Genomic DNA, 230686 nt, shown 5'->3' with positions numbered 1-230686 from the left:
TTGATACCCATTACGTCGACCTGATGCACCATCGACATTGAGGGTTCCCTCAACGGTCATGATCTCGATCGGCGGATGGCAACGAAAAAAATCAGTTTCCTTGCATATCAATTCCAAGGTGCACTGACTGTCGGATCCGGACGGTACTCCACATGGACCGACATGTCGGTGCATGCGTGAAAACGTACCAAGCAGAGAACCCCTTCCTGGGTCACGCGAAGCAGCACGCCCCACCCGTCAGCTGCTCCATCGCGGCCATCTCAAGTTGCGCGCCCGTCGCCTTCGATCCCGGTGGCCACAGACCGCCGCCTGCAACGAGCTTCAGCTGCGGCGCAACGCCGGCGACCATGGCGTAGTGCGCCTCGATGCGTCGCGGCCGCTGCGTCTCGCTGTCCACACGCCGCTCGACACTCGGCTGCATTGTCAATCTCAAATCAACTGGTCACGGCGCCCGTAAGCAGTCCGTAATCACGCGTTCAGTTTATTGGAACCAAATGACAATCGTTCTCATTTGTATTGACGATGTGACTCCGCCTACCTAACATTGACTGATTGCGACGTCATTCGTCGGATGGTCACACGCCTCGCGCGCACCTCGACGTAGCGCGGCATATCCATAGAACAACTAAGGACTTTTCGATGAAATTCATCCGATCAATCGGATCTGGTCCGGTCATTGCGTCGCGGGCGTCGTTGCGCAAGGCGACCATCGCGGCATGGCTTGCATGCGCACCGCTCTTCGTGCAATCGGCCGCTCACGCGGAGTCCAATCCTGATGCGATACCGGAAGCCCCCGAGGCCGACCTCGGTATCCAGGCCAAGCCGACGGGACAGTGGACGGGTTTCTGGACACGCGAAACCATGCTGGGCGACATGGGCGGATTACGGCCGTGGCTCGGAAAGTACGGTGTGACCTTTCAGTTGACGGAAACGAGCGAATATCTCGCGAACCTGCGCGGTGGCCTGTCGCGCGGCGGCGCGTATGACGGTCTCACCACGGCAACCGTGCAGATGGACACGCAAAAGGCGTTCGGGCTGCCAGGCGGCTTGTTCAATATCAGTGCACTGCAGATTCACGGCCGGAATCTGAGCGCTGACCGGCTCGGCACGCTGAATACCGCCAGCGGCATCGAAGCCGAAGCGACGACGCGTCTATGGGAACTGTGGTACCAGCAGTCATTCCTCGACAAGCGCCTCGACGTCAAGATTGGTCAGCAGAGTATCGACCAGGAATTCATGACCAGCCAGTACGCGGCGACCTTCATCAACACGATGTTTGGCTGGCCTGCCCTGCCCTCGTACGACATGCCGTCGGGCGGTCCCGCCTATCCGCTGTCCGGATTGGGCGTGCGCGTGCGCGGACAGATCACGCCGTCGCTGACGGCGCTTGCCGGCGTGTACTCGGGCGACCCGCTGGGCAACAACCCCGACAACATCCATGGCACGAACTTCAATCTGCACAACGGCGCGCTGTGGATCGGCGAACTGCAGTACGCGATCAATCAGCCTGCCGACGGCGAAATGACGGGCATGGACAGCAACAAATTGCCGGGTACGTACAAGATCGGTGTCTGGTACAACACCAACCGCTTTGACGATCAGCGCTTCGACAACACCGGTTTGTCGCTCGCGAATCCGGCATCGACGGGCATTCCGCAGTCCCATCACGGCGACTACAGCATTTACGCGGTCGCCGATCAGATGGTGTGGCGCCCCAATCCCGACGAGCCGCGCAGCGTGGGCGTCTTCGCACGCGTGATGGGTGCGCCGGGCGATCGCAACCTGGTCAGCCTGTCGGCAAATCTGGGCGTGGTGCTGAAAGCACCGTTCAAGGGTCGCGACGACGACAGCGTCGGCCTCGCGGTCACCTACATCAAGGTGGGCAGCCACGTGCATGATCTCGACCTCGACAACCGTGATCTGTCGGGCGGTCCTTACGGTGTGCGCACAAGCGAAACCGCGCTGGAAGCCACCTACATCTATCAGGCGACGCCCTGGTGGCAAATACAGGCCGACGCACAGTACACGTTCAACGCCGGCGCGGGCCAGAACCCGAACGATCCGACGCAACCGCTCCGCAACACCTTCGTGGTGGGCGTGCGAACCAACATCACGTTCTGAGCGCCGATCTGGCAGAACATCTATCGACCCTATTGAAGCAATCCCATCATGACGGCAAAACACGCTGTGAGCGCAAATACGAATACAGGGAAGGCGCGGTTTTCGCGTGAGCTTGCGAGGCGCCTGCGTACGAAGGCCGCATACGTCGCGGGCACGCTGGCGCTTATCGCTACGTGCACCGCTCAGGCCGAGCCGCAAGGCTTCCTCGAAACCTTGCATCGCAATACGACGCTCATCAACACCGTGCCCGACAACGGCGATCAGAATCCTTACGCGATCGTCGTCGCGCCGGTCTCGGCGGGTTCGGTGAAACAGGGCGACGTACTGGTCGACAACTTCAACAACTCGGCCAATCTGCAAGGAACGGGCAGCACGATCGTCAACTACCATCCCGACACGAAGCAGATGACGCTATTCGCGCAGATCCCGCGCGATCTGAAAGATTGTCCCGGTGGCGTCGGTCTCTCGACTGCAATGACCATGCTCAAGTCGGGCTGGGTGATCGTCGGCAGTACACCGAGTAACGACGGCACCACGGGCACCAAAGGCGCCGGCTGCCTGGTCGTACTCGACTCGCAGGGCAAAGTGACCTCGACCATCTCCAGCCCGAACATCAACGATCCATGGGGCAACATGGCCGTCGTCGATAACGGCACGAGCGCGACGTTGTTCATCAGCATGGCGGGCTTCGGCGTCGGTGGCGCGGACGGCGAACCGCCCGTATTCAAGCAGGCGACCGTGCTGCGCCTCGATCTCGACATTGCGCAAGGCAAGCCGCCCGTCGTGAAGAAAGAAACGGTCGTGGGCAGCGGCTTCGGCGCGCAGGCCGACAAAGGCGTGTTCCTCGTCGGACCGACAGGGCTCGCGCTGTCGGCGGATCAGAAGCTGCTGTTTGTATCCGATGCCATCGGCAATCGCGTCAACGAGATCGACGAGCCGATGACGCGCGACACCAGCGCAGGCGTCGGACGGCAGCTCACGGCAGACGGTCTGCTGCATCGCCCGCTCGCGATGGTGACGGCACCCAACGGCCATCTGCTGGTGACGAATGCGCTCAACGGTCAGGTCGTCGAGATCGTCCCCGCCACGGGCAAGCAGCTCTACGCGCGCTGGATCGATACCGACAAGGCGCAGACGCCGCCCGGCAACGGTGACCTGTTCGGCATCGCGATGACGCCGGAAGGCGACGGTTTTTACTATGTCCAGGATGACGTGAACACGCTGGTGCTCGCGAAGTGAAAGCAACAGGCAAGCAGCAAGAGGCAGCATCATGACAAACGATCAGTCTCCACCGTCGCGCCCTGGCCGGCGCGGCTTTTTGAAAGCTGGCGGTGCCGCCGTCGCGGCGGGCGCCGGACTCGCTACGTCGGGCACTGCGCGTGCCGCGTTGACGCGTACTCACGCCGACGATCTGCAACGCCAGATCGAACCGTTCTACGGCGCGCATCAAGGCGGCATCGTGACACCGCAGCAGGGTCACAGCTACGTAGCCGCGTTCGATCTGAAAACCGACAAGCGCGATGAAGTGATCGCACTGTTGCGTGAATGGACGCAAGCCGCCGCGCGGATGACGCAAGGCCAGCCCGCCGGCTCCCTTGAAACAGCCGACGACAAGCCCGCCGCCGATTCCGCCGATGTACTCGGCCTCGGCGCATCGTCGCTGACCATCACGTTCGGCTTCGGCCCGGGTCTGTTCACGTCGCGCGACGGCAAGGACCGCTACGGCCTCGCGAGCAAACGCCCTGCCGCGCTCGTCGATCTGCCGCGCTTCAACGGCGATCAGCTGATCGCCGAGAAGACGGGCGGCGACCTGTACGTCCAGGCGTGCGCGAACGACGCGCAGGTCGCATTCCATGCGGTGCGGCAACTCGCGCGTATGGGATACGGTGCGATCCAGATGCGTTGGGGACAGGCAGGCTTCCTGTCGGGTCCGAAAGGCCAGACGCCGCGCAATCTGATGGGCTTCAAGGACGGCACCAACAATCCGTCGACAGCGAAGCCGCCGCTGATGAACCAGTTCGTCTGGGCCGGCGCCGCGGACGCACCGTGGATGCAAGGCGGCACCTATACGGTGGTGCGCCGCATCCGCATCACGCTCGAGCACTGGGACCAGATGGAACTCGGCTTCCAGGAACAGGTTTTCGGACGGCACAAATACAGCGGTGCGCCGATCGGACAGAAACACGAGTTCGATGCCGTCGACCTGAAGGCGGCGGACAAGGACGGCAACCCCGTCATTCCCGACAATTCGCACGTGCGCCTTTCGAATCAGGCGAACAATGCGGGCGCGCAGATCCTGCGCCGTTCATATTCGTACAACGACGGCACGAACTTCTATATCGAACGCTGGCCGCCATGGCGCCAGGAAACCGAATATGACGCGGGACTCATCTTTATCGCGCATCAGTCGGACCCGCGCACCGGCTTCATTCCGATCAATGAAAAGCTCTCGAAGTTCGACATGATGAACCAGTTCACGACGCACATAGGCAGCGCGATCTTCGCCGTGCCGCCGGGCTCGCGCGAAGGGTCGTATATCGGAGCAGGACTGTTCGAAGCATAAGTGCCGCGTGTCGGCGTCGAGCACGCTCAAGCGGCCATTCAATAACGTCAAGAAGAAGAGGTTGAATTCATGAACCGTTCCTGGTTTGGAGCAATGCGTCACGCGGCGCGTGTGACGGCCCTGTCGCTGTCGATCGCCGCTACGGGCGCGACCGGCGCGTACGCCGCATCGATAACGGTGTACAGCGCGCAACACGAGCAGGTCATGAACATGCTCGCGAAAGACTTCGAAAAGCAGACAGGCATTTCCGTGAAGGTCCGCAACGGCGAAGGCCCGGCACTGGCTGCGCAACTGGTCGCCGAAGGCACCGCATCGCCTGCCGATGTGTACTTCACCGAAAACTCGCCCGAACTGATGCTGCTCGAAGAAAAAGGTCTGCTGAGCAAGGTCGATCCCACCACCATCGGCACCATCCCCACGCGCTACAGTTCGCCGACGGGACAATGGGTCGGCGTAACCGCCCGCGAAAGCGTGCTCGCGTACAACACGACGAAGATCCAGCCCGCGCAACTGCCCGCGTCGATCTTCGATCTGGCCAAGCCCGAGTGGAAAGGCAAGATCGGCATCGCGCCCAGCGACGCAGACTTCCTGCCGCTGGTGAGCGCCGTGCTCGCATTGAAGGGCGAAGCGCAAACGCTGCAATGGCTCAAGGGTCTCAAGGCAAACGCGCAGATCTTCGACGACGACGAAGGTGTCGTGGCCGCCGTGAACCGGGGTGGCGTCGTCACGGGCGTGATCAACAACTACTACTGGGCGCGTCTTCACGCGCAACTGGGCGACAAGTCGACGCGCAGCGCCATCTATCACTACTCCAATGGCGACGTGGGCGGACTGGTGAACGTGTCGGGCGCCGCGATCATGAAGACCGCGCACAACGCCGACGGCGCGCAGCAGTTCCTGAAGTATCTGGTGAGCGAGCGTGCGCAGACGCTGATGGCAAACAGCCATGTCAGCTACGAATATCCGCTGCATGCCGGCGTCGCGCCCGATCCCTTGCTCAAGCCGTTCAACGAATTGCAGCCGCCGTCTCTCACACTCGAACAACTCGGCGACGACAGTCAGGCGGGCAGACTGCTGCGCCAGGCCGGCTTGCTGTAAAGGAACGGCAGGTGAGCGATGTGACCGACATCGGTGAAGCTGTCGCTGGCGGCCCGGCTTCCGCGGATGTCCCCGCACGCGATCGCAAACGCGCGCCCCGCGGCCTGCTGGCAGGCGCCGCCGTCAGTGCGCTGCTGGTGCTGCTGCCGCTCGCGTTCACGTTCTATCGCGCGACGACGGTCGGCTTCAGCGATGCAGCAGAACTCGTGTTCCGCCCGCTCGTCGGCGAGTTGCTCGGCAATACGCTGCTGATCACGGTCAGCGCAACGCTGGTGTCGGCTGTCGTCGGCACGGCGGCCGCGTGGTTCGTCGAACGTACGGATGTTCCCGGCCGTCGCGTGTGGGCTGTCGCGAGTGCAGCGCCCCTCGCGATGCCTGCCTTCGTCACGAGTTACGCGTGGGTATCGATCAGCCTCGATCTCCAGGACTTCACGGGCGCGCTGCTCGTCATCACGTCCTCGTATTTTCCGCTCGTGTATCTGCCGGTTGCCGCCGCGTTGCGCGGCATGGACCCTGCGCTCGAAGAAAGCGCCCGCGCACTTGGCTGCGGACGCTGGGCGACCTTCACGCGCGTCGTGTTGCCGCAATTGCGGCCTGCGCTGCTTGGCGGCATGCTGCTGGTCGCGCTCGGCGTGCTATCAGAATTCGGCGCATTCCAGATGCTGCGCTTTCGTACGTTCACCACCGAAATCTACGCGGAATACCGCACCAGCTTCGACAACAGCGGCGCTTCGCTGCTCGCGTGTCTGCTGATCCTGTTGTGTCTCGTCTGCCTCGCCTTCGAATTTCGCGTGCGTGGCAGCGCGCGCTACGAACGTGTGGATCGCGGCGCGAGGCGGGCCGCACTGCGTTATGAACTGGGCGGCTGGCGCTGGCTCGTGCTGACGGGTTTCGCCGCGCTTGCCATCGTCACGCTCGGCGTGCCGCTTGGCATGATCGGTTACTGGCTGACACAGGAAGGCGCGGCCGCTGTGACGCCTGCCGAGGTCTCGCCGGAACTGCTGTTCAATGCGATGTTATCGTCCGTCGGGTTCGGTCTCGCTGCGGCGATTCTCACCACGCTGCTGGTCCTGCCGCTCGCATTTCTGCTCGCGCGCTACCCTGCGCGGATCGCAACCGTGTTCGAGCGCACGGTGTTTCTCGCGCAAGGCGTTCCCGGCCTGGTGGTCGCGCTGGCAATCGTCTCGCTCGCCGTGCATGCGTTGCAGCCGCTTTATCAAGGCATGACGCTGCTGATCGTGGCATACGCGATCCTCTTCATGCCGCTCGCGCTCGTTAGCGTGCGGGCTGCGTTGATGCAGGCGCAGCCGCGTCTCGAAGACACGGCGCGCGCACTCGGCCTCGATGCGATGCAGACCTTCGTGCGGGTGCTCCTGCCGTTGGCCGCGCCCGGACTGGGCGCCGCGGCCACGATGGTGTTCATCTCGGTCGTGACGGAACTCAACGCGACCTTACTGCTGTCCCCCATCGATACCCATACGCTCGCCACCCAAGTCTGGTCCGACACCTCGACACTCGCCTTCGCCGCGGCAGCGCCCTATGCGGCACTCATGACAGCGATTTCGCTGTGCGCATCGGGCGTGCTGTTCGTCCTGCTGGGGCGATCGGCTCTGACCGCGCGCCCCTCTGAATCCCTTTGATCTTCCAATGAGCGAACTCCAGATCTGCGGGCTGCGCAAAGGCTTCAACGGTCAAGCCGTGTTGCACGACATCGATCTCGCTGTCCAGCCGGGGACATTGCTCGCGTTGCTCGGTCCATCGGGCGGCGGCAAGACGACATTGCTGCGGGTGTTGTGCGGATTTGATCGCGCCGACGCAGGGACGATCGAAATCGACGGCAAACGCGTCGCAGACGACAACCTGCATGTGCCCACGGAGCAACGGCGAATCGGCTACGTGCCTCAGGAAGGCGCCCTCTTCCCGCATCTGTCGGTAACAGAGAACATCGTGTTTGGGCTGCCGCGCACGCAACGACGCGCACGTCATCGTGTCGCGGAACTCCTGGACCTGGTGGGACTGTCCGATGACTACGCGCAGCGCATGCCACAACAGCTATCGGGTGGTCAGCAACAGCGTGTGGCGCTCGCGCGTGCGCTTGCTCCTTCGCCTTCGCTGGTGCTGCTGGACGAGCCCTTCTCGTCGCTCGACGCCGCGCTGCGACTCGAAACACGCGAGGCCGTTGCCGAAGCGCTCGCCGCAACCGGCGCGACGGCCGTACTGGTCACGCACGATCAGGCGGAAGCACTGTCGCTAGGACATGAAGTGGCCGTGTTGTGGGAGGGCAAACTGATCCAGCGAGCCGCGCCTCAAGTGATTTACCGGCGACCGGCGACCCGTGAACTCGCCGCATTCATCGGCGATGCAGTACTGCTGCCAGGCGTCGCGGAGAGTGGCATCGCAACGTGCCCGCTCGGAAGGCTGCGACTCGTCGCGCCTGTTCCCGATGGACGTGTCGACGTGATGATACGGCCCGAGCAGATCCATCTTCTGTCCGTGTCCGAATTGGCGGCGGACCACAGTACGGTTCAGGGCGCGCTGGTAACAGGCGTCACCTACAACGGCAGGGACGCAGATATCTGCCTTCAACTATCCAACGCCGAGGCATCCGTCATTCGCGCAAGAGTGCCGGGGCACCGATCTCCAAACGTTGGTGAGCACGTTCGGCTCAGCGTCGATAGCGACGTGATCGCCTATCCGCATCGATAAAGTGTGGCCGCTCTTGCATGTCGTCATCCGCCACGATTGATCGCACATCGCTCTACGTCTTCCGAATGTCCCCGCATTGTGGAGACCATTTCCTTAACGCGCGCTTAAGCGCGTCAAGAGCCCATCTTTAAGCGTGTCTTAAGCGCCCGCTCCGGACAATCCAGCGACTTTCGTAGGCAATCTGCACACGAGCGCCCTATTGTCCAGGAGCACGCCTTGTCCTTTCATTCTTCCATCCGCTTCGAACGCGAACACACGCGTTCACGGCTAAAGCGCCTCGCCATGCTACTGGGCGTTTGCACGCTTTCGCTCCCGGGCTGCGCGTGGTACCACAGCGATCCGCTCTCCCCAGCTTCGACAAGCACGTCAGCCACACAGATTGAACGCATCCAGATCGATACGTCGAGCATGCCGTTGCGGGAGCTCGTATCGCATCGCTTCGACCCGTCTGATGGTTTCGATATCGAAGAAGTCGCCATGCTCGCGGTAGCAAACAATCCAGCCTTGAAACTCGCAAGGGACGATCTTCATATTGCCTGCGCACAGGCCTATTCGGCGGGCCTCCTGCCTGATCCGCAACTGAGCATTTCGAGCGACTATCCGGGCCAACTCGGCACAACGCGCGCATTCAACTACGGCATCAGCATGGACGTGATGGCGATCGTCACGCGCAGCGCGAACAAACAATCGGCGGATGCCACCGTCGCCAAAACTGACCTGGGCTTGCTCTGGCAGGAATGGCAAACCGTAGCGCAAGCGAAGCAACTCTTTATCAAAACGCGCTTTCAGGAGGAGACGTTGCCGCTCTTGCAGCAGCAGCGCGACCTGACTCGCGTGCGTTACGAACGGATGGCCGAGGCGCGACGCGACGGCAACCTGACGGAGGACGCCACGACTGCTGCCCTCACTGCCTACTCGGATGCAAACCGTCAGTACACAGATGCGCAACGTGCTGCACAGCAGACGCATCATGATCTGAATGCACTGCTCGGACTCGCGCAGGACGTGCAACTTCCGTTGACGGGCGAAGACAGCGACGTCGCGATCAAGGACGAATCGATCGACGAAGCTCTGCGGGCCCTGCCCGAACGCCGCCCGGATTTGCTCGCGCTTAAGGCGGGCTACGAGGCGCAGGAACAGAAATATCGCGCAGCGATCATGAGCCAGTTCCCGAGCCTGTCTGTCGGATTCGTTCGCGCGCGTGACACTTCCAACATCTACACCAGCGGATTCCAGATCAACCTGAGCCTGCCGATCTTCAACCGCAACCAGGGCAATGTAGCAATCGAGCGCGCGACGAGGCAGCGACTGCGCGACGAGTATCAGGATCGACTCAACACAGCCTACGCGGACATCGCGCAGTTACGCGCCGACACCGCAGTTCTCTCCCACCAGTTGCAAACCACCAGGCAGGCGCTTCCGGATGTGGACAGTGCCGCACGACACGCTGCCGACGCTTACATGCAACACAACCTCGCGCTCGGCACATATGTTGACGCGCAAAGCGCAGCAGTGAGCAAACGTCTTGACGCTGCGACGCTGCGCGAATCGCTTGCCGAACAGCGTGTCGGCTTACAGGCGCTGCTTGGCAGCACGATCCCCGACGCCTTCTCATCCGATCGAACCTTGACTGAAGCCCATGCGAAATAACCGCACGCCTTTATTCCGACATACTGCCGCAACATCTATCGCAGTTGCCATGATTTTCGTCTGCATGCATGCGAATGCGGACGATGCGCCCGTCACTACGGTTCAGACAGTCACGCCCGCCCGCGGCACGATTGCGCACCCGGTGCATGCATACGGAGTGGTCGCCGCCTCGGGGGCCAATGTAACAACTGTAGATTTGCCCTACGTAGCGCGCATCGAGCAGATGCGCGTGCAGGCCGGTCAGGCCGTCTCGCGCGGCACGCCGCTTTTTGTGGTTCAGGCGGATCCTGCGGCTGTCGTCGCGGCTGCGCAGGCGAAAAGCGCCGCGCAGCTCGCAAAGGATGAACTCGCCCGCACGCAATCGCTCTACGACAAGTCACTCGCAACGCAATCGCAGCTCGCCACCGCCCGCAAAGCCGCGCTCGACGCAACGCAGGCACTGGACGCGCAACTGCAACTCGGCATCGGAGACAGCAGCGGACGCAAGACAATCGTAGCGCCGCGCGATGGTGTCGTCACGCAGGTATCGGCGGCACAGGGCGATCAGGTACAGGCAGGCGCCCCTATCCTCCAGTTGGCGTCGGGAACCCGTGGCGACAATGCGAGGCCAAACGTGACGCTGGGCGTCGAACCCTCTGACGCGGCAGGTATTCATGCCGGCGACGTCATCACCGTCAGCGGCCTGTCGACCGCGCTACAGGCAGCGCATGTGAGCGGCCGCATCACGATGGTCGGCGCGTCTGTCGATTCGCAAAGCCAGCTCGTCAATATCGGCGCCAGCGTGCCATTCGGGCAAAGCGCCTTCATTCCGGGTACGCGTGTAAAGGCCGTCATCGCAACTCATTCGGGCGCGCACTGGATCGTTCCTCGCAGCGCCGTCCTGAGTGACGCACACGGCGACTTCGTATATCAAACGGGCAGTGACAACAGGGCACATCGGGTGAACGTCAAGACTGTCGTCGAAGACGACGATCGCTATGGTGTCGATGGCACTCTCGATGCGACACGCCCGCTTGTCACCGTCGGAAATTATGAGTTGCATGACGGCGCACAGGTCCGGATTGGTGGCACGGGCCAGCCTGACGCACAGAAACCAGGTCAGGGAACAACGCGATGAACTTTGGCCAATGGATGCAGAGGCATCGCCGTTCCTTGCTGTTCGTCGTCGGGTTACTCGCCATCGCGGGCGCGCTCACCGCGTTTCGCATGCCGATTTCCCTATTTCCGAACGTAGCATTCCCGCGCGCGGTGGTTTCGCTGGATGCGGGCGACCGTCCGGCCGAACAGATGACGACGCTCGTCACGATGCCCGTCGAGGAAGCCCTGCGACGCGTGCCGAACGTGCGCGACGTCGAATCGAAAACGAGCCGTGGCGCCGCAGAAATCTCGATCAATTTCGATTGGGGCACGGACATGTCGCAGGCGACGCTCCAGGCGCAATCGGCCATCAGCGAGATTCTTGCGACGCTGCCGCAGGGCACGACCATGCAGGTGCGCCGCATGGATCCTACGGTGTTCCCTGTGCTCGCCTATAGTCTCACCTCGCAGCAGCAGTCTCAAACTGCGTTGCGCGATCTCGCACAATTTCAGTTGCGTCCCCTGCTATCGTCGGTTGAAGGCGTGGCGCGAGTCGACGTGATTGGCGGCGCACAGGACGAGTTTGAAGTCGCCATCGATCCCGCTCGCCTCGCGGCATACAAACTATCCCTCGCCGATGTATCCAAAGCGATCGGCGCGAGCAATGTGCTGATGGCGACGGGTCGTATCGAAGACCACTACAAGCTTTATCTGGTAATCGCGAACTCGACCATCACGCGCATCGCCGAACTGAAGCACGTAGTCGTGTCATCTGCCGGTTCGGCTCAGGTTCTGCTCGGCGACATTGCCACGGTACAGCAGGGCGTTGTGCCTCAGTGGATGCGCGTGACAGCCGACGGCAAGGACGCCGTGCTCGTCAACATCTATCAGCAGCCAGGCGCGAACAGCGTCGCGATGGCGCGCGCAATACGTGCGAAGCTCGCAGACTTTCAGCATAAAATGCTCGCCGGCGTTCGCCTTGCCAACTGGTACGACCAAAGCGAACTGGTGGTCGCATCTGCGTCGAGCGTGCGCGATGCGATCATGATCGGCGTCGTGCTGGCAGCGATCACGCTGTTCGTATTTCTGCGGAACTGGAAGATAACGGCCATCGCAGTCGCGCTGGTGCCCGTTGTCATGGCCGCGACGATCCTGCTGCTCGACGTGTCTGGCATGGGCTTCAACATCATGACGTTAGGCGGCATGGCTGCTGCCGTCGGTCTGGTCATCGACGATGCGATCGTCATGATCGAGCACATCGTCCGACGCATGCGCGAGGCTGGCGCGCAAGGGTTTCATGGTCGCGTGATGGCCGCAGCCCTGGAGTTCACCCGGCCGCTTGCGGGCTCCTCCGCGGCAACGTTGATCATTTTTGTACCGCTCGCGTTTCTTTCCGGCGTGACGGGTGCGTTCTTCAAGGCGCTTTCCGTGACGATGGCGAGCGCGCTACTCATTTCATTCATCATCACATGGCTGGCCGTCCCGATTCTGTGCGATCGATGGCTCAAGGCGAAGGATGCGGAAGAACACAAGGAAACGCGGCTCGCCAACTGGATGACCCGTCGCTACGCGTATCTGATCGAACATGTGACTTCGAAGCCCTTGCTCGTCCTGGTTGGCGTCGTACCGCTCATTGCCGTTGCCGCGTTCGCGTTCACGCAGGTCGGCAGCGGGTTCATGCCAACGATGGATGAAGGCGGGTTCGTACTCGACTATCACACCGCGCCTGGCACGTCGGTTGCCGAGACGGACCGGCTGATGCAGCAGATCGAAGTCATCGTGCAGGCCAATCCGAATGTCTCCACGTATTCGCGTCGCACAGGTGCGGGCCTGGGCGGCGACCTCAACGAACCGAATCGCGGAGATTTTTTCGTGCGCCTCAAGTCCGGCAATCGTGAACCGATCGAGACCGTAATGGAGGAAATACGCTCACAGATCGAGCGCCAGGTCCCCGGCGTAAGCGTCGAGCTCGCCCAGTTGATGGAAGATCTGATCGGCGATCTGACGGCTGTGCCGCAGCCTGTGCAGATCAAGATCTACTCCGACGATCAGGACACGCTCGACAGTACCGCACGCAAGGTCGCGGCGCGTATCGGCAAGATTCCCGGGATTGTCGATGTGAACGATGGTATCAATCCCGCGGGTGATGCGCTGGAACTGCGTATCCGCCCTGACGCGGCGGCAGCCGAAGGAATGGACGTACAGTCCGTTGCGCAGGCCGTTTCCGACATGGTGCAAGGCAGCGTCGCGACACAATTCCAGACGGGACCGAAAACCGTCGGCGTGCGTGTACGTGTCGCCGATGCGCCGAGTCTCACCGATACGCAACTCGGGCAGTTGCTCGTGCGCGCGCCAGACGGTCATCTGTTTCCGGTTGCACGCGTGGCCGACATGGTCAAGGTCACGGGGCAGCCTGAGATCAGCCGCGACAATCTGAAGCGCATGGTAGCGGTGACGGCACGCATCGACGGGCGTGATCTGGGCTCTACTGTCGCGGAAGTTCAGAAAGCACTTGGAGAACCTCAATTGCTGCCTTCGAGCGTCTACTACGAACTGGGCGGTCTGTATCAGCAGCAGCAAATTGCTTTCAAGGGTCTGCTTACTGTGTTCGGCGCGGCCGTCGCACTCGTTTTCGGTCTGCTGCTTTTTCTTTACGAACGCTTCCGGGTCGCGCTCGCGGTGATGGCGATGCCACTGCTGGCAGCGGGCGCTGTATTTATCGGGCTGTGGCTCACGGGGACCGAACTGAACATCTCTGCGATGATGGGCATGACGATGATCATCGGCATCGTGACGGAGGTTGCCATCTTCTACGTGTCGGAGTTACAAGGTCTCGTGCGCGATGACGGCTTGCCTTTCGAGCGCGCGCTTATCGATGCAGGCAGAAACCGTCTGCGCCCCATCGCCATGACGACCATCGCGGCGATCCTTGCACTGCTGCCGCTCGCCTTCGCTTTGGGACAAGGTTCTGCGATGCAACAGCCGCTCGCGATTGCCATCATCTCCGGACTCATCGTGCAGTTCCCGCTTGTGCTGTTGCTGTTGCCCGTTCTGCTGCAGGTTCTGATGAAGCAGCGGTCAGGACAAAACACCTGAAACAGGGATGTGTATGAAGGCGTTCGAATCGCACGCTTAAGAGTCCCCTAAGCGATTGCCCGCTACGCTTGCTTTGTCCTGGCGGTAGACCGTCCACGCAGGTGGTTGAATTGTGGGCATCGACGGTATGTGAATACGTTCGATCGCTTGCCACGACCGCCTTTATGAGGCCCGGCCATCATGCCGGGCCCGCTTTTTATGTGCGACAAGCGCGCGGTTTCGATGCCGCACGTTCTACACCCGAACAGTACGCCGGCGCGCCGGGCATCACCTCAACCGTCCCGCCCGGATTTCATCAGTGATGCGCGAAGAGCCGTCCGTCGCTTCCTTCCTTGATCCGTGATCCCGATTGTGAATAGTTCAAAGGCATCGTCCCGTACTCCTGCGCCGCAGGGAGCGAAGTGTGGGCGCCGTCCTTATTGGCTTGCACGACCTGTGCCTTGACCTCGCTACCGGTCAACCCGTTCGAATCCACTTTCGCATTAGAGATCATGGGTATCGTGAGTGCAGCGACAATCAGTGAAATGGTGAGCGAATGTTTCATTGAGCTTTCCTTGATGAGCAGATAAGTTGCGACGGGTATTTAACCGGTGTGGAAACACGTGGTGGTACCGCAAGTTCAGATTAATTCCGGGCAACTTAAAGATTCCTTATCCGCACACAATCGCATTTGACTTTCAGCGGCCTCTGGCACGTTGCATGAAGACTCGAATACTTTTATGTCTCACTGACCGTATTCCGGTCACACCAAAGGAAATCGCGTGATTGAAAGAAGAATCAGGCATTCTGTAATCCCCTAAGCATTCGATAAGCAATGCGCCCTCATAGTGCAGCCTGAGGTTCTGATCTGCACCTCGATTACCGAGCCGCGTATCGTGAGAAATTGGGGAGAGGGAATGTCACATCGACACGTTGCACCGATGCAAAACAAGGTTCCGGAGGTCACAGTCGCCTTCTGGACAATCAAGATCTTGTCCACCACGGTCGGCGAGACGGGTGCCGACTACCTTGCTGTCCATGTCGGCCTCGGCGCCACGTTGACGATAGCAATCACGCTTTCCATGCTGGCCGCCTCGCTCGCTGCGCAGCTCAGCAAACGAGCCTATGTACCGTGGATCTACTGGCTCACCGTCGTGCTGGTCAGCGTGGTCGGCACGCAACTGACTGACGTGCTCACCGATGGTCTCGGAGTCAGCCTTTACACGAGCACGGCCGTATTCGCAGTACTGCTCTGCGTTATTTTCGGGACCTGGTACTCCAGGGAAAGAACCCTCTCCATTCACACAATCGTCACCCGCAATCGCGAACTCTTTTACTGGACTGCGATTCTTGTCACGTTCGCACTGGGCACGGCGGCTGGAGACCTTGCGACCGAAGCACTAGGGCTCGGTTTCAGTCTCGGTGTCGTCATATTCGGCGTATTGCTCGTCATGATGGGAGTTGCGGCCTACCTCGGCGCCAATCGCGTGCTGATCTTCTGGCTTGCCTACATTCTGACCCGGCCCTTTGGCGCTTCACTCGGCGACCTCCTCTCCCAGGCACGGGAGTATGGCGGACTTGGAATGGGCACGGTCGTCACAAGCATTGCCTTTCTCGCGATCATCGTCGTTCTGGTGTTCCTGCATTCCGCTGCAAGAGTGCGGCAAGGCAGGATCGGCAGTACCTAGTTGCACGCTCCCCTTTTTACCCGTTCACCGTCGTCTTTCAACCAGAGGATCAACAATGAAGCGTGCCGTCGTCAATTCCGCACTCTTGCTTGTCACAGCCACAGCCGTCGCGGCAGGTCACGCATCGGCTGTACATGCGCCGCTATGGGTTGCCGCGCTGTCGCCTATCTCGTCCGCCAATGCCGCCACCGAGGCATCGAAGCTCGGCGATCTTTCGAAGTTCCGCGTAATCGTCGTCGACACCTCGAAGCTCGTCGACGCCAACGACCTCGCGGGCGCAAAAAAGCGGATCAAGGATCTTGAAACGTCGTGGGACGAGGCCGAAGCAGGACTGAAGCCACGCGCCGCCGCCGACTGGCACAAAGTCGACAAGTCAATCGACGACGCGCTCGAAGCCCTTCGCGAAAACTCACCCAGCCAGGCCAAGTGCAAGAAGACACTCGCGGATTTGCTTGCGCTGATGGACCGGATGAGTGGCAAGGTCTGAGGTCAGCGTCAGGCTCCAGCACGACGAACACCGCACGCTGCGCGCCTCATGTTCGGCAGGTACTGGACGAAACGGCGCGCGGTGTACTGTCCACCACAGAACTTCAGCGCGCGAATTCGTCCTGCAAAGATCCGACAGCGTCGACGGTTTCCTGCATGAGCACCGCCACGAGCTCCGCGGCGGGCATCGCTCGTGCCAAACGCACGGCCGCTCCGGCCCATCGGACATCGTAGTCCGAACTGCCATGAGCTTTCGCCGCACCAGCCAGTGCCCTCGCCGCCTCGAAGGCGATCGGAAAATCGGGAATCGGCGGACAGGCCGGATCTTGCCCAAGTCGTGTGAAAGGGCTTTCGATGCCGCGTGCAAGCCTGCCGGAAACCGCCTTGGTGAATGCAGTACGGCTCTCACGGTCGAGCAGCGCAGCCCGATCCGCTGCGCTGGCCGCGGATTCGTCGGTAACGACGAACGCGGTGCCGAGCTGAGCGGCCTGAGCGCCCAACGCAAGCATGGCTGCAATGCCCGCGCCGTCCATGATTCCGCCCGCAGCAATGATCGGCAACGCGTTTTCGCGCGCGAGCAGCCGGACCAACGTTGCCGTCCCTAGCATCTCGTCCGCGGCTGCGGGATCGAATGTACCGCGGTGACCTCCCGCTTCCGCACCCTGAGCAACGATTGCGTCGATATGCGCGTCCGCGATCCGCTCCGCATCCTGGCGATTCGTTGCTGTGGCGAATAGCACGATACCGGCATCGCGCAACGCGGCGATGGCCGTCGGCTCAGGCAGTCCGAAGTGAAAGCTGACCACGGCGGGCCGCTCCTCGAGCAGCATCGTCAGAACGGCATCGTCGTCGCCGAATGTGGAGAGGATGTCGCGCAAGGTCGTCGGCGGTCGCGACTGAAAGCGGGCGAAGTGAGGTTCGAGGTATTCGAGCCAACGCGCTTCACAGGACGGATCGGAAATCGCCCGCCTGTGGCAAAACAGATTGACGTTGAATGGCTTGTCGGTGAGCGCACGCGTCGCGCGGATCACCGCACGAGCGTCCTCCGCATTCATGCCGCCTATGCCGATAGCCCCGAGCGCGCCAGCGTTCGATACGGCCGCGGCCATGGCCGGCGTCGCCCACCCAAGCATCGGCGCCTGAATGACAGGCATCTTGATCTTGAGCGTCGCAAGCAGGTTTCGTGACACCATTGAAGCTTTCATTCGTCTCGCTCCTGACAGGAATTTGCACGACTGAGCTCTTGGCCTATGCACTCATTGTGCAACGATCCGGCTGTGACAGCACGCACGAAAGCGAAGCGATGGACGACGCCGCGAATTTTCAGGCCTGGCACGCCATCGCGTTGATCTTATTTCTGGCTCGCGATTTCAAGCAGGCTCAGCTTGCCATTCATAACTCAGGATACCTTATTGATATTTAATTCGATATGACAATAGGTTCGAATCCGGCACCATGTCTACATGAATCGCGCTATTTCATTCAGGCGAAATCGGACGCGATCACTTTTTGTTCATTCGTCGCGTTTCTCGAGCACGTTGGCCGCCGGGTGACGTGGCCGCACTCGAACGCCGCATTCCCTCACTCGCAACACTGAAAGCAAGCCCCATCGACTCCTTCCCGGCATTCGGAATAAACGCATCTACACGGCTGTTGTGAAGTCATGTCCGCCAATTGCGGACTAGCTGGTCGCAAGGATTTCCGTGATGCGGCTTTCCGCCGAAGTAGTGCCTATCTCCGATTACCGTTGCAGGAGTTGCGATGTCGAAACGTTATTCAGGTGAACGAGCAGTTGTCATTGGCGCAGGAATGGGCGGGCTGCCCGCCACGCAGGTTCTGGCCGACCACTTCAGGGAAGTCGTCGTGCTTGAACGCGATGTCCTTCCCGCTGACGCGACCCCACGGCCCGGCGTTCCACAGGGCAAGCATCCCCATGGCTTGCTTGCCGGTGGCCTCAAGGCGCTGTGCGATCTGTTTCCAGACTTTTCATCCACACTCGCGCAGGCAGGCGCCAACTCGCTCGACTCCGGCCTCGAGGTACGCCATGAGTATCCAGGGCAGGCGCCCTTTCCGGTGCGCAGTCTCGGCGTCGCCACCTTCACGATGACACGCCCGTTGCTGGAGCTTGCCGTGCGCCGTCGCGTGCTGGAACGTGCAAACGTTATCTTCCGCGATGGGTGCCGTGTCGTCGCGATCGACGCTACGCCTGACGGCAGTGCGGTCGCCTCGGTGTCGTACAAGACCCGCGACGGCAAAATGGAAGTATTGCCCGCCGACCTCGTCGTCGATGCATCCGGACGCGGAAAGCCTACGTTGGACTTCCTTGCATCCACCGGCCGTCCGATGCCGGAAGAGACAGTCATTGGCGTGGACTTCGGTTACTCGACAGCGGTCTATACGATTCCGCCCCACGCAACGCCCGCGACAAAGGTCATGATCACCATGCCCAGGGCGCCGGAACAAAGCCGTATGGGCCTCGTGCTGCTGCGCGAAGACGGCAAATGGTTCGCGGCGCTCGGAGGCCGGGGCGCGGACACGCCACCCGCCGACGGCGATGCCTTCACCGCCTACGCCGCAAGCCTGCCGACTTCCAGCGTGTACGACGCGATCAAGGACGCAACGCTGCACGGCGACATCGAACAGTTTGCCTTCCCTGAAAGCCGTCGACGCTACTTCAACGGCGCCGATGATTTTCCTCGCGGACTGATTCCGATTGCCGACTCGGTTTGCCGCTTCAATCCCGTCTACGGGCAGGGCATGAGCGCCGCGGCACAGGAAGCTGTCGTGCTGCGAAACCTGCTTGCGTCGCACGCCTACGATCCCGATCCGCTTGCCTCATTGAGCAGCGAGTTTCTGTCCGCTATCGAATCGATCATCGACAACCCGTGGTCGCTGGCAGCGCTGCCCGATCTGGCCTATCCCGATGCACGCGGCAAACGCCCCGCCGATCTGGAAAAATCGATCGGGCATCACATGGCGATCATCCAGGCGGCGCACCACGACCCTGATATCCATAAACAGTTGATCGAGGTGTTGAATCTGCTGAAGCCGGTCAGCACGCTAAAGGCGCTGGAGGTGATGCAGTAAGTGGTCGGAGAAGCGGTTGAAGGCGATGACATCTGCCGGAGCCATGCTTTGCACCTCGACTGAACTGGCGAAGTTGATTACGTCCCGATCTGCGAGGCCAGCGCGGACGTTGATGCTGTGCGTGGTCGACAAGCAATTACGCCAGGCTCTGTGTGTGTCGCCACGCAGAGCCTGGCGTCTTGCGCTGATGCTCGCATTCACGCTGCGCAACCGGACGTTCAATAACGCGTGCTCGAACGCTGGGATTCAAGAATATCGGCGAGCACGGCTGCGACCGTTTTCGATGCCAGCGTCGTTCTCACGGTTTCGTGAATCGAATCGTAGACGTGGCTCAACGTCGCGCCGATACCCCGCCCGACAGGGCAAGCCTGGCTCGGCTGCGTCGGATGCAATCCGAACTGGCTGCCCTCTTCGAGCGCGTCGAACACATCGAGCAGCGAGATCTTTTCAGCGGGTCTCGCGAGTCGCCACCCCGCATTGATACCGCGATAGCTTTGCACGAGCCCAGCTTTGGACAGGACGCCGAGCGTCCGTCGGATCACAACGGGATTGGTCTTCACGCTCGCGGCGATCCGCTCGGACGTGACGGGGTCATCAGGATGATCGCGTGCGACGAGCGCCATCCAGGCCAGAATGTGGGTTGCCACCGTAAGACGGCTATTGGCGCTCATATCACAACCTGATCATCTATTCAGACATAACTATATTAGTTACATCTGAACCTGTCAAATTGCCTCTGGACCGAATTCGCTCCCCGTTGCCGACAGCGAGCAATAGCACGTCATACTCAATTCCCCTTAAATTCGAGTCTTACCCACGCCAAAAGCGCAGGATCCCGAACAAACTCTGCGATGAGCCCCGCCCACATACAAAGGAACATCGGTCTATTGCGAAATTTGAATCTTGTCGGTACGATTCGACTTGACTACGATGTAACAACATTAGTTACATCATGGTGCATCGTAATACGCGGATATGTGATGACAGTTGCCGGCCAACCGCGCATTACCACCTCTCATTGAATATCCAGACGAGGCTCACGCAATGTCCACACTCTTCGATCCGATCCAGATCGGCGCACTGAAACTGCCGAATCGCATCATCATGGCGCCGCTTACCCGCATGCGGGCATTCGACGACCGCGCACCGGGCACACTCAACGCGCAGCATTACGCGCTGCGCGCGAGCGCTGGGCTGATCATCACTGAAGCCACGTCTGTGACACAGCAGGGCGTTGGCTATCCGAACACACCGGGCATCTGGAGCGAGAAGCAGGTCGAAGGATGGAAGAAAGTCACCTCGGCGGTTCACGCCGAAGGCGGCGTGATTGTGTCGCAACTGTGGCACGTCGGTCGCGTCTCCGACCCGGTCTACCATAACGGGCAAGCGCCCGTCGCTCCAAGCGCAATAGCACCCGAAGGCCACGTGACGCGAATTCGTCCAATGCGCGCCTACTCGGTGCCGCGCGCGTTGGAGACGGATGAGATTCCAGGCATCGTCGAAGATTTCCGGCGTGGCGCAGAGAACGCGAAGCGTGCCGGTTTCGATGGCGTCGAGTTGCACGCGGCCAATGGCTATCTCTTTGATCAGTTCCTTCATGACGGCTCGAACGAACGGACGGATCGCTATGGCGGCTCGATTGAAAACCGCGCCCGCTTCCTTCTCGAGGCCGTCGACGCACTGCTCACCGTGTGGCCCGCCAATCGGGTCGGTGTGCATCTGAACCTCATGTCGAGCTCGTATTCGATGCGCGACTCGAATCCGCGCGCGTTGTTCCGCTATGTCGCCGAGCAACTGAATGCACGCCACATCGCGTTCATCTTTGCGCGCGAGTCGCTGGATCGTGGCGATCAGCGCATCGGGCGTGACGTGCGGCGCGTGTTCAACGGCGCATATATTCTCAATGAAGGGCTAACGAAGGAAAGCGCGGAGCAGGCTATTCAACGCGGAGAAGGCGACGCTGCGGCATTTGGACGTCCCTTTGTCGCCAATCCCGATCTGGTGGAACGATTCCGACGCGGCGCAGCGCTGAATGCCATCAACCCGGAAACGATCTATACGGACGACGAAGCGGGCTATAACGACTACCCGTTGCTTGGTGAAATGGTTGAAGCCGCGGGTGGATAGAAGTCCGCGGAACAAAAGGTTCCTGCTGGAATGCGCAAAGGGGTGGCCCGTCGGCGGGCACCCCCCGATGCGACGAGGTTTGTGCAACACACCCGGCTACAAGTGCATTGAGCAGATTTGATCCTTGGCGATCGTGCATGTACCGCTTTGAAGCAGCAGCATAAACAGAAAGTACGCTCTGAAAATACCAGCCCTGCACTAATCGCTCAAAGCCTTTAACCCCATAGGTTTCGCTGCCCGATTATCAATTTTGCTTCGTTACCACCCGCCTCTCTTTTCCATCTCCGACAAGGTATCGGCTAGAGTGCCATTTGTGATGCACGTCCTATTGGAGGAGATATGCGCAACAACCTGTTTCCCGTCACCGTTAGCCGGAAATGGCAAATTGCCAACGGGTACCATGCCGTTGAACTTCGAACGACGTCAAGGTCGCCGCTTCCGCCGTTTATCGATGGATCGTGTGTCACACTCTGCCTGAATAGCACTGGCGACAAGGAAAGAACGTTTCCCTTACTCGGTGTTTCGTCCCTGTCAGATGGTTACGTGGTTGGCACGAGACAAAATGGTGATGGAAGAACGGACAGTCTCCTATCCCAGTTTCCACTGAATGAGCGAGACGAAGTGTATGTCGGCTCTCCCAAAAGCCCACCAACAATTTTGGACGATCGTGCGCGATCTATCCTGTTTGCTGGCGGAATAGGCGCAGCATCGATCGCAGGCATCGCGAAGCGGCTTGCCTCGGCGGGCCAAAAATTCGAGGTGCACAACTTCGCCCGATCGGCCGACCGCGCAGTGCTTCGAGAAGAACTCGACGCGCTTCGAAGTCACGGTATGGTCTATCACCATTTCGGCCTGTCCGATGATCTATTCGCGCAGAAGAGTTCCCACGCAATGAGTCCCACTCATGCCAACACGCAGATTTACTGCAGCGGCCCGCCTGCTTTCATGGATCTCATCGAGCGCCAGGCCCGCGAATGGGTTTATGCAGCGAACGTTCATAAAATTGCCCTTGGCGACCAGACGGCATGTTGAGCGGGCAGTGCGAAACGCCGCCGCGCTCGAGTTGCAGGTGATCCGGTCGTCACTCAGGTAACGATCCTGTCCTTGCAAGTTGGCGAAAGTGCCGACTGTCTCACGCGAAATCTGGCTCTACCCGTGCGAGTTCTCCGCGGCTAGTGCTGAATGATCTTGCTCAGAAAATCCTTTGTTCGCGGCTGCCGGGTCGTCGGTTGCCAAATAACTCGTCGCGCGTACAGTCCTCGAGAATGCGCCCGACGACATCCATGAAGACGATGCGACTACCGACGTGTGAAGCCAATCCCATTTCATGCGTCACACTCGCGATACGCCGCGCTTTCGAAGTGGCGTTAGCGGATGCATGTCGCGCTATCGAAACGTTCTGCTCATCGCTTGCAGAGGGAGATCTCACTGGCGATGGCTGAACTCGAAAAGGAACGCTTTCTGCATGGATTGAAGCGCGCTCCGGGAGGGGTAGCACTTCGCTGCCGGGTTGATTGTTGGTATTCTCACCCACCATGAACGACCTCAACACTTCCCGATTCGCTAGTCGCCTACCGGCGAGTGCTGCGCCCGCCGGCGCCGTTCGCGGCCTGTCGCGCGCGGACGCCGTGTACCTTCAGCTGCGCGACGACATATTCGAACTGCGCCTGCTTCCCGGCGAACGGCTCACCGAGGGCACGGTCGCGGAACGCTTCGGCGTGTCGCGCACGCCCGCGCGTGAAGCGCTGCAGCGCCTGCAAAGCGATGGACTGATGCAAGGCTACGTACGGGGTGGCTGGGAAGTCGTGCCGATCGACTTCAAGCGCTTCGACGATCTCTACGAAATGCGCGAGCTGATCGAAACATTTGCGGTCCGCAAGCTTTGCGTGGCGCCGCTCGGCGAGGCCGTGCGCCGTCTGCTCGACGAACTTGGCGAGATCTGGAAAGTGCCTGCCGCCGCGCGCGAACGCGACGGCCGCAAGGTTGCGGAACTGGACGAGGCGTTTCACTATGCTCTCGTCGCGGCGACCGGCAACGACGAGCTCGCGGCGGCGCTAGAACGCGTGACGGGCCGCATCCGCGTGGTGCGCTGGCTTGATCTCGTACACGGCGATTGTCTCGACGAGACCTATCAGGAACATGGCGCGATTCTCGACGCCATCCGCACCGGCGACGCCGCCACGGCACTTGCCCGCATCGAGCAGCATATTCGCGGCAGCCAGGCCGAAGTGCGCAAGCTCACACTGCACCGCCTTCAGAGCGCGCGCACTAAATAAGGTCACGGCGGCACCGCCGCAGTACCGCGGGCGCGTAGCCGTGCCGCATTGCACCCCAGTCACCCCCTCACCTTCTTCATTCCGCGTCTGCTGCAAGGCGCCGCCGCGTATGGCTCGCGCCCTGCACGTGAGCTCGTCCAGAAATATCTGGCACGATTCTAGCTTTTGTCGACAAGCACGTATACAAGCAACCCGCGCGCTTCAGCACCACGGAAGCGCACATACGCAGCGAGTCTGATGTTGTCGACAAACCTGAACCCTATTCGTGGCGTACGTGGCATGGCCGTTGCGCCCCACGGGCTCGCATCGCAAAGCGCGCTCGCCGTGCTGCGCGAAGGCGGCAATGCCGTTGAGGCGATGATCTCCGCCGCCGCGACCATCGCAGTTGTCTATCCCCATATGAACAGCATCGGCGGCGATGGCTTCTGGCTGATTTCTATGCCGGGTCACACGCCAGTCGCCATCGAGGCATGCGGCGCGGCGGCCGCCGCGGCGTCGATCGAAGCCTATCGTGAGCGCGGCCTCGACGCGATTCCGTCTCGCGGCGCGCTGGCCGCTAACACGGTTGCAGGTACGGTCTCAGGATGGGAGCGCGCGTATCAATGGTCGCTCGACCAGGGCGGCGGTCGTCTGCCGCTTGCGCGCCTGCTCGACGACGCCATCCACTATGCGCGCCACGGCATGCCAGTGACGCGCAGTCAGTCGCTGTGCACGTCGCAAAAGCGCGGTGAACTCGAACACGTGCCCGGATTCACGGAGACCTTCCTCGACGTCGTCACGCGCGAGACGCCGCTAACGGGCACGCTCTTCAAACAACCGCGTCTGGCGGCCACGCTCGAACAGCTCGCGCGCGCCGGCCTGCGCGACTTCTACGAAGGCGATCTCGCCGCCTCCATCGCAGCCGACCTGCAGGCACTCGGCAGTCCCGTCGCTGCCAGCGACCTCGCCCGCCACCAAGCGCGCTTGCGCACGCCGCTCGCGCTCGCGCATTCCCTGGGCACCGTCTACAACATGCCGCCGCCGACTCAGGGGCTTGTCTCGCTGATGATCGTTGGCCTGCTCGACCGGCTTCTCGAGCGTGGCATGGACCCGCTCGGCGGCGAATATGTGCACGCGTGCGTCGAGGCGACCAAGCTCGCGTTCGCCGTGCGCGACCGTCACATTACCGATCCCGACTACATGAACGTCGATCCGCAGGCGTTTCTCACGCCCGCCGCGCTCGACGAACTCGCCGCGCGCGTCACGCCCGGCGCCGCTGCGCCTTGGGGCAACGGCCTCGGCCCCGCCGACACGGTGTGGATGGGCGTGGTCGACGGCAACGGCCTCGCTGTGAGCTTTATCCAGAGCATCTATCACGAGTTCGGCAGCGGCGTGGTGCTACCGGCCTCAGGCATCACCTGGCAAAACCGTGGCTGCAGTTTCTCGCTCGATGCACGTGCACGCAATCCGCTGACGCCGCTGCGTCGTCCGTTCCACACGCTCAATCCCGCGCTCGCGCGTTTCGACGACGGCCGTGTGATGGTCTACGGAAACATGGGAGGCGACGGTCAACCGCAATCGCAGAGCGCCGTGTTCTCGCGCATCGCGCAGTTCGGCTGGAACCCGCAGGCCGCCATCGATGCGCCGCGTTGGCTTCTCGGGCGCACGTGGGGCGCCGCCACCGACACGCTCAAGCTCGAATCGCGCTTTCCCGCCGCGACATTCGACACGCTGCGTGCGTTCGGTCACGAAGTCGAAGCGCTGGGCGCTTATGACGAAGCAATGGGCCACGCGGGCGCGATCGTGCGTCACGCACATGGCGGCCTCGAAGGGGGCAGCGATCCGCGCAGCGATGGCGCCGTCGCGAGCTGGTAGAGCGCGCGACATTCAATCGTACTCCTTACTAATTCGCATGCGGTGCGGCGGTCCCTCCGGCCGTCACGGGGCGTGCGCGAGTGCTTCACTCTGATCCGGAGAAAAGACGTATGAACACCCTCAACGCAGCCGCAGTGCTGCCGATGCGCGCGTCGGCGCGCCGCCGCTGGACGCAGCTTGCGCTCGGCCTCGTGTGCATGATGTCGATTTCGAGTCCGCAGTACGTCTGGACGCTGATGACCAAGCCGTTGATGACCAAGCTGGACATAGCGCTGCCGGAGTTGCAGGTGACCTTCTCGATTCTGGTGCTGCTGCAGGCGTTCTGCTCACCGTTCCAGGGTGCGTTGATCGACCGCTTCGGCCCTCGCTTGCTGATCTCGATCGGAACACTGCTGGCCGGCGCGAGCTGGATGTTGGCCGCGCACGCGGACAGCACGCTTGCGCTCTACATCACCTATGGCGGCGTGGGCGGGCTCGGGACGGGCATCGTCTATGTAGGCGTGGTCGGGCTGATGGTACGGTGGTTCCCGCATCGACGTGGGTTTGCGGCAGGGGTGGCGGCGGCGGGTTATGGGATGGGCGCAATCGTGACGACGTTTCCCGTTTCGGCGTCGCTGGCCGCGCGTGGCATCGACGGCACGCTTGCGCTTTATGGGCTGATCTTCGCCGTGGTCGGCTTCGCCGCGTCGCAAGGCCTGCGGGTGCCCGTCGAAGAGCCGGCGAGCGCGTTGCAGGAGCACGCCCAGGGCGACACGGTGCGCGACTGGCGTCCCGCCCAGATGCTCCGCGCGCCGCTCTTCTGGCTGATGTTCGCGATGATGACGATGATGGCAACGTCAGGCCTGATGGTGACGTCGCAGATGGCGTCGTTTGCCGCAGACTTCGGCGTGAGCAAGGTGCTCGTGTTCGGCCTGGCGGCGCTGCCGCTCGCGCTTACCATCGACCGCTTCACCAACGGGCTCACGCGACCGCTGTTCGGTTGGGTATCGGACCGATTCGGCCGCGAGCAGACGATGGGCTTCGCCTTTGCACTCGAAGGCATTGCGATGGCGTTGTGGCTGCTCACGCGGGACAACGCGACGTTGTTCGTGTTGCTGTCGGGCCTGGTGTTCTTCGGATGGGGCGAGATCTTCTCGCTGTTTCCATCGACCTTGACCGACACCTTCGGTACGCGCTACGCGACGGCCAACTATGGCTGGCTGTACATCTCGTTCGGTATTGGCTCGATCTTCGGTGGCCCGCTCGCCGCGCTGCTCCATCAGCACACCGGCAGCTGGATTCCCGTGTTTTCAACCGCGATCGTGCTGGACATCGCCACAGCGCTGCTCGCATTGCTGGTTCTCAAGCCCGCGCGGGCGCGCTTTCTGGACGCTGCACGCGCCGGCCAGGCGGGCCGGACCGTGACCTGAGCTGACATCTGCATGGCCGCGGGGCTTCGAGTGGCGTGAATCAGAAGGCTGCCACTTCACAACAGGCCCTGCGCGGGCAGCTCGATATAAAAGAACTACCAGGGGAAGATCTGGCCGTGGCGATCGGTAAAGCGAAGACCCGGCTTGCCTGCGTTGCGCTCCACCATGTCAGCCACCAGCGGGATGCTGTCCGAGATCTCGCGCTCCGCCTCAGGCATCTGATTGCTGAAGGCCGATTGATCAATCTCTTTCCCGATTGGGCGGACGAGCGGTATCCGATGTACGCCTACTATCCATCACGGCATCACGTGCCGGCAAAGACGAGAGCTTTTCTTGACTTCGTTGTCGAGTTGACGAGCAATAACTAGTGCGTTGGCGCAAGCTAGTGCTGCGGCGAGACATTCTTCTCCCCTCGATTTCACGTTCGGGCGTGACGCGACTATGTACCAGTGTGATTATTCAGTCGACGTTGCCACGTGCTCACAACTCGTGAGAGTTGTCTGCCATTCGAATCGAAAGTGCAACCGACAGTTATTGATACGCGCCCGACGAAGATAATCATTCATTTAGCATTTTTAGATTATTTTCATCTACTGCTTTTAACTCACATACTCACAATCATAAAAAACGTTAAAAGCTTCGTTCTCGTCGAAAGGGTGTGCGTCCCACCGGCGCCAGCTCCCCACTGGTCAAGCCTATCGACGCGCCTCCGAACAGCCTCGGGCCCTGAGCAGGCGGAAGTATCGGCCCTTGTTGCAGCAGGGCTGCATAGCAGAAACACACCATCCTTGGGCCAGTAAATAAGTCGCTTCAGGCGCGCTGTTGCGCCGCCGCCGCATGTTGCCATTTCGGGGCAAACCTTACCAAAGGTTCTGATATCTTCCCGCCGGTAAGTGTTTAATGAATTCAGTGCAATTAATCGCCCGCGAAATGCGTGGTATCAGATACGTCATAAAACCATAATGAAAAAAAGCTCGAGTCGCCTCTCAAGCGGAATGCTTCCAGACTCTGTTGGACTGAAAGGCACAGCCCTGACATTCAACCGTATTCGTAGTAAATGCAGAACGGATATACGCGAATCTGCATTGCGTGCGAACTTTGCCTTACCGTTCTCGCGCAGCAGGATTTCCCTGGCGATCATGCTGGCCGTTGCCGGGAGTCTCGCGCTCGGAAGCAGCCAGGCCAGCGCGGACGGTGGGAACGGCCTCAGCGTGACTGGCGCTGGTGTGGGTGGCCTGGGTGGCGCGGACGGCAGCTCATCGAGCGCAACGGGCCAGAATGGTGGCATCGGCACGGTCAGCGGTAGCTACGGCAGCGGCGGCGGCGGCGCACTCGATCTGACAACCGGCAACGGTGCGGCAGGTGGTGCGGCGGGGCTATATGGAACAGTCACGGTCTATGGTGCGTCGGGCGCGACTGGCACGGTAGGCATGGTTGTTACTTCGCAGGCGAGTATCTCGAACACCATCAGTGGCGGTGCCGGACAGATTGGCCAGGCCGCCGTCGCCAACGTGAATAGCGCGGGCGGCAACGGCGGAGGGGGCGCAGGCGTGCAAGCTTCGGCCGACATAACCGTCACCGGAACGGGCGTCGTAACGGGTGGCATGGGTGCGGTGCTTACCGCTGCCGGCGGTGGCGGCGGTGGCGCAGGTATCTTTTCGTCGGCCAACGTCACGATCGATGCGGGTGGCAAGGTAACCGGAGGGGCCGGGAGTACGACGCTCACCGGCGCTAGTGGCGGCGGAGGCGAAGGCGGCGCGGCCGTTGTGTTGACGGGCAGCGGCACCGTGACCAACAGCGGCACGCTGACTGGCGGCAATGGTGAAAGATCCTTCGTCGGGGCAGGCGGAGATGGGGGCGCTGGCATCGAAGTCGTGTCCGGTGGCACCGTTTTCAACGGGTCGGGCGGAACGGTCACGGGCGGTAACGGCGGTGGGGGCGTAGTGCGCGCCTTTGCAGTCCCCGTTGCACCCGGCGCTGGTGGCGCGGGCATCACAGGCAGTAACGTGACCGTCATCAACGCCGGGACGATTGCCGGCGGCACGGGTGGGACTGGGGCCGGCTGGACGCCAGTCAGCGGCGACGCGGTCCTGTTCACGGGTGGTGTCAATTCGCTGGAGATCTGGTCGACCTCGCACCTCACTGGAAATGCCGTTGCGTTCAGTGCTGCGGACACCCTCAAACTTGGTGGGGCCACGAACTCGAGCTTCGACGTCTCGCAGATCGGTGCGAAAGGCTCCGCAGCCCAGTACCAGGGCTTCGGTCTCTTCGAAAAGACCGGCACGAGCACATGGACGCTCACTGGCACCACCTCGGCCGTCACACCGTGGACGCTGACCGGCGGCGTCCTGCAGATTTCCAGTGACAGCAATCTGGGCGACGCTTCCGGCGGACTGACGTTCAACGGCGGCACGCTCGAAAACACCGCGAACATCACCATGGCGCGCGGCGTGACGATGGTCGCGAACGGCACGCTGCTGACCGATGGGAGCACCACACTGACGATGAACGGCACGATTTCCGGAGCGGGTGCACTGACCAAGAACGGCGCCGGTACGCTGGTTCTTGCTGGCGACAACACCTACACCGGCGGCACGATAATCGACGCGGGCACCGTGCAGATCGGCAATGGCGGCACCCGCGGCAGCATCGTCGGGAATGTCGTCAACAACGGCGTGCTACTGCTCGATCGTTCCGGCACACTCACCCTCGACGGCGCGATTAGCGGAGCCGGCAGCGTCACCCAGCTAGGCAGCGGCACGACGATTCTCTCCGGCAACAACAGTTACACCGGCGGCACGATCATCGCCAGCGGCACATTGCAGTTGGGCAATGGCGGCGCGAGCGGCAGCATCGTCGGCGACATCACCGATAACGGCGCGCTCGCTTTTAATCGCAGCGATGCGCTCGTGTTCGATAACGTGATCAGCGGCAGCGGTGCGGTGAATCAGGTCGGCACAGGAACCACGATTCTGAACGCCGCGAATACTTTTGCAGGCGGCACGAACGTATTGGCCGGCACGCTTGCTGTTGGCGATCCGGCTCATACGTCCGCCAGCATCGGCACGGGGCTGACCACGGTCGCCGTCGGCGCGTCGCTCGGCGGTTATGGCTCCGTGCCCGCGTCGGTCAACAACCACGGTACGCTTGCAGTGGCGAATGCACTCCAGTCGTTCGCGACGTCGGGCAGCGGCACGCTGCGCATCGGCGGCGATCTGAACAATGCTGGCGTCGTCAATCTGGCTGCCGCTTCGGGGCAAACAGGCAACGTGCTGAACGTTGCCGGCAACTACACCGGAACGAACGGCCAGGTCGTGCTAAACGCAGTGCTCAACCAGAGCGGCACTATCACGCAGGGCGACCGTCTCGTGATCGTCGGCAATGCCAGCGGCAGTACGGCGCTGCGCGTGAACGGTTCAAGCAGCGGGACGACGACCACCGGCGACGGGATCCAGTTGGTGCAGGTCAACGGCACGTCAGGCGCGAACAGCTTTCACCTCGCAGGTCCGGTGCAGGCCGGCGCATATGAATACCTGTTGTATCAGGGCGGCACAGCTGACGCGAACAGCTGGTACCTCCGATCGCAACTCGAATCGACCGCAGCTGGCACGACTTCGCCCTCGGGCACGACGGGCAACACGTCCGCGCCGATTGCCTATCGCCCCGCAGTGACCGGCTACGCAATGACCCCGCTGCTCGTCACCGATTACGGCTTCACGATGCTCGGCCGTCTGCAAGAACGCGTCGGCGATGTAGCAAGCGTTGAGGCCGCGAACCAGCCCGCGAGCAAAAACGGCGTATGGGGGCGCATCGGCGGACAGAACCTCGATGCCGACGCGGGCGACCGCTTCTCCGCCGATGAGCGCACGTTCTTCGCGCAGTTCGGCAAGGACTGGACGCTCTCGCGCGGTGAAAACGGCGGCAGCACGCATGCGGGCGCGACGGTGAGCTTCGGCTCGACCTCCGCATCGTTCGCAGACAGCGCGCGCGGTCTCACTGGACAGTTGACGGACGCAACCGGCACGGTCGAAACACAGGCGCAATCGGTTGGCGGCTACTGGACGAAATATCTGCCGGACGGCACGTACTTCGACGGCGTCGGCCAGTTGACGCATTACCAGAATCAATATGGCGACGTGTACGGCGGCAGCGGTCGACAAAACGGTTTCGGCGCGGGTGTCTCCGGCGAGGCGGGCAAACCATTCGCGCTGGGTTCGTCCGGTATTGCAATCGAGCCGCAAGCGCAACTGCTCTATCAATACGTGCACCTGAACCACTTCAACGATGGCATTTCGGAAGTCGGTGCAAATACAACCAACGCACTGCGCGGACGACTTGGTTTCCGTCTGTTCAAGGCCAACCTGAGCAACGATGCGAAGAACTCGACGCTCACGCCATATCTGATGGCCAACGTGCTGCATGACTTCTTCTCGCCGGGACAGACCCGTGTCGGCGGTGCGACGCTGCAGAACGAACTGGGCAAAACCTGGTATGACATCGGCGTTGGCGTGACCGGCAGCTTTGGCAAGAACTCGACGGCGTATGCGAACGTGTCGTACGCACACAGTATCGGCGGCGACTACCGGCGCAACGTGTTCGGGCAGGCTGGATATCGCTTCAGCTGGTAATGCTCCTGATGCCTGTCAAACGGTCATTAGTCGCAGTCGCGTACCATGTCAGGCCGAATGCCAATGCGGGAAGCTGACGTCGGGCTACTCGATGCTGCCACCGTCAGCTATCTTGCCCATTGCTGACGCAGATCCCGGCCAAGCCGAATGTCCGCAACGGCCGATACGTTGCCAGATGTCGTCCTTCCTCTTCCGCACGCGGCGTTCGCCCGCAGGACGTTTGCCGCGCCCCGCCTCTTGATTGCTCTTCGCGCGAGCGCCTCCGCCCGTTCGCCACTTGCTTGAGAACAGTCGCACCCTACCCGGAACCGTCACGTAATTTGAGGTAGTCTGAAACTGTTCAGCAGCGGCGGGGCCGCGGATCGACTCCGCCCGCACGACGATGGTTATAGCGACCTCATGGAGGGTATCTACTGTGGCTACGAAGAATGGCGGTACGCTGTATGTCCTGCAGGCTCGTCCACCCGCGATCATCGCTCTGTCACCGGACGGTTCACACGAGGTTATCATCGCGAACCTTACGCGCACACCCGACGGCATCAAGGTCGATGCCGAAAGCCAGATGGTCTACTGGACCAACATGGGCACGGGCATCCACCTTGTCGATGGCGATCCGGCTTCCGGCGCAGTTCCCCCGAACGACGGCACGATCGAATGCGCAAGGCTCGACGGAAGCGGGCATCGTGTGCTGGTGCCTTCCGGTAAGGCTGGAACGCCCAAGGAACTCGTGCTGGACAAGGAAGGCGGCCACCTGTACTGGTGCGACCGCGAAGGCATGCGGGTCATGCGCGCGCGGCTGGATGGCTCCGAGGTGACGGAGCTCGTCCGCACCGGGAGTTTTCCCGAGGATACGAACGACGCGACCCGCCATTGTGTAGGCATCGTATTGGACAAGGCTAACGGGCATGTCTACTGGACGCAAAAGGGACCGCCGGATGGCGGACAGGGCCGCATCTTCCGTGCGGGGATCGAGTTGCCGCCTGCTGCTACGCCCGATCGCCGATCTGATATCGAATGTCTCCTCGCCGACCTACCCGAGCCGATCGATCTCGATATCGATCACCGCGATAGCATGCTTTACTGGACGGATCGAGGCGACGATACGCATGACGGGAATACACTGAATCGCGCGAAAATTACGGCGTCTGGGCTGGTTGATCGCCAGGTGCTCGCCCGCGAACTGAAAGAGGGAATTGGCGTGTCACTGGACTCACGTGGGCGCCGCGCCTTTGTGACGGATCTGGGCGGCAACGTGCGCGAACTGGACATCGATACGACGCAAACGTTGCATTTCACCACCGTTGCACATCTCGGTGTGCTAACCGGCATCGACTACGCCGACAATTGACCCGGATCGAAAGACTGCCCGGGACGCATCCGGCAGTCTTGCCATGTCGACGCTAATGGTTACGATGGCACCCATTGAGCCGCGACAAACGGCTACCAACGGTTTCAAGCTCAATGGTCGTCCTTTCCGAAGCGTTCACCGCAGGCCTCGCAAAATCATTCTATTGTCCTAAGCGTTTTCGCAGCCTCCAACTCAGAACAAGCCATACGAAGGCAACTCGAATGAGAGCACGTCGAGACGAACGATGCGCGTATGACGTTCGCGCACACACCGTCCCTCTCGCTGGCTCCGACTGCATCCGGAGCCAGGGATCGACTTGATTAGCTACGAGCGTCGCAGGGCGTTCAGACGCGCAAACTCCGCCGGCCTCGAAAAGGATCGATAGAGTTCGCCAACGGTACCGAACGCGAATGCTGGTTTCAAGGTTGCACCAGGGAGGGCGCTCGAAAGCCAGTCGTACGCATTCATATCGCGCTGCTGGCAATGAATTGCGTCCGTGAGTAGAAGAAGCGCTTTGTGTGCCGAATGTTCGCCCAGGTCGATAAACAATCTTTCGAACGAATCACTGGGATATCCAGTGGTGCGAGATGCAGACGAGCGCTCGGTCAAATCATTCTCCTGTGCAGGGCGGCCAGCTGATCAAGTCGACATCGCGTTGATGCAACAAGCGCGTTGCAGTCAATTGCAGCCGACACGCTAGCCTGTTGAAAGTCCGTCGACAGATTCTCATGCGTATTTTTCACTTCCGTGACATCCATCCATTGAAATCGACGGCATTCGCGATATCACTGACGGATCAGTTCATCTGCCTCACCCGATCCCCATTGGCGATCGGGTGACATGTGTCGAGAACTCAATGCAGGGTCTGGATGCTGCTGATGGCCCCATCCTCGTCCTCTTCGGACGAGGCTTGCTCCAGGATCGCGCACCGGAAGTCCGATTTGACGCGAAGGATGGCGGACTCAATACGTGCATCGCCGCGATGGCCGCTCAGGCGAGTATTGATCGCCTCCTCGACGGCGAGAATCGCCTTTTCGATGCTCTCGGGATCATCGCTATCGAATCCGATCTCAACCTCCACGCTCTCCAGCAGGTTCAACGCTGTCGCAATGTCCTCGGAAGCGACGAATAGTGTCTCGGCGTTTTCTCTCATCTTCCCTCCCCGTTGGGTTGTCTGGCGTCTTGAGACTGGTGCGAGTTGCGTAACCATCGTTGCACATCCGGAGCAAACTTGCCGGGCGACGCAATAAGTGTTGGGTTTGAAACAACGGAAGGCTTGCCGTCCGTAGCGAAGCGAATAGAATTGAAGGTTCCTGCACACGTTGGCCATTACGCGGCCATCGACGGTCAGGATGAGTTCGATTCATCGCCGGTTCGTCACGCGAAACCGCCGCCGCCCCACAAATCCCACATTCCGAACCTGCTGCGCAGGCATTTATGCCTCGCGTCCCGCGAGTGCATGAAGACTCGATCGATTTTCCTTTTTGCCCGACGGGATGAAGTCAGTTGACTGCAGCGCAACCGTGTCTGAACCGGCAATCGGCCGCTTGCTGCCGGCTCGAGCCAGGATGTGCGTCAGAAACGTGTAGAAGAGTTCGAGTTGTCTTGCGTCAGATGCGCGTGGTTCGAGTTCGAACGCATCCTCGAGCACGCGCCGCGACATGTAGAAGCGTTGAAGGCCGTGGACCACACGAACCTGAAAGACGATGCCATCACTGTTATGCGGCACGCCCGCCCAAATGAGCATATGGCTACTCATGGAGCCCCCTGGTTCATCGTTTTGCGTTTCAAAAGCTGTGCACTGATGGTCGCACACTGAGCGGCTGACGAATATCTTTCAAATTTGTGTCGCGCAAAGATTTGACTTTTTTACAACGGCCACATATCGCGACGCAGAAAATCATAGTTAGATTGAACGTGCCGGGCGCGTGCGGGTCGGATAACGTCGCGATCCGCAACTCATCGCCACGCCTCAGTTCAGTTTCACCCAACCCGCCGCGCCCGTGCCGCGATAGATATACATGCCCGCCCCCGTTCCCCCACCCTGCACCACCGCACCGGCGTAAGAAGGGGTACCCGCAAAATTGACGATATCGTTGTTCTGCGGGCTCAGCACCGCGCCGCTCGCGGTGATCGCCGCAAGGTCCGACTTCGTGATGCGCACGGTCCCCGAGACGACCGTGACCGCTTGTGCGCCAGTGCCACTGACCGCCGTGCCGAACAGTGACAAGGTCGTCGCCCCCGACACGTTGCGAACCAGATTCGCACCTGTGCTCAGCATGCCGCCGACATACGAGATATTCGCGGTGAACGCACCATTCATAAAAATCGGGTGCGTTTGATTCAGAATCTTGCAATCGCGCCACGCCAGCGTCACGCCGGCAGCCGATGCGGTGTTGATCTGCATGCCAATCTTGACGCCGTTGAAGTAGCCATCGGAGACCACGCCGTAACCCATGTACGCCGTATTCGCGACCAGACAGATTCCTTGACCATCGGCGCCGCCATTCGGGCCGACGATGTTGTTGCCGCGCGACCGGAAGTTGTTCACGCCACCCGACAGGAGGAACCATGATTGCGGTATCTGATAACCCTGTGCGGTCATGATCCGGTCCAGCGTGAGGTCATCGATCACCGCCGCATTTCCAGCGCTGTACTGGTTGATAAAGCACGCCGCCGTTGCAGCTGTCGCACCGCTCGAATTGATTGTGAGCCCATCTATCACCACCTGACGGGCAACCGTCTTATTGCCGAACTGGACAAAGGCCTGGTTCGACGACAGGTTCGACGGGGTCCATTCACAGTCCTTGAACTTCAGGCCGTCCAGGTTGAACGTGTTGTATGGCACCTGTATCGACACGGCGATATGGCCACTCGTGCCGACCGACGCATCGCAGTGCACCTGCTCGACAACGACGTTACGCACTGTCAGCGTGTTCTGGCCATCGGCAGGAGACCCGCTCGGGGTCTTCTGCACGACCATCATGCTGCAGTTCGAGTTCGTCATCGCGTAATACCCACGCGTGATCCTGACGTTTTCGACCAGACCGACGCCGGAATACTCGGAACCGTTCACCTGATCGAAGTCACCCGTGATCGCGAGCCCCGGCGACGCCGGCGCTCCGGGCGCGGTGCTCATATTGACCTCCCAGCCGTCCACCGACACATTCCTGACATTGCCGGTGCCTGTGCCGTTACCCGTCGTCCGGGTGCCCGGAAGAAACACGACGAGACTCGAAGTCCGGGTCTGGCCTGCGAGCCCGGTACAGCCGTAATACGCGCAGTCGTTGATCCGTACGTCCACGATGTCGCCGACCGTGGGACCGCTGCGGTGCCAATCCCACGCATTTAGCGCAATAAACGCGTCATTCGAGAATCCACTGCAACGATCCACGACAATGTGCTTCGACGGACCGTTGATATGTATGAAGTCACGCGCCACATTCGGATTCATGTCGTGGAAATACGCGTCAGTACCAATGTACTGGCAGAAGAAGCCGTTCGTATTAAATGGATTGGCGATCGCGCACTCGAAGTTCTTCACGTTGATCATCGAGATTTCGCCCTGAATTCCATAGAGGAAGGTATTGGGCGTAATCACGCTGACTGGCTGTGTGAGGCTCGTCTGGGTCGCAGCGTTACCGTCGATCGTGCCTTGACCGAAGAAACCGATATTACTGTCACCAACGGGCGTGCTCTGAAGCGCCCCCTTGTTGATGAACATGCACAGGTTGTAGCTCGCGGGCTTGCGGTGCGTGACGCCATAGCCCAGCAGGAACGACGTGTTGGTCGGCATGACCACCTGATTGCAATAGTAGACACCGGGAGTATTGACCTGGACCTGCACGTAGGTGAGCGTACTCACATTATTCAGTGCGTTCTGAATTACGGTCGCATTCGCCGCGGCCTTCGTCGAATCGTTATAGATAATCGATGCGCTTACATCGATGATTACCGAAGCCATGATGTCTCCCTACGCGATTTTCAGTCGTGAAGCGCGAAGGCCCGACGCATTCCTCGTCACGCCATGGGTGAGATAGCGTATTCGCTAGCGCTATAAACATAGGTGATATGTGATGCATCGGCAACCGGGACGCTCGCATTCACAGCTTTTCTGAAGCCACGCTTCTTTAGAGGACGTAGTTGGTTCGGGGAATGAATGATGTCGTTTTATGCGCGGTACAGGACACTGATTGCTCGGATGACCAAGGGGCGTTGTCGCCGAAGAAGCGCAGATGATTCTCCGCCGTCCGATAAGGGAAGGAAGCACTCCGGGGAAAGAGCGCCCGTTCGTACGTCGCCAGCGCGGACTCTATATCACGGGGATGGTCGCGAAGCGCATGGCCGGGTGCGGCTCAATCAAAAATCGCGAGGTTGGCGCCCTCGCCCGCGAACGGCGACATCAGATGGGCAGCATCGCCCACCCGTCCTCTAAAATCCAAAAAATTGCGCCGGATTATCAACGAGCAGCAGCCGTCTGTCGCCCTCGTCAGGAACGATGCTGGAGATAAGGTCAACGAGGTCGCCATCGTCCGGCATCGGTCCGTGCAGGTTCACATGAGGCCAGTCACTTCCCCACATAACGCGCTCCGGCGCGTGCGCCGCGAGGCTTCGTGCAATGGGCAACGCATCGTGAAACGGTGCGCCCGTTTTAGAGAGCCTGTCCGCGCCGCTCAGTTTGACCCACACCCGCCCCGTATCCATCAACCGGCGCAACGCCGTCAACGCCACGCCGTCCGGACCGCTCGAGATGTCGGGCCTCGCCATGTGATCGATGACGACAGGCACGTCCAGTGTCCGGATGAAGTCGGCATGCTCGGCGATATCGTCTCCGGCCACGTGAATCGCGAGGTGCCAGCCCAACGGTTTGATACGCGCTGCCACCTCGCGAATTGCATTCAGATCCGGACGGCCACCCAGATGCGCGAGAAAATGAAACCGTGCACCGCACACACCCGCCTCGTCGTAACGGGCGAGCGTCGCGTCCGAATCCGTGGGACGCACGAGTGCGACGCCTTTGTAACGGCCCGCGCCAGAACGAAGCGCATCGAGTAGCGGCTGATGATCATATCCATGCCCCTGACTCTGCACGATCACACAGCGCTCGAAACCAAAGCGCTCGTGCCAGCGGCGCAATGCGCTCTCGGGCGCCAGTGCCGGCGTGAAGCTGCGATCGTCCGGCAACGGATACCGGTCAAAAGGTCCAAAGATGTGAACGTGAGCATCGCAGCTTCCCGGCGGTAGCTGCATTGCCGGACTGCGCGGCTCGTCAAGAGGCGGAGCCGATGTTTTCAACGTCTTCGTCATGTCTGCCTCACCCGCACCGCACGGTCATACCGCCGTCGACGACGACCTCGGTCCCCGTCACGAAACGCGCTTCATCCGATGCCAGGTACAGCGCGGCATTGGCCGTGTCACGTCCATCGCCCATGAAACCCAATGGGATGCGCGCGACGCGTTGCTTGAGCAATGCGTCGACATCGCCGCCTGCGCGCTGGCCAGCGAGCCGCGCTTCGACCATCGGAGTGTGAAGCTGCCCAGGGACGACCGTGTTCACGCGAATGCCTCTGGCCGCATATTCGACAGCGACCACCCTCGATAGCTGGATCACGCCAGCCTTCGAAGCCGCATAGGCCACCTGCGCCGCGCCCGTCCACCGGATGCCGGACGTCGATGCCGTATTGACGATTGCTCCCGCGCCCTGTTTCTCCATGACAGGCAGCACGTGCTTGCACGTGAGATACACGCTCTTCAGATTGAGCGCGATCTGCGCATCCCATTTGTCCTCGTCCAGATCGACGGGACCGCCATGCGCCGAGCCGCCAACGTTGTTGACGAGCACATCGACGCGGCCGTGGGTCTCGACACAGGCGGCAACCGCATGTTCGACAGCGGCGCTGTTCGTTACGTCACAAGCAATGGCAGTAATTTCTCCGCCGATGGCCCGAACGCGTTCGACCGTTTCATGCATCGCTTCGACGTCGCGGTCCACCGCGAAAATCTTCGCGCCCTCTTCCGCGAATCGCACGCACACCGCGCGGCCATTGCCCCAGCCCGGGCCGACACAACCCGCACCCGTGACGAATGCGACCTTGTTTTCAAGGCGTTTTGCGGACATCGTCACGCTCCCAGTTCATTGGGCACGCCGTCGGGCGGCGACACCTGAAAAACATTGATCGTCATCGAGATGAGCGTGTAGTACCCCGCCAGTCCCGTCAGGTCGATCACGCCCGCCTCGCCGAGCAGTTCGACTGCCCCGCGATAGGTTTCATCGGAAACCTTGCGGTCGCGATGCAGTTCCGTCAGGAAGGTATGAATGATCGCCTCATCGGCCCGTTCCAATACGGGGACCGCGTTGGTGCGAATCGCTTCGACGACGGCAGGACTGACGCCTGCATCGAGCGCGATCGGCTTGTGCGCATACCACTCGTATTCGGAGCCCCAGATACGCGCGATGACCAGGATCGCGAGTTCGGATCGACGCGGTTCAAGCGATGTTTCATACCGGCAGTAGCGTCCAAGCGCCTGAGCGTTCTGCGCGAGTTCCGGGCGGTGCAGCCACACGGCGAGCGGCCCGCGTACGCCCTTGCGCGGTCCGTTGGCGATCGCGTCGTAGACGCTGCGTTGCTGCGATGTCATTCCCGCAGGATCGAGATCGGCGATACGTTTCATCTGGAGTTCCTGTTGCCTGAAAAGAAGAGGGACTGTGCTTGCCGCCATCGTTACTTGCTTGAAGACTGACGCGCGACCAATGGCGCCGACGACGGCTCACGTGGTGCGTCGATCTCTTTCATGTCGTTCTGGGTCTTGACGTAAGCGCGGAACCTGTCGGCATCGAAAGCGCCTTCCCACTTCGCAATGGCGAGCACGGCTACCGTATTGCCGATCATGTTCGTCAACGCCGTGCAGGTGGCCATCAGGCGATCGATACCGAACAGCAGTCCCAGACCGTTGAGCGGCAATGCACGCACCGATTCCATCGTCGCGGCGAGCTTGATGAACGCGCCGCCCGCAACCGTCGTGCCGCCTTTCGATGTCAGCATCAGCACACCGAGCAACGCGATCTGCTGCGCCAGCGAGAACGGCGTATCGGTGGCTTGCGCGATGAAGCCGACCGACATCGCCATGTAGATCCCCGTACCGTCCAGATTGAAGCTGTACCCCGCCGGCAGCACGAAGCCCACTACCATTTCGTCGCAACCTGCCTGTTGCAGCTTTTGCACGAGACGCGGAAACGCGACTTCGCCCGATGCCGTGCCGAACACGAGCAGCAATTCTTCGCGGATCATTCTGAGCACCGAGAAGATCGACACGCCGCAGCTCGCCAGGATGCCGCCGAGCACGATCACGATGAATGCAACGGAGCCTGCCCAGTACAGCACCACCAGTTTCATCAGGTACAGAATCGTCGCGCCGCCGTAGCTGCCCACCGCCGATGCCATCGCGCCGAACGCGCCCAGCGGTGCGAGCCGCATGATGAAGCCGAGGATCGTGAACAGCACGCGTTGACCTTCACCGATGCCGCGCAGCAGAATCGACTCGCGTCCCACTGCGATGTTCAACGCGATGCCCGCGAGAATCGCAATCAGCAGGACCTGCAGAATGTTGCCCGCCGCGAACGCACCGACCAGCGTCGTCGGCACCAGGCCCAGCAGGAAGTCGGTGACCGTCATATGCGCAGCGGACTCCGCGAACTGCGCAACTTTTGCGGTGCTGGCGATATGCGTCGCGTGCAGCCCGACGCCCGGCTCGAACACGTTGACCAGCAGGAGCCCGACGAACAGGCCCACCGTGCTGACCACTTCGAAGTAGATCAGGGTCTTCGCGCCGAGCCGTCCCAGCCGCCGCATGTCCTGCGCGTGGGACAGACCATGAACCACCGTGCAAAAGACAATGGGCGCGAGCAGCATGCGCAGCAGGCCGATGAACGCATCGCCAAGCGGCTTCATCTTGACGGCCGTCGCCGGCGCGAAGATCCCAACGACCACGGCGAGAATCAGCGCGATCAGCACCTGGACATGCAGCTTCTTGAGTTGCCTCATCGACGTCTCCTTCGTTTTTATGTCGGCGCGCACATTGCGATATCGCGCCGGTTGAATCCAGTGAATCAGTAAGTGCTGCGGTGGTACGGAGCGTACACGTTGAACGACAGCATCCCGCTCCCGCCTGGCCGCCCCAGCTGCGCGGCGAGCACGTCCGCGCTTGCGGGTGTGTCGAATGCGGCCAGCGTCCATAGCACGTCGTCGTTCTCCACGAACCATCGAATCTGTTGCAGATCGCCGCGCGTGACCAGCTTCTCGCGGATTTCGCCTGCGACGGCCTGCGCTTCGCCATCCTTTGCCCTTGCCCGAACGCTCATCGCGAGCAGACGGCATGTCGAGCGCGGCTCGTGCTGCGCGACCGCCTGAGCGGCATCGAGCGCTACGGCAACGACGCGCGTACGGCCCACCGTGCGCGGCAGCAGGCGCCGGCTCCAGGGCGTCGAGTTCGCGCCGGACACGGCACGATAGGCATCGGTCTGCAGCGCATCCATCGATACCAGATCGTAAAGCGCCGTCCAGCGCGGCCAGCCACTGGTGCAAACCCAGCGCGACGCACTGGCGAAACCCGGCAGTGCACGGCGTTGCGGAAAGTGCTCCGTGTCATACCAGTCGTTGAATTCCTCTTCCATCGAAGCGGGCGGCTCCATCGACACCATCAGGATGCCCGGCAATGAGGCTGGATTCATCGGCTGTTCTCCGTAATGAAGCGGTCGATGCGCGCGGCGACTTCAGCGGGCTGCTGCACGGCCATCAGATGTCCCGCTTGTGGGACGATCGCGAAATCTGCGCCATGGACCTGCTTTGCTTGGGCCTCCACACGTTGCGGCGGGCGCTGCACGTCGAATTCGCCAGCAAGAAACAGACACGGACACGCGAGCGACGCCAATGCCGACGACAGATCGATCTCGCTCAGCGCTTCGCTCGCCTGTGCATAGCCGTTCGCCTGCTGCGCGATGAAACGTTCGCGATATCGGTCGAATGCGTGCATATCGGAACGCAGAACAACCGGCCATGAATTCGCCAGCGTGCCGTCGACGATCGCATGCATGCCTTCCGTTCTCGCCCGCTCGGCGCGTTCCAGAAGATAGTGGCGTCGCTGCGGGTCGACATCGAGCGCTGGCGCGCAAAGCACGAGACCTTCGACCCGGCTCGCGTAGCGGGCGGCGAACGTCACCGCGATGGCCGCGCCCGCCGCCGCTGCGACGAGCCACAGCGGTTCATCGGTGGCGAGTGCGTCCAGCAGGTCACGCAGGTCATCGACATGGTCCGCGATCGAAGACGGACGATGCGGCAATGCCGAACGCCCCTGGCCACGCTGGTCGTAGCGGATCACGCGCGCCGCAGGATCGAGCCCCGCCGTCGCGCCATCCCAGCTCTCGATGCTGCCGCCCAGCTCGTGAATCAGAACGATGGTGCGCGCGCCCGCGCCACCCTTCCCGCTGTCGATCCGATAGCGCAAACCGGCAGCGTCGCCTTCGTGCCATGCCGGATTGCTATCCGTCGCATCCGGGTACTCGATCGGGTTCAAAAATGTGCTCAAGACAGCGTATCTCCCTTTTTCGATACTGTGCGGGAAGCGCCGGTTATTGACAAAAACCTTTTTACGATGGGAAGCTATGCCGCCTTAGCATGGCTCGAAAACACGATAACCGTCGCGGAGACCATCATCGAAATCAGGGAATTGCGCTCGTTCGTCCACATCGCTCGCGTCGGGAGTTTCAGCCGCGCGGCGGCCGAGCTCTACATCGCGCAACCCGCGTTGAGCCGCCAGATCGCGAAGCTCGAAGAGGAACTCGGCACGCCGCTGTTCGTGCGTTACGGCCGTGGCGTCCGCCTGACGGGCGCGGGTGCGCAGCTGCTGGAGCGCGCGGAGATGATCATCAACTTCGTCGCGCAGACGGGCGAACATGTGCGCGCGTCGACCGACCGGCTGAGCGGGCATATCGCGTTCGGCATGCCGCCGGCCGTTGGCGTATGGGTATCGGCACCCATCATCGAAGCCTTCCGCGACAAGTGGCCCGCCGTCTCGCTGCATATGCGCGAGGGACTGAGCAGTTCGCTGCAGGAATGGCTGCTGGATCGCCGCGTGGATGTCGCGATCGTGTATAACCAGCCGCCGCTGGATGCGTTCGATGTCAGGCCGCTATGCAGCGAAGCGATGGTCATCGCGGGACCGCCCGGCGACACCGTCATTCAGGAGCGTGGCGGAGAACCGCTGCGGATTCGCGATCTGGCCGAGTTGCCGCTGATCCTGCCCGGCTTCCCCCACGCGAACCGCCGCGTGCTCGAGCAGGCGGCCGTCCAGCATGGCGTGCATCTGCGCATCGTGCTCGAAGTCGACAGTGTGACGCTCACCAAGGCACTCGTGAGGCGCGGTCTCGGCTACGCGCTGCTGACTTACACAGCGATTCAGGAAGAGGTCGCGCGCGGCGACCTCACGTCGCTGCCCATCGAGCGTCCGCCCATCCGTTCGGTTGTCTCGCTAGCCACGCTGCGCGAGCAGCGCGCCTCGCGGCTGGTGCGCACGATGTCGGATGTCGTGGCGGAGAAGATGCACGATCTCGTGAAGAACGGCGCATGGAAGGGGCAGGTCACATGGCTGGGCGACTCGGCGTCGCCCGAAGACATGTGACCATGGTGACGGCGTCTGCGCTCAGAACTTGTGCCGGAAGCCAACGCGGATGACGCCTTGCGTGTCGGACTTCGACGGCGTCAGCAGGTTGATTGCAGCGACGGCCGGCTTGCCTGTCGAGTCGGTGCCCGAAGCGCGCTGATAGACGCCGAGCACATAGACCGTCGTGCGTTTCGACAGGAAGTACTGGGCGGTCAGCTCGCCCTGGTGATAGCGTGCGCCGCCGTTGCCACCCGCTCCGTTGCCGTCCGTGAAGTCATATGCGGCGCCCAGCAACCAGTCGGGCGCGGGGCGGAAGCGGTAGGCGATTTCCGCGTTATTGAACATCGCGGTTCCCGTGTAATGCGAGGGATTCGGACCTGACGACGTGTCGCCCAGGTCGCTGAATCTGACGTTCGAGTAGCTCACCGAGACCGTGCTGCCGCCGATCGTGTACGCTGCCGCTGCGCCGATAACCGTATAGCTGTGCGCCGACATGAAACCGCTGTAGACAGGCGTTACCGTGCCGTTTGCGGTGGATGCCGTGAGCGGCGTCTGCGAGTTGTTGCCAAAGAAGCTGAGATTCGGGTTGCGCGCGTTGAGCACTGCCACGCCGAAGTTGAACGGGCCGCCAGCGTAACCGCCGCCAATCGACCACACCTGATTGCGCGTCGCATCGCCTGCCACGCCGCCCAGGCTGTACACGCCGCCAAACGTGAGGCCCGAGAAAGTCGGACTCGTGTATTTGATCGAGTTGTTGGTGCGGTAGCTGTTGTTGAAGTTGTCGAGATCGCCAGGGTGCGCCGAGATATAGCCGCCCCAGTTATCGGCCGCCGTGAGCTGCCCCACATAATCGACCATCGAATCGTATTGTCGGCCAAGCGTCACCGATCCAAAACGGTCGCTCGTCAAACCGACATAAGCCTGCCGGCCGAACAGCAGCCCGCCCTGCCCGATGGTGCCGTTATTCACATTGAAGCCGTTTTCGAGGAAGAAGATACTTTTGAGTCCTCCGCCGAGATCTTCGATGCCGCGAAAGATAAAGCGGCTCCCGTTGTTCACGCCGCTCGACATCATGTATTGATGCGCGCCGCCGGCGTTCGTTACGTCGTTGATGCCGACATCGATAATCCCCGCCAGCGTGACGCTGCTCTGCGCGTAGGCAACGTGATACAGCGGTGCGATAAGCGCAAGTGCGCACAAGGTCTTTTTCATCTGATTCTCCGTTTTCGTAGTTATGGCAATGCAATGCGTCATGACAGCGCAAGCTGTACTGCGCGGCGCGCGACCGCGCGCCGGGACGCCCATTGGGTGTCCCGGTGGTTTCGATGGAAAACGCTGGAAAAAAGGTGCCCCTCCGCCTGTGGGTCAGGCAGAAATCGTTAGAACACCTGGTCGTGGAATCGGGTCAGGCAGCGCGTTGTCGGCGCTTCTTGATGAATGTCGATGTCAAGCGTGTCTCCTTTTTCAGCACTGTGCCTGCGAAGACGCTCACTGACAAAAACCTTTTCTCGATAGGAAGCTATGCCGTTGCGGCATAATTCAGCCGATTTTCATCGCGCCGATCCGTCGTTGGTGTCATCGGTCCGCCAATATGCACGGCGAGATCGATGCCCTTGCCGATCAGGTCGATCAGCCGGGCTGTGAAACCGAGGTTGCGCTGCAAGGTGGGGGAAATCAGAGACTGCGGCACAGAATGCCTGAATGCGCGCTAGTACGTGTACTACCGGCGAGGCATTCGACACCTCGCCGACGTCAGCTTACCGATTGACCATTTTCGCAGGCACCCACATCACGATCATCAACGCAGCGATCAGCAGGCACGCCGAGACGAGCACGAGCCCGGTGGTCAGTGAATGCGTCGTGGTTTGCAGCCAGCCGAGCAGGGCCGGCCCGACGAAGCTCGCGAGATTGCCCGTCGAGTTGATCAGCGCGATCCCCGCCGCCGCGCCCGCACCGCCTAAAAACGACGAAGGCAGTGCCCAGAACATCGGCAGCGAGGTGATGATGCTGGCCGTCGCGATCGTGAGGCCGATCATCGCGATGAGTGGTTCCTGCCCGCCCAGCGCACACAACAGGAAGCCGGGAATCGACAGCAGCACGGGCACGATCGCATGCCAGCGCCGCTCGCGCATGCGGTCCGAACTGCGCCCCGCGTACAGCATGCCGATGAGTGCCGCGAGATACGGAATCATCGCAAGCAGGCCGATCATCAGCGGGTCCTTTACACCGGCGCTTCTGATGATCGTCGGCTGCCAGAAGCCGATCGTGCTCGTGCCCATCACGATGAAGAACAGGATCGCGCAGAGCAGCCACACACGCCCGCCCGTCAGGCCGTAGCGCACCGACGTATGCGTGCGGGCCGCCGTGTCCGCGGCGATCTCGGCAGTCGCGAGCGCGCGCTCCCCGGCGTCGAGCCAACGTGCGTCGCCGACCTTGTCGGTAAGGAAGAGGTAGACCACGAGGCCAAGCAGTGCGGCCGGCACGGCTTCGAGAATGAACAGCCATTGCCACGCGGCCATGCCGTGCCAGCCGTTCATCGCATGCAGGATGTAGCCCGACACCGCGCCGCCCACGATGCCGGAGACAGGATTGCCCGCCATCAGGATGGCGACCATCTTGCCGCGCCGGTGTGCTGGAAACCACTGGCTGAGGTAGAGCAGAATGCCGGGGAGAAATCCCGCCTCGGCGACGCCGAGCAGGAATCGCAGCACATAGAACTGCGATGTCGAATGCGTCCACGCCATCGCCGCGGACACGATCGCCCACGTCACCATGATGCGTCCGATCCAGCGCCGTGCCCCCACACGATGCAGGATCAGGTTGCTCGGCACCTCCGCCATGAAATAGCCGATGAAGAAGATGCCCGCGCCAATACCATACGCCGCATCGCTGAAACCGAGATCGGTCAGCATGGTCAGCTTGGCGAAGCCGACATTCACGCGGTCCAGATACGCCACCACGTAACAGAGGAACAGCAACGGCATGAAGCGCCATGCGATCTTGCGGTAGACGGCATCGCCCGACCGCGCTTGTTCCGCGGACAGGGCGCCCGCGTTCAGGTCCAGATCCATCTTCGTGTCTCCTTGTTCGGCTCTCTCGGCCATATTCGCTTTCCGCGGATTGCCCGCGGATTCTCCTGTCCTGATCACGCGCCGGTGAATCTCGCCTGCCTGCGCTCGATGAAATGCGCCACGCCTTCCGTGAAGTCCTCGCTCTGGATGCTATAAAACATCTCGCGATTGGCGAGCGCGATCGATTCGGCGAGCGTCTGGAACGGCGTCTCGCCCAGTTGCTGCTTCATGACCCGGATCGAGCGCGGCGAGACGTTGGTCGCCAGATCGTCGGCATAGGCGATCGCCTCGGCGAGCAGGCTCTCGTGCGGGACGATACGCTCGACGAGCCGCATCGCAAGTGCTTCGTCTGCGCTCACCTTGCGCGCGGAGTAGAGCATGTCGGCGGCATGCCCCGGTCCCACCACGCGCGGCAGCATCCACGCAATGCCGTGCTCGGCGATCAGGCCGCGCTTCGCGAATGCCGTCGAGAAGATGGCCTTGTCGCTAGCGAAACGGATATCGCTGTAGAGCGCGAACACCAGGCCCAGCCCGGCGGCCGCGCCATTGATCGCGCTGATGACTGGTTTGCGCACGCCCATGAAGTACGAGTAGCGGCTTTGATAGTCGGCGCGGCGGTTCATGTCATAGGGACGCATCCACTCGGCCGCGCGGATATCTTCAGGCGGCAGCACTTCGAGTTCGGCGATATCCATGCCCGCGCAAAACGCACGTCCAATGCCCGTCAGTACGATAGCGCGTACGGCGTCATTCTGATCGAGTGCACTGAACGCATCCCGCAATTGCACTTCCATGACCTTGGTCAGCGCGTTCATCTTGTCCGGTCGATTGAACGATACGACGGCAACCTGTTCGTGCACGCCCGCGCGGGTGATTTCAATTTGCTGGCTCATCATTGTGTTCTCTCTGAAAGTCTCATTGCGGAAGCTGGATCGCGCGAAGCTCGACGAATTCTTCGATGCCAAACGCCCCGCCCTCGCGGCCAATGCCCGATGCGCCGAAACCGCCGAACGGAGCACGCGCGTTGAACGGCGCGCCGTTGATATCGATCTGACCGGCGCGCAAGCGGCGCGCGACGCGCACGGCATGTTCAGCCGAAGCGCTCCATACCGCGCCCGCGAGACCATACGACGTGCCGTTGGCGAGCGCGACAGCCTCTTCTTCAGTCGAGTAAGTCTGCACGGCCAGCACGGGGCCGAACACTTCTTCCTGCGCGAGTTCCGCGTCGATCGGCACCCGGCCGAAGATGGCTGGCGCAACGAAATACCCTCGCGACGGCAGCGCTGGCTTCACGCCATTTGCGATATCGTCGTAGCCCGCTTTTTCGGCGCGTTCGATGTATGCATTCACACGGTTCCGATGATCCGCCGACACGAGCGGACCGATGCGCGAATCGGCATCGCGCGGATCGCCGACGCGCAGGTTCGCCACGCCCGCGCGAAGCGGCTCGCGATAGGCTTCGTATTGCGCTTCCGGTACGATGAGCCGCGTGATCGCGCTGCATGTCTGACCCGAGTTCAGCATGCACGACGAGAGCGCATGCTTCACGACGGCAGCCTGATCCGCATCCGGCAGCGCGATGCTCGCGGACTTGCCGCCGAGTTCGAGCGCCACGCGTTTGAGACCGGCGCCCGCCATCGACGCGATATGTCTTCCTGCGGCGGTCGATCCCGTGAACGAGACCATATCGATGCCCGGATGCGCAACGAGCGCTTCCCCCGTCAAACGATCGCCGTAGACGATGTTCAACACGCCGCGCGGCAGCCGCGCTTCGAGTGCCGCCTCACACAATGCGCCGACCACGCCTGGCGCGAGTTCCGACGGCTTGAGCACGACGCAGCAACCCGCGACCAGCGCCGCCGCCAGCTTCGCCGTGATCTGATGCAGCGGGTAGTTCCACGGCGTGATCGCGGCGACGACGCCCACGGCTTCTTTCGTCACGACCGAGTGTCCCACGCGGGTTTCCGCCAGCGCTTCGGCCGCATGAGCCGCCGCCGCGCGCCATGCGGCGATGGGCGCCTGCAACTGGATGCGCCGTGTGAGCTTGAGCGGCATGCCGACTTCGGCGACGACATCGGCGGCCATGCGATCGGAACGCGCTTCGAGCGCATCGGCAATGGCGAGCAGGAACGTCGCCCGTTCATCGATGGAGGTGTTCGACCATCGTGGAAGCGCCGCGCGCGCCGCTTTGACGGCGGCATCGACTTCGGCCGAACTGCCGTGTGCGACGGTCGCGATGGGTTCTTCCGTCGTGGAGTCGTAGATCGTGGTCATGGCCGCGCCCGTTGCCGCGCGCATGTCGCCGTCGATCAGATGCTGGTGGTAATGAATCATGCTCTGGAATCCGTGGAAGCCTTGGCGTTGAGAAAAGCACGCATGGCCGCTTGCGGCTCACCGTGCGCGTAGCATTCGGTTTGCGCTTCGATGCCGGCTGCGCATGCAGCGTCGAAGCCGGGTTGCGTCAGTGCGCGAAAGCGCCGCTTCGAGAGCTTCATCGCATGCGCGGGAAGCTTTGCGAGGTGCTTCGCGCGTTCGAGCGCGGCATCGAGCACATTCGGTGGTTCCGTCAGTTCCGTCACGAGCCCGATGTCGTACGCGCGCCGCGCATCGATCAGATCGCCGGACAGCGACATCTGCACGTTATGCGTCATGCCGACATGCAGCGTCATCAGATACGACCCGACGATGCTCGCCAGGCCCGCCTTCACTTCCGGCTGCCCGATGCGCACATTCACAGCCGCGATGCGCCAGTCCGCGCACAACGCGATCTGGAACCCCGCGCCCGCGGCCACACCGTTGAGCGCGGCGATGCATGGTTTATCGAGGTCGCGCACGGCCTGATACATCGCGCGTTGCGCGTTGAGCCATGCAGGAATCCGCTCGATATCGACTTCGGCTGCATCTTCCAGATCCTGTCCCGCGCAGAACGCACGTGAGCCTGCGCCCGTCAGCACGATCGCGCGCACTGCCGCATCCTCGTTCAGTTGCGCGAGCGTTTCGATGAGCGATGCGCGCAGCGCCTGATTCACCGCATTGAGTTTTGCCGGACGATTCAGCGTGACGAGCGCGATATCGTCACGGATGTCGCAAAGGATTTCGCTCATGCCTGCTCCTTGAACTGCACGACAGCATCCACGACGACGACACCATCGCCGCGCGCCATCACCATGACGGGGTTCATGTCGACCGATACGAGCGACGTCCGGTGTGCCATGGCGAAATGCCCAAGCGCGACGGCGGCCTTCGCGAGCGCATCGGCGTCGAGCGGCGGCTGGCCGCGATAGCCATTAATCAGAGGCGCGATCCGCAGACGGCGGATCGCTGCGAGTGCGTCGTCGACAGTGAACGGCGCGAGTAGCGATGCGACATCGCCGCGCACTTCAACCAGCGTTCCGCCCTCGCCGATCACGACGATGGGTCCGAGCACAGGATCGACCGTCACGCCGAGCATGAACTCGTGCAGACCACGCGCCATACGTGCAACCACGACGCGCGGCTCCCTCACGCCGAGCGAGTTCAATCGCGCGAGGCAGTCTTCCGCTGCGCCCCGCGCATCGCTGACGCCGATATGCACGAGACCGTGTTCGCTTTTGTGTGGAATTTCCGCCGCACAACCCTTGACGACGACTTGCTCGCCCATCGTCTGCGCGATAACGGCGGCCTCGTCCGCATTCGCACACACTGCATGCTCGACGACGGGCACGCCGTAGCGTTGAAGCAGGCTCAAGCTTGCAGCTTCATCGAGCAGGCCGTGCGGAACGATCGTTTCTTCGGGTGACAATGAAGACGCCGCTGCGCAATGCATCCGATCGCTGTGCGCGTACTGCCACAGCGCGTGGATCGCGTCGGTCTCACTGATGTAAGTCGGCACGCCGCACGCTTCGAACTCCGCGCGCACGGAACGCTGCGGTGCGGTTACGACCAGTGGCTTGCGATGCGACGCCATGAAATGCGCAGCGGTACGCGCGAGATCGGGGACATCGTAGCCAGGCCCAGCAACGGGCACGCCGATGGCGAACATATCGGCTTGCGGATCGCGGCCGAGCGCGTCGAGCACCTTCGAGAACATCGCGCCGTTGCCGAGCAGCGATGCCGTCAGGTCGAGCGGATTGCCAGCCGTCGCGAAGCCTGGAAGGATTTGCGCAAGCGAAGCGACGGTTGCGTCAGAGAGGCTCGCGAGCGGCAAGCCGACGCGTTCGGCCGCATCCGCGCACAACACGCCGACCGCGCCGCTGTGGCTCATCACGACCGTACGACCCTCGCGCACAGGAAATCCGCGCTCGAACAGCGCGGCCGCATTGACGAGTTCGTGGACATCGCGGGCGCGCAGAATGCCGTGCCGTTCCAGGAACGCGTCGAGCGCGGCATCCTGACCGGCCAGCGCACCGGTGTGGGACGCTGCTGCCGCCGCACCTAGCGCGCTGCTGCCGCCCTTGAGCAGCACGACGCGCGCGCCTCGCTTTCGCGCGATGCGTGCGGCCTCGGCGAGCATCGCAGGCTGTGACAGCGACTCGACATACACCAGAATGAGACGGATCGATTCGTCCGTCGCGACGCTCAGCGCCAGTTCCGACACACCCAGATCGGCATCGTTGCCGGTGGCCGCGAGATAGCGCACGCCGAGACCGCGCTCGCGCAGCAGCACGTAGGGCATCACACTCGCCGCGCCGCTCTGGCTCACGATGGCGATCGGTCCGTCCATCGGCTCGGCTTCCATGAACATCGTGCTGAAGTTCAGTACCGCGCCGCTCGCAAAATTGGCGATACCCTGCGCATTCGGCCCGACGATGCGCATCCCGGACGCGCTTGCATGGCGCACGAGATCGTCCTGCAGCGCGCGGCCCTGCGCGCCTGTTTCCGCGAATCCCGACGCCATGACGATTGCGGTGGCGATTCCCATGTCGGCGCATACGCGGACCGCGTCAGCCGCCGCATCACCCGCCATGGCGATGATCGCCGCCTCCGGCACCTCGGGAAGCTGCGCGAGGCTTGCAAAGCAGGGCAGCCCCTGTACCTCGGCGCGCTGAGGATTCACGGGCAGGATGCGGCCCTCGTATCCGTAACGCTGCATGTAATGGATCGCGCGTCCGCCGACCTTGTTCGGATTGTCCGACGCGCCGATGACGGCCACCGATGCCGGATTCCACAATGCCGTTGCGGGCGCGTGAGGGATGTCGTTTCGTCTCTTGAGCATGTTGTTTCTTCGATCAGGAATGCATGATCGAAGGCTACGTGCGCCGGCCGCCATCAGGAAGTGTTAGATTGGCTATATCAGATATCGACTTTTGTGAAACCATGAACCTGAAGCAACTGGAGACTTTCGCAGTCGTCGCCGAACTCGGCTCGATCTCGCGCGCTGCACAGGCGCTAGGCGTCGCGCAGTCGCTTGTCAGCCGCAATCTCACGCAACTGGAAGAAGCGTGGCGCGACCGGCTGTTCGAGCGGACCGGCCGTGGCGTACTGCTGACGGAATTCGGCCGGCGGGTGCAGCCGGAAGTGGCATTGCTGCTGAGTCAGGCGGAGCGTCTGGAGGTTGTCGTCAAGGAATCGGCGGGTGCGCTGACGGGCACGGTGCATATCGGCATGCTGCCGTCGCTCGCGCCGCAATTGCTGCCAAAGCTTTTCGCGGATATCAGCGAAAAAGCGCCCGCCGTCAGGCTGCACGTCGTGGAGGGGTTCAGCGGATCGCTCGACGAGCAACTCGGCAGCGGGCGTTTAGACATGATCGTCGTCAACCGCTATGGCGCCGCGCAGGGACGACACGAAGACGTGCTCGGCGTCGTGGACACGTTTCTCGTCGGCGACCCAAAGCACGACGTATTCGGCCGCAGCACGATCGCCTTCAAACGGCTCGCCGGACTGCGCCTCGTGTTACCGGCTGCGCCGAATGGCCTGCGCGCTGTGCTCGATCACGTCGCTCGCGAACAAGGCGTCTCGCTCAACATCGTGATGGAAGTCGATACGCTCACCGCGATGAAGGATGTCTCGGCGAGCGGCGGCGCTTTTACCATCCTTCCAGAACTGGCGGTGCGCGAGGAGCAGAAGGCCGGGCGCCTCGCCGCGATGCGTATCGAACGGCCGGCCATCAAGCGTACGATCGCGCTCGGGTTCACCCGGCAGCGGCCTCTTCTGAAAGCCGCGCGATTTGTCGGATCGCGCTTGCGCGAACTGACGAGTGAGTTACTCGCGGCGTAGGGCGATTGCTTCGCAGACCCATCACGATCATCAGGCAAAGAACTCGACCATCGCTCGCGCTACCGCCGCAGCATCGTTTTCCGTCGGGATATGTCCGGCACGTGGAATTCTCACCAGCCTGGATTGCGGAATCTGCGAGACAAAGTACTCCGCATTTTCAACCGGCTGGAACGTATCGTCTTCGCCCCATATCAGCAGCTTCGGTGTCTGCGAAGCGCGCAACTGAGGCACTAGCGCGGTGGTATAGCGACTGTACGCAGCGCCCGCCAGCGCAAGCCACGAGCGGGCCACCCGCGCGTCTTGCCAGGGATCGAGGTATTCGCCGATTTCGTCCTCGCCTGCCGGACGGCCGAGCGCGGTGATGACCGACTTGCGGCGCGCGGCGAGGATATCTTCATGCGTCGTCGCCGCTGCGACGGCTGGGTCCCTGAAGCGCGCGACACCCGGTACCGGCCATGAGTCGAACATCACGGCATTGACGAGCACCAGCTTCTCGACGCGAATTTTTCCGTCCACGAGAATGTGCTGCGCCACGCCACCGCCGATATCGTGCCCCGCAAGCAGAACCGGTTCGTCGATATCAAGCGCCCGCAGAAATTCGACGGCCCAATCGGCGAGAGCGGGAATCGATGCGGTTTCCACCGTCAGTTCACCACCTGAGCGGCCGAGGCCCGGAAAATCAACGGCAATCGCCCGGAAACCGGCGCGCGCCAGATCGTCCATCACGGGCTGCCAGACGCGGCTCCAATAGGTACCGTGAAGCATGAGTACCACCGGACCGCTTTCACCCGCGGCGAGGTAACTGGTTTGGGCGCCTGCCACTTCGACAGTCAGTCGTTTCATTTCAAATACTCCTTTGCGCGTTCATTCATTAGCGGATGAAGCGCCGCACATAGTCCGCACCGAGGCCGATCGATTCGTAGTGCTTGCGCGCCGCATCGATCTTCGTGAATACATCTTCGTAGCCGACCGCGACACCTTGTGGATCGACATACGTATAACCGCCCGTCACATGGAACCAGGTGATCATCTCCGTGACGTCTTCGGGCACGTAAAGCGTATGGGTTTCGCCCGCTGGTTCATGCGCGTAGCTGCCCTGTTCCGCGATCCAATCATGTTCGAGGTAGTACCAGCGCCCTTTGAGCACGAGCGCATGCACAGGCCCCGTGTGTCGATGGCGCGACAGCACGCCTGACTGACGCACACGCAGCAGGTTCACGTAGTAGCCCTGACTGGCGTTCAGCAGGAGCGGCTTGAATGAAACCGTGGAGGTGCTGGGCACCCACAGGTTGTCGTCCTCCAGAAATGTGTCGAGCACGCCCAGATGGACGAGGTCCGCAGTCATGTCCTGCGGCTGCGGGAGTTGGTAGGGAATTGCGTTTTCGTCGGGTTTTCGTGGGTCCATTTCGGTTGTGCCTCTGTGCTGTACGGTTGCGCAGGCGTTGCTCGCACAGGGCCGGAATGACCCTGCTGGCGGACGCCTCGGTGAAGATTGACATTCAGGTCAATCTTGACACTCGCGACAAGAATAGACCGAATTTCGGAAATGTGCACGCACGGGTAGTCGTGGTGTGCGTACCCTCGCTTGCGTTTTGTATCACTCGATATATAATGCGCCCGATCCACGGATAACACGACGTTCGTGCAAGCAGGAGCACAACCATGGCAAGGCCGAGAGAATTCGATGAAGAGCGCGCGCTCGAAGCGGCGCGCGACGCGTTCTGGGAACGCGGCTACGAAGGCACGTCCACGCGCGACCTGGTGAAATACACCGGCCTGACGCAGCCCAGCCTGTACAACGCGTTCGGCGACAAACGCGCGCTGTTTCGCCGCGCGCTAGAGCATTACCTCGATCACACCTTGAGAAGCCGGCTCGCAAGGCTGGAAGATGAATTCACGCCTGCTCTCGCTGTCACCGCCTATTTTGCGGAAGTCATTCATCGCAGCGGATCGGATATCGGCCAGCGAGGCTGCATGCTGGTGAATTCCGTATTGGAGAAGGACCAGCATGCGGACGGTTTGCAGGAAGCCATCGCGAGCGAGCTTGCTGAGATAAAGAGCTTCTTTCATCGGAGCATCGTTGCTGCGCAGAAGCGTCGCGAAGTGCCGAAGAGCATTAGCGCCGATGACGCGTCCGCGCATCTGCTCACGTTGTTGCTAGGCATGCGCGTGCTCGCGCGTATCGGACCCGATCTTGAACTGCTGCGTTCGGCCGTCGAGGTATCGCTGGCTACGCTGGGTTTGCCACGCCTGCGGGAAGCAGAAAACAGCAAGCGCAGCAAATGATTTTTCGTCGCGCGGTGAGTTGCGTTCACTCAAGAACGGCAACTGCTCGCGCAATTCCACTTTGTCTTTTGAAGAAGCATCATGACGCAACGTACTTTTCTTATCACTGGCGCGAGCAAAGGCATCGGTCGCGCGCTGTCCGAGCGGCTCGCCCGCGCTGGCCATCATGTTGTCGGCATCGCACGTCGCACCGATGACCCCACGTTCCCCGGCACGCTGGTGAGCATCGATCTCGCCGATCGCGACGCGACCGATAAAGGCCTGCGCGAGCTGACCTCGCGCTACGCATTCGACGGCGTCGTCAACAACATGGGCTTCGTCAAGCTCGCGCGTCTTGGCGAGATCGAACTGGACGATCTCGACCGCACGTTCAGCACCAATCTCGCGCCCGCTGTGCAAACCGCCCAGGCGTTGCTGCCGAATATGAAGGAGAAAGGCTGGGGACGCATCGTCAATCTGTCGAGCCTGGTCGTGCTGGGCGTCGCGCAGCGAAGCACGTATGCCGCAGCCAAGAGCGCGATGATCAGCTTCACGCGCACGTGGGCACTCGAACTCGCCGACTCCGGCATCACCGTCAACTCCGTGGCGCCTGGACCGACCGAAACCGAGATGTTCCGCGAGAACACACCTGTCGGCAGCGAAGCCGAAAAACGCTTTCTGTCGCTCGTGCCGATGAAGCGCTTCGGCAAGCCCGACGAACTCGCAGCGAGCGTCGAGTTCTTTCTGTCCGAGCCGGCCGGGTTCATCACTGGACAGACGCTGTATGTCGACGGTGGTGCGTCGATTGGCAAAGCGGCGATCTGACGTCTGGGGGACCCGCGCGCTCGCGAACCAGTTGATGCGGGCGCGCCGGTGCGACGCCACGCTGTGTGCGCAAAACAGGATGTCAGAGATTGGGCGTAAATGCCTCGTGCGACTGTCGAGAGGCGCCACGCTTGAGTGTTCTCGCCACCGAGTACATCGTGCTCAGGCGTTCCACACCGAGCCGCTGTTGCAAAGTCCCGCCGAAGCCGCTTAAAAAGTCGTATGTGGCAGCACCTGAAAATCCGTCGAAATCGAATGTCAGGTTGCGGCCGATCGCCTCCTGGATCGCGGACCAGACCAGAAGACTGATCGCTCCACCAGGCGACGCCTGCGCGCGCGAAGAGAGCAGGTAGTACATGCTGTCACAATCCCAAACGAGGCCGATCACACCGGCTAGCCTGCCGTGCCGATCATATGCGCCCAGCAGACGTCCCGCTTTCCTGTCGACAAATGCATTCACGAGTTCGCGCATGACGACGGTGCCATACGCGTTGGTTCGTGACCGCGATGCGAGATTCGCTTCATAGAAACGAAGAAACTCGCCCGGTGCTTCGATTTGGCGCACGGTCAAAGTCGTCGCTGCATTCCGGATGACGTTGCGTGTCTTGCTGCTCATGCGCGCCCACACCTCAGGCGTCGTGCAATCCGGCCCGATATGAAACGTGTACCGTGCTGAAATGGTGAAGCCACGCAGCGCAAAAGCAAGCGCATCTTTCACGCGATGGTCGAAGACCTGGAAGAAACTGTCGAAACGCGGCAACTGTTCAATCAGGCGCGTCGTGACGTGCATGCGATGGCGGAACTCGCGCACGGGATCGGTCCCAATCGGCTTGATGACAGGACCCAACGTGCGCGTCAGCGGCGGCAGACGCGAGACGCGCCACACGCCCTTGCGGGCGAGATAGTACGGCATTTCACCCAGCAACTGGTTGCCATGCTTGACGGTCGCCATCTCCCACTCACCGCCCGTCGCAATGTCGAGCCACCAGTGCTCATGGAAAATGGAATAGGCCGTGGTTGCCGTCTGCCGCGACGAAGATAGCGCTTCAGGCGTCCGCGCAGTCGGACAGTCTGTGGGGCTTTCTGAATATAGCTGTGAAAAATGTCCGATTGCCATAACCATGTCTCTGCTTGCATAGCCGAAACGAGTGCGCAAATTCCGCGCCCAAGCTGTTTCGTCTGCATCCGCCGCATATAGCCGGTTCAGGCGCCCATGAGACGCGGAGCAAAAGCACTCCGGCTCGCGCCACAGTCCGTGCGCAACATTTGGTCCGCCTTCGACAGCGATCGGCGTTCTATTCGGTTGTGGGCACCGACGTGGCTTCATCGGACCCGTTCACGCAGCGCCATGCAAGAAGCGCATGCGCGACCGTAGGGCAGACATGACTGACCTGACGAGTCGACGTCGCACCCGCGATATCTGGAAGAACAACACTGAGAATTCCCTGAACCGACCACGAAAGGTGAGCATCACAACCGGCGTCCGGTGCCGCGTTTCGCGATTCACCCAGTGAGTCTTGTACTCGTTGTACAAAGGCCGCATATCAAAGTCTCGGCCGTTGGCGTGGGCCCACCTGGCAACGAATTCGGTCAGCAGATTGCCCACGGAGTAGCGGCTGTATCTTTCGTCGAACGTAAAGATCCAGTACTCGAGGACGCGTGGTCCGACAAGATTGATCGAAGCGCAGATCGGCACACCATCCATCTTCACGAAGGTAACCAGTGGCACCGTTGACAGGTCTGTCTGGCTGGCAAGCGCGACGAAGAAATCCCGGACTTCGTCTTTCATCAGGTACTTCGTATTCAGACCGCGATCAAGCGCCCATTGCCGTTTGTTCGCAAACAGCCAGTCCACGACCGTGACGGCGTCGTCGAGCGTCGTACACCATCCAAATTCGACGCTACCCGCAGCGCTGAGGCCCTTCCCATAACGTCGCAAGTTCCGTCGAAGCGATGGTGACAAGGTGCCCAGAAAGTCTTCCCATCGTGCGAATGCGCGCAAGCCTACCGAATACCCCGGCAGCACGTTCAATCGCTCCGGCAACAGCTTTTGCACCCATGACCGCGGCGCCGCCTGAAGTGCCTGCTGCAACAGGCTGCCATCTTCGACGAACGGAATTTCCAGAACGTCGGCAGGGACCTGCATGACGGCGCGAACGTTTTCTGCGACAACGGATGCCGTGGCCCGTCCTTTGATCAGCGGCCCTCCGTACTCTTCGTGGTTGCCGCAGGTCAATACGGTCGCGACGCGCAGTATGCCTTTCCGGTTAATCGCAAGCGGCCATAGCGCCAGCAAGGTATCGTCGTCGTAGATCATGACGACAGCGACGACTGCGCCCATGGCAATCGCCCGTTTCGCTGCAAGTTCGCAGTACTGATAGCTGAGACAAGGAGTGTGGTCTTCGGACGCGGCCTGTAACGCTTGCCATTGAAGATGAAGGGTTTCGAACAACTCGGGCGTCTTGAAGACGTGAACGGCGTATCGCCGCTGCGTCACCCCGTGCACTGCGGACAAGTCGGCTGAAGCCTCAAAACCCATCTTCGGTCGCCCCCTGGCGGTTGGGCTTCTCCGGGATGAAATGACTCTGCCATCACAAAACTCCGGATGAGCGCCGACAATTCTTCGCTGCAAATGAACCGCACACGTGGTGACTTCAAGCCGCTTCGGGCATTCGTCCGTTCAGGTCCGCTGCACGTTTGCAGGTTCGTGCACCCAGGCTATCCAGCCAATGCTTTCAATCCTAACAGTCGTGACTACCCGAGTCCCTCGGGATTACTCCCGATTCATCTGAAGGAACGAACTGCGGGGCGTACGCGTACGAATTGCAACCCTGATGAAGCCGGGCCTCCACGAGCAGCCGTCTCCCTTGCCGCCAAGAAGGCTCGCAAGACTCCACGTCCGCTGTGTCGACACACGCCTCAGTCGAGACCCGCCAGCCGTTAGCGCCCCGCAGGACAATCTCAGTCGGACATCGCGCGACATCTGGCGCCCGCCTCATTCACCTGATTCGGCGGGAGGTTCATCGGCGAGCCAGTTGCGCACTTCCGGACGTACGCTGAAAGTCGGTGCATCTGTCCATGCGACGAGCCACGATCGCCAGGTTCTCCACTGGTCGTCGTTCATGACGAATTCTTCATAGCTCGAACCAGTCGGCGTTTCACTGACAAGGACGTAGGCGATCTCATGACCGTTCCAGTAAGCGAGCAGTTCGTCGCTCAGATCCGCTGTGACGTCGTCGCCATGTTCGGACAGAACTTTTCCGATCTTTTCCTCAAACTCGTTACGCGTCATCGCCATCATCGTCCTCTCTGGGTCATACTGGGCACCATGATCGGTGCTTGCTCGATGACAGCAATAGGTATTCCATCCATCCGGCGGCTTCGTGTGCGAGTGCTGTCACCGCCGATCGCGCGGCAGGTTGAACGGGATCGGGGCTTGCTGTTGAGTTATCGAACGGGAGACGACCATGCTCAGATTCTTCGGCATCCTCACGCTGGCAGCGACCGTCTCAGGGTGCGTTGCCGCTCCGCCCTACGGTTACGGCGATCCGCCGTATGGCCCTGGCTATTACGCACCCGGTCCGGCCATCGGTATCGGTGTGGGAGGCGGCAGCTTCGGTGGCGGGGTCGGCGTCGGCGTGGGTGTAGGGTTCTGAGACTTCTTTCATGAGCAGCCTACACAAACTGTGCACTCTCACTTTTCAGGAACGCACGTTGTCGTGATCCATCGCCGCCAACTAAAAACGTGATGGCAATGCCCACGACGATAACCTGCTCGCGCAAAGCCGCCGCATACGTCGGGCGCGTGCTCATCCTTCAGCGAACCATCCCGGCCGGCATTGCCAGAACTCACGCTGACCCACCCCCTGTATCGCGCCCTAACCCCCAGGTATAAATCACCCATGTAGATGGATGCCGCGGCTTCTCTCTACGTCTGATAGGCGTCTTCCGTCTCCATCGTTACTGTGCTCGTCAGGGCTTGTTTCCCTGATCGCGCGCTTCGTACTGACCAACAGGGCTGTGCTTTTTCGACCGATGCGACGCTCGTTGCGGGCGCATCGACATCCCACATCAGTCAGCCGGGCCGCGACTCTTGATCAACGTAACGAGGAGTCAACATGACAAACCTGTCCCGCCGCAAAGCGCTGATCGGCGCGGCTACCACGGCAATCGCCGCCGGCGTCGCCGTGACCGCGAAAGCTGCCACTTTCGGCAACCCCGACCTGCCGCCGGAAGGCGCGGTCAATGCGCGAAACCCGCTAGGCCTGACCGACCCCGGTCCGCACAGCGCCGCGCTGCAAAACCAGTTCCCGTCGTTTCAGGACCCACCCGCCACCGACATCAACGGCATGCCGCTGTTCTGGTCGTCGTTCAACAACGCGCACAAACGCATCCAGAACGGCGGTTGGGCACGCGAAGTGACGCAAGCCGACTTCGCGATCTCGAAGGATATCTCTGGCGTCAACATGCGTCTCGGGCCGGGCGGCATTCGGGAAATGCACTGGCACCAGCAGGCCGAATGGGCCATCGTGCTCGACGGCACGTGCCGCATCACGACGCTCGACGAACTCGGCCGCCCGTCGGTCCAGGACGTGAGAGCCGGCGATCTCTGGTACTTCCCGCCCGGCCTGCCGCACTCGCTGCAGGGCATGGGCCCGACGGGTACCGAATTCCTGATCGCATTCGATGCAGGCATGGCATCGGAGTTCAATACGCTGCTTCTGACCGACTGGATCGCGCATACGCCGCCGGACGTGCTGGCGCAAAACTTCGGCGTTCCGGCCGAGGCGTTCAAGAATATTCCGCTCGAGAACCTGTGGATTTTCCAGGGTAAGGAACCGGGCCCGCTCGCAGCAGATCAACGCGCAGCAGCATCGAAGAAGGGGCCGCCTGCGCTGCCCGTGACGTTCTCGCTGGCGGGCTCGCAGCCGGTTCGCAAGACGCGCGGCGGTCAGGTACAGATCGCGGACAGCCGCAACTTCAAGATCTCCGAAGCAATCGCCGCCGCGCTGGTGACGGTTCATCCGGGCGGCCTGCGCGAACTGCACTGGCATCCGAACGCGGATGAATGGCAGTACTACATCAAGGGCAAAGGTCGCGTCACCGTGTTCGATACGGGCCCGAAAGCAGCCACTGCCGATTTCAACGCGGGCGATATCGGCTACGTGAAAAAGGGCCTCGGCCACTACGTGCAAAACGTGGGCGATACCGATCTGATCTTCCTGGAAGTCTTCAAGGCCGATCACTTCGCCGAAGTGTCGCTGTCCGACTGGCTCACGCACACGCCGCCGGAAATGGTCATGCAGACGCTGAATATCAGCGCTGAAACGCTCGCGCAGTTCCCGCGCGACCGGCCCGACATTCTGCCGGAATAGGTGAGAAATACGCCGGCCCCGCGCATGCGCGGCCGGCGTCGAGAGTGATCCATAGATATCAAAGCGAGACCGGGAGTCAGTACACATGCACCCCTTACCGACCTCTAGTGACAGCGTTGCAACCGTCCATCTGACGGCGACGCAGAAGACGGGCCTTTCCGTGCAGGCGGCGCTCGAAGGAAGAAGCAAAGGCCTCGGGCGTTCCTGCCGTTTGTCGGACCTGCGCTGATCGCGTCAGTGGGTTACATGGACCCGGGCAACTTTGCCACCAATATCGAAGCGGGATCGCACTACGGCTATGGATTGCTCTGGGTCGTCCTGCTGTCGAGCCTCATCGCGATGCTGTTTCAGGCGCTGTCCGCGCGAATCGGGATCGTCACCGGAAAGAATCTCGCTGAACTATGTCGCGAGCACTTCCCGGCACGCGTCACCATGGCGATGTGGCTCGCGTCGGAACTCGCGGCCATTGCGACCGATCTTGCCGAATTTCTCGGCGGCGCGCTCGCGCTGTCCTTGCTGTTCCATCTTCCGATGCTGATTTCGATGGGCATCGTCGCCGCGCTGACCTGCGCGATCCTCTCTCTCGAAAAGCGCGGCTTCCGGCCGCTCGAAATTCTCATCGCGACGCTCGTCGCGGTGATCGGCGGCACCTATCTGTGCGAATTGATGATCGCGCCGCCCGAGTGGCCCGCCGTCATCGCGAATACATTCGTGCCGCACCTGAAGGATAGTGGCGCGCTGACGCTCGCAGTCGGTATCGTCGGTGCAACGATCATGCCGCATACGCTCTATCTCCATTCCGGACTGACGCAAAACCGCGTGATGGCGAAGAGCAGCAGCGAGCGACGCCGGTTGATCGACTTCTCCAACCGCGAAGTGTTGCTTGCGCTGGGCGCCGCCGCACTCGTCAACATGGCGATGGTGATCATGGCAGCGACCGTCTTTCATCGCGTGGCGCCGGGCATCAGCGATATCGGCGCGGCGTATCGAACGCTGATTCCTGTACTCGGCGGCGGGGCCGCCGCGATCTTCCTGGTCGGGTTGCTGGCATCGGGGATTTCTAGTTCCGTCGTTGGCACGATGGCAGGACAGGTCATCATGCAAGGCTTCGTGCGCACCCGGATTCCCGTCGCCGTGCGGCGGCTGGTGACGATCGCCCCTTCGTTCGCGATCGTCGCAATGGGCTGCAACGTCACGCGCGCGATGATCGTGAGCCAGGTCGTGCTGAGCATGGCGTTGCCGCTGCCGATGGTCGCGCTGCTCCTGCTGTCCGGGAAGCGCCCGGTGATGGGCGAATTCGCCGTCAAGCGGCGCACGATCGTGCTGGCTTCCATCGCGGCGCTCGTCATCGTCGGGCTGAATATCATGCTGATCTGGCAAGCTGTTGCGTAGCGCACCGCGTGAGTGGCGACCCGCCTGTCTCGACGGAAGATGTCCGGCGCTACGCTATTTCGCGCGCTCGTTCGTCCGGCTTTTCGCCCACACGGCGCAGCCCGCCGTCACCAGCAACAGCACGACGACGAGCGCGATATTCCCCGCCGCGATGCCCGCCAGCCGGTGATACGCGACGGCGACGTCGTCGCTCAGCCACACGCGGTCGTGAACGAACGTCAGGATGACGACCGCGCCGAACTGCGTGCCGACATAGCTGATGTCCGAATGTCCGAAGCGCAGATAGCACGAGAGCCAGACGAACACGCACACGGCGAGCAGGCAATACACGATGCTCCCAGCCGTCAGCGGCAGCACGATCAGCACGACGACGCATCCCAACGCGCAGCCCAGCAGCCGATGGCACATCCTCTGCACGACGCCATAGGGCGACCATGTGCCCTGGGCATCGACGGGCACCATCAGGACGACGAGCGCCGTCGTCATCGCCTGCGGGAAGCCCTCGATGGGATAACGCCACGCGAGATACGCGAGCACCGACAGCGTGATTGCGCCGATCATCGTATGCGGCACGCGGCCGAGCGTGCGGTCGGTCAACGCGTGTGCAACTGCGGGGCGCGGTGCTTCGGCAGCACCCGGCCCTCGCGTGTCTCGCAACAGCATGACGGCCCGGCCGAGCAAGGTCACGCCCAGATAGGCCGAGGTGCCGATCAGTGCGTTGATCCACAGCGCTTCGGCGACGCCTCGCAAGTCGGTGTCCGGTTCGGCGTGCGTGGTCGTCACGATGAAAATGGCGAGCGCGGTAGAAAGAATCCACATGTAGCCCGCCGATCGCTTCGTCGCGAGATACAGTCCGGCCGCGGATAGCAGCGCCATCAACATCACGAACTGCGTGACGTCGTCGGCTGCGAAACGCGACAGCAGCAGGCCGATCACCGTCCCGCCGAACGTGCCGATGATCTGCTGCACGCCGAGATCGAGCGCGGCGCCCAATGCAAGACCCGTCAGCGAAAACGCGCAAATGGCCGCCCACCAGATTTCCGGCAGGCCGAAGTCGCGGCTTACGCATACGGCGATGAGGGTCGCGAGCACCGCCTCCGAGCAACGCCTCGACCGCGCGACGAACGTGCGCCGCGAGAGTTCCGCCCGGAACGCGCCGAGCGTGTTGCGCAAAGCGAGCAGGAACGTGTCGTACATGATGTCGGGGAATGACGGAAACCGGACGGGCGTCGTGCGCGAGCGAAGGTTCATGCATGGTACGACATCGGCGGCGCTCCATTGCAAGCTTTCTGTCAGGCCGGCGCACACATGTCCGCACGTTTCACGTCCGCACGCCGGTTTCATAAACGCCTCTTCGTCAAACCTCCTCTACCGGTTTTGCCTTGACTTTATTGATTGCACTCGCCATTATTAAACACGTCAAACGGACCCGACGTCATGTTTGACGGCGGCAACCGCGAGGTCTTCGGCCCGAAGCCGGGAACACAACAAGGCCTGCGCACTTTTCGAATCCTGTCAGACAGCCGTCTGGCAGACGTCTTGATCGAGTGAACTCTATGAATAGCAATGCAGCAATCAAAGGTACTGCCGTCGTCACGGGCGCATCGGCTGGCATCGGCATGGTCTACGCAGATCGTCTCGCCGCACAAGGCTACGACCTGATTCTGGTGGCAAGACGCGCCGACCGCCTGAATGAAGTGGCGAAGCGCCTGTCGGCGCAGCACGGCATTCGCGCCACGGCGCTCGTCGAAGATCTGTCGAAAGACGCCGGCGTAGCCGCCGTGGTAGCGGCGATTTCAGCCGACCCGAGCATCACGATGCTCGTCAACAACGCAGGTGTCGCAACGCTCGCGGGCTTCACGGATACGGACCTCGGCAAACACGAAGCGATGATCGATATCAACGTGAATGCGCTCGTGCGCCTTTGCTACGCCGTTCTTCCGCTCTTCAAGCAACGGAACAACGGGGTGCTCATCAATATCGGCTCCGTGCTCTCGCTGCACACCTTGCCGATCAGCAGCGTGTACAGCGGCACCAAAGGTTTCGTGACGAGTTTCACGCGCGGCCTGCAACAGGAAGTCGCGGGGACTGACGTAAAGGTGCAACTGGTCATGCCGAGCGCAACCGACACGGAGATCTGGGACATCGCCGGCGTGCCCGTGGAAAATCTGGGCAAAGAGCGTGTGATGAGCGTCGATAACCTCGTCGATGCTGCATTGGCCGGTCTTGCGAAGGGCGAAGCCGTCACGCTGCCATCGGTAGAAGACATCCGGCTTTGGGAAGAATACGACGCGGCTCGCGAAAAGCTCTTCGAGGCCACGCAATCAGGCAAGCCCGCTTCGCGCTACAACATCCGCTAGGCGCGAGCCGTTCCACGCATTGTCCGCAGCACGGTCGCCGCATCCGCATGCGGCGAGATCTGTGCGCACAAGCCTGCTTGATCCGGGATTTGAAATGACCGAAAGAATCGACCTCTTCACGCCTTTCCACGGCTGCGGCCTCGCGTTGGCGAACCGCATCGTCATGGCGCCCATGACACGGCGCAAAAGTCCCGGCGGCGTACCCGGCGACGACGTGGCTGCGTATTATCGTCGTCGCGCTGAAGGAGGCGTCGGCCTGATTATCACGGAAGGGACGACCATCGGCCGACCGGCCGCTTCGAGGGACGACCATCGGCCGACCGGCCGCTTCGAGCGACGACGCCATTCCGAACATCCATACGCCTGAAAGTATCGCGGGCTGGAAACGTGTCGTCGACGGCGTGCACGCGGCAGGCGGAAAAATCGCCGTGCAGCTCTGGCATATGGGCATGCAGCGCGAGCCGGGCACGGGCCCCGAACCCGATGCGCCGACTGAAGGCCCCACTGCCGTTCCCGGCAACGCCCGGGCAATGACAGACAAAGAAATAGCGGACACCATCGACGCATTCGCCGTCGCTGCGCAGAATGCGCGCGAGATCGGCTTCGACGCAGTCGAGATACACGGCGCGCATGGCTATCTCGTCGATCAGTTCTTCTGGGAGAGCACGAACACCCGCGCTGACGCTTACGCTGGCAGCATCGGTACTCGCACCCGCTTTGCAACGGAAATCGTCAAAGCGATCCGCCGGAAAGTCGGACGTGAGTTCGCTATCTCGCTGCGCTTCTCTCAATGGAAAGTTCAGGACTACCGCAGCAAGCTGGCGCACACGCCACGCGAACTCGAAGCTTTTCTGACGCCGCTCGTCGATTCCGGCGTGAGCCTCTTTCACGCATCGACGCGCCGCTTCTGGGAGCCGGAATTTCCCGACTCGTCTCTCAATCTCGCAGGATGGACGAAGAAGATCACAGGCTTGCCGACGATTACCGTTGGCTCCGTGGGACTCGACGGCCCAGACTTCCTGCACACACTGCGGGCGCGCGATAGCGACCAGCAGTATGCCGCGCACAAGGCAGCCTCACTGGATGCGCTTCTGCGCCGGCTCGATGACGGAGAGTTCGACCTCGTTGCAGTCGGCCGTGCGTTAGCGGCAGACCCGAACTGGGTGTCCAAAATCCGAAGCGGCAGCGAAGATGCAATCGTCGCGTTCGATCGGTCCACGCTGGCCGAACTCGTTTAAGGAAAGCACTGCACATGGTCGCCGCATCTCGAACCGACGCCGACAGCCTCGCCCGCATGGCGGCACATGCCGCTGCATCGCTGATCCCTGCGGAAACCGATTGGCGCTGCGCACGCACCGTGCGCGAAGCCGCGTCGGCAAATCCGCACAAGGTCATCGTGACGCGATGGACGCATGCAGGGCATACGCCGCTCAAAGTAACGAGCGATGGCAGCGACACGTTCCATTGCGTTGCGATCAACCTGAAGTGCGCCGAGTTTGCATTCAAACACGCGGGTTCCAGCGTGATCGACGGTCGTCTCACGGCAGGCGTCGCACAAGTGACGCCGCCCGGTGTACCGACTGAAACGCTGTTTGCAACGTCGGCCGATCTGCTGCATCTGTTCGTCCCGCAACCGGTGCTCGAAGCCTGCTATCGGGATCTGTATCAACACAATCCTTCACACGCCATTTCACTCGACGACCCGGCGCTGATACGCGACCCCGTCGTCGAACGGCTCAGCCAGGCGCTGATCGGCGCGCCGGCTGGGGACGTGATCGGCGGAAAGATGTTTGTCGAAAAGATCAGTCTCGCTATCGTTTCGCGCATCGTCGCGCATCACTACGCGCGCTCTGTCCGTCGACTGACGCAGGGTGCTCATCCGCTGCCGCAATGGCGTTTGGAGCGTGTGAGCGAGTTCGTCGACGCGCACCTCGGCGAGAAGATCGGGTTACCGGAGATGGCTTCGAGCGCGGGCCTCACACGCATGCACTTCGCCGCGCAATTTCGTCGCGCGACAGGCATGGGCCCGCATGAATATCTGCTTCGACGGCGAATCGATCGCGCGAAGCAACTGTTGCGCGACTCGCATTTCAGTGTGCTCGACATCGCGATCAGTTGCGGTTTCGAATCGCAGCCTCATTTCACGACGGTCTTCAGGAAGCAGGTTGGCGAGCCGCCCGCACGCTGGAAAGCAAGTCTGCCCGCGTCATGCTCTTAGCGCTTTTGCAAGATCGGCCAGCCGGTACGGCTTGTAGACAAACGGAAACTCGTTGAAGGCACCGTACTCGTCGCGCAAGGTAGCGAGCGGATAGCCCGATGTCAGCACCACCTTGACGGCCGGATACCCGGCGCGGACATGATGTGCCAGGTCCATTCCGCTCATGCCGTGCGGCATCGTGATATCGGTGAAGACGACGTCGATATCGTCGCGGTCCTTCAGAATCGCCACTGCCTCGGACGCGCTGCTCGCCACCACGACTTCATAGCCGATGCTGCGGAACAGTTCCGTCGCAAGCCCCAGCACGTCGGGTTCGTCTTCGACCAGTAAAACCGTTTCGACTTTCGAAGGGACAAAGGTGCTCGCCGACGCCGTGGGTTGCACCATAGGCAGATAGAGATCGATGGTCGTGCCTTCGCCTTCGACGCTCGATATCACGACGTCGCCGCCCGACTGGGTGATGAACCCGTAGACCTGGCTCAGCCCGAGTCCCGTGCCCTTTCCAGCCGGCTTCGTCGTAAAGAATGGCTCGAAAGCCTGCTCCAACACTTTCGGCGGCATGCCCGTTCCCGTATCGGTTACGGAAATCCGTACATAGCGGCCCGCCGCCATCGCTACCGTGACCGCTCGGTCCGATTCGACGGTCGCCGTCGCGACTGTCACGGTCCCGCCATCGGGCATCGCGTCTACAGCATTGACAACGAGATTGAGCAGGGCCGCCTCGAAGCGCGCGGCGTCGACGAGTGCGAAAGCCGTATCGCCCGCCAGTCGGAGCTTGCATTTCGTCCTGTTGTCGGCGCGGACCTTCACCAGCATCGGCTCGAAATCGCGGATCAGCATGTTCAGATCGTGAACTTCCGGCCGCAGCGGCTGCTGTCGCGCGAAGGACAGCAGTTGCTGCGTGAGCGACGCACCGCGATCGATGGCCCGGCGCATGCCGTCGATCATCTTCATGTCGAGGTGCGTGCGCGACTGCGAGGCCAGCACCTGCAGGCCATTGGACAGCACCGCGAGCAGGTTGTTGAAGTCGTGCGCGACGCCACCTGTGAGCCGGCCAATCGCCTCCATCTTCTGCGCCTGAAACAGCGCGATGTTGGCTTTTTCCAGCGCAGCCGCCGACTGCTTGCGCTCGGTAATGTCGCGTGTGACCTTGGCGAAACCTACCAGCTCGCCCCGGTCGTCGCGAATCGCATCGACCACCACATGCGCCCAGAAGCGGCTGCCGTCTTTGCGCACGCGCCATCCTTCGCGTTCGGCGCGGCCCTCCCGCGCCGCCGTCGCGAGGATCATCGCTGGCGCACCTTCCGCTCTGTCTTCCTCGGTATAGAAACACGAAAAGTGCCGGCCAAGGATCTCGGCATGGCTATACCCTTTGATCCGCTCGGCACCCACGTTCCAGCTCGTCACGATGCCCGACGGCGATAGCATGTAGATCGCGTAGTCGGTGACGCCCTGAACGAGGATGCGGAATTGCTCCGCGGTCTCGCGCGCCGTATGGTGTGTCTTGTGGGTGTCGCTCATCTGGGACTATCCGGTGACGGGTTCCGACGACCGATTTTACGCTCCCGCAAAACGGGAGCGCGGCTCATGGCCAGCAGTCGGCATCGACGGGAATCCAGCGCGATTCAGGCAGAACCTGGCATCTCAGGACCGCGCGCACAGAGGCTCTCGGATACTGCGGCCTCACGGCGCGCTGGTGCACGGCGACGTGGGCATCGAGCGTGGCCGTCAGATCCTGGATGCGGGCCGGTTTGCGGAAAAAGCGCGTCCAGGACTGTGACTGGCTTTGCGGTTCGGCCGCCGCCGACAACAGCACGATAGGCAAGCCGGAATGAGCGGGCTGCTCATGCACCAGACGGCATAGTTCAACGCCGTCGATGCCGGGCATTTCATAGTCCGTGATCATGAGCTGGATGGATTCCCGACGCAGGATATCCAGCGCGCAGTTGGCGTCTCCAGCAACGCTCACGTGGTGACCGTCGCTTTCAAGCGCCAGTTGCAGCGACCAGAGGTTCTCCGCGTCGTCGTCGACCAGCAGTACATTTGCCACGGTTCGGCTCGTAGTATCGGTCATGCGGATCTGGGGCCGGCGCCGCCGATGGCGGCAGCCAGCGTATGTTTTCGGTTCGCGATGTCGATGAGGCGTTCATTGCCCGGAAGATGCGCCTGCATCGGATGATTCGTTGCCTTGTGATTGCCCGCCGCTGGCTGGAACGGGGTCGTCGACGGTGTCTTCCATCTCGACATCGGGGGGCCGTTGCTCGACAGATTGCGTTGCCATGACTCGCTCCTCGGCACCTGGGTTGCAAGTAATCCGCAATCGATGTGCCGCAACGGCTCACAAGGAGAGATTCGACATGGAACGGGAAGACTTCGAACAGCAGCTGACGGCGCTACGTCGCGACGCAGGGCCCGATACCATCGCGGAGCTGGCCGACACGGCGATCGCCTACTGGAACGGGGAGCGGCTGGTCTACGCGGCTGTCAGCGCGAACGGGACGGGCGTATTGGCGGGGGAATTCGAACTCGACGCGCGCCGGTGGACGGATTGGAAAAGCTGGCTTGCCGGCTGGCTGACCGACCCGGTATTGAGCGTGCGCCGCGATCTACCGGGCGGGGCATAATGACTACATGTCGGCAAATTCGTCTGTGTCAGGACTACGCCGAACAGCGGATCGACGTTGTCCACGCATACGCCGTGCCAGACCGCTGCCCGACGACGCCAGCCTCGACCTCAATGCACCGCCTCGCGCACGCGAGCAGCCGTCGCTGCAAGGTCGTGCCACGCAGACTGGCCTGGCGCATAGCGCGCTCGAATGTAGCCTGCCAGTTCGGCGAGCTGCTGATCGTCGAAGCTGTCCTTGAAGCCCGGCATGTAGCCAAGCGCTTCCGTGGCGGGCTGGTCGATGCCGTGCATCATCACGCGCAACAGGTTTTCCGGACTCGCCTGACTCACGCTGGTATTCAGGCCCATCAACGGACGCACACCCAGATGGCCCACGCCGCCCGATTCGGCATGACATACCGCGCAAGCCGCCTCGAACATGCGCCGTCCGTTCTGGAAGCCGGCCGCGGTCAGTGCATCTGCATTCGCCCCAGCGGCGCGCTGTGCGGCGGCGTGCGCGGCGACGGCGGTATCGACGGGCGGAGAAAGCGACGCGATGTAATGTGATATCGCGCGCGCGTCCGCTTCGGGCAGGCTCGCAAGCCCTGCGACGACGGGCGCCATCGGTCCCGCCGCGACGCCGTGCTCGGCGGAGAATCCTGTGCGCAAGTAGGAGAACAGCGCGTCTTCCGTCCACGGCACGGGCGCGGCTCGCCCAGCAACGAGCGCCGGCGCGTCCCAGCCTTCGGCGCTGCCGCCGCCCAGATACGCAAAGCCGCCCTTCTCCGCGCCCAGCGCATTGCGCGGCGTGTGGCACGCGCCGCAGTGCCCGGCGCCATCCACCAGGTACTTGCCGCGATTCCACAGCGCCGACTGCTGCGGATCAGGCTGGAACTCACGCGCGTCATGAAACAACCAGTTCCAGCCCGCGACGAGTCGCCGCTGGTTCATCGGGAACGGCAGCTTCGTTTCAGGCGCGGCCTGCTTCATGGGCGGCTGTGACATCAGGTACGCGTAAAGCGCCATCATGTCCGACTCGCTCATGCGCGCGAACGCCGTGTACGGGAACGCCGGATACAGATGACGGCCGTCGCGGGCAATGCCGTGGCGCATCGCGCGCCCGAACGCTTCATAGGACCACGTGCCGATGCCCGTCTCGCGATCGGGCGTGATGTTGGTCGACCAGACCGTGCCGAACGGCGTTTCCAGCGCAAGGCCGCCCGCGTTGACGTGCCCGCCGGGCGTCGTGTGGCACACGGCGCAGTCGCCTGCAACCGCAATCTGGCGGCCGCGTTCGAGCATCGCCGCACTCCACATCGATGCATCGGGACCCGCGCCCGCAGGCAAGGGCGCAATTGCCGATGGCCCGGGCAGAATCGAGCACGCGAGCCCGATCAGGCCACCCGCCACGCCGCCGATCCCGCCGCCCGCCAGCCATCTGCGCCAGCGCGACGGCCGGCGCGCTGCTGCGGGCGCATCGAGCGCGACAGCGGGCCCCGCTTCGGCGAACGCGCGGCGAATCTGTTCCGGGTCGAATGGGGGCGCACGAAAGCGTACGCCCGTCGCGTCGTAGAGCGCATTCGCGATCGCCGCGGCAACGGGCGCAGCCGCCTGCTCGATGCGCCGGTCGTCCGTTGCATCACGCGTGCTGACGTTCGACTCCCGCTCGCCATGCGCGTCGATCAGATCGTGCGAGACAGGCGTGTCCGCGCCCGCCGCGAAGCCCGTTTCGTCGTGCGACGCGCGCGCGATCCGGCGCACGCCTGTCGCGCGCGCAATCGCTTCTTCGATCTGCCACGCGGGCAGCCCTTGCAGCGCTGCGGCATCCGGCGTCCCCGCGCCCTGGCCCGCGACGACCCGGCGCACGGCAATATCGCCCGTGGCGCGATTGACGTCGAGATCGACCACCCACGCCGACCAGCTCATCGGCTGCGGCCCGGCGTGCGCCTGCCCCTCCTTCGGCGAATAGTCGGGGAGCGTATCGACGTGCCGCGTTTCGTCGCGGGCCTGGCCGTCGAACGCGAAGCCGCGTCCGCGCAGCCACGGCGAAGCAGGCTCGTGAGCGGCATGCGGCACGGCGCCCCACGCCGCGCGCTCGCTCACCATCCGGATGATTTCGCGCGCGCCGGCGTCGCGCGTGGCATCGAGATGATCGAGCCGCAGCGCGACAGGATCGCGTCGCGCATCGTGCGCCACTTCGTCGATGAACGATTCGCGCGCGAACGCATGGGCTTGTGCGGGAATCGCCCGCGACGGATCGTCGACGGCGACGCTCGCGTGTGCATGGCGATACAGCAATGGCGGCAGCGATGCCTGCGCGCCGAGCGCGCGTGTATCGCTCGCCGCATCGCCGACGCGCGCGCGGTAGTGCCACTTCGCCATCGTGCCGTCCGCCGCGACGCTCGCTTCGACAGCGAGCTGCGCATCCGCATCGATGCCGTCGGCGGGCCATGCGTATTGCGCGCGTCGTCGTGCAGCGGCATCGTCCGTGCTTTCCGGCAACAGCACACGATCTTCCTTCAGCCGCAACGCCTGCGGATCGTCCTCGCTCATCGCGGCCTCAGTCCCCATGTTGCTGCTGCAGATACAGCGCCGCGCGCTTCACGGCCCGCACGATCTCGAGGTGCGTGCCACAACGGCACAGATTGAAGCGCAGCGCGTCGCGAATCGCGTCGTCGTCAGGCGACGGGTTGCGTGCAAGCAGCGCGGTCGCGCTCATGATCATGCCGTTCAGACAGTATCCGCATTGCGCCGCCTGTTCGTCGATGAACGCGCGTTGCACAGGGTGCAGCGCGTCGGGCGTGCCGAGTCCTTCGAGTGTCGTCACTTCGCGCGCGTGCGCCGCCGCGACGGGCACGACACACGAACGCGCGGGCTGACCATCGACGAGCACGGTACACGCGCCGCACTGGCCAAGACCGCAGCCGTACTTCGGACCGTTCAGCTCGCAGTCGTTGCGCAGGATGTAGAGGAGCGGCGTATCGGGCGTCGCGCCTTCGATGGTGCGTGTCTCGCCGTTCACCTTCAGTGTGAGCGGCCGCGCGTGGGAAGCGGATTGCAACATGGACTGACTCGTTAAGGATGTGCCAGGGCTGCGCGACGTCGCTGTTGCAGCTCGCCTTGCAGCCGTCCGCAGCCCTGTGCGGCGCGCGCTGCACGCTAACGCGCAGACGACACGCCGCACAGCACCTTATAACCCGCCGAAATTCCGCCCGCCTGCAGCGTTACGCGGTCGCGGCTTCTTTCGCGCCCGCCACTTGCGGCGACACGAGCGGCACGTTGAAGACGTCGTACGCGAACACCCATGCCGGGTCTTCGTTGGTGCGCAACCACGTGTTGTTGTGCGACACCAGCTGCACCTTCGACGCCCGCGCCGCGCGATTGGCCTCATACAGCGCGAACGCGCCTGCGTAGTCGGTCGCGCCCGTTTCGTCGAGACAGCGTGACAGCATCGCCGCGTCTTCGATCGCCATTGCCGCGCCTTGCGCCATGTGCGGCTTCATCGGGTGGCAGGCATCGCCGAGCAGCACGAGACGGCCACGGCTCCACAGCGGCAGCGGATCGCGTTCGAGCAGCGGCCACTTGGTGATGGACGGCGACACGTCGATCAGGTTCTGCACATCCGGATGGAAACCTTCGAACGCCTCGCGCATTTCGTCGCGGCTGCTGTCCATCATCGACACGCCCGCAGGCCATTCGGCTTGCGGCACGCCCGTCACGTAGTAGTACTCGTCGCGCATCTCGGTCACGTAGTAGACCATCATGTGACGGTCTTCCGACCACCACTTCACGCACATGTCGTACGCACGGTTGCCGAGCAACGACGCGGGAAACACCGCGCGATGCGCGACATAGCCCGTATAACGCGGCGGCTCCGCGCCGAGCAGATGCTCGCGGATCTTCGAGTTCACGCCGTCTGCGCCGATCACGAGGTCCGCCACCTCGACGCTGCCGTCCGCGAACGTGAGGCGCACGTCACTGCCCGTGTCTTCGACCGATTGCAGGAACTTGCCGAACGTGATCGTGCCCGGCGTGACGGCTTGCGTCATCAGCGCATGAAAGTCGCCGCGATGCACGGTCAGATAGCTCGCGCCGTAGGTCTTCAACGCGTAATCGCCCAGCGGAATCTGCGCAATCGCCTCGGCCGTTTTCCAGTCGCGGCTGTACCAGTAATCGGGATGCGAACCCATGACATTGAGCGCGTCTTCGCAACCGATGCGCCGCATGATCTTCATCACGTTCGGGCCGAGGTGAATGCCCGCGCCAAGGCGCGAGAACGCGGGCGCCTGCTCGTAGAGACGCACGTCGTGGCCGGCGCGCTGCAACAGGGCGGCGGCAGCCACGCCGCCGAGGCCGGCGCCGATGATGGCGATACGGGGTTTGCTCATGGGTTCTCCAGGTGGTGCGCCCGCGCCGCGATGCGAATGGCTGTGCTGTGCGCCGGCGGGCCGGGTTGAGTCGAATGTGATCGGATTGGAATGTAGCGTACACATTAGAAAATAAATCGGCAAGCACAATGTTTTCCGGTTAACCCCCTACGTCGCTCCGCACCATTTCGCCTATATATGACGCAGACGGTCGGACGAATTTATTTCTCCCCGTTGTGTATTTAAAATGTACACGCTAGACTTTGCTCAAATCTCCGACGACGTCCGCAACGGCGGGCCGCGTCGCCGCCCAACTGCAATGGAGTGAGCGTCATGAGCAAGACTTATCGGATCGGCCAGATCGTGCCGAGCTCGAACACCACGATGGAAACGGAAATTCCGGCGATGCTGCGCCTGCGCGAAGCGATCCGCCCGGAGCGCTTCACGTTCCATTCGAGCCGCATGCGCATGAAGAAGGTCGTGAAGGAAGAGCTTGCCGCGATGGACGCCGAATCGGACCGCTGTGCGATCGAGCTTTCCGATGCGCGCGTCGACGTGCTCGGTTATGCGTGCCTCGTCGCGATCATGGCGATGGGACGCGGCTATCACCGCGTGTCGCAGGCGCGCCTGACGAAGCACACCGCGGAGAACGGCGCGGCCGCGCCCGTGCTGACCAGCGCGGGTGCGCTGGTCGATGCGCTCAAGGTGATCGGCGCGAAGCGCATCGTCGTGGTCGCGCCGTACATGAAGCCGCTCACGGAACTGGTGGTCGATTACATCCGCAATGAAGGTTACGAAGTGCTCGACTATCGCGCGCTCGAAATTCCCGACAACCTCGAAGTCGGCCGTCACGATCCCGCGCGCCTGCCCGAGATCGTCAAGACGCTGAACTACGCGGACGCCGACGCCATCGTGCTGTCCGCCTGCGTGCAGATGCCGTCGCTGCCCGCCGTCGCGAAGGTCGAGGCCATGACGGGCAAGCCGGTGATCACGGCCGCAATCGCGACGACTTACGCGATGCTGCGCGAACTGGATCTCGAACCGATCGTCCCGGGCGCGGGAGCGCTGCTTTCGGGCGCTTATTGAGTCCCCGTCAACGCCAATCATCGGAGCGTCATATGTCCAGCACTTTTCTTTACGGCGCGAACATCGCGGCCAACGGCATCCGTCAGCACTATCTGCGCTACGGCGGCACGAGCGGCGAGCGCGGCGCGCGCGCTGCTGTCATCGTGATTCCCGGCATTACGAGTCCTGCCGTGACGTGGGGTTTCGTTGGTGAAGTGTTCGGCGCGAGTTTCGACACATATGTGATCGACGTGCGCGGGCGCGGTTTGTCAGAAGCATCGCCAGCGCTCGACTACAGTCTCGATGCGCAAGCCGACGATGTCGTCGCGCTGGCTGCCGCACTCGGCCTCGAGCGTTTCGCGCTGGTCGGACATTCGATGGGCGCGCGCATCGCCGCGCGCGCTGCACTGCGTTCGCCGCGCGGACTCGATTCCGTGGTGCTCGTCGATCCGCCCGTATCAGGCCCGGGACGCCGCGACTATCCGGGCAAGCTGCCCTGGTACGTCGATTCGATGGCGCTCGCGCGCAAAGGCACGGACGCCGAAGGCATGCGCGCATTCTGCCCGACGTGGACCGACGAAGAACTGCGCCTGCGCGCCGAATGGCTGCATACGTGCGACGAGCGCGCCGTGCTCGCATCGTATGAAGGTTTTCACACCGACGACTTCCACGCCGACGCCGCGCAACTCAACGTGCCGTCGCTGCTCATCACGGCCGAACGCGGCGACGTGGTACGCGACGAAGATGTCGCGGAACTGCAGCAGGCAACGCCTGCGATGCAGCACGTGCGCGTGCCCGACGCCGGCCACATGATCCCGTGGGACAACGCAGCCGGTTTCTACGCTGCGTTCGGCACGTTCCTCGGCGCGCCGCTCGAGCAACAGTCCCTCACGGCAGCCGCGCTCTGACGCATCCATTGGAGAACACACGATGTCCATCAGCGACTACCAACTGATCGAAGCGTGGAAAGAAGTGCTCACGCTCTCGCGTCTCGAAGCCGGCCAGACGGTCACGATCCTGACGAGCGCGGCCACGCATCCACAGACGCTCGCGTGCGCGCTGATCGCCACGCAGTCGATGGGTGCGATCGTCAACCGGCTCGATCTGCCGCCCGTGAATGGCGACAAAGCCTTCAGCCGCGACTCGCTCGCGTATCTCGGCACGACGCCGCTGACGGGCAACCGCGCGGCCATCGCGGCGCTCAAGGAAAGCGATCTGGTGCTGGACCTGATGACGCTGCTGTTCTCGCCCGAGCAGCACGACATCCTGAAGTCGGGCACGAAAATCCTGCTCGCAGTCGAGCCGCCTGAAGTGCTGGTTCGCCTCGTGCCGACCGTCGCGGACCGCGAGCGCGTACTCGCCGCGACGAAGAAGATCGGCGCGGCGCGCGAGATGCGCGTGTCGTCGCCGGCGGGCACGGCGCTGGTGTGTCCGATGGGCGAGTTCGGCCCGATCGCCGAATACGGCTTCGTCGACGAACCGGGCCGCTGGGACCACTGGCCGAGCGGTTTCGCGCTCACCTTCCCGAACGATCGCACCGCGCACGGCACGATCGTGATCGATCGCGGCGATATCCTGCTGCCGCAAAAGCGCTACGTGAACGAGCCCATCGTGCTGACGGTGGAAGGCGGCTACGCGACGAAGATCGAAGGCGGCGTCGATGCGGCCTTGCTGCGCGACTACATGGAAACCTTCGACGACCCGGAAGGCTACGCGATCTCGCACATCGGCTGGGGCCTGCAGCCGCGCGCGCGCTGGTCGACGCTCGGCCTCTACGACCGCGAGGCGACCATCGGCATGGACGCGCGCGCGTTCGAAGGCAACTTCCTGTTTTCGCTCGGACCGAACAACGAAGGCGGCGGCAGCCGCACCACGACGTGTCATATCGACATTCCGCTGCGCGGCTGCACCGTGAAGCTCGACGATGAAGTCGTCGTGCGCGACGGCCGCGTGATCGCATGAAAGCCTGAACGCAACCTCGACACCGGACACCCACCATGACTGATCTCTCGCAACACGCCGAAGCCAATGTCTACCGGCAGCAGGGCTTCGGTACGCCGTTGCCCGTGCATGGCAACATCGGTCTTCTGATCATCGACTTCGTGGTCGGCTTTGCGGACCCCAATACGTTTGGCGGCGGCAACATCCAGCCCGCCATCGCGCGCACGCAGGCGGCGCTCGCGCTCGCGCGCCGCCATGGCTGGCCCGTCGCGCACAGCCGCATCGTCTACGCGGACGACGGCAGCGACGACAACGTGTTCTCGCTGAAAGTGCCCGGCATGGCCACGCTCACTGAGGATCATCCCAACAGCGCGATCGTGCCCGAACTGACGCCCGTGCAAGGCGAACTCGTGGTGCGCAAGACCGTACCGTCTGCGTTCTTCGGCACGCAACTCGCGCCGTGGCTCACGCAGCGCGCGGTGCAGACGCTGCTGGTGGCGGGCGCCGTCACGAGCGGCTGCGTGCGCGCCAGCGTGGTCGATGCGATGTCGTATGGGTTCCGGCCGCTGGTGCTGTCCGATTGCGTCGGCGACCGCGCGATCGAGCCGCACAACGCGAACCTGTTCGACATGCAGCAGAAGTACGCGGCCGTGATGCCGCTCGCGCAAGCCATCGCCGAAATCGAAGCGGCGCGCCGCTGAGCCCGCGCGCAATTTGACGTAGCGAATTTGGCCGCTTAGTTTGTTTGCTCAGCGTGAACGCGATCGGGACGGAACGCACCGTCCTCACTGGAACTCTCTGCCGTGAACCGCTCCGAATTGCTTGCCCGCGAAGGCTGCCTTACCGTCGCGCGCCAACCCGCACAGCCCGTCAAGCCCGCGCCAGGTCAACCAGGCAGCCTGTCGTCGTTCGTGCCCGAGGCGGCGGAAGTGTTCGTCGCGATACTCGACGACGGCCGCGTTCTCGCCTTCAACGGACACGTCGATCTCGGCACGGGTATCCGCACGTCGCTTGCGCAGATCGTCGCTGAAGAACTGGACGTGCCCGCCGCGCGCGTCGCGATGCAGCTCGGACACACGGCCGTCACGCCGAACCAGGGGCCGACCATCGCGAGCGCGTCGATCCAGATTTCGGCGACGCCGCTGCGTTGTGCCGCCGCGCAGGCACGTCACGCATTGCTGCAACTCGCGGCGGAGCACTTCGGTGTGCAGGTCGACGCGCTCGCCGCCGACAACGCCGAAGTCTTTCTCGCCGCCACGCCCGACGCGCATCGGGTGAGCTTCGCCGAACTCGTCGCGGGCAAGCGCATTGCGCTCGAACTCGACCTGAAGGCACGCGTGAAAGATCCGTCGGCGTATCGCGTGATCGGCAAGTCTGCGCCGCGTGTGGACATCCCCGCCAAGGCGACGGGCATGCTCACGTTCGTGCACGATATGCGCGTGCCGGGCATGCTGCATGGGCGCGTCGTGCGGCCGCCGTATGCGGGTCTCGATAGCGGCGCGTTCGTCGGCGGACTGCTCGACAGCGTGGACCGCGAATCGGTTGCGCACGTGCCGGGCTTGCGTGCCGTCGTCGTGCTGGGCGACTTCATCGGCGTGGTTTGCGAGCGCGAGGAACAGGCGATACGCGCCGCACGCGAACTGCGCGTGACATGGAAGCCTCTGCCCGACCTGCCCTCGCTCGACGATCCCGCTGCCGCAATTGCCGCTGCGCCCGCCACGCGCCGCCCGCTGCTCGAAGAAGGCGACGTCGAAGCCGCGCGACGCGCGCCCGATACGCTGACCGTTTCGCGCACCTATGTGTGGCCCTATCAGATGCATGGCTCGATCGGGCCGTCGTGCGCGCTCGCCGATTATCGCAAGCCGGGTTCGGGCCGCATCACCGTCTGGTCCGGCACGCAGAATCCCGTCTCGCTGCGCTACGACCTCGCGACGCTCATGGGCCGCGACGAAGCCGACATCGATATCGTGCGGATGGAAGCTGCGGGCTGCTACGGCCGCAATTGCGCCGACGACGTATGCGGCGACGCGCTGCTGCTCTCGCGCGCGGTCGGTCGGCCGGTGCGGGTGCAGCTGTCGCGCGCCGACGAACATGCGTGGGAACCGAAGGGTACGGGGCAAGTGGTGAACGTCACGGGCAGCGTGACGCACGATGGCCGCATGACGGGCTACGATTTCGTCACGCGTTATCCGTCGAACGATGCGCCGATGCTCGCGTCGCTGCTGACACGCGTCGTCGCCAGCGAGCCGCGCATCTTCGAAATGGGCGACCGGACGGCCGTTTCGCCGTATGTGAGCGCGAATCGCCGCTTCGTCTGCGAGGATCTTGCGCCCATCGTGCGATCGGCCTGGCTACGCGGCGTGTCGGCACTGCCGAACTCGTTCGCGCACGACTCCTTCGCCGACGAACTTGCCGCGCTGACAGGTATCGATCAGCTCGAATTCCGCTTGCGCCATCTCGACGATCCGCGCGCCGCCGAACTGCTCGAAGCGGTCGCGAAACGCGCGGGCTGGAAAGCACGCACGCCGCGCAATACGCCTGTGCAAGGCGGCGAACGCTTCGTGCGCGGGAGAGGCATCGCATATGCCCGCTATGTGCACAGCCGTTTTCCGGGCTTCGGAGCCGCGTGGGCCGCGTGGGTGGCCGAACTTGTCGTCGACCGCGTGACGGGCGAAATCCGCGTCGAGCGCATCACCATCGGCCAGGACACGGGCACGATGATCAACCCCGACGGCGTGCGCCATCAGATTCATGGCAACGTGGTGCAGGTACTGAGCCGCTCGCTGAAAGAGCGCGTGCGTTTCGCGCAGGGCAAGGTCGCCAGCCGCGAATGGGGCAGTTATCCGATTCTGACTTTTCCGGAATTACCTGCAGTCGATGTCGTGCTGATGCCGCGCCAGGGCGAGCCGCCGCTGGGCGCGGGGGAATCGGCTTCCGTGCCGGGACCGGCTGCGCTCGCGAACGCGATTTACGACGCGACGGGCGTGCGTTTCTGCGCGCCGCCCTTTACGCCCGACACGATCCGCGCAGGGCTGCGCGAAGCGGGCGTATTGCTCGACACACAGCGCGCGCCGCAGATCTGACGCACGCGCCACGGCATTCACTCGCCGTCCGACTCCATCATCTTGCGCAGCAGGAACAGCAACGCCACGCGTTCGCCCGCGTTGAGCGTGCCATAGGTGCGCTCGGTCACCTGCTTCGCGAACGGCACCGTGCGCTCGATCAGCGCGAGGCCGGGTGCTGTTGCGCGCACCAGCAGCTTGCGGCCATCGTTCGGGTCGGGCAGGACTTCGATCAGCGCGCGCGCTTTCAGGCGCTCGACTACGCCGCGAATGGTGGCCTGATCGATTGCGGTCGCCTTGACGATGTCGTTGAGCGAACAGCCCTGCTTTTCCTTCACCGCGCAAAGCGTGACGAATTGCGCGGCAGTGAGATCGGAATCAGGAATGGCTTCCTGGAAGATCGACACATGACGCTGATAGGCACGACGCAGCAGATGGCCCACCTGATCGTGAAAGTCGTAAGAGTCCTTGTGAGACGGCATGAACGTACGGCCTGCGACGGGCCCGATAGCTGGAAACGATGCAGTGTACACCCTCAACCTTGGCATGCGATATGCGAGTCCGGTTTGTGTTTGCGCCAGATCATTCGCCGTCAGACGAAAGGCGTTCGATGCGGCCCCGCGATCGAAAAGATCATCTGTCAGGTCTTCATTTCCTTTGTGCGCCTGACGGCATGGCTCTGCTGACGGTGGCGCGCGTTGTCAGGGCAGCGTCCGCGCGTGATCGAGGCGTTTTCCGATTCCAGTGATGACACTTTATATTCGAGCGCATACGCACAAATCATGTGCGAAAGAAGCACCATCCAGCGGCATTCCTCATACGCCTTTTGTTTTTCCAAACGCCTTGTCATGCATGAACAGTCCGTGCTTTTTCGATGCCCCGTTGAAAATCCGGAAAGCTTCCGGACACCAGGGTAATTTCGAGCGTATACGCTTATATTTTGACATGCTATACAGATGCTTGTGAGCGTTCGATGTGTGCACGCATCGGGCGGCAAACTTCAATTCGACCCATCCCAACAGGGAGTCCTCATGTCCACCGTGCAATCCGGCAGCGCCGCTCTTTCTCCCGCCGCCACGCAACACGGCGAGCTATACCGCAAGGTCACGTTCCGCCTGATCACCATCTTCTGTCTGTGCTATTTCGCGGCCTATCTCGACCGCATCAACATCGGGCTTGCGAAACTGCAGATGCTCGATGCGCTGAAGTTCAGCGACACGATTTACGGTCTTGGGGCGGGCCTGTTCTTTGCGGGCTACATCCTGTTCGAAGTGCCGAGCAACCTGATCCTGCAACGCGTGGGTGCGAAGCTGTGGATCGCGCGCATCATGATTACGTGGGGCATCCTGTCGGGCGCGACGATGTTCGTGAAGACGCCGGTGCAGTTCTACACCGTGCGCTTTCTGCTCGGTGTCGCGGAAGCGGGCTTTCTTCCGGGCGTGCTGCTTTATCTGACGCAGTGGTATCCCGACGCGCGGCGGGCGCGTATCGTGGCGCTGTTCATGGTCGGCCTGCCGCTGTCGAGCATGATCGGCAGTCCGATTTCCGGCTGGATCATGCGCTTCTTCGACGGTGCGCATGGACTTGGCGGCTGGCAATGGCTGTTCCTGATCGAGGCGCTGCCTTCCGTGGTGCTCGGCGTTGCGATCCTGCGCTGGCTGCCGAACAACATCGAATCGGCGAACTGGCTCGACGCGAATGAGAAGCGCGTGTTGCGGGCGAATCTCGATGCCGATCCGGCCGGTAACAAGAGCCACGCGCTTGGCGCGGCATTCGTCGATCCGAAGGTGTGGGCGCTTGGGCTGATCGATCTGTGTGTGTTGCTCGGGCTTTATGCGGTGAGTTTCTGGTTGCCGTCGATCTTGCGGGATACGGGCGTCAAGGACGCGTACACGATTGGCTGGTTGATGGCTGTGCCTAATGCTGTGGCTGTGATCGGCACGTTGTGGTGTGGTGCGAGTTCGGATCGGATGCGGGAGCGGCGCTGGCATATCGTGGTGCCTTTTGCGGTGGCCGCTGTCGCGCTGGCCGTTGCTGCGGGTGGGTCGCATGGCACGCTGACGACTGTGCTTCTGTTCTCGCTCGTGAATGCGGGCGCGGCGGCCGCGATGCCTGTGGTGTGGTCGTTGCCTTCGACTTTTTTGAAAGGGTCGGCGGCGGCGGGGGGGATCGCGTTTGCGTGTTCTATTGCCAATCTTGGCGGGTTTGGTAGTACCTATTTTATTGGCTGGTTGAGGGATACTTTTCATTCGCAAAGCGCTGGGCTTTATGGTTTTGCCGTCTGTATGATTGTTGGGGGTGTGTTGGCGCTTTCTTATTCGAAGGAGATGGTTAATCGGTAGGGGTTTTTGTTGGGGTTGGGGTTGGGGTTGGGTTGGGTTTGTTCTGTCTATGCGCTGGCATCCGCGTTTTGCTTCTGGTTTGCTAGCGTTGCCCCTGTGCGGGGCGGCACCTACTTTTCTTTGCCGCCGCAAAGAAAAGTAGACAAAAGAAAGCGGCTCACACCGCCAGCACGTGTTCCTATCCACGGGCCCTCAACGTCCCCATATGTCACGCGGTAACGCGTTGTTCGTTGTCCGTTGCCAGCGCTTCGAATACTCGCATCACCTACTTCACGCACCCATACGACGGCCAGCGGCAGCGAATGGCATGTGCCGCCCAGGTGGCAAACTGTGTGTAGGTGGTCGCGCCGTAAAAGTTGGCGCTCTTACAGGTGGAGCGCATTCGCTACCGGTCCGAAGTAAGGCGTGTGGAGCACTCGAGCCGACACACAGTTTGCCACCTGGGCGGCGGTGGACTGAGTGGCACGGCATGCTGTAACACGGGAGGGTGAAGCGGGTGAGGCGCATCGCAAGTGCGCTGGCAACGAACGTGGGTCACGTGGTTGCCGTGTGAAGTGTAAGACCCTTTGGGGGCCCTCAGGCAAATACTAGAACTGGCGGTGTGAGCCGCTTTCTTTTGCCTACTTTTCTTTGCGGCGGCAAAGAAAAGTAGGTGCCGCCCCGCACAGGGGCAACGCTTGCGAACCAATAACAAAACGCGGATGCCAGCGCAAAGCACAAAAAACCCTACCCGCCGGACGGCAAAAAAACCTTCATCGTCTCTTCATTCTGATAACCCTCGAAACCTGCGCAAGCGTAAAACTACTCCCCTTAACATACTCGGCATAATCAGCCGCCGCCGTCATCGACTCCGCAACGACATACTCCCCCACATATCGAAACCGATCCGCCGCCGTCCGCACAAAAACAGGAACAGGCTCAACCTGCCGCGCCAGAGTGCGCCCCGCCGCGCGCGAAGAAGCGCTACCGTCGCATAGAATCACCTCAGGCGCATGCGGATTAAGATCGGGCCGCAATCGCGCGGCAACAACCTTACCGCCCTTGACGGGCAAAAACGCGTGCTTGCTGCCACCCGTTACCTGATGAATGTCTTCACGAGAATATTCTTTTCCGATTTCGAACATGGTTAACTCCAGGACATGACGTCACGCAGCGGCGCTGCGACGCCAATCCCGAAGATCGTAACGAGCCCCTTCTAAATTCAGTGTAAAGACAACGGCCCGCGCAATAAACGCGCTATGTCGATCTCTCCCGTTTGCGCAAACGCGCACGCTTTTTACACGACGTTTACGCGAATCGCAGTACGCTAGGTTCATCTCGACAACTGCCCGTCGTGGCAATCAACAACATGGGCTCCGCACAACTTCGCGCGCCGCAAGACTTCGTCCCGGATATTCCTTCGACGCAACTCCGCTCCAACGTCGTGCCTCTGCGCGCACAGCGCGTTCAACTCGAAATCTTTCTCACCGGCATCTCGCCGGACGCGTTTCGCAATCACCTCGCGACGCTCTTCCACTCGCCGCTCGGCGTCTACATTTCGCACACGCATATGCTGCGCAACACGGTGTGCGTGCATTTCAACATCGCCCCCGAAGATCTCGATTTCACGCTTCACACGCTGATCGCGACGATGTCCGAAGCGACCATCGGCACTATCACGCGCATCGTCAGGTGAAGGAGCGAACATGTACTCGGGAATCTGGATTCCGCTCGTCACGCCATTTCGTTCCGGTGAAGTCGATATCGAAGCGCTGCAAACGCTGACCGATCATTACGCGCGCACCGGTATCGCCGGCATCGTCGCGCTCGGCACCACGGGCGAGGCCGCGCTGCTCTCCGACATCGAACGCGTGACGGTGTTGCAGGCGATCAGCGATGTCGTCGATGGCCGCTTGCCCGTGCTCGTCGGCATCGGCGGTTTCGACACGCGCGAGTTCGTGCGCGAGATCAGGCGCTTCGAGCGATGGGACGTGGCAGGCTTTCTCGTCTCGCCGCCCGCCTATGTCTGCCCCGATCAGGCGGGCATCGCGTGGCATTTCGAACAGATCGCCCGCGAAACCGAGCGTCCCATCGTGCTCTATGACGTGCCGCATCGGACAGGCGTATCGATCGAACCCGCTACCGTTGCGCGGCTCGCGGAACACGAGAACATCGTCGCGATCAAGGCTTGCGTGGCGCAGACGTTCGACGCGCTCGGCAAGCTACCCATCAATGTGCTGTGCGGCACCGACGAGGCCTTCGTCGATTGCCTCGCGTCGGGCGGGCACGGCGGCATTCTCGCGAGCGCGCATGTCTGCGCGGATCTGCTGATCGAAATTCAGTCGCTCATGCAAGCGGGCGACGCAGAGACAGCACGCCGGATCTTCGATCGACTCAAGCCCGTTCTCAAGCTGCTGTTCTCCGCGCCGAATCCATCGGCGATCAAGGCCATGCTGTCGATCGAAGGACGTATCTCCGATGAGGTACGCATGCCCATCACGGCAGCATCCGCGGCGCTCGTCGCGCAACTTGCGCACGCGCACGAGACGCTGCGCTCCGCGCGTGCGGAACTCGCCATGACCGTCTGAACGCGGCCGGCACGCGCCGGCTCAATTCACGCTCGGCCCCATTGATCGACGAGATAGTCGACGAACGTCCTGATCTTCGGCGACGACAGCTTCGCGCGCTCGAACACCACGTGCACGGGCGTGGCAGGCGGCGCAAACTTGTCGAGCACGGGCTGCAGGCGGCCTCGCCCGATATGCGCCGCCACCTGCCACGCGGGCGCGCGCACGATGCCCGCGCCCTCGATCGCCGCCGACACCAGCGCATCGAGACTGTTCATCCACAGACGGCCCGTCACGCCGATGCGCGTGCGCGTCGCGCCCGACTGGAAGCGCCACTCGACCGGTCCCGGCGCATCCGAGAAAACGAGGCAATCGTGCTTGCGCAAATCGTCGAGCTTGCGGGGCGTGCCGCGTTGCGCGAGATACGAGGGCGCCGCGCACACCACCATCTGGATGTCATCGAGCTTGCGCGCAACGAGGCTCGAATCCGGCAGCCGGCCGACGCGCACGGCGACATGCAGCCCCTCTTCCACCAGATTGACGGCGCGGTCGACGAGCATCAGATCGACGGCGACCTCGGGATGCATCGCGAGAAAACGCGGCAGTAGCGGCGCGACCACGAGCCGGCCAAGCAGGTTCGGCGCCGCGATCCGCAGCCGTCCAGACAACTTCCCGCGTCCCGCCGACAACGCGCTGCCCAGCTCGTCGACTTCGCCGAGAATCGCTTTCGCGCGGTCGTAGAGAATGCGCCCTTCGTCCGTCATCGCGAGATTGCGCGTGGTGCGCCGAAGCAATTGCGCGCCGAACTGCGCCTCGAGCGCCGAGATGTGCCTGCTGACTGACGTCAACGACATCGGAATCGCGCGCGCGGCGGCCGACAGACTTCCCGCGTCCACGACCCGCACGTAGACGCTCATGGCTTCAAAGCGGTCCATAATTCGACTCTTCCGGATTTGGCAAGGCTGCTTGCCGTTTTGAATGGATACCGGCAATTTCCGGAATAGTCTACATTCGTTGTGAACGGGACGATAAAGTCGTCTATCGACTTGCAGCGAAGCCACGGGAACACACACCAATGAAACGTTCGATCTTCTGGCTCATGGCGGGCGCAGCCGGCGTCGTGGTCGCGAACAACTATTACAACCAGCCTTTACTGGCCGACTTCGCGCTGGCGTTCCACACCAGCGAGGGACAGGCGGGAACTGTATCCGTCGCCGCGCAAACGGGTTATGCGCTCGGGCTGCTGCTGTTCGTGCCGCTCGGCGACAAGCTCGAACGCCGTTCGATGCTGCGCACGCTGTTGTGCATCGCCAGCGTCGCGCTCGCCGCGATCGCGCTGTCGCCGACATTGAACTGGCTCGTCGCGGCCAGTTTCCTGACGGGCCTCGTCAGCGTCGCGCCGCAGTTGCTCACGCCGTTCGCGGCGCAACTCGCCGGACCACAGCAACGCGGCCAGGCGGTCGGCATCGTGATGTTCGGTTTGCTGTGCGGCATCCTCGTGTCGCGCACGATTTCCGGATCGATCGCGCAGCATTTCGGTTGGCGCGCCGTCTATTGGGTCGCGGCGGCAGCGATGCTCGTCACGGCCGCCGTGCTGTCGCGCATGCTGCCGAATGCGCAGCCCACGTACTCGGGCTCGTATCGGCGGCTGATGGGTTCGCTATGGACGCTGGTTCGCGAAGAGCCGCTGATTCGCCAGACGTCGGCGATTGCCGCGCTGCAGTTCGCCGCATTCAGCGCGTTCTGGGCCACGCTCGCGTTTCATTTGCGCGCGATGGACCCGCATTACGGCAGCGAGGTCGCGGGCCTGTTCGGTCTGGTCGGCGTGGTCGGCGCATCGGCATCGACGGGGGCAGGCAAGCTGATCGACACACGCAACCCGCGTCACGTCGTGCTCGCTAGCGGCGCCATCTTCGTCGTGGCCTTCGCGATTCTCGCGGCGACGGGCAATACCGTTGCGGGCCTCGTCGCCGGCGTGATCGTTCTCGACCTCGGATTGCAGAGCGGACATGTCGCGAACATGGCGCGCAATATGAGCATCAAGAGCGACGCGATGAGCCGCATCAACACGCTCTACATGACGATCCGCTTTGCGGGCGGCGCGCTCGGGTCGTCGTTGGGCATCTGGGCGTGGAGCGTATGGCAATGGCCCGGCGTGTGTGCGGTCGGACTCGGGCTCGGGTGTGTGTCGGTGATGATTCAGTTACGGCCATCCATGGCGGATGCAGTGCAGCGGGAATGAGCGCGTGCGCGGTTCCTGCTCTCAACGGCGCGGCGGAATGCATCGCCATGTAATCGCCACGATCAGCAGAAACGCCACATACGCAACGACGAACGTCCAGGCCGGAAAATCGTAGTAGAGCCAGTGGCTCACCCAACGTTGAACGAAACCTTGCTCGACGGTGCCTCCCGTGCGCAGCCGATCTTCGAGCACGGTGAGCGGGCACGGCACGTCGAGCGCTGCGAGCATCGCGACCACGCCGATCGCCGCGAGATGCAACAGGCGAAAAGCGCGATTGCGCACCCAGACGTGCTTCAACGCTGCGCCCGCCCAGATCGCAATCAATCCGCCGACGATGAACAGGACGATCAGCGCATGCAAGACGAGCACTGCGTCGGCCAACCAGATCATGACGTTTCCTGCGCGCTTCCGTCTCGGCCCGGCTCGCATGACGCGCTGCAGTGAAGAATCGGGCCGGTTGCATTCTTCCTCTGCGAGGGCATTGTGCCGCGTTTCGCTCATTCCGTGGCGCAGCGTGAACCTGTCGGTCTGAAATCCGCTGCTTTTCCAGCGCGTCAACGATGCGCGCGTTTGTGTCCCCGTGCGCAAGTCAATCATCAGGCCGGGTGTGCTAGCCTGAATCTTCATCATCCGAGGTGATCCGGCGAGGCGCACGATGGAACTGAGGCATCTGAGAATGTTTTGCGCAGTGGCCGAATGCGGCAGCTTTACGGCAGCGGCTGAAAAGATCCACAACGTTCAGTCGAACGTGACGATGCGCATCAAGGAACTCGAATCGGAATTGAACCAGCAGTTGTTCATCCGGCAGAAGAACGGCGTGGTGCTCACGTCGGCGGGGCAGATTTTTCTGGGCTACGCGCAGCGCATCCTTCAGTTGACGGATGAAAGCCGCAACGCGCTACTGGACAATGCGTCGCCGCGTGGGCTGCTGCGCCTCGGGTCAATGGAAACGACGGCCGCGATCCGTTTGCCGAAAGTGCTGGCGAAGTATCACGTGCAGTTTCCGCAGGTTCAACTGTCGCTGATGACGGGTACGACGAACGAGTTGATCAAGGCAGTCGAATGCCATCGGCTGGATGGTGCGTTCGTCGGCGGCTTTCATCAGAGTTCGTCGCTTCATCAGGAAGAAGTCTTCGAAGAAGAGCTGGTGCTCGTGAGCGGCGTCGAGTTCGAATCGCTGGCTGCGCTTGCGAAGCAGATGTCGGGACAAACGGTGCTCGCGTTCAGGACCGGCTGCTTTTACCGCTCGACGCTCGAAAACTGGTTCTATCAGGCGGGCATCATCCCGGGCCAGGTGATGGAGCTGGGCACGCTGGACGGAATCATGTCGTGCGTCGCGGCAGGCATGGGGATTACGCTGTTGCCGCGATCGGTGGTGGAAAGTCATGGCGTGAAGCATGCCGTGCATTGTCACGCGCTTCCGTCGCAGTTCGCGCATGTGAAGACCGTGTTCATCCGCAACAAGGACACGATCGTCACGCCGGCGCTGACTGCGATGCTCGATCTCGCGCACGAGCAGTTTGCAATCGACGGCGATGTTCAGACTCCGCCTGCGGGGACCATACTGACTTCAGCGCTGGCTTGTGTTTATGCGGCGTGACGAACCAAACGCGAGTGGGTCTCGTCGGTCAGTGTAGTTAGCGCCCCGATGGCTTTCGGGATTGCGGACACCCGTGTCCGATATGTTCGGAACGCCAGTCCATTGATGTCCGGTGTCGGCCGATCCAGAATCAAGCAACGCTTGACTCTCGATTCCAGGCCTCGCATGAAACCCTCATCTGCAACTTCGTCCCTTCCCGCCCCCGTGTACTGGCTGGCGCTCGGCGCTTTCGCGATCGGAACGGAAGGCTTCATGATCTCGCCGCTTCTGCCCGGACTCGCGACCGACCTGTCCGTGACGATCGAAACGGCGGGACAACTGGTCACCGTATTTGCTCTCGCCTACGGCCTCAGTTCCCCTGTTCTGACGGCATTGAGCGGCGGGATGAACCGGCGGACGTTGCTGCTCGCGAGCATGATCGCGTTCGCGCTGTCCAACCTGCTCGCCTTTGCAGCGCCTTCGTTCTGGGCGTTGATGGGCGCCCGGGTCTTGCTGGCGCTGTCCGCCGGTCTGTATGTGCCGGGCGCGAACGCGCTGGCGAGCGTCATCGTGCCGCCCGAAAGGCGCGGCCGTGCCATCGCGGTGGTGAACGGCGGAATTACGATTGCGATCGCGCTCGGCGTTCCGCTTGGCGCCGTGATTGGCCATGCGCTCGGATGGCGCATGACTTTCGCGGGCGTGGCGGGACTGGCGGCATTCGCGGTGGCGGGGTTGTTCATCGGCTTGCCGCGCGATATCGGTGCCGGCATTCCCGTCGCGACGCTGCGCGAGCGCATCGCGATCGCGCGCAAACCGGTCGTGCTGGCGACGCTGCTCACGACCACGCTCTGGGCGACCGGCGCGTACACGGTCTATACCTATCTCTCGCCATTTCTCGCCGAAGTCACAGGTTTGGCTGGCGCACAGGTCGGCATGGTGATGTTCATGTGGGGGATCGCCGCTGCGATTGGCGTCGTGTCGGGTGGCGCGGCAAATGACCGCTTCGGACCGCTGGCCGTGATCGTTCCGACGATCGCGCTCTCGGGTCTCGCCTTCGCCATCCTGTCGATCAGCGCGCGCTTTCTCTCGCCGGGTGCCGCACTCGTGCCGGTGATCGCCGCGATCGCGCTGTGGGGCGTCGCGCACTGGGCGTTTTATCCGGCACAGCAGGCGAGACTGATCGATATTGCTGGTGTGAAGGTCGCGTCGATCGTGTTGTCGCTCAATGCGTCGTTCATGTATATCGGGTTCTCGATTGGAGCCGCGCTGGGTGCGCTCACGTTGGCTCATGCCAGTGTGGGAAGCCTCGGGTGGGTGGCGGCGATGTGTGAACTGGCGGCGGCGTTGCTGACTGTTGCGATCATTGCGCGGCCTGTGGCGGCGAAGTCAGCTTGTGCGGCTGTCGATTGAGCGGTTCAGTTGGCGGGGCTGGCGCGTCGCTATATCGTCGGTTCATCGAACCGGTAGAACCTGGCCGATGTGCCGCACGAGATAGCCCTTCGCTCCGCTTCATTGGGCACGAGTGTGCGCAGGGCGTCGAGCGTGCGGCCAAATTCCTGTGATGCCTCGAACTGCGTATGCGGCCAATCACTCCCCCACATCAGGCGATCCACGCCGAACGCCTCAGTCAGAAGCCGAACGGCATCATGTGCAAAGCGAGGCGCTGAGTGCTCACCTTCAGCGACCGTCCAGTTTCGATAGGCCGCTGATATCTTGACCCACACCCGGTGCGTGCTCGCCAGATCGAGGAGTCGACGAAAGCCCTCGTCATCGACCCCGAGTGCAGGGTCCGGCCTGCCGAAATGATCGACGACGACATTCAGGCCTTTGTCCAGCAGCGGCCGCACGATGCGCTCGAGACGCGCCGCTTCGGCGTGGACTTCGACATGCCATCCCAACTGACGGACATGCGCGAGCGTTTCCGGTGTCAGATTCGTTTCGACCGGCTGATCGGGAAGCCCGACGAGGTTCAATCGAACGCCGACGACCCCAGCCCGCGCCATCGCCGTTAGCGCTTCGAGTCCGCAGTCCGGTTCGACGACGGCGACGCCACGGAGCCGGTCAGGCGCGCGTCGCAAAGCGGCCAGCAGATAGTCGCAATCCGTGCCGAGAAAGCTGGGCTGCACCAGCACGCCGCGCGACACGTCGTGCGTATCGAGTTGTTCGAGATAGACATCGAGCGGCGCATCGTAGTCGGGCGCATAGCGGCGCTGCCGGGCAAGCGGCAGGCCACGCTCGAACACATGCGCATGTGCATCGATCAGGTCGAGATGGGAAAGACGCTGCGCCGCCTGTTGCTCGAGCGCGTCCGAACCCGTTGTTTCTATCATTGGCATGCCTCTCCGACAAAACTTGCCCGGCTGCCGTCGGAACATCCGCGCATCAATGCCGTTGTACCTGCGTCAGTGTGCCTGGATGTCCGGCGTCGAATGCCGCTTCGCCGAGCGCGCGGCCGCGCGTCTCGGGCAGCATCAGCACGGACAGGACCACGATCGAGTACGCCAGGCCGGCGTCAATGCCAATTGCCGTTCCAAGCGACATATTGGTGGACATGTGGCCCACGAGCACCGGAAAACCCGCTGACACCACGCGGCCGAAGTTATAGCAAAAGCCGACACCCGTCCCCCGCATGCCACTGGGATATAACTCGTTGAAAAGCGCGCCCATGCTGGCCGGAATACCCGCTGCGAAGAACCCCAACGGAAAGCCGAAGAACAGCATCGCGAGATTGCTGAGCGGCAGAAACAGATACGCGACAACCGTGAGCACGCAGCAGATCGCAAACGTGAGGATGGTCCTGCGCCGTCCGATCCGGTCGAGCAAATGCGCGCTGACGATGCATCCGCAAAAGAACGCGACGATCACGACAGCGAGGTAAGCGCCCGTACCCAGCACCGACAAGTGACGCTCCGTTTTCAGAAAAGTGGGGAGCCACGTCATCAATGCGTAATACCCACCATGCGCCCCGACCCCGAGCAATGCGCCGATTAGCGTCATGCGCAGCACTTGCGGCGAGAAGATGCCGAAGAACACACCGAAGGTCGAACCCTCGTCGCGTGCCCGAACGTCGCGTGCCGCCCGCGCGGGCAGCACGGGCTCCTGCACGCCGCGTCGAACATAGAGAATCAGCAGCGCGGGAAAGAGGCCGATCCCGAACATCGCGCGCCATGCCGTCTCGCCAGGCAGCCACGAGAACATCAACGCATAGAGCAGCACGGCGGCGCCCCAGCCGACGGCCCATGCGCTCTGCACCGTGCCCATCGCCTTGCCGCGATGTTCGGCACGAATCGTTTCGGCCATCAGGACCGCGCCCGCCGCCCATTCGCCGCCGAAGCCAAAGCCCTGGAGCGTCTTAAGAATCAGGAACTGCGGATAGTTCTGTGCGAACGCGCAAAGAAAAGTGAACAGGGAGAAGAACGCGACGGTCCATTGCAGCGTCTTCACGCGGCCGAACCGGTCCGAGAGCATGCCGGCCACCCAGCCGCCCAGCGCCGACGCCACCAGCGTCACGCCGCTAACCATCCCGGCTTGCGTCCGGCTGATCGACCATTCCGCGATGATGGCCGGAATCACGAGGCTGAACATCTGCACATCGAGCGAGTCGAGTGCCCATCCGCCGAAGCACGCCCAGAATGTCCGGCGCTCGTTGCCAGACACCTCCTTGAACCACTTGAACATTGCCGTCTCCTGCGTCGTATCCCATCGTGGGGATCGAATCGTTGTGGATTGCCGGGCCTCTCGATCTCTAGCGGATCTCGGCCTGGTAAATGAATTCGCTTGCGGGCCCGCGCGAGCGCCGCCATTCCAGCGGCTGCCGGTCATATCCATAAGCGAGCCGTTCGATCACGACGGCGGGCGTACCCGGCTGGATACGCAGGAGCCGCGCGTGAAGCGGACCGATCGCCTCGACGGTCAGCGTTTCGGTTGCCGACGCGATGACCTGATTGCACTGCGCCTCATACACGGGATAGAGCAGATCGCCGATCTCGGTCAGTTCGAGTTGTGCAAACGCCGCAAAGCGGTCGAACGGAAGCCAGATTTCTTCCGCGAGCATCGGCACGTCGTCGATCAACCGGAGACGCGACATCTGAATGACCTTGGCGCCCTTCGCAATCTGCAAGGTCGCGGCGACGGCCGACGGTGCCTCCACGACCTCGCGCCGCAGGATGCGACTCTCCGGAATGCGCCGCTCGCCCTGCCGGGTCTGGAATCTGAAGAACCTGAAGAGAGAACTGTCGAAGCTCGCGCGGCGCACGAACGTTCCGCGCCCCTGGAACCGCTCCAGCAGGCCTTCCGCGACCAGCAGATCGACGGCTTTGCGAACGGTGCCGACAGCGACGTCGTAGCTTTTCGCGAGCGCCTGTTCGGTCGGAATGGCTTCGCCGGGCCGCCAGTGGCGGGCAGCGACCAGTGCGACCATCTCGTCGCGCAGGCGCTGGTAGCGGGGCAGTCGGTCATCGGCGTGCATGCTTTCCTCCGTCATATTCATATATATGTTTGCATGACTTGCCTGTCTCAACCGATCCGGAATTACCCTGACTTCATGATATTTTCTTGACACGGCGGGTTTATACCCATTGTTGACACGTGAAATTCAACTAAACATATATATGAATTTTTGACTGGAGACGGATTGTGGCCCAAACCCTGACGGACGAGCAGATCGTCGTGAAGAAGATTGCGTGGCGATTGATGCCGCTGTTGATTGTCATGTTCCTGATCGCCTTCATCGACAGGCAAAACGTGGGCTTCGCCAAGTTGCAGATGGTCGGCGCCCTGGGCATGTCCGAAGCCTCATACGGATTGGGGGCGTCACTGTTCTTCATCGGCTATCTTCTGTTCGAAGTGCCGAGCACGCTCGCGCTTCATCGCTTCGGCGCGCGTTTGTGGCTCGCGCGCATCATGGCGACGTGGGGCGTTATCACGGTCGCGATGGCCTTCACGCATTCGATGGGCTTGTTCTATGTCTTTCGCTTTGCGCTGGGCGTGGCGGAGGCCGGCTTCTATCCTGGCGTCATCTTTTATCTGACGCTGTGGTTCCCGCAGAGCCATCGCACGCGCATGCTCGGCTTCTTCACGCTTGGCAGCGCGCTCGCCAACATGCTCGGCTCACTTGCGGGCGGCCTGCTTCTGTCGTTCGACGGCAGTCTTGGCCTTGCAGGCTGGCAGTGGGTATTCGTCGCAACGGGCGCACCCGCCATCGTCGTCGCACTGGTCGCCTTGCGTTTCCTGCCGGAGTCCGTCGAGCGCGCCCGGTTTTTGTCGAGCGACGAGAAAAGCCTGATCGTCGCCGCCATCAGGCGTGAAGCACCGACCGAGGCTGTATCCGAACACCCATGGCGCGCGCTCATCGACAAACGCGTGCTGATGTTCGCGTGCGGCTACATGCTGATGTCGACCTCGCTCTATGGCGTGACCTACTGGATGCCGACGCTGCTCAAGAGCGGCGGTGTCTCGCACTCGCTCAATGGCTTGCTGAACATGATTCCGTGGTTGCTCGCCGCGCTGCTTCTGCTGTGGTTGCCGGCGAGACTGAAGCGCGAAGAGGTGGTGCTCAAGGCGATGGCGATCGTGGCCGGCGTCGGCGTGATCGGCTTTGCGCTGAGTCTCGTCCTGCCGGGCTTGCCGCTGCGGTTCGCAGCGCTCGTTCTTGGCGGCGCATGTATCCCCCTGCTTTACCCGTGTTTCTGGTCGCTTCCGCCGCGCTTCTTTACAGGCGCGCGCGCCGCCGCCAGCATTGCGGCGATCAATTCGATCGGGAATCTCGGCGGCTTCTTTGCGCAGAATCTGATGCCGTATGTCGGGAAGCTTGCGGGTAACGCCAGTGCGCCGATGCTCGTACCCGTGATCTGCCTGACACTGCTCGGAGCTGGGCTGTCGGTCGCGTGGGTTTCGAACGGGCGCAGCACACGCGCACGGGTTGCCACAGGGCAATAATTCCGGCGTCAGCTGCGACGCGCTTTGACCAGATAGTGTGCCTACCCTTTACGGGGCTGCGCACACTATCTGTTGCAGGGCGAGTTGCAATCATCGAGCAACACCCGCCGACACCCTTACGCTCACTCGCCCAACTGCGTCGAATATAACTTCATTAACCACTCGATAAAAATGTCGACCCGCCTCGGTCTCGTCCGGTTAGGCATATACACCACGGAAACGGGACGCGGATTCGAAGGATAGTCCCGCAGAACCTTATTCAGCCGGCCGGCTTGCGTGTCGTCTATATAGTGATCCGACTACGGTTCCACTCACACGTGACATATAAGGCGAACCGGAGTGGATCATTCCCGGCTCGCCTTAATCGTCCGCTTACTCGTCAATTGCTGCGTGCAGGTACTTCTCCTGACGCGCGAGATGCATCGACTTGTACCCCGGCGCGGTCGACGCAGTTGCCTCAGGTCCGATATAACGCAGCGTTGCAGGTGCCTTCACGATTTCCAGCAACTGTTCCATGACGAAATTCCACGAACCCTGATTCTTCGACTCTTCCTGACACCACACCACGCTCTTCAGATTCGGATAGCGCTCCAGTTCCGAACCGATCTGCTTCGCGGGAAACGGATACAACTGCTCGACGCGAATCAGCGCAATGTTGTCCTTGCCGGACTGACGCCGACGTTCGAGAAGCTCGTAATAGACCTTGCCCGAACACAGGATGACCCGGTCGATTCTGGACGCCGCTTCCTCCGTCGGCGATTCCGCAAGGATCTCGTTGAATCGTCCTTTGGCGAGATCCTCCAGGCTGCTGACAGCCTCGGGGTGGCGCAGAAGCGACTTCGGCGTCATCACAATGAGAGGAACGCGATCGCGCAGCACCGCCTGCATCCGCAGCAGGTGGAAAATCTGCGCCGGCGTCGTAGGTTGAACGACGCGCATATTGTCCTGCGCACAAAGCTGCAGATAGCGCTCGAGACGCGCGGACGCATGTTCCGGACCTTCGCCTTCCTGGCCATGCGGCAGCAACATCGTCACGCCGCTGCGTTGTCCCCACTTGGCCTCGCCGGCAGACAGGAAGTTATCGATCACGACCTGCGCCCCATTCGCGAAGTCTCCGAACTGCGCTTCCCACAGCACGAGCGAATTCTGCCGAACCACCGAATATCCATACTCGAAGCCCAGAACGGCAGCCTCCGACAAAACCGAATTGGTGACCGAGAACCGCCCCTGATCGTCCGATACGTGATGCAGCGGAACATACGTGCCCTCGGCCCGGCTCGAACGGTTCTGATCGTGAAGCACCGCGTGACGATGGCTGAAGGTACCGCGTTCACTGTCCTGTCCGCTTAGACGCACGTCGATACCCGCAGAAAGGAGCGACGCAAACGCCATATGCTCGGCCATGCCCCAGTCGAGCGGCCGCTTGCCTTCCGCCATGTCCCGACGCGCGGACACCACTCTTCCAACCAGCGGATGCAGCGAGTACTGATCCGGAATACGGGTGATCTTCAGTGCGAGCTTTTGAACGAGATCCAGCAGTGGCGGCGCGTAATAGATACGGCTGACGTTTCCATCCAGCAGTTGTGGCCAGTTCTCTTCTTCGTTCTTTTGAGCGGCCGGCTTTTTTTCTTCGGCTGACTGTGCAGTATCGAGTCGCTCACGGTAGTCGTGGACATACTTCTCGACGTCTTCCGCCGTCAGGATCTGCTGGTCAACCAGTTTCCTTGCATAAAGCGTACGAACGCCCGGATGACCCGCGATCGAACGATACATCATCGGCTGCGTGATGTTGGGCGTGTCCTGTTCCTGGTGACCATGACGGCGGAAGCAAACCAGTTCGATAACGACGCTCTTGTTGAACGTCGCACGGAAGTCGATTGCGAGACGCGTCGCGGCAATGACCGCCTCAGGGTCGTCGCCGTTTACGTGCAGCACGGGTGCCTCGATCATCTTCGCAATGTCGGTGCAATAGAACGACGACCGCACATCTCTCGGGTCGGAAGTCGTGAAGCCAACCTGGTTATTCACCACCACGTGGATCGTGCCACCCGTTCCATAGCCCCGCGTATTAGCGAGGTTCATCGTCTCCATGACGATTCCCTGGCCTGAAACTGCGGCATCTCCGTGGATCTCGACGGGCAGCACCGCACTCGCGCCCAGACCCAATACTTCGGCGCGCGCACGAGCGATGCCTTGCACAACCGGATTGACGACTTCGAGGTGCGACGGGTTGAACGCGAGCGTCACTTCCGCGGGGCCGGTTGCCGTCGGGAGCAAGCCGGTAAAGCCCTTGTGGTACTTGACGTCCCCTGCAGGAAGCAGATGCGCGGTCTTTCCCTCGAATTCGTCGAACAATGCAGCGGGCGGCTTCCCGACAATATTGACGAGAACGTTCAGACGTCCGCGATGCGCCATGCCGAGAATCGAACTCTTGACACCTTTCGTGGCCCCGTATGCCACCAGTTCGTCCAGCAGGACGATGAGCGATTCGCCGCCTTCGAGCGAGAAACGCTTCTGCCCGACATAGCGGGCATGCAGATATTTTTCCAGTCCTTCGGCGGCGGTCAGACGTTCGAGAATGTGCAGCTTGTCGCCGTTATCCAGCGTTGCCTTCGAACGCGAAGACTCGAGCCGCATGGACCACCAGTTGCGCTGCTCCGGGTCCGCCAGATACATGAACTCGGCGCCCAGGGTTCCGCAGTACGTTTCTTTTAGCGCCTGCATCAGGTCGCCGAGCGTTTCGACCTGCTCCGAAAAGTGAGCGCCCGACATGCTGAACTGCGTGTTCATGTCCGCGTGGGACAGGTCGTAGTAGCTCGAATTCAGTTCAGGCACTGGAACCGGCGCCGTCCAGCGCAGCGGGTCCAGATGTGCATTGCGCGTTCCAACCATACGATAGGCTGAAATCAATGCCTGTACGGCGACCTGTTTGCGCGCAAAGCTCAGTACATCGTTCTCCGAGCGTCCTGCCGTGCGCGTCTGCTTCGCCAACTCGACGAAACGGGACACGACGGGTGCATGCGCGACGTCGTCGGTATCCGAGCCATCGACAGCCGGCACGTCCTGCAACGCGTCGAAATAGCTGCGCCAATCTTCTGACACCGTGGTCGGATCAGCAAGATATGTTTCGTATTGCTCCTCGACGTAAGGAGCATTGCCTCCAAACAGGAAGGAGGTTTTCCGGTTCCGCGTAATCATGGTGATTCTGTCCTCAGCCGGGTTCACACCCGATATCTGCCAACAATCCGGACCAGACAGCACCTGTTGCTGCCTCGGCCGAGCCAACGCTTCCACAGGTACACGAAGACAAAATCCAACGCGAAAAGAGGACGCATCTGGCGTCATCCGTTCAAGTCAACTTGTGCAATACCTCGTGGCTCCTGCCACCAGGTCCCTGTGCCTGCCAGGATCAACGATCTCTTGACCGCTGATAAGAACAGTTTAGGTTGCGTGGATAGGCACCGCCGCTTTAGCTACGACGGTCTTGGGACATTCACCGCTCGTTTCTGGTCATCGTGTCGACATGGCCAGAGTTTCGTGTATCTGGAGAGGCGATTGAGGAAACGAGATGTCGCGCGAAACTGGAACGGTTGGCCTGCTAAGCCTTTTCGCTGATCCGCGCAATATCGACACAAAGCCATTCGGCCAATTCACGGATCGCGTCTTCATTACGCGAGAAAAACACCCACTGCCCCACCTTTTGCGTTTTGATCAAGCCAGCCCGCTCGAGCTGCGACAGATGGCCCGACGCCGTCGACTGCGACAGGCCGCTGCGAGCGTGCAGCATGCCCGCCGACACGGCGCGAAGTGCACAGTACTCAGCTTCCGTGAAGTACTTGTCCGGATCGGCCAGCCACTGCAGTACTTTTCGACGGAATGGATGAGCCAGCGCCCGGATGGCTGCATCGAAATCAATCATCGTTCCCGTCGTGCTCATGGCTGACATATCCCGTGCGATGCCTCAAACGGCGTCAAGAAGGTCGAAGTGGCGGCCAGTGAACGCCCGCACTGTCTCGAGTACCCCGGCGACGTCCAGACCATTCAGTTCGAGCAGTCGCGAGCGGTCGCCGTGCCGTATGAATTCATCGGGGAGCCCAAGACGCAATACGGGCACCGCCAGCCCTTCAGCCGCGATGTGTTCGGCACATGCGGCACCCGCGCCGCCCGTCACCGTGCCTTCTTCGATCGTCACGATCAGATCGTGGGCTCGTGCAACCGTCATCAACAGGTCCTCGTCGAGTGGCTTGGCGAAACGCATGTCGACTATGGTTGCGTCGATTTCCTGCGCCGCTTCCATTGCGACCGACAGCAGCGGTCCGAACGCAAGGAACGCCACGCGTTGCTCGCCATGTTCCCCCGCCGAGCGGCGAACGATCCCCTTTCCAAAGGGAAGGGTCTCGTTCGTGTGTCCAATGATTTCGGAGCCGGTCTTCGCACGCGGATAGCGGACGGCGCACGGACCTGGATAGGCGAGCGCCGTATTCAGCATCAGATAGCACTCGTGCTCGTCGGATGGCGTCATTACGACCATATTGGGAACGCAGCGCAGCGCCGCGATATCGAATGCGCCAAGATGAGTTGCACCGTCGCCGCCCGCTATGCCCGCGCGGTCCACCGCGAACAAGACGGGCAACTCTTGCAACGCGACATCGTGAATCAACTGGTCGTAGCCGCGCTGAAGAAAGGTCGAATAGATGGCGACGACGGGTCGCATTCCCTCGGCCGCGAGGCCGGCGGCAACCGTCACCGCGTGCTGTTCGGCGATGCCTACGTCGATGTAGCGATCGGGATACTGCTGCTCGAATTCGACCAGACAGGAGCCTTCGCGCATCGCCGGCGTGATGCCGAAAATTCGATCATCCTTCGCAGCCGACTCACAAAGCCACTGGCCGAATACCTGGCTATACGTGCGCTTCCCGCCCGTAGAGGCAATCAATCCATCGGACAGACTGAACGGACTGGGGCCGTGGTATGCGACGGGATCGAGTTCCGCAGGTTCATAACCGCGCCCTTTCTGGGTCACGACATGAATGACATGCGGACGAATACGGGTCTTCGCGTCGCGCAGTACTGCAAGCAATGTGGGAATGTCATGTCCGTCGATAGGACCGATATAGACGAGACCGAGCGCTTCGAACAGCGACGATTGCTTATCCTGCCATCTCCCCGTCAGCGACTGAAGATGATCGTTCAGACCACCGACCGCGGGTGAAATCGACATGCCGTTGTCGTTCAGGATGATCGTCAGCGGCAATGCCTTGCAGGAACCTGCGTGATTCAACGCCTCGTACGCCATACCCGCCGATAGCGCGCCATCCCCGATGATCGCCACGGCGCGCGTGTCACGATCGCGCATGGCCAACGCCATGCCGACAGCCGCCGATATCGACGTCCCGGCGTGTCCGCCGCCGAACGCATCGTAGGGAGATTCTTCGCGCGTGGGAAAGCCTGCCATTCCGCCCACTTTGCGCACGCTTGCCATTCCCGCCTTGCGGCCGGTCAAGATCTTGTGCGGATAGCTCTGGTGGCCGACGTCCCACACCAGACGATCGTTTGGTGTATCGAATACATAGTGAAGTGCGACAGTCAGCTCGACCACGCCGAGACTCGATGCGAAGTGCCCGCCCGTCGCCGATACGCTTTCAAGCAGAAACGCGCGGATCTCGTCCGCAACACGCTGGAGTTCGCTCTCTCCAAGACCTCGCAATCCTGATGGCGAATCGATGCTGTCAAGTAAACTCATTCCATTCCAATCCTGATGTTCAACGAGGTAGTCAGGGTCTTCCCAACGCCTCCGTCTCCAATAGTAAGGTTTCGTCGCAATGAACTTTGGCCAATATTCACCGGCTGCTGGACAAGTTGCGAATGCGCGTGGCTGCATTAGCGCGGGGCTCGATTTCGAAGCAATCTGGCCTGAATCTGAAACAGAGAGTTTCAAGCGCGACATTCGGTTGCGATCTAATCACTCGTCTCGCGCGGTTATTCGTCAACCTCTATCCACCGCACATATGCAGCACAGGAATGACTATCTGAACGACGAACAGGTCGACGGTTTCATCGCCTATTTGTCGGGTGTCCTGTCCGGACACAACCGGATCAATTTCTCGGCGGCGTTTCCGCGAAACAGACTTCCCCGTCACTACGAAATGCAATGTCCCGGAAAAGTCGAAAGAGAAGCGACCGGTTCCGTGTATGTCATCGAGGCAGAGACGCTTGAACAGCTCTTCAGCTTTTACTGGTGGAACCACCGCTTCTATGACAGGAATAAAGAAGAGGTCGATGAGGTACGGTCGTGCGTAGGGTCCGCGATCCTCGAAGAAGACAGCGAGTCCGGGCTCGAGCTGACACTTGCTGCCTGCCGGAGCGTCATGGAATGGGGATTCGGACGCGGCACGCGTGCGAACCAAAGCAACGTGTCCTGGGCATCAAGTCAGGGGGCATCGCTTATTCAGGTACTGCGCAATGGTCGCGAGGTATTGTCGTCCGATGCGCCAGATCTTTCTGTCTTCAACCGGAACCCCGATCCATCGACGCATTGGTCCAAGATGAACTCCGGCTGGACCAAATACTATTCCTTCGCTTTACCCGCGCATGTGATTTACGACAGCCGGGTTGGCGCTGCGCTCTGCTATCTCGTCCGAAGATACCTCGAAAGCACTCAAGCCAAACATCACGCTGATTCCGTTCCGGAGAGCCTCGCATTTCGTTGGGCACCGGGACAGGGAGAAAGAAATACACGCGATCCATCGTCCGGACCATACAAGTTCTCGCGTCTTACCGGCGGACCCGCAGGGTCGCGCGAATGGGCGCGCGTGAATATCAACGCAAACTGGATTCTCTCCGCTGCGATCAGCCAGTCCGGCTCAACGTGGTGCTCTGGGCCCGATGGTTTCAGACGCGTCGAAGGCGCCCTCTTTATGCTCGGCTACGATCTGAGTCGCGTCGAACGTGCACCGACTCAGGACGACACGGAACCCGCGAACCTGTCGTTTCAGTGGTAGCGGGGACTGCGGACCGTGCCGAAGCACGGTCCGCATAGCAGTATCACGAGCACGCCGCTAGAACATGTCCGCAACTTCCTGACGTCCGGCACCTTCCCCACTCGCCTTCTGACGATTCCGCGAAGGGATGAACGGCCCGGTGATCATGTTCGAATAGCTTTGGCCCGGCCCCACCATCGGATAGACGTCGGCGTTCTGATCGATCATGACCTCGAGGAACGCGGGTCCGTCGAAGTCGAGAAATGCCTTGAGCTTCGCATCGAGTTCGTTGATCGCACTGACGCGAGCGGCAAAACCGAACCCATCGGCCTGTGCCGCCATCACGAAGTCTTTGCGGTGCAGCGTCTTGTCGCTGACGCACAAGCGGCCTTCGTAATACAGATGTTGCCACTGCCGGATCATTCCGTCGCCGAGATTGTTAAGCAGCAGGACTTTGACGGGAACGCCGTACGTGCTCGCCGTCTCGAGTTCGCCCACATTCATGCGGATACTGCCGTCGCCGTCGATATCGATCACGAGGGCATCCGGTTGCGCGAATTGAGCACCGATCGCCGCGGGCAATCCGAAGCCCATCGTTCCCATGCTGCCGGACGTCAGAAAGTTGCGAGGCTCGACAAAGTCGAAGAATTGCGCAGCCCACATCTGATGCTGGCCAACACCTGTGCTGATGATTGCGCGCCCGCCCGTGATTTCACTGAGCCGTTCGATCACGTACTGCGGCTGGATCGTCGGGTTATGCCGGTCGTAATTCATGCCGTACGCGCGCTTGAGGTCCCGCACGTGTTCGAGCCAGTCAGCGGGCGCTTGCACATCACGACCGTAACCCATCAGCGACAGAAGCGCGTCCTTCGCGTCGCCGATATGCGTCCAGTGCGCGCGCTTGACCTTGCCGATCTCCGCCTCGTCGATGTCGATATGCGCGACGTACCGTGCGCGCGGCGCAAACGCTTCCGGGCGGCCGCCCGCGACCCGATCGTCGAACCGTGCGCCGACTGCAATCAGGAAGTCGCAATCTTCGACCGCGTAGTTCGCACAGGCCGCACCGTGCATGCCGAGCATGCCCAGCGACAACTCGTGCTTCACCGGTATCGCACCGAGTCCCATCAGCGTCGTCACAATGGGCACCTTGTAGCGTTCGGAAAACCGGCGCAGTTCGGCCGTCGCGCCGGCTGCGATCACGCCGCCGCCCACGTACAACAACGGCCGCTTGCTCTGCGCGAGAAGCGCGAAGAATTCATCGCGCTTGTCCTCACCGAGGTCCGCGCCTTTCGCGACCATTCGAAGACGGTCGGAGTAGCCACGAAACTGCAATGTCCCATGGCCCTGGTAGGTGCCCACCCAGTTCTGGATGTCCTTGGGCACATCGACGACAACGGGACCCGGACGACCGGTGCGCGCAATGTCAAATGCTGTGCGCAGCGTCTGCTCCAGTTTCGTCGGATCGGTAACCAGAAAGACCTGCTTCGCGCACGCCGACATGATGTTGAAAACGGGCGCTTCCTGAAAGGCATCGGTGCCGATCACGGCACGCGGCACCTGTCCGCATATGAGAACGACGGGGACCGAGTCGCCGTTGCAATCGGCGATAGGCGTCACGGCGTTCGTCGCCCCCGGGCCAGACGTCACCATGAATACGCCCACCTTCCCGCTCGCGCGCGCATAACCCGCGGCCATGAACCCTGCTGCCTGTTCATTGGCAGGGACGACGAGTTTGATCTGGCGTTCGGGTTGCTGCTCGTGCAGTTCGTTGAAACGGAAGACGGCGTCGTATGTCGGCAGGATCGCGCCGCCGCTATATCCGAACACGGTATCGACGCCCTGTTCGCTGAGCACGCGCAAGATGATGTCGGCGCCCGACATCGGCTCGCCGGCGTTTTCTGCTTTCTGGAAGACTTGTGAAGCGACGTTTGGGTTTCGGGTCATGGTTGTCTCGAATGGAAACGGGCGCTGAGCGTTTCAGCGGCCCAATTCAAAGGCCAATCTCCCTTCCAACTCGAGAACAGCGTATGTTCAGCACCAGCTTGCGGACCATCGACCTGACGGGTTCTCCGTGCATAGCCGACGCATCCAGCACTTTTGTGATGTGCAACCGGAAGAATTGCGAGGGGGTTTCGCCCTCATTCTGACAAGCATTGCGTCCGCGCGATTGCCCAACAGGCGCATTCACGGGCCAAACTGAAACTGTTTTCGGCCATCGCCTTCGCGGACTTTGTGGCGCACTATTCGAGTGAACGGCGGCACGAAATTCAGGAAAACTGATTCTGCAGTTACTGACAAAAATAGCAACCCGATCTGAAAACCTGGCATTCCGGAAAGAATACATTTGAGATTTTCTGATTGCGACACAGTGCCGGTGAATTCTTACGATAAGCTAATCGACTGCACGTTACCAGGCATCATGGCATTGCGTGATGCGTTGCAGTGAAGCGTCCAACATGGTTACCCGTGGGGCGTGCTTACAGTCAATGAAGGTCACGAAATGAAAGTCGCCGTTGTCATATTTGATGGTGTGCAAGCCCTGGACGTCGCAGGTCCGCTGGACGTGTTCGCCGAAGCCAACACGTTTCTGCCTGAACATCAGCGATATCAGGTCTCGTTCGTAGGATTCGAAGCGGGCATGGTCACGGCATCCAATGGAATGCAACTGGCCGTGCCGTTCGGCTACGCGGATTTCGACACGCAGTGTGACCTGCTGTTGATAGCGGGGGGACCGCAGCTGCCCGATTTTCGTCCGCCGGCCGGGTTTCTCGACTGGTTGCGGCGTCAGGCAAACGGTGCGACCCGGTACGGCTCCGTGTGCAATGGCGCATTCCTGCTCGCCCACGCGGGCCTGCTCGATAGTCGCGAAGTGACGACTCACTGGGCCGATGCTGGCCGACTCGCCGACGACTTTCCTCAAACGTGCGTGCAGCCCGACAGGATTTTCATTCGCGACGGCCGCCTGTTTACTTCGGCGGGCGTGACCGCAGGCATTGACCTGTGCCTGTCGCTGGTGGCCGAAGACTGGGGGCATGAACTGGCCGTGCGCGTCGCAAAACGGCTGGTCGTCTATATCCAGCGCGAAGGCGGGCAATCGCAATACAGCCCTTACGTGGGTGTACGCAAGGATGACGATCCCATCATCGGCAAGGTGCAGCGTTACGTGATGGATCACATTACGGACGTGCTCTCGATCGAGCAACTCGCAAGCGCTGTTTCCGTCAGTCGCCGCACCTTCTCGCGCCTGTTCGCCAAATATGCCAAGGTGACGCCGTCGGCCTTTGTCGAACAGGTTCGCGTGGACACAGCAAGGAAACTGCTCGAAGAAACGGATGCGCCGCTCAAGACCGTTGCGTTCAAATGCGGCTTCCACAGCGCGACGCATATGCGCACGACGTTCGCGCGACGGCTCAACGTCACGCCGAAACAGTATCGTCAGCGCTTTCGTGGTGAAGTAGGCGAACATTCGTTGGAGCTTGACGCCGTTACCGAATGAATGCGATGAATTAGGGCTCGCAGGCTGTGTCACACTCCTGCGGGACTGACCACGCACGTGCCCCACTCGGGCGGTCCAACGAATCGTCATAGAAAGATCCATCATCGCCATGACTCACGCTGACTCGCTTCAAGGTCTTCCGGATATTCTCGATACGGGCTTATCGGTGGTGTTCTGCGGGATCAATCCAGGGTTGAGCGCGGCATCGACAGGCCACCACTTCGAGGGCCGTGGAAACCGGTTCTGGCGAGTTCTTCATCTCGCAGGCTTTACGCGCGAACAGCTACGACCTGAAGACGACCGGTCACTATTGCAATACGAGTGCGGCCTGACCACAGCCGTATCGCGTCCGACAGCGCGAGCGGAGCAGTTGTCCCGTTCGGAAATCAAGGCGGCCGCGCCCGATTTCGAACGAAAGATCACGCACTACGCGCCGCGTTACGTTGCCTTCCTTGGCAAGATGGCGGTCTCCGAATTGATCGGCAAACGTGACGTCGATTGGGGGCTTCAGTCGGTCACGTTCGGCGGCGCACGCGTCTGGGTGCTGCCTAACCCCAGCGGCCTAAACCGCGCGTTCAGTCTGGATGCGCTGGTAACGGCGTATCGGGAACTACGTCTCGCAGTCGATTCCGTGCATTGCACACTTTGAATCCTCTCGCACTGGATGAACCACGCTTTACGGTTCGGCCACGTCAGCGATTGCACTGCGTGCTCGCACTGCCTTCGGCGCATCGATGAATTGAAGATGCACGTTTCTGCGTAGTGTTTCAGTCACGAGTTCGACGAAAGAGCGGATCTTCATGCTCGTACCCTTTCGCTCCACGTGCAGCAGATTCACCGGAATCGACTCCGGTTCGAACGCTGCCAGGATTCGTTGCAGACTTCCACTGAGCACTTCAGGTGCCGCCTGATAGGAAAGCAATTGCGTTATCCCAACTCGATCGACGGCAGCCATGACCGCCGCGGGCGCCAGATCGACGATCATTCGCGGGCGCACCCGAACAGGTAGCCTCGAGCCGTTTTCGTAGTACAGCCATTCGAGCGGATGCGTCACGCCCGTAAAGGACACGCAGTGATGGTCGCTCAGTTGTCGGGGATGAACAGGCTCCCCGAGTGCGTCGAGATAAGCCGGTGCCGCGTAGGTTCGGCGGCTTACAGAGCCCAATGGCACCGCGAACACTGAAGAATCGCCAAGATGCCCAATGCGAATCGCGATATCCACCCCTTCTTCGATCAGCCGCGTCGTACGGTCGACATAGACGACATTCACGCTGACGTCAGGATAGCTATTCGCGTAGGCGTTGATGAGGGGAGCGATGAACCGTTGGCCAAACAGGACGGGCGCGGAGACAGTCAGCGTGCCCGCAGGTTTGCTTTGCTCAGCAGCGATATTCGATTCCGCATCGGCAATGGTATCGAGCACTCTGCGGCATGCTTCGAGGTAGAACATGCCCGCGTCGGTGGGACGGATCGAGCGCGTGGTGCGCGCAATCAGCTGCGCGCCGACTCGTGTTTCCAGCGAATTGAGTGCCCTTGAAACCGTGGGTGCCGACATGCCGAGCTTCTCTGACGCGCCGGTAAAGCTGCCTCGATCAACGATGGCGACGAATACCTCCATCTCTCGAAATTTGTCCATCGTCATTCCCGACTTCCGTTCTCGACGCAATTGTATGTGCGATTCTCTGCGGCACACTCAGCCTGGCGCAATTCGAACACTGAATGGCCCATAACGTGCTGCGTGCGCGCTTCAGGAAGCCGGGTTCATCTCCGACAATGGACCTGTTCGCCTAATGTTGGGAGCGCTAATGTTTCGGCTGAAGCTCAGATCGATTCTGTTGAAGATCGGTGTGTTTATCGCAGTGGGCGGCCCACTCGCAGCATTCAAGGGAATGCTCTCCGGCCATGAAGAAATTGCCCGGTACGTGGCGGCTGGCGTCGTCATCGTGATAGCGGGTTGGGTCGTGTTGCTCAGATCGACCCGTACTGACGATGCATGATGTGCTGTGGCCGGTTGCAAACCGCACCGGCCATGTCGGCGGCTATGCTTCGAGAATGGCCGCGTTGTAGTCTTCGTCCTGGAACGCGACGAAGAATTCTTCAGGCATCAGCCAGGAATCGACGCTCACCGTCTTGGCGTCGACATTGACCTCGACTTGAGCGTCCGCGTCAACGCTCTTCATCGCACGCTGGATTCTGGAAATATCGTCCGACCCAATTGCTTCTTTAACAGAGAATTTCATTTTCGCTCACCAATCAATAACAGTTAATCCATTGCAGGCTGTCGAATTTATCCGACCTGATTTGATTCTATCCGGCGCCTGGATTTCCGTCGATGCAAGCAAAACAACTATGTGTTTCAGATTAAGAGGGGTTTGTTAAAAGCTTATTTGTCGGATTACTGCACATGCAGTGACTGCGATGCTGAAACGCTTCATCCAGGACTGACGGCACCAGCCCGCGCCAACCTTATGACGATATGCCCGGATTGATCAAATGGAAAAAGTCAATTTCCATTTGACCGCCAAAAAGTCCTTACATAACGGGCATGGCCAGATTTCAAAATCGAATGGCCTAAAACGCTACATGTGACGACTTTAAGAACACCCATTCAACTCCTAGAATTAGTCACGTCATCGCGCGGTGAAGACACCGCGGCAATTCCGGGTGAATTAACCACGTAAATGATCAGGAGATCATTGCAACGGTCTTGACCTGGAACACCTGAGGTCTCCATCAGCGTCCATCGTCTGAAGGTTCATCCCAGATGCGATGCGTTGTTGAGGACTATTTGCCGAGCGCACCCCTATGACGAGTGTCAATCCCTCGACGACTGAAACGGCCGGCCCGGTTGTTGCGTCGTCTCCCGCCCCGTTGCCTGCACCGCAAGCGCCGACACCCGCGCCGCAGGCACCCGCGCAAGCGGAGATGTCGCTGCGCCTGGCCATTGGTCTGAGCGGGATGCTGCTCGCGTCGCTGCTGGCAATCGTCAACGAACAGGTCACGGCCCTTGCCATGACGGACGTGCGCGGCGCGCTTTCCATCGGACATGACGACGGCAGCTGGCTGACCGTGCTGTTCGAAGCCGCCAATGTGTCCACGATGATCTTTGCACCGTGGTTCGGCATCACCTTCACCTTGAAGCGGTTCACGATAGGTGCGGTGATGGCATCGATGCTGGTTGCGTTCCTGTGTCCGTTCTCGCCGAACCTGTCGACGTTTTATGTGCTGCGTATTCTGCAGGGCATCGCCGGCGGCTGTTTGCCTCCCATGCTGATCATCGTGGCGTTGCGCTATCTGCCGCCCCAAAATCAAGCTGTACGGGCTTGCGGGATACGCGCTCACCGCAACCTTCGGGCCCACGATCGGCACGCCGCTCGCCGCGTTGTGGACGGAATACGTGAGCTGGAAGATGGCGTTCTGGCAAACGGTGCCGTTCGGCCTGTTGAGTTGCGTGGCGATCCAGTATGGCCTGCCGCAAGACGCCGTCAAACTCGAAAGATTCCGCTCTTTCAATTGGGTCGGATTATTCACGGGCGGTCCGGGTGTCGCGATGCTCGTCATCGGCCTGTTGCAGGGGGATCGGCTCGACTGGCTCAATTCGACGTTTATCTGCGTGATGCTGTTCGGAGGAATACTTCTTTTCGTCGCGTTTCTCGTCAACGAGTGGTATCAGCCGGTGCCGTTTTTCAAGCTGCAGTTGCTGTACCGCCGAAACTTCTCACATGGACTGTCGACGCTCGTCGGCGCCGTCATGCTGCTGGTTGGTGTCGCTGTGATTCCCGCCCAGTTCCTTGCGAAGGTGCACACGTACAGGCCACTCCAAACTGCACCGTTGGCGCTGCTGGTTGCCATTCCGCTGCTGATTACGCTTCCGCTGACGGCCGCCCTGCTGAACATGCGCCGGATCGATTCGCGGTGGATCATGGCATTCGGACTGTCGCTGGTCGCCACCACGTGCTTCCTCGGAAGCTTCATGACTTCCGAATGGGTTCGCGAGAATTTTTACTGGCTCCAGTCGTTGCAGATCGTCGCACAGCCGATGGTGATCGTCGCCATCCTGATGGGCGTGACGACCGGCTTGCCGCCGACGGAAGGCCCTTTCGCTTCCGCCATGTTCAATTCACTGAAGGCATTCACTGGCGTGGCGGCAACGGCGCTGATCGACGGCGTGGGCACGGCTCGCGAACATTTTCATTCGAGCATGCTGGTCGACCATCTGGGCAACAACGCCTTGATCGCCAGCCAGAGCGTCGACGCCGCACATAGTCTCGGCGAACTCGCGCACCGCATTCACGAGCAGGCCGTGGTGCTGACGTCCGCCGACCTCTATCGCGTGATGGCGGTGATCGCCGTCGCCGCTCTCCTTCTTGTACCAGTGCTGCCAGTGCGCATCTATCCGCCGTGGAGCACGACACCGCCCTCCACCCGCTAACCATCGATTCATATGTCATTCCTCACCCGATTCCCCCCCAAACTGGTTCGCATCGCCGCCGTCGTCGTCGTGCTGGCCATCGCTGCCTGGGGTTGTACGAAGCTGCTTTCAAATCCAGACTATGAATCCACCAACGACGCCTACGTGGCCGCGGATTTCACACTGGTCGCGCCGCGCATTGCCGGCCAGGTTTCAGAGGTACTCGTCGAGGACAACCAGCAGTTGAAGGCTGGGCAATTGATGGTGCGTATCGACGATCGCGACTTCCAGGCTGCGTTGTCGACTGCGCAGGCCGATGTGGCTGCCGCAAAAGCATCGGTTGCGAACTACGACGCCGAGATCGCGCGTCATCCTTCACTCGTCGATCAGGCGCGCGCCACGCTGCGCGCCGACGAAGCATCCATCGATTACGCGCGGGCGAATGCCGCGCGTTATCAGAATCTGTCCGAGTCTGGCGCGGGCACGATGCAGGAGCATCAGCACGCTGCGAGTGCGCTCGCCGAACAACTCGCGCAACAGGCGCATGACCGTGCTGCGCTGGCCGCGACCGAACAGAACCTCGACGTGCTGCGTACGCAGCGCGATAAGGCCGCTGGTGCGTTGGCACACGCTCAGGCCGTGCTGGAGCAGGCCAGGCTCAATCTGTCCTATACGGAGATTCATGCGCCTGTCGACGGCAAGGTGGGCAGGCGTTCGGTGCGGGTCGGTGCGTTCGTCACGCCTGGCGCGCCGCTGCTCGCGATCGTGCCGCTTTCGGATGCCTATGTGGTCGCCAACTTCCAGGAAAACCAGATCACCAACATGCGGCCCGGCGAACGCGTGCGTATCAAGGTCGACAGCTTTCCAGGCGTGGTCATTCAGGGGCGTATCGACAGTCTCGCCCCGGCAACCGGCGTGAGCTTCGCGCCGATCGCACCCGACAACGCGACGGGCAACTTCACGAAGGTCGTGCAGCGCGTGCCCGTCAAGATAACGATCGAACCGGGACAACAGGCGGCATCCGCATTGAGCGTCGGCCTGTCTGTCGAAGCGGAAGTGGCGGTGAGCAAGCATGGTGACGCGACGATCGCGGGAGCGGACAAGAAATGAACGCGCGCGAGCTTTCCATTCGTACGCCCGCGTTGGCAGTATTGCTTTGCTTTGCACTTAGCGGCTGTCTGGTGGGTCCCAATTTCGAACGTCCGACATCGACTACACCCGACGTCTTCAATCGTACGCAGACCGCACAGGCCCCGAGCAAGGCAACCGAAACCGCGTTCAATCCGGATTGGTGGCTGCTGTTCAACGATCCCACGCTGAACGCGCTCGAACAGAAACTGGCCGACGCCAATCTCGACGTGGCAGCGGCCTCTGCCCGTTTGCGGCAAAGCCGGGCAGAACAGCGTGTTGCAGGGGCCGCGGAATATCCGACCGTCACGGGCGCCGCTTCGTACAACCGCGAGCGCGGCAGCCCGAACGGCATTCTGTCGTTGCTCGGCGTCTCGCCGACGGACAGCCAGCCGCAATCGGCTTCAGGCAGCGCACCGCTCGGCGTCGCGCCTTTGCCTGGCAGCAAGGGGTCGCCGGCTTACAACCTGTATCAGTTCGGTTTTGACGCGTCGTGGGAAGTCGACATCTGGGGCCGGGTTCGACGTAGCGTAGAAGCGGCGTCGGCATTGACGGATGCTTCTTACGAAGAGCGCAACGCGGTGCTGTTGTCGGCGCGTGCCGAACTCGCACGCGATTACATTCAACTGCGCGACACGCAGGCGCTGCTTCAGATCGCTCATCAGAATCTCGAGATTGCGCGCGACGCCACGAAGCTCACGCAAACGCGCGTACGTGAAGGCGTGACGACCGATCTCGACGTGGCCAACGCGTCCGCCCAGGTAGCGACGATCGAAAGTCTGATTCCGACGCTCGAATCGCGCAGCGAAACGACGATCAATGCGATCGGCGTGTTGCTGGCCGAGCAGCCCGGCGCGCTGCGTCAGATGCTCGTCGAGACACGCGACGTTCCGGGGCTTCCCAGCCAGGTGCCGATCGGATTTCCGTCCGAACTCGTGCAGCGCAGGCCCGACATCAGAAAGGCCGAGGCGCAACTGCATGCGGCGACGGCGGCTATCGGCATGGCAAAGGCCGACTTTTATCCACGCATCTCGCTGAATGGCAGCGCCGGATTCCAGAGTCTTCAGCTCTCGAATCTCGCGGATTGGGCGTCCGGTCAGTTTGTCGTTGGACCGTCGATCACGCTGCCGATCTTCGAAGGCGGACGCCTCAAGGGCACGCTCCAGTTGCGCGAGGCGCAACAGCAGGAAGCGGCAATCGTCTACAAACGCACCGTGCTCGAGGCGTGGCGCGAGGTGGACGACGCGTTGATCGTTTATGACGCTGAACAGCGCCGGCACGATCGACTGGAAGAAGTCGTGAGTCTCAATCTGCGCGCGCTCTCGATTGCGCGTCAGCGGTACAAGGCCGGCGCCGTCGATTTTCTCGATGTGCTCAATGTGCAAAGGCAATTGCTCGACGCCCAGAGCAACCTGGAGCAAAGCAAGGCCGACGCCGCTGCCAACCTGATCACCTTATGCAAGGTGCTGGGCGGCGGATGGGAATCGTCGTACGCGCAACAGGATGTGCGTCATTGATGTGGCGGCCATGGCGTGCTGCCGCGCCTCCCTCCACGTTTATCCATTTCTTAAGCGCCGTGGACACGCTTCTGCGGCAGGTCGTCCCTGGAGAGCATGATGAAACTGTTTGTTCGCACCTTAGTCATCGCAACGGCCCTCGCCGTCCCCGCATTGTCACAGGCTCAGGAAAGCAGTCCTCCCGCACAGGCGGCGCAGCAGAGCACCGCGTCGGAATCGGGCTACGGCGGTAGCACGACTGGCATGGACCAGGCCGGGGCGCAGAAAAAGGCGGGCGGCTTCTGGCATCGTGGTGGCGGCAGCAGCACGTCACACGACAACTGTACAGGCCCCGTCAGCTACTGCAACATCTTCTTCGGCAGCTAACGGCAAGCCGCGTGACGAGGTCAGCCAGCGAACCCGATGTGTCCGATTCGCATCGGCGATAATGCACGGCATCTGGTCAACTGAAACTCGTCCCGGCCATCCCGCCGACCCTTGAGCGTCAACGGATGCGTCGGCGACCCTGCCGCGTATGAGCAAAACAGCAAATCAGCAGCGCCGCATCGACGCGATGCTTCGCGAAGCCGTAGCAATGCAGCAAAACGGTGCGCAGCCCGAAGCCGAGGAGATCTATCGCGAGATTCTCGCCCTGCGTCCCATGCACTTCGACGCGATCCAGTTGCTCGGCGCGCTGTCGTTACAGGCGGGACGTATCGACGAAGGCGTCGAGTTATTGCAGAAGGCGGTGTCGATCAACGGAAAGCAGGCACCGCTGCACTCGAATCTCGCCTACGCCTATAACGCGCAGCGCCGCTTCAACGAGGGTTTGGCCAGCGCCAGCCGCGCGCTGGCGCTGCAACCCGGTTTTCCCGATGCATTGAACAATCGCGGCAACGCGCTGGCGGGACTCGACCGGCCTGCGGAAGCGCTGGCGAGCTTCGACAAGGCGCTCGCCTTGCAGCCCGAGCTCGCACAGGCATGGAACAACCGTGCCTGCGTGTTGCGCGACCTTGACCGTCCCGCCGACGCGCTCGCGAGCTGCGATCAGGCCATCGCGCTGCAGGCCCGTTATGCCGACGCATGGAGCAATCGCGCGAACGCGCTGAGCGACATGAACCGTCCACTGGACGCGCAAGCGAGCTACCAGCGCGCGCTCGAACTCGCCCCGGCATTCGTCGATGGCTGGAACAATCTCGGCCTCACGCTCGTCGACATGAAGCGGCACGACGAAGCGCTGCAGTCCTACGAGCGAGCACTCGCGCTGGACGCCGATTGGGCAGAGGCGCATTGGAACTACGCGTTGTGTCTGCTGCAAACGGGGCGGCTGGAACAGGGCTGGCGCGAATACGAATGGCGCTGGCAGCGTCATCGCATCAAGGCGTCGCAGCGGGGCTTCACACAGCCGCTATGGCTCGGCGAATTTCCGCTCGAAGGCAAAACCATTCTGCTGCATGCGGAGCAAGGGCTGGGCGACACGCTGCAGTTCTGTCGCTATGCGCCCCTCGTTGCCGCAATGGGTGCACGCGTCGTTCTCGAAGTGCCGAAGGAACTGATGCGACTGCTCGCGACGCTTGACGGCGTTGCTGAACTGATCGAGCAGGGTCAACCGCTGCCCGCCTTCGATTGTCACGCGCCGCTGCTTAGTCTGCCGCTGGCATTCAGGACCGAACTCGCGAGCATTCCGGCCGGGACGCCCTATCTTTCTGCGGACAACGCGGATACGCAGCGCTGGGCGCAGCGGCTCGCTGGCGACGGCGCGCCTGCGCTGAAGGTCGGGCTCGTGTGGGCGGGCGGAAATCGTCCGCATGTCGCTGAACTGAGGAAGACCGACTCGCGGCGCTCAGTGACGCTCGATACGTTAGGACCTGTGCTCGATGTGCCGCACGTGCGCTTTTACAGCCTGCAGAAAGGTCCCGCCGCGCAGCAACTGCGCGACAAACCGGCGTTCGGCGAGCGCATCATCGACTACACCAATGAACTCGATGACTTCGCGGACACGGCTGCGCTGGTGGAGAACCTCGATCTCGTCATCACGGTCGATACCGCTGTTGCTCATCTCGCGGGTGCGTTGAACAAGCCGGTGTGGATCATGAACCGGTTCGATACGTGCTGGCGGTGGCTGCTCGATCGCACAGATAGTCCGTGGTATCCGGGCGTCCGGTTGTTCAGGCAACCTGCGCTCGGCGACTGGGATAGTGTGGTTAAGGCGCTTCGTGATGCGCTGAGCGCGGAGCGTTCTTGATGGATTGAGGGGCTCAGGAATCCAGACGCGTGCTTGCACCTATCGCTTCCGCCTGCGGCCGCTCGCCAGCGCGCGTTGAAGCGCCCCAAGCCCTTTTCGTATGTCGTGAGCGCCGTCGAATAAAAGAAGTTCGAGATGCGTCCCGCTATTGCAGCAACGCATGACTATCGAGCACGCCATAGCGGTTCGACCAGTGGTAGCACATAGGTCACGCCAGAACGTAGGTGGCAAGCATAGACGCTGCGAGAACCAGTACCGCAACAGACGCCAGCGTAGGCGCCGGGTAGTCGCGCCGAAGTCGCACGCGTGCGGCCCCTCACGACCTCTCTTGCAACAGTGGATACGACGCGCTCGTGAAAGCGCAGCATGTCCCTCGGGACGATCACACTCGAATCCCACCTTATCGGTGACGCCGATCGTGTAGGTCGGCCGTATAACCGGCGCCTGCCACCGCCTATGGCGGCCGCCTCAGGCGCTTTTGTGCCCTACACGATCCAGGCGCTTAGTCGCTTGCGCTCACTTGCACCGCGCAGCAATCTTTAATTGCTAGCCGGTGACTTGGTAGTTGGGGTCGCAAGCGTGTTATTGGTCTTCGGAGCCGGCGTTGAACTATTGTTCGGACCCTGCTGCATGCCCGGGTTCTGCGATCCGGCGCTCATACCGCTATCCGAACCGGTGGTGCCAGGCGTGCCGTAGCCGCTCGTTGAGTCGTTCATCTGATTGGTTGCCGGGCTGGACGTGCTGCCATGGCTCGAGCCGCCACCAGCCGAACCACCAGCCGTCTGTGCATAAGCGCCGCCCGACAGCGCGAGCGCGGCGACGGCCGCGATAAGTGCGCGGGTTGCCTTATTCATGATCCGTTCCTCCTTGATTGAACTGGAATGTCGACGCAGACGATCGCCGCCTGCTCGACTATGAATTGAGCAATCACTGTGCCGCACGCTTTCGGCAATGCGCGGTAGATCCCGAGCTCCGTTCAGCCGCCCGCCGCGTTCGCTTTCATCAGAGAAGGTGAAAACAGTACTGCTTCACAACTGCTCGATGCCATGGAAAAGGGTAAAGACGTTACGGACCGATTTACCTTGAGCCCGTGACCAGTACTTTGTTCCGCTGATCGTTGCAATGCGGATTTGTAAAGAGCGGCCACATCGACAATCTCGACGAAGAAGATCGGGAGTTGATCTTTGTGGAGCGACCGAGCGCCCGATCGTCATAGTCAACCGTACCTCAACTTTAAGGAATGCTCTCCCACGCACCCGTTCGAGCCGAACGGAACACGGCATCGATCACACGCATATTTGCGCGTGTATCTTCCAGCGAGATAGCCTGCGTGCTTCCACTCAATATCGCTTCCGCAAATGTGGTGGCTGCTACGCCATATTGATCGCACACCGGAATTTCCACCCAGCGATCAGCCCCGACACCGGCGCTTGTGTTCTCACTCACTAACAGACGCGTCGGTCGATCGACAGGCGCATTGAATGGAATCTCGACCTCGATCCGCCCCTTGGTGCCGTGAAATTGCATCCGCTGATACGGGTAGGCCTGAGTCGAGTAAAAGAAACTCGCCTGCACGCCGTCGAAGTCCATCATCACGGAGCCAAGCCGGTCCACTTCGAATACCGGATCCCGCTCCATCAGCGCAACCACGCGCCTTGGCTCAGACCCGGTAACGAAACGCGACGTCGTGATCGGGTAACAACCAATATCGAGCAGACCGCCGCCGCCCAGTTCGCTCTTGTTGCGGATGTTGTCAGGGTTCGTGTTGTTGTAGGTGAAGCCGCCCGTCACCGCCCGCAACTCACCAATTGCACCTTCGTCGATCAAGCTCCGCACCTTCAGCCATTGCGGATGCGTACGGACCATGAAGGCTTCCTGTATGTATCGGCCGCTCTTGTCGCGTGCAGCGATGAGTCGTTCAACCTGTTGAGCATCCAACCCGATCGGCTTCTCACACAGGACGTGCTTGCCCGCCTCGACGGATTTGATCGTCCATTCCACGTGAATGTGATTGGGTAGCGGAATATAGACCGCGTCGATTTCCGGGTCCGCCAGCAGCGCCTCATAACTGTCGTACGCGATGGCCAAACCATATCTGGTCGCAGCTTCCTGAGCTTTCTGCAGAGATCGCGACGCGATGCCCTTCACCCGGCACTTCGGCGCGTTGTGCATGGGCACGACAACCTTGTCGTTGATCTTCGCGGTGCCCAAAATGCCCCAGACAATTTCATCCTTAGCCATGACATCCTCTTTCAATCGATTGAGTTTCTGGACCTGTTTACTGACTGCAGAGTTTCTTGCCGAGATAGTCGACGACCGCCCCTGTCAGCACGATGTCGCGCAACTCCTCCGGCGATGCCAGATGCGCGGCGACAATCTCCCGATTATCAAGCCGCAACTCGGGCAGGTGATCGAGATGCAGTTCGAAGAAATGCACCCGGTCTCTTCGCCCCTCCCAACTACCGCAGACGGTGCCCACGGCGCGCAATGTGTACGACGACAGACCAATCTCTTCCTCCAGTTCGCGCCGCGCCGCTGCATCGGGCGCCTCACCGGGCTCGATACTACCGCCGGGAAAATTCCACTCGGGCCGATACGATGACTTCACGAGCAGCAGCGACTGCCCGACATAGATGGCGACTAGCGCGCCCTCATGACGAGGCCGCCGGAGATGCCACCAGACGCGAGCGAACCGGTATCCGAGGCGAAGCACCATGCGCCAGACAAAGTCGATAAGCGTGGGCGGGCGCGCTCGCTCAAGGCTCGGCATCGAGTTCTCTCCTTTCTGTTCGTGGCCAGATTAATGGAAGGCGCTACCAGAGCGGACACGATAACGCTGAACAACCATGACCAGGCAAATGCCGACTGACGCGATGATGTTGACAAGCGGATAAAACGCGACTGCCACCGTCCATTGTCTCAAGGCCAGTATTGCGAGCGCATATTTGACGATACACAAAACGAAATAGGCGAGGCTCTCACTCCAGGGATCGCGAATCGTCTTGCGGACCGTCGGACCGAGACCAGCAAGTTCGATGAGCGTCACCAGACAGATCGAGAGCGTCGGATCTTCAGTCAGTATCCAAAGAGGTATGGCTAATAGCGCTGCCCCAAGAAACGTCCAATCGGATCTCGTCCAGCTTTTCTCACCTCGATAGATACTCGCTACGAAAATCAGAATACATGTTACAGCGATCGCCGCTGTGCACCACGCAGAAGGACCTGCACCCGCAACGAATTGCCCAGCAGCGGCGATGGTCGTGACGATCGACCAGATCAGCCACGTGAAAAGATGCGGACGAACGGCGCGCCTGACAATCGCGAGCCCATAAGGAATGGCCGCTACAAGCGATACGACTGAACCGATAACGCCAAATATCGAAGCGGTGTCGTGATCGATGTTTACCATTGCAATGGTTTCTGTTCGAACATCCGGAAGCCGGCATCACCACGCTTAGCTCACGAACCAGCTCAGTTCCGCATGTTTTGCTCGCAATCTTCCCAGTAGCGAAGCGGGTCGTGATGCTCAGGGTAGTGCGCCTTGAGCCAAACCGACAGCCTGGTCCAGTCCGGATGGTTGGTGCCCGTCTGGGCAGACCAGATCGACGACCTCTCAAGAATCTGACCGTTCATGCGATCACGGACAATCAAGCTGCCTAGTCCGCTCGAACTGTTCGTCTGCGACTCGACCAGATACCGCGGCAGAATTCTTAGCTCGGCATCCGCGGCCCACCCGTATAATGCGCGGACCACGCCGGACGGGTCTCGCAACTGTATGGGGCCACTCTCCGGGCGAACGGCGCTCCATCCTTCTGGAAAGTCGGTCACCACCTCGTTTTTGCCTTCGCGCACCCACTTCACGCGCCACGCCTTCACCATCGACTCACGCATGCGGGATATCGACTCATAGCCAGCAGGCAACTCGATCGCCATCGGAAGCGTAATGAGGTTGTCTTTCCAGAGTTTGGACTCCTCGTCCACACGTTCGACCACGTCGAACGCCCCTGCTTCGAACGGGTTCTCAGGCCGGCTCGATGTCTTCACGTTCCCTGCGGGCAGTCCTTCGAACAGGCGCTCGGCATCATGGCGGGTAAGTTTCGTCTTTCCTTTCTTCATTGAGTTTCTCTGCAGCAAGGTTGTCGCGAGCGGCGACGCCATCAGGATTGAAATCGGACATCACGTCCGCTCACGCGTCTGAACGTGCTTACGTTCTCGTTCTGCGGTATTTGCTTGTGACCAGCTTCGGCTGCGGCAATGGCGCCGCGGCTGCCGCCACCCTGCCCCCAGATGTCCCCTGGATCGGTCCACAGGATGGCTAGAGGACGTGCATACAACAGATTATAGGCCGCCCGCTGGCCGGTTCATTTCGACGGCGGTTATCGGATGGAAAGAGAGGGCACAACTCGAAGATCCAACGCCCCACCGATGTTGACGGGCCCCCGCCTCGCACGTTCTGGATGTTGCTACGTCATCCAGGCGAGCTGACGGTCGTGCGTCTGAATGGAAAGCGCATGCCTGATGTCCCGCCGTTCCACATGCTTCTCATCGCGAACGCGCTCCTCCTCGCAGACGGGCACGGACGTCAAGGGGCGCCTTTCTCGTCTATCACACGCTTCGCTGCGTTGAATCCTGTCGTCAAGGCGTCGTCTTGCGTGTCGAAGACCCGGTTTCCTTCTGCGACGAGCCCGATCGGCGTGCCTACCGGTCTTCTCGGTTCCACCGTGCAGATACTCACCACTGCAACGTACCCCACCGGGGGCCCGTACGTGAAATCGCTTGATACAGCCCGCACGGACTCGAGCTGCACGGTGACCTCAAAGCCTTTGTACGAGTACATTTTTTCCATTGATTTACTCCCAGCCTGGCAGACCGCGAGCCGATCGCCATCGGTCGCGTGGCCTCGGTTCATCGGGTTAAACAGGAACGTGAGACATGCATTCGGGCGGCTCGCGTTGTCCAACGTCCGACACCCCAGGTTCATTGGAGTGGTGGTGGTGCCGCTGGCACCAGCCCGTACCTGGACATGACAGCGATAAGCTTCGAGCGATCGGGCGGCCCGCCGGCGCTTACGATTGCTCCAACATCACGAAAATACTGAGCGCCTATGTCCGGCGTCAGGACGATCAATGCGCGGGCCGTGTCATCGTGCGGGTTGCTGAAGTGATGAACCGACCCACGCGGCGTAAACATCCATTCGCCTGGCACCAGGTCGCGCACTACCCCGTCGACCGAGTACCGAAGCTTGCCCTCCAGCACATAGACGCACTCTTCGTTATGCGTGTGGCTATGTGGCGGCGGGACTTGAGCGCCCGGCGCGACAGTCAGCTCGAAAACGCCCATCCCGCCCGTGGCGGTTCCGTCGATCAGATACTGAATGCTCAATTGACCAATATGGATGGGTTCGATCGGAGCCGCGCCGCCAGGTGTCATTTCCGAACTCCTTGGGATTCAGGATTCGCTTCAGTCCGCCAGCGCCGCAGGTTAAGGCGTGCCGCCTGCGGCACCTCCGCCGACCGGACGGAATGCCATTCTTCCCCGATTATGCGCCTCTCTGCAACACATTTTGTCGTGAGCGATGACAGGCCGCTATCGGCCCGAGCGCTGCGTCAATTCACACCGAACGGTGACACCATCATCGTCTTTGCCGCGCTCACGCCCGTCCCGCTCGACGCAGGCGGCGTCCAGCGATACAGCACGATGCTCGCGTCGTTGTAGTTGTCCCTGGTGACTTCATATTCGCCGTTCGAACGCCGATACGCCCGAAGTCCATACATCGAGTCCACGTCGTTGCCCACATCGACCGTGTTCGGATTGCTGTTGACGAATGTGATATCGAGTTTCCCTGTCGTGAGGTTGAACGCATCGATATTCGGCACGGTATGGACGTAGCCGACAAAAAGATAGTTTCCGGCGGCCACAACCGATTTGGGATTCACGCTGGTCAGGTTGATCACCGGATCCGGCGCCGTCCTGTTGCCGGCCAGCCAGCCGTGATACACCTCGACGCGCGATCCGACCGCGGTCCAGTCCGTGCTGCCGGATATCCCTGTGAGAACCATCGTGTCGCTTTCGGGCAGGTACATGATGCGCGTCAGTTGCGAGAGCGTCGACGGAATCGGCATCGTGATTGCGGCGCCCCACAGCGGTTTGCCGTTCGCATCGAAACCATTCAGCGGATAGTGCGAAATCACGTTGGTCTTGTCGAGGCCAGCCCAGATATCGCCCTTGCTATCCAGACAGAAGCCGTTGCGGACTTTAGCCGCCGTACCGAACGACGTTCCGGGCAGCGTGCTATCGGGAATCGCAATGTACCCGCTCGTCCGGTTGAAATGGAAAAAGTAAAAGGTATCGGGATTCTGGCTCGCTGCGACGAGTATCCGGTGTCCGCCCACACTGACCACGTGAGCGAAATGTTCGCCGCGTTCGTGGTCGGCGAGATTGATGCGCGGATCGGAGGGGTAGGTGAACGGATCGATTGTGTTGGCAACGTAGGCGCCTCCCGGGGTGCCCGCATAAATGTGCATGCCGCCGTAGAAGATCGCCCCGTCGGTGGCGGGGTCCGGTGCGGCGTTGCCTTCGAAGTTCACCGACTGGAGCTGCCAGCGCAGTACGCCCGTGCCATCGTATGCGTGGATATCGGTGCCGCCGTTACGGCCGAGATCCCATGATCCGCCCCACGGGTTGTTCAGCACGTAGAGATTGCGAGCAGAATCCCTGCCGATGCCGGTCACGCGCGTGAACCGCCGGTCACCTACCTGCCCCTTGGTGCCCGTAACGGTATTCAGGAATCCGCCTTGAACACCGAACGTACCGGCAGCATACGGTGCGCTGGAGACGTCATAGATCTTGATGTTCATGTCCGGCCCCTGGTCGCCGATCCATAACTGCCCGCTGATCGAGTCGAAATACAGCGAGGAGGGTTGCGCTTTCGCCGCCAGCTGAATGGTCTTTCCGCGTTCGCCCGTCGGGCTGAACTGGATCACTGTACCTATGCCTTGTTGCGCGACCCAGATGTTGCCGCCCGCGTCCACTGCGAGCGCGCCCGGCCCTGCCACGCCGATATCGCGCAGCCAGACACCGGACGTCGTAAATACGCGTACGCGGTTGCCTGGGAAATCGCTTGCGTAGAGCAGCGAGCCCGACGTCGCGAGTCCGGTGACGACGTCCGCGAGGTGTTCGGTGGTCGTGTCGCTTACCGTGATCAGCAGGTCGCGCGTGCGGCTTATCCGGTCATACCGGCCCACCTTGCCGCTTCCATACGTGGCGTTGAACTGCAGCGCAGCGAATAGCGAGGTCGAGTTGCCTGTGATCGCACCACCCTGAAACTCGCCGTGCGCCCCGATCGATCCGATGTTCCGTCCGTTCTGATAGATCGCGATGCCGCCCTCGTCCTCGTCCCACATCGACGCGGTATAGATCACGCCTTCGGGTGCCACCCACATCGAGCGAGCCACGTTACCTACCCGGGTCGCCGCCGTGCCATGTGTGTTGGCCACCCAGCTGGTGGAGTACTGGGCTTCGCAAACGGACGCGGCCGTTACGTTCAGCATCACTGCGACTAACGCGGTACAGAGTCTTTTGAAAACCATGAGGGATGTTTGTTCGATCGCACGCCGTGCAGCACGGGCGTAGATGGTGCGGTGTTGCCAGCCCTGGCAAACTTGCAGTCCGAACCCTCACGATTCGTACCCGTACGTCGCGAAACGGGCGACGTGACGCGTCGAAGTAGTGTGGGATGTCGTTCGGGTTAACGGCGAAGCGTGATTCGAGTTGAGCGGTTTTTTAGCTGGACTTTGATGACGCAGCTACGACTGGGGCGTTGCTCGTGGTTATCGAGGCGGGTGCCTGGTAAGTTTCGAGCGGCGTAATGGGCACGCGATTGTTGCCGATGTGCGTGCTGTTGAAATGGTGTGTGCGGGCGGAACTACTGGGCGTGGTGACTTATTGAAATTTTCAGCCGCGCTAACACAGTAGCGGTCCCCGTACCGCACTCAGGCTGCCTTCGAGTCGTTCATCGGTGGCAGCACGAACCGGAACGTCGCCCCCTGGCCGTCGTCATTGTTCTCTGCAACGAGGCGCCCGCCGTGAACCTTGAGGATCGACGTGCATATCGCCAGACCCATTCCCATACCGGAACTGCGCGTGGTGAAGAATGGGTCGAACAGGCGCGGCAGATTTTCGGCAGCAATACCAGGTCCCGAGTCCCGAACCGACACCACCACATTACCGCCGGCGTCCCGTTGTGACACAACCGTGATCTCTTTATTGGCAGTAGTCGTCGACATCGCCTGAATCCCGTTCAGCACGAGATTGATGATCACCTGCTGCAACTGGACACGATCTCCAACCACTAACGGCAAGCCAGGTGCAAGTATCAATCGAAACTTGCCGCGTTGCCGCTCGATGTCGCGACGTACGATGCCCACCACCTCCTCAATCACGTCGTTGATATCGATGGCCGTATGTTCCGACGGCATCCCCTTGATCAATCGACGGATTCTCTGAACGATCGCTCCCGCGCGCGATCCTGCCGCGATAATCTGCTCGACACCTTCACGGACTTCATCGAAGTACGGCGGATCGCGCATCAGCCACATTCTGCATGCTTCGGCATTGGTACTGATCGCGGATAGCGGTTGCCCAACTTCATGCGCGATCGAAGCGCCGAGTTCTCCCAGCGCAGACGCACGATTCGCGCGCGACAACTCGGTCATTGCCCTGCGCAGCCGTTCGTCGGCTTGTCGGGCGGTCGTCACATCCATCACAGCGCCAATGAACTGGCGACTATCCGGCGAACCATTTGGCCCGACGCGGCCTACGATATGCAATTGCTTTGAACGGTCGCCGGGAAAGCTCAGCCGTAATTCGACATCGAAATTCGCAATTTGCCCCGCGTTCGCATCTTTCAGCATCTGCTCGAACACGGCAACGTCATCGGGATGAAGGCGGTTGCGCACCATCGCAAGCGTGGGTGCTTCGTTCAAGTCATATTCAAAGATCTCAAACGCTTGCGCAGACCAGAATACTTCGCCTGTCTTTACCTCCCAGCCGAAGCTTCCCGTACGGCTAAGCTTTTGCACTTCATCCAGGTATTGGGCCTGAATGCGCCGAAGTCGATCTTCTGCACGCAGCCTTTCGGTAATGTCATTGTTAGACTCGAGCGTACCAACCGGTTCGCCGTTCTCGTCGCGCTGCAAAGTCCAGCGGCTCGATACGATGACCTGGTCGCCCCTTCTGTTCGTATGACGCAGTTCACCTTCCCAATGGCCATCGCTCAGCAGGATAAGCTGGAGTTCTTCGCGCGAGATCGGAAAGACGGTATTCAGCAGCTCGGATGCATCCTTTCCAAGCGCCTCGCTTTGTCGCCAACCGTATAGTGCTTCGGCTGCATGATTCCAGTACGTGATGACGTCGCGATTGTCACGCACGAAAATAGCATCGTGTGACAGATCGAGCAGTCGCGCCTGCTCGCGCAGCCTACGCTCTGATTCACGACCACGACGCACGAGCGAGGTAACCGCGACGGATGAAACGAGAAATGCGGCGAGAGGGAATATGTCCGAAGCCTCAGAGATTTCGAAGCTGTATTCAGGAGGCGTGAAAAAATAGTTCAGCAGCAGCGCGCCGGCCGTCGAAAAAAGCGCCGACGAGATGAAGCTGTCGAGCAACGAGATCAGCACGATCGCAATGAGCATACAAAAGCTCACTGTCGCGAAGTGCATTCGGGCCCACACGCCGACAGCTGCGATGGCGGCCAGCAACAGGCAACCCGAGATCCACAACACGATCAGATAACGCCAGGTGCCCTTCTTTCCGGAAGACCTCAATGTTGCCATGACAGCCTCCTTGCGGACTCGTTCACGCCAGCCCGGACTTTGCCCCAGAACCGCCCGCCGCGGTCGATGGAGGTATCGTCGATGCGACCGGGCTGCCGCAGGACTGGCGCACGACAAGCGGCACAGCCATCATCGAATGCAGCTCAACCGGCCGCTCGCCTGCCATCAGGCGTACCAGCAGGTCCGAGGCTTCGCATGCCTGCTCGTAGGGCGACGTTCGCATCGTGGTTAACGGTGGCGCCGCGAAAGCCGCCAGTGGAATATCGTCGTAGCCGACAACCGCGATGTCGTCGGGAACGCGCAGGCCTGCCTTGCGCAACGCTGCCATCGCACCGAATGCGATAGTATCGTTTCCCGCGAATAGCGCAGTAAACGAAGGGCCGCGATCGAGCATCGCCTCCATTGCATCGCAACCGCTTTGCGCGCTGAAGTCCGCAAATCCGATGCGCTCGAATTCCGAGCCGAGATCGTACTCGCGCATCGCGTCACGATAACCGTAAAGTCGCTCTGTGACGCCGTGGTACTCATCGGAGGCAAAGCCGAGATAGGCGACTTTGCGGTGACCAAGCGAGAGAAGATGCCGTGTCGCGACGCGCGACGCCTCGCGCATGTCGACATCGATGCTATAGATGTTCGTATGCTCGATGAGCTGCGAGCCGAATACAACGAGCGGAAAGCCTTCGGACGCGAGGCGCGCGAGATGCACGTCATCGATGCGTGGCGTGTTGATGGCAATGAGTCCGTCGACACGCCGGCTGTCGACCATCTCGATGAAGCCTCCGCCCGTGCGTCCGGTGTCGATGATGGGCTCGAATATCACCTTGTATCCGTGCGCATGACAGGTGTCGTTGACGCCTGCGAGCATGCGGGGAATGAATGCATCGACCTTGAGATGTTCACTATGTGGCGTGACGATCGCAACGGTACGCGTCGCACCGCTCACGAGCGAGCGCGCCGCAGCGTTCGGCACATAGCCTAACTGTCGGGCAGCGCCTAGCACACGCTCTCGTGTCTCTTCGCTAATCCCCATGTGTGGCACGTCGTTGAGCACGAACGAAACCGTCGTGCGCGAGACGCCTGCCAGTTTCGCGACCTGGCTGCTGGTGACTCGCGTTGCGGCAGGTTTCGGACTCATTCCGGTATCCACGACAGCGGCGAACAAGCTTGAAGGACACGCGTCAAATCCCGACCTCCACGCGCGAGCGCTGCAACAGGCTCTCCGGAAGTGAGTCGCGGTGAGCATCGAGCAAGTCGTCGACCAATGCCACGATTTGGTCCACGTCCAGTTCGGCCGCCGTATGCGGGTCCAGCATCGCGGCATGATAGACATGGTCGCGCTGTCCCGTGAGCGCCGCTTCGACAGTCATTTCCTGCACACCGATATTCGTGCGCATCAAGGCAGCGAGCTGCGGGGGCAGCGCCCCGATATGGGTGGGTTGCACTCCATTCCCGTCGACCAGACAGGGAACTTCGACGCAACAACCTTGCGGCAGATTGTCGATCAGTGCTGTATTCGGCACATTGCCGTAGATGACGTTTCGGACGCCGGACTCTATCGAGTGGATGATCGTCGCGCCGTATTCGAGTGAGCGACGGACCGTGCGCAGACCTTCGAGTTGCGCCACCGCACCGTCATGACGGTTGTCCATCACCTTGAATCCCCGACCGAGCAGTGTCGCCCGCAAGACCTCGGGGTCTTGCGACCCCGGCTCGCGAAGTTCCTTTTCAATAAAGTCCCAGGACGCCTCATAAACCTGGCAGCGACCTGGGTACTCATCCAGTGGAATATTGAACCTGGCGAGCAGATCATCGCGTCCGCGCTTGATGAACCAGGGAACATATTCGCTGAAATGTTCGCTCGATTCTGTTGGAAAATAGCCAAGCAGATTCAGCATCTCGTAACGTACGCGGTTTGCATCGGGAACACGACCTTCGGCTCGCACACGATGCAGCGCGGGATAGAGATCTTCGCCGTTCCGTCCGAACTTCAGAAAGAACGCCATGTGATTGATCCCAGCACACGTATAGCGGATTTCTTCCAGCGGCACGCCGATGTCGTTCGCGAGTTCAGCGGCTGTGCCCTGCACACTGTGGCACAGGCCGATCGTGCGAACAGGCGACGCCCGGCTCATCGCCCAGCAGAGGATCGCCATTGGATTGACGTAGTTCAAATGCAGGACGTCGGGACATACGCGCTCCATGTCCGCGAGCATCTCGAGCATCACGGGGATGGTGCGCAATCCGCGCATGATCCCGCCAATGCCTATGGTGTCGCCGATCGTCTGTTCGAGCCCATATCGCTTTGGGATCTCGAAGTCGACCACGGTTCCTGGCCGGAAACCGCCTACCTGGATCAGATTGAGCACGTAGTCGGCGCCATCGAGTGCGCGTATGCGATCGGTCGTTGCGACAATCTCGGGACTCGCGTGCAAATGCCCCGCCACCCGACTCGCAACGAGTGCCGACAGTTCCAGCCGCCGCTCGTCTATATCGTGAAGCGCAATGGTGGCGTCCGCCAGTTCCGGGTAACCAAGAATGTCACCGAGCAGGTTGCGCGCAAACACAGTGCTCCCCGCTCCGATCAAGGCAATCTTGAGGGGCTTTCCCACTGACATTGAGGCATCTCCGTTGCGTGTTTTATGACGGAACCCTGTGCAGTCGCGACCTTTGCTAACGTCGCGTAACCTCATTGACCTTTACATTGGCATCTTTAAGCGCCGTTGCTGCATTCACTCGCCCCAGCAGGATCGATTCGATGGTGGCGTCCATGATCGCGTCGATCTCCGCGCCGCCTTTTGCAATAGGCGGTTGGAAGGTCGTCGCCTTTGTCATGTCGAGGAAAGCCTGCGTATCGATCTTGCGCCTGGCATGCGCGTCGACCGTGATCGCGTCGAGATCTTTTATTGCGGGGAATACGACACCGCGTTGCGCGACAATCTTCTGGCAGGCCGCGGAAGCCAGATATCTCACCCATTTCCACGACTCTTCCTTATGTTCACTGCCGCTCCAGATCGAATCGGCCAGTCCGTTGAACATCGTCGCGCGCCCGAGAGGACCTTTAGGAAGAACCGCGTATCCAACTTCGAATTTCGCGTTCTGCGCGTACCAGTTGACCATCCATGACCCATCGCTCACGATCGCAGTCTTTCCCGCCGCGAAGAGAGCAGAACTTCCTATCCGGCTGGCTTCGTCAAAACGCGCGGAATAACCTTTCTTCGGCAGACTCGTGAACCATTCGAGCGTGCGCGCCAGGCGCGGGTCGTCATAGTAGTAGCGAGTGGTCCACGGGCCATCGTTATATCTGAAACCCTCAGACACAGCGAACGCGCTCCATTCGGTTTGGCCCATCATGCCGCCCGCTCGGGCGATCTGATACCCGCGCACCTTCACGTGCTGCGGATCGAATTGCCTCGAATCGCCACGGTTACCATTGGCGTCGAGTGTCAACCTTGCGATTGCCTTCTCGAAGGACCCTCCGTCACGATCGTTCCACGTCCAGTCCGAAATCGATGCGGGATCGATGCCAGCGTCCCTGAACATCTGCTTGTTATAGACCAGCGCAATCGTGTCCCAATCCTTCGGCAAGCCGTACTGATGTCCGTCTCTCGACCAGTTCAGCAGTAATGCTGGATAGAAACTGTCTGTCTTCACCTGATCGCGCTGGATGTACGGTGTCAGGTCGACGAGTTGCCCGTTGGTCACCATCTCGGGATATTTCATCAAATGATTGGTGAATACATCGGGCGCCGTGCCAGACACGAATTGCGTCGTGAGGACAGTCCAATAATTCTCCCACCCGACTTGCGAGATCTTGATATGGATATCGGGATTCTCTGTTTCGAACTGCGTGGCGCATGCCTGATAAGCAGGTCGCTGGTTCGCATCCCATAGGGCGTATCTGATTTCAACGGTACCGGCATGGGCGTACACCATGGTCACCATTGCGGCGATCATGCCGGTGATCTGCGGAACTGGATACCGCCAGTGCCAACGTGAAAAGAGCCTCATGTTCATATACATTCGAGACACAGTATCAAAACCTTCGACAGTTTCTGTACAGACTATGCAACGGTCACTTCTTGCGAGGAGACTGTACGGATTGGACGACAAACCGGCCAAAGAAAAGCAGTAACGCAAACGATGGAAGTATTGCCAGACACGCAGCCGCCATCAGGCCACTCCAGTCCGGCGCACCTTGAGGCGCCTGCGACTTGAACGCTTGCAGCGCGACGGTGAGGACTTGCATATCATCGGCGCTCGCCACGAGGAACGGCCAAAAGAATTCGTTCCATGCGTTGACGCCCGATAGAATCGCAACGGCCGTTATCGGTGGCACGCTCACGGGGACCACCACTCGCCAGAAAATCGTCCAGTACGACGCACCATCGAGACGCGCGGCCTCCTCCAGTTCGCGTGGAATAGACAAAAACGTCTGCCGGAGAAAGAAGATCGCAAATGCCCACACAAGAAGAAACGGTGCCACCATACCCGCATAGGTATTGAGCCAACCGAGTTCCTTGACGAGAATGAAGTTTGGAATGAATAGAACGATATTCGGTAACATCAGGGAGACGAGAAATAGAGCAAAGAGCAGTTTTCGCCCCCGGAAACGCAAACGTGCGAATGCATAGGCAGCCATTGCGCTGAAGACAACCTGACCCGCCACGACCAGCCCTGAAAAGATCATCGAATTCAACAAAGATCTCAGAAAGTTCACATCGCTCCCTGAACCACCAGCGGCGAGAGCGACGTCGTCAGATACGTATCCAAGCGCCCGCCGAAAGTTTTCCAGCGTCAATACCGGTGGCAACCATGCTCCCGTTGATGCATACAAGTCGTCGGGGCGCGTAAGCGCTGTCCGCACTACGATCCAGAACGGAATCAAAGTGACCGCGATCAGCGCCGCGAGCAAGCACCATGCGAGAATGCGACCGAGGCCAACGCGCCTGGCGGTCTTCGATGGTGCGGTAATTGCGTGGTCGACGACGCCGAGATCGAAATTGAAAATAGCAAGATCCGACTCATTTGCGCGAAAAACGCGCATCTGAATGGCAGTGTACAAAGCCATGATGAACAGCAATGCCATCGACATGGCGCACGCATAGCCCATCTTGTGAAACTTGAAGGCGTTTTCGTAGATGTAATAGACGATCACGCGTGTCGAGCCCGCAGGCCCTCCATTGGTCGCCACTGCAATCGTATCGAATATCTGGAATGCCCCGGTAATGCTCGTCACAAGCACGAACAACATGACCGGCCGGAGTAGTGGCAACGTGATCCGGCAAAATAGTTGCCATTCGCCAGCGCCATCCAGTATTGCCGCCTCGAGAATGCTGCGGGGAATACGCTGCATGCCCGCCAGAAACAGCAAAGAGATCATGCCGGTGTATCGCCATGTATTGACGGCCGCTACTGTCGCGAGGGCCTCAACGGGCGAACTGAAGAATGTCTGGGTAGTAAGGCCGACCGACTGAAGCATGACGTTGACCCAACCGAGCGTCGGGTCGAGGAGCCACATCCACAACAAAGCCACGAGCACATTGGAAAGAAGAAACGGCAGCAGCACGATCGCGCGTAGTGCGATCGCCCGGCAGAGGCGGTCCATCAATACCGCGAGCAGCAGTCCAGTTGCTGTCTGCAACGGGATATTGAAAAGGACGTAATACGCGGATAACTCGAGTGCGCGCCAGAACTCGCCATCAGCGAGCATTGCACGGTAGTTATCGAGGCCCACATCCTGGGGCGCCGACATGAGATTCCAGCTGCTCATGCTGATGCTCATTGCCCTCACCGCCGGCACCAGATAAAAGACGATAAGGCCGATAAGTGAAGGCAGGATCATCAGCCACGCAGTGAACGCTTCCCGGTCGCGAAGGCGCGAGCCCATTTGCAACGATGGGACGAGTGATTGAGCGCCATCGACAGGAGCCGTTGTCATGACAATTCCCGGAGTCGCTCCCGCTAACGCGCGTTAGTTGCGGGATCAAAAAAAGACGCTCTCACGCGTCTCGCCCTACGAAAAACAGTCCATCCAGCAGTGGTCCATTCCTAGAGTAGCCAATCGACCTCCAACATTCAAGCGGCCACCAGCTTTTGATCGAACGCGGGTACGAGTGAGCGCAGACTGGAATTGTTAAGCAGGCAATTACCATGATGTGCTGCACCTTCTACCAATTTCGTTCTCTGAGACAGTGACACGAGTAGTTTTTCTCACATATTGCTGCATACGTATGCAATTTAACTTTTCGGTTGAAAAACTACTAACGCGTGTTAGATTTGTGTTGACCCTGCGGTGACGATCTGTGCGGTGAGTCCGATCATCACTCTGTATTCATATGAATTAATGCACGGTTGACGTCGACGACCCATGCGATGCAACAGAGGAATTTATGACGCGTCCTGTTTTTCGACCTTATAACCTTCCGACGAATCTCGACGGTTTCCATGTCGAACTGATCGCGAATGGCTTGCGCGCGGACATCATCCTCGACCGGCCGCCGATGAATGCCATGTCGTTCATGCAGCATGAACAAATCAAAACTGTCATTGAGACTCTGGACGTCGACCCTACGGTCCAGGTGATCGTGATACGCGGTTCCGGTGAACATTTTTCCAACGGGATCCACAAGATCGAGTCAGACGATGGCTCGGCACTCAACACATCAAAACTTGCATTTGCGCTGAGCGCACCGTCGCGTTGCAGCAAGCCGGTTATTGCCGCGAACCGGGGTTACTGCTTTGGCAGCGCCTTTGAGTTGTCGCTGGCATGTGACTTTCGGATCGTCACGGAGACCACCGCCTATTCGCTGCCCGCGCATCGCCCTGGTCAAGTCCCCGGTTTCGAGAGCGTGACGCGTCTCAGTGGAATGATAGGCACCGCCAGGACGAGAGATATCCTCATGCGGTCGCAAATCATCGATGGCGTGAAAGCGTACGATTGGGGCGTTGCCACCGAGTTTTCGGTCGACGGCGAACTCGAAAATGCCACAGACGCACTGGTTCGAGAGTTACTTGCGCTTTCACCCTTTGGTCCGCAGGCCACCAAAAGGCTCCTAAGCGGTATCGGTGACACTTCATTGAGACCCGACATGACTATTGCAGCCAATATCCGCGAGGCAATCTCCGCATAAGGAACCTAAGACCAACCGGTTCCGGTTGAAACAATCGTCGGCGATCAGCCTTAAATTTTCGCCTTCCAATCTCGCCGGCGATGAAATCCAATTAGGTCACATCCTCTCTTCTCGTAACTGTCCACGTATTCGGTCAATGAAACGTTATCAACCTTGTTGACCGAACGACCTTTCATCTCCTGTTTTTCTATCGATGCTCCGATCAATCGTGAGCAGTCGATGAACTTCTTTATTCACGATCTTCCTATATTTTTTCATTCGCACTGGTTGGTGATACATATTATCCAATCGCGCTAGTCTGAGCGTGAAACGTTGAAGCGCTGCATGACAAAAGATCGAAAGATCGCGATGCGTTTGCGCTGTCACGTCGTTGCATCGAGCCAAACGACGTCCATCGTCATTGACCGGCTGATTGGGGCCGCCATATGAAGAGGGTCAAATGCAAACAAAACAAAACACGCCGCCACTCATTGCTTTGACGTCAGCCTCCCTTCTTTCGAGCATCGCGTACGCGCAATCAAGCGTGACGCTCTATGGCTTTATCGCGCGATAGCAACCGGAGAGCTGTTCGAGACATCGCCCCAACAAAATGTCGGCATCGCTGTCCACTATCGCTTTCCGAAATTTGCAGTGGGCGCTGCATGGTCGCACGTCGACGTGTACGGTCCGACCGGCAATGTATGGATAGACAATTCGAGCCTCGCCAATGGTGCGAGTTGGCCCGCGTGGAAGTTCGACAACTTCGAAGTGAGCACGCAGTATCACTTCATGCCGAATTTCTGGCTTGGGGCGGTCTATACGTTCACCATGGCGCACCTTACTGCAGATAACGGTAACTACAACCCCAAGTGGCACCATCTTTCGTTCATGGTCGACTATGACGTGAGCACGCGCACTTCGTTTTATGTACAGGGTGTCCATCAACACGTTATCAGCGCGCATACAGGCACGAGTTTCGACGAAGCCCGGATCGTTGATGCTTCGGCAGGCACGTCGTCTGGCGTGAACCAGATGGTTTTCCGCATCGGAATCATGCACACCTTCTAGCCAAAACTCAAACGCAAAGACCTCCACTGCGTCGCGACTCGCACGAGATTGTCTTGTTAGCAATCGACGCGTTGCTAACAAGCCGGTATCACTATGACACTTCGAGGAATCTTTCGCGCTGTAAAGTTCATGTACATCGTCGCATCGCATTTTTCTCTTCTCGTATTAAGCGTTTTGACGACGTTTCATCAATATATATACCAACGTATAGTATTCCTGAAAACATGAAGTGGAACCTAACCATTCGTAGATCTTGTCCGGTGCACATGCCACGAATATATTGAATTACCCGCAGCGCCTTGCATCTGCATACAACGAGTAACACTCAAGGCATCCACAAGTCATAGCAGATCAGATCAGGCAAGGGGAAGCGTCTGTTGACGCGCTTTCACAAACTGGCGCGGCAAAGACAGCGGGTTCTGGTCGATGCGTCCAAAGGTTCCTGGCAGCGTCCGTTCATCGTTTCACGCGTTGTTTGTGTTGCGACCGGCAGCCACAGGACCTTCGTGGGTCCATCACACATTCGTACTTTGGGTCGTCATGATCCGGGAGCCAGTTATGAGTATCAGAGGCAGCTTACTGAACGGTCCGTTGGGTTTTGGTGGAGCACCGTTGGGCAATATGTTCCGCAATATTCCACAAGAAGAAGCACTGGGAACTGTGGAAGCAGCATGGCAGCAAGGCGTGCGTTACTTCGATACCGCACCGTTCTATGGAGCGGGGCTATCCGAACTGCGTGTGGGCGAAGCGCTCTCCAAGCACAAGCGCGATGAGTACATCCTCAGCACGAAAGTGGGCCGAATCATTCTCGACGAGATGGAGACCGGCAAGCGTGATCTTGGAGAGAAAGGCGGGCTGTTCGAGTTCGGCCGGAAGAACAAGATTCTCTACGACTATACGGAGAGCGGCACGCTCAAGTCGATCGAGGACAGCCTGAAGCGGCTTCAGGTGGATCGATTGGATTTCGTGTGGATTCACGATATCGCACAGGACTTTCACGGCGACGCATGGATCACGCAGTTCGACACTGCTCGCAAGGGCGCGTTCCCGACGCTGATGCGGTTGCAGGAACAGGGTGTGATCAAGGGCTGGGGGCTGGGGGTGAATCGTGTCGAGCCGATTGAACTGACATTGGGGCTCAACGACGCCAAGCCCAACGGGATGCTGGTAGCCGGACGCTATTCGCTGCTCGATCACGAGCTCGCCCTGCAACGTCTGATGCCCGCAGCGGAAGAGAAAAAGGTCGACATCGTGGTGGGTGGCCCGTACAGCTCCGGCGTCCTGGCGGGTGGCACTCACTTCGAGTATCAGAAGGCATCACCCGAGATTCTCGCGAAGGTCGCGGAAATCAACGCGGTATGCGAGCGCCACAAGGTCCCCGTCAAGGCAGCAGCACTGCAGTTTTCGCTTGCGCATCCAGCTTCGGCAGCCGTCATTCCAGGCTCTAGCCATCCGTCGCGGATCGCCGAGGACATCGCGGCGTTGAAGTTTTCAATCCCCGACGACTTCTGGCGCGAGATGCGAAAGCTGAACCTCGTGTCACCACTCGCACCGTTGCCAATCGACCGGAAATAAAGGAGGCGTCATGGCTGAAGCATCTACAAGGATTGATATTCCGCAGCCGGCTGATCAGGTGTGGCAATTGATTGGTGGATTTGGCTCGTTGCCAGACTGGCTGCCGTACATCCCCAAAAGCGAACTGAGCGAAGGCGGGCGCGTGCGGCATCTCGCTAACCCGAATGGGGAAGCGATCGTCGAGAGGCTGATCGCGTTCGACAATGCAGCGCGCAGTTATAGCTACGCCATCCTGAAGGCACCGTTCCCCGTCAAAGACTATCGTTCGACTTTGAAAGTGGTCGAGACTGGCGCCACGTCGAGTCGCGTCGAATGGTCGGGCCGCTTTACACCCACGACCGTGAGTGATCAGGAGATCTCAAAGCTGTTCGAGGGAATCTACGAGGACGGCCTGAAGGCTCTCGCTACGGGATTGGCGAAAAAGGCGAAGTAAGCGCGACAGTGTGAACGGAAGCGAATCAGCTCGTTCCATTCGGGTTGAATTCCAACTCATCCTCCCGGAGCCGCTTCGATTCGCTTACCGTTCACAACTGACCCTGAACGCACAACGCCTTCGGCTAGAGGCCGAGATGTTCCCGCGTACAGACCACGTCGCCGGAACCCGGTAGCCGGCACGGCAGGCTGCGCAGTCTACTACCTCTTCTGTTGAAGGCTTTTCGGAGCAGGAACGTGAAAATCGATCTTTCTGGAAAAACTGCGATTGTCAGCGCGTCAAGCGGCGGTATAGGCCTTGCGATCGCAACTGGCCTCGCGGAAGCGGGTGCGAATACGATCATCAACGGTCGGTCGAAAGATGCTGTCGACAGCGCTATTGCGAAGATTCGTGATCGGATTGCCGACGCAAAACTGTGTGGCATTCCAAGCGATCTCAGTACTCAAGCGGGAACCGACGCGCTGGTGAAAGCCATACCAGCCGCGGATATTCTCGTCAACAATCTGGGAGTGTTCGGCCCCGGCGACCTCTTCACCACGAAGGATGAAGACTGGGAGCGTTACTTTTGCATGAATGTTATGTCGGGCGTTCGACTCACCCGTGCCTATTTGCGAGGAATGATGGAGCGCAAGTGGGGCCGAGTGGTCTTCATGTCGTCAGAATCGGGACTGAAGATTCCTCCCGATATGCTTGCTTATGGATTTTCGAAGACGGCTCAACTCAGCATCGCGCGCGGGATTGCGAAGTTCGCTGCGGGAAGTGGCGTGACCGTGAATGCTGTTCTACCTGGGCCAACCGCGTCGGAAGGAGCGCGCAAAATGGTTGCAGAAACAGCGAAGAAAGAAGGCAAGACAATCGAACAGGCGCTGAACGAGTTTGTCATGGCAACGCGCGGGTCATCCATCATCCGGCGCGCCGCCTCGACGGAGGAAGTCGCAAATATGGTTGTGTACGCGTGTTCGACCCAGGCCTCTGCCACCACAGGAGCCGCATTGCGGGTAGACGGTGGGATTGTAGACAGTCTTACCTGAACGGGCGCTTGCTGGTATGGCGATAAGCAACAGGGCTCTCTGGTCCACAGCCTGAAAATCCGACACTAACATCCTCGACATCGACGATAACCACTGTCATATCGGAACTGCGATTTCTTGCGTCAGAAGCACCTCTATTATTTCGACAAAAAAATCGTTCGACTTCCATTAAAAAATCATTATTAATCGCATTCCGAAATAATTTCGTGCAATAAGAGAAGATATATTCAGCTTAGAGATTCCAAATACAGATACTAGTTCGTTAAAAACCTGCTAGTGACAATTTCTTCATACGGAGCAGACATGGCCAAGATTTTGTGTGTCCTTTACCCCGACCCGGTAACCGGATATCCGCCCAAGTATGTACGCGACGATATTCCGACCATCACCCATTACCCTAACGGACAAACCGTGCCGTCACCCGAAGGTCCGCTCGGCTTCAGGCCGGGCGAACTTGTCGGCTGCGTATCGGGAGAGTTGGGCCTACGCTACTACCTCGAAAAAAATGGCCACGAGCTCGTAGTGACCAGCGACAAAGATGGCGTCGATTCGACCTTCGACAGGCACCTTGTTGATGCAGATGTCGTAATTTCCCAGCCTTTCTGGCCAGCGTATCTGACGGCCGAGCGTATCGCTAAGGCGAAGAAGCTGAAGCTCGCTCTCACGGCAGGCATCGGCTCGGATCACGTCGACCTGAAAGCCGCGGCGGCGCACGGCATTACCGTCGCGGAAGAGACATTCTCGAACAGCATCAGTGTCGCCGAGCATGTGGTGATGATGGTACTAGGTCTCGTTCGAAACTACCTTCCCGCCCATCAGTTCGCGGTGAATGGCGGATGGAACATCGCAGATTGCGTAAGCCGCAGCTACGACGTCGAAGGCATGCATTTCGGTACGCTCGGCGCGGGCAGGATTGGGCTCGCTGTGTTACGCCGACTCAAGCCGTTCGATGTCAAGCTGCACTACTACCAACGCCATCGCCTCCCCTCGGCCGTCGAAACAGAACTCGGCCTGATTCATCACGATACACCCGAGGATCTCGTCAAGGTCTGCGACATCATCAATCTTCAGATGCCGCTCTATCCTTCCACTCAAGGCTTTTTCAACGAGAAGATGCTGGGGCTCGCTAAACGTGGGTTCTATCTCATCAACACCGCTCGTGGAGCGTTGTGTGATCGTGACGCAATCGTGAAAGCTCTGCAATCAGGCCATCTGGCTGGCTACGCTGGCGACGTCTGGTTTCCGCAACCGGCGCCCGTGGATCACCCGTGGCGGACGATGCCGTACAACGGAATGACACCGCACATGTCGGGCAGTTCGCTGTCGGGACAAGCGCGATACGCCGCCGGCACACTCGAAATCCTTCAATGTTTCTTTGAAGGAAGGCCGATTCGCCCCGAGTATCTGATTGTCGATGGTGGCAATCTTGCCGGGACGGGAGCCCGGTCTTACGCGCTGACCTAGGGTTCTGCCACTCTGGCTACGGAAACTACGCTTTGAGCCAAGGACATCGCGTCGGGTCGACAGCCCGGCGCGGTCGACTACCACTCCGCTATCGCCTGGACCGTCCCCCGTAGAGGCTCTTATTTGCGAGCCGATTCAATTTTCACTTGCGAGGATCAATCGAATGAAGTCGACACCCGACCTCCCGCCTTTTGCCGGTAAAGCCTTTGAAGTCCGCTACGAGGAGTTGACGGCCATTAACCGATACGACAGGGACGGCGTAACGATGGGCTACGAGATTACTGAAGGTTCCTACAGGGGAGCGAAAGGCGAAGTGCAGTACGCCTGGCAACGAATTTCGCCGGGAATCTATGCAATCGCATGGCAAGAAGCCGATCGCTCGACCGTCGTACATATCGACGACTTCGACAACGGCCATTCCCTCTCTTATTTCACTACGCCTCAACTCGTCCTTCACCGCTTGATCGGCAGCTTGCGTCCGCTCTGACGGAGCCTTCTCATGCAAAACGCGCTCAAAACCCTCACATCGGGTGGCTTCAGCATTGGCGTCGAACTTCCACTCGACAACGATTGGGTGGCCGCTTCGCGCCCTACACATCGCGCGGGCATTCCCGATATGAGTCACCACGCCGAGCTGGCGCAACTCGTCGACAGACTTGGGTTCCGCGCGATGTGGATACGGGACGTGCCGCTGTTCGATCCGTCATTTGGTGACGCAGGCCAAATCTACGAGGCATTCACCTATATCGGCTACCTGGCTGCCATTACCCGCCGAATCTTGCTTGGGACGGCAGCTATCGTATTGCCTCTCCGCGAACCGCTACTCACGCTCAAGTCAGCAGCAACGATCCAAAGTCTGAGTAGCAACAGATTGCTTCTGGGCGTGGCAAGCGGAGACAGGCCAGTGGAATACCCTATCTTCGGACGTGACTTCGACTCGCGAGGTGAGAACTTTAGGGAGCAGATCGCGCTACTGCGGAGCGATGGTCTAGATTATTTACCGCCGGGAATTGAAGTGTTGCCATATATGGATCACCGGTTGCCGCTTCTCGTCGCGGGCCGCGCGCAGCAACAACTCTCATGGCTTGGTGAACATATGGATGGTTGCCTCGCTTATCCGGGCACGCCTGACGATCATCGCCGCCGGGCCGCCGCATGGCGCGCGGTAGCCGGAAGCAAGCCATATATCAGCGTTGTCCATCTGGATCTGGCTGATAACCCCTACGCGCCGCTGACGCGGCACCGATTTGGCGTGCGTGCGGGATGCTTTACGCTGATCGAGGAACTGACGGAGATGAAAGCTGCCGGGGTTCATCATATCTCGCTGCATTTCAGACGTAACCACCGTCCGCTTGCGGAAACACTCGAAGAACTCGGGAAAGTAGTCCTACCGCACTTCCATTCCATCAATTCGACAGAGGTGATTTAGGCATGAGTTTGATGTCTCGCGTTGGAACTGAAGCGAACATTCCATCCTGTCGCTCGGTCAACGTGCAAAATCGATTGATGGCCTGGAATGTATGCTTATCTCTTCTGCAGGTGGTTTCGTTCATCGCATTCCGATCGATTTCGACAGTCGCAAAAGATCACGCCATTTCAACCATGCAATGAATCGGCCGGCCATTCCACCGAGAAAAAAGCCAATGAAACAAATGAGAGGCGCGTTTAGATTCCAATCGGAAAATAGCGTTTTCAATAAGACGACTGCGAGTACCAAGGTAGAGATGGCGCCCACGAGTCCACAAGTATATGAATCAACCCTCCTAGCCCCTTTTATGTACGCGGTCGAGTGGCCTGTAGCTTCGTGTATAAGTGTCGTTCCGCATTGAAAACACTTTACGCTCGTAGCCAGGTTTTGAGAGTTGCAAACCGGACACAGCATATCGTTTCTCCTTATTTTGATTTCGTCTGTACCGTTGGGCAAAACCACTTCGACGCCGGATAGAGTTCGGTCGCTAACGGTGTCGATGCCGTTTCAATCCGCTATTGAAGCCCATGGTCGACGATCTACGCCACCGTGTCGACCGACCGCTCATGGCCGTATCGGGGCCGACAGCGAACGCTCCAAACCGACCCGAAGCGGACAATTGAAGTGCGCGACAGCGGACATTCGAAGACCCGCTGCGCAGCTCATGCAGCGAAGTCTTCACGCTCAGCACGCCAGCAGCTTCGCCGCCGGCCACTCCGAGACTACCGACTGGTTACAGCAGTGACAAAATTGACAGAAGGACTCTGCAGTGGTGACAGACCTCGGGGGCGCCGGGTCATTCTCCCATGCCGACCTCATTCGACCTCGAACTTGAACACATTTCCTGGCTCGACAAAGCGAGTGGCCAGACGCCTTGAAGTGGGCACATATCGGCCCGAAACAATCGAGTAGTACTGTACATCGGTGCCAACTGGATCGACCGCCTGCCCCGCGCGCCGATACGAAAACGCAGGAAACCGTAGTTCCGAATGATCTTCGATAAGGCCTCGACACGATCCAAAAAGAGAAGGCAACTTCAACAGCGTGAACTTGGATTGCGCTTGATTGATCACATACACTTGCGCATATCTGTCTGCGGACCCTGAACCAGTCCCGGTCGACTCAAGGCAAAGCATGGGGCCGGCGTTTTTCGTGTATCGTGTCACATAGAGAGTGATGGATCTTGGGTCCACGTCGCCTCGACCATCCGATGGCAAGCGGACCGATCGCGAATACTCGTAGCGTTTGCCATTGATGCGAAGTGTCTGATCGCCCACAACCAAAGAGACACTCCTGTTTCCGACTCGACCCTGCCATGCAGCTTGTGGTACCCCTCGACTGTCATAGGTTGACGGCAGGTAGTCGCTTGAGACAGGCGACGTGAAGACCTGCCCTGCTTGGCGATCAAAGAAAGCCTGATAGCCGTCATACACCTCCCCTGCGAGCGCACATCGGGATGCGCACAACAGTAGCGCCATAAGGGTAGTCTTACGCATCATCGATACACCTTGCCACTAGTCGCAGAGATGTAGTCCGGATCATGTTTCCAGAAGATAGTGTGGCCGTGCGCTGCAGTAGAAACCCAGATTGCATCGTACTTTCCACGAACCGATGAATTCACGAGCTGGCCCGTCTTCTTGTTTTTCACCTGCCACCATATCGTCACCGGGCGACGTGCCTCCGGAACGTCAAAAATGTTGTGCTCCGGGGAACCGTACCTGAAACCGTCGCGAACTTTCGGGTGGTGGGCATAGTTGCTCTTGAAATCTAAACCATCCCACCAAAACCCGCCCCCTGAGGGATCCGTGCCATCGGCGACGAGTGCCTTCCTGGCCCACTCGACGGCAAGCGACATGCCGGGATCTTTCGCAACACCTGCATTACTGCTGCTCATGAGCTTTCCGAAGCGAGCGTTTCCGTCGCTGACGGCGTATGTGTAGTTGGGATCAGCGCTCAATAGCTGATCCACAGTCTTTCCACCCCAAGCGCGGCAACGATTTGCAACGGCGAACGCTATACCGCCTATCTCGTCGGGATCGTCATCAACGGACGCTTCACCGTAGGCTATGCCAGCGAGCTTCCTGGTCTGATCGTCAATATCCGGCATGTCTGGCTATGTGCGCCATGCGACAAGTTGAAGATTCGGATAGTCAGTGAGAGAAAGAGCTTCTGTTGATCCACCTGTCAATTGTGCGACATCACCGAGACTCGATCCGTTGCTTATCAGCTTATAGGCCATTCCCCGAACCGGTTCGCCGGTATCAGTGTGTTTGAAGATAAAGATCTGTTCAAGATCATCGTCTGAACTGATGTGTTCCGGCAGGTTATCTGCCCCAAACCCTCCTGTTGCTTCCCCGACTGCGCCACTCGTGTGTTCGAGCATATGATTGCTTTGTGACGCAATGAGCGTCGCTCCGCAAGATGTCTTCATGCCATGAATAGCGACTGCAACTCCTCGAATCGAGAAACTATCTACACCTCCTACGATGTAGTGCCTGCCGCTGCATTTCGGGCAGGTGACCGCATGTCCAACACCGGCGGCCGGCCGTCCATCGATCTGAAAAAAAGGAAAATCCCTCGACGACTTCACCCCCATGATCCGTTTTGTCGCCTACCCGTATGGTCGATCCATTTGTCATTTCGGTATTACGCCAGATGAACGCTAAACGCGTTGATGCTAACAAATAAATGATGACCGACGCAATGCGATAGAGCGCTCAGAATGCAGAACTAGAGTTTGGTTCAAATAGCACTCCCAGCAGCGTCATGCCATTAGCATAATGCGTAACAAGTAGCGTTCTTCAAAAGCCAGATCCCAACGATTGACAGGAAGTCGCGCTGATCAATTCGCGCGCTCGTTCGACAGCCTCAAGAACGACGAGTTTGAACCGGCGATAAAGCCCGGAACTTGTCAATAAGTTACCCAAGCCTCTGAGCCGTTGAACCCATCCCCCTCTTGTTCGCACGTTGCGTCTAAAATTAGCGGGCACTCGATACGGGAATGATAGACGTATCGCGGCAAAACGAAATATCTGGAATTCGATAATCGTCGTCAGCCTTTCAAATTTATTATCCATCCAACTGGGGGCAATGAAGGTCCAACATTCTGACCTTACGAACAAGCTGCCCTATGCATAGCCGGGAAACGGGCGCCTGGCTATATCAACAACGTGATATGAATCTCCGTGCGGAGGTTCACCTTCATATCCCAGTGTGATTTCATAGCTGCGATCAGGCGGGATCAGCACATAGTCGCCCATGCTTGCCCAATGGCAAAGGTGATCCACCGCAAATTGAATGTTGCAAGGTTCCATCCGCCCGCTTTCCGTCGCAAATGAAGTTTGTTCACCCGATTGTCGGCGATTCGCGCCAGTAAGTCGAATGACCGCTGGTGGCCGACCCGGCAGTTCGAAGCTCGCCGATGATCGAGCGGGGGCCGCCCCCCAACTTCCGTAGCCGACCCTTGAGCGGCCAGTGGATGTGCCCGATAACAGATATTCATAACGTTGACTACTACAACGCCCCACGCCAGCCGCCCGCATAGTCTCGGTCAGCCTTGTCGTAGTCGGAAGCTGTTCTGGATTGACCTACCCGAGGCGCGACAACCTGCACTGCATTTCGCGTTCGCCGGGCGTTATACCGCCGCTTATATGAAAGCCGTGAAACATCGACATCAGCGACGTTGGATGGGTATCTCGAAACTGCCACGCCCAATGTTCTCGCTCGCGCTCGCAATCGAGACCTCGACTGCTGGGTCATCAACAGACGCAACGTCAACGATATGATTCAGGCACAACGCCGCCCAGTGTCTATACGGACCGGGAAAGTCCGCACAGGCCCATGATGCTCTCTTGAGATAGTCAAGGTAAGTGGACGACGTATATTCGACGAAAAGTCGACCGACGTGCGTTGAAGTTTCCGGCTCTGGCAAAGCGAAACTTTCATTGAGCACGGAGTAGCCAACGTAGGTGGGCCAAGTCAGCTCAAAGATACGGCATCCCTCGCGATGTTCAATGGCCGTTGCCTGGGTGAGAACATCCTTCACAGGTTTGAACGATTCAGAGTCCAGAATCGCGCTTGGTATTTGACCTCCGCTAGTTGCCTCAAGGATTCGCACTGATAGTCCGTTCTCGGCAGGCTCAAACAACCTGTCGAGATAGAGGTATTCGCAGTCTGCAAAAATATCTGTCAGGTGGGACATCGTTCATTGTTCTACTTGGCCCGCGTGGTGCCATTGTCGACGATATTCCTCCCGCCGTCGAACGGCCGATTCTGGCCGCACACAGTCCCACGCGTCGGTCCATGTTGGTCGCCCCCGGGCTCGCGCTTCATGCAACAGGCACAATCGACCCGGAGCGGTCTCTCAACAGACTCCAAAGCAGTCAGTCACGCGCGAACAATTCGAGCTGCGGGTTGAGTATTTGCAGGACGTCAACAACACCTACAACTCTTGAACCTTCGGCTACCTCAACACGTCGACCGATCCAAAACGTGTGTGGATATGCCTCGGGCGATAAAAGCCAGACCTCCGCCTTACGTTGCTGCCCCGTGCAAACGCCGGTTGCGTCCACGAACTCATGATGTGCAGATGACCAGTAACCAGTGCGCACCTTGTAGATTGGGCGATAACCTGAAATAACCTCCTTCGACGCGCCATCTGATCTCCGTGCCGTCAGAGCGAAATTCACAATCAGGTCCGGTGGACGGGGCGGGCGGGTCATATTCTTACGTGCGGTAGCTGAGGGCCGTGGAGTCCCGATTGTCAACGACTTTGCTCATCGCGTCGAGCGTCGCTTCATAGCCGGCTGCTGCCCGATGCAATCGGCTCAGATCGACCCTGAGCGGTCGTTGGCAGATTGGGAAAGCGGCCGCTGAAGCTGTTCTCTTGCACTTTTGCTCGGGCCTTAGAGCAAGATAGGCTAGACCACATCTGGCATCTCGTGAGGCAATGGTGATCGAACGTGCAGAAGGTCCTGTCTGCGAGAAGCGCCAAATGCTCGGTAGTTCGCTCGCCCCTCTGTAAGGCTCAAATCGCCATTGGGTCCGCCGAGCACTTCATCCGCGTCATCATCGTCCTGCCCGTCGTCTTCCCAGAAGCACACGGCGCATATTTCATAGCCGCCACGCTCGCTGAGCGTCTTGAATCCGCAACAAGGGCATCGGAGAGGAAGATCGCGAATAGGAGTCGTGCGGTTCGATTGAAATGAGAGCGTCGATGGCTTTGCGGCAAGTAGTCGGTCTGTACAGCCGGCAGAGGTGGCCCTATTGTTGACGATCTAGGCACAGACGTCGAGTGGCCGAAACTGGCCGCACACGGAAATTTGCCGATCAACCTGATTGAACACGTTTCACTACTGAACGCTCGCCCGTCTTCGCGCAGAATGCTATTCGCTGTGGGAATCTGCAGCACTAGCCCGATGTCCGTGGCATGGCGGGGAATTTCCCAATCGTAACGAAGATCTCATCTGAATCTTCACCGGAAACGACATTTGCTCTGGTTGCCTCGCCGGGAAAACGTTGGTCGATTCTATCGTTCCATAATTGGGCGATGAATACCGCTAGTTCTCTCGCCTTATCAAGAGCGGATTCCGTCGAAAATTCCTGTTAGCTCCACCATATTGATCCACGCCTGAGCCTCGCCTCGTTGCATTCCATCGTTTCGATAGCGTTGGTATCTATTCTCATCAAACCATTCTGATAGAACAATAACGCCGTCGAACATGACCATCTCTGGGGCAAACAAATGACCCATGCAAATGGCAAAGTCCCTGGCAAGGAGACAGCTTTAGAAACCGCATGTATGAAGTCTAAAACCGAGAATCGGCCGTCGTTTGCTGCAACGAATTCGTCGTATTTCCAGTTCCCAATCGTCATGCCGCTCTAGCCATGTAGTCTCACCTGGTCTGGTCGGTCTCTTACGCGTTTGCGAAAAGATGCAAGGGGCTTCATAGGGAGATTGCTTTCTGATGGTTTTCACTGCTTTCGAACCGTCGTTTGGCACCTAGCGCTTGCGATTGTCGACGATCTGCCCCGCTCTGTCGAATGACTGATAGTGGCCGCTCTGGCTCGGCCGGTGTCGCGCGCAGAAAATGTCTATGGCCTGACAGAAGGAGAAGGCGCTCGCCGAGCTGGAAGATTCCACCAACGATCGCATTGCTTGCTCGTATGTGTAGCGTCAGGCTTTCAAACCAGATCGGGACCCCGTTTCCGCGCCGGAAAATCCCTGACTCGAAATCAATGCACCTTGCTTTCGACAGATTGTGGCCCATTCAGCGTTACCGATCCATCAATCGAGATGCGTTGATCCCGCTCTCCGTAGAGCACCGCGTGCATCTGCGACCGATCGAGTTCCCCCTCCCACGCCGACACCACGACCACCGCTACTGCATTACCAATGATATTCACCAGCGAGCGGCATTCAGCCATGAAGCGATCGATACCCAGGATGAGCACCATGGCTGCCACAGGAACGGTAGGCACAACCGCAAGACTTGCCGCAAGAGCAACGAAACCTGCGCCGACAACCGCACTCGATCCTTTGGACGTGAGCATGGTGACAGCCAGCAGCGTCAGTTCCTGACCGGTCGTCAGATGGATGTTCGTCGCCTGGGCAAGGAACAGCACCGCGAGCGTCATATAAATGTTGGCGCCGTCGAGGTTGAACGAGTACCCGGTCGGCACGACCAGACCAACCACCGCTTTCGCACAGCCCAGTCTTTCCAGCTTCTCCATCAATTGAGGAAGCGCGGCTTCGGACGTGCTCGTTCCGAGCACGATCAACAATTCTTCCTTCAGATAGGCGAGAAGCCTGAATACGCTGAACCCCGCCATCCTGGCGACAGTCCCGAGCACCACTGCAACAAAGATGAACGCTGTCGCGTAGAACGTCAGGATCAGCTTGAAGAGGGGTATCAATGATGCAATACCGTACTTCCCAACGGTGAACGATATCGCACCAAATGCGCCCACAGGTGCAGCTTTCGTAATGATCTTGACGAAAGAAAAGAACACTGCAGACAGCTTTTCTATCATGGTCGTTACGCCGCTTGCCCGCTCCCCGGCCGCAGAGATCGCAATGCCGAACATGATGGATACGAAAAGGATGGGCAGCGTGTCGCCCTTGGCAAACGCGTCGAAGAACGACACAGGAACGATCCCGAACAGAAAGCCGGTCAGCCCGTCGTGATGCTCCGACTGGCTGACGAAGCCTGCTATCGCGTGTGTGTCCAGCGAAGCGATCGACACATTGAAGCCGTCGCCAGGATGCAGCACATGGCCGGCCAGCAAGCCGATCACCAGAGCAATGGATGACACGAGCTCGAAGTAGACCAGCGCCTTTCCACCGACGCGTCCCACCTTTTTCAGATCGCTCATGCTGCTGATGCCCGTCACCACTGTACAGAAGATCACCGGTCCGATGATCATGCGAATGAGCCTGATGAATACGTCGCCGAGCGGCTTCATTGCGGTCGCGTACTGCGGGTACAGGTGACCTAACAGAACGCCAGCGGCAATTGCCAGCAGAACCTGCACGTATAGAACTTTGTAGAAGGGTTGTCTCATGATCTTTTTCCGTTAGCTCGTGGTCTTCTGTCGCGCCTGATCCAGCGCCAGTACGCCGCCAGAAACCTGTTGCCACTACCTTAGATGACACCGATGCCGTGAACCATGTCGGATAGGCAGGGTTTTCGGGTCATCGGGAAACCCATGAAAAAAGGACTGGATACGACGCATCCAGTCCTTTCACGAACTTGCTGGACAACCGGGATCAGTTCGTGCGCGCTTTCAGTTTCGCCACCAGGACGTCACCAAATTCCGGTGCCGACATCGGCTGCTGACCCGTAATCAGTTCGCGATCGACGACCACGTTGCTGTGCCAGTTCGCGACCGTATCGACATGCGCGCCCGCTTCTGCGAGTGCATTCACCGGGTAGAACTGAACATGGCCGCCGAGACCGTTCGGGCCTTCGAGTTGCTGCTCTTCACCCGTCGAAAACACCGTCATGCGATAACCGGCATACGGCCAGCCTGCAGCGAGCGAATTCGCCTTGCCATCATTGGCGATCATCGATCCGACGAAGGTGTCCGGGTCCTTCAGCGTGGACAGCAGCACGATGGGTCCGTGGCAGATGATTCCAGTCGGACGGCCGCTGTCATGGAAGCTGACCAGGATCTTGCCGAGATTGCGGTCCTTCAGCAGATCCACCATCGGAGCGTGGCCACCCGGGATGAAGAGCCCGACATAGCCGCCTGTTCCCTCGGCGACCACGGAAGCGAGCGTCCTGGGATGCTTCAGCTGCGCAATGCCTTGTGCGTACTTCAATGCGTCAGCGCGCGCTGCATCATCGCCGCCAAAAAACATCTTGTTGTTCGAATTGGCGTCCATGACGGGCATGTCGCCCTTTGGGTTCGCGATGACCGGCTCGTAGCCTGCCTCGACGAGCTTGCGATACGGCACGACGAACTCGTTCAGGTAGTAGCCGGTCTCGTAGTGCTTGCCATCGCGCAGGTCGAGCTCATGCGCGCTCGACATCACGACGAGGACCTTGCCGCGTGACTGTGCCGACGCGCCAACCGGCAATGCAAAGGCAGTGGCCATCGCGAGCGCAGCGGCGCCGAATTTAAAGAGTTTCATGATCAGGTTTTTTGCAATATGGGTTAGCGGACTTACCTGGCGGTCGTGGCGTCCGACGTGTAGCGCGGCGCGGCCTTGGCATTCGCGAACCGGGGAGCCAGCGCGCGACGGTCGGCTTCCCACTTCGTCCAGTCGTCGCCGTCGTGCAGCGTCGGGATGGTCACGAGTTCGCCCTGATCGAGGCCCGCGAGCGCGGCATCCACCAGATCGTCGGCTGTCATCGTGCTCGCGGCTTCCTTTTGCTTCGCATAGCCGGCGACGTCCCAGAACTCGGTTGCCGTCGCTGCCGGCAGCACGGTCTGCACACGCACGCCCTTGCCTGCGAGGTCGCGCTGAAGCGCATGGCCGAAGCTCAGCACGTACGATTTCGAGGCGCTGTACACACCGTTCAGCAGTTCGACTGCAATCCCGACCACCGAGCTGATGTTGATGATCGTGCCCGAGCCCTTGGCGACGAACGCAGGCGCAGCCGCGTAGGTCAGACGCGTCAGTGCCGTGATGTTCAGGTCGATCATCGATTCCATGGAGTCGACGTGGCCGTCGAGAACCGAAGCAACCGAGCCGACGCCCGCGTTGTTCACCAGCATCGTGATGCGCGGGTCTTCGCGAAGCAGGGTCTCGATTGTCGCGAGCGCAGCCTTGTCGTTGAGATCGGCGGCAATCGTTTCGATCGAGCGGCCTGTCTCTCTCGTGAGGCGCTCTGCGAGCGCGTCCAGTCGGCTCTGGTTGCGTGCCACCAGAATGAGGTCGTAGCCGCGCCTGGCGAGTCGGTCAGCGTAGATAGCGCCGATGCCAGCCGATGCGCCCGTGATCAGCGCGAAACCGTTCGTAGAGGAAGTCATTTTCAATCCTTTGAGTGAGTGGTTGAACCAACAGGGCGTCAGTTCATGGAGCGAATTCTGACCTCGGCCGCCCAAGACCTCAATGCCATATATGCAATGATTTCGGTCACACTTTCTCCCACGATGCCGTCTGTTATGTGCTACCTTCAACGAATCAGGCCATGACTCGCGAGGCATCAATGCATACCGTCGGACTTCTCGTCTATCCCAACTTCCAGTCGCTCGCGCTCGCAGTGGCGAGCGTCTTCGAATACGCCAATCTGCTGCGCGGCGAAGCAGCTTACGAATTCAGGATCGTGTCCGAGCACGGTGGACCGATCGCTTCGTCCCAGGGGTTTTCGGTTCATAGCGAACCACTTGCCAAAGAGGGCTACGACACCCTCATCGTGGCGGGCGACAACGAATGCCGCCTTCCTTCGGCTGCGCTGGTGGACTACCTTCGGGAAGCGCCGCGCCAATCGCGACGAATTGCGTCGATCTGTACGGGCGCATTTGTTCTGGCTGCTGCAGGTCTGCTGGAAGGAAAGCGTGCAACGACACACTGGTTCCACGCGCGTGACTTCCAGAAGCAGTATCCGAACGTACAGCTCGAAGAAGACCGCATCTTCGTCGTGGATGGACAGATCTGGACGTCGGCCGGCATGAGCGCCGGCGTGGATCTCGCGCTTGCGATCGTCGAAAACGACTTCGGGCTGGACACGTCGCGCATGGTTGCGCGCAAGCTGGTGCTTTATCAGCGTCGCGGTGGCGGTCAGTCGCAGTTTTCGGCGCTGCTGGAGATGAGCGCCCGTTCAGACCGCGTTCAGATGGCACTCGCCTACGCGAGCGAAAACCTGGCAAGCGATTTGTCGGTTGAGCGGCTGGCCGAAGCGGCACGGCTCAGTCCGCGTCAGTTCAGCCGCGTGTTTCGTGAGGAAACCGGGCAATCGCCCGCGAAGGCAGTCGAGCGGCTTCGCGTTGAAGCCGCCCGTCTGATGATGGAAACGACCCGTCACCCGATCGAGATCGTCGCGAGAGAGACAGGCTTTGGTGACCGGGAGCGGATGCGTCAGGCGTTTCTGCGTGCATTCGGTCAGCCACCGCAAACCATACAGCGGGCGTCGGGTGTCACGCCCCTTGCGCTGTAAGCGCAGTTCGCCTCACTGCTCGTCCGGCGTCCACTCCGGGCTATAACCGCCCAGCGCCGGGTGATACATCTCATCCCCGGAATGCTGGGTGAATTCGACGTTGAGCCGGTCTTCACGCAGGCCGAGAATGTCGATGCAGTGCGCGCACAGCGCTTTGGCCACGTCCATACGCAGTTCGGGCGTCCTGCCCTTTCTGATGTCCAGCATCATGACCGCGACCGGGGTGGGCTCTTCGCCGGCTTCGGGAATCCGCCAGACACCGCCGTCTCCCAGCTCTCGAATCGCGACGCTGATACGCCTGATGTCGACCGACATCATTCGCGCGTACGTCTCGCTCATCTTCAACGCCAGGCGCCGCTTGTCTTCCACTGAATAGTGGTCGTTTACGTCCAGTTGCAGGTAGGGCATGGTCGTCACACTCCTTGAAAGCCCCATTTTTTCACTGGACGCGGAGCCTCTTCAATGTCAGATGCGCAAGGTTTCCGGACACACTCGTGATCGCGTGGGCTTGTTTTGCGTCGTCGAACAGCGATTACTATAGATCGCGACGGACTCGCCCGCTGAATGCCTCCACGGGCGGATGGCCCCGTTATCCAACGATCGCAGTGCCGTCTGCTCCGCTCAAACGCTCAGCGCAGACAGCCGCTCGACAATCTCATCGAAGGAAGGCCGCATTTCGACGCGCTCGTGGAAACAGTCTTCGATCAGCCCAGCGAACCCGGCGGCGAGGTCATCGGCCTCTCCGGCCAATCGTTGCGCGAGTTCTTCGAGCAGGCAGCCGAACGCGCGCACCTCGATCCGCTCGAGCGACGGCGCCAGCGCGCGATCATCGATATCGTGGCACGATGCCGCGCCGAAGTCGCCGAGCAACACGTGCCCCGCGCCGTCATGCAGGATGTTGTGCGCGTAGAGATCGCCATGCATGATCCCGCGCCGATGCAGATGCTGTGCCGCCGATGCGATCCCGCTCGCGATATGCAACGCAACCGCCTTGTCGAACCTCACGTCGTCTGCATAGACGTCCCGTGTACAGGAGGCGAGGCTCGGAGGCCCGGCGAGATTGCTGAACGCCGGATGGATCAACTTCATCACGAGGCCGTGTTCGTCGAGCGGATGACCCGCGATCTTGCCGAGCACCGGGATGAGATTCGGGTGCTGACCGGCTTGCAGACAGGCGGCCATTTCGAGTTCCGGCAAACCATCGCTCGTTATCGCGCCCTTGAACAGCTTGACGGCGACCGCCTCGACGGGATGCCCGTCGCTCAGCAGACGCGTCGCGCGATGAGTCACGCCGGATGCACCCTCCCCGAGCGTCTGTCCGAGCGCGAGCGTATGCCAGTCGATGTCCGGCACTGGCGCATCGGCCAGCGCCACCTGTTCGCGCGCGGCGTTCAGCGGATTGCCTGCGTAGGCGAGCCACGTGAGCCGCGGCAGACGTAACAGCCAGTCGGGCAAGGCATCGAGCCGGTTCGCGGAAATGCGCAGCAGTTCGAGGCGGCTGCAAGCGGCCATCGTCTCGGGGAGCGACCGCAGCCGGTTGCCGGCAAGCATCAGCTTCTGCAAATTCGGACGCTCGCCGATTTCCGCGGGCAGTGTTTCGATATCGTTATCGGTGAGGATAAGCCAGCGCAATTGGGGTGGCAGCGCGCGCCCCGAAACGTGCCGGATGCGATTCGCCTTGAAGCCGACCATGCTCAGCGATTCGCAATCGCCGAGCACGGCTGGCAACTCGGTGAACAGGTTATTCGAGGCGAACAGGACGCGCAGGTGGCGCAGCTTCGGCAAATCATCCGGCAGCGATGTGAGCGCATTGCCCGACAGGTCGAGCACCTCCAGGGTGTCGGCGAGGTCGAAGATCTCGCGTGGCATGTCGGTCAACCCGCAGGCGAGCTTGATCTGTCGCGCACCGGCGAGTTGCCCGGCACGCAAGTCTTCGAGGGTAGCAGTCTTCACATGTAGATTGAATCGGAGAATGGCGGGGAGTCGCAAGCGCGCAGTGCAGCATCGGCTAGTCGTCGCGCTTTGTCTGGCCTCTATTCTATCGGGCGAAGCGCACGATCAGGCGTCCGGGCTCCGTCAACGAGTGACCGGTTGTGGGCGGTCGTGGGAGAGGAACGCCTGTTCGGTATCTCGGCAACGCGAACAGTTAACGGTTGAACTATCCCACAAAGCAGCGTTGCAAACTGGTTTCGATGACGCGAAACGTCGACAGCTTGTCGGATCCCATGTCCTGCTCGTGGATTAGTGTCGAACCGTCATGTTTTTTAATGGTGACGTAAAGCTCGCAAGGATCGAAGATATGAGCCATGAACCGACCACCCAGCCTCTGGTGAGCGTTTATCTCCCGACGAAAAACCGTTTGCCGCTTCTAAAAAGGGCAATCACATCGGTCTTGAACCAAACTTATCCGAACGTGGAACTCGTCGTCGCGGATGACGGATCGACAGACGGCACGCGTGACTTTTTGCGCGAACTCGCCGCGTCGGGAAAATGCGTGGCCGTCTTTTTGCCGGCGAGCATAGGCGCATGCGCAGCGAGAAATGCAGCAATCTCGCGCTCGACTGGCCCGTTTCTCACGGGTCTCGACGATGACGATTATTTTCTCCCTGAACGGATCGAGTGTTTTGTGCGTTACTGGCATCACCTTTCCGTGCATGGACAAACGGAGCGCATCGCGGGCCTTTTCGACTCGTCGCGCTGGATCGGCCCCTCGACGGAACAGACACTCTTCGACCGTGGATGCGTGCAGCCACGCGATCTGGCAACCGCGTGCGCGACCGGAACACAGGTCTTCACGACTCGGGAAAGATTTATCGACGCGGGTCTCTTCGACGACTCGATGCAGATCTGGCAGGACTGGGATCTTTGGCTAAGGATCGCGCAACGGCACGGTCAGTTCATTGGCATGCGCAAACGCACGTATGTGATCGACACGACACACGACAGCTTACGGATTTCCCACAAGCCCGAGTCGGTTGTGCGCCCCGCCGCGCAGATGTTTGCGTTAAAGCACCACGCTTCGTCGCCAATTCAGCGAATCAGGGTACTCGCCGTATTGGCGGATTATCCTCAGGTACGCCTGGGTTTGCTGGAACTCACAGGGCTACTTGTATTCGGACGCGGGAAGGCTGTCGGCAAATATCTACTGCGACGTACTTTTGGCGCGGACCGTCTCGACAGCGTGCGTCGGCGACTTCCTGACTGGTCTCATTTCCTGACGAAAATAAGGCTCAGTGGAATGCGCCGTTGAAGACCACGAACTAACCCGTCTATGCGCTTATCCGTTCGTCTGCATCTACCAGGCTCAGGTACTCTCCCGAACTCACGTCACTGACCCAGTCCGGATGATCGAGATACCAGTGAACCGTCTTTTCAAGCCCCGTCTCGAACGTTTCTTCCGGCTTCCAGCCCAGTTCGTGCTTCAGCTTGTGCGCGTCGATTGCGTATCGGCGGTCGTGCCCGGGACGATCGGGAACAGACGCAATCTGCTCGAAGTATGAGCCTGATGTTTTTGGCCGGAGCGCATCGAGTAGTCGGCATAGCGCACGCACCACATCGATATTCGCAACCTCGTTGAAACCGCCGATATTGTAGCTTTCTCCCAGCTTGCCTTTCGCGAGTACGGCACGAATCGCAGAACAGTGATCCCCGACATAGACCCAGTCCCTTACATTCTTCCCATCTCCGTAAATGGGAAGTGGCCTGCCGGCCAGCGCACTCGTTAGCATCAGCGGAATCAGCTTTTCAGGGAACTGATACGGACCGTAGTTGTTCGAGCAATGCGTCGTGAGCGTCGGCAGGCCGTATGTGTGGTGCCACGCGCGCACCAGATGATCTGAACTTGCCTTCGACGCAGAGTAAGGACTATTCGGCGCGTACGGATTGGTCTCGGTAAATGGCGGCGCAAACGGCGACAGTGAGCCGAACACTTCATCCGTCGAAACATGCAGAAACCGGAAGGCCGATCGCTCCGAAGCTGGCAGGTCTTGCCAGTAATGGCGCACCGCTTCGAGCAGCATGAACGTGCCGACCACATTGGTCCGCACGAAATCGGCCGGACCGCGAATCGAACGGTCTACATGACTCTCGGCTGCGAAGTGAACGACCGCGCGCGGTTGATACTTTTCGAAAAGCAGATCCATTGCATCGCGGTCGCAAATGTCTTCGCGCACGAAGATATGACTGGGATCGCCACGCAATGACCTTAGCGTGCCCAGATTACCTGCATACGTGAGCTTGTCGACGTTGACGACCGTTTCATCCACCGCGTTCAACCAGTCGATGACAAAGTTCGCGCCAATAAAGCCCGCTCCACCCGTTACCAGAATCATGGTCGCCTCATCAAGCGTTAGTCCGTATGCAACACCCGTTGACAACGGCCTCGCAGGGTATTCGCTTCACGTTCAGGAAACGCGCCGGATGCGTCCGCCCTGGTAATCCGCAACCACCGGTTCGATGCCCGACTCCATGGACGGCCCCACGACACGATCCTGCGCGATGTCCGACAGGTACTTGCCGTAGGCCGTTTTGGACAACGGCCTCGCAAGCGCCTGCAACGCGTCACCGTCGATCCACTGCATGCGAAAAGCGATTTCCTCTGGGCATGCGACCATCATCCCCTGTCGCTTTTGCAGGGTCGCGATAAACGTCGCCGCGTCGATTAGCGAATCGTGCGTGCCCGTGTCAAGCCATGCATAGCCCCGCCCCATGATTTCGACGTGCAATTGCTGCTGCCGCAAGTAATGTACGTTGACATCAGTGATTTCCAGTTCACCGCGCGCGGACGGATTGATGTCGGCAGCAATGTCGCAAACCTGCCTGTCATAGAAGTAAAGCCCCGTCACCGCATAGCTCGAACGCGGCCTCATCGGCTTCTCTTCAATCGAAACCGCCTTGAACTCCGGGTCGAACTCGACAACGCCGTAACGTTCTGGATCATTCACATGATAGGCAAACACGGTCGCACCGTCGGTGCGTTGACTAGCATGATCCAGCTGCTTCACCAGATCATTTCCATAGAAAATGTTGTCGCCTAGAACCAGCGCGGAGGCGTCGTTGCCAACGAATGCGCGGCCGATGATAAACGCCTGCGCGATCCCTCCCGGCGAAGGCTGAACCGCATACTGTACGTTCATGCCCCACCGTTCTCCGTCACCGAGAAGCGCCTGGAAACGCGGCACATCCTGCGGAGTCGAGATGATGAGCACGTCGCGAATGCCTGCCATCATCAGCGTGCTGAGCGGATAGTAGATCATTGGCTTGTCGTAGACGGGCAAAAGCTGTTTCGAAACCGAATGCGTCACCGGATACAGGCGCGTGCCCGACCCGCCAGCGAGGATAATTCCTTTTCTGGCCATGAGTTCTCTCCTCAGTTTCATTGAGTTCGAATCTTAGATCCGCCGTTTTAGATGAAACGCGCCGTGTCGTGAATGTTCGATAGCTTGTCGGAATTACCTGCGCGCTGAGACGCGTGCCGCGTTCACATCAACTGCCAGCCGCGTGCTGGTCAAATGAACCACATTCGCCATTGACATGTAGCTGAATACGACGCTGCAGGATTGGAATGAGATACTCCCACGTCATCCGGCTCGCGCAAAACGCCTGTTGCCTCGCGCTCATCCCTTCGATGTCGATGTCCCCATCGATGATCGCCTGAAAAGCGTTGCGAAATCCGCGCACGCTTGCGTCCCTGACGATTGTTCCAAGTCGTCCATTCTCCGTGACTTCGCGCGCGCCACCGATATCGGTCGTCAAGATGTAGTTGCCGAAGTAAGCCGCCTCGGGCAGCACCAACGGAAAACCTTCCCATCTCGAAGTCAGGCAAAAGACACTTGCCTTTGCATAGAGATCGTAGACATGAGCCTTATCGAGTGGGCCGGTAAGTTCGATTGCCGAAGCCAGTTCGGGCCGCTTCCTGAATAATTCATCAATCAGCTTCTGGAAATCAGGCTCTACCGGCCCCGCGAACACGAGTCGCCATCCGTCAAGCCGCTCCAGTTCGCAAAAGGCGTTGAGCGCGAGCTCGTTGTTCTTCTGCTCTGCGCCAATACGACCGACGCAGAGAATGATCTTCTCGCGCGCTTCGACTCTCGATACCGACGCTGTGTTTTCCGCCCAGATCCCATTTGGCAGGAAAAACACGTTTCGTTGCAGCGCTGGTTCGTAAGATCGCAGATGCTCGAAGACATTCGAGGTCTCGGCCGAAATAACATCGAGTCGCTTCGCTATGAACAGCCATGTTTTCAGCTTGAATGCCCGGAGCCCATGAGGTCGCGCGGTGACGTTCTCGATGACGCGCTGATCCATGTCCAGCTTGAGATAACGCGTCACATCCGGACGAATCAGCTTCAGGATCTCGAAGAAGAGCAAATGCGCAAGCTTCAGATGATAAAGATTGACGATCTTTACCTCCTTGTTAGTCCACAAGTACTTTAGCGCCTTGGCATAAAACTCCGCCGTGGAACCTGCTTCTAACCCGACAAGCATCAAGTCGTCAGCGAGTTCTGCCGGCACGGTAAGAGGGACTTTCCGGCGACGATACACAATAATCGATGTCCGCCCGAATTTCAGTCTTGAATAAAGCGCTGGAACGCAGCCGACGTCCTTATAGAAATGGACATCTTCGAAGTCGTGGAATACCGTAGCAAATCTGTTCATTGCTTCACCATAGAAAGTCCAGACCGGCCTTTGTGAAGATACAGCATCACGCTAACGCCGATCGTTTCGCCGACTAACAGACCAACCAACGCCGAGACGAACCCCAATCTTTGAAACAGTGCGAGAAGCATAACGATGCTTACTATCGCAACGAACGAGTTCGACACCGTAGTGAACCGTTCGCAATTCAGCGGTATGCTGATCTGGGTATCGATATAGACAGCGACGGCGGTCACCGCGAAAATCGCCGCGAGCAGAGCCATATGTTCGCTTGCGGGTTCGAACTTCGGACCTGCCAACAGCCGTACGAGTGGCGCGCCGAGCAGCCACATACCCAGTGTCGCTGCCACGACAGCCGCACCACATGCGGGCGTCATTTTCCTGATCCAGACACTGCCCTTTCCATGAGCGAAAGCATCGACGGCTCGCGGCATCAAGGCACGGCTGGCGGAAGCTACGACCATATTTGCGATTCCCATGATCTGCTTGCAGACGTTCAGGTACGACAGATTTTCCTTGGTCGAAAGCATACCCATCAAGAATTGATCCGCGAACTGATACACCGACCCGATGGTGGCATTCGTCAAAAAGTAGCGGGCGCCGCCAATTCTTTTGTAAGCGTGACGATCGAACGAAAGAGGATGTCGCCTGAAAACAAAAATGAACGAAACAAGATTCGGCAGCACCACGAAGACTGCCGAAATGCCTGCGTAGACCGTTACGTCCTCTTTGGTCTTGACGAAGACGAAAAGGGCCGCGAGCGCGGCGAGACGCAGTACCAACGTCCTCCAGAAGAAAACATCCATCCGGTCAGTGACGTAAAAAAACCAGTCGACATTCAGACATGAAAAAGCCGTCACAGCAAGGTAGATCCAGAAGATCGTGCCCGACCCACGCTCTATGACCAATGAAATGACGACCGCATGAAGCACCGTCGCCGCGATGGCCATGACGATTTGCAGCGAAACCAGACTGGAAAGCTCGCGATCGCCGCATCCGGCACCGGATATCACGCTACGCGAATACTGCCGGGCGCAGTAGCCCGACAGGCCTAGCACCAGCACGCTCGTGATCCAGGTCGATATGATCGATGCATATACCGCGAGACCGTATGCGCCGGGACCCAGAACGCGAAGCACATACGGCATCGTAACCAGAGGGCCCAGCAGCCCCGCGACGTTGGCGAGTACCGAGTAACTCACGCCGCGCAGCATCTGCCACACGCGAAAGCCGGTTCCATCTCGTATCTCATCGTGCACGTCCAGCCTCGCCAGGTCGTTGCAGCTTGCCTTGAAGGCCATGCACGAAGCCCTTGCAAGTCGCAAAAACACCTGCAAAGTTATTTCTGCCTATGCGCTTGACTACTCTTCCGCCAAGCGAAATCGTCAATGGGACCAGCCAATAGTGTCTGAAGTGCTCGCGAACGAATATCACCGATGCACGGGAGAAGAGATAGTCGAACAAAACACTTCCCTTTCCCACGGTCGTAGACTCCGCATGATAGATAATCGAGTCTTCAGCAAATGCCAGCGCCCACTTGTCGCGACGCAACCGCGCACAATAATCGGCATCTTCCCAATACAGAAAATAGTCTTCGCGAAACGGGCCAACGCTTTTCAGTGCGTCCCAGCGAATCAGAAAACTAGCGCCACAAATGTAATCCAATCGCTTGCGGGCCTGCTCGATGGTCAGATTTTTGGTGGTGCCGGTGATCGAATTGATCACGCCACCTCCCGCGCTTATGATCGAGTTCGAATGCATGTGAACGATTTTCGAGCCGACTGCCCCGACCTTCTTTTCTCCCTCAGCGAGGGCAACCAGCCTCAGCAACGCATCCTGATGCACGATTGCATCGTTGTTGAGTAGCCAGACGTAGGCCGGAGGATCGCTTTCAAGCCCGGCGATAGCAAGATTGCAAGCCCGGGCGAAGCCCAGATTTTCCGTCGACCTGACTATCGTGACGGGCTGCGTTGCGTCCTTGAGACGATCATAGGATTCGGCGCTCGATGCGTTATCGACAACAATGACCAGAAAGTTGTCGTAGACCATATCGAACAGCGAATCCACGCATCTGAGCGTCATCTCCGCATTCTTGTAGTTGACGAGAATGACAGTGACGCGGGGAGACGCGCCATGCATACGCGACGTTGCGTCGATGTTGACTGAAGTTTCGGAAATCGTCATTTCGATCCACCTGATTTAAAGGCTGCTTCATCCATCGACTCGCAACGACGATACGGAACGTGACCCGCAGCGCCGCGCTCACATGCCCAATCACCAACGCCGTCGCTCTTGACCGCACGCGTCAGCGGCTTGCAAATCAACTGCACGACGCCTTCCCTACAGCGCAAAGATCATTGCCGCGGCGATTGCCGCTTCCGTCAGCAATGCGGCAGCGGCCGCCCCGGATGCGCCAAACGGGCTTGCCAGTCCACCAATCAACGTGATGTTCAACAATCCGGACGACAGCACGATTACACTGAATCGACTCTTCATACCAAGAGAGAGCATGGTCTGCACGCCAAAGACATTGTTCAGTCCCGCAAGAAAAGGAAGAAACGCAATCCAGCGAAGCACGTCGACCATCGGCAGAAAATGAACCCCGTAGAGGATATTCACGACATAGGGTGCACTCACAAAAATGATCGTCGAAATGAACAGCATGATTGCGCCTTGCGCCACCAGCAATTTGCGCAGAAAGATCATTGCGTCCTCTCTCGCCTGATGCACCAGCCGGCTGATCCGCGGATAAGCCACACTGGCCAGAGGCGACATCGCGCTTAGCGCCGCCTTGATCAGCTTGTCGGCTGCTGCAAAGTAGCCGGCCTCGACATTGCCGGCCACAAGACCCAACACCACCGTATTCGTGTATGCATAGAAGCTGACGGAAAAAGTAGCGACAAACAACTGCCAACCAGCACGCAATGCGGCTACGATCTCAGAGACCGAGGTTCGGACAAATGCCACTTCGCGCCGCCAAAAGAGGCAGCCGAGGACCACAATGCTGGTCAACAAAGGAACAGCGCTATTGATCCCGATCGCCCATCCAATATCCTCCTTTGAATGCACCAACAGAAGCATTGCGGGCAGACTCAGCACCCGCCCCGTAAAGGCCGTGATACTCGACACGACAAGGTTCTCGGTACCCTGCATGTACCAGTCCGGATTCAAACTTGCACCAAGCACGGCACCGTATCCGATCATCAGTAGCGTTCGATCTTCCGAAACACGCGTCACGATGTGGCTTAGAGCCAGAAGTACGACAAAGCCGATCGCCGCAATCACAAGCTGAGTGCAAAGCGTCGTCCAGAATATTTGCGAGCGCCTGGCGCGATCGCCACGGTGGATCGAAACCTGTGGCGTCACACTTAGCCTGAAACCGTACTGGGCGAAAGCGATGAAGTACATTGTGATCGCCATCACCACGCTGAAGCGGCCGTATCCCTCCGGCGTCAAAACGCGCGTCTGCCACGGAACGAGTACCAGCGGCACCACATATGTCGAAACCTGCACGGACATCAGAAAAGCAAAGTTCTTCTTGACCGAGGTCATCGAAGCTCCAGGTCGCCTCTGCGCTCAACGCGCAACGGCCTTGGGCAACAGGTAAGCCGGCAACGGCCCGAGCGTCCACTTGAAGTCCGAGGCCGCAACCGTGACGGGCGACTCGACACCTTGCCAGTCACGTTGCACGTAATCGCCGGCGGGCACATGCACTGACACCACGCGCCCAACCGACTGCGTAGTCCACCCGACGATTACGGGACTTGATTTCCCGTACTGATAGATCTTCACATCGGCGTCATCGACCAATGCGCTATTCCAGCTGCGGCTACCCAGCGTCGCAGAGAGGGTTGCAGCAGCAACATAGGCAGGCTTCGGCGACAGATCGTTTTTCAACATGCCGAAGTTGTCTTCGCGGTTCGATTCATCGCGGCCATCGTCGACAAAGTCATACCAGAACATCGCATTGACGCCGCCGTAGCGCCTCGAAAGCAGATAGCTTCTGACCAGATTCGCCGCCTGGGAGGCGTCATTGAGCCCGTCCGACGCCGGCCTGGAAGGCCATCCCAGTTCTGTGATCCACAGCTGGACTCGCCGTCCGCCGGCTTTTGGATTCTGATCGAGCAACTGATGCAGATAAGGCCAGACCGTCGGGATGCTGACCGATGAGACGGCTCCACCCGCGGTTGGATATCCCGTCTCTGGAATGTGGGGCGACATATAAGGGTGAACACTGACCGCGTCCTGGTATTCAAGCGCGCCGTCTTTGACCGTTGCCAGGAAGCAGTCTCCGCCAGGGCCGCCGCCCGCACCGCCGCCACCGCACGCGATCACGGTCGCGTCGGGGTTACGTTGCTTGATTTGACCGTAGACCGCTTTCAACAGGGCCACGTAATCGGGGTAACCGATCTGCGCAAACGCCGGTTCATTCCATATCTCCCAATACTTCACCTTTGCTCCATAACGGCGAACCACTTCATCCACATAGCGGACAAAGCGCTGACGCCCCTCCGCCGTTTGAGGAAAACTCTGCCCGCCCTTGAAGTACTCGGGGTAGACCTTCTCGTTGCCATAAGCCAGAACGACGAGCGGTGAGATCCCGAACTTCGACGTAGCGTTTATGTATTCGTCGTAGCTGCTGGGGAATGCAAACGCGCCCGGCTTCTGCTCGATCCGGTCCCAGTAGATCTCGTCGCGGATCCATGAAAAGCCTGCTGCCTTGACGAGGGGCAACACGATGTCCGGTGAACCTTTACCCTGCGCGAAATGCGTCACGACGCCGAAGTCGGAAAACGGTGGCGTGTTGCGCGGGACAATCGCCGCGATGTTGATGCGCTTCGACGCGACTGTCTCGCCTCCCGATGCAATCAGCTTCGCATCGACGGCAAACAGACCAGCTCGCGGAATCTTGATGTTGACTGACTGGTCGGCACCCTGCGGCGTGAATCTGATCGACTGCCGGTATGAGGCGATCGGGTCGCCCAGAAGCACTCCATCGCGATCGTAAGGAACGAGTGCGACGACAAGCGTGCCACTACCCGCTTGCGTCTGAGGCGGTGTTCCGAACAGGATCTTCATGTTTCCCGGCCCGCGCGCAATCAGCGATCCCGGTGGATTCTTCACATCGAGCGTCGCCTCGGCGCCTCGCGCAATCGGCAAACCCGCGAACACGATCGCGACGAGTGAAAGCAGGATGGATCGCCTTGACGCGCTCCGGAAGTTCGAAATCCAGCCCAACAGCATGAACCCTCCTTGCGAATCGATAACAGCCGCCACCATGAAAGACGCACGCGGAATCGCTATTCCGTTTGAGGCATGTTCTGTCGCGAGATCCCGCGACTTGCTGCGCCGTAAGGCCACAATCGAGGCGGCGGACGTTCGGCAGCCCGTCGCTTCGCGCTGTACGCGGCGAATCTCGGCCAATAACAGATCAGATAGGCGAGCGGCACAAACGAAGTCACGGTCGTGACACTCACGGTCGCGGTCAACAACAGGAACAGCAGGATCACAAAACCATCGCTGGCGGTGAACGCAATGACGCCAAACAGGATCAACGCGCTGAACAGTCCCATCTCGGCGACGTTTGCAGGCAGCCCGGCGAAGGTCACGCCAGCGCCCTGGATGTCTCGCTCGATGAGATGCACATAAGGCAGATAACGGTAGTTCGCTATGAGGTCGTGTGCATTGATGCCGCCAACGATGTCTTCCAGACGTGCATCGAACATGAAAGCGTAGCCGCCCAACCGATGCCCGAACGTATCCGAATAGAAGAAGTTGAAACGCGCCAGATACACCGCCACCAACGTCAAACAGGCGATGAATGCGATCAGTACGACAAGCGGATGAACGGTCCGGATGCGCTTGCGCATCGGATACAACGCGGCGAAGATCAGAAACACGAAAGAAGATTTCGAAAAGCTGATGAATAGACCAATGCAATACATCAGGATCATCTTCCGGCTCGCCGTGCCCCTTACGACGTCGGCGACAAACGATGCCACCAGCAGGGACGAGAAAAACCCCGCTTCGCGCGAGAAACCCGCCACGCGTGAAAAGTAGAAGATCTCGTAGAAGTTGGTGTTGGAGTCGGTTGCATAATCGCCCCACAGCATTTTTGACAGATTATTGGGTCCGAGCTGGATCGAAAGGTCGTAGTCGACATAAAAAAGGACGAACTGGACGAGGGCGAACAATACGTTGATCGTCATCCACTGGTGCAGGCAATCCAGCCCGCGCTCCGATGTGTACAACAGATAACCGACGCACGCAGCGATCGAAAGCACCCGGACTGCCACTGACGGTGAACCCATCAGGCTCACCAGCACCGCGATGCCGAGCGGTGTGCTCCACTTGCGAAATGTACTGCCGACGAACCGCAGGAATCCCGGATCCAGAAACGGAATAAGAACGTATATATAAAGGGTGACACCCGACACCTGCGGATTGAAGATCACGCAGGTGAAGAACATATAAAACAGAACGGATATCATCCTTGCGTACATCGACCTCTCCGTCAAAGCACCCCTGATTCGAACGGTCTAGCGTGCGCGTCCGATCGTGTCCAGCAGACGACTGGCGGACATCGACCAACGGTATTGACTCGCGTGGCGGTAGCCTCGCGCTCGGTAGCGCTCGCGCAACGCATCGTCGTTGATCATCATCGTCATTTTTTCGGCGATGTCTTCGACCGAATAGGCATCGCAATACAGGGCGGCGTCGCCGCATACTTCGGGCAGCGACGCCTCGCGCGACACGATGACGGGACAACTGCAATACATCGCTTCCAGAGGAGGAAGGCCGAACCCTTCGTATAAGGACGGAAAGACAAAGAAAGTGGCATTCTCATACAGTGCCTTCAACTCGCTATCCTCTACGTATCCCGCCCAGACAACCTTTTTCGCCGCGTCTTTTTCAGAGGTGTCTCCACCGAAAATGCGGACGTTTTTTCCTCCAGCCACCACGAATCTGAAATCGTCGGGCAGTTCGAGCTGCTCGATCGCGGCCAGCACGCGCGCGTGATTCTTTCCGCCGGCAAGACTGCCGACAGCCAGCCCATAACGGCCTTTCTTCAGGTTCAGACGCGAGATCACGCCAGTGTCACTTTCGATGCGGTCGAGATGATCCACCCCCAGCTTGACGACTGACACCTTGGAATCCGGCACGGAAAGCACGGCGCGGATTCTCGACTTGGAGAATTCGGAAACGGTCACGATGTGTCGGGCATTGAGCTTCAGCGAGAAGAACACGAAGCGATACCACCAGCGGAACTTGCGCGAATAGCCCGCAGGCACGTCGTACACCGCCATGTCGTAAATCATGACGATATGGCGTCGCTTGATGACAGGTCCGACATTGCACAGACTGACGAGAACACGACGTCCTGCCGCAAACGGCAATGCGAGTTGCTCCCAAAGTGGCCCCTTGAACCACGAAGAGACGGAGCGCGTTTTGAATGGTGCCGCCGTCGAGCCTGCGTCGGCCTGGACGATCACCGAGAAGCGTCGGCGGTTCGTCTCTAGCCCCTGAAGCGCTGAAGCGAATTCGTAGGCGCAACGCTGAACCCCCGTCATGCGCTGACTCATGAATTTGCCATTGATGACGAAGTCGACGTCCAGCGCATCGACATCGTTCGCAATGTCAGTTTCGACCCGCTCGGACAGCACGCTTCCCGGAACCGCAGAAAGCGTCGCGGAATCAGATTGATGTGGCGTATCGATCATCGCTTTCCTTCCTCGTTCAACTGTGCAGATGGACGCGAACAGGACCCAGCGCTATGCGCTGCGTTGCGTGTGGCTTGCCGGTGCGGCGTAGGCACTGGCGTATGCGTGCCAGCGCTTTTCACTTCGCCGTTGCGGCATGGCATTGAAGACAGCACCGATCAACCTTGCTCCGGCACGATCGAGGCGTCTCAAGGTCTCCTCCAGTTCGGACTGGGTCTGCACGTTCGGTCGAAGCACGAGCAACGTAGAAGCTGCATGCGCAGCAAGAATGTTGGCGTCCGTCACGGCAAGAACGGGTGGCGTGTCGACGATCACGAGGTCGAACTGTTCGCTGACGATCTGAAACAGGGTTCGCATGCGCTGCGTCGCCAGTAACGCCGATGGATTGGGCGGGTACAGTCCCGTCGCGAGCAATGACAAACCGTCGATACAGGTGGGCTGGATCGCATGCGACGCGACGATATGCCCAGCCAGCACCTCCGCCAGACCATTCGATGCGGGAAGTCCAAAATGGGAAGCCAGGACGCCCCTGCGCATGTCCGCATCGATGAGCAAAACCCGCTTGCCGGTCTCGCTAGCCAGCACCGCGAGATTCGCCGAGACGAAACTCTTGCCCGTGCCCGGCGTCGCTCCCGTCACGAGGAGAATGTTGTTGGGCGCAACGGCCACGGCGCACTCCAGCGCGGTTCGCACGTCACGCAACTGTTCCATCGACAGATCGGCGGGCCGATGCGTGGCCAGACACACTGCCGTCGTATGCCTTTTTCTCGCCGGCCAGGATGAGTCGGTGTGACCCGGAGTGTCGCGTGACACGGGCTGGTCGTGCGCCCCGACATCTGTCGCCGCGCGTCCGTGCGATGTGCCTGGCGGATCGGTGATGCCCCTGACAGTGCCCAGTGCCGCACCGTGCGCGTGGGTTCGCGCATCCGTGTGCGTCTCGAGCGAGGGCATGTGGCCGACGGCATAGTCGAGTCGCGCCTGCTCGTGGCTCAGGCGGATCGCGCCGAATACGGGCAGGCGCAGACGGCGCTCGACAGATAGCGGCTCTCGCACGCCATTGAAATACTGTTGCCGCACGAATACGAACAACACGCCGAGAATCACACCCGCACCGGCGCCCGAAGCGATAATCAGAGGCCGATTTGGCTTGACGGGCTTCGACGGCCAAAGCGGCGTGTCGACGATATGGACGTTGCCGAGCGTCCCTGCTCGCGTCACATCCAGTTCGTGCGACTTGTTGAGCATCGCAAGATAGATGTCATTGGACGCCTTTACGTCGCGTGTCAGATCGGCCGTGGTTCGCACTGCGAGCGGCAGGTTGACAAAGCGCGACTCGAACGCTGCCTTCTCATTCTCGAGTTGCTTGAGCTGCTCGTCGGACGTTCTCACCTGGTTGCTGTCAGGTGTGAACTGCTGCAGCAGCCGGGTGCGTTGCAGTCTCACTGTCGCGATTTCCCGCGAGAAATCCAGACTACCCTGCAAATACATCGTGCTCTCAGGGTCAGGCTTGATGCTTCCGACTTTCGTCTGGTAGTCACTCAGTCTGACTTCGGCCTCCTTCAACTCCTCGCGCAATCTCGGCAGTTCGCCGTCCACGAATGCAAGGGTCTCGCTCGCTTCTTCGCGGCGTTGCGCGATATGCGATGCAATATAGGTTTTGGCGATTGCATCGGTCACGCGCATCGCAACAGTGGGACTGCTGCTTTCGTAAAGGATCTGAATGACACCCGTATCCTTGCCCAACTCCATCACCTGCAACTGACGATGAATACGTGCAATCGCGTCGACGTCACTGTATCGCACGAGCGTGAAGCGGGTACCGGGTCGGGCCACCAGACGATCGATCGTGATCGACACACCATCGCCGGATGCGGGCACGCCCACGGAACCCATCAGGAGCGGACGGCCGTTCTGGTCATCCAGCCTGTATCGCCCGCCTTCGAGCGCGAGCATTTCGAGTGGCTCATTCTCCAGATCGCGCGGTACCCGCAGTGACGCAAGATCGACGATCTCTCCGCCCCATGCAAACGAGCGCAGGCCGAGAATGGGCGACACCGGCTCTCCACGCGTCGCGAACAGGCCGGTTATATCGGCGAGCAACGGCACCCTGCGCGGTGTCACGGACGTGTTCAGTCTGAACTGGTCGATTACCGGCAACAGTACATTGCGGCTCTGTACCATTTCGATTTCGACGTCGGTTGGCAACTTGAGCGGAACCGGCTGCGCTACCTGCTGCGCCTGCAATGCAAGGCCGAGTCCATTCGGGTTGGGCAAGTCCACTCGCAGCACCGCGTTGGCGTCGTACATCGGAGTGGCGAGAAACGCGTGCGAAATCGACGCCAGCAGTACGAGCAAGGCAATCGAGGTCACAACCCAGATGTTGTCGATGATCAGCCGGCCCAGATCTCCCGCGACGAATGCGTCTTCATCGCCGCGCCCTGTCTCGGACTTCATCCCAATGTTCTTTACGCTCAAGGGTCCACTCCTTCAGAATGAAACTTCTTGTTTGCGTATCCCGCTCGTGCCCCGCCGGCATCACCGATGAGACGCGATGCCGCGAGATCAGGTACGGACATCGCAATTAACGCAGTGCCCGACTCAATACGCTGCGGGACGGTCAGACCAGGATGCCTTTTTCGTTGCGTGCGATATCCGCGTCGACCATCATCTTGCATAGCTCTTCAAGCGAGGTCTTAGACTCCCAGCCCAGTTTTTCTCTGGCCTTGCCTGGGTCGCCGACCAGAAGATCGCCTTCGGCGGGACGATAGAACTTCGGATTGACGCGCACCCTGACCGTGCCGTTCGATATGTCGAGGCCTTCTTCCTGCGTGCCGGAACCACGCCATTCGAGCTGCGTTCCTACCGCTCTGAAAGCCATCGTGACGAAGCGGCGCACTGTCTCCGTGCGGTTGGTTGCAAGCACGAATGTTTCCGGTTCGTCGAGCTGGAGCATGCGCCACATGCCATGCACGTATTCCTTGGCGAATCCCCAATCGCGTTTGACATCGAGATTCCCGAGTTCGAGTACGTCCTGCTTGCCGAGTTTGATCTTCGCGACGGCATCTGTGATTTTTCGCGTGACGAATTCGCGTCCCCGCAGCGGCGATTCGTGGTTGTACAAAATACCGGGAGACGCAAAGATGTTGTAGGACTCGCGATAGTTGATCGTGAGCCAATGTGCGTATAGCTTCGCAACGCCATACGGATTGCGTGGATAGAACGGCGTTTCTTCGTTTTGAGGGGCCGCCCTTACCTTTCCGAACATCTCGGAAGTGGAGGCCTGGTAATAGCGGATGGAAGAGTCCAGCGTCCGGATCGATTCCAGCAGATGAAGCGCTCCCGATCCTGTGATCGTCGAGGTGGTGACGGGTTGATCGAACGACGCGCTAACAACACTTTGCGCGGCAAGGTTGTAGATCTCACGCGGCTTTGTTCTCTCAATCAACCGTATCGTTTCGTCGAGATCGGTCAGGTCGCATTCCACGAGGTGCAGATTGGGATGACTCAATACGCCAAGCTCTTCCATGCGCCAGAAATTGGCTTTGCTCGTACGGCGATAAGTGCCGAACACCTGATAGCCCCGTTCGAGCAGAAGTTGTGCGAGGTAAGCGCCATCTTGTCCAGTGATGCCCGTAATGAATGCGTTCGTCAATTTCCTCTCCTTTGCCGCAAGTTCACAGCAGGTTTGCAGATATGGGGGGACATCCGTCACGGAATGAACCGGGACGCGGCAACCGCTTTGCACGATGCGTCATGTCGAATTACGGGACCATAGAGGTCGGGATACTGCGGCACGCTATTGCCACGTGTACTTCGGCGATGCATGCCGTGCCGCGATCGTACGTTTCACTTCGCCCATGAACGCGCGCCTGAACGTTGCGACCGAAAACCGTTCAGCGTTCGCGCGGCAGGTTGCCACACTGATCTGTTCACGCTGACTTTCGAAGTGCTCCACTGCTTCGAGCAGTGACTCCGCGCTCTGCTGGAAAAAATGCACACCCGTGGGATGTGCAGCGCCGATTGGCCGCACCGTTTCGAGCGAACCGCCTTTACCGTACGCAATGACGGGTGTGCCGCAAGCCTGCGCTTCGACAACGACGATCCCGAAATCTTCTTCGGCCGCAAACACGAACGCCTTCGCACGTTGCATATAGTCTTTCAAGACTTCGAATGACTTGTAGCCGAGTATCGTGATGTTCGGACCGGCCATTGAACGTATCTTTTCCATCTCGGGCCCGTCTCCGATCACGACAAGACGGCGTTGCGGCGTTCGCGAGAACGCTTCCACAACCAGATCGACACGCTTGTACGGCACCAGTCTCGAAGCCGTCAAATAGAAGTCTTCTTTTTCCTCACATAGCTCGAACATCTCGACTTCGACGGGCGGTGCGATTACGGTAGCTTCGCGCCGGTAGACTTTCATGACGCGACGCGCGACGAAATCGGAATTTGCGATCAGTTGATCGACTCCGTTGGCCGAACGCGCGTCCCATGTACGCATGTAATGCAACAGCGCGCGTGCCGCCCATGACCTCGGTCCGTGAGTCAGTTTCGATTCGCGAAGATATTGATGCTGCAGATCCCACGCGTAGCGCATCGGCGAATGCACATAGCTGACGTGCGTCTGGTCCGGTCCCACCAATACGCCTTTTGCGACCGCGTACGAACTCGTGATAACGAGGTCATATGCCGACAGATCGAACTGCTCGACCGCCAGTGGCATCAGCGGCAGATACGCGCGGTAGCGTCGCTGCGCAAAGGGCAGATCCTGAATGAACGAAGTCGTGACGGGTTTGCCGCACACCGGCTCACGATCTTCGAGAAAATCGACGAGACTGAAGAGATCGGCATCAGGAAAGCATTGGATAATCTGCTGGAGTACTTTCTCCGCGCCGCCCGGCTTCACCAGCCAGTCGTGGACAATGGCCACGTTCATCGCCTGCACGTCATCGTCTGTCAGATACTGTCGCGCAACGCCGATCGACGCGATGTCTCTTCCAGCCAATCTGCGGTCTCGGGCAATGCCCCCTTGCACGTCCTCGACCGCACCATCGCTCCGCTCGTCGTACGAACCGAGGTCGGTCCAACCCGCATCGAGCAGCACGGCCACGCCGACCGGCAGCGCGTCGTCAATGCCGATCCGCTCCATCACGAGATGATCGATCGATGCGGGCGGCGAACTGTTGAAATGCTGAGGGCTGACATAGAAGTACGGTTCGTCGCTCATGCCGTTTTCGATGGCTTCCACGCAAGCTTGGTATATCGCCGGTTGAATGCGATTGACCGCGTCGAGCCACACTTTCGCACGCACGACGAAAATGCCGCTATTCCACCAGTAGCCGCCTGACTGCACATAATGCACGGCGAGCTCGGCCGCCGGCTTCTCGACGAAGCGCTCGATGTTGCGAGCGTCACCGTGAAGCGAGGCGCCAAACCGTATATAGCCGAAGCCCGTCTCCGCGCGCGTGGGCGGCACACCCAGCATGACGATCGCCCCCTCGGCAGCATAGTGTGCTGCGTTGAGAATCGCGCGCTGGAATGCCGCAACGTCTGCGATCGCGTCGTCGACCGGCATCGCAACGATGATGGGATCGGCACCGTCACGGGATACCGCCGCTGCTGCAAGGGTCAGCGCGGGCGCCGTATCACGTCGAGCCGGCTCGACCACGATCGACGAATGCACGCCCGCCACGCGGGTCTGCTCCTCGGTGATCAATCGATTCTCGTTGCTGCATACGACGACGGGATCGGGAGCCACGCGCCACGGGCCAGGAAGATTCCGTGTGCGTGTGACAGCTGCCTGCAACAGAGAATCCTGCCCCAGCAGGCCGGTCAATTGTGTCGGATACCGGTCTTTGGACAATGGCCATAGTCGGGTGCCGGCGCCACCGGCAAGTATCACCTGAACCATTTCCATCGCCCCGGCTTGCCGATCGCTCTCGTACGTGTCTTGACCGTTATGCTGAACGATCATCTGTTCGTCACGCCTGTTCATCTTAGTATTCCTACGTTAATGACCGCGGTGGATTGTCCAAAATCGCGTACATGAGAAATACTGGCAAGGATTGCTATGAAAGACGAACTACGAATTGCTTCCAAAGCTTTCAGATGAGCCAAACCACCTCACCCGACGACACATTTATATGCAGTGCATCATAGTTGAAGGGCAGCACTTCAATATTCGTTGGCTGAATCGTGCCCGACGTTGTCCGATGAATCCGCATTATTAATACGAAAGCAATCTTTCATTTCGTTATCCTTATTTATGTTTCTATCGGACCAGATAGCGAAATATTCACGCAATCAAGACCCGATTCATATCGATGTCATGTGTTCAAGTCATATTCTTTTGGCTGTAGTCGTGTTGCTCGCGACTGACAGCTTGAATTTGGCGATCCGTTCTTTGCAATACACTACGATTGCTCGGAACCTGAGGAACAGCGAATGTGGCCTGCCATTAGCAATCTGGGTGACCCGGCGTTGATGCTCCCGCTCGCAATCGTCTGTACCGCCTGGCTGACCCGCTCATTGACAGGCGCTCGGGTGGCGTTCGTATGGTCAGGGCTGCTTATCGGTGCGATGGCAGTGGTCGGCCTGAGCAAGATTCTCTATGCGGGCTCCGGCCTGCAGATCGAGGTCATCCGGTTCCGGATGATTAGCGGACACACCATGCTGGCGTCGGCCGTGTGGCCAGTGTTGCTCGTTCTTACATTCCAGGACGGCAGCGCCAATCGGCACCGCGCCGCGTTGTGGTCAGGAATTGCCATTGCCACGCTGATCGGCGTCTCCCGTATTCGCGACGAGGCACACTCGGTATCAGAAGTCATCGCCGGCGGGACGCTCGGTATGCTTGTGACGATGCAGTTAGTGCGGTGGCGGCCTGCCCCTCTGGTGCCGAGTGAACTGCGCCCGTTCGTGGCAGTTTCACTGTTGACTGTATCGGCCGTCGCATATGGTCGTCATGCTCCGATCCAGGCGGCAATCGACAGATACTCGCCATTGCTCTGCGCGGTATTCGAAAAGAAGAATCGCGATCTGTCAGTGACTGAACTCAACGCTAACGCGTTACTCGCACCTTCCCGGAAGTGACGCGCGAGCACCCGTCTGTTGCGTGCACGCACGCGAGAGCATTGCGTCAGGCCACCGTGAACGGGCGCTGAGTTACCCATTTTGCAACCTGAATTCAGTGGGAGACATGCCGTAACGCTTACGGAATATCTTCGCAAGGCGCGTGCCGCTCGTCATCCCGCAACGTCGCGCTATTTTGTCGACAGGCAGTTCACTCTCAATGAGCAATTGACAGCTCTTTTCCAACCTCGCTTGCAGCAGATACTCTGACGGTGTCACCCGAAACTGTTGTCGAAAGTGCCGCAAGAAATTGCGCTCGCTCATCGAAGCGATACGCGCGACATTAGCTACGGTGATGATCTGCTCCAGATTCGATCTAAGAAATGTCGCGGACTCGTGAATCCTTTTTTGGATTCCCACTCCCTCAGCGTTCGGGCTACTTCGAGTGTGCGGCGCATTGTCTCCAAAGCGCAAATGGACATCGACGGCCTGTGTAAGGGGATGCGCCAAGCCTTGGTCAATCGACAGCCACCCCTGAAGGGACATCTCGTAAGGAGGAGGCCCCTGTTCCAGGATTGACGCAAGAAGGCGAAAAGATAACGACCCGATCAGCAACCGCAAGCCGTCCTGATTCGCGCACGCCAGCGCGAAGGTGTCGTCCACCGCAGATTCCATCGTATGGACGTGCCGCTCAACGCCAGGCTCGACGGATATCGACGCCGTGTTGGACAAAAACTGACCCGGAATACCAGGCAAGGCATGCAAAGCAGATTTACACGCCTGTTCCATAACGGCATCACCTCTTTCTTCAAACTTGCGCATATCGCTTCCCTGTAGGCAACGTGGCAACAGCTCCCTTCTAGAGGACACAAACGGCTCGCCACCGAGAAGTTCGCAAAGCATGCCTCACGTGCAAAATGAAGTGTCTGGCGTTTCGCTCGAAGATTCGGAAATTAACGCTGCGCGCGGCTTAAAGATTTCCGTCGAAACGGCAGGAAAAAAGTGTAGTCACCTCGGTTTCAAATTAAAGAAGGTGACCGTAATCTTTAGGGAACGAAGAATCCCGGTTTAACGAATACCCCTTTCAAATCACGAGTCGCGAAACGGGCTATATGCCAGCTACCCTCCGCGCTCTGGTGCGATACTCGGTTGGCGATAGATGCAAATGCCGGCGAAAGACTTTTGCCAGTCTGTCTCCGTTTCCCATTCCGGTACGCCGCGCAATCTTGTCGACGGGCAGTTCGGAATGGGTCAACAAACTGCAGATGATCGAGAATCGTGCATGCAGCAGATAGGCAGAAGGTGTAACTCCCACCTCCGATTTGAAGCAACGCTGAAAATTGCGGGTGCTCATATCGACTAGCCGTGCAGCATCTTCAATGGAAATCGAGCTCTGGCAATTCTCTTTCATCCAGCGCGCTGCGATATGCACCCTGTCGACAGAACCACTATCCGGCTGGCCGCCGAGCAACGATGACAGGGCGGGCAGGGTTTCGGGCATGACGTGCTCCGCAACGCCGCGCGCGCAATCCTCCCCCATATCGCGTGCGATCAGGATCAGCGCACCCTTCATCAGCTCGAGCCGAACGTTCGTGTGATCGCGTTCTTCAACGCCTTGCGCTCCGCATACATCGTCGCCGGATCCGGCCGGCTGCCTTTCAGCGCTCCCGCAGGCCGCCTGAAATAGCCTGCGCCCCTCACCAAGGGGCACCACTGGAATCATGTTCGCGTGAGTGCGGCGCAGCCATTGCACGAGTCGTTCGTCGCACGCCGCAGCGGCCGCGGCCACGCCCGCACCGTCGGAGACGAAAAGCGCATCTAAACCCGGGCGATGCGACGCATTGATTTCATCGGTCCAGACGCAAATCGAAGATGAACACTTTACGTTCCCCCCCGTAGCCGATAGAAATCTCAGGTCATACCTCACATTGAGGTTTGCATATACGGCACTCTCGTTTGCCGCCTGAAAGATTTCACCCAGCACGACCGTGACGATAAACGAACAGTTCTCGAATAGAAGTACTGCGACGCGACGTATCACCGATGCACAACGCGCAGCGGGCTCGGGAATCTGCACGCGGCGAGCGGCAGGCAACTCCAGATTTGCAGACGTCATGAGCCTCCTCTTTAACCGTTGCAGGTAAGAAGAAAACTGGATAGATGCGCAAGAGAAGCCACATCGGGCTTCAAATATTCAAGCATTGTTGCGACCCTCCATTCGAGTAAACGACGGAGAGTCTGATTTGAAGATTGCCGTGCCATTGCACATGGCGATGGCCGCAAGCATGGGAGTCGTCTACTGTCGATCTCATCATTCGACAGTGCTTCGGTCACACGGAGCTTTATGAAACGCAAGGTGCTTCGCGTCTGCAACTCTTCATATTGCAATGCATCATAGATGCGCCATTTTTAACAAAAATGTCCGTGTCGCGAATGTCCGATAGCTTGTCGGAAGTTCCTACACTTTGTTTTAGTTCTGTGGTCAATGGTGTGCCACGCGGGGCCTTTCTCCGTGTACGTGGATTCACCTGAACATTAAATAGCGACCAACTCCCGTATCCAGCCGCCAGGTCAGTGGGACATCAGGGAGTTCTAGCGGCCAAGTGCCAGTCGATCTCCGGGTTTCATGCACAACATTAGCCCGTCGGTGCCAAATCGGGGCATGTTCCCGCATGCTTTCGACACGCTCGACTTGCCGCACGTCACGGTGCGCGACCAAGGCTCCGACCAAGCTCGGCGATCTGATTTCGAAGTGCATCAAGAAAAACGCTCACCCGGTTCGGCACATAACGTCGACTCGGCATGACGGCCCAGACCGACAGATCCTCCATCGTCGCGTCCTCCAGGTGAATCTGCTCAAGCGACTTGTCGGCCAGCTGTCGAAATACATCCCAGTAAGTCAACTGAGCGAGTCCCAGCCCTTGCACGGCAGTCGTGCGTGCCGCTTCGACGCTGGTCGTGGTGACGTAAGCGTCCACGTGCTTGCGTATCAACGCTCCGTTCACGATGAGCGGCCACTGCCTCACCGCGCTCAACCGGATGCAGGCGTGATCGTCCAGTTCGGAAACGCTGACAGGACGCCCACGCTTCTTCAGGTACGTGGGCGCCGCGCAGATTAGTCGAGGATTTGCCGCGATCTTCTTCGCCACAAGTTCGGAATCTTCCAGCGGCGCAATCCGCAACGCCACGTCAAGCCCCTGTCCCACGATATCGACCTGACGATCGGACAGATCGAGGTCGATACGAAGATCGGGATTTGCTTCCATCAACGAGGGGAGCATCGGTAACACCACGGACTGCCCGAAACCGCTTGGAGCCGTCATGCGCAGCACCCCCGACGCCCCGCCCGGTGATGGGCTGAGTTCGGCCCGCGCGCCCGCCTCTGCGTCTGCCATCGCTCTGGCAAACGGGATGAAAGCTTCGCCCTCGGCGGTCAAGGTCAGCGATCGGGTCGTCCGATGAAAAAGGCGCACGCCAAGATCTTCTTCCAGCGCCGCTATCCGTCGTGACACCTGCATCGGCACGACGTCGAGTTGTCGGGCCGCAGCAGACAGGCTTCCCGCCGATGCGACAGCCAGAAAGGTTCGAACGTCTGGAAGAAGCATCGTTTATATCCAAAAGTGTTAGAGCGGCTTCACATTCCCGTGTCTGTTTCCCCGTGCTCGCGGCGCCTACCATGCACTCACCTTCTCTTCGACACGAGCCGCAAAATGACCGATACGACTTCCCTGATCCTTTCGCCATATCAACGCGACGGCATCACAGTGAGAAACCGCCTTGCAGTCGCCCCGATGACCCGCATTACCGCCACCGAAAACGGTCATCCGACGCAGACCATGTTCGACTACTACCTGCGCTTTGCGGAAGGCGGCTTCGGTCTCGTGACGACTGAGGGAATCTATACCGACAAGGCGTTCTCGCAAGGATACCGGTTTCAGCCGGGCCTCGCGGACGACGAGCAGGCCCGGGGCTGGACGGCTTTCCTCCAGGACATGCAGAAGCGGGGCGCGCATGTCGTCGCACAGCTGATGCATGCGGGTGCGCTGAGTCAAGGCAACTTCTATCGAACGGGCACGGTGGGACCGTCGGCAGTGCGCCCTAAAGGCAAGCAGATGGAGTTCTACTTTGGCGAGGGCCTTTACCCGGAACCGCGGCAGATGACTGCGCGCGAAATCGATGAGGCCGTAGAGGGCTTCGTGAGCGCTGCCCGGCGTGCTGTGACTATCTCCGGCTTCAACGCGGTGGAGATTCATGGCGCCAATGGCTATCTGCTCGACCAGTTCCTGACCGCAGAGACCAATCGCAGAACAGACCGTTGGGGCGGAGACACGAATGCGCGCGTCCAGTTGCTCGCCGATGTCGTGAAGGAAGTGAAGCTGGGCATTGGGAACGCCGTACCCGTTGGCATTCGAATCTCGCAAGGCAAAGTCAATGATTTCACGGCGAAGTGGCCGGGTGCGCGAAGCGATGCCGAAGTGATCTTCGGCACGCTGGCCGCTGCGGGCGCAGACTTCATTCACGTCACTGAACACGAAGCGTGGCAGCCTGCATTCGAAGGCGAGACAGATAGCCTCGTCGCGCTGGCCCGTCGCTATGCGCCAGACGTCACGATCCTTGCGAATGGCAACTTGCATACAGCGGATCGAATCGCCAATGCACTGGAAAACGGTGCAGATCTGGTGACGATAGGACGTGGCGCGCTAGCCAACCCTGACTTGCCGAAGGTGCTGTTGCAAAAGCGTGAACCCAGAACATTCGATGGTTCGATTCTTCAACCGGTAGCGAACATCAAGGAGGCAGAACTGTCCATGCGGACGGTCGACTGAACACGAGGACGTCCGCGCCAGGCCGAACCCGAAACGGTCAGTCGAATCAACCAGTAGCGGTCATTCGTTATGGGGTTTCGGGGTTGGTATCATTTCCATCTGATTGAGAAGAGTCGAGATAGATCAGCGAATGAAACTCGAGATCGAGGGCAAACCGGTAATCGCCGCACCGACTCCCGTACAGGTCGCTCGTGGGCTCAAGTCACTGCGCAGCTACGGCAAGTCATCTTATGCGTCATTGACTGACGACGCAGGTAACTATGTGCAAGTAGCGGGCGGTGGCGTCAGCTGCATGATCGAGCGCTTCGAATGCGACGCACAGCGATGGAGAGCATTCCATGACAAACCTTCGCCTGTGCGCCCAGACGGCACGATCCTGGTCTTCAGAGCGGGCAACGTTCCGATGCGTTCAGATGAATGGTTCATGGCTGACCAGGTCGTGGAAGTATTTCTGGCCTTCCTCAGCGATATGCCGTACCCGCCATTTGTTCACTGGCGCTTAGCGCCGGGCTTTTGACCCTGAGCCGCAATCGGGAGACACCTTCGACGGACGGATTTCCGCATCCCGAGTTGTTGACTATTCGAGCCTCCGGTGCCGCTGAACGGACTGGCTGGCTCCTGTGCGACGGATCGTGAAGTTGCACTACCTCGTATCGTATTCCGGTAACCAACCCTCCTCGATCCGCGTTATCAGCTGGCCCAACCTGACCGTCCATGACAGCGTAGCGCTTGCATATGCCGAATTAACAGCGCACCCCTATGGTTTTACAAATTCGTTATACGGCAAGTGACAGAATCTCAACGCTAAAGAAAGCGAGGTTGTACATGCTTCGGTTGAGATTTCATCGATACACGAGTACGGCAGAAACTGTCGCGGAAACGACCGCAGACAGAAGCGTAATCACAGGCCGTCAGATCCAGCACCGCTGGTGCGTCGGAATGGCGATCACCGCCAGCGTTCTCGGGTTGCTGGCGATCAGCCTGGGCTTTGCGACGTTCGGCATTTCAGTCTACATCGCTGCGATTTTGCCGTTCGCATTCTTTTCGTAGACGGTTGACGCAAGCGCTTGCAGGAGTACGCCAGGTGGTCGGGGGCGGCAAAGGCACGAAGTGCATGAATCGTGCATACACCCGGCGTGGTTCTGCGAGCGCTTGCGACAGCGTTGCCTATCCCCCAAAACAGATCGTCCCCAACGAGGACTGTTGACAATAAACAAAATGCACCGCAATGTTTGCGCAGATCATATCTGACCGCTGACACTCCGGGATCGATCTCCATGACCGACAACAACAACCTGCCCGATGCGTTCGAACTTCTGCGCCGACAATCCCTCGCGATGCTCGTGCAGGAAAGCCTTCACCGCAGCATCCTGTCGGGCGAGCTCGCGCCCGGCGAAAAGCTCAATGAAGTCGAAATCGCCACGCGCCTGGGCGTGTCGCGTGGCCCCGTGCGCGAAGCGTTCCGCGCGCTGGAGGCGTCCGGCCTCCTGAAGACGGAAAAGAACCGTGGCGTGATCGTGCGTGTCGTGTCGCTGCGGGAAGCAGAAGAAATTTATGAAGTGCGTGCGATGCTCGACGAATCGGTCGCACGGAAGCTCGCGAATCACATGCGGCCAGAGACACTCGCCACCTTGAAAGGCATCGTCACCGCGATGAAAGCCGCGAAGAAAACCCGCGATCTCGCCCGCTACACGGAACTGAACGTGCAGTTGCACGGCGCGATGGTCGAAGGCGTCGGCAACCAGCATCTCATCGCGACCTACCGCCAGCTCGTGCTGCAACTCGGCTTGTTGCGCCAGGCGGCGATCGAAACGGATCAAAGCGCGTTGAGCGAATCCGTCGCCGAGCACGAGAAGATCGTCAACGCGCTCGCAAACGGCGACGAAGACGGCGCGGTCGCGCTCGTGCGCGAGCACGTCGCGCATGGTATCGCCAGGATGCGGCGTGCGCATGAGCGCTGGATCGAGGCCGCCCGTTCTAACGGCGCGTCCGTAGCAGAGGCGTAGAAGCTACACCCGCCTACGCCTTGTCCGACTTACCCGCCGCGCTGGCAAACCGGCTCAGCCACCGGTCGACCAGCCACGGCTGCCTGTCCTCGTCCTCGGCTCGCTCCTTGCGACGAATGGCGTTGCGCACGGTGATCGAACCGACATACCGCACCGGCTCCGGCGGGAAGTGGCCCAACGGTCCACGCGTCAATGGGCTGCGTGTCCAGGCATTATCGAGTCCCAGCACCAGCGAAGACAGAATCTGCCCGCCCATGTAGGTCGGCCCCACGCCGTTGCCCGAATAACCGAATCCATAGAACACATTGGGCGCGTCGTCGAGCCTGCCGAAAAACGGAAAGCCCGTCACCGAACGATCCGATGGACCGTTCCAGCTCGCTGTTACCGGCACCTCACGTAACGCGGGAAAGAATGCGTGCAGGCCGCGTGTCAGTTCGCCTTCATACGGCGAGCGCTGATCGAATACGGGCGCAATCCGGCCGCGCCATGCGAACGTGTTGCCGCCCTTGCCCAGCATCAGCCGCCCGTCGGGTGTGCTGCGGTAGTAGTAGACGAAGATGCGCGAATCGAGCACCGACACGCCGTCCGTGAGACCGCTGCGCGCCAGCAGTTCGGGGCACTTCTCCGTGACGATCATGTCGCTGGAGACGATGGCGAGCGTGCGTTCGAATTGCCTGAAGCGGCTCGCCATCCACGCGTTGATCGCGAGCACGAGCTTGCCGGCCGTCACGCTTCCCGCTGGCGTGCGCACCGTCACACGCTCGCCTCCCGTAAAGTCGAGCATCGGCGTGCGCTCATAGATCCGTATGCCCATCTCGAGCGCGACCCGCCGCAAGCCGCGCACGAGTTTGCCCGGATGCACCGTTGCCGCCGTCGGAGAAAACACGCCGGCCAGATTGCGCGCCGAACCGGAACGTCGCGCCACCTCATCGGGAGAAACGTCATGATACGAATGGATGCCGTGCTCGCGCAGCGCGGCGATGACGGGGTCCAGCGCGCCGATCTGCGCGCGCGATGTCGCCGTATAAAGCGTGCCATCCATGCGCAGTTCGGCGTCGATACGATGCGCCGCGCAGAAATCGCGGATGCGGTGAACGGCTTCTTCGGATGCCTTGACCAGCCGCAGCGCTTCCGTTTCACCGAACAGACGCCGCAACGTGAAGAACTTCGTCGACCACGTCAGCATGCAACCGCCGTTGCGGCCGCTCGCGCCCGCGCCGCACAGATCGCTTTCGACGATCACGATATCGATATCGGGCTTCTGCAGCTTCGCCTGAATGGCGGTCCACAGTCCCGTATAGCCGCCGCCGACGATACAGACATCGGCCGTCGTCGCGCCTTGCAACGCGGGCGACAACTCGCCGTCGGAGAAAAGCGCCTGCTCGATCCAGAAGGGTCGCATGTTTGCTCGCAGAATAGGTTGGCCGGAACCCGCACCGATGCTCCGAAGACCTCGCGCCGGTGACATCGCGCGAAGTCTTCGAAACGATCCATCCAATCACGCAAGTGCTTTCGGCGACACCTGCGAGATTCCCATTGCTTTCAGCGTGTCCGCGATTGCCGCTACCGCGCCGGGAATACCAGCCTCGCCAAAATGCCCGATGCACCCGACGCGGAACGTTTCGATCTGCGTCAGCTTGCCGGGATAGAGGATATAGCCGCGCTTCTTCACTTCCTGATAGAAGGTCTTGAAGTCGTAGGCGGGATCGTCGGGTGCATGGAACGTCACGATGATCGGGGCCTGAATCGACGGGTCGAGAAACGGCCTGAATCCCAGTTCCGCCATCCCGTCGATCAGCGCTCGGCAGTTGCGCGCATAGCGTGCGCCGCGCGCTTCGAGGCCGCCTTCCTCGATGTACTGCGCGATAGCCTGATCCAGCGCCGCAACGACGTGCGTCGGCGGCGTGAAGCGCCATTGCGTCGTGCGGTTCATGTAGGCCCACTGGTCGTAGAGATCCATCGCGAGCGAATGACTGTTGCCCTCGCAGCGCTCGAGCACGCTGCGACGGACGATCACGAATCCCATGCCGGGCACGCCCTCCAGGCACTTGCCCGATGCCGCGACGACGGCATCGAATGGCGTCTGGCGCGCATCGATATCGATCGCGCCGAACGAACTCATCGCGTCGACGATCAGGCTGCGCCCGTGCTTCGCCACCACCATCGCGATCTCGTGCAGCGGATTGAGCACGCCCGCACCCGTTTCGCAATGGACCAGCGCGACGTGTGTGATGCTCGGGTCGGCTGCGAGCACGCGGTCGATATCGGCGGGTTTGACCTGCGTGTCTTCCGGATAGTCGATGCTCTGATGACGCCGCCCGAGCGCGCGGCAGATCTTCATGATGCGCTGGCAATACGCGCCGTTGTTCGGCACCAGCACATGGCCGTCGCGCGGAACGAGCGTGCCGATGGCCGCTTCGACCGAGAACGTGCCGCTGCCCTGCAATGGCACGCACTCGTGCGTGTCTTCGCCATGCACGATACGCAGCGTCTCGCGGCGGACTCGCGCGGTGATCTGGTTGAAGTCGCCATCCCACGAACCCCAGTCGCGCAGCATGGCGTCGCGCGTGCGGTCGGACGTGGTGAGCGGACCGGGAGTGAGCAAAATCGGTTGACGGGGCAGATTCACGGCATCTCCTTGATGGACACGATGAAGGTTCATTTCAGCCACGGCGCGTCGTGCGCCATGCCTGAGTTCGACGCAACACGCCGTGCGATACGGCGGCAAACAGCAGACACGCACAGGCAGCCGTAACGAGGACGAGCGTCGCCATTGCGGCGGCCGGTCCGATCTGACCGGCGTCGTCGAGGTTCAGGATCGCCACCGAGGCAGGTTGCGTGTCGGGCGAATAGAGGAATGCGACAGCGGATACCGTCGTCATGCCGTTGACGAACAGATAGCGCGCGATCTGCAGGATCGACGGCAGGCAGACGGGCACGGTGACGCGCCAGAAGGTCTTGTAGAAAGGCACTTTCAGCGAAGCGGACACCGCCTCGAATTCGTTGTCGATCTGCCGCAGTGCAGTCACCGCCGTCAGATGACTCGACGAGTAGTAGTGCACCACCGTCACGACGGCGAGCAGCGCGAGCGTGCCGTACAGACCGTTGAGCGGATTGGCAGGCGCGTTGAACAGAAAGATGTAGCTGATGCCGAGCACGAGCCCCGGCACGCCCATCGGCAGGATTGCGCAAAGGTTGATGAACCCACGCAGCCAGCGCGGCCCGCGCGTCTTCTCGACCAGATACGCGCCGCCGAACACGATCGCCGTGCCGCCGATTGCCACGCATGCCGCCATCTTCAGACTGTTCTTGTATGCATCGAAAATGCCGGCCGCGATCAGGCCCATCTTGTAGTGCTGCAAGCCAAGGCTCATCTGATACGGCCAGAACTTCACGAACGACGCGAACACCGATATACCGACCACGGCGATCATCAGCAGACACACGACCGCGCAGTAAGCGAGCATCGCCATATCGAAACCGCGCGACGGCTTCGGCTGGAACGGCGTCGAACGCGCGCCGAGCTGCGACTGCTGCTTGCGGCGAATGAAGTAGTCGACGGCGAACGCCACCAGCGCGGGACACAGCAGCAACAGGCTGACCACCGCGCTACGATTGAAGTCCTGCAGGCCGATGATGAGCTTGTAGATGTCGGTGGACAGCACCGTGTACGGGCCGCCGATCACGACAGGCACGCCGAAGTCGTTGATGCAGATCGTGAACGACACCATCGTCGCGCTGATGAGGCCGTACTTCGCGCCCGGCAGCGTGATCGTCACGAACTTGCGCAGACGGCTCGTGCCCATTGCATCGGCAGCTTCATACAGGCGGCCATCCGAGAGCGACAGGGCCGTGACGAGAATCATCAGGACGTGGGGAAACGCCGCATAGACGAGACTGCACACGATGCCGGAGAAACCGTAGATCGAATGTCCATGCAACAGCGGCTTCAGAAGCCCCGAATTGCCGAACCAGTAGATGAACGACACCGCCGACAGCAGCGTAGGCGCGAGCAGCGGCAGCAACGCCACGGTGCGGACGGCATTCTTCATCGGCATGCACGAACGCGTGAGTGCGTAGGCGAACGTGAACGCCATCGGAATGACGATCGACGTCACGGTGCACGCGACGGCCACCGAATGCAGCGCAGACGTCCAGACAGCTTTGCTGGCCAGATAGCCGCTGAAGTTCGCAAGACCGATAAACTTGCCGTCCGCATCGACGAAGCATTTGCCGATCACGAGCGCAAGCGGCATCAGCAGAAACAGGGCGAGCATCGCGGACATCAGCAACAGCGCAAGCTGCGCGATCCTGTCATGCCAATGCGTGATTTGCCGGACTTCCTCGTGCGCTTCTTCGCCGCTGCGGCGTTCGATCAGGACGGCGCTCATTGCAGACGCTCCTTCGCGGCCGTGAACACGCAGACGTTTTCGCGTTGAATGGCAAGGTCGAAACGTGCGCCCGTCTGCAGGCCCGTGCGGCGCATCTCATGGAACGACAGGTCGGCGACGATCTCCTGTCCCGCGAGTCCTTCGACCTTGAAACTGACGCGGCAAAACGCGCCGAGAAACTCGAGCTTTTCCACCTGCGCGGCAAGCAGGTTGTCGGGCGTGCTGCCGGGCAACTTGATATGGATGTCTTCCGGACGCACGAAGGCCGAGACCTGCGAGCCCGGCGCGGGCTGCGCGCTCCCGCAGCCGTAGTGCAGCCCGATCTCGCCCGCCTTCAACGTGCCGTCGCGCATCACCTCGGCGGGAATCATGTTGACCTTGCCGATGAAATCCGCGACGAACGGCGACGCAGGCTCGCGATAGATCTCGTGCGGCGAACCGATCTGCTCGATCACACCGTGATTCATCACGACGATGCGATCAGCCATCGACAGCGCTTCTTCCTGATCGTGCGTGACCATGATCGTCGTGACGCCGAGCCGTTGCTGCAACTGGCGAATCTCCTGGCGCAAGCGCACCCGCACGCGCGCATCGAGCGCCGATAGCGGCTCGTCGAGCAACAGCAAGCCGGGCGACGTCGCCAGCGCCCGTGCGAGCGCAATGCGCTGCTGCTGGCCGCCCGACAACTGGTTCGGATGCTTGCGATGCGAGTCCGGCAAACCCACCAGCGCGAGCAGTTCGTGCACGCGCTCCGCGATCGCCGCGCGCTTCATCTTGCGATTCACGAGGCCATACGCCACGTTGTCGAATATCGTGAGATTCGGAAACAGCGCGTACGACTGGAACACGATGCCGTAGTCGCGCAACTGCGGCGGCAAGCGCGAGATATCGCGGCCGTCCTGCATGATGCGGCCCGCGCTCTGCGTTTCGAGCCCAGCGATGATCCGCAGCAAGGTCGTCTTGCCGCACCCCGACGGCCCCAGGAAACACAGCATCTCGCCCTTCTTCACGCCGAGATGGATATCGTTCAGAACGGTCGTCTCGTTGAACCGCTTGGAAACCTGCTCCACGCTCAAATACGCTGTCATCTGATCCTCCAGCTTCGCTACTCTTTCCGCATCGCGGCTGCGCGATCGACATACGGCGCGCTGCCCGCCCCGAACGAAGCGCACGCGTCGCGCGCGCTTCATGCGAGACCCGTCGCTACTTCTGCTCCTTGCTGCCGTAGCGCTTCTGCCAGTCGTCGAGAATCGACTGGCGGTTCTTCGCGGACCAGACGAAGTCGTTCTTCACGAGCAGTTGCGAATAATTGTCGGGAATGCCCGACAGCTTCTTCGCGACACCCGGGTAGGCCACTATCGCCCACCATTGCGCCGTGATTTCGTTGGCCTGCCGGCTGGCCATGAAGTCGGCGAGCTTCTTCGCTTCTTCGGGATGCTTGGTCGTCTTCATGACGCCCGTCGCTTCCATGTCCCAGCCGAGCCCTTCTTTCGGAAAGATCAGGTCGATGGGCGCGCCTTGCGCCTGCAATTCATGGCCGCGGAATTCGAATGAGATGCCGATCGGAAATTCACCCGTGCCCGCCAGCGTGCAAGGCTTCGAGCCGGAGTGCACGTATTGCGCGACGTTCTTGTCGAGCGCGTCCATGTATTGCCAGCCTTTCTCGTCACCGAAGGTCTGCAGCCACGACGTGACGTCGAGGTAGCCCGTGCCCGACGAGACCGGGCTCGGCATCACGATCATCCCTTTGTAGATGGGCTTGGCGAGGTCTTCCCACGAGGTCGGCTTCGGCAGATGGCGCTTTTCCGCTTCGACGCGGTTGTAGCAGATGGTCGCGCCCCACACGTCCATGCCGACCCAATGCGGCGGATTGTTGCTGTCGCTGTATTTACGCGTGAGGGCGTCGAAGCCCTTCGGCTGATACGGCATCAGCATGCCTTGCAGATCGAGCAGCGTGAGACTCGATGCGGCCAGGCCGAGCACGACGTCGGCGCGCGGATTGCTCTTTTCGGCGAGCAGTTTCGCCGTGACCGCACCCGTCGAATCGCGCACCCAGCGGATTTCGATGTCGGGGTTCGCCTTCTCGAAGGCGTCCTTGTACGGCTTCATCGCTTCGTCTTCGAGCGCCGTATAGACGAGCAACTGCGTCTTCGCCTGCGCAGCCTGCGCGACGCCGAACATCACCGACGCCGCCATCACACAGCGCGCCGCCACCTTCAGAAACCCCTTGCAACCGTTGAATCCCGCTCCTTGCTTCATTTCCAGACCCCTTGATGAGTGGCGTCGCTGCCAGCGACGGAAACGGCCAGTGCTGCGACATGCGGCTCGACTACTACGCTCCCCCGGAGGACTTCTTTGTTGTTGTCTGTTGTTGACAATCTACAAAGCGTCAATTTTAATGTCAAGTATTGCCGCACAATGCCACACAACGCCACATCATCAATTCCCGGATTACCCTGGTCAAAGGAGAAGCGAATGAGCACATCCCCTGCATCCGTCGAAGTGAACGGCCGCCGCTACAACTGGATGCGCAGGCCCGTCGTCGTGGTCTGTGTGGACGGCTGCGCCTACGAATATCTGGAGATGGCCGCCGCGGCGGGCGTCGCGCCCTTCATCGGCAAGCTGTTGAAACCGGCCACTGCGCTCAAGGGCGACTGCGTGGTGCCGAGCTTCACGAACCCGAACAACCTGTCGATCGTGACGGGCGTGCCGCCCGCCGTGCACGGCATCAGCGGCAATTATTTTTTCGATCGCGAGAGCGGCACCGAGGTGCTGATGAACGATCCGAAATACCTCGTCGCGCCAACCGTGCTCGCGCGCTTCGCCGAGGCGGGCGCGAAGGTTGCCGTCGTCACCGCGAAGGACAAGCTGCGCCGCCTGCTCGGCAAGGGCCTGAAGGGCATCTGCTTTTCATCGGAGAAAGCGGATGAGGCGTCGCTCGAAGAAAACGGTATCGACGCTGTGCTCGAACTCGTCGGCAAGCCGGTGCCGAGCGTCTATAGCGCCGAGCTGTCGGAGTTCGTGTTCGCAGCGGGCGTGCGCCTGCTGGAAACGCGCGAAATCGATCTGATGTACCTGTCGACCACCGACTACGTGCAGCACAAGTGCGCGCCCGGTACGCCCGGCGCGAACGCCTTCTATCAGATGATGGACGGCTACCTGCAGCGGCTCGACGAACTGGGCGCCATCGTCGCGATCACGGCCGACCACGGCATGAACGCGAAACACAACGAAGACGGCGAGCCGAATGTGATCTATCTGCAGGAGCGCTTCGACGAATGGCTCGGCAAGGACGCGGCGCGCGTGATCCTGCCCATCACCGATCCGTACGTGGTGCATCACGGCGCGCTCGGTTCGTTCGCGACGGTGTACCTGCCGGAGTCGGCGGATATCGAGGCATTGCGCAGCAAGCTCGCGGCCGAACCCGGCATCGAACTCGTGCTGACCAGCGAAGAAGGCTGCGAGCGGTTCGAGTTGCCGCCCGCGCGGATGGGCGACCTGATCGTAATTTCCAGGCGCGACGTCGTGCTCGGTACGCAACGCATCCGCCACGACCTGTCGGGGCTCGACGCGCCGCTGCGCTCGCACGGCGGCCTCGCCGAGCAGAGCGTGCCGCTGATCTTCAGCCAGCCCGTTGCGAAGTCTGCCGCGCAACGCGCGCGGCTGCGCAACTTCGACGTCATCGATATCGCACTCAACCATCTCCAGTGATCAGGACACGCTCATGAACGCTATTGCAGACACGACGAAGTCACACGCGCAGGTTCGCCACGAAGCGTTGCGGATCGACGGCGAGAAGATCTGGCGCGATGAAGTCATCGAAGTGCGCAGCCCGTATGACGGCGCGCTGGTCGGCACCGTACCGAAAGCGACGCTCGACGACGTGCGCCGCGCATTCGCGGTTGCGCGCGCGTATCGTCCGGCGCTGACGCGTTACGAGCGCGCCGCGATCCTGCGGCGCGCGGCGGATGCGGTGCGGGCGCGCACCCAGGAGATCGCCGCGCTCATCACGGCGGAAGCCGGTCTGTGCATCAAGGATTCGACGTACGAAGCAGGACGTGTCGCCGACGTGCTCATGTTCGGCGCAGGCGAAGTCATGAAGGACGACGGCCAGATCTTTTCGTGCGATCTCACGCCGCACGGCAAGAAGCGCCGCGTGTACACGCAGCGCGATCCGCTGCTGGGCGTGATTTCCGCCATCACACCCTTCAATCATCCGATGAACCAGGTCGCGCACAAGATCGTGCCGTCGATTGCGACCAACAATCGCATCGTCGTGAAGCCGTCCGAAAAGGTGCCTTTGTCGTGCTATCTGTTCGCCGACATCCTTTACGAAGCGGGCCTGCCCGTGCAGATGCTGCAGGTGGTGACGGGCGACCCGGCCGTGATAGCGGATGAACTGATCACGAATCCCGCCATCGATCTGATCACCTTCACAGGTGGCGTGTCGATCGGCAAGTCGATCGCGTCGCGCATGGGTTACCGGCGCGCGGTGCTGGAACTGGGCGGCAACGATCCCATCATCGTGATGGAAGATGCCGATCTCGACGAGGCCAGCACGCTCGCCGTTTCGGGCTCGTACAAGAACTCGGGACAGCGCTGCACGGCCATCAAGCGGATACTGGTCCATGAAGCCGTTGCCGATCGCTTCACCGACCTCGTCGTCGACAAGACGCGTGCGTGGAAATACGGCAATCCCGCCGATACATCCGTCGATATGGGCACCGTGATCGACGAAGCCGCCGCGCGTTTCTGCGAGCGGCAGGTCGACGATGCGCTCGCGCGCGGCGCACGCCTGCTGGCGGGCAATCAGCGCGACGGCGCGCTCTATTCGCCCACCGTGGTCGATCGCGTGACGCCGGACATGCCGCTCGTCAAGCACGAAACCTTCGGCCCCGTGTCGCCGATCATGCGCTTTGGCAACATCGACGAAGCGATCCGCATGTCGAACAGCACGGACTATGCGCTGTCCTCGTCGATCTGCACGAACCGCTTCGACTACATCACACGTTTCATTTCAGAACTGGAGGTGGGCAGCGTCAACGTGCGCGAGGTGCCCGGCTACCGCCTGGAACTCACGCCCTTCGGCGGCGTGAAGGATTCCGGCCTAGGCTATAAGGAAGGCGTGCAGGAGGCGATGAAGAGCTTCACCAATACCAAGACCTATTCGCTGCCGTGGTGAACATCTGACGATTGACGCGTCTGCATGGCTGGCACGCAGTTCCATACAGGAGGCAAAAATGCATATAGGCGTTCCAAAGGAGATCAAGAATCACGAATATCGCGTCGGTCTCACACCGTCGTCGGTACGTGAGATCGTCGCGCACGGACATACGGTGAGCGTAGAAACGGGAGCGGGCGCGGGCATCGGCGCGTCCGACGATGCATACCGTACGGCTGGGGCGCGAGTCGCGCCGAATGCCGAGGCGATATTCTCGGCCGCCGACATGATCGTCAAGGTGAAGGAGCCACAAGCGCGAGAGCGCGCGATGCTGCGCGAAGGGCAAGTTCTCTTCACGTATTTGCACCTCGCCCCCGATCCAAAACAATGCGCCGATCTCGTGAAGAGCAACGCGGTCTGTATCGCCTACGAGACCGTGACACAGCGCGGCGGCGGATTGCCGCTGCTCGCGCCGATGTCGGAGGTCGCGGGCCGCATGTCGATCCAGGCGGGCGCGTTCTGCCTGGAACGCGCGCACGGCGGCCGGGGCATCCTGCTCGGCGGCGTGGCGGGTGTGCCGTCAGCGAAAATCGTGATCCTCGGCGCGGGCGTAGTCGGCAGCAATGCTGCGCAGATGGCCGTCGGCACGGGCGCCCAGGTGGTGGTGATCGACCGCAACGTCGATGCGCTGCGGCGCATGGACCGGCTGCTGGGCGCGCGCGTAATCACCGTCTACTCGAACCAGGACAATATCGAGCAGCACGTGCTCGATGCCGACCTCGTGATTGGCGGCGTGCTGGTGCCGGGCGCTGCCGCGCCCAAGCTCGTCACGCGCAAGATGGTCGAGCAGATGCGCGCAGGCTCCGTCATCGTCGACGTCGCGATCGACCAGGGCGGCTGCTGCGAAACCGCGAAGCCGACGACGCATGCGGAGCCCACGTATCTGGTCGACGATGTCGTTCACTACTGCGTCGCGAACATGCCGGGTGGCGTGCCCCACACGTCCACCTATGCGCTGAACAACGCGACACTGCCCTTTGTCCTGTCGATTGCAGACAAAGGGTGGCGCAAGGCGCTCACGGATGATGAACATCTGCGGCGCGGCCTGAATGTGGCGTTTGGCAAGGTGACCTGTCCTGAAGTTGCCGAAGCACTGGGCTACGTCTGCGAAGATGCAGGCGTAATCGCGGCTGAATAGGCATGACGTAGAGACGGAGGCGTGGCCGGTTTATCCGGCCACGCCTCCGTGCCTGGACGTCGACGCACTGCATGGATTCGTGCGCTCTTGAAACCGGATGTGACGGATAACGGACGCGCGCCGCCGCGACTGATTACAATCGAGCGCGCCGCACCTTTCAACCGTTCACCGCCGAACGGTTTGCCGTCGACACTCATCACACGAAGCCATGAACTCAGATGATCTCGAGCTGTTCGCGCGCGTCGCAAAAACGGGCAGCATCTCGCGCACCGCGATGGATCTCGGCGCCAACCAGTCGACCATCAGCCGGCGCATCGGCATATTGGAGGCCGAACTCGGCGTGCGGCTGTTTCGTCGCAGCGGACGCGGCGTGGGGCTGACCGAGCATGGCGAACAGTTGCTCGGCTATGCGCTCGCGATGGAGAAAACGCTCGACGAAGCGCGCATTGCGATGCAGGACAGCGGCAAGCGCGGGCCCGCCACACTCTCCATCGCCGCACAGCCCACCATCGCCCGCATCATGTTCGGCAGGCTCGGGCATCGGCTGAAAGCGCGCTATCCGGGCACGCGGATTCGCTTCGTCGAAGGACTGGCGACCCATATCCTCGGCTGGCTCAACGATGGCGATGTCGATCTCGCCGTCATGTACGTGCCCGAGCATCCGGGCGCGAGCCAGTTCGACACGCTGCTGTCGGAACAGGTGTGCCTCGTGACGCCCGCCGCGTCACCGCTGCCGGAGGGGCCGTTTGCCGTCAGCGGGCTCGCTGGCGTGCCGCTGATCCTGCCGAGCACGCATCACGGCTTGCGCGTACTGGTGGAATCGCTGGCGGCACGCCATGGGTTCACGCCCAACATCGCGCTCGAATGCGACGGCTCCATCTCGATCACCAAGCGTCTCGTCATCGAGCAGTGCGGCTCGACCGTGTTGCCGGCGGCTGCCGTGGTCGAAGAAGTGGCGTCCGGACGCGTGCGATGCTTTCCGCTGACAGACCCAGAGGTGCAACGCGAAGTCGCGCTTGCCTGGCCGCAGAACCGCGTGATGCCGGAAGGCGTCTGGCATGTCGCGCAGATGATCCGCGATCTCGTCGCCGATCTCTCCGGCGATGGCAGCTGGCCGAACACGACGTTGCATCCGGCCAGCAAGGCGTAAAGCTGTCGCACGGTAGCGCGTCGCCCTGCGAGCGTGACCGTGCGTCGTTGGGTCGTTACTTCACCTGGTCGCGCACCAGTTGACCATCCACCAGACGCCAGATCCCACGCGGATTGTCCGCCTGCAGCGCTTCGGGCAACAGCGCATCCGGCACGGCCTGATAGCACACGGGCCGCAGAAAGCGGTCGATGGCCGATGCGCCGACCGATGTCGTGCGGCTGTCCGACGTCGACGGGAACGGTCCGCCATGCACCATCGCATAGCTGACCTCGACGCCTGTCGGGAAACCGTTGAACAGCACACGCCCGGCCTTGCGTTCGAGTGTAGGCAGCAGCTTGCCCGCCAGCGCGTGGTCGTCCTCGTCGAGCTGGACCGTCGCCGTCAGTTGTCCCGACACACGCCGCAACACACGATGCAACTCGTCGAAGTCGCGGCACGCAACAACGAGCGAACTCGGACCGAACACTTCGTCTTCGAGCGATTCATCGGCGAGGAAGCTTTCTGCGTCCGTGCGCAGCAATGCAGCAACGGCCTGATTAGCGCCGCTCGCCGGCTTGCCTGCCGCAAGTCTGGTGACGCCGCTGCGCGTCGACAGACGCTCCACGCCACGACAGTATGCGCCATGAATGCCTGACGACAGCATCGTCGTCGCCGGCTTCGCGGTCAGCGCTTCGACAGCCGCTGCGCAGAACGCATCGAGCGCGGGCCCTTCGATCGCGACGACCAGACCAGGGTTCGTACAGAACTGTCCCGCGCCGAGCGTCAGCGAGTCGACGAACTCGCGTGCGATCGCGGCGCCGCGCGCGCCGAGCGCCGCGGGCAGAACCACGACGGGATTGATGCTGCTCATTTCCGCGTAGACAGGAATCGGTTCGCGGCGGCTCTGCGCGATGCGTTGCAAGGCGAGCCCGCCCTGGCGCGAACCCGTGAAGCCGACGGCCTGGATCGCGGGATGACGCACCAGCGCTTCGCCGATCGCGATGCCGTCGCCGAGCACCATCGAGAACACGCCGTCGGGCATGCCCGTGTCGCGCGCCGCCTTTGCAATCGCACGCGCGACGAGTTCCGACGTGCCCAGATGCGACGGATGCGCCTTTACGACGACGGGGCAACCGGCAGCCAGCGCCGAAGCCGTATCGCCGCCTGCGACCGAGAACGCCAGCGGAAAGTTGCTCGCGCCGAAGACGGCCACCGGGCCGAGCCCGATGCGCCGCAGACGCAGATCGGGCCGCGGCAGCGGCGTGCGCTGCCGCTGCGCGGCATCGATCACAGCGCCGTGCCAGCGGCCGTCCCGCACGAGACTCGCGAACAGCTTCAGTTGACCGACGGTGCGCATGCGCTCGCCTTCGAGACGCGGCAGCGGCAATCCCGTTTCCAGATGAGCGCGCTCCGTCAGCGCCGCGCCGAGATCGACGATCTCTTGCGCGATGGCATCGAGGAACTGCGCGCGCTGCTCGTCGGGCAACTGGCGATAGGCATCGAAGGCCTCTTCGGCCAGCGTACAGGCGCGTTCGACGTCGTCGTCGGTCGCCGCGCCGAAGGCAGGCTCCAGGCGCTCGCCCGAGGCCGCTGCAATCGCGTACACGTCGCCGCCGCGCGCCTTGAACGCGTCCTGACCCATGATCAATTCGCCACGGATTTCCATCGTCGGCCTCATGCTGCGCTCAGGCGGTTGGTCGGCGTGATCTGCCGGGGATCGGTGACGAGTTCGATCAGCGCCGCGACACCTGCCTTCTGCGCGCGTTCGAACGCGGCAGCGAAGTCCTCCGTGCGCTCGACGCGTTCCGCGTGCGCGCCGAACGATTTCGCGAACGCGATGAAATCGGGATTCTCAAGCCGCGTTGCCGACACGCGCCCCGGATACTCGCGCTCCTGATGCATGCGGATCGTGCCGAGCATCCCGTTGTTGACGACGATGACGATGAGCGGCGCACCGAACTGCACTGCCGTCGCCAGTTCCTGCGGATACATCATGAAGCAGCCGTCGCCCGCGAAGCAGACCACGCTGCGTTTCGGATCGCGCAGCGATGCGGCGATCGCAGCAGGAAAGCCGTAGCCCATCGCACCGTTGGTCGGCGCCAGTTCCGTGGCGGGCTGGCGATAGCGATAGTAGCGATGCACCCAGACCGTGTAGTTGCCCGCGCCATTCGCGATGACGGCGTCGTCGGGCAGCACTTCGCTCAGATGACCGACGACCTGCGCGAGATCCACGCCCGCGATTTCCGCCGATGGCGCAGGCGGCGTCGAATGCGCCACATAGTCGGCGCGCGCATCCGTCGTCCACTGCTGCCAGGCTTGCGAGGCGACGGGCGCAACGCCGTCGAGCGCCAGCGCGAACTCGCGCAAACCGGCGTTGATGGGCAGACGCGCCTGATAGACGCGGCCCAGCTCCTGCGGATCGGGATGCACGTGGACCATCGTCTGCTTCGGCGTCGGGCTTTCGAACAGCGTGTAGCCCGACGATGTCGTCTCCGCGAGCCGCGAGCCGACGACGATCAGCAGATCCGCAGCGCGCGCGCGTTCCGCGAGCTTCGGCGATACGCCGAGTCCCAACTGGCCGACGTAATGCGGATCGCGGTTATCGAACAGGTCCTGGCGGCGGAACGATGCCGCGACGGGCAGATGGTTCGCAACGACGAAGCGCTTGAACGCGGCCGTCGCGTCGGCATCCCAGCCCGTGCCGCCGACGATTACGAGCGGACGCGACGCGCGTTCCAGCAGCGCGCGCAATTCGCCGAGCGCGGCCACGGAAGGCGCGGCCTGCACGACCCGCGCCGCCGGTGCATCGGTGACGGCAGCCGAGCCGAACAGCACGTCCTCGGGCAGCGCGATCACGACGGGGCCCGGACGCCCCGACATCGCGACACTGAAAGCCTTCGCCATGATCTCGGGAATGCGCTCGATGCTGTCGATCTCCGTCACCCACTTCGCGATGCCGCCGAACATCTGGCGGTAATCGACTTCCTGAAACGCGCCGCGCCCGATGAAGTTCTGTTCGACCTGGCCGATGAACAGAATCATCGGTGTCGAGTCTTCGCTGGCCGTGTGCACGCCGTTGGCGGCATGCGTGGCGCCCGGCCCGCGCGTCACGAAGCAGATGCCGGGGCGGCCCGTCAGCTTGCCGTACGCATCGGCCATGTTGGACGCCGCGCCTTCGTGACGCGTCGTGATGGTGCGAATGCCGTGCGCGTCGTGCAGCGCATCGAGGACGGCGAGATAGCTTTCGCCCGGTACGCAGTAGACGGTGTCGACGCCATTGCTGGCGAGCGCATCGACGAGAATGCGGCCGCCGTTGCGCGGCTGTCCTTGGTCAGACATGAGATTCAAGCTCCATATTGCGGGTTTCCGGAAGGAACACGGCGACGATCAGAACGAGCACGTACGACAGCGCAGCCCACACACCGATCGACTTGGCGAGGCCCAATGAGGCGCTCGTGATGCCGACGGCTGCCGGGACGAGCGATCCGATGCCGCGTCCGAAGTTGTACGAGAACCCGCCCGCCGACGCGCGGATCTCCGCGGGAAAGAGTTCGGTGAAACAGGCGCCCATGCCCGAGACGATGCCCGACTGGAACAGACCGAGCGGAAAGCCGAGGATCAGCAGCGTCGTCATGGGCAGTTGCAGCCGCGTGTAGGCCAGCACCGTGAGCGCCGCGCCGAGTGCGGACAGCGCGAAGGTCCAGCGTCGTCCGATCGCGTCGCTCAAGTAGGCCATGCCGATGTAGCCGCAGAACGAACCGAAAATATTGACGCCGAGATAAAGCGTCGTGAGATTGACCGTCAGGCTTTGCGTCTCGCGCAGATACGTGACGAGCCACGTGAGGATCGTGTAGTTGCCGCCGAGCGCGCCCGCCGCCATCAGCGAAGCGAGCAGCGTGCGCGACAGCACGTTCGGCGCGAAGATGCGCGCGAACGTGCCGAACGAGTTGCTGTTCTTGCGGAACGTCGCAGCGGACTGGAAGGCTTCCGATTCGTCGATGTTACGGCGCATCCACAATACGAGCAGCCCCGGCAGCAGGCCGATCAGGAACAGCACGCGCCACGCCATATGTTCGGGCAGCAGACCGAACAGGCTCCAGTACGCAAGCGCGGCAAGCGCATAGCCCACGGGCCAACCGCTTTGCACCGTGCCCACCGCGCGTCCGCGAATGCGCTTGTCGACCACTTCGCCGATCAGGATCGCGCCCGCCGCCCATTCGCCGCCGAAGCCGAGCCCTTGCAGGCTGCGCGTGATCAGCAGTTCATGAAAGCCGTTGGTAAACGCGGACAGGCCTGTGAACAGCGAGAACCACAAGATGGCCAGCTTGAGCACGGCCACGCGTCCGATCCGGTCGGCCAGCACGCCCGCAATCACGCCGCCGATCGCCGACGACACCAGCGCCGAGGTGCCGATCACGCCGGCCTGCGCCTTCGTCATGCCCCAGGCCGTCAACAACGTGGGAATCACGAATGCGAAGAACTGCACGTCCATCGCGTCCAGAACCCAACCGAGAAAACACGCCCAGAAGGTGCGGCGCTGGGCTGGCGCCATGGTGCTGTACCACGGTTGCATGCGGCTTATCTCCATCAGGCAAAGGCCTGTCGTTGTTGTTGCTGTCGTGCTCGTCGATACGCGGTCGCGGCGGAATGCCGTGCGGAATTCACGCTTCACGCGAGTTGGCGTTCAAGGATTATGCGGTTGCAGTCGTGCCTGCTCATTGCAGGCAGTGCATACCAGCTATGCTTCTCGTGGCGGGAAAGGCGGACATGTCGCGTGGGCGACGCCGCGGGAGGTTCGGCGAGCGAGCGCGTGTGCGGGAATTGGCCTTCCCGCCGAGCCATGTTGACGGACGGGAGCAGATCCCGTCCCGCGATGCGTGGGCGGCGTCCATCGCCGCACGACGATCGGACTCAGGCCGTTGCACCGACCCTGAAGATCGACACGGCGTCGCTCAGTCCGCGTGCCTGATGCGCCATCGATTGCGCAGCCGCCGAAGCCTGTTCGACGAGCGCCGCGTTCTGCTGCGTGACCTGGTCCATCTGGTTGACCGCGGTGTTGACCTGGCCGATACCCGTGCTCTGTTCCTCGGATGCGGACGAGATTTCCTGCAGGATGTCGTTGACGCGCGCGACGTCGCGGATGATCGCGTCGATGGTGCCGCCCGCATCCCGCACGAGCGTCGCGCCCGTATCGACGCGCGACGTCGCTTCACCGATCAGGCCGCGAATCTCGCCCGCGGCCGTCGCGACTCGCTGCGCCAGCGTGCGGACCTCCGAGGCGACGACCGCGAAGCCGCGCCCCTGATCGCCTGCGCGCGCCGCCTCGACGGCCGCGTTGAGGGCGAGAATGTTGGTCTGGAAAGCAATGCTTTCGATCGTGCCAATGATCTCGTTCATGCGCGACGAACTGGATGAAATCCCCTGCATCGTCTCGACCACGCGGCCGACCACCTCGCCGCCGCGCTGCGCGGTGTCGGAGGCCGTGCCCGCGAGTTGCGTGGCGCGCTTCGCATTGTCGGCGTTCTGCCGCACGGTGGCCGTCAACTGCTCCATGCTCGAAGCCGTCTCTTCGAGCGATGCGGCCTGTTCCTCGGTGCGTTGCGACAGATCCGTGTTGCCCGCCGCGATTTCCTGCGCGGCCGTGTCGATGGCGCTCGCGCTCTCTCTGACCGTGCCGATCATTTCGACGAGCTTGTCTTGCATCGCCTGAAGGCCGCTCATCAACTGGCCCATTTCGTCATGGGAGCGGACTTCGACGCGCGCGGTCAGGTCGCCGCTCGCGATCGCCTTGAAATGCGCGAGCGCTTCCTGCAGCGGCCCGCCGATCGCGCGTTGCAACGAGCGCCATGCAAGCGCGGCAGCAATCAGCGCAAAGGCGACGCCCGCGACGGCAATCGTCACGAACCAGTCGAAGCGCGCTTGCGCCCGTTCGTAGGTCGTCGCGGCGACGGAGGCCTGCTTCTTCTGCAGCGTGTCGATGCCGCCCGTCACATCCTGATAGAGCGCCGAAGACGAATTCTGCACGGCGCTCCGGATGCTCGCGCCGTCGCGCGTCGCGATGGCCTGGAAGATCGGCTCGTAGCCGGTTGTCACGAGGTTCTGGAGCTTGCCGTTCAGTTCGTTGGCCTGATTCGCTTCAGCGTCGTCTGCGAAAGGCAGGCTGCGATAGGCATCCCACGCCTTGCGCGAGTTGTCCAGCTGATCTCGCGCGTTCTGCACGAACTTCGCGACGTCGGGAACGTCGGGATTGAGCGCAATGCGGAACAGCCACAGCCGCGATCTTGCCAGCGCGACACTCGCCTCACTGAGCTTGCGCGAGGATGAAAGCTGATCGGAATACAGGTGCTTAAGATCGCCGTTTGTCATATTGACACCGACGATACCCATTGCGCCTCCCGCGATCAGGAGAACGCCGAGAAAACTCATCGCCAGCGCAAGGCGGGCACGGATCGTAATTTTTTCGAACATATTGCCAGGCAGTCACGTTAAGCGTGCAGAAAGGAATTAGCCAAGGCTCTCGCGAAGACCGTGAGGCCCTGATACGAATGACGGCGCGTCGATCGGGAACTTGAGCGGCTTTTTGTCACGGCGGATTACCGCTCCTCTCCTGATCTGCAAGACCGGGCCCGGTCGCGGCACGGGGAAATTATTCCGAATTGCGATTTAACACACTTCAATCAGAATATTTTTCCAATTGTCATTCGTTTCCATTTAACGCATTTAACGCATTTAACAATTCACCACACAGAAATTGGCTGCCGATTTAAACATTTCAATTCAGCATTTCAGTCCGCCTGAACAGAGCGGCAAATCACCGTAGAATAGCGCGGCCAGATAAAGCGCTGTCACGTATATCAAGCCGCCGCGGGAGCCAACTAGTGAATCCGTATCTATATCATTTCGATACCGGCACTTATCCAAGCGATCAACGATTTGAAGTATGGCGAGACGAAGTCAATGCGATATTCGATGTCGATATTGATCAATCGGCATCGGCGCGCTTCAACTACAGGTTGACAACCGGTTATGTCGGTTCGCTATTGATGGGATGCGGCACGTGGTCGGGTCAGGGTGAACCGGTAGCCTATGGTGTCAAACGGTCGACAAAAATGCTCCGCAGCGACGGACTCGATCATTTCTATCTGTGCCTTGGCATCACGCATTCACTGGCGGGATATGCGGGACGGCAGCCGATCCACGCGCAACCGTCGACAATCTACCTCCTCGATCTGGCGTCCGAACTCGACTCGGAGATCGTTGCCGGCGACACGATCATTCTGACCGTGCCGCGCGACCTGCTGCCCGAACGCGTCAAGTCCGCGAGGCTGCACGGCACCATTCTGCATGGGCCGATGAGTTCGCTGCTCGCCGATCATCTGTATTCGCTGCGCCGTCAACTGCCGAATCTGTCGCCGACGGATATGCCGCACGTCGAGCAGGCCACGCTGGCCATGATCTCGGCCACGCTGGCGCCGTCTGTCGAAGCACTCGCCCAGGCCGAAGGAGAAATCGACCGGGCGATGATGACGCGCGTGCGCCGCTTTATCGATGCGAACCTCACCTCTCCCGATCTGAATCCCCTGCGTATCTGCAAGGAAGTGGGCGTTTCGCGCGCGCAGCTATACCGGCTGTTTTCGCGCGAATCCGGCGTCGCCTTCTACATCCAGCAGCGGCGCCTCGCTGCGATTCGCGACCTGCTCGAAAGCGGCACAGCCCGCGATCAGCGCATTTCCACGCTCGCGTTCCAATACGGCTTCAAGAGCGAGTCGCACTTTAGCCGCAGCTTCCGCCAGGCGTTCGGCTGTTCGCCGACAGAAGCGCGCGACCTCGGCATGCAGCGCGATCGGCAACCTGCACCAACACGGCGCCATGTCTCGTCACGACCCGGTTCGTTGCGGGAAGTGCTCGACAAGCTCGACAAATAGCGGCGCTTGAGACGCACAGTCAAGTAATCGAGACGCACAGGCCAAAACGCGCCGCACAACGCTGCTAACATTTTTCCTGCCTGACCGGTCAGGAATAGCACGCACGTCGAGGGCTTCGTCTCTCACTGCAACTGCGCATTCCGGGCACGCATCGCCGTTTGTATCGCGTGTCGCGCAGTGCTATTCCGACGTCCATTCCAACGAGAATCGGGGTTCGAAAAATGAAGTCTCGCCAGTTCGCACTCTGTGCAATCCTGGCCTTGTCAGCCTGCGCCCACACTTCGAATTCAAGCAACGTCGTGCGCATTTGCGACGACCAGGGATGCTCGGATCGACCGAAGAACCAGCAGACATTCGACACCTCGAGCAATGCCAGCAACGTCGATCAGGACGCGCGCATCAACGCATTGAAGCAGAAGGCCGAACACGACCCACGCGCCGCCTACGACCTTGGTCTGCGTTATTTTCGCGGCGACGGTACGCGCCAGGACAGCTATCAGGCGCTGGTGTGGATGAGAAAAGCGGCCGAGGGCGGCGACCTGCAAGCGCAAAAAGCGCTGGGCAGTTTCTATCTGTTCGGTCTGGAAGAGATGGGAGCGGACCCGCGCGAAGCAGAAAAATGGCTGCTGATGGCGGCGGGCCGCGGCGATCAGGAATCGAAGACGTTGCTCGCGCAAGCAAGAGCCGCAAAGCAATCCGATGAAGACTATTACCGGTGGCAAACCGAATGGCGCCCGGTTTACTACGGCTACTGGAATGCGGGCTACGCGTATCACGGTTATTGGCGCGAGCGCGCGTGGTACGGCTATTAACAGGCTTTTAGATCCCCGCAGCCGGAAGCGAACCGCCTGCTGTCGTCGAGGCTTTATCCGGGTTGAGTCGACGGTCGAAGTCGACGCACCCCCATGTCGAACCATCCATTACGCACACTACAACATGACTCTCATTACCCAACATCCGGCAGTTAAGAGCGTGCTCTCGATCATCATGATCGGTACGCTCGGCGCTTGCGGCGGCATGGTGTCCACCGGGGGACAAAGCGCGGGCGTGTCGGGCGCGGCAGGCGGCGCAGTCAGCGCGGGCGCTGAAGAAACGCTGCAACGCTGCACCGCGCCACTCGGCACGATCGCAGTCGACGATGGCCGCAACGCCGACTGGTTCGGCCCATTCGGCAGCGCCACCCAGGTCACGACGATCGAACCGCTGCTGCGGCTCGCCGTCCAGCAATCGAATTGCTTCGTCATCACGTCGATCGGCAATCAGAAGACCGATGCGCGTCTGAGCCGGATCACATCGTTGCAGCGCAGTTCCGGCGAGTACCGTGCTGGCTCCAAACAGCAGAAGGGCCAACGCGTCGCCGCCGACTACTACATGGAGCCGCAGATCGTCATCAACGACTCGGCGATCGGCGGTGTCAGCGGCGTGCTCGGCGGCCTGGTGGGCAACGCCGCTATCGCGAAGATTGCGGGCGGCATGCAATCGAAGGCGTCAGTCGTGACGCTCACGCTGTTCGACGTGCGCTCGGCCGTGCAGATTTCAGCGGCGGAGGGCAACTCCACTGCGACCAATTATGGCGCGGCGTTGTCAGGGCTCGGCGGTACGGCGGGCGGCGGCCTGAGCGGCTTTTCGAAGACGCCCGAAGGCAAGGCCACCGTCGCGGCGTTCATCGACGCGTACAACAAGATGGTCGTGGCGCTGCGCAGTTACAAGGCGCAGGACGTCAAAGGCGGTCTTGGCCGCGGCGGCCAGTTGCAGGTCAACTGATCCTTACCGTTTTTGCAGTACGCGAGGGGACCAACCATAAAAAGCCGGGACGTGCGTCATACGCTGAGCGTCTGACGCACGAATCCCCGGATTGCACACGAATCTTATCGAGCCTTCGCGTCGCTATGCTGCGGCACCAGCGCGCCCGCGCTTTCCATCGATTTCTGAAATGGCATGGGACGCGAGTCCGCGATCGCGCGCGGATCAAACTTTTCATCGAGCATCACACCCCAGATCTTGCGCATCTGCATGCCGATATTCCCCGCGTCATACAAAGGAAAGACAGCGGCTTCACGCAGGAATTTTTCCATTGGGTGCTGCCTGTCGAGCGCGTTGACGCCCATTACCTGAAGGGCCCGAAAGACCGTGGTGAACAGCGTCTCGCCGCAAAAGACCTTCGCCATCGCACCGACGGCATGTCCATCCGAATCGAACTGATCCAGGTAGTGCGCCGATTTCCACGAGAACGCACGACAGGCTTCGATCTTCATCGCGATATCCGCCAGCATGTAGCCCACCGCCTGATGGTGGATCATCGGCATGCCGCCACCAGCGCTGCGCGTCTTCGACCATTGCAATGCGAACTCGTACGCCGATCGTGCGACCCCGACGGCCGCGATAGCGGCAACCGGTCCCGACCATGTGAATGCCTTGCTGATGACGAGATCTCCATCGCCAACGGCGAAGAGATTTTCTTCGGGAACGCGGCAGTCCGTGAAGGTGATCGCATTGTTCTGACACAGGCGGTGACCCAGCTTGGAGATCGGCTCGCCATAACTGATACCTGCCGTCCCTCTCGGCACGACGATCGCGCTGAGTCCTTTTTGCCCGCCCTTTGCAGGATCGGTGCGAACGATACATACGTTCACGTCCGCGCCCATCAGGTCCCATCCTCCTGCGTTGCACGGCCAATACTTCTTGCCGTTCAGGACATACTCTCCTCGCGACCTGTCATGCGTTGCGACGAGGCCGATGCCTGCCGGCCGCGCGCCAGGATGATCGAAGTTCGCCGTCCCCCCGGTTTCATCGACCGGTTCGCTCACGGTCCATCCAGCGAGGTATTCGCCGCGCGGATCGCTCGTTGCCTGTACCAGCCACTTTTTCTTTTGCGCCTCCGAGCCGAACCAGACGAGCGGCATGAGGGCGAGTCCGTTCACCAGCAGCACGGTTGCGAAGCCGGGATCGACGGCCGTTATCTCCTCGGCGACGATCTGCAGGTCGAGATTACTGATGCCTCCGCCGCCGTATTCACGCGGCAGGAAACCCGTCGCAAAGCCAAGTTTGTAGGACTCGAGGTAAGCGCCCTTCATCAACATGAAGGCTTTTTGAGGGTCACGCTCTTCGTCCGCTTTCGCGACCACAGGCTGGAGAATTTCCACCGAGAATTCGCGGGCATTTCGCTGCAACTTTTGTTGCGCGGCAGTCAAAGTGAAATCGATCGACATGGCAGGAACTCGAAATTTTTCAGGTTGCCAATCGGCGCGTCGCGCCGCCACATTTCATCGAAGCATCGTGCGCTGGATTTGCAGACCAAACCGCATCATTTCCGTGCGCGCGCATCAACTGCAAGTGCAACCTAGCCGGTTGCGGCCATTGGCTTCTGGGAATAGATGCATTCGTCGTCCATGGCACCGCGTGGATTGAAGCTTTCGTCCGCGAGGACACCCGTCACGCGGCGCCGCTGCATGGCCATGTTGCCGCCATCGAAGATCGGCAATAACGCAGCATCATGGAGATTGCGATTGAAGCTGTACCGGTTGTCGGCGTTGTGCACGCCGACGATCTGCATGCATTTGAACACGCAGTCGAACATGGTTTCCGTCACATTGATCTTGCACATCGCACCGAAGATTTCTGCGTGGTGATCGTGCTTGTCCAGATAGTCCGCGGCACGCCACGCGAAATAGCGGGCCGATTCGATCTTCGCTGCGACCTCGCCCAGCACGTAGCCCACATGCTCGAACTCGCGGATAGGCGGAAGCGAGCGGCCCGAATAGCGCTTCGAAAATCGCAGGGCGACTTCATAGGCTGCGCGCGCCACGCCGGCCGCCGCAATCGCCGCCACCGGGCCGAACCACGCGAAATTCCGGTTGATGACCAGATCGCCCCGGCTTTCTGTACCGCGAAGCAGGTTTTCGGCGGGTACGGTGGCGTTGTTGAATTCAATGAGCGCGTCCGCCGAGGTTCGATAGGGCTTGTCTGCCGGGAAACCGCAGCTCACCCCGTGCGTGCCGCGCTCGACGACGATGGCCGAAAGTCCTCGCATGCAGCCGACCTCGCCGCCCGTGCGCGCAATGACGATCTGTGAGTTCGATCCGCGGCCATCCCATCCCGCAGCCGACGACCATTTCTTTCGGCCATTCAGGACATAGTGATCGCCGCGAAGCGTCGCCGTCAGTCCGATGGTGGCGGCCGTCAGCGGATTATCGAAGCTCGTTGCAGCGCGCGTCGCCCCAGGGGGTTCGGCCGCTGTCCACGCGGCGAGATATTGCTCGTCGGAATCCGAGGTGGCGGCGCCGACGAATCGACGCTTTTGCGCTTCATCGCCGTACCAGACGATCGGCATCAAGCCGAGTCCATTACACAGTACCGTGCACGCGAATCCGGGATCGATTGCGGAGATTTCCTCGGTGGCAATCGTGAAGTCCAGACACGACAGCCCCGCGCCACCGTATGCCGAAGGCAGCATCGCTGTGGCAATACCCTGACGATAAGCTTCGATGTACGCGGGCTTGCGCCTCACAAATGCGCTGATCAGATCGAGTTCCCTGTCGGCGTCGGGAATCAACGACGCTAGAACAGACTCAGAAAATTTGCGTGCCTTCATCTGCACCGCTTTCTGATGTGCCGACATCGTGAAATCAATTGTCATCTGAAGCCTCCTTGAAGCACCGCAGGCAACAAGGGTTGCTGCGCGACTCGGAGTGGGTCGGTGACATCAGCATAGGCAGGGCTTTTGACGTCATCTATTGTCAAAAGTGTCGAAAGCCCGGACTGTTACAAATTAAATGTTGGACTGCGCGTAGCGCATCTGGAGAGGGTCCGCACAGCAAAAAGAAGGCATGCGCGCGCATGATTCGTTGTTCGCGCACGCATCATGCAGGTGTGGAGATCAACGGCAAAAGTATGACGACTGGTTGCAGCGAGACGAGGCGTCAGGCAAATGGCTTGAAGCGAAACCGGCAGGTATCGCTGCCGCGTTGCATGCAGGTCTGGTGCTCGACCTCGGTTCCCATCAGACCCGAGAGGAAGCCGATATCGAAGCGGCAAACTTCCGGGTAATCCTTCGTCAGGTCGTGATACACGCAATTGGTGCACTCCACCCGCGACAGCTTCGACGCGCCTTCGGGATCGATTTCCGAGGCGCGAAACCCCGCCTCGTTCATGATCGCGACGGTCTCTGTAATGCGCTCGGAACGCGTCTTCCCCACCAGTCGCGGAATCAGGTTTGCCGACGTCTTCATGCCGAGGTCGAACATGTACCGGTCGAGTCGTTCGGGCCCTAGCTCGCTGCGAAGCGTGGACACCAGCAGCGCCGAAAACCATGAATACTGTTTCGGGAATTGATTCGTCCCTTCCTGAGTCAGGATATAGGTCTGAACCGGCCGCCCGCCGGTTTTTCGCGGCGAACCTTTCTGAATGAAATTGCGGCGTTCCAGCGCGATCAGATGCTGATTGACGGCGGTCCTGCTAATGCCGACCGCCGCGATGATCTCGTCGACCGTCATACCGTTCTTGTGTTCGAGAAGCTGGTCCAGAATCCCTTGCCGGGTGCCGGACATCGGATCGGTAGCCATAACGTAGGAAGTCGGAATGAAGGGCGGCGCAAAGCCTCAAACAAGAATACACCCCTCATCACCGCGATACCAATCGGGATTCATGTCAAAAGGTGCTCGAACAGATCGACGACCGGTGAAGGAACGGCGTCCGCTTTAAAGCCGCGACGGACGCCGCATTCAGGCCGCGTCAGATGTCCCGATACTCCGGCGAATACGCCACCGACCTGATGTGTCCAACGAGATCGTCGGGCCTTTCGACACGCGCGAGACCGTGATCAAAAATGTACTCCGCGACCGCAGCCGCGACATGCATCGATGCCTCGAAGATGCGGCTTTGCGGTGGATAGATCAGGCCTTTTTCGAGGCTCTCGTCGCTGACCTGTTCTGCGACCGCTTTGGCCGCGACGATGAACATTTCTTCCGTCACCCGCGTGGCCTCCGTGGCGAAAACCGCCATGCCCATCGCGGGGAAAATATAGACGTTGTTGCCCTGCCCCGGCACGAAGTGGCGATCCTCGATCTGAACCGGCCCAAACGGACTTCCGCTCGCGAAGATGGCCTGGCCTTTGGACCATCGGTACGCTTCTTCGGCCGTGCATTCGGAGCGCGAGGTCGGATTGGAGTAGGGAAAGATGATCGGCCGCTCGTTGAGTTCGCTCATCGCTTCGATCACCGGCTGGCTGAAGAGCTTGGGCACGGTGCTCACGCCGATGATGCCCGTCGGCTTCAACGCTCGCACGGCATCGACGAAAGCGTCGATAGGCGCGTGATCGATTGCGAAGATTTTCTGGAAATCGGCGAGGTCGGCGCGCGACTGCACCATCAGCCCGTTGACGTCGAACAGGTTGTTGCGCTTGCGCGCCGTGTCGATGTCGAGGCCCTCCAGCACCATTGCCTCGCTGATCAATTCGGCGATACCCGTCGCCGCCGATCCTCCGCCGAGAAACAGAAAACGCTGGTCGGTCAGCTTCTGCTTCGAGATGCGCAGCGCGGCATAAACGCCTGCCAGCGCGACGGCGGCCGTGCCCTGGATGTCGTCGTTATAGGTGCACACCTTGTCCCGAAAGCGCGCGAGCAAGGGCACCGCGTTGAAGTTGGCGAAGTCCTCCCACTGGATGCAGCACTTCGGATAGATCTCCTGCACCGCGTCGACGAACTCATCGACGAAGGCGTGATAGTCGTCGCCACGCACGCGTTCATGTTTCAAGCCGAGATAGAGCGGGTCTTCCAGCAAAGCGACATTGTTCGTGCCGACGTCCAGCGTGACGGGCAGGCAATGCATCGGCGGCACGCCTGCACAGGCGGTGTACAGCGCGAGCTTGCCGATCGGAATGCCCATGCCGCCGACACCGAGATCGCCCAGCCCGAGAATGCGCTCCCCATCCGTCACCACGATGAACCGTACGTCCTGTTCGGGCCAGTTACGCAGCAGTTCTTTCACGCGGCCGCGCGCGTCGATCGGGAGATAGAGACCGCGCGTGGCCCTGAACACATGATCGAACTTCTGGCAGGCCTCGCCGACCGTCGGCGTGTAGACGATGGGCATGTAGGTTGCCGGATCGGACATCAGGAGCGCGTAGAAGAGCGTTTCGTTGCGCGCCTGCAGATCGGACAGAAACAGGTAGCGCTGCAGATCGTTGTCGAGTTGCGCCAGTTCGGCATGCGTGCGCGCGATCTGCAGTTCCAGCGTATTCACACCTGGCGGTAGCAAACCTTCGAGGCGGTACTTTTGACGTTCTTCATGCGAGAAAGCGGAACCGTGATTGAGCCGGGGATTGTGCAGGACGTCATAGCCATAGGCCTGTGTCGACATGATCGTTTCCTTCTTGACGTGAGCGGACAGTTTCACGAAGACGTCGAATCAGACCACTTGCGTCATGACCGACGTGGCAGTGGTGACGCCGGCAGGTATCGCGGTTTCAGAAGCACCGGCCGGCGGCATGCGTAGGCGCGGATGTGTGTTCGGCGCCAGGCGCCCTCCCACGGGGAGACGGGCGCGCTGATCGTAAGTGTAGACAGGGTTCGGGAATGGGTCCGTGAACGGGCACGACAGTCATCAGGCAGTCATTCGTCTGCGTAATCGCCCGGAAGGCATCGGATGTTTTGCACGCAGTCTCGCGGTCGAGACTGCGCGCAGGATCAGGTCCGTTTCAGGGATAACTGCGACCACACCATGCTTTCAAGTTCGATGCGACGTGGAACCGTTCGAACGAGAAATTCGACATCATCGCGCGATGTCACCGGACTGCGAGGTGCCACTGGATGCCGGGCCATAACCGGAGGTATCAGCGGCAGTCGCTTTGCGCGACGCGCGGAATTCGGCGGCCTGGATTTCGCCATACGGGTAGTCCGCCCACGCAAGCGGGCTGTACCCGCTTTTCTCGGCCTGGATCAGTTCGGCGCGAACTTCGGCCCGTGTGACGGGGGATTGATTCGCTTGCGCAAACGAAGCAGCCGGCGTGGCAACGACAAAGAAAACAGCGACAGCTTTTATCAGCGATTTCATGGCAACCTGCCTCTCCGAATACTGCCTGGTAGGGGCTGCGTCTCAAACTAGCGCAGCCAGTACCCACAGATTATCAGGTTGCGATATCAGGGTAAATACCTATCTTTGATTTCGTTGTTATTAGGAGTACGGATAGTTACGCAATGCAATCCGCCGCTTAAACGGGCGCGAACCACGATGGACGACTGACCGAACATCTCGGCCTTCAACTCAGGCGAATCGAGCACGCGTGCTGATCTCCTGAACGTGAATTCAATGGGGTTGTTCTTCGTCGTGGATCGACATGACGAATGTTCCCGACTGGCCTCAGGCTCTCTTGCCGGATGCGCGTCGGGTCTGGCGCAGTTCAAGCCCAATTCATCGCTGGATGAACGATGGGAGGCGGATAGACACACCATGAGCCGTCGTTGTGTCGAAAGAAAACAAGTGCGTACGTGCCGGACGAATGCGCGACTTCGACTTTGACGACCCGGCATGACATCGTCTTCGAGCGATCGGCCCGGGTCACTTTGAAACGCCCGCCGTTGCCGAACCAGTCCTTGACGAGGACACGAAGTGACTTGCACTGCCCGCTCATACGTTTCTCCGTGCTGAGCGGCGATGCAGGAAAACCGGGCAAGCCGCAGCAGCAAATGACCCAACCTGTCTCTCTTCATTCGGGAAGCAGAGACCGTATGGTGATCATCGTGCGCTGCACGCTTGCCGTCTATTGAAGTTAAAGTCCGATGCCTTAACCGGGAGGTTAACGCGCTTCGATCAGTGCAAGGTATCGCGTCTGGCTAGCGGCTTGAACAGCCGACTCCATGCGACGCTGACGAGAACCGTCGCACATCCGCCGAGCACAACTGAGCCGATGACGCCAAACACCGTCGCGGCCAACCCTGATTCGAATTCGCCCAGCTGGTTGCTCGCGCCGATAAAAAGCGTATTCACGGCAGCGACGCGTCCGCGCATGCGATCTGGCGTTTCCAGCTGGACCAGCGTCTGGCGCACGATCACGCTGATCGTGTCGGCGCCGCCCGAAATCGCCAGCAACAGTAGTGACAGCGGAAACGAGCGGGACACTCCGAACGCGACAATCGAAACGCCATACACGGCAACAGCAATGAGCAATTTCTTGCCGACGCTGTTACGAATGGCACGCCGTGACAACACGAGGCCAACACACAATGCGCCCACCGCGGGCGCGGAGCGCAACAAGCCCAGACCTTGCGGCCCGACGTGCAGTATTTCCCTCGCGTACACAGGCAGTAGCGCGGTCGCGCCACCAAACAGAACGGCGAACAGGTCGAGCGAGATGCCGCCGAGCAACAGCGGGTTGCTCCACACGAAGCGCAAGCCGGCGAGGACGGTCGCCGCCGTAACAGGTTCGCGTGGCGGCGCAACGTAGTCGTAGCGAATCAGCGCATACATCACGGCGCTGACGCAAAACACTGCGGCGCAAGTGAGGTAGAGCGCATTGACGCCCGTCGCGAACAGCAGGCCGCCCAACGCCGGCCCGGCGATGATGCACACCTGCTGCACCACCGTGCTGAGCGCCATCGCGCGCGCCAGCAAGGGTTGCGGAACGAGCATCGGCAGCAGCGCCTGCTGACCCGACATCTGAAACGGCCGGATCGCACCGAGTACGAGCGAGAGCCCGAGCAGCAGGTCGCGCGTCACGACGTGCGTCATGGTGGAGATGGCAAGCAGCGCGGCCGTGACGGCCTGGGCCGCGAGACACGCCGCGACGATCTTGCCGCGATGCATGCGATCGGCGCAATGACCGGCAACGAACGTCGTGGCAAGCCCGGGCATGAACTGGAAGAGTCCGACGAGACCGAGATACCACGCGCTCGACGTCAGATCGTACATATGCCAGCTGATCGCCAGCATCAGCATTTGCTGCGCGGTGATAGAACCGACGCGCGCTATCAGGAACCGCGTCAACGATGAATGCTGCATCAAGGGCGCCATGCCAGCGCGCGCCGCGATCGCCGGCGACGACGTATCGTTGATCCGCGTCATGAGAGAGGGCTGCCTTGCGCGTTGTCGACGTGCGAGTAACTATCGGAGATTCTTGTTGGCATAAGGCAGCTACCGCAGAAGGCTGGTTCGGTGCGTGTTGTCTGAAACAGCGGCGCAAGCGCCGTTGGGCGACGCCGTCATCATCGTCACGCGTACCCGTGCCGTCCATTGAATAAAAACGCGAATGTCTTAACCGTCAGGTTAAAACAGGCATGCAGACACGTTGGCAGTCGTCGTTCAGGAATCGGTGTGAAATCGACGGGTATCCGGCTTTAACAGGCTCGCATCCGGCAAGGTCCGCGCCGCCACGTTAGCTGTCTGCGAGTCATCGTATACGCTCGAATTGACCTTCGGCGCCCACTTCCGCCGCAGCAACACCACGGTACTGGTGGCCCCGAGCAACAGGAAACCGAAAATGGCGAGCATCGGCAGCGTGTAGCTGTGTCCTACATGCAACAGCCAGCCCGACAGACTGGCCGAAACACCGCCCGCGAGACTGGTCGCCACTTGCTGCAAGCCCGTGTTCAAACCCACTGCCTGCTTCGGAATCAGCGTGAGCTTGACGAGCGCAAGATTGTTCGCAGTGACGAGACCCAAAAGGGAAAGCGACACGACATTCCAGAACAATGCCATTTGCGGCGAGTCTGTATAAGCGCCAGGCAAAACCGTCGTGCCGCCGATAAACCCCGTCACGATGAACGCTTTGCGTACCGCCACAGCATCGTGTCCGCGCACGATCAGCCGGTCTGCCGCCCATCCGGCGAATGCGGCCACCACCGCGATGCCAGCGAAGCTGAAGAATGTATAAAGGCCCGACTCACTCAATGAAAGCCCGCGCTGCTCGACCAGATACGCCGGCATCCACGTCATGCAGTAGAACGCAAAATAGCTGTAGCAGAAGTTGGTGATCAAGCCGCCCCACACTACGGGGCTCGCCAGTAGATTGCCAAGCGGTACCGAGGCCGCGCGGCGCTTCGCCACTGCAAGCTCGGCCCTGGAGGGGAAATCGTTGTTGAGCATCAGATGCCACGGCACAAGCCAGACCAGTCCCACCAGACCCGTGACGACGAACATCGCCTTCCACGAACTGATGGCGATCAGCCACGCCGCGATCGGCGCACCGAGCGCCGGCCCCATCTTGCCGCCGATCGAATAGATCCCGAGCGCGGTGCCCTTCTGGGTTTCATCGAAGTTGTTGGCGAGATACCGATAAGTGGCAGGCACCACGACGGACTCGGCAATGCCGATCAGCAAGCGCACGAGTATCAGCGCGGACAGTGTCGTCACGGCACCCGTTGCTGCTGCCGCCAGACACCACAGCAGAAAGCAGATCGAATAAGGCCACTTCACGCCATAGCGGTCGACCAGCCAGCCCATCGGCATTTGCAGCAAGCCGTAGGACCAGAACATCGCGGAGCCGAGCCAGCCGCGCTCGACGTTCGTCAGCGCGAACTCACGCACGAAATGATGATCCGCGAGCGCAGCCGACATGCTCGTCCGGTCCACGAAGGAGATCATCAGTCCGAGCGCGAGCAGCGCGAGAATGCCCCAGCGATTCTCCCGCCGCACCTCTTTGCATCGAGCGATCTCCACGTGTTCGTCTCCGATGATCTGTCTGTTTTACCCGATGCGATCTTTCGTCGCTCAGCCGAGGCTGCCCGTCACCTCGTCGAACAACTCGTCGACTGACAGGCGCCGCGGAATGATCTTCTGATCGAGCGCCCAGTCGACTGCCAGTTGCAGCCCCTTGCGGTTCGCTTCAACCCCGATAGGCGGGAAGATGGCGGGCACACCGTCGGCAAGCGAGCGGCTTTCGACGATCATCCGATACAGCTCACGCACGACATCCGGCCGTTCCTTCGACAGATTCTCATGCACCACGAACATGTGGTTAATCGGCACGACGCCCGAGCGCGCGAACCAGTCTTTCGCAGCAGCGTGCGCATCAGGGACCAGCGTGCGCACGCGCTCGTCTTTCGGCATGTCTTCGCCGAGGAGCGCCGCAGCCAGTTCGCCTTTGAGCATCATGTCCGGAATCGACGATCCGGCCGGCAGACGCTGGCAGTTTTGCGGATCACTGTACTCGGCAAGGTGTCCGTCGCCCAATGTCATCCACGTGACCTTGTCGAGGTCGACGCCATATTCGTGGCGCAGAATGCCGCGAATCCACAGTGCCGTCGTTTGCGTGTAGGTGCGCACACCGACTTTCTTGCCTTCGATGTCTTTCGGATCGAGGTGCCCGAAGTCGATGTTGTAACCCGCGCAGTGGTGCTGAAAGCGCCCCGAGATCGGCGTCGGCAGCAGGACGTATGGCTTGCCGTACGCCCTGGCCTGCAGGAACGTCACGATCGCAAGTTCGCCGGCGTCGAATCTGCTCTCGCGCACCATGGCCTTGAAACCGTTGTGCGCCGGCGTCGGCCCGCAGAAGTCCAGCGTCACGAGATCCGACTTTACGCGTCCGTCCCGCATCGCTTTGGTGACCGCATAGTCGGCCAGATTGGTACGCAGCGTCGGCACGCTGGTCAGCGTCGTTGTCATGGATGTCTCTCCGTATTCTTGTGTCTTGAGAATCGAATTACAGCCGGACCTCGATGAGGCAGGGGCCCGGCTCGCGCGTCGAATCGACCATTGCCTTGTGGAAGCTCTCCGCCGTCTCGACGGCAATGCCCGGCACGCCCATGCTCTTCGCCATCGCCAGCCAGTCGATGCGTGGCTTGTCGATGTCGATCATCGACAGCGCGCGTTCGCCCGGCTCGCCCGCTCCCATGTTTGCGTACTCGGCCTTGAGAATCGCGTAGCTGTTATTGGCGAAGATGATCGTCGTGACGTTCAGGTTTTCACGCGCCTGCGTCCATAGCGACTGGATCGTGTACATCGCACTGCCGTCGCCGACCATGCAGAACACGCGCCGGTCGGGGCATGCGAGCGCCGCGCCCGTTGCCACTGGCGTGGCGTAACCGATCGAGCCGCCCATGTTGTTGATGAGATCGTGCGGCAGCGCGCCCATCGTCAGGCTCATCGACTCGCGGCCCGTCGTCAGCGATTCATCGACGACGATGCAGTGCTCGGGCAAGGCCGCAGCCAACGCCTGAGCGATGCTCGCCGGGTTGAGCGCGCCCTTCGGCACGGGCGTCTCGATGCGCGGCTGCACGAGCGGCGTCGTGCCCGTAGCGTCGAGCGCCTGCAGCAGCATGTCGAACGCGAGTTCACTGTCCTCGTCTTCCTCGACGAGCGCATGCACCAGCGTGCCCTCGGCCTTCAGCAGGCTGGGCTTGTCCGGGTAAGCGAAAAACGCGACGGGCTCTTTCGTCTCGACCGTGATGACGTGCCTGTAGTCCTTTAGAAACGCCGTGGCCTGCGCGACCGCATACGGAATGCGCGCAATCGGCACACGGCCTGCGCCGCGCTCGATGCGCGCGGTGAAGAACTGCGAGCCCAGCTTCGCGCTCGTGGCCGCGGCCACGCGGCCGGCCTTCTCCAGCGCTGCGCCACGCGTTGCCTTGTTGGCCAGGATGATCAGCGTCGGCTCGCCCGAGCGTAGTACGCGCGCGATATGCTCGATGCGCGCGGCGCCCGGCGCCTTGCGATGTGCGGCGACAGGCGGCGGCAGCATGGGCGCCGCATCTGCCTGCTGCCACGACGTGTCGCCGGGCAGAATCAGCGTGGCGATCTGCCCCGGATGCCCGCTGGCTTTGGCCGCCGCCTGCGCAGCATCCCAGCCGATGGTGTCCGCCGATTCGGCGCGGCGCACCCAGTGGCTCAGCGGCCGCGCGAGTCCTTCGATATCCGAGGTCAGCGGCGGGTCATACTTGAGATGCGACACCGAATGCTCGCCGATTACATTGACCATGCCGGAAGACGCGCGCTTCGCGTTATGGATGTTCGCGAGACCGTTGGCGAGGCCTGGCCCCAGGTGCAGCAGCGTCGAGGCAGGCTTGTCCTTCATCCGGTACCAGCCGTCGGCGGCGCCCGTTGCCACGCCCTCGAACAGGCACAGCACGCTGCGCATCTTCGGGTTGTTGCCCAGCGCGGCCAGGAAATGCATTTCCGACGTGCCCGGGTTGGCGAAGCAGATGTCGACGCCCTGGTCGACCAGAGTCGCGACGAGGGTCTCGGCGCCGTTCATCAGTAGCCAGCCATATCGCGCGCGAGACCGACCACGCCGTAAGTCCGCTGCGGCGCCGACATCAGGTAGCGGTAGCCCTCTTCCATCAGACGTCGATGGTTCTTCGCCGTCACGTGCGGATGACCGACGACGACATCGTGCTTCTTGCAGGTCTCGACGATCTGGCGCATCGCATCGACGACTTCGGGGTGTTCGTACTGGCGCGGGAAGCCCAGTTCCTGGCTGAGGTCGCCCTCGCCGATCAGGATGAAGCCGATGCCGGGTACGTTGGCGAGGATGTCGTCGAGGTTTTCGATCGCCTGTGTGCTCTCGCACATCAGGCCGACGAGAATTTCGCCCTGCGGCGCGAGCGGCCATACGTCAGCCTTGTCGTAGTACTCCTGCATCGACAGACCCCAGTAGCGCGCCGCATTGGCCGGACCGTCGCCGCGCACGCCCTTCGGCTCGTACAGCGGCGCGCTCTTCGGCCGCGCGTAGCGACACGATGCGACCGCGTTGTACGCCTGCTCGACGGTCGCCACGTGTGGCCAGATCACGCCGTAAGCGCCGCGATCGAGCACCTGCTTCGCAAAGCTCTGGTTCATCTCGATGCCGTTGGCGGGGATGCGAGCAATCGGCGTCACCTTGGTCGCCACCGACGCCGTCTCGACGATCTGCTTGCGGCTGAGCATGTACTGCAATGCGTCGCCGAGCGCGCTCACATCGTACGGGTTGTGCTCCATCTCGAAGACGATGCCGTCATAGGGCGAATCGCTCATTTCGATGGCCGTCTGCTTGTCGAGCTTGGCGAACGCAGCGTGCGCAGCCTTGCCCGATTCGAACGCACGGATGATGCTGTTGAGGCGAATGTTGGACATGTGGATCTCTCTTTCTCGCTGCACGGCGCCGCTTCAGTCGGCCGCTCGCGCGGTTGGCATGTTGTCTAGGCTCAGCTCAGAACCGGATACAGCTTCTGCGCGGTCTTGCCGAATATCCAGGTACGCTCTTCTTCGCCGAGGCTGGCCAATCCTGCTTCAGCCGTCGCCAGGATCTCCTTGAGCGTGCCGGGCGAAGTCGGAAAGTTCGAGCCCCACGCGAGGCGCTGCGCGCCGAAGGCTTCGACCACACGCGGAAAGAAGGTCTCTGCGCTGGCCTTCTCTTTCTTCACATCGCCGAAAATGCGCGGCGTGAGCTTGAGGTAGATGTTGGGCAGATCGGCGAGCGCGAACAGGCTGGCGGCGTTCGCATACGGCGGACCGTCGAGCACGTCAGGGCGGCCAAGGTGATCGAGGATGATGTTCACCGCCGGAAACTGTTCAGCCAGCATGCGCACTTGCGGCAGGCCGATCGGCCCGGTCTGGATGCACATCGGCAGCTTCAGTTCGGCCAGCATCTCCCATGCCTTGAACGACTTCGGGTTATCGAGTTCGCTCGGGTCGAAGTCTTTGGTCGAGCCGCCCGTGAAGATGCGCAAACCGGCGAGTCCCTTGTCGGCCCAGCCTTTGATCACTGCCGGCACGTCGTCGGCCAGCATGTCCACGGAGCCTACGGCCGCGAGCCGGTCCTTGTACTGGTTGCAGCCGTCGACGACATAGCTGTTGTCGAAGCCGTACGTGGTCGACGAATGCACGACGGCGGCCTTCGCGACCCCTGCCTCGTCCATGGCCGCGATCAGCGCCTCGACGGTGTTGGGCCGCTCCTGCGACCAGTCCGAACGCTTGCCGAACAGCGGCGCGGGAGGGTAACGCTTCTCATCGTCCGAGATGATGTGAGGATGAATGTCGATGAAGTTCATGATGTCCGTCCAGCTATCGGCTTCGTTACAGTCCTTTGGCCTTGAGGTGTGCGTCCAGGCGCGGATAGACGCGGCGTACATTGCCTTCGAAGATCGCGTGACGGTCGGTGTCGCTCAGTGCCGTGCACGCGTCGACGTAGCGCCTGGTGTCGTCGAAGTATTCGCCCGTGTTCGGATCGCGGCCGCGCACGGCGCCGATCATTTCGGAGCCGAACAGCACGTTGCTCGTCGGCACGACCTTGGTCAGCAGTTCGACGCCGGGATGGTGATAGACACACGTGTCGAAGAAGACGTTGTTCAGAAGCCCTTCGAGCGGCCGCTTCGCGATCTCCAGCGACATGCCCCGGTAGCGTCCCCAGTGGTACGGCACCGCGCCGCCGCCGTGCGGAATCACGAGACGCAGCGTCGGGAAATCCTTGAACACGTCGCCCTGCAGCAGTTGCATGAAGACCGAGGTATCGGCGTTCAGGTAGTGCGCGCCGGTGCCGTGATGGCACGGATTGCATGAGGCCGCGACGTGAATCATGGCGGGCACGTCGAGATCGCACAGCGCCTCGTAGAGCGGATACCACTCGCGGTCCGTCATCGGCTTACCCGTCCAGTAGCCGCCGCTCGGGTCGGGATTCAGATTGCAGCCCACGAAGCCCATCTCTTCGATGCAGCGGCGCAGTTCGGCAACGGAATTCTTCGGCGGCGCCAGCGGCGACTGCGGCAACTGGCAAACGGGGACGAAGTTGTCCGGGTACAGATCGCAGACACGTCGCACGAGGTTGTTCGATACTTCGGCCCATTCGAGGCTCGTGCGTTCGTTGCCGAGGTGGTGGCTCATCAGGCCTGCGATCGGCGAGAACAGCGTGAGGTCGCCGCCGCGTTCCTTCTGCAGGCGCAGCTGGCCGTTGCCGACACCTTCGCGGATCTCGTCGTCGCTGACGTGCGCGCCGGAGAGCGGCGGCGCATTGGCCGGGTCGTTGGCGGACTCGATCTGCCTGGCGCGCCAGTCGCGGAAGGAAGCGGGGACGGTCGTGAAGTGACCGTGACAATCGATGATCATTTTTTCTTCCGTCCGGAGTTCAAACGCGGGGATCGACGAACAGCTCGCTCATCGACATGCGGCGCGGCGTCAGGCCCTGCTTGAACGCAGTCGCTTCGAGCGCCTCGATGGTCTTGCGGTTTTCCTCGATGCCGTACGGCAGCGGATCGTGCCCGACGATCTTTTGCAGCTCCACATACTTCCTGTTCTTCTTGTCGGTCAGTTCGCCCGCATCGAGACGCGTCAGCCATTCCTTCTTCGCCCGATCGAATGCGTCGTAGATCGATTTGGCGACCCACGGATGCTCGGCGAGCACCGAGTCCTTCACGACGATCGTGCCGTGCATCGGATAAACCCCGGTGCGCGTGTAGTACTCGGCTTCCAGTTCGGCCGCATTCGGGAACAGGTCGGGGTAGTCGGCTTCGACTTCCTTCCAGCCGCCCGTCGGCGCGCCTGTGCGGCCAATGCCCGCGTTGCCGTGCATGCCTGCCACCAGTTCGCCCTTCTCCATCATCTCCGCCAGCGAGCTGCCAGCGGGCGCGTGAATCACGTTCGGCGGCAGCTTCAGTTGCGTGACGTGCTCTTCGTCATCGACAACCCAGGTCACCTTCGATGCATCGAGGCCGAACTCGTCCATCAGTACCTGACGCGTCCATGCGCCCGTCGTCACCGAATAGGCGCGCACGCCGACTTTCTTGCCTTCGAGGTCCTTGGGCGACTTGATCCCGGCGTCCGGACGCACCAGTAGGCCTGCATGGTGGAAGCGGCGCACGACGAAGATGGGCAGCGCGACGAACGGCGCGCCATATGCACGCGCGATGATGTACGTCGTCGGCGCCAGTTCGCACACGTCGAACTCGACATCGCGCACCATCCGGCGGAACGCGCCGATTTGCGGGTGAACCGTGATGAACTCGGCATCCACGCCTTCGATAGGGATGGAACCGTCACGGATGGCAGCAGTATGCGGATGCTCGGCGATAGCGAGCTTGAGGTGGACTTTCTTGGTCAACTTAGTCTCCTTTGACTTGGACAATCGGATCAACCTGCCTCTTATCGCTCGCCAATTGCTGGCAAGTTGTACGGCTGTTCAGGTGATCTCGTTGACTGAATGATCTTTCCGCGCTGGTTTTCCGTCTATTGAATTAACCTGCGCGGGCCTTAACCATTCGGTAAAGCCTCGGAGCGTTGTGCGAACGCGTGCCGGCGTCAGCGCCTCGCCATGGCATGCATGACGCAGTTGCCGTTCCAGCTCGGCGCAGGGCGTGTCGGGCGCCGCTGCGCGTAGCTCGTGGATGCGTATGAGAAATGGATGTCGACGCTATTGCGACGGATTCGTCGGGTCAATCGGCTTGATGGCAATATCGATGGGAGCGCTTCGAAAGGACGCGCGCCGTCCGTTCGTGCGGTGCAAAAAACAATGCTTGCAGGGAGCCTTGCAAGGGCGCAGCAACGCCTTCGCGGACAAGGTTGAGTCTCCGGTTATGTTGACTCAATAGCTAACCGCAAAGCATCGCATTCGCTGTCACATGCAGCGTTGTGAATGCACAGGGTGCGCGCACCGGCAGCATCAACCCGGTTTTATGTTCTGGCAGTCTTTCGCGTACCAGTAGTTGACGCGTCGCTGGGCATGATGCAAGGCACCAGGATAGATGTCCGCATCGGTCACCGAGTTGTATCCCGCCGTCAGCAGCACGTCCGCCTCGCTGCCCAGGCGCTGATGCGTGGGTTCAGCACCCTGTCTGAGCGCCGCGAGATCCTGACACTGACGGGGCGTGATATGGGCGCTCGATACATTGTCAGCGGGTGGTGCAGCGCACGCCGCCAGCAACACGGGAAGAGTCAAACACGCAAGAATGATCTTCTTCATCACGGTCTCCGCTCTTGTGAAAAACGGGTACACCACGACGAAGTGTAGAGCGGCCGAACTGTCAAAAAGCTGGCAGCAAGCTGACAAACCCGCCATGTGCGGCGGGCTGCGCATATTGAGGATTACGACGACGGACGTACGCTCAAGTCGCCTCGGGAGACGCGTGGAGCCGGTTCCCTTTGACGGATGACGACGCTGCACGCGGGGCATTGCCGAGTCCCGCCTGCAGGCGTTGCGCGGCCTCCTCCAGACACGCGACCATCAGTTGCGCGCTGGGCGTCAAGCCGCGATTGCGATTCCACAGCACGCCGGCCGGGCGCAACAGCCGGGGCAGGCTCAACGGAAGCGTATGAAGCGGCTGAGCGGTGTCGCCAGTAGGCGTCCCGGCCATCACAGCGATGAAGTCCGAGATTTGCAGATGCGCGCGCGCAACGTGAATCGAGAGGGTTTCGATGTAGTTGCTGGTCAACGGCACGTCGTGCGCTTCGAGCGCGCGCTCCAGCGGGTCACGCAGTATCGAACCGACGGGCGGCAGTATCCATGGGAAGGGTCGCAGATCCGACCATGCCAGCGTTTTCCTGCGCGCCAGCGGATGATGACGGCCCGTCATCAGCGTCACGGGCTCTTCTAAAAGCTCCTTCTCCTGGAAGCTGCCGAGCGTATCCGGCGGCGGCAAACGGCCCACCACCAGATCGAGATGGCCCTGCCAGAGTTCAGGCAGCAGCAGCGCCGTCGTACCTTCCGTGACCATCACGTTGGTTCCGGGCGAGCGCTGCTTCAGGATGCTCAAAGCCTGCGGCAGCAGCACGGAAGCCGAGGCGGGCAACATACCGATGTGAACCTTGCCTTCGGTCCCCGAACTCAGTGCCTTCAGTTCGTCGCGCGCCTGATGCAGGATGGTCAGCATCTCCCGCGCGTGGCGAATCAGGCAATCGCCGTACGGCGTGGGCACGAGACCCTGCGCCGTGCGCGAAAACAGCGAGAGTCCGAGTCCCCGTTCGAGTTCGGCCAGTGACTTCGAGACGGCGGGCACCGTCACATGCGTGACGTCGGCCACCTGCGTGAGGTTGCGGTATGTGTCGATCGTCACGAGCAGGCGCAGGTGCCGCGCCTTCAGGTTGATCTGCAGGTACCAGTCGAGAGCTGACACGTCGTGTACCTCTGCGGTTTCACCTTCTGGTTAAGCAACGTCACGTGCGACGGCACACTGTCGATCACACCCGCCGCCGGGTCTGTTCGGGTCAGTCCTTGGGCCGAAGCGCGTGCAGCGTCATGCCGAGGGAAATCGACGTGAAGTAGCCGACCGTGATCAGCAGCTCGGCAATGACCGCACGGCCCAGCGCTGCGTCATAGCGAGCAAAACGCGTATCGTCGATCGCCCCGCCCGCAAGAATGTCGCAGACTGCATCGCAAATCAGGCCGAATCGGTCACTGCCAGCTTCGGGTCGCCGCTTTTCGAGGATTGCAGCGACCACGGCTTCCGGCACGCCCGACTTCAACGCATGCCGTTTGTGATTGGCGATGACATACGCCGCATTCCAGAAAACGGCCGTCGACAGAATCGCGACTTCGCTCTCCGCCTCGGAGAGCACGGGCGAGTGATCGACATGCGTGCCGATGATCTCCATTCCTTCCGCCAGATTCGGGTTGTGCAGCCAGATGTTGAACGGTGTGGGGATGCGTCCTCGCCCCTCGCCCAGCCGCGAAATCACTTTCTTCTGTTCGCCGGTGGCCTTGTCCGGGTCGATACGTTCGAGTCGGTTGTCCGTCATTCCTGTTTCCTTCCGGGGTTCTTCCATTCAAACGATGCTGAGCGTCGAATTCGCGTCGTGCCGTCGACGACGCATCGCCATGATGAGCGCGTTAAAGGAGACTGCTCGGCCAGGGGATATGAATGATCTGGTCGAACACGCCATAGATGAGCGCCGTCACACAGGCGGCGAGAATCAGACTCAACCGCCAGGACTCGCGTCCCTCGATACGCATGAACGCCACGATGATGATCGGCACCGTCGGGATCATGCCGATCAGGGACATGCAGACGAGGAAGGCGATGAACCAGCCGAGAAACCTCGCTGCCCGCAACAGCGTCACCGTGTTCGACAGCTTCTCTTCATGATCGCTCGACACATCCATGTGAATGCCGCCGCCGGCGTGCGCCGCGCCTGCATGAGCAGGAATGACCAGGACCTTGTACGCCAGGCTGAGCGTTCCGGCGATGACGAGAATGCTCGCGATGACCGTCGGCCCGATTCTCGCCATCAACAGCCAGCTCTGCGCCGTCACCAGCATGTAGATCCCGACGCCGATAAAGAACACATAGACCAGGTCTTCGCGCTTGAACGTGATCGTCCCGCTCGGGCGCATCCGCGCGAACCCGCCCACGCGCAGCGCGGTGAACATCGGCTTGAAAAAAACCAGCGCTGCGAGGATGAGCAGCACCATGACGACCGGGCGCGTCACCCAATCCGTGCCGTAGCGCACGAAGGAGATCGACATGTAACGCTCCATCAGCACACCAAGCACGAGGCCGAGGATCAGCGGCGGCCGTGCCCATCTCAGACGCTTCATGGTCCAGCCGATCACGCCTGCAATCAGCAGCACGAACAGGTCTCCCCAGCTACGCGAACCCTGGAAAGCCCCGACGTAGATAATCGGCATGATGACGGGCAGGATCAGCGTGTAGCGCAGCGTCGAAATTTTGGCGAACTGGCCACTGAGCAGAAAGCACAAACCCGCGCCGAAGATATTGGCCAGCGCGATGGACCAGACCATCGAATACGTGAAGTCGAGGTGCTTGGTCAGCATGTCGGGGCCGGGGATAAATCCATGCACCATCATCGCCCCGAGCAGGATAGCCTGCGCCGCGCCGCCGGGTACGCCGAACGACAGCATCGGCACGAGACTGCCACCTTCCCGCGCGTTATTGGCTGCTTCAGGCGCGATCACGCCGCGCACATCGCCCCTGGTGAAGGTTTGCTTCGCGCCTTTCGAGGTCTGCAGAGCGTGACCATAGGCGATCCAGTCCGTCACCGCACCCGTGATGCCCGGCACCGCCCCGAGGATCGCGCCAAGGCCGCCGCAGCGAAGAATCAGAAACCAGTTGCGCAGACTGTCGACGACGCCCTGCCGCATCCCCTCGCGCGAACTGAACTGCACATTCTCGGCGATGGCCGTGCGCCGGATGGCGAGCTCGCACAACTCGGGCAGCGCGAAGATTCCAAGGATGATCGGTACCAGCGGAATACCGTCCTGGAGATAAAGAATGTCCCCTGTCCAGCGCATTTGCCCTGTTGCGACGTTGGTGCCCACCATACCGACCAGGATGCCGAAACAGGCTGCGACCACGCCTCGCAGCGGCGCGTTGCCCGACAGTGCCGATACCATCGAAACACCGAATATCGTGAGCCCGAGCATTTCGGGCGTGCCAACCGAAAGAACGAACGGCCGCACCAGCGGCAGCGAAAACGCAAGAATGACAGCGCCGATCAGACCGCCGAACAACGACGACATATAGCACGCGCTCAATGCGCGCGACGCTTCACCGCGCTTCGTCATGGGCAAGCCGTCGAGTACGGTCGCCTGCGAAGCCGCATGTCCCGGCACGCCGAACAGCACGGCGGGAATCACGTCCGAAGTGGTGATGACGGACGCCATGCCGAGCAGCATGGCGAAGGCCGCATACGGGTCCATCGTGTAAGTGAACGGCACCAGCAGTGCAAAGCCTGTCAGCCCACCGATCCCCGGCAGGAGCCCGATCGCGAGTCCAACCACGACGCCGAACACAAGGAAGATCAGACGGTTGAATTGCAGGAGCGTCGACAGCGCATGGCCTGCGGCCAACAGCGTCGGATCGTTGAAAAATTCCATACGTCATCCTGATGAAATGGCAAGCCCGGTTGGCTCATCCTGTGTGCCTGCGAAGGCGACCTTCAGTCGGCCAGCGTCGGATAAAGCACTTTGGCCGTGCGGCCCCAGACCCATGCGCGCTCGTCATCGCTGAGACTTGCGAAACACGCGTGTCCCTGATCGATCAGATTCCTCAACGGCCCTGCGGACGCCGGGTAGTTCGATCCGAATGCCAGGTGGTCGGCGCCGAACACCTTGACCAGTTGCGGGAAAAACGCCTCCGCCCCGCCCTTTGCGGCTTGCGCGAGATCGAAGGTTCGCGGCGTGATCTTCATGTACACGTTGTCGTACTTCGCCAGATCGAACAGCGCCGCGCAACCTGCATAGGGCGGCCCATCTTCGATATCGGGCCTACCGCAGTGATCGAGCGCGATCTTCACCGTGGGGAAACGTTCAGCCAGTTCAGCGACCATCGATAAGCCGTCGGGTGTCGTCTGAACGGCCATCGTCATGCCGATGTCGGCGCAACGCTCCCAGATCGGGAACGTGGCGGGATCGATCAGCCAGCTTGCATCGCCCTGATGGGTCGCGCCGCCCGTGAAAAGCCGGATTCCGCCCATGCCGTTGGCAAGCCAGTAGTCGAAGGTCTTCAATGCATCGGGCGCAAGCAGGTCGAATGAATAGACACCCGTGAAGCGCTTCGGATACTGCGCCACGCTGTCCGCCACGTATGCGTTGTTGTGACCGTAAGTCGTCGACGAATGCACGATCGCCGCTTTCGCCACACCCGCTTCATCCATCTCTGCGATCATCTGCTCGAATGTGACGGGACGCGTAGCGGACCACTTCGAACGATGTCCATGTTGAGGCGCGATCGGGTAGCGATCCGTATCCGCCGAGATGATGTGCGGGTGAATGTCGATAATGTCGGGCGTCATGTGAATTAACCTCGTGGTGATGTGCCGTCATTCACCCACATGAGGTTCATGACATGCGCTGCTTCAGATCGAGCCGGGCGTGCGAGCGAACTGAGCCGCACTGCCTCTGCTGCGGTCAACGGGAACTAAAGATGAGCTTGCGCGCGCTCTCGAGCTGCGGTTCGGGTGTCGCATACAACCTGCTGACGATCTTTTCCACCGCGCTTCCGTCGATCGGATCGATCGGAAAGCCCGAATGTGTCATTGCCGCGATGAACTCGGGGTCTGCGATCGTCTTTGCGAAGGCAGTGCGCAACGCATCGAGACGATCCTGCGGCACGTCTTTCGGCACGGCGATCGGCCGGCCCGCCTGGAACGGCAGCAGGAACAGGTTGAACAGTTCTTTGACGTCGGGACTGGTGATGTAGGCGCTCAGGTTCGGCACATCCTGGAAAGGAGCCGGACTTTTCCAGCCCAGATGCAGCAGCACCTTCATCTTGCCGTTGGCGAGCATCCGCACGGGCTCACCCTGTTGCAGCCCGTCGATGGTCGATGCCCAGCCATCGACTTCGCCGCGCTGCATCGCCAGATACACTTCGCCGCGCCCCGTGTAGCCAGGCACGATGCTCATCTTGGCGCCGAGATATTCATCGAGCAACGCGGGCAGCGTCCGGTCCTCGTTGGCGAAACCCGTTGCGCCGATGTACATCTTCTTTTTAGTGAGATCGTCTGCCGTGGTGACGCCAGATCGCGTCATCGAGACCAGCGCGTACTCGACTTTGTTGAGACTGCCAAGCCATCTCACCTGACGCGGATCGAACCGGTTCTGGCGCGGATCGAGCAACGGAATATAAAGGTTGTTGCGCTGCAGGAAGCCGATCACGGTGCCGTCATTGGGCTGTCTGGATTGAAGCGAAGCTGCCGCAACCATTCCGCCTGCCCCGACCACGTTCATTACCACCGCGCGGGGTTTGCCGGGAATGTAGTTCACGAAGAAGCGCGCGAACTGGCGCGCAATGATGTCCGTGGGCGTACCCGCGTCGGCGCTGACGACGAGCGTCAAGGTCTTGCCGTGATAGAAGTTTTCGACCGACTGGCCAAAAGCCGACCCAGTCATCGCCATCGCGGCAATACCGAGCAGCGCCGCGCAAGCGCGAATTGCGGTCCTGAACTTCATGGTCGTCCCTGTCTCCGTAATGATCCGTGATCCGCCGTCGTGGCCTTGGCCGGAGACCATCGCAGTCCCGGGCGTGAATCACGTTGTCTCCGTTCATTTATCGAGTGAACGCAATGAAATTCTGCCAGCGTGCCGAAACGAATCAATTGAGAAAAACGGCCGGGGGTTTGAGTAAACGGTTAAGGCTCGTCCGAGGTCGAGGCCAGGCAAAGGATGCCCGGCGGCAGTGGCACAAGGACGAATGGGTGTGGAATGCGCGGGCGGCGGCGAGTTGTGTCGGGCTGAAGCCTATCGTGCAGTCTGACGCTTCGCCGCGAGACGTTGAGCGGCCTCTTCGAGACACGTCACCATGAGCTGGGCGCTGGGCGTCAGGCCACGGTTGCGGTTCCACAGCACGCCAGTCGGACGCAGCAGCCGGGGCAGGCTTAACGGAAGCGTATGAAGCGGCTGCGCAGGATCGTTCGCGGGCGTGTCGGCCATCACGGCGATGAAATCCGAGACTTGCAGATGCGCGCGCACGACATGAATGGACAGCGTTTCGATGTAGTTGCTGGACAGCGGCACGTCGTGCGCTTCCAGCGCACGTTCAAGCGGATCGCGCAGTATCGAGCCGGGCGGCGGCAGTATCCAGGGGAAGGGGTGCAAGTCCGCCCATTTGAGGGTTTTCCTGCGAGCCAACGGATGGTGACGGCCGGTTACCAGCGTGACGGGATCTTCCAGAAGCTCGCGCTCCTCGAAGCTGCCCAGCGTATCCGGCGGCGGCAAGCGGCCCACCACGAGATCGAGGCGCCCTTGCCAGAGTTCAGGCAGCAACGAGCCCGTCGTCCCTTCGATCACCACCACATTGGTACCAGGCGACCGCTGCTTCAGAAGGCTGAGTGCCTGCGGCAGCAACACGGAGGCGGAGGCAGCCAGCATACCGATATGGACCTTGCCCTCGGCCCCTGAACTGAGCGCCTTCAACTCGTCGCGTGCCTGATGCAGGATCGTCAGCATCGCCCGCGCATGGCGAATCAGGCAATCGCCATATGGCGTCGGCACCAGGCCTTGCGTCGTGCGCGAGAAGAGCGTCAGCCCGAGTCCCCGTTCGAGTTCGGCGAGCGACTTCGACACGGCAGGCACTGTCACATGCGTGACGTCGGCCACCTGGGTCAGGTTACGGTATGTATCGATCGCAACGAGAAGGTGCAGGTGTCGGGCCTTAAGGTTGATCTGCAGATACCAGTCGAGCTCCGACACGTGCCCCCTCCGGGTTGACCATCTGGTTAAGCCTCAGGCCATTTTACTCAATTGTCCGCAGGCGCAGTTCACTGGCAAGATCCCGATGCGCCCGTTTGCGTCGAGCCGCAGAGTTTGCCGATTCAGGCATCAAGCGGTTCGCCTTCGCTACGGCATTTTTACCGAATGGCGACGACGGGTCACGAGCCGCCTTGTGTTGCTGAGGTTCCCGACGGCGACGGGTCGAACGGCAACGTGCACTGAGATCGGCACAACGGCACCGGGATGCGTCCATGACTCGTCGATCCATCACAAACGGCCGGATCAACCGGCGCACGGAGACAGCCAATGACCCAGCCCCTCAGCCGCCGTCGGTTCTTGCGCGGCGCGGGCCTTCTCGGCTTGAGCGTCGCTGCGGGCGGACTCGCTGCGCCGTATTACGCGCGAGGCGCCAACAGCCAGATCCGGATCGCCAGCAATCCAGGACTGGAGAACGCCACGCTGAACGCGTTGATGGACGAAATGGGATACTTCAGGCAATTCGGCGTCGATGCGCAGACCGTGCAGATCCCAGGCACATCGGGCCCGTTCGATGCGATCGCCCTTGGAGCCGCAGACCTGTGCATGGTATCGGGCTACAACGGGGTGTTATCGCGCATCGCGCTAGGCGCCAAGGTCAAGATCGTCGGTGCCGGCATGAAGAAATGCGCGCTGACGGTCTTTGCGAGGCCAGATGAGATCAGGACTCTCGCCGATCTGCAAGGCAGAACCATCGCGGTCGGCCCGAAGCTGGGCCTGTTGCATACGTTGATGCGGCAGCTGATGAAAGAAAAAGGGATCGACGCCACGCAGATCGACTTCGTCGACAAAGGCAGCAACGATCAATGCTACGAGGCGGTCGTAAAGGGCGAAGCAGACGCCTGCTGCTCGAGCATCTCGCACCTGCGCGACCAGGACGGGCTGGTCGCGATAAGCGATGCCAACCTGTGGCAGGCTCTGCCCAGATGCATCTTCCAGACCGCCTATGCTTCCGATGCCGCGCTGCGGAGCAAGCACGAAGAGTTGGTCGCCGTCATGGCCGCCTACGGTGCGCTCTACGACTATCTGATGTCGCCCGCATCGCACGATGCGTTCTTCCAGGCACGCAAGCAGGCGCAAAAGAAGTTCGATAAGGCATCGGCACAGGCCATCTGGGATTTCAACGAGACGCAACGCCCGTATTCCAGGGATCTGTCGCTGACCAGCGACGACATCGGTTATCTGCAAGACATGTTTATCGGCGTGGGCAGCCTGAAGCAGAAGCAGCCCTTCACCGATGTGGCCGACATGTCGGCGGCGAATGCCGCGGCGAAGCTGATCGGCTGATAACGCCAGACTGGAAACGCCCTGCCGCGCAGAGGCCTCGTCGATACGGACAGGCGAATGCTTGCCCTTCACCATGAAAAACACCCCAGAGGCCGGATCGAGGTCCGACGTCTGGGGTGCCCTTCATCGAGCCGCTACGCGCGCGTCCAGCTCAACTTCAAAACGTATGCCGGATGCCCGCAATAACGGAGATCTGCGAGCTGCCAGGCGGCGGAGTGGGAACGGGCGTAATCGTCGTCGCTGCGAGTGCGAGATTGCCGTAGTTGTGGATGCGCTCACCCGTCAGATACAGGAACGTACGCTTGGACAGCAGGTATTCGCCGCGCAATACCAGCACGAGCGCCTTGTTGGGCGAATGGTCGTACTTGAGCTGCGCCACCATGCCGTCGACATAGACGAATGGTGTCACGGGCACGGTGCCCGTCACCCAGAACAGGTTGCTCTTCGGCGTCGAGATGCCTTCGTCATCGCGCCTGATCCAGCCTACGCCGAACTTGGCTTTGCTTATCTTGAAGTAACCGCCCAGCGTGAAACGGCTGTCCGTGAGTTTCGGCGATGTGAGACCGCCCCATGTCGCCGAGGTGCCGCCATAGTTGCGCTCGTAGGAGCTGGCCACGCCCCAGAAATGGCCCTCGTATTTGACCATTGCCGAATATTCCCGGCATTGGTTCGAAGGTGTCGTCTGACCGGGACAATTCGATGCGGCAGCGCTGTTGCCGTTGACGGCATCACGACCGAAGCTATAGTTCACACCGCCTTCAAAATCGCCAAGAAAATAACGGTAGCTCACGGAATTATCGGCACGGGCATTGGCGATACCATTGTCCAGCGTGGTGAGACCCTGCGCGCCTGTGCCGAACGGGTTAATGAACGAAGTGGCAAAAAAGCGCATCGTGTACTGACGACCAAACGTGAGACGACCGAACTTTCCATCGAGCCCGACGTAGGATTGTCGCCCGAACAGCCGGCCACCTTGCCTGGACGTTCCATTGCTCGGCATAAACCCGCCTTGCAAATCAAATATCGCCTTCGTCCCCCGCCAAGATCCTCGCTACCGCGAATTCCGAAGTAGGATGTTGCCGTCCCGTCCCCCATCCGATACGCGTTGGTCGTGGCGTTTTTGCCCTTGGCCACGTTATTGACGTACTCCACCCCCTGATCGATCAAGCCATATATCGTGACCATACTGGCACCCGCGGGTTTGCTGGCCTCTGCCGCTTCATCTTCACCCTGCGCCCATGCCGGCGCGATGTGCACCAACGCCGCGCAAGCACATATTGCGGTCCTGTATCTCATGATCGTCGCTGTCTCCGTAGTCTGGGCCACGACCTGTCTTGCTGGCGAACTGGAAACAGTCGCCGGCCGGGTGTGGACCATCCTTCTTTTCGTTTGTTTGTAACGCACTGAAATTGTGACAGCCCGTCACGGCAGGTCTATTGAGAAAAACTGCCTCGGGTTTGAGCGAATGGTTAATGCGCTTGCGGCGGGGACAGGGTGGGCCGAGTCGAACGGTCTGCGAAGATTGGTGTGGCTCGAGATGGAGACGGCACACCACAGATCAATCAGGTAGTGGGTCGAGCAGGCATGGAAGGCCACTGCGCTGCATGCTGCCGACAACGTGCAACGGGATCGGTGAGCAGAATTGTTTTGGCTGGGTGCACGGTGCCTGTCGAGGGCACACCGTGCACCACCGCTGCCGTTACACCTTTGCCCCAGCCCGTCCGCGCTTCTTCGCGGCGGGCTCCGGCGCCGCTGGTGCCGCCTCGGCAATTGCGCGCTTGAAAAGCGGCGAACTGAGCGTCGCCGCGCCCATGTCCGCCGCCGCGCTCAACAGCGAAGGCGCGAGTTCCTTCAGGCGCGACTCCGGCAACCGGCTGGTCGGCCCCGCAAGACTCACGATGCCCACCACCTCGTCGGTGACGGGATTGCGCACGGGCGCGGCAATCGATGTCATGCCCGCCTCGTACGTCTCGATCGCCACGCCATAGCCGCGTTGCCGCGCGCCGTTCAGATCCTTGAGGAATTGTTGAATGGTCTTCGGCGCACGCGGCGCATTGAGCGATTTCGGCCCGAGGCCGCCCTGTTTCGACACCAGCTCGATGGCACGTTCGTCGGACAGCGTCGAAAGCCACGCCTGCCCGCTTGCCGTGCAATGCAGCGGCGGCTGGCTACCCATGTCCGGGTCATAACGCAGCCCCGACTTCGCGCCCTGCGCCTTGCCGACAAACGTAATGTGGTCGTCCTCGACGACGCCCAGGCGCGCCAGTTCACCCGAACTTTCCGCAAGCCGGTCGAGCACCGGCTGCGAAATATCGGACACGCCACTCGTCGACAGATAGATCAGCGCCAGCGACACCAGCTTCAGCGCGAGCATGTACTCGCCGTGGTCCTCGTCCTGACGCACGAAACCTTCGTCGATCAGCATCGACAGCAGACGGTGCGTGCCGCTGCGCGGAATGTTCAGCGTGTCGGCGATGGCCGCGAGCGGCATGCGGCCGCCGTTCTTCGCCAGCAGTTCGAGCACCGCCAGCGCCCGCTCCAGATTGCCTGCCATAGTGCACTCTCATTTAAACTGTATCGTGCAAATGAGAACATGATTCCATAGTGGAATTCAAGCAGTTTCGCATGTCCTTCATTGGCGGCAGCTAACAATCAATGCGAGGCGCTCACGTCGCTGTCGCGTAGGCCTGTTCGATCACCGCCCGCGTCGCCTCACGCAGGCGGCGCGCACGATCGACGGCGCGGGTGGTCTTCGCCCACTGCTGCGTCGGCACTTCGACGCTCACAGGCAAATGCGCCGGCAACGCCCGCAGAATCCCAGCGAGATCGAGGCCGCCTTCGCCCGGAATCATCCGTTCGCAACGCGCCTGGAACAGCAGCGTATCGAGATCGGTGGGACGCTCGGCGGGCGCGTCGCAGAACTGCACGTAGCCGAAGTATTCGCGCGGCAGTGCGCGCAATGCATCGAGCGAATCGGCTGCACGGTCGAAGTGAATCGGATCGATGATGAGACCCGTGTTGCGCTTGCCGCTCGCTTCGACGATGCGCGCGCCCTGCGCGATGTTCTTCACGTCGGTCCACGGCATCGGCTCGAGCGAAGGCGTGAGGCCGAGCGGCGCCGCGATGTCGCACAGCTTGCCGAGCCGGTCGGCCATGCGCGCTTCGTCGGGATCGTTGCCCGCCACGAGCACATAGCGCGCGCCGAGTTCGGCGGCTGTTTCGAACATCGGCTTGTACGACGCCACATCGGTATCGGGCTTCAGCCGCACGATCTCGACATCGAGCACGCGCATGCCCGTGTCCTTCAACACCGCGAGCGTCTCGCGCTTGAGCGCGGTATCGCCGACGATTTCATGCCGCACTTCGTGATCGGTCGCAGGCAGCAGACGCAGGCCGACGAAGTCGTAGCCCGCATCAGCCGCGCATTGCACCATCTGCGGCGGCGTCAGTTCCAGCACGGTCAGCGCCGACAGCGACAGCGCGCGCGCATGAGCCTGAGTCATCATGTCTCCTTTATCCAGTTCGTATCGTGTATTGCGTACAGCGTTCAGCGCAGCGGCGAAAACGGCGCGGGCACGTAGATCGTCGACTCCATGGTCGTCAGATGCGCGGGTCCGCCCTTCGGCGGCCAGATGCCGTCCTTCACCGCTTCCGCGCGAATGCGCGAGCGTTCGTCGACACCCGCATACGGCCAGATGTTCAGAAAGCGCGGCACGGTGCCGTCGAGCGAATACATCGCGCCGATCAGCGGGGAACGCTTGGTGCGCTCGGGCACGGCCTTTTCCCATGCGTCGATCGTATGCTGCAGGCTCGCGAGCTTCGTGCCATAGACACGCATCTCGTAGATGCCGCCGTGCACGGCCGGTTCGACAGGCGGCAGGAACGGAAAGAGCGCATAGCTCTCCACCTTGACGTCCACGACGAACTCGCCGCAGCCGAACGGATTGCCTTCCAGCAGCAGACGCTTGCGCTCGTTGACGAGCGCCGCTTCCGATTCGAAGCCGCGCAGCACCATCACCTTCCCAAGCGCGCCGATGTCCGAATACCAGCAGCCGAGCAACGTCGAGCCGGGCTGATTGCCGCTCGCCTTGATGCTTTCGAACACCTGCGCGTTCGTGCCGATTTTCACCGTGAGCGTGACTGTGTCATAGAGTGTCATTGCGTGGTTCCTTGATGTGAACTGGGAGAACCGGTGCGCGTCGAGCGTTGCGCTGCACCGGCAAGAGAAAGTCCCGCGAGATAGCCGAATGTCATCGCCGGGCCGAGTGTGATGCCGCCGCTCGGATAGCAGCCGCCCATCATGCTCGCGCTGTCGTTGCCGACCGCGTAGAGGCCGGGAATTGCGTGGTCGTGGCCGTCGAGCACGCGGGCGTTCGCATCGGTGGCGAGGCCCGCGAACGTGCCGAGGCTGCCCGGCAGCAGTTTGACGGCATAGAACGGTCCGTTTTCGATTGGCGCGAGACAGGGATTCGGCTCGTGCGTCGGGTCGCCCTGCACGCGGTTGTATGGCGTCGAACCTTTGTGAAACTGCGGATCGAAACCGTCTTTCGCATACGTGTTGTAGGCGGCAACCGTGTTCTCCAGGCCCTGCGCATCGATACCGCACACGGCGGCAAGTTCAGCGAGCGTCGCGCCCCGCTTCAGATAACCCGAGCGCACATAGCTCGAAACCGGGAACGGAAACGGCTTCGAAAAGCCGAGCCCATAGCGGCGCTGAAAACGGTGATCGCAGATCAGCCAGGCGCAGACCGCTTCACCGCGCCGCGTCGTACCGAGCAACGCCGACATGAAGTCGTGATAGGACGACGCCTCGTTGACGAAGCGCTGCCCCGCGCGCGTGACGGCAATCACACCCGGCTTCGCGCGTTCGATCAGATGCGCAAACGCCACATCGCCGCCGCGTTGCCGCACGAGCGAAACGGGCGCCCAGGCTGCGGGCGCATCGAGCGCATCATTGAAACGCCCACCAATCGATTCGCCCAGGCGAATGCCGTCACCCGTATTCGCGCGCGGTGCCGCCGACCAGTGTTCCTTGCCCGATGGCGTGTAAGCAAACGTGCGCGCGCGCCGGGCGACATCATGCGGAAAACCGCCGCATGCGAGCACCACGCCGCGCGACGCCCGCACTTCGTGCACCACGCCGTCGATCTCGACCCGCGCGCCCGTGACGCGCGCGTCGTCGCGCAGCAAACCAATCGCCTTGGCGCGCGTGCGCAGATCCACATTCCGATCTGCCGCCGACTTCAACAGCCGCGCCACCAGCGCATTGCCGTTGACGAGATGCATCGAGCGTCCGTGACGCAGTTTCTGCCACGCGAACGCAGCCAGCCGCCGCGTGACGTAAAGCGCGGATTTCACGGAGCGCGTCGCGCGATAGAAGTGCGCGAGGTCCTGCCCCGACGCCAGCGCCATGCCCTTGATCGTCATCACCGACAGTGGCTCGCGCAGCTTGTGGACCAACGGACCGAGCTCCCTGCCGTCGAACGGCATCGCACACACCGAGCGGCCACCCGTTGCCGCGCCGGGCGTGGTATGGAAATCGGGAACGCGATTGCCGTCGACGAAGCGCATCGCCGTGTGCTGCTCGAAGAACTCGATCATTTCGGGGCCGCGCTCCAGCAATGCGTCCGCCTTGTCCGCAT

At 60.6% G+C, this 230686-nt stretch carries 190 protein-coding genes and 6 pseudogenes (2 of these 196 running past the window's edge); 78 read left to right on the top strand and 118 right to left on the bottom strand.

Features of this window, described 5'->3' with window-relative positions; genetic code table 11:
- On the top strand, positions 1 to 41 hold the 3' end of the coding sequence (locus tag PPGU16_RS30765; protein WP_180726501.1) for a hypothetical protein. It extends 121 nt beyond the left edge of the window; the window shows 41 of its 162 coding nt (coding positions 122-162); the start codon falls outside the window, past its left edge; the stop codon is at positions 39 to 41.
- 170 nt (positions 42 to 211) lie between these two features.
- Here the strand turns inward: PPGU16_RS30765 and PPGU16_RS30760 are convergent, their stop codons facing one another.
- A complete protein-coding gene (locus tag PPGU16_RS30760) occupies positions 212 to 421 on the bottom strand; it encodes a hypothetical protein (RefSeq protein WP_180726500.1) in 210 nt (69 codons plus the stop codon).
- A gap of 218 nt (positions 422 to 639) precedes the next feature.
- On the opposite strand from PPGU16_RS30760, the gene PPGU16_RS30755 reads away from it, so the two are divergent.
- The 9 genes from PPGU16_RS30755 (at position 640) to PPGU16_RS30715 (ending at position 14311) form a co-directional block, all read left to right on the top strand.
- Entirely contained in the window at positions 640 to 2121 is a 1482-nt protein-coding gene (locus tag PPGU16_RS30755) for a carbohydrate porin (protein ID WP_180726499.1), read from the top strand.
- 48 nt (positions 2122 to 2169) lie between these two features.
- Positions 2170 to 3360 carry an NHL repeat-containing protein gene (locus PPGU16_RS30750; RefSeq protein WP_243460735.1) on the top strand — a complete coding sequence of 397 codons (1191 nt, stop codon included), beginning with the start codon at positions 2170 to 2172 and terminating at the stop codon, positions 3358 to 3360.
- A gap of 31 nt (positions 3361 to 3391) precedes the next feature.
- Positions 3392 to 4684, top strand: a complete 1293-nt coding sequence (gene efeB / locus PPGU16_RS30745; protein WP_180726498.1) for an iron uptake transporter deferrochelatase/peroxidase subunit — start codon at positions 3392 to 3394, stop codon at positions 4682 to 4684.
- 69 nt (positions 4685 to 4753) lie between these two features.
- Complete coding sequence (locus PPGU16_RS30740) at positions 4754 to 5782, top strand: iron ABC transporter substrate-binding protein (protein ID WP_180726497.1); 1029 nt, start codon at positions 4754 to 4756, stop codon at positions 5780 to 5782.
- Positions 5783 to 5793: 11 nt separating this feature from the next.
- Entirely contained in the window at positions 5794 to 7422 is a 1629-nt protein-coding gene (locus PPGU16_RS30735; protein WP_434064445.1) for an ABC transporter permease, read from the top strand.
- A 7-nt stretch (positions 7423 to 7429) separates the two neighbouring features.
- Positions 7430 to 8488: an ABC transporter ATP-binding protein gene (locus PPGU16_RS30730; RefSeq protein ID WP_180726496.1), complete on the top strand. Its 1059-nt coding sequence runs from the start codon at positions 7430 to 7432 to the stop codon at positions 8486 to 8488.
- 408 nt (positions 8489 to 8896) lie between these two features.
- Positions 8897 to 10138 carry a TolC family protein gene (locus PPGU16_RS30725; protein WP_243460734.1) on the top strand — a complete coding sequence of 414 codons (1242 nt, stop codon included), beginning with the start codon at positions 8897 to 8899 and terminating at the stop codon, positions 10136 to 10138.
- Positions 10139 to 10187: 49 nt separating this feature from the next.
- The gene (locus PPGU16_RS30720; RefSeq protein WP_243460733.1) at positions 10188 to 11255 is read left to right on the top strand and encodes an efflux RND transporter periplasmic adaptor subunit; all 1068 of its coding nucleotides are present in this window, start codon (positions 10188 to 10190) and stop codon (positions 11253 to 11255) included.
- A complete protein-coding gene (locus tag PPGU16_RS30715; RefSeq protein ID WP_180726494.1) occupies positions 11252 to 14311 on the top strand; it encodes an efflux RND transporter permease subunit in 3060 nt (1019 codons plus the stop codon). Before PPGU16_RS30720 ends, PPGU16_RS30715 begins: the two co-directional genes overlap by 4 nt.
- Before the next feature lie 295 nt (positions 14312 to 14606).
- On the opposite strand, the gene PPGU16_RS30710 is transcribed toward PPGU16_RS30715, so the two are convergent.
- Entirely contained in the window at positions 14607 to 14855 is a 249-nt protein-coding gene (locus PPGU16_RS30710; RefSeq protein ID WP_180726493.1) for a DUF4148 domain-containing protein, read from the bottom strand.
- A gap of 376 nt (positions 14856 to 15231) precedes the next feature.
- On the opposite strand from PPGU16_RS30710, the gene PPGU16_RS30705 reads away from it, so the two are divergent.
- Both PPGU16_RS30705 and PPGU16_RS30700 read left to right on the top strand, forming a co-directional pair.
- A complete protein-coding gene (locus PPGU16_RS30705; RefSeq protein WP_180726492.1) occupies positions 15232 to 15978 on the top strand; it encodes a COG4705 family protein in 747 nt (248 codons plus the stop codon).
- Positions 15979 to 16033: 55 nt separating this feature from the next.
- Entirely contained in the window at positions 16034 to 16465 is a 432-nt protein-coding gene (locus PPGU16_RS30700; RefSeq protein WP_180726491.1) for a hypothetical protein, read from the top strand.
- Positions 16466 to 16568: 103 nt separating this feature from the next.
- Here PPGU16_RS30700 and PPGU16_RS30695 read toward each other — a convergent pair whose 3' ends face one another.
- On the bottom strand, positions 16569 to 17669 hold the full coding sequence (locus PPGU16_RS30695) for an NAD(P)H-dependent flavin oxidoreductase (protein WP_180726490.1): 1101 nt from the start codon (positions 17667 to 17669) through the stop codon (positions 16569 to 16571).
- A 38-nt stretch (positions 17670 to 17707) separates the two neighbouring features.
- Here PPGU16_RS30695 and PPGU16_RS30690 point away from each other — a divergent pair, with 38 nt between their 5' ends.
- Positions 17708 to 17887, top strand: a complete 180-nt coding sequence (locus PPGU16_RS30690; protein ID WP_180726489.1) for a hypothetical protein — start codon at positions 17708 to 17710, stop codon at positions 17885 to 17887.
- A 338-nt stretch (positions 17888 to 18225) separates the two neighbouring features.
- Positions 18226 to 19551: an FAD-dependent oxidoreductase gene (locus PPGU16_RS30685; RefSeq protein ID WP_180726488.1), complete on the top strand. Its 1326-nt coding sequence runs from the start codon at positions 18226 to 18228 to the stop codon at positions 19549 to 19551.
- Between the two features lie 218 nt (positions 19552 to 19769).
- Here the strand turns inward: PPGU16_RS30685 and PPGU16_RS30680 are convergent, their stop codons facing one another.
- Positions 19770 to 20222 carry an Rrf2 family transcriptional regulator gene (locus tag PPGU16_RS30680; RefSeq protein ID WP_180726487.1) on the bottom strand — a complete coding sequence of 151 codons (453 nt, stop codon included), beginning with the start codon at positions 20220 to 20222 and terminating at the stop codon, positions 19770 to 19772.
- Between the two features lie 373 nt (positions 20223 to 20595).
- Here PPGU16_RS30680 and PPGU16_RS30675 point away from each other — a divergent pair, with 373 nt between their 5' ends.
- From PPGU16_RS30675 to PPGU16_RS30640, 8 genes and pseudogenes are all read left to right on the top strand, one after another.
- A complete protein-coding gene (locus PPGU16_RS30675) occupies positions 20596 to 21678 on the top strand; it encodes an alkene reductase (RefSeq protein WP_180726486.1) in 1083 nt (360 codons plus the stop codon).
- 339 nt (positions 21679 to 22017) lie between these two features.
- The gene (locus tag PPGU16_RS30670) at positions 22018 to 22710 is read left to right on the top strand and encodes a ferredoxin reductase domain-containing protein (RefSeq protein WP_180726485.1); all 693 of its coding nucleotides are present in this window, start codon (positions 22018 to 22020) and stop codon (positions 22708 to 22710) included.
- Between the two features lie 503 nt (positions 22711 to 23213).
- Positions 23214 to 23954, top strand: a complete 741-nt coding sequence (locus PPGU16_RS30665; RefSeq protein WP_180726484.1) for a GntR family transcriptional regulator — start codon at positions 23214 to 23216, stop codon at positions 23952 to 23954.
- Between the two features lie 237 nt (positions 23955 to 24191).
- Entirely contained in the window at positions 24192 to 25808 is a 1617-nt protein-coding gene (locus PPGU16_RS30660; RefSeq protein WP_180726483.1) for a gamma-glutamyltransferase family protein, read from the top strand.
- 110 nt (positions 25809 to 25918) lie between these two features.
- Positions 25919 to 27217: an oxalate/formate MFS antiporter gene (gene oxlT / locus PPGU16_RS30655; protein ID WP_180726482.1), complete on the top strand. Its 1299-nt coding sequence runs from the start codon at positions 25919 to 25921 to the stop codon at positions 27215 to 27217.
- Between the two features lie 212 nt (positions 27218 to 27429).
- Positions 27430 to 27585 (top strand): annotated as a pseudogene (locus PPGU16_RS30650) (LysR family transcriptional regulator); the annotation flags it as partial.
- 771 nt (positions 27586 to 28356) lie between these two features.
- Positions 28357 to 31845, top strand: coding sequence for an autotransporter outer membrane beta-barrel domain-containing protein (locus tag PPGU16_RS30645; RefSeq protein WP_180726481.1), 3489 nt, complete (start codon positions 28357 to 28359; stop codon positions 31843 to 31845).
- A gap of 415 nt (positions 31846 to 32260) precedes the next feature.
- Positions 32261 to 33193 carry an SMP-30/gluconolactonase/LRE family protein gene (locus PPGU16_RS30640; protein ID WP_180726480.1) on the top strand — a complete coding sequence of 311 codons (933 nt, stop codon included), beginning with the start codon at positions 32261 to 32263 and terminating at the stop codon, positions 33191 to 33193.
- A gap of 853 nt (positions 33194 to 34046) precedes the next feature.
- Here the strand turns inward: PPGU16_RS30640 and PPGU16_RS30635 are convergent.
- The 10 genes from PPGU16_RS30635 to PPGU16_RS30590 all read right to left on the bottom strand — a co-directional run bounded on the left by PPGU16_RS30635 (position 34047) and on the right by PPGU16_RS30590 (position 42775).
- Positions 34047 to 34346, bottom strand: coding sequence for a YuaX family protein (locus tag PPGU16_RS30635; RefSeq protein ID WP_180726479.1), 300 nt, complete (start codon positions 34344 to 34346; stop codon positions 34047 to 34049).
- A gap of 282 nt (positions 34347 to 34628) precedes the next feature.
- Positions 34629 to 34952 (bottom strand): hypothetical protein, encoded by a 324-nt coding sequence (locus PPGU16_RS30630; protein ID WP_180726478.1) that lies wholly within the window; start codon positions 34950 to 34952, stop codon positions 34629 to 34631.
- 213 nt (positions 34953 to 35165) lie between these two features.
- Positions 35166 to 37157 (bottom strand): hypothetical protein, encoded by a 1992-nt coding sequence (locus PPGU16_RS30625; RefSeq protein WP_180726477.1) that lies wholly within the window; start codon positions 37155 to 37157, stop codon positions 35166 to 35168.
- A gap of 391 nt (positions 37158 to 37548) precedes the next feature.
- Positions 37549 to 37596: a hypothetical protein gene (locus PPGU16_RS43430; RefSeq protein WP_434064455.1), complete on the bottom strand. Its 48-nt coding sequence runs from the start codon at positions 37594 to 37596 to the stop codon at positions 37549 to 37551.
- A gap of 28 nt (positions 37597 to 37624) precedes the next feature.
- Complete coding sequence (locus PPGU16_RS30615; RefSeq protein WP_243460732.1) at positions 37625 to 38443, bottom strand: amidohydrolase family protein; 819 nt, start codon at positions 38441 to 38443, stop codon at positions 37625 to 37627.
- A gap of 64 nt (positions 38444 to 38507) precedes the next feature.
- The gene (locus tag PPGU16_RS30610; protein WP_180726475.1) at positions 38508 to 39311 is read right to left on the bottom strand and encodes an SDR family NAD(P)-dependent oxidoreductase; all 804 of its coding nucleotides are present in this window, start codon (positions 39309 to 39311) and stop codon (positions 38508 to 38510) included.
- A 2-nt stretch (positions 39312 to 39313) separates the two neighbouring features.
- Entirely contained in the window at positions 39314 to 39865 is a 552-nt protein-coding gene (locus PPGU16_RS30605; protein ID WP_180726474.1) for a carboxymuconolactone decarboxylase family protein, read from the bottom strand.
- Positions 39866 to 39915: 50 nt separating this feature from the next.
- Complete coding sequence (locus tag PPGU16_RS30600) at positions 39916 to 41235, bottom strand: cation:dicarboxylate symporter family transporter (RefSeq protein WP_180726473.1); 1320 nt, start codon at positions 41233 to 41235, stop codon at positions 39916 to 39918.
- A gap of 65 nt (positions 41236 to 41300) precedes the next feature.
- The gene (locus PPGU16_RS30595; RefSeq protein ID WP_180726472.1) at positions 41301 to 41921 is read right to left on the bottom strand and encodes a DUF4286 family protein; all 621 of its coding nucleotides are present in this window, start codon (positions 41919 to 41921) and stop codon (positions 41301 to 41303) included.
- Positions 41918 to 42775, bottom strand: coding sequence for an alpha/beta fold hydrolase (locus PPGU16_RS30590; RefSeq protein WP_180726471.1), 858 nt, complete (start codon positions 42773 to 42775; stop codon positions 41918 to 41920). Before PPGU16_RS30590 ends, PPGU16_RS30595 begins: the two co-directional genes overlap by 4 nt.
- Before the next feature lie 66 nt (positions 42776 to 42841).
- On the opposite strand from PPGU16_RS30590, the gene PPGU16_RS30585 reads away from it, so the two are divergent.
- Entirely contained in the window at positions 42842 to 43867 is a 1026-nt protein-coding gene (locus tag PPGU16_RS30585) for a LysR family transcriptional regulator (RefSeq protein WP_238266694.1), read from the top strand.
- Positions 43868 to 43888: 21 nt separating this feature from the next.
- Here PPGU16_RS30585 and PPGU16_RS30580 read toward each other — a convergent pair whose 3' ends face one another.
- From PPGU16_RS30580 to PPGU16_RS30550, 7 genes are all read right to left on the bottom strand, one after another.
- Positions 43889 to 45061 (bottom strand): porin, encoded by a 1173-nt coding sequence (locus PPGU16_RS30580; RefSeq protein WP_180726470.1) that lies wholly within the window; start codon positions 45059 to 45061, stop codon positions 43889 to 43891.
- A gap of 307 nt (positions 45062 to 45368) precedes the next feature.
- Positions 45369 to 45539, bottom strand: a complete 171-nt coding sequence (locus PPGU16_RS30575) for a hypothetical protein (RefSeq protein ID WP_180726469.1) — start codon at positions 45537 to 45539, stop codon at positions 45369 to 45371.
- 67 nt (positions 45540 to 45606) lie between these two features.
- Positions 45607 to 46920, bottom strand: coding sequence for an MFS transporter (locus tag PPGU16_RS30570; protein WP_180726468.1), 1314 nt, complete (start codon positions 46918 to 46920; stop codon positions 45607 to 45609).
- A 74-nt stretch (positions 46921 to 46994) separates the two neighbouring features.
- Positions 46995 to 47813 (bottom strand): enoyl-CoA hydratase, encoded by an 819-nt coding sequence (locus PPGU16_RS30565; RefSeq protein ID WP_180727113.1) that lies wholly within the window; start codon positions 47811 to 47813, stop codon positions 46995 to 46997.
- Between the two features lie 22 nt (positions 47814 to 47835).
- Entirely contained in the window at positions 47836 to 49254 is a 1419-nt protein-coding gene (locus PPGU16_RS30560; protein WP_180726467.1) for an aldehyde dehydrogenase family protein, read from the bottom strand.
- Positions 49251 to 50024: an enoyl-CoA hydratase/isomerase family protein gene (locus tag PPGU16_RS30555; protein ID WP_180726466.1), complete on the bottom strand. Its 774-nt coding sequence runs from the start codon at positions 50022 to 50024 to the stop codon at positions 49251 to 49253. The genes PPGU16_RS30560 and PPGU16_RS30555 overlap by 4 nt, the downstream gene beginning before the upstream one ends.
- The gene (locus tag PPGU16_RS30550) at positions 50021 to 52114 is read right to left on the bottom strand and encodes an acetate--CoA ligase family protein (RefSeq protein ID WP_180726465.1); all 2094 of its coding nucleotides are present in this window, start codon (positions 52112 to 52114) and stop codon (positions 50021 to 50023) included. Before PPGU16_RS30550 ends, PPGU16_RS30555 begins: the two co-directional genes overlap by 4 nt.
- Positions 52115 to 52215: 101 nt before the next feature.
- Here PPGU16_RS30550 and PPGU16_RS30545 point away from each other — a divergent pair, with 101 nt between their 5' ends.
- Positions 52216 to 53115 (top strand): LysR family transcriptional regulator, encoded by a 900-nt coding sequence (locus tag PPGU16_RS30545; protein WP_180726464.1) that lies wholly within the window; start codon positions 52216 to 52218, stop codon positions 53113 to 53115.
- A 30-nt stretch (positions 53116 to 53145) separates the two neighbouring features.
- Here PPGU16_RS30545 and PPGU16_RS30540 read toward each other — a convergent pair whose 3' ends face one another.
- A complete protein-coding gene (locus PPGU16_RS30540) occupies positions 53146 to 53958 on the bottom strand; it encodes an alpha/beta fold hydrolase (protein ID WP_180726463.1) in 813 nt (270 codons plus the stop codon).
- 28 nt (positions 53959 to 53986) lie between these two features.
- Positions 53987 to 54520 carry a 2,4'-dihydroxyacetophenone dioxygenase family protein gene (locus tag PPGU16_RS30535; protein ID WP_180726462.1) on the bottom strand — a complete coding sequence of 178 codons (534 nt, stop codon included), beginning with the start codon at positions 54518 to 54520 and terminating at the stop codon, positions 53987 to 53989.
- A gap of 257 nt (positions 54521 to 54777) precedes the next feature.
- Here PPGU16_RS30535 and PPGU16_RS30530 point away from each other — a divergent pair, with 257 nt between their 5' ends.
- On the top strand, positions 54778 to 55401 hold the full coding sequence (locus PPGU16_RS30530) for a TetR/AcrR family transcriptional regulator (RefSeq protein WP_180726461.1): 624 nt from the start codon (positions 54778 to 54780) through the stop codon (positions 55399 to 55401).
- 81 nt (positions 55402 to 55482) lie between these two features.
- The gene (locus tag PPGU16_RS30525; RefSeq protein ID WP_180726460.1) at positions 55483 to 56205 is read left to right on the top strand and encodes an SDR family oxidoreductase; all 723 of its coding nucleotides are present in this window, start codon (positions 55483 to 55485) and stop codon (positions 56203 to 56205) included.
- Positions 56206 to 56287: 82 nt separating this feature from the next.
- On the opposite strand, the gene PPGU16_RS30520 is transcribed toward PPGU16_RS30525, so the two are convergent.
- The 3 genes from PPGU16_RS30520 to PPGU16_RS30510 form a co-directional block, all read right to left on the bottom strand.
- On the bottom strand, positions 56288 to 57157 hold the full coding sequence (locus PPGU16_RS30520) for a GNAT family N-acetyltransferase (RefSeq protein WP_180726459.1): 870 nt from the start codon (positions 57155 to 57157) through the stop codon (positions 56288 to 56290).
- A gap of 384 nt (positions 57158 to 57541) precedes the next feature.
- Positions 57542 to 58744, bottom strand: coding sequence for a GNAT family N-acetyltransferase (locus PPGU16_RS30515; protein WP_180726458.1), 1203 nt, complete (start codon positions 58742 to 58744; stop codon positions 57542 to 57544).
- A gap of 456 nt (positions 58745 to 59200) precedes the next feature.
- Positions 59201 to 59506 (bottom strand): hypothetical protein, encoded by a 306-nt coding sequence (locus PPGU16_RS30510; RefSeq protein WP_224028469.1) that lies wholly within the window; start codon positions 59504 to 59506, stop codon positions 59201 to 59203.
- A 166-nt stretch (positions 59507 to 59672) separates the two neighbouring features.
- Here PPGU16_RS30510 and PPGU16_RS30505 point away from each other — a divergent pair, with 166 nt between their 5' ends.
- The 3 genes and pseudogenes from PPGU16_RS30505 (at position 59673) to PPGU16_RS30495 (ending at position 62972) form a co-directional block, all read left to right on the top strand.
- Complete coding sequence (locus PPGU16_RS30505) at positions 59673 to 59861, top strand: hypothetical protein (protein ID WP_180726457.1); 189 nt, start codon at positions 59673 to 59675, stop codon at positions 59859 to 59861.
- A 462-nt stretch (positions 59862 to 60323) separates the two neighbouring features.
- Positions 60324 to 61580: a cupin domain-containing protein gene (locus PPGU16_RS30500; RefSeq protein ID WP_180726456.1), complete on the top strand. Its 1257-nt coding sequence runs from the start codon at positions 60324 to 60326 to the stop codon at positions 61578 to 61580.
- Between the two features lie 85 nt (positions 61581 to 61665).
- Positions 61666 to 62972 (top strand): annotated as a pseudogene (locus PPGU16_RS30495) (Nramp family divalent metal transporter).
- 54 nt (positions 62973 to 63026) lie between these two features.
- Here PPGU16_RS30495 and PPGU16_RS30490 read toward each other — a convergent pair.
- Positions 63027 to 64223, bottom strand: a complete 1197-nt coding sequence (locus PPGU16_RS30490) for an FUSC family protein (RefSeq protein WP_243460731.1) — start codon at positions 64221 to 64223, stop codon at positions 63027 to 63029.
- 305 nt (positions 64224 to 64528) lie between these two features.
- Between PPGU16_RS30490 and PPGU16_RS30485 the strand changes: the two genes are divergently transcribed.
- The 4 genes from PPGU16_RS30485 (at position 64529) to PPGU16_RS30475 (ending at position 67550) form a co-directional block, all read left to right on the top strand.
- A complete protein-coding gene (locus PPGU16_RS30485) occupies positions 64529 to 65332 on the top strand; it encodes an SDR family NAD(P)-dependent oxidoreductase (RefSeq protein WP_180726455.1) in 804 nt (267 codons plus the stop codon).
- Between the two features lie 94 nt (positions 65333 to 65426).
- A complete protein-coding gene (locus tag PPGU16_RS43425) occupies positions 65427 to 65699 on the top strand; it encodes an oxidoreductase (RefSeq protein WP_434064444.1) in 273 nt (90 codons plus the stop codon).
- Positions 65644 to 66570: an oxidoreductase gene (locus PPGU16_RS30480; RefSeq protein ID WP_434064454.1), complete on the top strand. Its 927-nt coding sequence runs from the start codon at positions 65644 to 65646 to the stop codon at positions 66568 to 66570. The genes PPGU16_RS43425 and PPGU16_RS30480 overlap by 56 nt, the downstream gene beginning before the upstream one ends.
- Positions 66571 to 66584: 14 nt before the next feature.
- On the top strand, positions 66585 to 67550 hold the full coding sequence (locus tag PPGU16_RS30475) for a helix-turn-helix transcriptional regulator (RefSeq protein WP_180726454.1): 966 nt from the start codon (positions 66585 to 66587) through the stop codon (positions 67548 to 67550).
- On the opposite strand, the gene PPGU16_RS30470 is transcribed toward PPGU16_RS30475, so the two are convergent.
- The 3 genes from PPGU16_RS30470 to PPGU16_RS43120 all read right to left on the bottom strand — a co-directional run bounded on the left by PPGU16_RS30470 (position 67539) and on the right by PPGU16_RS43120 (position 69831).
- Positions 67539 to 69071 carry a PAS domain-containing sensor histidine kinase gene (locus PPGU16_RS30470; RefSeq protein WP_180726453.1) on the bottom strand — a complete coding sequence of 511 codons (1533 nt, stop codon included), beginning with the start codon at positions 69069 to 69071 and terminating at the stop codon, positions 67539 to 67541. The two genes, PPGU16_RS30475 and PPGU16_RS30470, sit on opposite strands and share 12 nt — an antisense overlap.
- A gap of 64 nt (positions 69072 to 69135) precedes the next feature.
- Complete coding sequence (locus PPGU16_RS30465; RefSeq protein ID WP_224028462.1) at positions 69136 to 69600, bottom strand: response regulator; 465 nt, start codon at positions 69598 to 69600, stop codon at positions 69136 to 69138.
- Between the two features lie 96 nt (positions 69601 to 69696).
- On the bottom strand, positions 69697 to 69831 hold the full coding sequence (locus tag PPGU16_RS43120) for a hypothetical protein (RefSeq protein ID WP_274599997.1): 135 nt from the start codon (positions 69829 to 69831) through the stop codon (positions 69697 to 69699).
- Between the two features lie 76 nt (positions 69832 to 69907).
- On the opposite strand from PPGU16_RS43120, the gene PPGU16_RS30460 reads away from it, so the two are divergent.
- The gene (locus PPGU16_RS30460; protein WP_180726451.1) at positions 69908 to 70174 is read left to right on the top strand and encodes a hypothetical protein; all 267 of its coding nucleotides are present in this window, start codon (positions 69908 to 69910) and stop codon (positions 70172 to 70174) included.
- Positions 70175 to 70284: 110 nt separating this feature from the next.
- Here PPGU16_RS30460 and PPGU16_RS30455 read toward each other — a convergent pair whose 3' ends face one another.
- The 3 genes from PPGU16_RS30455 to PPGU16_RS30445 all read right to left on the bottom strand — a co-directional run bounded on the left by PPGU16_RS30455 (position 70285) and on the right by PPGU16_RS30445 (position 74543).
- Positions 70285 to 72708: a c-type cytochrome gene (locus PPGU16_RS30455; protein ID WP_180726450.1), complete on the bottom strand. Its 2424-nt coding sequence runs from the start codon at positions 72706 to 72708 to the stop codon at positions 70285 to 70287.
- 7 nt (positions 72709 to 72715) lie between these two features.
- Positions 72716 to 73219, bottom strand: coding sequence for a (2Fe-2S)-binding protein (locus PPGU16_RS30450; RefSeq protein WP_180726449.1), 504 nt, complete (start codon positions 73217 to 73219; stop codon positions 72716 to 72718).
- Positions 73220 to 73379: 160 nt separating this feature from the next.
- Entirely contained in the window at positions 73380 to 74543 is a 1164-nt protein-coding gene (locus tag PPGU16_RS30445) for an FAD-dependent monooxygenase (protein WP_180726448.1), read from the bottom strand.
- A gap of 312 nt (positions 74544 to 74855) precedes the next feature.
- Between PPGU16_RS30445 and PPGU16_RS30440 the strand changes: the two genes are divergently transcribed.
- From PPGU16_RS30440 to PPGU16_RS30420, 5 genes are all read left to right on the top strand, one after another.
- A complete protein-coding gene (locus tag PPGU16_RS30440; protein WP_180726447.1) occupies positions 74856 to 75608 on the top strand; it encodes a maleate cis-trans isomerase family protein in 753 nt (250 codons plus the stop codon).
- 32 nt (positions 75609 to 75640) lie between these two features.
- Complete coding sequence (locus PPGU16_RS30435) at positions 75641 to 76495, top strand: alpha/beta fold hydrolase (RefSeq protein WP_180726446.1); 855 nt, start codon at positions 75641 to 75643, stop codon at positions 76493 to 76495.
- 22 nt (positions 76496 to 76517) lie between these two features.
- The gene (locus PPGU16_RS30430) at positions 76518 to 77549 is read left to right on the top strand and encodes a 2,5-dihydroxypyridine 5,6-dioxygenase NicX family protein (RefSeq protein ID WP_180726445.1); all 1032 of its coding nucleotides are present in this window, start codon (positions 76518 to 76520) and stop codon (positions 77547 to 77549) included.
- A 35-nt stretch (positions 77550 to 77584) separates the two neighbouring features.
- The gene (locus tag PPGU16_RS30425) at positions 77585 to 78229 is read left to right on the top strand and encodes an isochorismatase family protein (RefSeq protein ID WP_180726444.1); all 645 of its coding nucleotides are present in this window, start codon (positions 77585 to 77587) and stop codon (positions 78227 to 78229) included.
- 102 nt (positions 78230 to 78331) lie between these two features.
- Positions 78332 to 80611, top strand: coding sequence for a xanthine dehydrogenase family protein molybdopterin-binding subunit (locus PPGU16_RS30420; RefSeq protein ID WP_180726443.1), 2280 nt, complete (start codon positions 78332 to 78334; stop codon positions 80609 to 80611).
- Positions 80612 to 80628: 17 nt separating this feature from the next.
- Here the strand turns inward: PPGU16_RS30420 and PPGU16_RS30415 are convergent, their stop codons facing one another.
- Together PPGU16_RS30415 and PPGU16_RS30410 are read right to left on the bottom strand one after the other, a co-directional pair.
- Positions 80629 to 81072 (bottom strand): MarR family winged helix-turn-helix transcriptional regulator, encoded by a 444-nt coding sequence (locus PPGU16_RS30415; RefSeq protein ID WP_180726442.1) that lies wholly within the window; start codon positions 81070 to 81072, stop codon positions 80629 to 80631.
- Positions 81073 to 81230: 158 nt separating this feature from the next.
- Positions 81231 to 81440: a hypothetical protein gene (locus PPGU16_RS30410; protein WP_180726441.1), complete on the bottom strand. Its 210-nt coding sequence runs from the start codon at positions 81438 to 81440 to the stop codon at positions 81231 to 81233.
- A gap of 181 nt (positions 81441 to 81621) precedes the next feature.
- Here PPGU16_RS30410 and PPGU16_RS30405 point away from each other — a divergent pair, with 181 nt between their 5' ends.
- Positions 81622 to 82932, top strand: coding sequence for an MFS transporter (locus PPGU16_RS30405; RefSeq protein ID WP_180726440.1), 1311 nt, complete (start codon positions 81622 to 81624; stop codon positions 82930 to 82932).
- A gap of 752 nt (positions 82933 to 83684) precedes the next feature.
- On the opposite strand, the gene PPGU16_RS30400 is transcribed toward PPGU16_RS30405, so the two are convergent.
- A complete protein-coding gene (locus PPGU16_RS30400) occupies positions 83685 to 84056 on the bottom strand; it encodes a DUF6697 family protein (RefSeq protein WP_180726439.1) in 372 nt (123 codons plus the stop codon).
- Positions 84057 to 84265: 209 nt separating this feature from the next.
- Between PPGU16_RS30400 and PPGU16_RS30395 the strand changes: the two genes are divergently transcribed.
- Positions 84266 to 84607: a hypothetical protein gene (locus tag PPGU16_RS30395; protein WP_243460730.1), complete on the top strand. Its 342-nt coding sequence runs from the start codon at positions 84266 to 84268 to the stop codon at positions 84605 to 84607.
- A 10-nt stretch (positions 84608 to 84617) separates the two neighbouring features.
- Entirely contained in the window at positions 84618 to 85499 is an 882-nt protein-coding gene (dapA, locus tag PPGU16_RS30390; RefSeq protein ID WP_180726438.1) for a 4-hydroxy-tetrahydrodipicolinate synthase, read from the top strand.
- Positions 85500 to 85525: 26 nt separating this feature from the next.
- On the opposite strand, the gene PPGU16_RS30385 is transcribed toward dapA, so the two are convergent.
- A complete protein-coding gene (locus PPGU16_RS30385; RefSeq protein ID WP_180726437.1) occupies positions 85526 to 86413 on the bottom strand; it encodes a LysR family transcriptional regulator in 888 nt (295 codons plus the stop codon).
- A 140-nt stretch (positions 86414 to 86553) separates the two neighbouring features.
- Between PPGU16_RS30385 and PPGU16_RS30380 the strand changes: the two genes are divergently transcribed.
- Positions 86554 to 87720 (top strand): MFS transporter, encoded by a 1167-nt coding sequence (locus tag PPGU16_RS30380; protein WP_180726436.1) that lies wholly within the window; start codon positions 86554 to 86556, stop codon positions 87718 to 87720.
- Positions 87721 to 87741: 21 nt separating this feature from the next.
- Here PPGU16_RS30380 and PPGU16_RS30375 read toward each other — a convergent pair whose 3' ends face one another.
- Positions 87742 to 88110: a DUF2784 domain-containing protein gene (locus PPGU16_RS30375; protein WP_180726435.1), complete on the bottom strand. Its 369-nt coding sequence runs from the start codon at positions 88108 to 88110 to the stop codon at positions 87742 to 87744.
- Between the two features lie 265 nt (positions 88111 to 88375).
- On the opposite strand from PPGU16_RS30375, the gene PPGU16_RS30370 reads away from it, so the two are divergent.
- Together PPGU16_RS30370 and PPGU16_RS30365 are read left to right on the top strand one after the other, a co-directional pair.
- The gene (locus PPGU16_RS30370; RefSeq protein ID WP_180726434.1) at positions 88376 to 89320 is read left to right on the top strand and encodes a LysR family transcriptional regulator; all 945 of its coding nucleotides are present in this window, start codon (positions 88376 to 88378) and stop codon (positions 89318 to 89320) included.
- Positions 89321 to 89485: 165 nt separating this feature from the next.
- Positions 89486 to 90709: an MFS transporter gene (locus PPGU16_RS30365; RefSeq protein WP_180726433.1), complete on the top strand. Its 1224-nt coding sequence runs from the start codon at positions 89486 to 89488 to the stop codon at positions 90707 to 90709.
- Between the two features lie 29 nt (positions 90710 to 90738).
- Here the strand turns inward: PPGU16_RS30365 and PPGU16_RS30360 are convergent, their stop codons facing one another.
- The 3 genes from PPGU16_RS30360 to PPGU16_RS30350 all read right to left on the bottom strand — a co-directional run bounded on the left by PPGU16_RS30360 (position 90739) and on the right by PPGU16_RS30350 (position 93767).
- Positions 90739 to 91629 (bottom strand): amidohydrolase family protein, encoded by an 891-nt coding sequence (locus PPGU16_RS30360; protein WP_180727109.1) that lies wholly within the window; start codon positions 91627 to 91629, stop codon positions 90739 to 90741.
- Positions 91630 to 91681: 52 nt separating this feature from the next.
- Entirely contained in the window at positions 91682 to 92977 is a 1296-nt protein-coding gene (locus tag PPGU16_RS30355; protein WP_180726432.1) for an MFS transporter, read from the bottom strand.
- Positions 92978 to 93044: 67 nt separating this feature from the next.
- The gene (locus PPGU16_RS30350; protein WP_180726431.1) at positions 93045 to 93767 is read right to left on the bottom strand and encodes a GntR family transcriptional regulator; all 723 of its coding nucleotides are present in this window, start codon (positions 93765 to 93767) and stop codon (positions 93045 to 93047) included.
- 224 nt (positions 93768 to 93991) lie between these two features.
- On the opposite strand from PPGU16_RS30350, the gene PPGU16_RS30345 reads away from it, so the two are divergent.
- Positions 93992 to 95236, top strand: coding sequence for an MFS transporter (locus PPGU16_RS30345; RefSeq protein WP_405032107.1), 1245 nt, complete (start codon positions 93992 to 93994; stop codon positions 95234 to 95236).
- A 372-nt stretch (positions 95237 to 95608) separates the two neighbouring features.
- On the opposite strand, the gene PPGU16_RS30340 is transcribed toward PPGU16_RS30345, so the two are convergent.
- The 3 genes from PPGU16_RS30340 to dxs all read right to left on the bottom strand — a co-directional run bounded on the left by PPGU16_RS30340 (position 95609) and on the right by dxs (position 100979).
- Positions 95609 to 98434, bottom strand: a complete 2826-nt coding sequence (locus tag PPGU16_RS30340; RefSeq protein WP_180726429.1) for a 2-oxoglutarate dehydrogenase E1 component — start codon at positions 98432 to 98434, stop codon at positions 95609 to 95611.
- Between the two features lie 400 nt (positions 98435 to 98834).
- The gene (locus PPGU16_RS30335) at positions 98835 to 99155 is read right to left on the bottom strand and encodes an ArsR/SmtB family transcription factor (protein ID WP_434064443.1); all 321 of its coding nucleotides are present in this window, start codon (positions 99153 to 99155) and stop codon (positions 98835 to 98837) included.
- 42 nt (positions 99156 to 99197) lie between these two features.
- Entirely contained in the window at positions 99198 to 100979 is a 1782-nt protein-coding gene (gene dxs / locus PPGU16_RS30330) for a 1-deoxy-D-xylulose-5-phosphate synthase (protein WP_180726427.1), read from the bottom strand.
- 79 nt (positions 100980 to 101058) lie between these two features.
- On the opposite strand from dxs, the gene PPGU16_RS30325 reads away from it, so the two are divergent.
- The gene (locus PPGU16_RS30325; RefSeq protein ID WP_243460729.1) at positions 101059 to 102237 is read left to right on the top strand and encodes a hypothetical protein; all 1179 of its coding nucleotides are present in this window, start codon (positions 101059 to 101061) and stop codon (positions 102235 to 102237) included.
- A 57-nt stretch (positions 102238 to 102294) separates the two neighbouring features.
- On the opposite strand, the gene ilvB is transcribed toward PPGU16_RS30325, so the two are convergent.
- Entirely contained in the window at positions 102295 to 104160 is a 1866-nt protein-coding gene (gene ilvB / locus PPGU16_RS30320; protein ID WP_180726426.1) for a biosynthetic-type acetolactate synthase large subunit, read from the bottom strand.
- 556 nt (positions 104161 to 104716) lie between these two features.
- Here ilvB and PPGU16_RS30315 point away from each other — a divergent pair.
- Positions 104717 to 105712, top strand: a complete 996-nt coding sequence (locus tag PPGU16_RS30315) for a GlxA family transcriptional regulator (RefSeq protein WP_180726425.1) — start codon at positions 104717 to 104719, stop codon at positions 105710 to 105712.
- Between the two features lie 109 nt (positions 105713 to 105821).
- On the top strand, positions 105822 to 106361 hold the full coding sequence (gene mug, locus PPGU16_RS30310; RefSeq protein WP_180726424.1) for a G/U mismatch-specific DNA glycosylase: 540 nt from the start codon (positions 105822 to 105824) through the stop codon (positions 106359 to 106361).
- Positions 106362 to 106388: 27 nt separating this feature from the next.
- On the opposite strand, the gene PPGU16_RS30305 is transcribed toward mug, so the two are convergent.
- Complete coding sequence (locus PPGU16_RS30305) at positions 106389 to 107348, bottom strand: LysR family transcriptional regulator (RefSeq protein ID WP_180727107.1); 960 nt, start codon at positions 107346 to 107348, stop codon at positions 106389 to 106391.
- A 169-nt stretch (positions 107349 to 107517) separates the two neighbouring features.
- Between PPGU16_RS30305 and PPGU16_RS30300 the strand changes: the two genes are divergently transcribed.
- A complete protein-coding gene (locus PPGU16_RS30300) occupies positions 107518 to 107709 on the top strand; it encodes a DUF2964 family protein (RefSeq protein WP_180726423.1) in 192 nt (63 codons plus the stop codon).
- A 42-nt stretch (positions 107710 to 107751) separates the two neighbouring features.
- On the opposite strand, the gene PPGU16_RS30295 is transcribed toward PPGU16_RS30300, so the two are convergent.
- Positions 107752 to 107892, bottom strand: coding sequence for a hypothetical protein (locus PPGU16_RS30295; protein ID WP_345961195.1), 141 nt, complete (start codon positions 107890 to 107892; stop codon positions 107752 to 107754).
- Positions 107893 to 108517: 625 nt separating this feature from the next.
- Here PPGU16_RS30295 and PPGU16_RS30290 point away from each other — a divergent pair.
- From PPGU16_RS30290 to PPGU16_RS30270, 5 genes and pseudogenes are all read left to right on the top strand, one after another.
- Positions 108518 to 110144: pseudogene (locus tag PPGU16_RS30290) on the top strand (MFS transporter).
- Positions 110145 to 110156: 12 nt separating this feature from the next.
- A complete protein-coding gene (locus PPGU16_RS30285; RefSeq protein ID WP_180726421.1) occupies positions 110157 to 111233 on the top strand; it encodes an HlyD family secretion protein in 1077 nt (358 codons plus the stop codon).
- The gene (locus PPGU16_RS30280; RefSeq protein ID WP_180726420.1) at positions 111230 to 112768 is read left to right on the top strand and encodes an efflux transporter outer membrane subunit; all 1539 of its coding nucleotides are present in this window, start codon (positions 111230 to 111232) and stop codon (positions 112766 to 112768) included. Before PPGU16_RS30285 ends, PPGU16_RS30280 begins: the two co-directional genes overlap by 4 nt.
- Positions 112769 to 112864: 96 nt before the next feature.
- Positions 112865 to 113134: a hypothetical protein gene (locus tag PPGU16_RS30275; protein WP_180726419.1), complete on the top strand. Its 270-nt coding sequence runs from the start codon at positions 112865 to 112867 to the stop codon at positions 113132 to 113134.
- Positions 113135 to 113282: 148 nt separating this feature from the next.
- On the top strand, positions 113283 to 114992 hold the full coding sequence (locus PPGU16_RS30270; protein WP_180726418.1) for a tetratricopeptide repeat protein: 1710 nt from the start codon (positions 113283 to 113285) through the stop codon (positions 114990 to 114992).
- Positions 114993 to 115531: 539 nt separating this feature from the next.
- Here PPGU16_RS30270 and PPGU16_RS30265 read toward each other — a convergent pair.
- The 5 genes from PPGU16_RS30265 to PPGU16_RS30245 form a co-directional block, all read right to left on the bottom strand.
- Positions 115532 to 115846: a hypothetical protein gene (locus tag PPGU16_RS30265; RefSeq protein ID WP_180726417.1), complete on the bottom strand. Its 315-nt coding sequence runs from the start codon at positions 115844 to 115846 to the stop codon at positions 115532 to 115534.
- 379 nt (positions 115847 to 116225) lie between these two features.
- Positions 116226 to 117233, bottom strand: coding sequence for a Gfo/Idh/MocA family protein (locus tag PPGU16_RS30260; RefSeq protein ID WP_180726416.1), 1008 nt, complete (start codon positions 117231 to 117233; stop codon positions 116226 to 116228).
- 37 nt (positions 117234 to 117270) lie between these two features.
- On the bottom strand, positions 117271 to 117762 hold the full coding sequence (locus PPGU16_RS30255) for an NUDIX domain-containing protein (RefSeq protein WP_180726415.1): 492 nt from the start codon (positions 117760 to 117762) through the stop codon (positions 117271 to 117273).
- 30 nt (positions 117763 to 117792) lie between these two features.
- Positions 117793 to 118401: a hypothetical protein gene (locus tag PPGU16_RS30250; RefSeq protein WP_180726414.1), complete on the bottom strand. Its 609-nt coding sequence runs from the start codon at positions 118399 to 118401 to the stop codon at positions 117793 to 117795.
- Between the two features lie 62 nt (positions 118402 to 118463).
- Positions 118464 to 119108 (bottom strand): hypothetical protein, encoded by a 645-nt coding sequence (locus PPGU16_RS30245; RefSeq protein WP_180726413.1) that lies wholly within the window; start codon positions 119106 to 119108, stop codon positions 118464 to 118466.
- A 341-nt stretch (positions 119109 to 119449) separates the two neighbouring features.
- Here PPGU16_RS30245 and PPGU16_RS42775 point away from each other — a divergent pair, with 341 nt between their 5' ends.
- On the top strand, positions 119450 to 120019 hold the full coding sequence (locus PPGU16_RS42775; RefSeq protein WP_243460728.1) for a hypothetical protein: 570 nt from the start codon (positions 119450 to 119452) through the stop codon (positions 120017 to 120019).
- Here PPGU16_RS42775 and PPGU16_RS30235 read toward each other — a convergent pair.
- From PPGU16_RS30235 to PPGU16_RS42770, 7 genes are all read right to left on the bottom strand, one after another.
- Complete coding sequence (locus PPGU16_RS30235; protein WP_180726412.1) at positions 119970 to 120422, bottom strand: cupin domain-containing protein; 453 nt, start codon at positions 120420 to 120422, stop codon at positions 119970 to 119972. The two genes, PPGU16_RS42775 and PPGU16_RS30235, sit on opposite strands and share 50 nt — an antisense overlap.
- A gap of 176 nt (positions 120423 to 120598) precedes the next feature.
- Positions 120599 to 122581: an SMP-30/gluconolactonase/LRE family protein gene (locus tag PPGU16_RS30230; RefSeq protein ID WP_180726411.1), complete on the bottom strand. Its 1983-nt coding sequence runs from the start codon at positions 122579 to 122581 to the stop codon at positions 120599 to 120601.
- 402 nt (positions 122582 to 122983) lie between these two features.
- Complete coding sequence (locus PPGU16_RS30225; protein WP_180726410.1) at positions 122984 to 124828, bottom strand: ATP-binding protein; 1845 nt, start codon at positions 124826 to 124828, stop codon at positions 122984 to 122986.
- 22 nt (positions 124829 to 124850) lie between these two features.
- Complete coding sequence (locus PPGU16_RS30220; RefSeq protein ID WP_180726409.1) at positions 124851 to 125963, bottom strand: LacI family DNA-binding transcriptional regulator; 1113 nt, start codon at positions 125961 to 125963, stop codon at positions 124851 to 124853.
- A gap of 43 nt (positions 125964 to 126006) precedes the next feature.
- A complete protein-coding gene (locus PPGU16_RS30215) occupies positions 126007 to 127443 on the bottom strand; it encodes an alpha-glucosidase/alpha-galactosidase (protein ID WP_180726408.1) in 1437 nt (478 codons plus the stop codon).
- Between the two features lie 55 nt (positions 127444 to 127498).
- The gene (locus PPGU16_RS30210; protein WP_224031865.1) at positions 127499 to 128842 is read right to left on the bottom strand and encodes an ABC transporter substrate-binding protein; all 1344 of its coding nucleotides are present in this window, start codon (positions 128840 to 128842) and stop codon (positions 127499 to 127501) included.
- Between the two features lie 58 nt (positions 128843 to 128900).
- On the bottom strand, positions 128901 to 130766 hold the full coding sequence (locus PPGU16_RS42770) for an ABC transporter permease (RefSeq protein ID WP_243460727.1): 1866 nt from the start codon (positions 130764 to 130766) through the stop codon (positions 128901 to 128903).
- Positions 130767 to 131217: 451 nt separating this feature from the next.
- On the opposite strand from PPGU16_RS42770, the gene PPGU16_RS30200 reads away from it, so the two are divergent.
- The 8 genes from PPGU16_RS30200 to PPGU16_RS30165 all read left to right on the top strand — a co-directional run bounded on the left by PPGU16_RS30200 (position 131218) and on the right by PPGU16_RS30165 (position 138937).
- Positions 131218 to 131958, top strand: a complete 741-nt coding sequence (locus PPGU16_RS30200) for an enoyl-CoA hydratase/isomerase family protein (RefSeq protein ID WP_180726407.1) — start codon at positions 131218 to 131220, stop codon at positions 131956 to 131958.
- Between the two features lie 630 nt (positions 131959 to 132588).
- On the top strand, positions 132589 to 133005 hold the full coding sequence (locus tag PPGU16_RS30195; protein WP_243460726.1) for a porin family protein: 417 nt from the start codon (positions 132589 to 132591) through the stop codon (positions 133003 to 133005).
- Positions 133006 to 133563: 558 nt separating this feature from the next.
- Entirely contained in the window at positions 133564 to 134580 is a 1017-nt protein-coding gene (locus tag PPGU16_RS30190; protein WP_180726406.1) for an aldo/keto reductase, read from the top strand.
- A 10-nt stretch (positions 134581 to 134590) separates the two neighbouring features.
- The gene (locus PPGU16_RS30185) at positions 134591 to 135013 is read left to right on the top strand and encodes an SRPBCC family protein (RefSeq protein ID WP_180726405.1); all 423 of its coding nucleotides are present in this window, start codon (positions 134591 to 134593) and stop codon (positions 135011 to 135013) included.
- Between the two features lie 236 nt (positions 135014 to 135249).
- Positions 135250 to 136044, top strand: coding sequence for an SDR family NAD(P)-dependent oxidoreductase (locus PPGU16_RS30180; protein ID WP_180726404.1), 795 nt, complete (start codon positions 135250 to 135252; stop codon positions 136042 to 136044).
- Between the two features lie 303 nt (positions 136045 to 136347).
- Positions 136348 to 137508 (top strand): NAD-dependent formate dehydrogenase, encoded by a 1161-nt coding sequence (locus PPGU16_RS30175; protein WP_180726403.1) that lies wholly within the window; start codon positions 136348 to 136350, stop codon positions 137506 to 137508.
- A 163-nt stretch (positions 137509 to 137671) separates the two neighbouring features.
- Positions 137672 to 137995, top strand: coding sequence for a MoaF-related domain-containing protein (locus tag PPGU16_RS30170; protein WP_180726402.1), 324 nt, complete (start codon positions 137672 to 137674; stop codon positions 137993 to 137995).
- A gap of 12 nt (positions 137996 to 138007) precedes the next feature.
- Positions 138008 to 138937: a TIGR03571 family LLM class oxidoreductase gene (locus PPGU16_RS30165; protein WP_180726401.1), complete on the top strand. Its 930-nt coding sequence runs from the start codon at positions 138008 to 138010 to the stop codon at positions 138935 to 138937.
- A gap of 1534 nt (positions 138938 to 140471) precedes the next feature.
- Here PPGU16_RS30165 and PPGU16_RS30160 read toward each other — a convergent pair.
- The 7 genes from PPGU16_RS30160 to PPGU16_RS30130 all read right to left on the bottom strand — a co-directional run bounded on the left by PPGU16_RS30160 (position 140472) and on the right by PPGU16_RS30130 (position 148453).
- Positions 140472 to 141083: a hypothetical protein gene (locus PPGU16_RS30160; protein WP_180726400.1), complete on the bottom strand. Its 612-nt coding sequence runs from the start codon at positions 141081 to 141083 to the stop codon at positions 140472 to 140474.
- A 6-nt stretch (positions 141084 to 141089) separates the two neighbouring features.
- On the bottom strand, positions 141090 to 141566 hold the full coding sequence (locus PPGU16_RS43220) for a PAAR domain-containing protein (RefSeq protein ID WP_345961194.1): 477 nt from the start codon (positions 141564 to 141566) through the stop codon (positions 141090 to 141092).
- Positions 141567 to 142649: 1083 nt separating this feature from the next.
- A complete protein-coding gene (locus tag PPGU16_RS30150; RefSeq protein WP_180726399.1) occupies positions 142650 to 143177 on the bottom strand; it encodes a hypothetical protein in 528 nt (175 codons plus the stop codon).
- A gap of 718 nt (positions 143178 to 143895) precedes the next feature.
- Positions 143896 to 144078 carry a CPCC family cysteine-rich protein gene (locus tag PPGU16_RS30145; protein ID WP_243460725.1) on the bottom strand — a complete coding sequence of 61 codons (183 nt, stop codon included), beginning with the start codon at positions 144076 to 144078 and terminating at the stop codon, positions 143896 to 143898.
- Positions 144079 to 145210: 1132 nt separating this feature from the next.
- Complete coding sequence (locus PPGU16_RS30140) at positions 145211 to 146539, bottom strand: dicarboxylate/amino acid:cation symporter (protein WP_180726398.1); 1329 nt, start codon at positions 146537 to 146539, stop codon at positions 145211 to 145213.
- A 205-nt stretch (positions 146540 to 146744) separates the two neighbouring features.
- Positions 146745 to 147611, bottom strand: coding sequence for a type 1 glutamine amidotransferase domain-containing protein (locus tag PPGU16_RS30135; RefSeq protein ID WP_180726397.1), 867 nt, complete (start codon positions 147609 to 147611; stop codon positions 146745 to 146747).
- 32 nt (positions 147612 to 147643) lie between these two features.
- Positions 147644 to 148453 carry an SDR family NAD(P)-dependent oxidoreductase gene (locus PPGU16_RS30130; RefSeq protein WP_180726396.1) on the bottom strand — a complete coding sequence of 270 codons (810 nt, stop codon included), beginning with the start codon at positions 148451 to 148453 and terminating at the stop codon, positions 147644 to 147646.
- Between the two features lie 179 nt (positions 148454 to 148632).
- Here PPGU16_RS30130 and PPGU16_RS30125 point away from each other — a divergent pair, with 179 nt between their 5' ends.
- Positions 148633 to 149580, top strand: a complete 948-nt coding sequence (locus PPGU16_RS30125; RefSeq protein ID WP_180726395.1) for a GlxA family transcriptional regulator — start codon at positions 148633 to 148635, stop codon at positions 149578 to 149580.
- Between the two features lie 12 nt (positions 149581 to 149592).
- Here the strand turns inward: PPGU16_RS30125 and PPGU16_RS30120 are convergent, their stop codons facing one another.
- Both PPGU16_RS30120 and PPGU16_RS30115 read right to left on the bottom strand, forming a co-directional pair.
- Positions 149593 to 149988, bottom strand: coding sequence for a tautomerase family protein (locus PPGU16_RS30120; RefSeq protein ID WP_180726394.1), 396 nt, complete (start codon positions 149986 to 149988; stop codon positions 149593 to 149595).
- A gap of 213 nt (positions 149989 to 150201) precedes the next feature.
- Positions 150202 to 151533 (bottom strand): leucine-rich repeat-containing protein kinase family protein, encoded by a 1332-nt coding sequence (locus PPGU16_RS30115; RefSeq protein ID WP_274599996.1) that lies wholly within the window; start codon positions 151531 to 151533, stop codon positions 150202 to 150204.
- Between the two features lie 346 nt (positions 151534 to 151879).
- Here PPGU16_RS30115 and PPGU16_RS30110 point away from each other — a divergent pair, with 346 nt between their 5' ends.
- Positions 151880 to 152830: a glycosyltransferase gene (locus tag PPGU16_RS30110; RefSeq protein WP_180726393.1), complete on the top strand. Its 951-nt coding sequence runs from the start codon at positions 151880 to 151882 to the stop codon at positions 152828 to 152830.
- Positions 152831 to 152849: 19 nt separating this feature from the next.
- Here the strand turns inward: PPGU16_RS30110 and rfbB are convergent, their stop codons facing one another.
- From rfbB to PPGU16_RS42755, 13 genes and pseudogenes are all read right to left on the bottom strand, one after another.
- Positions 152850 to 153911 carry a dTDP-glucose 4,6-dehydratase gene (gene rfbB, locus PPGU16_RS30105; RefSeq protein ID WP_180726392.1) on the bottom strand — a complete coding sequence of 354 codons (1062 nt, stop codon included), beginning with the start codon at positions 153909 to 153911 and terminating at the stop codon, positions 152850 to 152852.
- A gap of 72 nt (positions 153912 to 153983) precedes the next feature.
- Entirely contained in the window at positions 153984 to 154937 is a 954-nt protein-coding gene (rfbA, locus tag PPGU16_RS30100) for a glucose-1-phosphate thymidylyltransferase RfbA (protein ID WP_180726391.1), read from the bottom strand.
- A gap of 127 nt (positions 154938 to 155064) precedes the next feature.
- A complete protein-coding gene (locus PPGU16_RS30095) occupies positions 155065 to 156237 on the bottom strand; it encodes a glycosyltransferase family 4 protein (RefSeq protein WP_180726390.1) in 1173 nt (390 codons plus the stop codon).
- On the bottom strand, positions 156234 to 157538 hold the full coding sequence (locus tag PPGU16_RS30090; protein WP_180726389.1) for an oligosaccharide flippase family protein: 1305 nt from the start codon (positions 157536 to 157538) through the stop codon (positions 156234 to 156236). The genes PPGU16_RS30095 and PPGU16_RS30090 overlap by 4 nt, the downstream gene beginning before the upstream one ends.
- The gene (locus PPGU16_RS30085) at positions 157486 to 158421 is read right to left on the bottom strand and encodes a glycosyltransferase family 2 protein (protein WP_180726388.1); all 936 of its coding nucleotides are present in this window, start codon (positions 158419 to 158421) and stop codon (positions 157486 to 157488) included. Before PPGU16_RS30085 ends, PPGU16_RS30090 begins: the two co-directional genes overlap by 53 nt.
- A 156-nt stretch (positions 158422 to 158577) precedes the next feature.
- Positions 158578 to 159789 (bottom strand): flippase, encoded by a 1212-nt coding sequence (locus PPGU16_RS30080; RefSeq protein ID WP_180726387.1) that lies wholly within the window; start codon positions 159787 to 159789, stop codon positions 158578 to 158580.
- Positions 159790 to 159813: 24 nt separating this feature from the next.
- Positions 159814 to 161481 carry a glycoside hydrolase 5 family protein gene (locus tag PPGU16_RS30075; protein ID WP_180726386.1) on the bottom strand — a complete coding sequence of 556 codons (1668 nt, stop codon included), beginning with the start codon at positions 161479 to 161481 and terminating at the stop codon, positions 159814 to 159816.
- Between the two features lie 56 nt (positions 161482 to 161537).
- Positions 161538 to 162740 carry a hypothetical protein gene (locus PPGU16_RS30070; RefSeq protein ID WP_243460724.1) on the bottom strand — a complete coding sequence of 401 codons (1203 nt, stop codon included), beginning with the start codon at positions 162738 to 162740 and terminating at the stop codon, positions 161538 to 161540.
- Positions 162741 to 162776: 36 nt separating this feature from the next.
- Complete coding sequence (locus PPGU16_RS30065) at positions 162777 to 163958, bottom strand: glycosyltransferase family 4 protein (RefSeq protein ID WP_180726385.1); 1182 nt, start codon at positions 163956 to 163958, stop codon at positions 162777 to 162779.
- A 51-nt stretch (positions 163959 to 164009) separates the two neighbouring features.
- Positions 164010 to 166433: a polysaccharide biosynthesis tyrosine autokinase gene (locus tag PPGU16_RS30060; RefSeq protein WP_243460723.1), complete on the bottom strand. Its 2424-nt coding sequence runs from the start codon at positions 166431 to 166433 to the stop codon at positions 164010 to 164012.
- 142 nt (positions 166434 to 166575) lie between these two features.
- Positions 166576 to 167610 carry a GDP-mannose 4,6-dehydratase gene (gene gmd / locus PPGU16_RS30055; protein WP_180726384.1) on the bottom strand — a complete coding sequence of 345 codons (1035 nt, stop codon included), beginning with the start codon at positions 167608 to 167610 and terminating at the stop codon, positions 166576 to 166578.
- Positions 167611 to 167787: 177 nt separating this feature from the next.
- Positions 167788 to 168894 (bottom strand): annotated as a pseudogene (locus tag PPGU16_RS42760) (glycosyltransferase family 4 protein); the annotation flags it as partial.
- A gap of 183 nt (positions 168895 to 169077) precedes the next feature.
- Positions 169078 to 169869 (bottom strand): annotated as a pseudogene (locus PPGU16_RS42755) (sugar phosphate nucleotidyltransferase); the annotation flags it as partial.
- Positions 169870 to 170402: 533 nt separating this feature from the next.
- Here PPGU16_RS42755 and PPGU16_RS30045 point away from each other — a divergent pair.
- A complete protein-coding gene (locus PPGU16_RS30045) occupies positions 170403 to 171047 on the top strand; it encodes a phosphatase PAP2 family protein (protein ID WP_180726382.1) in 645 nt (214 codons plus the stop codon).
- A gap of 72 nt (positions 171048 to 171119) precedes the next feature.
- Here the strand turns inward: PPGU16_RS30045 and PPGU16_RS30040 are convergent, their stop codons facing one another.
- The 3 genes from PPGU16_RS30040 to PPGU16_RS30030 form a co-directional block, all read right to left on the bottom strand.
- The gene (locus PPGU16_RS30040) at positions 171120 to 171848 is read right to left on the bottom strand and encodes a helix-turn-helix domain-containing protein (protein ID WP_180726381.1); all 729 of its coding nucleotides are present in this window, start codon (positions 171846 to 171848) and stop codon (positions 171120 to 171122) included.
- Positions 171849 to 172134: 286 nt separating this feature from the next.
- The gene (locus PPGU16_RS30035; RefSeq protein WP_180726380.1) at positions 172135 to 173142 is read right to left on the bottom strand and encodes a helix-turn-helix domain-containing protein; all 1008 of its coding nucleotides are present in this window, start codon (positions 173140 to 173142) and stop codon (positions 172135 to 172137) included.
- 586 nt (positions 173143 to 173728) lie between these two features.
- Complete coding sequence (locus tag PPGU16_RS30030; protein ID WP_180726379.1) at positions 173729 to 174631, bottom strand: LysR family transcriptional regulator; 903 nt, start codon at positions 174629 to 174631, stop codon at positions 173729 to 173731.
- Between the two features lie 105 nt (positions 174632 to 174736).
- Between PPGU16_RS30030 and PPGU16_RS30025 the strand changes: the two genes are divergently transcribed.
- The 3 genes from PPGU16_RS30025 to PPGU16_RS30010 all read left to right on the top strand — a co-directional run bounded on the left by PPGU16_RS30025 (position 174737) and on the right by PPGU16_RS30010 (position 177858).
- Positions 174737 to 175852, top strand: coding sequence for an NADH:flavin oxidoreductase (locus PPGU16_RS30025; protein ID WP_180726378.1), 1116 nt, complete (start codon positions 174737 to 174739; stop codon positions 175850 to 175852).
- Between the two features lie 130 nt (positions 175853 to 175982).
- Positions 175983 to 176369 carry a hypothetical protein gene (locus tag PPGU16_RS30020; protein WP_180726377.1) on the top strand — a complete coding sequence of 129 codons (387 nt, stop codon included), beginning with the start codon at positions 175983 to 175985 and terminating at the stop codon, positions 176367 to 176369.
- A 760-nt stretch (positions 176370 to 177129) separates the two neighbouring features.
- On the top strand, positions 177130 to 177858 hold the full coding sequence (locus PPGU16_RS30010) for a phosphonate utilization associated transcriptional regulator (RefSeq protein ID WP_180726376.1): 729 nt from the start codon (positions 177130 to 177132) through the stop codon (positions 177856 to 177858).
- 13 nt (positions 177859 to 177871) lie between these two features.
- Here the strand turns inward: PPGU16_RS30010 and PPGU16_RS30005 are convergent, their stop codons facing one another.
- The 5 genes from PPGU16_RS30005 to PPGU16_RS29985 form a co-directional block, all read right to left on the bottom strand.
- On the bottom strand, positions 177872 to 179260 hold the full coding sequence (locus PPGU16_RS30005) for an FAD-dependent oxidoreductase (RefSeq protein ID WP_180726375.1): 1389 nt from the start codon (positions 179258 to 179260) through the stop codon (positions 177872 to 177874).
- Between the two features lie 96 nt (positions 179261 to 179356).
- The gene (locus tag PPGU16_RS30000) at positions 179357 to 180487 is read right to left on the bottom strand and encodes a 2-aminoethylphosphonate--pyruvate transaminase (protein WP_180726374.1); all 1131 of its coding nucleotides are present in this window, start codon (positions 180485 to 180487) and stop codon (positions 179357 to 179359) included.
- 34 nt (positions 180488 to 180521) lie between these two features.
- On the bottom strand, positions 180522 to 182249 hold the full coding sequence (locus PPGU16_RS29995) for a putative 2-aminoethylphosphonate ABC transporter permease subunit (protein WP_180726373.1): 1728 nt from the start codon (positions 182247 to 182249) through the stop codon (positions 180522 to 180524).
- A complete protein-coding gene (locus tag PPGU16_RS29990; protein WP_180726372.1) occupies positions 182246 to 183337 on the bottom strand; it encodes a putative 2-aminoethylphosphonate ABC transporter ATP-binding protein in 1092 nt (363 codons plus the stop codon). Before PPGU16_RS29990 ends, PPGU16_RS29995 begins: the two co-directional genes overlap by 4 nt.
- A gap of 115 nt (positions 183338 to 183452) precedes the next feature.
- Positions 183453 to 184445 (bottom strand): putative 2-aminoethylphosphonate ABC transporter substrate-binding protein, encoded by a 993-nt coding sequence (locus PPGU16_RS29985; protein WP_434064453.1) that lies wholly within the window; start codon positions 184443 to 184445, stop codon positions 183453 to 183455.
- 279 nt (positions 184446 to 184724) lie between these two features.
- Between PPGU16_RS29985 and phnA the strand changes: the two genes are divergently transcribed.
- From phnA to PPGU16_RS29965, 4 genes are all read left to right on the top strand, one after another.
- The gene (phnA, locus tag PPGU16_RS29980) at positions 184725 to 185960 is read left to right on the top strand and encodes a phosphonoacetate hydrolase (RefSeq protein WP_180726370.1); all 1236 of its coding nucleotides are present in this window, start codon (positions 184725 to 184727) and stop codon (positions 185958 to 185960) included.
- Positions 185961 to 185973: 13 nt separating this feature from the next.
- Positions 185974 to 187431, top strand: a complete 1458-nt coding sequence (gene phnY, locus PPGU16_RS29975) for a phosphonoacetaldehyde dehydrogenase (protein WP_180726369.1) — start codon at positions 185974 to 185976, stop codon at positions 187429 to 187431.
- Positions 187432 to 187489: 58 nt separating this feature from the next.
- Positions 187490 to 188608, top strand: a complete 1119-nt coding sequence (gene ald, locus PPGU16_RS29970) for an alanine dehydrogenase (protein ID WP_180726368.1) — start codon at positions 187490 to 187492, stop codon at positions 188606 to 188608.
- A 208-nt stretch (positions 188609 to 188816) separates the two neighbouring features.
- Positions 188817 to 189758: a LysR family transcriptional regulator gene (locus tag PPGU16_RS29965; protein ID WP_180726367.1), complete on the top strand. Its 942-nt coding sequence runs from the start codon at positions 188817 to 188819 to the stop codon at positions 189756 to 189758.
- Between the two features lie 55 nt (positions 189759 to 189813).
- Here the strand turns inward: PPGU16_RS29965 and PPGU16_RS29960 are convergent, their stop codons facing one another.
- The 4 genes from PPGU16_RS29960 to PPGU16_RS43115 form a co-directional block, all read right to left on the bottom strand.
- Complete coding sequence (locus tag PPGU16_RS29960) at positions 189814 to 191403, bottom strand: aldehyde dehydrogenase (NADP(+)) (RefSeq protein ID WP_180726366.1); 1590 nt, start codon at positions 191401 to 191403, stop codon at positions 189814 to 189816.
- A gap of 8 nt (positions 191404 to 191411) precedes the next feature.
- On the bottom strand, positions 191412 to 193076 hold the full coding sequence (locus PPGU16_RS29955) for a thiamine pyrophosphate-binding protein (RefSeq protein WP_180726365.1): 1665 nt from the start codon (positions 193074 to 193076) through the stop codon (positions 191412 to 191414).
- The gene (locus tag PPGU16_RS29950) at positions 193069 to 194310 is read right to left on the bottom strand and encodes an MFS transporter (protein WP_180726364.1); all 1242 of its coding nucleotides are present in this window, start codon (positions 194308 to 194310) and stop codon (positions 193069 to 193071) included. The genes PPGU16_RS29955 and PPGU16_RS29950 overlap by 8 nt, the downstream gene beginning before the upstream one ends.
- Positions 194311 to 194648: 338 nt before the next feature.
- Entirely contained in the window at positions 194649 to 196205 is a 1557-nt protein-coding gene (locus tag PPGU16_RS43115; RefSeq protein ID WP_180726363.1) for a methyl-accepting chemotaxis protein, read from the bottom strand.
- 641 nt (positions 196206 to 196846) lie between these two features.
- Between PPGU16_RS43115 and PPGU16_RS29940 the strand changes: the two genes are divergently transcribed.
- From PPGU16_RS29940 to PPGU16_RS29930, 3 genes are all read left to right on the top strand, one after another.
- Positions 196847 to 197662, top strand: a complete 816-nt coding sequence (locus tag PPGU16_RS29940; RefSeq protein ID WP_238270588.1) for a helix-turn-helix domain-containing protein — start codon at positions 196847 to 196849, stop codon at positions 197660 to 197662.
- 221 nt (positions 197663 to 197883) lie between these two features.
- The gene (locus PPGU16_RS29935) at positions 197884 to 198474 is read left to right on the top strand and encodes a tetratricopeptide repeat protein (protein WP_180726361.1); all 591 of its coding nucleotides are present in this window, start codon (positions 197884 to 197886) and stop codon (positions 198472 to 198474) included.
- Between the two features lie 175 nt (positions 198475 to 198649).
- On the top strand, positions 198650 to 199426 hold the full coding sequence (locus tag PPGU16_RS29930; protein ID WP_180727100.1) for a hypothetical protein: 777 nt from the start codon (positions 198650 to 198652) through the stop codon (positions 199424 to 199426).
- Between the two features lie 104 nt (positions 199427 to 199530).
- Here the strand turns inward: PPGU16_RS29930 and PPGU16_RS29925 are convergent, their stop codons facing one another.
- The 20 genes from PPGU16_RS29925 to PPGU16_RS29830 all read right to left on the bottom strand — a co-directional run bounded on the left by PPGU16_RS29925 (position 199531) and on the right by PPGU16_RS29830 (position 223700).
- Positions 199531 to 200871: an acyl-CoA dehydrogenase family protein gene (locus PPGU16_RS29925; protein ID WP_180726360.1), complete on the bottom strand. Its 1341-nt coding sequence runs from the start codon at positions 200869 to 200871 to the stop codon at positions 199531 to 199533.
- A gap of 131 nt (positions 200872 to 201002) precedes the next feature.
- Positions 201003 to 202298 carry an acyl-CoA dehydrogenase family protein gene (locus tag PPGU16_RS29920; protein WP_180726359.1) on the bottom strand — a complete coding sequence of 432 codons (1296 nt, stop codon included), beginning with the start codon at positions 202296 to 202298 and terminating at the stop codon, positions 201003 to 201005.
- A 283-nt stretch (positions 202299 to 202581) separates the two neighbouring features.
- On the bottom strand, positions 202582 to 203223 hold the full coding sequence (locus tag PPGU16_RS29915; protein WP_180726358.1) for a helix-turn-helix transcriptional regulator: 642 nt from the start codon (positions 203221 to 203223) through the stop codon (positions 202582 to 202584).
- Positions 203224 to 203392: 169 nt separating this feature from the next.
- Positions 203393 to 205018 (bottom strand): NAD-dependent malic enzyme, encoded by a 1626-nt coding sequence (locus PPGU16_RS29910; RefSeq protein WP_180726357.1) that lies wholly within the window; start codon positions 205016 to 205018, stop codon positions 203393 to 203395.
- A gap of 411 nt (positions 205019 to 205429) precedes the next feature.
- Entirely contained in the window at positions 205430 to 205711 is a 282-nt protein-coding gene (locus PPGU16_RS29905) for a DUF4148 domain-containing protein (protein ID WP_180726356.1), read from the bottom strand.
- 756 nt (positions 205712 to 206467) lie between these two features.
- Positions 206468 to 207667 (bottom strand): MFS transporter, encoded by a 1200-nt coding sequence (locus PPGU16_RS29900; protein WP_180727099.1) that lies wholly within the window; start codon positions 207665 to 207667, stop codon positions 206468 to 206470.
- 288 nt (positions 207668 to 207955) lie between these two features.
- A complete protein-coding gene (locus PPGU16_RS29895) occupies positions 207956 to 209236 on the bottom strand; it encodes an MFS transporter (protein WP_434064452.1) in 1281 nt (426 codons plus the stop codon).
- 126 nt (positions 209237 to 209362) lie between these two features.
- Positions 209363 to 210256, bottom strand: a complete 894-nt coding sequence (locus PPGU16_RS29890; RefSeq protein WP_180726354.1) for a type 2 periplasmic-binding domain-containing protein — start codon at positions 210254 to 210256, stop codon at positions 209363 to 209365.
- Between the two features lie 37 nt (positions 210257 to 210293).
- Positions 210294 to 211844: an acetolactate synthase large subunit gene (locus PPGU16_RS29885; protein ID WP_180726353.1), complete on the bottom strand. Its 1551-nt coding sequence runs from the start codon at positions 211842 to 211844 to the stop codon at positions 210294 to 210296.
- Positions 211844 to 212701, bottom strand: a complete 858-nt coding sequence (locus tag PPGU16_RS29880; protein WP_180726352.1) for an HpcH/HpaI aldolase family protein — start codon at positions 212699 to 212701, stop codon at positions 211844 to 211846. The genes PPGU16_RS29885 and PPGU16_RS29880 overlap by 1 nt, the downstream gene beginning before the upstream one ends.
- A 71-nt stretch (positions 212702 to 212772) precedes the next feature.
- Entirely contained in the window at positions 212773 to 213618 is an 846-nt protein-coding gene (locus tag PPGU16_RS29875; protein ID WP_180726351.1) for an amidohydrolase family protein, read from the bottom strand.
- A 25-nt stretch (positions 213619 to 213643) separates the two neighbouring features.
- The gene (locus tag PPGU16_RS29870) at positions 213644 to 214669 is read right to left on the bottom strand and encodes an amidohydrolase family protein (RefSeq protein WP_180726350.1); all 1026 of its coding nucleotides are present in this window, start codon (positions 214667 to 214669) and stop codon (positions 213644 to 213646) included.
- 19 nt (positions 214670 to 214688) lie between these two features.
- The gene (locus PPGU16_RS29865; protein ID WP_180726349.1) at positions 214689 to 215660 is read right to left on the bottom strand and encodes an ABC transporter substrate-binding protein; all 972 of its coding nucleotides are present in this window, start codon (positions 215658 to 215660) and stop codon (positions 214689 to 214691) included.
- A 558-nt stretch (positions 215661 to 216218) separates the two neighbouring features.
- Positions 216219 to 216518, bottom strand: a complete 300-nt coding sequence (locus PPGU16_RS29860) for a hypothetical protein (protein WP_180726348.1) — start codon at positions 216516 to 216518, stop codon at positions 216219 to 216221.
- 142 nt (positions 216519 to 216660) lie between these two features.
- Positions 216661 to 217668: a LysR substrate-binding domain-containing protein gene (locus PPGU16_RS29855; RefSeq protein WP_180726347.1), complete on the bottom strand. Its 1008-nt coding sequence runs from the start codon at positions 217666 to 217668 to the stop codon at positions 216661 to 216663.
- Positions 217669 to 217759: 91 nt separating this feature from the next.
- The gene (locus tag PPGU16_RS29850) at positions 217760 to 218290 is read right to left on the bottom strand and encodes a carboxymuconolactone decarboxylase (RefSeq protein WP_180726346.1); all 531 of its coding nucleotides are present in this window, start codon (positions 218288 to 218290) and stop codon (positions 217760 to 217762) included.
- 91 nt (positions 218291 to 218381) lie between these two features.
- Positions 218382 to 220388, bottom strand: a complete 2007-nt coding sequence (locus tag PPGU16_RS29845) for a tripartite tricarboxylate transporter permease (protein WP_180726345.1) — start codon at positions 220386 to 220388, stop codon at positions 218382 to 218384.
- A 62-nt stretch (positions 220389 to 220450) separates the two neighbouring features.
- Positions 220451 to 221305, bottom strand: a complete 855-nt coding sequence (locus PPGU16_RS29840; protein WP_180726344.1) for an amidohydrolase family protein — start codon at positions 221303 to 221305, stop codon at positions 220451 to 220453.
- A gap of 115 nt (positions 221306 to 221420) precedes the next feature.
- Positions 221421 to 222461: a Bug family tripartite tricarboxylate transporter substrate binding protein gene (locus PPGU16_RS29835; protein WP_180726343.1), complete on the bottom strand. Its 1041-nt coding sequence runs from the start codon at positions 222459 to 222461 to the stop codon at positions 221421 to 221423.
- 288 nt (positions 222462 to 222749) lie between these two features.
- A complete protein-coding gene (locus PPGU16_RS29830; RefSeq protein WP_180726342.1) occupies positions 222750 to 223700 on the bottom strand; it encodes a LysR substrate-binding domain-containing protein in 951 nt (316 codons plus the stop codon).
- Between the two features lie 327 nt (positions 223701 to 224027).
- Here PPGU16_RS29830 and PPGU16_RS29825 point away from each other — a divergent pair, with 327 nt between their 5' ends.
- Complete coding sequence (locus PPGU16_RS29825; RefSeq protein ID WP_180726341.1) at positions 224028 to 225044, top strand: ABC transporter substrate-binding protein; 1017 nt, start codon at positions 224028 to 224030, stop codon at positions 225042 to 225044.
- Positions 225045 to 225201: 157 nt separating this feature from the next.
- Here PPGU16_RS29825 and PPGU16_RS29820 read toward each other — a convergent pair.
- The 5 genes and pseudogenes from PPGU16_RS29820 to PPGU16_RS29800 all read right to left on the bottom strand — a co-directional run.
- Positions 225202 to 226340 (bottom strand): annotated as a pseudogene (locus PPGU16_RS29820) (porin).
- A 403-nt stretch (positions 226341 to 226743) separates the two neighbouring features.
- On the bottom strand, positions 226744 to 227598 hold the full coding sequence (locus PPGU16_RS29815) for an IclR family transcriptional regulator (protein ID WP_180726340.1): 855 nt from the start codon (positions 227596 to 227598) through the stop codon (positions 226744 to 226746).
- Positions 227599 to 227710: 112 nt separating this feature from the next.
- Positions 227711 to 228547: a sugar phosphate isomerase/epimerase family protein gene (locus tag PPGU16_RS29810; RefSeq protein ID WP_180726339.1), complete on the bottom strand. Its 837-nt coding sequence runs from the start codon at positions 228545 to 228547 to the stop codon at positions 227711 to 227713.
- A gap of 44 nt (positions 228548 to 228591) precedes the next feature.
- Positions 228592 to 229203, bottom strand: a complete 612-nt coding sequence (locus tag PPGU16_RS29805) for an NIPSNAP family protein (RefSeq protein WP_180726338.1) — start codon at positions 229201 to 229203, stop codon at positions 228592 to 228594.
- Positions 229200 to 230686, bottom strand: partial view of an FAD-dependent oxidoreductase gene (locus PPGU16_RS29800; protein ID WP_180726337.1) — the 3' portion only. The gene runs 259 nt beyond the window's last position; only the last 1487 of its 1746 coding nucleotides appear in the window; the start codon falls outside the window, past its right edge; the stop codon is at positions 229200 to 229202. The genes PPGU16_RS29805 and PPGU16_RS29800 overlap by 4 nt, the downstream gene beginning before the upstream one ends.

Origin of the sequence: Paraburkholderia largidicola (assembly GCF_013426895.1) — a bacterium.
GTDB lineage: Bacteria > Pseudomonadota > Gammaproteobacteria > Burkholderiales > Burkholderiaceae > Paraburkholderia > Paraburkholderia largidicola.
This window is presented reverse-complemented; position numbering and strand designations above follow the sequence as displayed.

What these genes read in the sequence shown, in the direction of transcription:
- PPGU16_RS29965 (WP_180726367.1), top strand. Translation starts at nt 188,817, where the DNA reads ATGAACTCAGATGATCTCGAGCTGTTCGCGCGCGTCGCAAAAACGGGC.
- PPGU16_RS30325 (WP_243460729.1), top strand. Translation starts at nt 101,059, where the DNA reads ATGAACTTTGGCCAATATTCACCGGCTGCTGGACAAGTTGCGAATGCG.
- PPGU16_RS29990 (WP_180726372.1), bottom strand. Translation starts at nt 183,337, where the DNA reads ATGACAGCGTATTTGAGCGTGGAGCAGGTTTCCAAGCGGTTCAACGAG.
- PPGU16_RS30535 (WP_180726462.1), bottom strand. Translation starts at nt 54,520, where the DNA reads ATGGACCCACGAAAACCCGACGAAAACGCAATTCCCTACCAACTCCCG.
- PPGU16_RS30170 (WP_180726402.1), top strand. Translation starts at nt 137,672, where the DNA reads ATGAAGTCGACACCCGACCTCCCGCCTTTTGCCGGTAAAGCCTTTGAA.
- PPGU16_RS29995 (WP_180726373.1), bottom strand. Translation starts at nt 182,249, where the DNA reads ATGAGCGCCGTCCTGATCGAACGCCGCAGCGGCGAAGAAGCGCACGAG.
- PPGU16_RS30685 (WP_180726488.1), top strand. Translation starts at nt 18,226, where the DNA reads ATGTCGAAACGTTATTCAGGTGAACGAGCAGTTGTCATTGGCGCAGGA.
- PPGU16_RS30440 (WP_180726447.1), top strand. Translation starts at nt 74,856, where the DNA reads ATGAGCAAGACTTATCGGATCGGCCAGATCGTGCCGAGCTCGAACACC.
- PPGU16_RS30150 (WP_180726399.1), bottom strand. Translation starts at nt 143,177, where the DNA reads ATGTCCCACCTGACAGATATTTTTGCAGACTGCGAATACCTCTATCTC.
- PPGU16_RS30125 (WP_180726395.1), top strand. Translation starts at nt 148,633, where the DNA reads ATGCATACCGTCGGACTTCTCGTCTATCCCAACTTCCAGTCGCTCGCG.
- PPGU16_RS42775 (WP_243460728.1), top strand. Translation starts at nt 119,450, where the DNA reads ATGTTGCTACGTCATCCAGGCGAGCTGACGGTCGTGCGTCTGAATGGA.
- PPGU16_RS29860 (WP_180726348.1), bottom strand. Translation starts at nt 216,518, where the DNA reads ATGAAGAAGATCATTCTTGCGTGTTTGACTCTTCCCGTGTTGCTGGCG.
- PPGU16_RS30630 (WP_180726478.1), bottom strand. Translation starts at nt 34,952, where the DNA reads ATGAGTAGCCATATGCTCATTTGGGCGGGCGTGCCGCATAACAGTGAT.
- PPGU16_RS30715 (WP_180726494.1), top strand. Translation starts at nt 11,252, where the DNA reads ATGAACTTTGGCCAATGGATGCAGAGGCATCGCCGTTCCTTGCTGTTC.
- PPGU16_RS30065 (WP_180726385.1), bottom strand. Translation starts at nt 163,958, where the DNA reads ATGATCGATACGCCACATCAATCTGATTCCGCGACGCTTTCTGCGGTT.
- PPGU16_RS30370 (WP_180726434.1), top strand. Translation starts at nt 88,376, where the DNA reads ATGGAACTGAGGCATCTGAGAATGTTTTGCGCAGTGGCCGAATGCGGC.
- PPGU16_RS30585 (WP_238266694.1), top strand. Translation starts at nt 42,842, where the DNA reads ATGGGAAGCTATGCCGCCTTAGCATGGCTCGAAAACACGATAACCGTC.
- PPGU16_RS30610 (WP_180726475.1), bottom strand. Translation starts at nt 39,311, where the DNA reads ATGTCCGCAAAACGCCTTGAAAACAAGGTCGCATTCGTCACGGGTGCG.
- PPGU16_RS30730 (WP_180726496.1), top strand. Translation starts at nt 7,430, where the DNA reads ATGAGCGAACTCCAGATCTGCGGGCTGCGCAAAGGCTTCAACGGTCAA.
- PPGU16_RS30450 (WP_180726449.1), bottom strand. Translation starts at nt 73,219, where the DNA reads ATGTTGCAATCCGCTTCCCACGCGCGGCCGCTCACACTGAAGGTGAAC.
- PPGU16_RS30365 (WP_180726433.1), top strand. Translation starts at nt 89,486, where the DNA reads ATGAAACCCTCATCTGCAACTTCGTCCCTTCCCGCCCCCGTGTACTGG.
- PPGU16_RS30355 (WP_180726432.1), bottom strand. Translation starts at nt 92,977, where the DNA reads ATGTTCAAGTGGTTCAAGGAGGTGTCTGGCAACGAGCGCCGGACATTC.
- PPGU16_RS29960 (WP_180726366.1), bottom strand. Translation starts at nt 191,403, where the DNA reads ATGGAAATCCGTGGCGAATTGATCATGGGTCAGGACGCGTTCAAGGCG.
- PPGU16_RS30210 (WP_224031865.1), bottom strand. Translation starts at nt 128,842, where the DNA reads ATGAACATGAGGCTCTTTTCACGTTGGCACTGGCGGTATCCAGTTCCG.
- PPGU16_RS29840 (WP_180726344.1), bottom strand. Translation starts at nt 221,305, where the DNA reads ATGACGCCCGACATTATCGACATTCACCCGCACATCATCTCGGCGGAT.
- PPGU16_RS30250 (WP_180726414.1), bottom strand. Translation starts at nt 118,401, where the DNA reads ATGGTAAACATCGATCACGACACCGCTTCGATATTTGGCGTTATCGGT.
- PPGU16_RS29815 (WP_180726340.1), bottom strand. Translation starts at nt 227,598, where the DNA reads ATGGCAGGCAATCTGGAGCGGGCGCTGGCGGTGCTCGAACTGCTGGCG.
- PPGU16_RS30375 (WP_180726435.1), bottom strand. Translation starts at nt 88,110, where the DNA reads ATGATCTGGTTGGCCGACGCAGTGCTCGTCTTGCATGCGCTGATCGTC.
- PPGU16_RS29875 (WP_180726351.1), bottom strand. Translation starts at nt 213,618, where the DNA reads ATGAACTTCATCGACATTCATCCTCACATCATCTCGGACGATGAGAAG.
- PPGU16_RS30635 (WP_180726479.1), bottom strand. Translation starts at nt 34,346, where the DNA reads ATGAGAGAAAACGCCGAGACACTATTCGTCGCTTCCGAGGACATTGCG.
- PPGU16_RS30235 (WP_180726412.1), bottom strand. Translation starts at nt 120,422, where the DNA reads ATGACACCTGGCGGCGCGGCTCCGATCGAACCCATCCATATTGGTCAA.
- PPGU16_RS30740 (WP_180726497.1), top strand. Translation starts at nt 4,754, where the DNA reads ATGAACCGTTCCTGGTTTGGAGCAATGCGTCACGCGGCGCGTGTGACG.
- PPGU16_RS30605 (WP_180726474.1), bottom strand. Translation starts at nt 39,865, where the DNA reads ATGAAACGTATCGCCGATCTCGATCCTGCGGGAATGACATCGCAGCAA.
- PPGU16_RS30385 (WP_180726437.1), bottom strand. Translation starts at nt 86,413, where the DNA reads ATGGACCGCTTTGAAGCCATGAGCGTCTACGTGCGGGTCGTGGACGCG.
- PPGU16_RS30120 (WP_180726394.1), bottom strand. Translation starts at nt 149,988, where the DNA reads ATGCCCTACCTGCAACTGGACGTAAACGACCACTATTCAGTGGAAGAC.
- PPGU16_RS30295 (WP_345961195.1), bottom strand. Translation starts at nt 107,892, where the DNA reads ATGAAGAGCGTTGACGCGGACGCTCAAGTCGAGGTCAATGTCGACGCC.
- PPGU16_RS29810 (WP_180726339.1), bottom strand. Translation starts at nt 228,547, where the DNA reads ATGACTCAGGCTCATGCGCGCGCGCTGTCGCTGTCGGCGCTGACCGTG.
- PPGU16_RS30200 (WP_180726407.1), top strand. Translation starts at nt 131,218, where the DNA reads ATGACGCGTCCTGTTTTTCGACCTTATAACCTTCCGACGAATCTCGAC.
- PPGU16_RS30075 (WP_180726386.1), bottom strand. Translation starts at nt 161,481, where the DNA reads ATGCTGTTGGGCTGGATTTCGAACTTCCGGAGCGCGTCAAGGCGATCC.
- ilvB (WP_180726426.1), bottom strand. Translation starts at nt 104,160, where the DNA reads ATGACCCGAAACCCAAACGTCGCTTCACAAGTCTTCCAGAAAGCAGAA.
- PPGU16_RS30700 (WP_180726491.1), top strand. Translation starts at nt 16,034, where the DNA reads ATGAAGCGTGCCGTCGTCAATTCCGCACTCTTGCTTGTCACAGCCACA.
- PPGU16_RS30625 (WP_180726477.1), bottom strand. Translation starts at nt 37,157, where the DNA reads ATGGCTTCGGTAATCATCGATGTAAGCGCATCGATTATCTATAACGAT.
- PPGU16_RS29850 (WP_180726346.1), bottom strand. Translation starts at nt 218,290, where the DNA reads ATGACGGACAACCGACTCGAACGTATCGACCCGGACAAGGCCACCGGC.
- PPGU16_RS30580 (WP_180726470.1), bottom strand. Translation starts at nt 45,061, where the DNA reads ATGAAAAAGACCTTGTGCGCACTTGCGCTTATCGCACCGCTGTATCAC.
- dxs (WP_180726427.1), bottom strand. Translation starts at nt 100,979, where the DNA reads ATGAGTTTACTTGACAGCATCGATTCGCCATCAGGATTGCGAGGTCTT.
- PPGU16_RS30220 (WP_180726409.1), bottom strand. Translation starts at nt 125,963, where the DNA reads ATGAGTCCGAAACCTGCCGCAACGCGAGTCACCAGCAGCCAGGTCGCG.
- PPGU16_RS30245 (WP_180726413.1), bottom strand. Translation starts at nt 119,108, where the DNA reads ATGAAGAAAGGAAAGACGAAACTTACCCGCCATGATGCCGAGCGCCTG.
- PPGU16_RS29890 (WP_180726354.1), bottom strand. Translation starts at nt 210,256, where the DNA reads ATGACAACGACGCTGACCAGCGTGCCGACGCTGCGTACCAATCTGGCC.
- PPGU16_RS30410 (WP_180726441.1), bottom strand. Translation starts at nt 81,440, where the DNA reads ATGACAAGGCGTTTGGAAAAACAAAAGGCGTATGAGGAATGCCGCTGG.
- PPGU16_RS30460 (WP_180726451.1), top strand. Translation starts at nt 69,908, where the DNA reads ATGGAACGGGAAGACTTCGAACAGCAGCTGACGGCGCTACGTCGCGAC.
- PPGU16_RS30755 (WP_180726499.1), top strand. Translation starts at nt 640, where the DNA reads ATGAAATTCATCCGATCAATCGGATCTGGTCCGGTCATTGCGTCGCGG.
- PPGU16_RS30165 (WP_180726401.1), top strand. Translation starts at nt 138,008, where the DNA reads ATGCAAAACGCGCTCAAAACCCTCACATCGGGTGGCTTCAGCATTGGC.
- PPGU16_RS43425 (WP_434064444.1), top strand. Translation starts at nt 65,427, where the DNA reads ATGACCGAAAGAATCGACCTCTTCACGCCTTTCCACGGCTGCGGCCTC.
- PPGU16_RS29930 (WP_180727100.1), top strand. Translation starts at nt 198,650, where the DNA reads ATGATCGGTACGCTCGGCGCTTGCGGCGGCATGGTGTCCACCGGGGGA.
- PPGU16_RS30415 (WP_180726442.1), bottom strand. Translation starts at nt 81,072, where the DNA reads ATGCCGTCTCACAAGGACTCTTACGACTTTCACGATCAGGTGGGCCAT.
- PPGU16_RS30615 (WP_243460732.1), bottom strand. Translation starts at nt 38,443, where the DNA reads ATGCAGCTACCGCCGGGAAGCTGCGATGCTCACGTTCACATCTTTGGA.
- PPGU16_RS29955 (WP_180726365.1), bottom strand. Translation starts at nt 193,076, where the DNA reads ATGTCTGACCAAGGACAGCCGCGCAACGGCGGCCGCATTCTCGTCGAT.
- rfbB (WP_180726392.1), bottom strand. Translation starts at nt 153,911, where the DNA reads ATGATTCTGGTAACGGGTGGAGCGGGCTTTATTGGCGCGAACTTTGTC.
- PPGU16_RS30680 (WP_180726487.1), bottom strand. Translation starts at nt 20,222, where the DNA reads ATGAGCGCCAATAGCCGTCTTACGGTGGCAACCCACATTCTGGCCTGG.
- PPGU16_RS30190 (WP_180726406.1), top strand. Translation starts at nt 133,564, where the DNA reads ATGAGTATCAGAGGCAGCTTACTGAACGGTCCGTTGGGTTTTGGTGGA.
- PPGU16_RS30140 (WP_180726398.1), bottom strand. Translation starts at nt 146,539, where the DNA reads ATGAGACAACCCTTCTACAAAGTTCTATACGTGCAGGTTCTGCTGGCA.
- PPGU16_RS30040 (WP_180726381.1), bottom strand. Translation starts at nt 171,848, where the DNA reads ATGCGCAAGTTTGAAGAAAGAGGTGATGCCGTTATGGAACAGGCGTGT.
- PPGU16_RS30225 (WP_180726410.1), bottom strand. Translation starts at nt 124,828, where the DNA reads ATGGCAACATTGAGGTCTTCCGGAAAGAAGGGCACCTGGCGTTATCTG.
- PPGU16_RS30275 (WP_180726419.1), top strand. Translation starts at nt 112,865, where the DNA reads ATGATGAAACTGTTTGTTCGCACCTTAGTCATCGCAACGGCCCTCGCC.
- PPGU16_RS30265 (WP_180726417.1), bottom strand. Translation starts at nt 115,846, where the DNA reads ATGAATAAGGCAACCCGCGCACTTATCGCGGCCGTCGCCGCGCTCGCG.
- PPGU16_RS30675 (WP_180726486.1), top strand. Translation starts at nt 20,596, where the DNA reads ATGTCCACACTCTTCGATCCGATCCAGATCGGCGCACTGAAACTGCCG.
- PPGU16_RS30510 (WP_224028469.1), bottom strand. Translation starts at nt 59,506, where the DNA reads ATGATGGCGATGACGCGTAACGAGTTTGAGGAAAAGATCGGAAAAGTT.
- oxlT (WP_180726482.1), top strand. Translation starts at nt 25,919, where the DNA reads ATGAACACCCTCAACGCAGCCGCAGTGCTGCCGATGCGCGCGTCGGCG.
- PPGU16_RS30660 (WP_180726483.1), top strand. Translation starts at nt 24,192, where the DNA reads ATGTTGTCGACAAACCTGAACCCTATTCGTGGCGTACGTGGCATGGCC.
- PPGU16_RS30530 (WP_180726461.1), top strand. Translation starts at nt 54,778, where the DNA reads ATGGCAAGGCCGAGAGAATTCGATGAAGAGCGCGCGCTCGAAGCGGCG.
- PPGU16_RS29905 (WP_180726356.1), bottom strand. Translation starts at nt 205,711, where the DNA reads ATGAAATCGCTGATAAAAGCTGTCGCTGTTTTCTTTGTCGTTGCCACG.
- PPGU16_RS30345 (WP_405032107.1), top strand. Translation starts at nt 93,992, where the DNA reads ATGCCGCTGTTGATTGTCATGTTCCTGATCGCCTTCATCGACAGGCAA.
- PPGU16_RS30470 (WP_180726453.1), bottom strand. Translation starts at nt 69,071, where the DNA reads ATGAGCGACACCCACAAGACACACCATACGGCGCGCGAGACCGCGGAG.
- PPGU16_RS30300 (WP_180726423.1), top strand. Translation starts at nt 107,518, where the DNA reads ATGTTTCGGCTGAAGCTCAGATCGATTCTGTTGAAGATCGGTGTGTTT.
- PPGU16_RS30750 (WP_243460735.1), top strand. Translation starts at nt 2,170, where the DNA reads ATGACGGCAAAACACGCTGTGAGCGCAAATACGAATACAGGGAAGGCG.
- PPGU16_RS29935 (WP_180726361.1), top strand. Translation starts at nt 197,884, where the DNA reads ATGAAGTCTCGCCAGTTCGCACTCTGTGCAATCCTGGCCTTGTCAGCC.
- PPGU16_RS29835 (WP_180726343.1), bottom strand. Translation starts at nt 222,461, where the DNA reads ATGAAGTTCAGGACCGCAATTCGCGCTTGCGCGGCGCTGCTCGGTATT.
- PPGU16_RS30360 (WP_180727109.1), bottom strand. Translation starts at nt 91,629, where the DNA reads ATGATAGAAACAACGGGTTCGGACGCGCTCGAGCAACAGGCGGCGCAG.
- PPGU16_RS30335 (WP_434064443.1), bottom strand. Translation starts at nt 99,155, where the DNA reads ATGATTGATTTCGATGCAGCCATCCGGGCGCTGGCTCATCCATTCCGT.
- PPGU16_RS30525 (WP_180726460.1), top strand. Translation starts at nt 55,483, where the DNA reads ATGACGCAACGTACTTTTCTTATCACTGGCGCGAGCAAAGGCATCGGT.
- PPGU16_RS30505 (WP_180726457.1), top strand. Translation starts at nt 59,673, where the DNA reads ATGCTCAGATTCTTCGGCATCCTCACGCTGGCAGCGACCGTCTCAGGG.
- efeB (WP_180726498.1), top strand. Translation starts at nt 3,392, where the DNA reads ATGACAAACGATCAGTCTCCACCGTCGCGCCCTGGCCGGCGCGGCTTT.
- PPGU16_RS30710 (WP_180726493.1), bottom strand. Translation starts at nt 14,855, where the DNA reads ATGAAACATTCGCTCACCATTTCACTGATTGTCGCTGCACTCACGATA.
- PPGU16_RS29885 (WP_180726353.1), bottom strand. Translation starts at nt 211,844, where the DNA reads ATGAACGGCGCCGAGACCCTCGTCGCGACTCTGGTCGACCAGGGCGTC.
- PPGU16_RS30070 (WP_243460724.1), bottom strand. Translation starts at nt 162,740, where the DNA reads ATGTACGCAAGGATGATATCCGTTCTGTTTTATATGTTCTTCACCTGC.
- PPGU16_RS30400 (WP_180726439.1), bottom strand. Translation starts at nt 84,056, where the DNA reads ATGTTCGAAATCGGAAAAGAATATTCTCGTGAAGACATTCATCAGGTA.
- PPGU16_RS29920 (WP_180726359.1), bottom strand. Translation starts at nt 202,298, where the DNA reads ATGACAATTGATTTCACGATGTCGGCACATCAGAAAGCGGTGCAGATG.
- PPGU16_RS30725 (WP_243460734.1), top strand. Translation starts at nt 8,897, where the DNA reads ATGCCGTTGCGGGAGCTCGTATCGCATCGCTTCGACCCGTCTGATGGT.
- PPGU16_RS30005 (WP_180726375.1), bottom strand. Translation starts at nt 179,260, where the DNA reads ATGCGACCCTTCTGGATCGAGCAGGCGCTTTTCTCCGACGGCGAGTTG.
- PPGU16_RS30455 (WP_180726450.1), bottom strand. Translation starts at nt 72,708, where the DNA reads ATGAGCGAGGACGATCCGCAGGCGTTGCGGCTGAAGGAAGATCGTGTG.
- PPGU16_RS30380 (WP_180726436.1), top strand. Translation starts at nt 86,554, where the DNA reads ATGAAACGTTCGATCTTCTGGCTCATGGCGGGCGCAGCCGGCGTCGTG.
- PPGU16_RS30270 (WP_180726418.1), top strand. Translation starts at nt 113,283, where the DNA reads ATGAGCAAAACAGCAAATCAGCAGCGCCGCATCGACGCGATGCTTCGC.
- PPGU16_RS30565 (WP_180727113.1), bottom strand. Translation starts at nt 47,813, where the DNA reads ATGAGCCAGCAAATTGAAATCACCCGCGCGGGCGTGCACGAACAGGTT.
- PPGU16_RS30600 (WP_180726473.1), bottom strand. Translation starts at nt 41,235, where the DNA reads ATGAGGCAACTCAAGAAGCTGCATGTCCAGGTGCTGATCGCGCTGATT.
- phnA (WP_180726370.1), top strand. Translation starts at nt 184,725, where the DNA reads ATGAGCACATCCCCTGCATCCGTCGAAGTGAACGGCCGCCGCTACAAC.
- PPGU16_RS30425 (WP_180726444.1), top strand. Translation starts at nt 77,585, where the DNA reads ATGACTGATCTCTCGCAACACGCCGAAGCCAATGTCTACCGGCAGCAG.
- PPGU16_RS30485 (WP_180726455.1), top strand. Translation starts at nt 64,529, where the DNA reads ATGAATAGCAATGCAGCAATCAAAGGTACTGCCGTCGTCACGGGCGCA.
- PPGU16_RS29825 (WP_180726341.1), top strand. Translation starts at nt 224,028, where the DNA reads ATGACCCAGCCCCTCAGCCGCCGTCGGTTCTTGCGCGGCGCGGGCCTT.
- PPGU16_RS30030 (WP_180726379.1), bottom strand. Translation starts at nt 174,631, where the DNA reads ATGCTTCTTCCAGACGTTCGAACCTTTCTGGCTGTCGCATCGGCGGGA.
- PPGU16_RS30340 (WP_180726429.1), bottom strand. Translation starts at nt 98,434, where the DNA reads ATGATTACGCGGAACCGGAAAACCTCCTTCCTGTTTGGAGGCAATGCT.
- PPGU16_RS30260 (WP_180726416.1), bottom strand. Translation starts at nt 117,233, where the DNA reads ATGGCTAAGGATGAAATTGTCTGGGGCATTTTGGGCACCGCGAAGATC.
- PPGU16_RS29895 (WP_434064452.1), bottom strand. Translation starts at nt 209,236, where the DNA reads ATGATCTCCTTCGTGGACCGGACGAGCATGTCGGCTGCGCTCGCGGAT.
- PPGU16_RS30665 (WP_180726484.1), top strand. Translation starts at nt 23,214, where the DNA reads ATGAACGACCTCAACACTTCCCGATTCGCTAGTCGCCTACCGGCGAGT.
- PPGU16_RS43120 (WP_274599997.1), bottom strand. Translation starts at nt 69,831, where the DNA reads ATGGCAACGCAATCTGTCGAGCAACGGCCCCCCGATGTCGAGATGGAA.
- PPGU16_RS29925 (WP_180726360.1), bottom strand. Translation starts at nt 200,871, where the DNA reads ATGTCGATCGATTTCACTTTGACTGCCGCGCAACAAAAGTTGCAGCGA.
- PPGU16_RS29845 (WP_180726345.1), bottom strand. Translation starts at nt 220,388, where the DNA reads ATGGAATTTTTCAACGATCCGACGCTGTTGGCCGCAGGCCATGCGCTG.
- PPGU16_RS30555 (WP_180726466.1), bottom strand. Translation starts at nt 50,024, where the DNA reads ATGAGCGAAATCCTTTGCGACATCCGTGACGATATCGCGCTCGTCACG.
- PPGU16_RS30130 (WP_180726396.1), bottom strand. Translation starts at nt 148,453, where the DNA reads ATGACTTCCTCTACGAACGGTTTCGCGCTGATCACGGGCGCATCGGCT.
- PPGU16_RS30405 (WP_180726440.1), top strand. Translation starts at nt 81,622, where the DNA reads ATGTCCACCGTGCAATCCGGCAGCGCCGCTCTTTCTCCCGCCGCCACG.
- PPGU16_RS30595 (WP_180726472.1), bottom strand. Translation starts at nt 41,921, where the DNA reads ATGAATCCAGCCTCATTGCCGGGCATCCTGATGGTGTCGATGGAGCCG.
- PPGU16_RS30020 (WP_180726377.1), top strand. Translation starts at nt 175,983, where the DNA reads ATGAAACTCGAGATCGAGGGCAAACCGGTAATCGCCGCACCGACTCCC.
- PPGU16_RS30080 (WP_180726387.1), bottom strand. Translation starts at nt 159,789, where the DNA reads ATGACCTCGGTCAAGAAGAACTTTGCTTTTCTGATGTCCGTGCAGGTT.
- PPGU16_RS29915 (WP_180726358.1), bottom strand. Translation starts at nt 203,223, where the DNA reads ATGGCTACCGATCCGATGTCCGGCACCCGGCAAGGGATTCTGGACCAG.
- PPGU16_RS30670 (WP_180726485.1), top strand. Translation starts at nt 22,018, where the DNA reads ATGCGCAACAACCTGTTTCCCGTCACCGTTAGCCGGAAATGGCAAATT.
- dapA (WP_180726438.1), top strand. Translation starts at nt 84,618, where the DNA reads ATGTACTCGGGAATCTGGATTCCGCTCGTCACGCCATTTCGTTCCGGT.
- PPGU16_RS30545 (WP_180726464.1), top strand. Translation starts at nt 52,216, where the DNA reads ATGAACCTGAAGCAACTGGAGACTTTCGCAGTCGTCGCCGAACTCGGC.
- PPGU16_RS30010 (WP_180726376.1), top strand. Translation starts at nt 177,130, where the DNA reads ATGACCGACAACAACAACCTGCCCGATGCGTTCGAACTTCTGCGCCGA.
- ald (WP_180726368.1), top strand. Translation starts at nt 187,490, where the DNA reads ATGCATATAGGCGTTCCAAAGGAGATCAAGAATCACGAATATCGCGTC.
- PPGU16_RS30445 (WP_180726448.1), bottom strand. Translation starts at nt 74,543, where the DNA reads ATGAGCAAACCCCGTATCGCCATCATCGGCGCCGGCCTCGGCGGCGTG.
- PPGU16_RS30490 (WP_243460731.1), bottom strand. Translation starts at nt 64,223, where the DNA reads ATGAACCTTCGCTCGCGCACGACGCCCGTCCGGTTTCCGTCATTCCCC.
- PPGU16_RS30305 (WP_180727107.1), bottom strand. Translation starts at nt 107,348, where the DNA reads ATGGACAAATTTCGAGAGATGGAGGTATTCGTCGCCATCGTTGATCGA.
- PPGU16_RS30520 (WP_180726459.1), bottom strand. Translation starts at nt 57,157, where the DNA reads ATGGCGACCGTCAAGCATGGCAACCAGTTGCTGGGTGAAATGCCGTAC.
- PPGU16_RS29940 (WP_238270588.1), top strand. Translation starts at nt 196,847, where the DNA reads ATGCTCCGCAGCGACGGACTCGATCATTTCTATCTGTGCCTTGGCATC.
- PPGU16_RS29910 (WP_180726357.1), bottom strand. Translation starts at nt 205,018, where the DNA reads ATGTCGACACAGGCCTATGGCTATGACGTCCTGCACAATCCCCGGCTC.
- PPGU16_RS30760 (WP_180726500.1), bottom strand. Translation starts at nt 421, where the DNA reads ATGCAGCCGAGTGTCGAGCGGCGTGTGGACAGCGAGACGCAGCGGCCG.
- rfbA (WP_180726391.1), bottom strand. Translation starts at nt 154,937, where the DNA reads ATGGCCAGAAAAGGAATTATCCTCGCTGGCGGGTCGGGCACGCGCCTG.
- PPGU16_RS43115 (WP_180726363.1), bottom strand. Translation starts at nt 196,205, where the DNA reads ATGTTCGAAAAAATTACGATCCGTGCCCGCCTTGCGCTGGCGATGAGT.
- PPGU16_RS29900 (WP_180727099.1), bottom strand. Translation starts at nt 207,667, where the DNA reads ATGGCGCCCTTGATGCAGCATTCATCGTTGACGCGGTTCCTGATAGCG.
- PPGU16_RS30035 (WP_180726380.1), bottom strand. Translation starts at nt 173,142, where the DNA reads ATGACGTCTGCAAATCTGGAGTTGCCTGCCGCTCGCCGCGTGCAGATT.
- PPGU16_RS30315 (WP_180726425.1), top strand. Translation starts at nt 104,717, where the DNA reads ATGAAAGTCGCCGTTGTCATATTTGATGGTGTGCAAGCCCTGGACGTC.
- PPGU16_RS30230 (WP_180726411.1), bottom strand. Translation starts at nt 122,581, where the DNA reads ATGGTTTTCAAAAGACTCTGTACCGCGTTAGTCGCAGTGATGCTGAAC.
- PPGU16_RS30720 (WP_243460733.1), top strand. Translation starts at nt 10,188, where the DNA reads ATGATTTTCGTCTGCATGCATGCGAATGCGGACGATGCGCCCGTCACT.
- mug (WP_180726424.1), top strand. Translation starts at nt 105,822, where the DNA reads ATGACTCACGCTGACTCGCTTCAAGGTCTTCCGGATATTCTCGATACG.
- PPGU16_RS30090 (WP_180726389.1), bottom strand. Translation starts at nt 157,538, where the DNA reads ATGGCCTTCAAGGCAAGCTGCAACGACCTGGCGAGGCTGGACGTGCAC.
- PPGU16_RS29880 (WP_180726352.1), bottom strand. Translation starts at nt 212,701, where the DNA reads ATGTCCAACATTCGCCTCAACAGCATCATCCGTGCGTTCGAATCGGGC.
- PPGU16_RS30560 (WP_180726467.1), bottom strand. Translation starts at nt 49,254, where the DNA reads ATGATTCATTACCACCAGCATCTGATCGACGGCGACATGCGCGCGGCA.
- PPGU16_RS30475 (WP_180726454.1), top strand. Translation starts at nt 66,585, where the DNA reads ATGGTCGCCGCATCTCGAACCGACGCCGACAGCCTCGCCCGCATGGCG.
- PPGU16_RS30705 (WP_180726492.1), top strand. Translation starts at nt 15,232, where the DNA reads ATGCAAAACAAGGTTCCGGAGGTCACAGTCGCCTTCTGGACAATCAAG.
- phnY (WP_180726369.1), top strand. Translation starts at nt 185,974, where the DNA reads ATGAACGCTATTGCAGACACGACGAAGTCACACGCGCAGGTTCGCCAC.
- PPGU16_RS30185 (WP_180726405.1), top strand. Translation starts at nt 134,591, where the DNA reads ATGGCTGAAGCATCTACAAGGATTGATATTCCGCAGCCGGCTGATCAG.
- PPGU16_RS30045 (WP_180726382.1), top strand. Translation starts at nt 170,403, where the DNA reads ATGTGGCCTGCCATTAGCAATCTGGGTGACCCGGCGTTGATGCTCCCG.
- PPGU16_RS30550 (WP_180726465.1), bottom strand. Translation starts at nt 52,114, where the DNA reads ATGCTCAAGAGACGAAACGACATCCCTCACGCGCCCGCAACGGCATTG.
- PPGU16_RS29805 (WP_180726338.1), bottom strand. Translation starts at nt 229,203, where the DNA reads ATGACACTCTATGACACAGTCACGCTCACGGTGAAAATCGGCACGAAC.
- PPGU16_RS30570 (WP_180726468.1), bottom strand. Translation starts at nt 46,920, where the DNA reads ATGGATCTGGACCTGAACGCGGGCGCCCTGTCCGCGGAACAAGCGCGG.
- PPGU16_RS30435 (WP_180726446.1), top strand. Translation starts at nt 75,641, where the DNA reads ATGTCCAGCACTTTTCTTTACGGCGCGAACATCGCGGCCAACGGCATC.
- PPGU16_RS30285 (WP_180726421.1), top strand. Translation starts at nt 110,157, where the DNA reads ATGTCATTCCTCACCCGATTCCCCCCCAAACTGGTTCGCATCGCCGCC.
- PPGU16_RS30430 (WP_180726445.1), top strand. Translation starts at nt 76,518, where the DNA reads ATGTCCATCAGCGACTACCAACTGATCGAAGCGTGGAAAGAAGTGCTC.
- PPGU16_RS30215 (WP_180726408.1), bottom strand. Translation starts at nt 127,443, where the DNA reads ATGTCAGTGGGAAAGCCCCTCAAGATTGCCTTGATCGGAGCGGGGAGC.
- PPGU16_RS29950 (WP_180726364.1), bottom strand. Translation starts at nt 194,310, where the DNA reads ATGCAACCGTGGTACAGCACCATGGCGCCAGCCCAGCGCCGCACCTTC.
- PPGU16_RS30500 (WP_180726456.1), top strand. Translation starts at nt 60,324, where the DNA reads ATGACAAACCTGTCCCGCCGCAAAGCGCTGATCGGCGCGGCTACCACG.
- PPGU16_RS30095 (WP_180726390.1), bottom strand. Translation starts at nt 156,237, where the DNA reads ATGAACAGATTTGCTACGGTATTCCACGACTTCGAAGATGTCCATTTC.
- PPGU16_RS30645 (WP_180726481.1), top strand. Translation starts at nt 28,357, where the DNA reads ATGCTGGCCGTTGCCGGGAGTCTCGCGCTCGGAAGCAGCCAGGCCAGC.
- PPGU16_RS30085 (WP_180726388.1), bottom strand. Translation starts at nt 158,421, where the DNA reads ATGACGATTTCCGAAACTTCAGTCAACATCGACGCAACGTCGCGTATG.
- PPGU16_RS29985 (WP_434064453.1), bottom strand. Translation starts at nt 184,445, where the DNA reads ATGGCGGCGTCGGTGATGTTCGGCGTCGCGCAGGCTGCGCAGGCGAAG.
- PPGU16_RS30135 (WP_180726397.1), bottom strand. Translation starts at nt 147,611, where the DNA reads ATGAAACTCTTTAAATTCGGCGCCGCTGCGCTCGCGATGGCCACTGCC.
- PPGU16_RS30110 (WP_180726393.1), top strand. Translation starts at nt 151,880, where the DNA reads ATGAGCCATGAACCGACCACCCAGCCTCTGGTGAGCGTTTATCTCCCG.
- PPGU16_RS30025 (WP_180726378.1), top strand. Translation starts at nt 174,737, where the DNA reads ATGACCGATACGACTTCCCTGATCCTTTCGCCATATCAACGCGACGGC.
- PPGU16_RS42770 (WP_243460727.1), bottom strand. Translation starts at nt 130,766, where the DNA reads ATGACAACGGCTCCTGTCGATGGCGCTCAATCACTCGTCCCATCGTTG.
- PPGU16_RS29870 (WP_180726350.1), bottom strand. Translation starts at nt 214,669, where the DNA reads ATGATCATCGATTGTCACGGTCACTTCACGACCGTCCCCGCTTCCTTC.
- PPGU16_RS30515 (WP_180726458.1), bottom strand. Translation starts at nt 58,744, where the DNA reads ATGGGTTTTGAGGCTTCAGCCGACTTGTCCGCAGTGCACGGGGTGACG.
- PPGU16_RS30695 (WP_180726490.1), bottom strand. Translation starts at nt 17,669, where the DNA reads ATGAAAGCTTCAATGGTGTCACGAAACCTGCTTGCGACGCTCAAGATC.
- PPGU16_RS30280 (WP_180726420.1), top strand. Translation starts at nt 111,230, where the DNA reads ATGAACGCGCGCGAGCTTTCCATTCGTACGCCCGCGTTGGCAGTATTG.
- PPGU16_RS30175 (WP_180726403.1), top strand. Translation starts at nt 136,348, where the DNA reads ATGGCCAAGATTTTGTGTGTCCTTTACCCCGACCCGGTAACCGGATAT.
- PPGU16_RS30350 (WP_180726431.1), bottom strand. Translation starts at nt 93,767, where the DNA reads ATGCACGCCGATGACCGACTGCCCCGCTACCAGCGCCTGCGCGACGAG.
- PPGU16_RS30540 (WP_180726463.1), bottom strand. Translation starts at nt 53,958, where the DNA reads ATGAAACGACTGACTGTCGAAGTGGCAGGCGCCCAAACCAGTTACCTC.
- PPGU16_RS30160 (WP_180726400.1), bottom strand. Translation starts at nt 141,083, where the DNA reads ATGCCGGATATTGACGATCAGACCAGGAAGCTCGCTGGCATAGCCTAC.
- PPGU16_RS30255 (WP_180726415.1), bottom strand. Translation starts at nt 117,762, where the DNA reads ATGCCGAGCCTTGAGCGAGCGCGCCCGCCCACGCTTATCGACTTTGTC.